The organism is Muriicola sp. Z0-33, from assembly GCF_026126425.1.
Taxonomy (GTDB): Bacteria; Bacteroidota; Bacteroidia; order Flavobacteriales; family Flavobacteriaceae; genus JAFMPW01.
In genome coordinates this window covers 1-230,686 of the sequence record NZ_JAFMPW010000004.1, presented here as the reverse complement: position 1 = coordinate 230,686, position 230,686 = coordinate 1, and the positions used below count along the sequence as shown (strand labels likewise).

At 39.7% G+C, this 230,686-nt stretch carries 199 protein-coding genes, 3 tRNA genes and 2 riboswitches (1 of these 204 cut by a window edge); of the genes, 136 read left to right on the top strand and 66 right to left on the bottom strand.

Features of this window, described 5'->3' with window-relative positions; all coding sequences use genetic code 11:
• The 10 genes from J1G40_RS08335 to J1G40_RS08290 form a co-directional block, all read left to right on the top strand.
• Positions 1–678, top strand: partial view of a nickel-binding protein gene (locus tag J1G40_RS08335; RefSeq protein ID WP_265242162.1) — the 3' portion only. It extends 420 nt beyond the left edge of the window; 678 of the gene's 1,098 nt are visible here — the last part of the coding sequence; its start codon lies off the left edge, out of view; the stop codon is at positions 676–678.
• Positions 679–775: 97 nt separating this feature from the next.
• The gene (locus tag J1G40_RS08330; protein ID WP_265242161.1) at positions 776–1,183 is read left to right on the top strand and encodes a DUF4242 domain-containing protein; all 408 of its coding nucleotides are present in this window, start codon (positions 776–778) and stop codon (positions 1,181–1,183) included.
• Positions 1,184–1,264: 81 nt separating this feature from the next.
• Positions 1,265–2,197, top strand: coding sequence for a tRNA epoxyqueuosine(34) reductase QueG (queG, locus tag J1G40_RS08325; protein ID WP_265242160.1), 933 nt, complete (start codon positions 1,265–1,267; stop codon positions 2,195–2,197).
• A gap of 247 nt (positions 2,198–2,444) precedes the next feature.
• Positions 2,445–3,761 carry an MFS transporter gene (locus tag J1G40_RS08320; protein WP_265242159.1) on the top strand — a complete coding sequence of 439 codons (1,317 nt, stop codon included), beginning with the start codon at positions 2,445–2,447 and terminating at the stop codon, positions 3,759–3,761.
• 127 nt (positions 3,762–3,888) lie between these two features.
• Positions 3,889–6,183, top strand: a complete 2,295-nt coding sequence (locus J1G40_RS08315; RefSeq protein ID WP_265242158.1) for an NADP-dependent malic enzyme — start codon at positions 3,889–3,891, stop codon at positions 6,181–6,183.
• 78 nt (positions 6,184–6,261) lie between these two features.
• Entirely contained in the window at positions 6,262–6,843 is a 582-nt protein-coding gene (gene ruvA, locus J1G40_RS08310) for a Holliday junction branch migration protein RuvA (protein WP_265242157.1), read from the top strand.
• Between the two features lie 5 nt (positions 6,844–6,848).
• Entirely contained in the window at positions 6,849–13,988 is a 7,140-nt protein-coding gene (sprA, locus tag J1G40_RS08305; RefSeq protein ID WP_265242156.1) for a cell surface protein SprA, read from the top strand.
• Between the two features lie 221 nt (positions 13,989–14,209).
• Complete coding sequence (gene gcvH, locus J1G40_RS08300; RefSeq protein WP_265242155.1) at positions 14,210–14,590, top strand: glycine cleavage system protein GcvH; 381 nt, start codon at positions 14,210–14,212, stop codon at positions 14,588–14,590.
• Complete coding sequence (locus tag J1G40_RS08295) at positions 14,583–14,987, top strand: VanZ family protein (RefSeq protein ID WP_265242154.1); 405 nt, start codon at positions 14,583–14,585, stop codon at positions 14,985–14,987. Before gcvH ends, J1G40_RS08295 begins: the two co-directional genes overlap by 8 nt.
• A gap of 53 nt (positions 14,988–15,040) precedes the next feature.
• A complete protein-coding gene (locus J1G40_RS08290; protein WP_265242153.1) occupies positions 15,041–15,745 on the top strand; it encodes an energy transducer TonB in 705 nt (234 codons plus the stop codon).
• A gap of 173 nt (positions 15,746–15,918) precedes the next feature.
• Here the strand turns inward: J1G40_RS08290 and J1G40_RS08285 are convergent, their stop codons facing one another.
• Positions 15,919–16,821 (bottom strand): MBL fold metallo-hydrolase, encoded by a 903-nt coding sequence (locus tag J1G40_RS08285; protein WP_265242152.1) that lies wholly within the window; start codon positions 16,819–16,821, stop codon positions 15,919–15,921.
• Between the two features lie 109 nt (positions 16,822–16,930).
• On the opposite strand from J1G40_RS08285, the gene cyoE reads away from it, so the two are divergent.
• From cyoE to tsaB, 17 genes are all read left to right on the top strand, one after another.
• The gene (gene cyoE, locus J1G40_RS08280) at positions 16,931–17,830 is read left to right on the top strand and encodes a heme o synthase (protein ID WP_265242151.1); all 900 of its coding nucleotides are present in this window, start codon (positions 16,931–16,933) and stop codon (positions 17,828–17,830) included.
• A gap of 6 nt (positions 17,831–17,836) precedes the next feature.
• A complete protein-coding gene (locus J1G40_RS08275) occupies positions 17,837–18,418 on the top strand; it encodes a heme-copper oxidase subunit III (RefSeq protein WP_265242150.1) in 582 nt (193 codons plus the stop codon).
• A gap of 96 nt (positions 18,419–18,514) precedes the next feature.
• Positions 18,515–19,489, top strand: a complete 975-nt coding sequence (locus J1G40_RS08270) for a cytochrome c oxidase subunit 3 (protein WP_265242149.1) — start codon at positions 18,515–18,517, stop codon at positions 19,487–19,489.
• Positions 19,490–19,540: 51 nt separating this feature from the next.
• On the top strand, positions 19,541–19,924 hold the full coding sequence (locus tag J1G40_RS08265) for a cytochrome C oxidase subunit IV family protein (RefSeq protein ID WP_265242148.1): 384 nt from the start codon (positions 19,541–19,543) through the stop codon (positions 19,922–19,924).
• A gap of 72 nt (positions 19,925–19,996) precedes the next feature.
• Positions 19,997–20,623: a hypothetical protein gene (locus J1G40_RS08260; RefSeq protein ID WP_265242147.1), complete on the top strand. Its 627-nt coding sequence runs from the start codon at positions 19,997–19,999 to the stop codon at positions 20,621–20,623.
• Positions 20,624–20,658: 35 nt separating this feature from the next.
• Positions 20,659–21,387 carry an SCO family protein gene (locus J1G40_RS08255; protein ID WP_265242146.1) on the top strand — a complete coding sequence of 243 codons (729 nt, stop codon included), beginning with the start codon at positions 20,659–20,661 and terminating at the stop codon, positions 21,385–21,387.
• 1 nt (position 21,388) lies between these two features.
• A complete protein-coding gene (locus J1G40_RS08250) occupies positions 21,389–21,922 on the top strand; it encodes a DUF420 domain-containing protein (protein ID WP_265242145.1) in 534 nt (177 codons plus the stop codon).
• Positions 21,923–21,950: 28 nt separating this feature from the next.
• Positions 21,951–22,175: a hypothetical protein gene (locus J1G40_RS08245; protein WP_265242144.1), complete on the top strand. Its 225-nt coding sequence runs from the start codon at positions 21,951–21,953 to the stop codon at positions 22,173–22,175.
• A 117-nt stretch (positions 22,176–22,292) separates the two neighbouring features.
• The gene (locus J1G40_RS08240) at positions 22,293–23,537 is read left to right on the top strand and encodes an ABC transporter permease (RefSeq protein ID WP_265242143.1); all 1,245 of its coding nucleotides are present in this window, start codon (positions 22,293–22,295) and stop codon (positions 23,535–23,537) included.
• 24 nt (positions 23,538–23,561) lie between these two features.
• Positions 23,562–24,821: an ABC transporter permease gene (locus tag J1G40_RS08235; RefSeq protein WP_265242142.1), complete on the top strand. Its 1,260-nt coding sequence runs from the start codon at positions 23,562–23,564 to the stop codon at positions 24,819–24,821.
• Positions 24,822–24,947: 126 nt separating this feature from the next.
• The gene (locus J1G40_RS08230) at positions 24,948–26,060 is read left to right on the top strand and encodes an efflux RND transporter periplasmic adaptor subunit (protein WP_265242141.1); all 1,113 of its coding nucleotides are present in this window, start codon (positions 24,948–24,950) and stop codon (positions 26,058–26,060) included.
• Positions 26,061–26,157: 97 nt separating this feature from the next.
• Positions 26,158–26,859, top strand: a complete 702-nt coding sequence (locus tag J1G40_RS08225) for an ABC transporter ATP-binding protein (protein WP_265242140.1) — start codon at positions 26,158–26,160, stop codon at positions 26,857–26,859.
• Entirely contained in the window at positions 26,852–28,081 is a 1,230-nt protein-coding gene (locus tag J1G40_RS08220) for an ABC transporter permease (protein ID WP_265242139.1), read from the top strand. The genes J1G40_RS08225 and J1G40_RS08220 overlap by 8 nt, the downstream gene beginning before the upstream one ends.
• Position 28,082: 1 nt before the next feature.
• Positions 28,083–29,348 carry an ABC transporter permease gene (locus tag J1G40_RS08215; protein ID WP_265242138.1) on the top strand — a complete coding sequence of 422 codons (1,266 nt, stop codon included), beginning with the start codon at positions 28,083–28,085 and terminating at the stop codon, positions 29,346–29,348.
• Between the two features lie 38 nt (positions 29,349–29,386).
• On the top strand, positions 29,387–30,514 hold the full coding sequence (locus tag J1G40_RS08210; RefSeq protein ID WP_265242137.1) for an efflux RND transporter periplasmic adaptor subunit: 1,128 nt from the start codon (positions 29,387–29,389) through the stop codon (positions 30,512–30,514).
• Positions 30,515–30,565: 51 nt separating this feature from the next.
• Entirely contained in the window at positions 30,566–31,906 is a 1,341-nt protein-coding gene (locus tag J1G40_RS08205; RefSeq protein ID WP_265242136.1) for a TolC family protein, read from the top strand.
• A gap of 61 nt (positions 31,907–31,967) precedes the next feature.
• The gene (gene tsaB, locus J1G40_RS08200; protein ID WP_265242135.1) at positions 31,968–32,630 is read left to right on the top strand and encodes a tRNA (adenosine(37)-N6)-threonylcarbamoyltransferase complex dimerization subunit type 1 TsaB; all 663 of its coding nucleotides are present in this window, start codon (positions 31,968–31,970) and stop codon (positions 32,628–32,630) included.
• 70 nt (positions 32,631–32,700) lie between these two features.
• Here the strand turns inward: tsaB and J1G40_RS08195 are convergent, their stop codons facing one another.
• The 5 genes from J1G40_RS08195 to J1G40_RS08175 form a co-directional block, all read right to left on the bottom strand.
• On the bottom strand, positions 32,701–33,399 hold the full coding sequence (locus J1G40_RS08195; RefSeq protein WP_265242134.1) for a hypothetical protein: 699 nt from the start codon (positions 33,397–33,399) through the stop codon (positions 32,701–32,703).
• Positions 33,400–33,437: 38 nt separating this feature from the next.
• Complete coding sequence (locus tag J1G40_RS08190; protein WP_265242133.1) at positions 33,438–34,259, bottom strand: mechanosensitive ion channel family protein; 822 nt, start codon at positions 34,257–34,259, stop codon at positions 33,438–33,440.
• A 69-nt stretch (positions 34,260–34,328) separates the two neighbouring features.
• A complete protein-coding gene (locus J1G40_RS08185; RefSeq protein ID WP_265242132.1) occupies positions 34,329–36,383 on the bottom strand; it encodes a thioredoxin domain-containing protein in 2,055 nt (684 codons plus the stop codon).
• Between the two features lie 147 nt (positions 36,384–36,530).
• Positions 36,531–36,731: a dodecin family protein gene (locus J1G40_RS08180; RefSeq protein WP_265242131.1), complete on the bottom strand. Its 201-nt coding sequence runs from the start codon at positions 36,729–36,731 to the stop codon at positions 36,531–36,533.
• A 70-nt stretch (positions 36,732–36,801) separates the two neighbouring features.
• Positions 36,802–37,704, bottom strand: coding sequence for a NifU family protein (locus J1G40_RS08175; protein WP_265242130.1), 903 nt, complete (start codon positions 37,702–37,704; stop codon positions 36,802–36,804).
• A 122-nt stretch (positions 37,705–37,826) separates the two neighbouring features.
• On the opposite strand from J1G40_RS08175, the gene J1G40_RS08170 reads away from it, so the two are divergent.
• Positions 37,827–38,825, top strand: coding sequence for a type IX secretion system membrane protein PorP/SprF (locus J1G40_RS08170; RefSeq protein WP_265242129.1), 999 nt, complete (start codon positions 37,827–37,829; stop codon positions 38,823–38,825).
• A 90-nt stretch (positions 38,826–38,915) separates the two neighbouring features.
• Here the strand turns inward: J1G40_RS08170 and J1G40_RS08165 are convergent, their stop codons facing one another.
• Positions 38,916–40,094 (bottom strand): vWA domain-containing protein, encoded by a 1,179-nt coding sequence (locus tag J1G40_RS08165; protein WP_265242128.1) that lies wholly within the window; start codon positions 40,092–40,094, stop codon positions 38,916–38,918.
• 215 nt (positions 40,095–40,309) lie between these two features.
• Between J1G40_RS08165 and J1G40_RS08160 the strand changes: the two genes are divergently transcribed.
• The 10 genes from J1G40_RS08160 (at position 40,310) to acs (ending at position 55,431) form a co-directional block, all read left to right on the top strand.
• Positions 40,310–42,517, top strand: a complete 2,208-nt coding sequence (locus J1G40_RS08160) for a histidine kinase (RefSeq protein ID WP_265242127.1) — start codon at positions 40,310–40,312, stop codon at positions 42,515–42,517.
• Complete coding sequence (locus J1G40_RS08155; protein ID WP_265242126.1) at positions 42,517–43,248, top strand: LytR/AlgR family response regulator transcription factor; 732 nt, start codon at positions 42,517–42,519, stop codon at positions 43,246–43,248. The genes J1G40_RS08160 and J1G40_RS08155 overlap by 1 nt, the downstream gene beginning before the upstream one ends.
• 31 nt (positions 43,249–43,279) lie before the next feature.
• Complete coding sequence (locus tag J1G40_RS08150; RefSeq protein ID WP_265242125.1) at positions 43,280–43,801, top strand: gamma carbonic anhydrase family protein; 522 nt, start codon at positions 43,280–43,282, stop codon at positions 43,799–43,801.
• Between the two features lie 81 nt (positions 43,802–43,882).
• Complete coding sequence (gene fabD / locus J1G40_RS08145; RefSeq protein ID WP_265242124.1) at positions 43,883–44,764, top strand: ACP S-malonyltransferase; 882 nt, start codon at positions 43,883–43,885, stop codon at positions 44,762–44,764.
• 171 nt (positions 44,765–44,935) lie between these two features.
• Positions 44,936–48,517: a gliding motility-associated C-terminal domain-containing protein gene (locus J1G40_RS08140; protein WP_265242123.1), complete on the top strand. Its 3,582-nt coding sequence runs from the start codon at positions 44,936–44,938 to the stop codon at positions 48,515–48,517.
• Positions 48,518–48,525: 8 nt separating this feature from the next.
• The gene (locus J1G40_RS08135; protein WP_265242122.1) at positions 48,526–49,515 is read left to right on the top strand and encodes a type IX secretion system membrane protein PorP/SprF; all 990 of its coding nucleotides are present in this window, start codon (positions 48,526–48,528) and stop codon (positions 49,513–49,515) included.
• Positions 49,516–49,533: 18 nt separating this feature from the next.
• Positions 49,534–51,462 (top strand): OmpA family protein, encoded by a 1,929-nt coding sequence (locus J1G40_RS08130; protein WP_265242121.1) that lies wholly within the window; start codon positions 49,534–49,536, stop codon positions 51,460–51,462.
• A gap of 69 nt (positions 51,463–51,531) precedes the next feature.
• The gene (locus J1G40_RS08125) at positions 51,532–51,789 is read left to right on the top strand and encodes a DUF4212 domain-containing protein (protein ID WP_265242120.1); all 258 of its coding nucleotides are present in this window, start codon (positions 51,532–51,534) and stop codon (positions 51,787–51,789) included.
• A 28-nt stretch (positions 51,790–51,817) separates the two neighbouring features.
• On the top strand, positions 51,818–53,509 hold the full coding sequence (locus J1G40_RS08120; protein ID WP_265242119.1) for a sodium:solute symporter family protein: 1,692 nt from the start codon (positions 51,818–51,820) through the stop codon (positions 53,507–53,509).
• 11 nt (positions 53,510–53,520) lie between these two features.
• Positions 53,521–55,431 carry an acetate--CoA ligase gene (gene acs / locus J1G40_RS08115; protein WP_265242118.1) on the top strand — a complete coding sequence of 637 codons (1,911 nt, stop codon included), beginning with the start codon at positions 53,521–53,523 and terminating at the stop codon, positions 55,429–55,431.
• Between the two features lie 76 nt (positions 55,432–55,507).
• Here acs and J1G40_RS08110 read toward each other — a convergent pair whose 3' ends face one another.
• The 14 genes from J1G40_RS08110 to J1G40_RS08045 form a co-directional block, all read right to left on the bottom strand.
• Entirely contained in the window at positions 55,508–56,761 is a 1,254-nt protein-coding gene (locus tag J1G40_RS08110; protein WP_265242117.1) for an NRAMP family divalent metal transporter, read from the bottom strand.
• Between the two features lie 103 nt (positions 56,762–56,864).
• Positions 56,865–57,500: a vancomycin high temperature exclusion protein gene (locus J1G40_RS08105; RefSeq protein WP_265242116.1), complete on the bottom strand. Its 636-nt coding sequence runs from the start codon at positions 57,498–57,500 to the stop codon at positions 56,865–56,867.
• 115 nt (positions 57,501–57,615) lie between these two features.
• On the bottom strand, positions 57,616–59,433 hold the full coding sequence (locus tag J1G40_RS08100; RefSeq protein WP_265242115.1) for an AMP-dependent synthetase/ligase: 1,818 nt from the start codon (positions 59,431–59,433) through the stop codon (positions 57,616–57,618).
• Between the two features lie 68 nt (positions 59,434–59,501).
• A complete protein-coding gene (locus tag J1G40_RS08095; RefSeq protein WP_265242114.1) occupies positions 59,502–59,966 on the bottom strand; it encodes a MaoC family dehydratase in 465 nt (154 codons plus the stop codon).
• A 10-nt stretch (positions 59,967–59,976) separates the two neighbouring features.
• Positions 59,977–60,714 carry an SDR family NAD(P)-dependent oxidoreductase gene (locus tag J1G40_RS08090; protein WP_265242113.1) on the bottom strand — a complete coding sequence of 246 codons (738 nt, stop codon included), beginning with the start codon at positions 60,712–60,714 and terminating at the stop codon, positions 59,977–59,979.
• 43 nt (positions 60,715–60,757) lie between these two features.
• Positions 60,758–61,735, bottom strand: a complete 978-nt coding sequence (locus J1G40_RS08085) for an NADPH:quinone oxidoreductase family protein (RefSeq protein ID WP_265242112.1) — start codon at positions 61,733–61,735, stop codon at positions 60,758–60,760.
• Between the two features lie 3 nt (positions 61,736–61,738).
• Complete coding sequence (locus tag J1G40_RS08080) at positions 61,739–62,746, bottom strand: NADP-dependent oxidoreductase (protein WP_414855664.1); 1,008 nt, start codon at positions 62,744–62,746, stop codon at positions 61,739–61,741.
• Complete coding sequence (locus J1G40_RS08075; RefSeq protein WP_265242110.1) at positions 62,747–63,532, bottom strand: enoyl-CoA hydratase/isomerase family protein; 786 nt, start codon at positions 63,530–63,532, stop codon at positions 62,747–62,749.
• Positions 63,533–63,551: 19 nt separating this feature from the next.
• Positions 63,552–64,310 carry an SDR family NAD(P)-dependent oxidoreductase gene (locus J1G40_RS08070; protein WP_265242109.1) on the bottom strand — a complete coding sequence of 253 codons (759 nt, stop codon included), beginning with the start codon at positions 64,308–64,310 and terminating at the stop codon, positions 63,552–63,554.
• A 74-nt stretch (positions 64,311–64,384) separates the two neighbouring features.
• A complete protein-coding gene (locus J1G40_RS08065; RefSeq protein ID WP_265242108.1) occupies positions 64,385–65,464 on the bottom strand; it encodes a phosphotransferase family protein in 1,080 nt (359 codons plus the stop codon).
• 8 nt (positions 65,465–65,472) lie between these two features.
• Positions 65,473–66,684 carry an acyl-CoA dehydrogenase family protein gene (locus J1G40_RS08060; RefSeq protein WP_265242107.1) on the bottom strand — a complete coding sequence of 404 codons (1,212 nt, stop codon included), beginning with the start codon at positions 66,682–66,684 and terminating at the stop codon, positions 65,473–65,475.
• A gap of 27 nt (positions 66,685–66,711) precedes the next feature.
• The gene (locus J1G40_RS08055; RefSeq protein WP_265242106.1) at positions 66,712–67,488 is read right to left on the bottom strand and encodes a glucose 1-dehydrogenase; all 777 of its coding nucleotides are present in this window, start codon (positions 67,486–67,488) and stop codon (positions 66,712–66,714) included.
• Positions 67,489–67,529: 41 nt separating this feature from the next.
• Positions 67,530–69,341, bottom strand: coding sequence for an acyl-CoA dehydrogenase (locus J1G40_RS08050; protein WP_265242105.1), 1,812 nt, complete (start codon positions 69,339–69,341; stop codon positions 67,530–67,532).
• Between the two features lie 224 nt (positions 69,342–69,565).
• Entirely contained in the window at positions 69,566–70,207 is a 642-nt protein-coding gene (locus J1G40_RS08045) for a DUF1080 domain-containing protein (RefSeq protein ID WP_265242104.1), read from the bottom strand.
• A gap of 146 nt (positions 70,208–70,353) precedes the next feature.
• Here J1G40_RS08045 and J1G40_RS08040 point away from each other — a divergent pair, with 146 nt between their 5' ends.
• Entirely contained in the window at positions 70,354–70,821 is a 468-nt protein-coding gene (locus J1G40_RS08040; protein ID WP_265242103.1) for a hypothetical protein, read from the top strand.
• A gap of 80 nt (positions 70,822–70,901) precedes the next feature.
• Here the strand turns inward: J1G40_RS08040 and J1G40_RS08035 are convergent, their stop codons facing one another.
• The 6 genes from J1G40_RS08035 to uxaC form a co-directional block, all read right to left on the bottom strand.
• Complete coding sequence (locus J1G40_RS08035) at positions 70,902–71,135, bottom strand: hypothetical protein (RefSeq protein ID WP_265242102.1); 234 nt, start codon at positions 71,133–71,135, stop codon at positions 70,902–70,904.
• A 418-nt stretch (positions 71,136–71,553) separates the two neighbouring features.
• On the bottom strand, positions 71,554–72,567 hold the full coding sequence (locus J1G40_RS08030) for a zinc-binding alcohol dehydrogenase family protein (RefSeq protein ID WP_265242101.1): 1,014 nt from the start codon (positions 72,565–72,567) through the stop codon (positions 71,554–71,556).
• A 7-nt stretch (positions 72,568–72,574) separates the two neighbouring features.
• Complete coding sequence (locus J1G40_RS08025; RefSeq protein WP_265242100.1) at positions 72,575–73,885, bottom strand: TRAP transporter large permease; 1,311 nt, start codon at positions 73,883–73,885, stop codon at positions 72,575–72,577.
• A gap of 1 nt (position 73,886) precedes the next feature.
• A complete protein-coding gene (locus J1G40_RS08020) occupies positions 73,887–74,357 on the bottom strand; it encodes a TRAP transporter small permease (RefSeq protein WP_265242099.1) in 471 nt (156 codons plus the stop codon).
• Positions 74,357–75,361: a TRAP transporter substrate-binding protein gene (locus tag J1G40_RS08015; RefSeq protein ID WP_265242098.1), complete on the bottom strand. Its 1,005-nt coding sequence runs from the start codon at positions 75,359–75,361 to the stop codon at positions 74,357–74,359. Before J1G40_RS08015 ends, J1G40_RS08020 begins: the two co-directional genes overlap by 1 nt.
• A 43-nt stretch (positions 75,362–75,404) precedes the next feature.
• Positions 75,405–76,814 (bottom strand): glucuronate isomerase, encoded by a 1,410-nt coding sequence (gene uxaC, locus J1G40_RS08010; protein WP_265242097.1) that lies wholly within the window; start codon positions 76,812–76,814, stop codon positions 75,405–75,407.
• A gap of 182 nt (positions 76,815–76,996) precedes the next feature.
• Here uxaC and J1G40_RS08005 point away from each other — a divergent pair, with 182 nt between their 5' ends.
• The 5 genes from J1G40_RS08005 to J1G40_RS07985 are packed head-to-tail and all read left to right on the top strand — an operon-like array spanning position 76,997 to position 82,538.
• A complete protein-coding gene (locus tag J1G40_RS08005; RefSeq protein ID WP_265242096.1) occupies positions 76,997–78,370 on the top strand; it encodes a DUF1080 domain-containing protein in 1,374 nt (457 codons plus the stop codon).
• Positions 78,371–78,380: 10 nt separating this feature from the next.
• Entirely contained in the window at positions 78,381–79,739 is a 1,359-nt protein-coding gene (locus tag J1G40_RS08000) for a Gfo/Idh/MocA family protein (RefSeq protein WP_265242095.1), read from the top strand.
• Positions 79,740–79,750: 11 nt separating this feature from the next.
• A complete protein-coding gene (locus J1G40_RS07995) occupies positions 79,751–80,827 on the top strand; it encodes a PmoA family protein (RefSeq protein ID WP_265242094.1) in 1,077 nt (358 codons plus the stop codon).
• Positions 80,828–80,849: 22 nt separating this feature from the next.
• Positions 80,850–81,455: a DUF1080 domain-containing protein gene (locus J1G40_RS07990; RefSeq protein ID WP_265242093.1), complete on the top strand. Its 606-nt coding sequence runs from the start codon at positions 80,850–80,852 to the stop codon at positions 81,453–81,455.
• Positions 81,456–81,500: 45 nt separating this feature from the next.
• Entirely contained in the window at positions 81,501–82,538 is a 1,038-nt protein-coding gene (locus J1G40_RS07985) for a LacI family DNA-binding transcriptional regulator (RefSeq protein WP_265242092.1), read from the top strand.
• Positions 82,539–82,620: 82 nt separating this feature from the next.
• Here the strand turns inward: J1G40_RS07985 and J1G40_RS07980 are convergent, their stop codons facing one another.
• Positions 82,621–83,604 carry a hypothetical protein gene (locus J1G40_RS07980; protein ID WP_265242091.1) on the bottom strand — a complete coding sequence of 328 codons (984 nt, stop codon included), beginning with the start codon at positions 83,602–83,604 and terminating at the stop codon, positions 82,621–82,623.
• Positions 83,605–83,944: 340 nt separating this feature from the next.
• On the opposite strand from J1G40_RS07980, the gene J1G40_RS07975 reads away from it, so the two are divergent.
• The gene (locus J1G40_RS07975; RefSeq protein WP_265242090.1) at positions 83,945–84,442 is read left to right on the top strand and encodes a DKNYY domain-containing protein; all 498 of its coding nucleotides are present in this window, start codon (positions 83,945–83,947) and stop codon (positions 84,440–84,442) included.
• 32 nt (positions 84,443–84,474) lie between these two features.
• Here J1G40_RS07975 and J1G40_RS07970 read toward each other — a convergent pair whose 3' ends face one another.
• Positions 84,475–87,012 (bottom strand): hypothetical protein, encoded by a 2,538-nt coding sequence (locus J1G40_RS07970; RefSeq protein ID WP_265242089.1) that lies wholly within the window; start codon positions 87,010–87,012, stop codon positions 84,475–84,477.
• 267 nt (positions 87,013–87,279) lie between these two features.
• Here J1G40_RS07970 and J1G40_RS07965 point away from each other — a divergent pair, with 267 nt between their 5' ends.
• A complete protein-coding gene (locus J1G40_RS07965) occupies positions 87,280–88,143 on the top strand; it encodes a DUF6090 family protein (RefSeq protein ID WP_265242088.1) in 864 nt (287 codons plus the stop codon).
• A gap of 89 nt (positions 88,144–88,232) precedes the next feature.
• Positions 88,233–89,549 carry a Gfo/Idh/MocA family protein gene (locus tag J1G40_RS07960; RefSeq protein ID WP_265242087.1) on the top strand — a complete coding sequence of 439 codons (1,317 nt, stop codon included), beginning with the start codon at positions 88,233–88,235 and terminating at the stop codon, positions 89,547–89,549.
• A 158-nt stretch (positions 89,550–89,707) separates the two neighbouring features.
• Here J1G40_RS07960 and J1G40_RS07955 read toward each other — a convergent pair whose 3' ends face one another.
• Positions 89,708–90,439: a hypothetical protein gene (locus J1G40_RS07955; protein WP_265242086.1), complete on the bottom strand. Its 732-nt coding sequence runs from the start codon at positions 90,437–90,439 to the stop codon at positions 89,708–89,710.
• Between the two features lie 458 nt (positions 90,440–90,897).
• On the opposite strand from J1G40_RS07955, the gene J1G40_RS07950 reads away from it, so the two are divergent.
• Positions 90,898–93,549, top strand: a complete 2,652-nt coding sequence (locus tag J1G40_RS07950; protein WP_265242085.1) for an eIF2A-related protein — start codon at positions 90,898–90,900, stop codon at positions 93,547–93,549.
• A 199-nt stretch (positions 93,550–93,748) separates the two neighbouring features.
• On the opposite strand, the gene J1G40_RS07945 is transcribed toward J1G40_RS07950, so the two are convergent.
• Positions 93,749–95,371: an alpha/beta hydrolase gene (locus tag J1G40_RS07945; protein WP_265242084.1), complete on the bottom strand. Its 1,623-nt coding sequence runs from the start codon at positions 95,369–95,371 to the stop codon at positions 93,749–93,751.
• Between the two features lie 136 nt (positions 95,372–95,507).
• Here J1G40_RS07945 and J1G40_RS07940 point away from each other — a divergent pair, with 136 nt between their 5' ends.
• Both J1G40_RS07940 and J1G40_RS07935 read left to right on the top strand, forming a co-directional pair.
• The gene (locus J1G40_RS07940; RefSeq protein ID WP_265242083.1) at positions 95,508–95,699 is read left to right on the top strand and encodes a hypothetical protein; all 192 of its coding nucleotides are present in this window, start codon (positions 95,508–95,510) and stop codon (positions 95,697–95,699) included.
• Positions 95,675–95,944 carry a T9SS type A sorting domain-containing protein gene (locus tag J1G40_RS07935; RefSeq protein WP_321160195.1) on the top strand — a complete coding sequence of 90 codons (270 nt, stop codon included), beginning with the start codon at positions 95,675–95,677 and terminating at the stop codon, positions 95,942–95,944. The genes J1G40_RS07940 and J1G40_RS07935 overlap by 25 nt, the downstream gene beginning before the upstream one ends.
• Positions 95,945–96,452: 508 nt before the next feature.
• Here the strand turns inward: J1G40_RS07935 and J1G40_RS07930 are convergent.
• Entirely contained in the window at positions 96,453–99,539 is a 3,087-nt protein-coding gene (locus J1G40_RS07930) for an InlB B-repeat-containing protein (protein ID WP_265242082.1), read from the bottom strand.
• Positions 99,540–100,134: 595 nt separating this feature from the next.
• Between J1G40_RS07930 and J1G40_RS07925 the strand changes: the two genes are divergently transcribed.
• The 11 genes from J1G40_RS07925 to J1G40_RS07875 all read left to right on the top strand — a co-directional run bounded on the left by J1G40_RS07925 (position 100,135) and on the right by J1G40_RS07875 (position 110,818).
• On the top strand, positions 100,135–100,770 hold the full coding sequence (locus J1G40_RS07925) for a hypothetical protein (protein ID WP_265242081.1): 636 nt from the start codon (positions 100,135–100,137) through the stop codon (positions 100,768–100,770).
• 404 nt (positions 100,771–101,174) lie between these two features.
• The gene (locus J1G40_RS18350) at positions 101,175–101,519 is read left to right on the top strand and encodes a DUF6090 family protein (RefSeq protein ID WP_414855663.1); all 345 of its coding nucleotides are present in this window, start codon (positions 101,175–101,177) and stop codon (positions 101,517–101,519) included.
• Positions 101,520–101,675: 156 nt separating this feature from the next.
• Positions 101,676–105,395, top strand: coding sequence for a leucine-rich repeat domain-containing protein (locus J1G40_RS07915; RefSeq protein WP_265242080.1), 3,720 nt, complete (start codon positions 101,676–101,678; stop codon positions 105,393–105,395).
• Between the two features lie 383 nt (positions 105,396–105,778).
• On the top strand, positions 105,779–106,831 hold the full coding sequence (locus J1G40_RS07910) for a site-specific integrase (RefSeq protein ID WP_265242079.1): 1,053 nt from the start codon (positions 105,779–105,781) through the stop codon (positions 106,829–106,831).
• Complete coding sequence (locus J1G40_RS07905; RefSeq protein ID WP_265242078.1) at positions 106,832–107,611, top strand: hypothetical protein; 780 nt, start codon at positions 106,832–106,834, stop codon at positions 107,609–107,611.
• A gap of 109 nt (positions 107,612–107,720) precedes the next feature.
• The gene (locus tag J1G40_RS07900; protein ID WP_265242077.1) at positions 107,721–107,966 is read left to right on the top strand and encodes a helix-turn-helix domain-containing protein; all 246 of its coding nucleotides are present in this window, start codon (positions 107,721–107,723) and stop codon (positions 107,964–107,966) included.
• Positions 107,963–108,490, top strand: coding sequence for a hypothetical protein (locus J1G40_RS07895; RefSeq protein ID WP_265242076.1), 528 nt, complete (start codon positions 107,963–107,965; stop codon positions 108,488–108,490). The genes J1G40_RS07900 and J1G40_RS07895 overlap by 4 nt, the downstream gene beginning before the upstream one ends.
• Before the next feature lie 56 nt (positions 108,491–108,546).
• Positions 108,547–109,461, top strand: a complete 915-nt coding sequence (locus J1G40_RS07890; RefSeq protein ID WP_265242075.1) for a phage/plasmid replication domain-containing protein — start codon at positions 108,547–108,549, stop codon at positions 109,459–109,461.
• A gap of 74 nt (positions 109,462–109,535) precedes the next feature.
• The gene (locus tag J1G40_RS07885) at positions 109,536–110,099 is read left to right on the top strand and encodes a hypothetical protein (protein ID WP_265242074.1); all 564 of its coding nucleotides are present in this window, start codon (positions 109,536–109,538) and stop codon (positions 110,097–110,099) included.
• A 118-nt stretch (positions 110,100–110,217) separates the two neighbouring features.
• Positions 110,218–110,499, top strand: a complete 282-nt coding sequence (locus J1G40_RS07880) for a hypothetical protein (RefSeq protein WP_265242073.1) — start codon at positions 110,218–110,220, stop codon at positions 110,497–110,499.
• A gap of 22 nt (positions 110,500–110,521) precedes the next feature.
• Complete coding sequence (locus J1G40_RS07875; RefSeq protein WP_265242072.1) at positions 110,522–110,818, top strand: hypothetical protein; 297 nt, start codon at positions 110,522–110,524, stop codon at positions 110,816–110,818.
• Between the two features lie 90 nt (positions 110,819–110,908).
• On the opposite strand, the gene J1G40_RS07870 is transcribed toward J1G40_RS07875, so the two are convergent.
• From J1G40_RS07870 to mutS, 3 genes are all read right to left on the bottom strand, one after another.
• A tRNA-Leu gene (locus J1G40_RS07870) sits at positions 110,909–110,992 on the bottom strand.
• Positions 110,993–111,169: 177 nt separating this feature from the next.
• Positions 111,170–111,242: transfer RNA gene (locus tag J1G40_RS07865), tRNA-Gly, on the bottom strand.
• 146 nt (positions 111,243–111,388) lie between these two features.
• Entirely contained in the window at positions 111,389–113,971 is a 2,583-nt protein-coding gene (gene mutS, locus J1G40_RS07860) for a DNA mismatch repair protein MutS (RefSeq protein ID WP_265242071.1), read from the bottom strand.
• 348 nt (positions 113,972–114,319) lie between these two features.
• Between mutS and J1G40_RS07855 the strand changes: the two genes are divergently transcribed.
• Positions 114,320–114,844, top strand: coding sequence for an RNA methyltransferase (locus J1G40_RS07855; RefSeq protein WP_265242070.1), 525 nt, complete (start codon positions 114,320–114,322; stop codon positions 114,842–114,844).
• Between the two features lie 127 nt (positions 114,845–114,971).
• On the opposite strand, the gene folK is transcribed toward J1G40_RS07855, so the two are convergent.
• Positions 114,972–116,117 (bottom strand): 2-amino-4-hydroxy-6-hydroxymethyldihydropteridine diphosphokinase, encoded by a 1,146-nt coding sequence (gene folK / locus J1G40_RS07850; protein ID WP_265242069.1) that lies wholly within the window; start codon positions 116,115–116,117, stop codon positions 114,972–114,974.
• Positions 116,118–116,189: 72 nt separating this feature from the next.
• On the opposite strand from folK, the gene sppA reads away from it, so the two are divergent.
• From sppA to J1G40_RS07835, 3 genes are read left to right on the top strand one after another with little or no spacing between them, the layout of a single operon-like run.
• Positions 116,190–117,947, top strand: coding sequence for a signal peptide peptidase SppA (gene sppA, locus J1G40_RS07845; RefSeq protein WP_265242068.1), 1,758 nt, complete (start codon positions 116,190–116,192; stop codon positions 117,945–117,947).
• Positions 117,948–117,951: 4 nt separating this feature from the next.
• On the top strand, positions 117,952–118,665 hold the full coding sequence (locus J1G40_RS07840) for a queuosine precursor transporter (protein WP_265242067.1): 714 nt from the start codon (positions 117,952–117,954) through the stop codon (positions 118,663–118,665).
• A 48-nt stretch (positions 118,666–118,713) separates the two neighbouring features.
• The gene (locus J1G40_RS07835; protein WP_265242066.1) at positions 118,714–121,449 is read left to right on the top strand and encodes an AsmA family protein; all 2,736 of its coding nucleotides are present in this window, start codon (positions 118,714–118,716) and stop codon (positions 121,447–121,449) included.
• A gap of 15 nt (positions 121,450–121,464) precedes the next feature.
• Here the strand turns inward: J1G40_RS07835 and J1G40_RS07830 are convergent, their stop codons facing one another.
• Positions 121,465–122,259, bottom strand: coding sequence for a DUF2797 domain-containing protein (locus J1G40_RS07830; protein WP_265242065.1), 795 nt, complete (start codon positions 122,257–122,259; stop codon positions 121,465–121,467).
• A 78-nt stretch (positions 122,260–122,337) separates the two neighbouring features.
• Between J1G40_RS07830 and J1G40_RS07825 the strand changes: the two genes are divergently transcribed.
• Both J1G40_RS07825 and J1G40_RS07820 read left to right on the top strand, forming a co-directional pair.
• On the top strand, positions 122,338–123,852 hold the full coding sequence (locus J1G40_RS07825; protein ID WP_265242064.1) for a GH3 auxin-responsive promoter family protein: 1,515 nt from the start codon (positions 122,338–122,340) through the stop codon (positions 123,850–123,852).
• A 428-nt stretch (positions 123,853–124,280) separates the two neighbouring features.
• Positions 124,281–124,829 (top strand): hypothetical protein, encoded by a 549-nt coding sequence (locus J1G40_RS07820; RefSeq protein ID WP_265242063.1) that lies wholly within the window; start codon positions 124,281–124,283, stop codon positions 124,827–124,829.
• Here the strand turns inward: J1G40_RS07820 and clpX are convergent.
• The 6 genes from clpX to J1G40_RS07790 all read right to left on the bottom strand — a co-directional run bounded on the left by clpX (position 124,824) and on the right by J1G40_RS07790 (position 130,497).
• Positions 124,824–126,059 (bottom strand): ATP-dependent Clp protease ATP-binding subunit ClpX, encoded by a 1,236-nt coding sequence (gene clpX, locus J1G40_RS07815; RefSeq protein WP_265242062.1) that lies wholly within the window; start codon positions 126,057–126,059, stop codon positions 124,824–124,826. The two genes, J1G40_RS07820 and clpX, sit on opposite strands and share 6 nt — an antisense overlap.
• Before the next feature lie 94 nt (positions 126,060–126,153).
• On the bottom strand, positions 126,154–126,834 hold the full coding sequence (clpP, locus tag J1G40_RS07810) for an ATP-dependent Clp endopeptidase proteolytic subunit ClpP (protein ID WP_265242061.1): 681 nt from the start codon (positions 126,832–126,834) through the stop codon (positions 126,154–126,156).
• A gap of 197 nt (positions 126,835–127,031) precedes the next feature.
• Positions 127,032–128,354 (bottom strand): trigger factor, encoded by a 1,323-nt coding sequence (tig, locus tag J1G40_RS07805; protein WP_265242060.1) that lies wholly within the window; start codon positions 128,352–128,354, stop codon positions 127,032–127,034.
• A 207-nt stretch (positions 128,355–128,561) separates the two neighbouring features.
• A complete protein-coding gene (locus J1G40_RS07800) occupies positions 128,562–128,912 on the bottom strand; it encodes a phage holin family protein (RefSeq protein WP_265242059.1) in 351 nt (116 codons plus the stop codon).
• 89 nt (positions 128,913–129,001) lie between these two features.
• Positions 129,002–129,781, bottom strand: coding sequence for an alpha/beta fold hydrolase (locus J1G40_RS07795; RefSeq protein ID WP_265242058.1), 780 nt, complete (start codon positions 129,779–129,781; stop codon positions 129,002–129,004).
• A gap of 2 nt (positions 129,782–129,783) precedes the next feature.
• Complete coding sequence (locus tag J1G40_RS07790) at positions 129,784–130,497, bottom strand: pyridoxine 5'-phosphate synthase (RefSeq protein WP_265242057.1); 714 nt, start codon at positions 130,495–130,497, stop codon at positions 129,784–129,786.
• A 93-nt stretch (positions 130,498–130,590) separates the two neighbouring features.
• Between J1G40_RS07790 and J1G40_RS07785 the strand changes: the two genes are divergently transcribed.
• From J1G40_RS07785 to murI, 8 genes are all read left to right on the top strand, one after another.
• Entirely contained in the window at positions 130,591–131,247 is a 657-nt protein-coding gene (locus J1G40_RS07785) for an acetoin utilization protein acuB (protein WP_265242056.1), read from the top strand.
• Between the two features lie 5 nt (positions 131,248–131,252).
• Positions 131,253–132,134, top strand: a complete 882-nt coding sequence (locus tag J1G40_RS07780) for an NAD kinase (protein WP_265242055.1) — start codon at positions 131,253–131,255, stop codon at positions 132,132–132,134.
• 113 nt (positions 132,135–132,247) lie between these two features.
• A complete protein-coding gene (locus J1G40_RS07775; RefSeq protein ID WP_265242054.1) occupies positions 132,248–132,934 on the top strand; it encodes a DUF6089 family protein in 687 nt (228 codons plus the stop codon).
• Positions 132,935–132,942: 8 nt separating this feature from the next.
• Entirely contained in the window at positions 132,943–133,683 is a 741-nt protein-coding gene (locus J1G40_RS07770; RefSeq protein ID WP_265242053.1) for an isoprenyl transferase, read from the top strand.
• 4 nt (positions 133,684–133,687) lie between these two features.
• Complete coding sequence (locus J1G40_RS07765) at positions 133,688–136,309, top strand: outer membrane protein assembly factor (protein WP_265242052.1); 2,622 nt, start codon at positions 133,688–133,690, stop codon at positions 136,307–136,309.
• A 101-nt stretch (positions 136,310–136,410) separates the two neighbouring features.
• A complete protein-coding gene (locus J1G40_RS07760; RefSeq protein WP_265242051.1) occupies positions 136,411–137,235 on the top strand; it encodes an OmpH family outer membrane protein in 825 nt (274 codons plus the stop codon).
• Between the two features lie 44 nt (positions 137,236–137,279).
• Positions 137,280–137,789 (top strand): OmpH family outer membrane protein, encoded by a 510-nt coding sequence (locus J1G40_RS07755; RefSeq protein ID WP_265242050.1) that lies wholly within the window; start codon positions 137,280–137,282, stop codon positions 137,787–137,789.
• Between the two features lie 96 nt (positions 137,790–137,885).
• Positions 137,886–138,674: a glutamate racemase gene (gene murI, locus J1G40_RS07750; protein ID WP_265242049.1), complete on the top strand. Its 789-nt coding sequence runs from the start codon at positions 137,886–137,888 to the stop codon at positions 138,672–138,674.
• A 16-nt stretch (positions 138,675–138,690) separates the two neighbouring features.
• On the opposite strand, the gene J1G40_RS07745 is transcribed toward murI, so the two are convergent.
• Together J1G40_RS07745 and J1G40_RS07740 are read right to left on the bottom strand one after the other, a co-directional pair.
• Positions 138,691–139,191: a dihydrofolate reductase gene (locus J1G40_RS07745; RefSeq protein WP_265242048.1), complete on the bottom strand. Its 501-nt coding sequence runs from the start codon at positions 139,189–139,191 to the stop codon at positions 138,691–138,693.
• A complete protein-coding gene (locus J1G40_RS07740) occupies positions 139,191–139,577 on the bottom strand; it encodes a 2TM domain-containing protein (RefSeq protein ID WP_265242047.1) in 387 nt (128 codons plus the stop codon). Before J1G40_RS07740 ends, J1G40_RS07745 begins: the two co-directional genes overlap by 1 nt.
• Before the next feature lie 72 nt (positions 139,578–139,649).
• Here J1G40_RS07740 and J1G40_RS07735 point away from each other — a divergent pair, with 72 nt between their 5' ends.
• Together J1G40_RS07735 and J1G40_RS07730 are read left to right on the top strand one after the other, a co-directional pair.
• A complete protein-coding gene (locus tag J1G40_RS07735) occupies positions 139,650–140,735 on the top strand; it encodes an aminotransferase class V-fold PLP-dependent enzyme (protein WP_265242046.1) in 1,086 nt (361 codons plus the stop codon).
• A 152-nt stretch (positions 140,736–140,887) separates the two neighbouring features.
• Positions 140,888–141,184: an isoamylase early set domain-containing protein gene (locus J1G40_RS07730; protein ID WP_265242045.1), complete on the top strand. Its 297-nt coding sequence runs from the start codon at positions 140,888–140,890 to the stop codon at positions 141,182–141,184.
• Between the two features lie 58 nt (positions 141,185–141,242).
• Here the strand turns inward: J1G40_RS07730 and J1G40_RS07725 are convergent, their stop codons facing one another.
• The 8 genes from J1G40_RS07725 to J1G40_RS07690 all read right to left on the bottom strand — a co-directional run bounded on the left by J1G40_RS07725 (position 141,243) and on the right by J1G40_RS07690 (position 148,601).
• Positions 141,243–141,524, bottom strand: a complete 282-nt coding sequence (locus tag J1G40_RS07725; RefSeq protein WP_265242044.1) for a DUF427 domain-containing protein — start codon at positions 141,522–141,524, stop codon at positions 141,243–141,245.
• A complete protein-coding gene (locus tag J1G40_RS07720) occupies positions 141,521–142,495 on the bottom strand; it encodes an L-histidine N(alpha)-methyltransferase (RefSeq protein ID WP_265242043.1) in 975 nt (324 codons plus the stop codon). The genes J1G40_RS07725 and J1G40_RS07720 overlap by 4 nt, the downstream gene beginning before the upstream one ends.
• Positions 142,496–142,510: 15 nt before the next feature.
• Positions 142,511–143,671: an ergothioneine biosynthesis protein EgtB gene (gene egtB / locus J1G40_RS07715; protein WP_265242042.1), complete on the bottom strand. Its 1,161-nt coding sequence runs from the start codon at positions 143,669–143,671 to the stop codon at positions 142,511–142,513.
• Between the two features lie 70 nt (positions 143,672–143,741).
• On the bottom strand, positions 143,742–144,566 hold the full coding sequence (locus tag J1G40_RS07710; protein ID WP_265242041.1) for a thymidylate synthase: 825 nt from the start codon (positions 144,564–144,566) through the stop codon (positions 143,742–143,744).
• 79 nt (positions 144,567–144,645) lie between these two features.
• Positions 144,646–146,088: a NupC/NupG family nucleoside CNT transporter gene (locus tag J1G40_RS07705; RefSeq protein ID WP_265242040.1), complete on the bottom strand. Its 1,443-nt coding sequence runs from the start codon at positions 146,086–146,088 to the stop codon at positions 144,646–144,648.
• An 18-nt stretch (positions 146,089–146,106) separates the two neighbouring features.
• A complete protein-coding gene (locus J1G40_RS07700) occupies positions 146,107–146,736 on the bottom strand; it encodes a bifunctional nuclease family protein (protein WP_265242039.1) in 630 nt (209 codons plus the stop codon).
• Between the two features lie 85 nt (positions 146,737–146,821).
• Positions 146,822–147,790: an electron transfer flavoprotein subunit alpha/FixB family protein gene (locus J1G40_RS07695; protein ID WP_265242038.1), complete on the bottom strand. Its 969-nt coding sequence runs from the start codon at positions 147,788–147,790 to the stop codon at positions 146,822–146,824.
• 64 nt (positions 147,791–147,854) lie between these two features.
• Positions 147,855–148,601, bottom strand: a complete 747-nt coding sequence (locus tag J1G40_RS07690) for an electron transfer flavoprotein subunit beta/FixA family protein (protein WP_265242037.1) — start codon at positions 148,599–148,601, stop codon at positions 147,855–147,857.
• Between the two features lie 218 nt (positions 148,602–148,819).
• Here J1G40_RS07690 and J1G40_RS07685 point away from each other — a divergent pair, with 218 nt between their 5' ends.
• From J1G40_RS07685 to J1G40_RS07675, 3 genes are all read left to right on the top strand, one after another.
• On the top strand, positions 148,820–149,797 hold the full coding sequence (locus J1G40_RS07685) for a pyruvate dehydrogenase complex E1 component subunit beta (RefSeq protein ID WP_265242036.1): 978 nt from the start codon (positions 148,820–148,822) through the stop codon (positions 149,795–149,797).
• Between the two features lie 167 nt (positions 149,798–149,964).
• The gene (locus J1G40_RS07680) at positions 149,965–152,457 is read left to right on the top strand and encodes a DUF5686 family protein (protein WP_265242035.1); all 2,493 of its coding nucleotides are present in this window, start codon (positions 149,965–149,967) and stop codon (positions 152,455–152,457) included.
• 94 nt (positions 152,458–152,551) lie between these two features.
• The gene (locus J1G40_RS07675; RefSeq protein WP_265242034.1) at positions 152,552–154,942 is read left to right on the top strand and encodes a sodium-translocating pyrophosphatase; all 2,391 of its coding nucleotides are present in this window, start codon (positions 152,552–152,554) and stop codon (positions 154,940–154,942) included.
• Positions 154,943–155,034: 92 nt separating this feature from the next.
• On the opposite strand, the gene J1G40_RS07670 is transcribed toward J1G40_RS07675, so the two are convergent.
• The 3 genes from J1G40_RS07670 to J1G40_RS07660 form a co-directional block, all read right to left on the bottom strand.
• Positions 155,035–155,649, bottom strand: a complete 615-nt coding sequence (locus J1G40_RS07670; RefSeq protein WP_265242033.1) for a deoxynucleoside kinase — start codon at positions 155,647–155,649, stop codon at positions 155,035–155,037.
• A 152-nt stretch (positions 155,650–155,801) separates the two neighbouring features.
• On the bottom strand, positions 155,802–156,482 hold the full coding sequence (locus J1G40_RS07665; RefSeq protein WP_265242032.1) for a response regulator transcription factor: 681 nt from the start codon (positions 156,480–156,482) through the stop codon (positions 155,802–155,804).
• Positions 156,479–157,942: a HAMP domain-containing histidine kinase gene (locus tag J1G40_RS07660; protein WP_265242031.1), complete on the bottom strand. Its 1,464-nt coding sequence runs from the start codon at positions 157,940–157,942 to the stop codon at positions 156,479–156,481. The genes J1G40_RS07665 and J1G40_RS07660 overlap by 4 nt, the downstream gene beginning before the upstream one ends.
• A 129-nt stretch (positions 157,943–158,071) precedes the next feature.
• Here J1G40_RS07660 and J1G40_RS07655 point away from each other — a divergent pair, with 129 nt between their 5' ends.
• The 20 genes from J1G40_RS07655 to J1G40_RS07560 all read left to right on the top strand — a co-directional run bounded on the left by J1G40_RS07655 (position 158,072) and on the right by J1G40_RS07560 (position 186,398).
• The gene (locus tag J1G40_RS07655; protein ID WP_265242030.1) at positions 158,072–158,914 is read left to right on the top strand and encodes a GLPGLI family protein; all 843 of its coding nucleotides are present in this window, start codon (positions 158,072–158,074) and stop codon (positions 158,912–158,914) included.
• Between the two features lie 44 nt (positions 158,915–158,958).
• Positions 158,959–161,646: a carboxypeptidase regulatory-like domain-containing protein gene (locus J1G40_RS07650; RefSeq protein WP_265242029.1), complete on the top strand. Its 2,688-nt coding sequence runs from the start codon at positions 158,959–158,961 to the stop codon at positions 161,644–161,646.
• Positions 161,647–161,856: 210 nt separating this feature from the next.
• On the top strand, positions 161,857–163,113 hold the full coding sequence (gene metK / locus J1G40_RS07645; protein ID WP_265242028.1) for a methionine adenosyltransferase: 1,257 nt from the start codon (positions 161,857–161,859) through the stop codon (positions 163,111–163,113).
• Between the two features lie 74 nt (positions 163,114–163,187).
• Positions 163,188–163,313, top strand: a riboswitch (SAM riboswitch).
• Positions 163,314–163,428: 115 nt separating this feature from the next.
• Positions 163,429–164,721 carry an O-acetylhomoserine aminocarboxypropyltransferase/cysteine synthase family protein gene (locus J1G40_RS07640; RefSeq protein WP_265242027.1) on the top strand — a complete coding sequence of 431 codons (1,293 nt, stop codon included), beginning with the start codon at positions 163,429–163,431 and terminating at the stop codon, positions 164,719–164,721.
• 78 nt (positions 164,722–164,799) lie between these two features.
• Positions 164,800–168,204, top strand: coding sequence for a bifunctional aspartate kinase/homoserine dehydrogenase I (gene thrA, locus J1G40_RS07635; protein ID WP_265242026.1), 3,405 nt, complete (start codon positions 164,800–164,802; stop codon positions 168,202–168,204).
• Positions 168,205–168,285: 81 nt separating this feature from the next.
• Positions 168,286–169,455, top strand: a complete 1,170-nt coding sequence (locus J1G40_RS07630; protein WP_265242025.1) for a trans-sulfuration enzyme family protein — start codon at positions 168,286–168,288, stop codon at positions 169,453–169,455.
• 64 nt (positions 169,456–169,519) lie between these two features.
• Positions 169,520–169,930 carry an RrF2 family transcriptional regulator gene (locus tag J1G40_RS07625; RefSeq protein WP_265242024.1) on the top strand — a complete coding sequence of 137 codons (411 nt, stop codon included), beginning with the start codon at positions 169,520–169,522 and terminating at the stop codon, positions 169,928–169,930.
• A gap of 214 nt (positions 169,931–170,144) precedes the next feature.
• On the top strand, positions 170,145–170,768 hold the full coding sequence (locus J1G40_RS07620) for a phosphoadenosine phosphosulfate reductase family protein (RefSeq protein WP_265242023.1): 624 nt from the start codon (positions 170,145–170,147) through the stop codon (positions 170,766–170,768).
• Positions 170,769–170,881: 113 nt separating this feature from the next.
• Complete coding sequence (locus J1G40_RS07615) at positions 170,882–172,972, top strand: HEPN domain-containing protein (protein WP_265242022.1); 2,091 nt, start codon at positions 170,882–170,884, stop codon at positions 172,970–172,972.
• Positions 172,965–173,738: a uroporphyrinogen-III C-methyltransferase gene (gene cobA / locus J1G40_RS07610; RefSeq protein ID WP_265242021.1), complete on the top strand. Its 774-nt coding sequence runs from the start codon at positions 172,965–172,967 to the stop codon at positions 173,736–173,738. Before J1G40_RS07615 ends, cobA begins: the two co-directional genes overlap by 8 nt.
• A gap of 11 nt (positions 173,739–173,749) precedes the next feature.
• Positions 173,750–174,811, top strand: a complete 1,062-nt coding sequence (locus J1G40_RS07605) for an NAD(P)/FAD-dependent oxidoreductase (RefSeq protein ID WP_265242020.1) — start codon at positions 173,750–173,752, stop codon at positions 174,809–174,811.
• 155 nt (positions 174,812–174,966) lie between these two features.
• A riboswitch (SAM riboswitch) is annotated at positions 174,967–175,073 on the top strand.
• A 173-nt stretch (positions 175,074–175,246) separates the two neighbouring features.
• The gene (locus J1G40_RS07600) at positions 175,247–176,257 is read left to right on the top strand and encodes a homocysteine S-methyltransferase family protein (protein WP_265242019.1); all 1,011 of its coding nucleotides are present in this window, start codon (positions 175,247–175,249) and stop codon (positions 176,255–176,257) included.
• A gap of 15 nt (positions 176,258–176,272) precedes the next feature.
• On the top strand, positions 176,273–176,554 hold the full coding sequence (locus J1G40_RS07595) for an antibiotic biosynthesis monooxygenase family protein (RefSeq protein ID WP_265242018.1): 282 nt from the start codon (positions 176,273–176,275) through the stop codon (positions 176,552–176,554).
• On the top strand, positions 176,555–179,281 hold the full coding sequence (gene metH / locus J1G40_RS07590; protein ID WP_265242017.1) for a methionine synthase: 2,727 nt from the start codon (positions 176,555–176,557) through the stop codon (positions 179,279–179,281).
• A 121-nt stretch (positions 179,282–179,402) separates the two neighbouring features.
• A complete protein-coding gene (metF, locus tag J1G40_RS07585; protein WP_265242016.1) occupies positions 179,403–180,356 on the top strand; it encodes a methylenetetrahydrofolate reductase [NAD(P)H] in 954 nt (317 codons plus the stop codon).
• 73 nt (positions 180,357–180,429) lie between these two features.
• Positions 180,430–181,533, top strand: a complete 1,104-nt coding sequence (locus J1G40_RS07580) for an acyloxyacyl hydrolase (RefSeq protein WP_265242015.1) — start codon at positions 180,430–180,432, stop codon at positions 181,531–181,533.
• A 41-nt stretch (positions 181,534–181,574) separates the two neighbouring features.
• Entirely contained in the window at positions 181,575–182,396 is an 822-nt protein-coding gene (locus J1G40_RS07575) for a head GIN domain-containing protein (protein ID WP_265242014.1), read from the top strand.
• A gap of 142 nt (positions 182,397–182,538) precedes the next feature.
• Positions 182,539–183,534 (top strand): serine hydrolase domain-containing protein, encoded by a 996-nt coding sequence (locus J1G40_RS07570; RefSeq protein WP_265242013.1) that lies wholly within the window; start codon positions 182,539–182,541, stop codon positions 183,532–183,534.
• Positions 183,535–183,554: 20 nt separating this feature from the next.
• Positions 183,555–184,676 (top strand): chromate efflux transporter, encoded by a 1,122-nt coding sequence (gene chrA / locus J1G40_RS07565; protein ID WP_265242012.1) that lies wholly within the window; start codon positions 183,555–183,557, stop codon positions 184,674–184,676.
• A 207-nt stretch (positions 184,677–184,883) separates the two neighbouring features.
• A complete protein-coding gene (locus tag J1G40_RS07560; protein ID WP_265242011.1) occupies positions 184,884–186,398 on the top strand; it encodes a M20/M25/M40 family metallo-hydrolase in 1,515 nt (504 codons plus the stop codon).
• Positions 186,399–186,419: 21 nt separating this feature from the next.
• On the opposite strand, the gene gldA is transcribed toward J1G40_RS07560, so the two are convergent.
• Entirely contained in the window at positions 186,420–187,316 is an 897-nt protein-coding gene (gldA, locus tag J1G40_RS07555) for a gliding motility-associated ABC transporter ATP-binding subunit GldA (RefSeq protein WP_265242010.1), read from the bottom strand.
• 408 nt (positions 187,317–187,724) lie between these two features.
• Between gldA and J1G40_RS07550 the strand changes: the two genes are divergently transcribed.
• From J1G40_RS07550 to J1G40_RS07530, 5 genes are all read left to right on the top strand, one after another.
• Positions 187,725–188,552 carry a prephenate dehydratase gene (locus J1G40_RS07550; protein WP_265242009.1) on the top strand — a complete coding sequence of 276 codons (828 nt, stop codon included), beginning with the start codon at positions 187,725–187,727 and terminating at the stop codon, positions 188,550–188,552.
• Positions 188,549–189,700: a pyridoxal phosphate-dependent aminotransferase gene (locus J1G40_RS07545; RefSeq protein ID WP_265242008.1), complete on the top strand. Its 1,152-nt coding sequence runs from the start codon at positions 188,549–188,551 to the stop codon at positions 189,698–189,700. Before J1G40_RS07550 ends, J1G40_RS07545 begins: the two co-directional genes overlap by 4 nt.
• A gap of 19 nt (positions 189,701–189,719) precedes the next feature.
• Positions 189,720–190,580 carry a prephenate dehydrogenase gene (locus J1G40_RS07540; protein WP_265242007.1) on the top strand — a complete coding sequence of 287 codons (861 nt, stop codon included), beginning with the start codon at positions 189,720–189,722 and terminating at the stop codon, positions 190,578–190,580.
• A gap of 9 nt (positions 190,581–190,589) precedes the next feature.
• Positions 190,590–191,672, top strand: coding sequence for a bifunctional 3-deoxy-7-phosphoheptulonate synthase/chorismate mutase type II (locus tag J1G40_RS07535; RefSeq protein ID WP_265242006.1), 1,083 nt, complete (start codon positions 190,590–190,592; stop codon positions 191,670–191,672).
• A gap of 81 nt (positions 191,673–191,753) precedes the next feature.
• The gene (locus J1G40_RS07530; protein WP_265242005.1) at positions 191,754–192,428 is read left to right on the top strand and encodes a head GIN domain-containing protein; all 675 of its coding nucleotides are present in this window, start codon (positions 191,754–191,756) and stop codon (positions 192,426–192,428) included.
• Positions 192,429–192,515: 87 nt separating this feature from the next.
• On the opposite strand, the gene J1G40_RS07525 is transcribed toward J1G40_RS07530, so the two are convergent.
• Positions 192,516–192,953 (bottom strand): hypothetical protein, encoded by a 438-nt coding sequence (locus J1G40_RS07525; RefSeq protein ID WP_265242004.1) that lies wholly within the window; start codon positions 192,951–192,953, stop codon positions 192,516–192,518.
• A gap of 102 nt (positions 192,954–193,055) precedes the next feature.
• On the opposite strand from J1G40_RS07525, the gene rsgA reads away from it, so the two are divergent.
• The 10 genes from rsgA to J1G40_RS07475 all read left to right on the top strand — a co-directional run bounded on the left by rsgA (position 193,056) and on the right by J1G40_RS07475 (position 202,036).
• Positions 193,056–194,006: a ribosome small subunit-dependent GTPase A gene (gene rsgA, locus J1G40_RS07520; RefSeq protein WP_265242003.1), complete on the top strand. Its 951-nt coding sequence runs from the start codon at positions 193,056–193,058 to the stop codon at positions 194,004–194,006.
• Positions 194,003–194,458 (top strand): D-aminoacyl-tRNA deacylase, encoded by a 456-nt coding sequence (gene dtd / locus J1G40_RS07515; RefSeq protein WP_265242002.1) that lies wholly within the window; start codon positions 194,003–194,005, stop codon positions 194,456–194,458. The genes rsgA and dtd overlap by 4 nt, the downstream gene beginning before the upstream one ends.
• Positions 194,455–194,781 (top strand): nucleotide pyrophosphohydrolase, encoded by a 327-nt coding sequence (locus J1G40_RS07510; protein WP_265242001.1) that lies wholly within the window; start codon positions 194,455–194,457, stop codon positions 194,779–194,781. The genes dtd and J1G40_RS07510 overlap by 4 nt, the downstream gene beginning before the upstream one ends.
• Before the next feature lie 36 nt (positions 194,782–194,817).
• Positions 194,818–196,044 carry a 3-phosphoshikimate 1-carboxyvinyltransferase gene (locus J1G40_RS07505; protein ID WP_265242000.1) on the top strand — a complete coding sequence of 409 codons (1,227 nt, stop codon included), beginning with the start codon at positions 194,818–194,820 and terminating at the stop codon, positions 196,042–196,044.
• Between the two features lie 87 nt (positions 196,045–196,131).
• On the top strand, positions 196,132–197,181 hold the full coding sequence (gene queA / locus J1G40_RS07500; protein WP_265241999.1) for a tRNA preQ1(34) S-adenosylmethionine ribosyltransferase-isomerase QueA: 1,050 nt from the start codon (positions 196,132–196,134) through the stop codon (positions 197,179–197,181).
• An 80-nt stretch (positions 197,182–197,261) separates the two neighbouring features.
• Positions 197,262–198,302: a 23S rRNA (adenine(2503)-C(2))-methyltransferase RlmN gene (gene rlmN, locus J1G40_RS07495; protein ID WP_265241998.1), complete on the top strand. Its 1,041-nt coding sequence runs from the start codon at positions 197,262–197,264 to the stop codon at positions 198,300–198,302.
• A 134-nt stretch (positions 198,303–198,436) separates the two neighbouring features.
• Positions 198,437–199,414, top strand: coding sequence for a polyprenyl synthetase family protein (locus tag J1G40_RS07490; RefSeq protein WP_265241997.1), 978 nt, complete (start codon positions 198,437–198,439; stop codon positions 199,412–199,414).
• A gap of 103 nt (positions 199,415–199,517) precedes the next feature.
• The gene (locus J1G40_RS07485) at positions 199,518–200,108 is read left to right on the top strand and encodes an RNA polymerase sigma factor (protein WP_414855662.1); all 591 of its coding nucleotides are present in this window, start codon (positions 199,518–199,520) and stop codon (positions 200,106–200,108) included.
• An 11-nt stretch (positions 200,109–200,119) separates the two neighbouring features.
• Positions 200,120–200,860 carry a hypothetical protein gene (locus J1G40_RS07480; protein WP_265241996.1) on the top strand — a complete coding sequence of 247 codons (741 nt, stop codon included), beginning with the start codon at positions 200,120–200,122 and terminating at the stop codon, positions 200,858–200,860.
• Between the two features lie 111 nt (positions 200,861–200,971).
• On the top strand, positions 200,972–202,036 hold the full coding sequence (locus tag J1G40_RS07475; protein ID WP_265241995.1) for a hypothetical protein: 1,065 nt from the start codon (positions 200,972–200,974) through the stop codon (positions 202,034–202,036).
• A 12-nt stretch (positions 202,037–202,048) separates the two neighbouring features.
• Here J1G40_RS07475 and J1G40_RS07470 read toward each other — a convergent pair whose 3' ends face one another.
• On the bottom strand, positions 202,049–202,291 hold the full coding sequence (locus J1G40_RS07470) for a zinc-ribbon domain-containing protein (RefSeq protein ID WP_265241994.1): 243 nt from the start codon (positions 202,289–202,291) through the stop codon (positions 202,049–202,051).
• 123 nt (positions 202,292–202,414) lie between these two features.
• Here J1G40_RS07470 and dnaG point away from each other — a divergent pair, with 123 nt between their 5' ends.
• Positions 202,415–204,394, top strand: coding sequence for a DNA primase (gene dnaG, locus J1G40_RS07465; protein WP_265241993.1), 1,980 nt, complete (start codon positions 202,415–202,417; stop codon positions 204,392–204,394).
• A gap of 81 nt (positions 204,395–204,475) precedes the next feature.
• Here dnaG and J1G40_RS07460 read toward each other — a convergent pair whose 3' ends face one another.
• Both J1G40_RS07460 and nadE read right to left on the bottom strand, forming a co-directional pair.
• A complete protein-coding gene (locus tag J1G40_RS07460; RefSeq protein WP_265241992.1) occupies positions 204,476–205,105 on the bottom strand; it encodes a response regulator transcription factor in 630 nt (209 codons plus the stop codon).
• A 165-nt stretch (positions 205,106–205,270) separates the two neighbouring features.
• Positions 205,271–206,059, bottom strand: a complete 789-nt coding sequence (nadE, locus tag J1G40_RS07455; protein WP_265241991.1) for an NAD(+) synthase — start codon at positions 206,057–206,059, stop codon at positions 205,271–205,273.
• 92 nt (positions 206,060–206,151) lie between these two features.
• On the opposite strand from nadE, the gene gldB reads away from it, so the two are divergent.
• The 3 genes from gldB (at position 206,152) to J1G40_RS07440 (ending at position 208,654) form a co-directional block, all read left to right on the top strand.
• Positions 206,152–207,117, top strand: a complete 966-nt coding sequence (gene gldB, locus J1G40_RS07450) for a gliding motility lipoprotein GldB (RefSeq protein WP_265241990.1) — start codon at positions 206,152–206,154, stop codon at positions 207,115–207,117.
• 2 nt (positions 207,118–207,119) lie between these two features.
• The gene (gene gldC / locus J1G40_RS07445) at positions 207,120–207,455 is read left to right on the top strand and encodes a gliding motility protein GldC (protein ID WP_265241989.1); all 336 of its coding nucleotides are present in this window, start codon (positions 207,120–207,122) and stop codon (positions 207,453–207,455) included.
• A gap of 89 nt (positions 207,456–207,544) precedes the next feature.
• Positions 207,545–208,654 (top strand): hypothetical protein, encoded by a 1,110-nt coding sequence (locus tag J1G40_RS07440; RefSeq protein ID WP_265241988.1) that lies wholly within the window; start codon positions 207,545–207,547, stop codon positions 208,652–208,654.
• Positions 208,655–208,707: 53 nt separating this feature from the next.
• On the opposite strand, the gene J1G40_RS07435 is transcribed toward J1G40_RS07440, so the two are convergent.
• Genes J1G40_RS07435 through bla form a run of 3 tightly spaced genes read right to left on the bottom strand, consistent with a single transcriptional unit; the run spans position 208,708 to position 211,754 of the window.
• Positions 208,708–209,421: a pirin family protein gene (locus J1G40_RS07435; RefSeq protein WP_265241987.1), complete on the bottom strand. Its 714-nt coding sequence runs from the start codon at positions 209,419–209,421 to the stop codon at positions 208,708–208,710.
• Between the two features lie 12 nt (positions 209,422–209,433).
• On the bottom strand, positions 209,434–211,050 hold the full coding sequence (locus J1G40_RS07430; RefSeq protein ID WP_265241986.1) for an alkaline phosphatase D family protein: 1,617 nt from the start codon (positions 211,048–211,050) through the stop codon (positions 209,434–209,436).
• A 35-nt stretch (positions 211,051–211,085) separates the two neighbouring features.
• Entirely contained in the window at positions 211,086–211,754 is a 669-nt protein-coding gene (bla, locus tag J1G40_RS07425) for a subclass B1 metallo-beta-lactamase (RefSeq protein WP_265241985.1), read from the bottom strand.
• A 123-nt stretch (positions 211,755–211,877) separates the two neighbouring features.
• On the opposite strand from bla, the gene J1G40_RS07420 reads away from it, so the two are divergent.
• On the top strand, positions 211,878–212,252 hold the full coding sequence (locus tag J1G40_RS07420) for a GTPase (RefSeq protein ID WP_265241984.1): 375 nt from the start codon (positions 211,878–211,880) through the stop codon (positions 212,250–212,252).
• Positions 212,253–212,273: 21 nt separating this feature from the next.
• Here J1G40_RS07420 and yihA read toward each other — a convergent pair whose 3' ends face one another.
• Entirely contained in the window at positions 212,274–212,888 is a 615-nt protein-coding gene (gene yihA / locus J1G40_RS07415) for a ribosome biogenesis GTP-binding protein YihA/YsxC (protein ID WP_265241983.1), read from the bottom strand.
• Between the two features lie 10 nt (positions 212,889–212,898).
• The gene (locus tag J1G40_RS07410; protein ID WP_265241982.1) at positions 212,899–213,663 is read right to left on the bottom strand and encodes an alpha/beta fold hydrolase; all 765 of its coding nucleotides are present in this window, start codon (positions 213,661–213,663) and stop codon (positions 212,899–212,901) included.
• A 451-nt stretch (positions 213,664–214,114) separates the two neighbouring features.
• Between J1G40_RS07410 and mraZ the strand changes: the two genes are divergently transcribed.
• From mraZ to J1G40_RS07330, 16 genes are all read left to right on the top strand, one after another.
• Positions 214,115–214,579 (top strand): division/cell wall cluster transcriptional repressor MraZ, encoded by a 465-nt coding sequence (gene mraZ, locus J1G40_RS07405; protein ID WP_265241981.1) that lies wholly within the window; start codon positions 214,115–214,117, stop codon positions 214,577–214,579.
• A complete protein-coding gene (rsmH, locus tag J1G40_RS07400; protein ID WP_265241980.1) occupies positions 214,566–215,462 on the top strand; it encodes a 16S rRNA (cytosine(1402)-N(4))-methyltransferase RsmH in 897 nt (298 codons plus the stop codon). Before mraZ ends, rsmH begins: the two co-directional genes overlap by 14 nt.
• Before the next feature lie 16 nt (positions 215,463–215,478).
• Positions 215,479–215,799 (top strand): FtsL-like putative cell division protein, encoded by a 321-nt coding sequence (locus J1G40_RS07395; protein ID WP_265241979.1) that lies wholly within the window; start codon positions 215,479–215,481, stop codon positions 215,797–215,799.
• The gene (locus tag J1G40_RS07390) at positions 215,800–217,806 is read left to right on the top strand and encodes a penicillin-binding protein (protein WP_265241978.1); all 2,007 of its coding nucleotides are present in this window, start codon (positions 215,800–215,802) and stop codon (positions 217,804–217,806) included.
• On the top strand, positions 217,803–219,266 hold the full coding sequence (locus J1G40_RS07385; protein ID WP_265241977.1) for a UDP-N-acetylmuramoyl-L-alanyl-D-glutamate--2,6-diaminopimelate ligase: 1,464 nt from the start codon (positions 217,803–217,805) through the stop codon (positions 219,264–219,266). Before J1G40_RS07390 ends, J1G40_RS07385 begins: the two co-directional genes overlap by 4 nt.
• A gap of 21 nt (positions 219,267–219,287) precedes the next feature.
• On the top strand, positions 219,288–220,508 hold the full coding sequence (gene mraY / locus J1G40_RS07380) for a phospho-N-acetylmuramoyl-pentapeptide-transferase (RefSeq protein ID WP_265241976.1): 1,221 nt from the start codon (positions 219,288–219,290) through the stop codon (positions 220,506–220,508).
• Positions 220,509–221,843, top strand: a complete 1,335-nt coding sequence (gene murD / locus J1G40_RS07375; protein WP_265241975.1) for a UDP-N-acetylmuramoyl-L-alanine--D-glutamate ligase — start codon at positions 220,509–220,511, stop codon at positions 221,841–221,843.
• Positions 221,844–221,846: 3 nt separating this feature from the next.
• Positions 221,847–223,043 carry an FtsW/RodA/SpoVE family cell cycle protein gene (locus tag J1G40_RS07370; protein WP_265241974.1) on the top strand — a complete coding sequence of 399 codons (1,197 nt, stop codon included), beginning with the start codon at positions 221,847–221,849 and terminating at the stop codon, positions 223,041–223,043.
• Positions 223,030–224,115, top strand: coding sequence for an undecaprenyldiphospho-muramoylpentapeptide beta-N-acetylglucosaminyltransferase (gene murG, locus J1G40_RS07365; RefSeq protein ID WP_265241973.1), 1,086 nt, complete (start codon positions 223,030–223,032; stop codon positions 224,113–224,115). Before J1G40_RS07370 ends, murG begins: the two co-directional genes overlap by 14 nt.
• A gap of 30 nt (positions 224,116–224,145) precedes the next feature.
• On the top strand, positions 224,146–225,498 hold the full coding sequence (gene murC, locus J1G40_RS07360) for a UDP-N-acetylmuramate--L-alanine ligase (protein WP_265241972.1): 1,353 nt from the start codon (positions 224,146–224,148) through the stop codon (positions 225,496–225,498).
• Positions 225,488–226,207 (top strand): cell division protein FtsQ/DivIB, encoded by a 720-nt coding sequence (locus J1G40_RS07355; RefSeq protein WP_265241971.1) that lies wholly within the window; start codon positions 225,488–225,490, stop codon positions 226,205–226,207. The genes murC and J1G40_RS07355 overlap by 11 nt, the downstream gene beginning before the upstream one ends.
• Positions 226,208–226,217: 10 nt before the next feature.
• On the top strand, positions 226,218–227,555 hold the full coding sequence (ftsA, locus tag J1G40_RS07350; protein WP_265241970.1) for a cell division protein FtsA: 1,338 nt from the start codon (positions 226,218–226,220) through the stop codon (positions 227,553–227,555).
• A gap of 44 nt (positions 227,556–227,599) precedes the next feature.
• A complete protein-coding gene (ftsZ, locus tag J1G40_RS07345; RefSeq protein ID WP_265241969.1) occupies positions 227,600–229,522 on the top strand; it encodes a cell division protein FtsZ in 1,923 nt (640 codons plus the stop codon).
• Between the two features lie 101 nt (positions 229,523–229,623).
• Positions 229,624–230,073 (top strand): GatB/YqeY domain-containing protein, encoded by a 450-nt coding sequence (locus J1G40_RS07340; protein WP_265241968.1) that lies wholly within the window; start codon positions 229,624–229,626, stop codon positions 230,071–230,073.
• A 10-nt stretch (positions 230,074–230,083) separates the two neighbouring features.
• Entirely contained in the window at positions 230,084–230,407 is a 324-nt protein-coding gene (locus tag J1G40_RS07335; RefSeq protein WP_265241967.1) for a TraR/DksA C4-type zinc finger protein, read from the top strand.
• 6 nt (positions 230,408–230,413) lie between these two features.
• A tRNA-Arg gene (locus J1G40_RS07330) sits at positions 230,414–230,487 on the top strand.
• The last annotated feature ends 199 nt before the right edge of the window (positions 230,488–230,686 follow it).

Genomic DNA, 230,686 nt, shown 5'->3' with positions numbered 1-230,686 from the left:
TTTAATGAGATGTTCAGAAAGGAGTTAAAGCTGCACGAGGGCCGGGAAGTGGAATTGAAAGGACAGAGTTTTGTTGCGTCTTTTGTTTCGGTTACCCAGGCGGTATCCTGTGCACGACAGGTACAAAAAGGAATGCATATTGCCGGGGAGCTTATGAACTTAAGAATTGGAATCAATGCCGGGATGCCCGTAGAAAAAAGTAAGGACCTTTTTGGTGATACTATCAAAATGGCAAGAAATCTTGGTGGTATAGGGGCTGAGAACCAAATCGTTCTGGCCTCAATTATCAAAGAAATCTACAAGGAAGACGGCGATAATTCTCATCTTAAAGACAGTTTTAAATGGGTGAGCCCCTCCGATGAGAAATTTCTGCAATTGCTCTTTGATACACTTGATGAGTGCTGGCAAAACCCAGATATTGAAATAAGTCATCTTTGTGAGACAATGTCTATGAGTAAATCCAAACTTTACAGGAAGAGCACCGAAATTACGGCCTTTTCCCCCAATGAATTGCTTCGGGAATACCGGCTTTTAAAAGCACTTGAACTCCTTAAAACAGATCGGAATATTTCCCAAACCGCTTTCGACTGTGGTTTTAGTTCTCCTTCTTATTTCACTAAATGTTTTCAACAGCGATTTGCACTTCAGCCCATGGAGTACCTAAAGGATCTTGATTAAACTTTTCTGATCTAAATCTTCTATTAATAGAATTTTCTGTTACAGCTTTAGGAAAAGCATCTATCTAGTTTTGAGGTATAAACTTTAAAAACAAGAAATGATGAAAAAAAGCTATTTAAGTAAACTCATCTTAGCTAGTCTTTTGCTCTTGTCCTGTTTCTCGAATGCGCAGGAACAAACTGTTGCAGAAGCAAAAATTAATCAGGAACCATTAACAGAAAAACCACAGATGAAAACATTTTTAATTGAGCGCGAAATACCCAATGCAGGAGAACTGACTGCTGAACAACTTAAAGGAATCTCACAAAAGTCTAATGCGGTTTTAAGTGAAATGGGTGCCGGGATACAATGGATGCACAGTTATGTAGCCCAAAATAAAGTCTATTGTGTATATAAGGCCGAAAATAAAGAAGCCATAAAAACTCATGCAGAAAAAGGCGGTTTCCCTGCAAATAAAATTAGTGAACTCGCTACTACCATAGACCCTACTACGGCTAATGATTAAATGTTTTCAATGTACTGCTCGATCTGGATTTTTAAAATGAGGTGAGATTCGTAACTTAGGTGCGCATTACAATTAACCAGATTGACTCAGAAAACGCGGTACACCGAAATTATAAAAACCGAAGCCAAGCGCCTCGGTTTTTTGTCGTGTGGGATTTCCAGGGCAGATTTTCTTGAAGAAGAAGCTCCCCGTTTAGAACAATGGTTAAAAAAAGGCATGCATGGCGAAATGGCCTATATGGAGAACCATTTTGACAAACGCCTCGATCCAAGATTGCTGGTAGATGGGGCCAGGTCTGTCATTTCCTTACTTCTGAATTATTATCCTTCAGATACCCAAAGTGAAACGACGTACAAGATTTCAAAATATGCCTATGGCCATGATTACCATCATGTTATCAAATCAAAACTCAGACAGTTACAAGAATTCATAACTGAGGAAATTGGGGAAGTAAATGGAAGGGCCTTTGTGGATTCTGCTCCGGTCCTTGACAAGGCCTGGGCTGCCAAAAGTGGATTGGGTTGGATGGGAAAACACAGCAACTTACTTACTCAGCAAGTGGGTTCGTATTATTTTATTGCCGAACTTATCGTAGATCTGGAACTGGAGTATGACCATCCGGTAACAGACCATTGTGGTACCTGTACTGCATGCATAGACGCTTGCCCTACAGAGGCAATAGTTGAACCCTATGTTGTAGATGGCAGTAAATGCATCTCTTACTTCACCATTGAACTCAAAAATGAGATTCCAACTTCCGTGAAGGGTAAGTTTGATGACTGGATCTTTGGTTGTGATGTTTGCCAGGATGTCTGCCCATGGAACAGATTTTCCAAGTCTCATAATGAACCGCTGTTTAATCCACATCCCGAGCTTTTGGGTATGACTAAAAAAGACTGGGAGGAAATTACCGAAGAGGTCTTTAAAAAAGTGTTTCAGAAGTCGGCCGTAAAACGTACCAAGTTTAGCGGACTCCAGCGCAATATTGATTTTGTCAGAAACCCTAAATCGTAAAAAGTTTATTCTAACCGTCATTGCGAGGAACGAAGAGACGAAACAATCTTGCCAATTAAACTAAAGATTAAAAAAAGGCTTCACTCCGTTCGCAATTACGACTGCATCGGACCTTTTTAAAACTTCAGGGATAAAACGCAAACGTTTTCGTAAGTCGTGCTTCTGCATTTGTTGTTAAGATCTACCGTAACAAGCACTAAAAACTGTATATTGTTTTGGAAATTTTTTCAAACCAAACCAGACAAAGATGAAAATATTGAAACCCAAGCTTAGTTTTTGGCAGATATTTAATATGAACGTCGGCTTTTTGGGTATTCAATATAGTTTTGGATTACAGCAAACTGCTATCAACCCCATATTTCTATACCTGGGAGCACCAGAGGATATGTTGCCGATATTAAACATAGCTGGTCCCATTACCGGTCTGATAGTGCAACCGATCATAGGAGCTATGTCAGATAAAACATGGTCGCCCAGATGGGGAAGACGGAAACCATATTTTTTAATTGGGGCCATTATAGGTAGTCTTTGTTTGTTCGCTTTTCCAACAAGTCCGGTACTGTGGTTTGCCGTAGGTCTTCTTTGGATTCTCGATGTTGGAAACAACATGGCAATGGAACCCTATAGGGCCTTTGTAGGGGATAAATTACCAGAGAAGCAATTGAGTTTGGGCTATCAAATGCAAAGCCTGTTCGTTGGTGCTGGGATATTGTTGGCAAACGGTTCTATAATTCTCTTTCAGTATATGTTAGGAGATGAATCTATCGAAGTGGCAGGATCTATACCAAAATGGCTCTATTATTCCTTCTATATTGGGGGGGTACTTTCTATTACCACCATTTTGTGGTCTGTACTTAAAACTCCGGAGATTCCTCCTTCAGACAAAGAATTAGAAGAGATAAATTCAGATAAATTAAAACCCTTTGGACAACGTCTTGCCAAACCTTTTGGTGAAATAAGAGATGCCATTAAGGAGATGCCAAAGTTTATGTGGAAGATTAGTGCTGTGTATTTATTTCAGTGGTATGCCCTATTTATATATTGGCAGTACATTACCCCTCTGTTTAAATCAACAATGGGGTTCTCTACTTCTGAAGCGGCTGCACAGGCTGCAAAAATGAGCACCACTTATAATGTGGTAACCATGTTAGTTGCTTTAGCTTTAGTACCGCTCACCTTGAAATACGGTGGCAAGAAAATATATGCCTCGAGTCTTGTTGGTACTGGCCTTGCTTTATTCCTGATACCTTATATAAATGATAGTCTGATGGTATTGGCTCCTATGATACTTTTTGGTATTGGCTGGGCAGCCATGATGGGAATACCTTATACCATGGTCTCTAAAGTGGTACCTCAGGAAAGACGAGGCGTATACATGGGCATCTTAAATATGATGATTGTGATCCCAATGGGAATAGAGACCCTTACATTTGGCCCAATCTATAAATACCTGCTTGGTGATAGTGCAGTTAATGCCATGCTTTTTGCGGGAGTCTTCTTTATAATTGCCTCCGTATTGGCATTGCGACTAAATGTTTCAAAGCATACAGTGGAGGCGGATTAAGAATTTGTCCGCCTTTATTAAGAATTTCTTGGATGTTATCCACTTAAAGTGACTCGTATTTAAACTTTAGATACGCATCTCTTTTTCCAAAGAATACTCCTAAATTTGTTTTTCAAATCCAAACACTATGAGTAAGGAAAAGAACAAACGGGAGGCATTGAAGTATCATGCCGAACCTCAACCCGGTAAAATCAAAATTGTACCTACCAAACCATATGCTACTCAAAGAGATTTGGCACTGGCGTATTCCCCTGGGGTAGCAGAACCTTGTTTGGAAATTGATAAGAATCCCGAAGATGTATACAAGTATACGGCCAAAGGAAATATTGTGGCTGTCATCTCTAACGGAACTGCTGTACTGGGATTAGGAGATATTGGTCCCCTGGCCTCAAAACCTGTAATGGAAGGTAAAAGCTTATTGTTTAAGATCTTTGCAGATATAGACGGGATAGATGTTGAGTTAGACACCAAAGATGTTGATAAATTTGTTGAAACGGTTAAGACCATAGCCCCTACCTTCGGAGGAATCAATCTGGAGGATATTAAGGCGCCCGAAGCCTTTGAAATAGAACGTCGGTTAAAAGAGGAACTAGATATTCCCGTAATGCACGATGATCAGCATGGTACTGCCATTATCTCCGCTGCTGCCCTGTTAAATGCCCTGGAAATTGCTAATAAGAAAATTGAAAAGGTGCGTATCGTAGTAAGCGGAGCAGGGGCGGCGGCTATTTCCTGTACAAAACTCTATAAAGCATTTGGCGCTGTTGCTGAGAATATTGTGATGTTAGACAGCAAAGGCATAATAAGAAAAGATCGTGAAAACCTATCTGCTGAAAAAGAGGAATTTGCGACTTCCAGAAAAATAGACACTTTAGAACAGGCCATGAAAAATGCAGACGTGTTTATTGGACTTTCCAAAGCAGATATTCTAAGTCCGGAAGCATTAAAATCTATGGCCAAGTCGCCAATTGTATTTGCAATGGCCAATCCCAACCCGGAAATAAAATACAGTCTGGCTTGTAAATCAAGAAAAGATATCATCATGGCTACAGGCAGATCTGACCATCCCAATCAGGTCAATAATGTTTTAGGCTTCCCTTATATTTTCAGAGGAGCACTGGATGTTAGGGCAAAGTCTATTAATGAAGAAATGAAAATGGCTGCCGTGATTGCTCTGGCTGAGTTGGCGAAAGCACCAGTCCCGGAACAGGTCAATATTGCCTATGGAGAGACAAGACTTACATTTGGAAAAGATTATATCATTCCCAAACCTTTTGACCCCAGACTTATTGCTGTAGTACCTCCTGCTGTGGCCAAAGCAGCAATGGATAGCGGAATTGCGCAATATCCTATAACAGATTGGGAACATTACAAAGAAGAACTACTTCAACGTTCGGGAGATGATAATAAAGTCATGAGATTGCTTATGACACGGGCCAAAGCAAGTCCCAAGAAAATTGTCTTTTCTGAGGCAGATCAGTTAGATGTTGTAAAAGCGGCACAGGTAGCCTTTGAAGAAGGAATTGCTACACCGGTACTACTAGGGAATAAAAAGAGAATATTAGCCCTTAAAAAGGAGCTGGAATTTGATGCTGAAGTGGAGATAATAGATCCGTTATCACCTGCATCGGAGGCCACCAGAAATAGATATGCAGAAAGATATTGGAACAATAGAACCAGAATGGGATCTACCCTTTATAACGCCAAATCCAAAATGCGACAACGCAGCTATTTTGGCTCGATGATGGTGTTGGAGGGAGATGCAGACGGCATGATTTCTGGCTATGCCATGGCATATCCCCGGGCAGTAAAACCCGTTTTTGAAGTAATCGGGAGGTCTAGCGGGGTAACAAGAGCAGCAAGTGTGCACATTATGATAACAAAACGCGGCCCGATATTCTTGGCCGATACCTCTATAAACATTGACCCCTCTGCTGAAGAAATTGCGGAGATTGCCCTTATGACGGCTAATGTGGCGACTAACTTTGGTTTTAATCCTGTAATGGCCCTGTTGTCTTACGCCAATTTTGGGTCATCGACACATCCACATGCCACCAAAGTGAAAAAAGCCGTGGATATTCTTCATTCCCGTAATCCCGAATTAGTCGTAGATGGTGAAATACAAACCGATTTTGCACTAAACCGCTCCTTGCACGAAAGTCAGTTCCCATTTTCAAAATTAGCTGGCAAGAAAGTAAATACCCTGATTTTTCCCAATCTCGAATCGGCAAATATCACCTACAAATTATTAAAGGAACTCAACAATGCTGGTTCTATAGGTCCCATTATGGTGGGGTTAAGACGTGCTGTTCATATTTTACAATTGGGCGCCAGTGTAGAGGAAATGGTGAATATGACGGCCGTTGCGGTAATAGACGCCCAGGAAAGAGAGAAGAGAAAAAAAGCCAAAATGGGCAAATAGAAATTCGGGATTAATAACCATACCCTGGTCTCTATTTATGTTAATCCAATTGTAGTAATCTAAATTAAGGAAGAAAAGATGATCACCCACCTTAAAGGAAAGCTTGTAGAGAAGTACCCAACACATCTCGTAATTGAATGTTCAGGAGTTGGTTATTTTGTAAATATATCCCTGCATACTTTTTCCAAAATTGCCGATACGGAGAATATCCAATTGTATACCCATTTGCAGGTAAAAGAGGATGCACATACCTTGTTTGGTTTTGCCGAGAAATCTGAACGCGAAATCTTCCGTCTTTTGCTCTCTGTTTCTGGTATTGGTACCAGCACCGCAAGAACCATGTTGTCTTCGCTCACACCAGCCCAGGTAAGGGATGCAATTGCCATGGGAGACGTGCCTTCCATCCAGTCAGTAAAAGGCATAGGTGCAAAAACTGCCCAACGGGTAATTTTAGACCTAAAAGACAAGGTTTTAAAAATCTACGATATTGACGAAGTTTCCACGAATTCAAACAATACAACCAAAGAAGAAGCGTTATCTGCTTTAGAGGTTCTCGGATTTGTCCGGAAGCAATCCGAAAGGGTTGTAAATAAGGTACTGAGCCAGGACCCGGCACTAAGTGTAGAGGACATAATAAAACTCTCGCTTAAAAATTTGTAATAAGTTTGAAAACAGGGGCAAAGTCATTACTTAAATCACACGTATTTAGGCTTTTTTTCCTTTTCATTATTTTCCTGGGGAGTTTACATCATGTAACGGGCCAGGAGGTTGATGAACAGGAAACCGATTCCGTACAAACGGGATTTGCTTTAGGGAAATTGATACTTGAAAACCCTGAAAGCATTGTTGCTAAATATACCTATGATCCTAAATTAGACCGATATATCTACACCGAAAGTGTGGGTGATTTTGATATCACCTATCCTATAATTCTAACTCCGGAACAATACCTGGAATTGGTTAGGCAGGAGAATATGAAGTTGTACTTCAAAGACAAAATTGATGCCTATTCTGGAAAAAAGGAGGGTAGTGAAGATGCCCGTAAAAACTTATTGCCCAATTTTTATGTCAACAATAGTTTCTTTGAGTCTGTTTTTGGTGGAAATACAATAGAAGTAATTCCACAGGGTTCAGTTGCTATGGATTTGGGGGTCATCTGGCAGAGAAATGACAACCCTGCATTATCTCCCAGAAACCGTACCAATCTGTCTTTCGATTTTGATCAGCGTATTAGCCTTAGTATGTTGGGTAAAATTGGAGAACGCCTTCAGGTTACTGCAAACTATGATACTGAGGCCACTTTTGATTTTCAGAATTTAGTAAAGTTAGACTATACTCCAACTGAGGATGATATCATTAGAAAAATTGAAATAGGAAATGTAAATATGCCTTTAAACAGTTCCCTAATAACCGGGGCACAGAGTTTATTTGGTGTCAAGACACAATTGCAGTTTGGTAAAACAACTGTAACAGCAGTATTTTCCGAACAACGTTCTCAGAATAATACCGTCGTGGCCCAGGGTGGAGGTACTTTGAGCGATTTTGAATTAACGGCATTGGATTACGATGAGGATAAGCATTTTTTCCTCGCGCAGTATTTCCGTGATGCCTATGACGACGCCCTGGCCACCTATCCATATATAAGCAGTCAGGTTCAGATTACCAGGCTAGAGGTATGGGTAACCAACCGCAGCCAGCAAACGCTGAATGTCAGAAATGTGGTGGCTATTCAGGATCTTGGGGAGGCGTTAAAAGAAGATACCAGAATTGGTATCGCCAATGGAGAGCCCGGAGGTTTCTTTAATATTAATGGCGCAAATCCCAACCTGCCCAGAAACGGCGCTAATGATTATGACCCAAGCTTAATAGGCGCAGGAGGTGTCTTAAATAATAATATAAGAGATATCGCTACCGTTGACGACGGTTTTAATATTTCTACCGGATATCAGATAAATCAGGGATTTGATTACGCTATCCTGGAGAACGCAAGAAAATTGGATCAGGGAAGAGATTATCAGTTCAATTCCCAATTGGGATATATTTCTCTTAATCAGCGACTAAGTAATGATGAAGTTTTAGGTGTAGCCTTTCAGTACACCTTAAATGGCGAGGTATTTCAAGTGGGGGAATTTGCCAACGGTGGTTTGGATGCCACTACGGTTAGCCCAGGTGCGGAAGTCGAGATCAACAACAATACCCTGGTATTGAAATTACTGAAAAGTAATATCACCAATGTCAATGACCCGATTTGGGATCTGATGATGAAAAACATCTACGCTACCGGCGCTTTTCAACTGAGCCAGGAAGATTTTAAACTAAACATTCTCTATACGGAATCTACCCCAAGGAATTATATCACTCCTGTTGCCGAAGGTCCGGGAAGTGGATGGCCTACCGGATTACAAGACAGAATCCTTATAGATGTGTTTAATCTGGACCGGCTTAATGTATATAATGATATTCAACCTGGCGGGGATGGTTTCTTCGATTTTGTACCCGGACTCACAGTAAATACCCAAGGGGGACAAATAATTTTTACCAAGGTAGAGCCTTTTGGCGCATATCTATTCGATGTTCTGGGTGGTGGTACGTATGACGTGGATAACGATCAGGGATATAATGAAAACCAGCAGAAGTATGTTTTTAGGGATATGTATGCGCAGACCAAGGCAGCTTCTTTAGAAGATGCCGAGAAGAACAGGTTCCGTCTTAAAGGGCGTTACAAATCTGAAGGAGCAAACGGGATTCCTATTGGGGCTTTTAATGTGCCCAGGGGATCTGTCCGCGTTACTGCAGGTGGGCGACAGCTACAAGAAGGGATAGACTATACGGTAAATTATCAGGCTGGTACAGTGCAGATCCTGGATCCAAGTCTTGAAGCATCCAATACACCAATAAATATTTCTGTTGAAAATAACGCAGTATTTGGACAACAGACGCGTAGGTTTACCGGGGTAAATATTGAACACCAGTTCAATAAGAATTTCGTTCTGGGAGGTACCTTACTCAACTTAAATGAAAGACCACTTACTCAAAAATCTAATTTTGGGGTAGAACCTGTGAACAACACTATTTTTGGTTTAAATGGAAACTTCTCTACAGAGGTGCCCTTTTTAACGCGACTTGTAAATAAGTTGCCAAATATTGATACAGATGTACCTTCAAATGTTTCTGTTAGGGGGGAAGTCGCCTTCTTAAAACCAAATTCTCCAAAAAATGCCGACTTCAGAGGAGAAACTACCACTTACCTGGATGATTTTGAAGGAGCTCAGGCTTTAATTGATATACGTTCATCACTTGGATGGACACTGGCAAGTACCCCTGAAGAATTTAAATTGGACGGAGAGGCAGATTTTGAAACAGGTTTTGAGCGGGCTAAAATGGCATGGTATACTATAGACCCTATATTTTACACCAACCAACGCCCGGCAGGGATTAGTGATAATGATATTTCCACCAACGAAACCCGAAGAATTTTTGTAGATGAGGTTTTTCCACAGATAGATATCGCTCAGGGACAAACGACAGTTCAAAATTCATTGGATTTGGCATTCTATCCCAACAGGCGGGGGCCTTATAATGCAAATACAAATTTTGGGGCGCTGCTTCCCTCTCAAAAATGGGGTGGAATTATGCGTTCTTTAAGCAGTACCAATTTTGAACAGTCGAATGTGGAATTTGTCCAGTTTTGGGTAATGGACCCATATATAGATGGCATTGCCACAGGACCAGGGGAATTGGTGATCAACCTTGGAAATATTTCTGAGGATATTCTTGAGGATGGAAGAAAACAGTACGAAAATGGCTTACCTGCTGTGGGCAGCAATGACCTTACAACCACTACAGTATGGGGTAAGGTACCTGCAACACAGGCCTTGGTATACGCATTTGACGCAGCCGAAACTAACCGGGTATTACAAGATATAGGATTTGATGGTTTAGATGATGAGGAAGAAGTAGCTATATACGGAAGTGGCGAAGACCCTGCTCTGGATAATTATGAGTACTACCTGAATAGAGAGGGTGGTATTTTGGAAAGATATATAGATTTCAACAACCCAGAAGGAAACTCTCCGGTGGAGGTCACCAATACCAATCGCGGATCTACAACCCTCCCGGATGTTGAGGATATAGACCGGGACCTCACAATGAATACTATAAACAGTTATTACGAATACCGGATTCAAATAAAACCAAATACTACTATAGATGATCAGTATGTCACTGACATTAAAGATGGAATGACCCCTGACTTACCCAATGGGAATCAGTTGAACAGGAGATGGATTCAGTATAAAATTCCGTTAAGCGATTTTACAAATGCGGTTGGAGGAATTTCAGATTTTCGGTCAATTAGCTTTATGAGGATGTACCTTACAGGCTTCTCGGACGATGTCGTTCTGCGTTTTGCCACTTTAGACCTGGTTAGGGGAGATTGGAGGAATTATACCAAAACTCTGGAAGCAGATCAGGACGATCCTGCCGATGACGGAACTGTTGTTGATGTAAATACAGTAAATATTGAGGAGAACAATTCCAGAATTCCGATTCCATATGTGCTGCCTCCGGGAGTAATCAGGGAACAGCTGAATAATAATAATACCATCATCAGACAAAATGAACAATCGCTGTCTTTTGTTGTAGAAAATTTGGAATCCGAAGATTCCAGAGGAGTCTTTAAAAATGTAAATATTGATGTACGCCAGTACGAACGGATTAAGATGTTTATGCACGCCGAAAAGATCCTGGATGCTGATTATTTAGATGATGATCTTCCCCTTGTTGGTTTTCTGAGAATAGGAACCGATTTTTCGGAAAACTATTATCAGATAGAAGTTCCATTGCAGTTTACCTCCTTTGGTTCAAGTTCACCTGAAGAGATTTGGCCAGAACTCAACGAATTGGATATTGCTTTAGCGGACCTTAACAAGGTGAAATCACTGGGAATAGCAAATCAGACCCTGGGTGATGTAAACTATTACGAAATTGTAGATGGTGCAGTTGTACCGGTGGCTGAGTTTGCACCCAGAACTGCTGGTCAATTGCGTATCGGAATACGCGGAAACCCTTCATTGGGTAGTATTCGCAGTATGATGGTAGGGGTTAAGAATATTGATAATCTTCCGGCCAGGGGTGAGGTCTGGTTTAATGAATTACGCCTGGCAGGATTGGATAATAATGGAGGCTGGGCTGCAGTTGCGGCTATTGATGCCAATATTGCAGACTTTGCAAATGTTACTGCTACAGGAAGCAAGAGTACTTCAGGATTTGGAGCAATAGATCAAATGCCAAACGAACGGGCCAGGGAGGATGCCGTTGCCTATGATGTGGTAACCAATGTTGAATTAGGACAGCTGCTACCTAAAAAATGGAATATTCAGATTCCTTTTAACTATGGAATTTCCGAGCAAATAATTACTCCTGAATTTGACCCAGTTTACGACGATCTAAAACTAGATGACAGGATAGCTGCGGCCGATACCCCGGAAGAGGCAGAAGAAATTCAGGAACAGGCAGAGGATTACACTAAGAGAACCAGTATTAATTTTATCGGTGTTCGTAAAAACAGAGGCGATGAAGCCGAAGAAAATTTTTACGACATAGAGAATTTTACATTTAATTACTCCTACAATGAGATAGATCACAGAGATTTTGAAATAGCCAACCTCCGTGATCAAAGTGTAAAGACCGGGTTTGTATACAACCATAATTTCAAACCGGTGCCTATTGCGCCATTTGCCAAAAAAGACTCCCTATTTACAGGTAAATACTGGCAATGGCTCAAAGAATTAAATGTTAATTTGTTGCCGGCTAGCGTGTCTTTGCAATCGGATATAGACAGGCAGTTTAACCAGCAGCGGTTCAGGGATGTTCTGGAGCCTGGAGTAGAACGCTTAGAGCTTCCCCTCTTACAGCAACGGAACTATTTATTTAATTGGCAGTATGCCATAAACTATAGCCTGACTAAATCTTTGAGGCTTAATTTCAGGGCCTCTAACAATAATATTGTCAGAAATTATTTTGAGAATTTTGTAAATGATGCTGGTGAAAACGAAACCAGAATTAATCAGGATCTGGCACTATGGGATGGCTTTTTCGATATTGGAGAACCCAATCGTCATTCACAGCAAATGGAACTGAATTACGAAATTCCATTTAATAAAATCCCAATTCTAGATTTTATAAATGCACAGTATACCTATACCAGCAATTTTGACTGGCAGCGTGGAGGCGACGCCATTAATGAAGTGGTAATACAGGCACTGGGAGATCCTAATGCCCAAATAAATACAGTCCAAAATGCCAATACCCACAATCTGACCGCAGGTCTTAGTCTGCAGCGTTTCTATGATCAGTTGGGATTAAAGAAAAGAAATGGCAAGGGAGATGTAGGTGCTGAAGCTGTCAGAACGGACAAGGCAGGAAATCCTGCATCAGATGCGCAAAAGCCAAAGAAAAAGACCAGTGGCCTTTATAATGTTGGAATTGATATTCTGACCATGATAAAAAGATTAAATGTCAATTACAGCGAAAATAACGGTACAGTTTTGCCCGGCTATACGCAATCTATTGGGTTTATTGGAACAACCCGGCCTAGTTTGGGATTTGTATTTGGCAGCCAGTCGGATGTGCGTTTTGAAGCAGCCAGAAATGGGTGGCTGACTACTTTTCCGGAATTCAACGAGCAGTTTATCAGACGTACCAATACACAACTGAATATAACCGCTACCGCTCAGCCCATTCAGGATCTTACAATAGACCTGGTTGCAGACAGACAATTTTCTAGTAGTTTACAAGAAAACTATAAGGTAGAATCCGGAACATATATCCAGCAGACACCCAATACTTTTGGGAACTTTAGTATCTCTACTATGATGATAGGTACGGCCTTCAGTAAAAGCGATGAAAACAGTTCAAAAATCTTTGAAACCTTTAAAGAGAACAGATTAATTATTGCAAACAGGGTACAATCTGACAGAAGTAAACCAGATATTGGTCTGGATGATGACGGATTTCCAATCAGATATGGGAAAACCAGCCAGGATGTGCTTCTGCCCGCATTTTTTGCGGCTTACACTGGCCAGGATGTGAACAGGGTAAACCTGGATGCATTCCGGGATATTCCCATTCCAAACTGGAACATCAAGTATACCGGTTTAATGAGGAATAAATGGTTTAAAAAGAAATTCAAAAGGTTTTCATTGAGCCACGGTTATAAGGCCGCTTATAGTATCAACTCTTACCAGAGTAATCTTGAACTACTCAACACCTCAATTGATCCGGAAACCCAGGATTTCAGACCAGAAAATATTATAAATAATGTTGTCCTGGTAGATGCCTTTAACCCGTTGATGCGGGTAGATTTTGAAATGAAAAGCTCTTTGAGTGTTCTGGCCGAGGTGAGGACAGACAGAGCATTATCCCTTAGTTTCGACAATAACCTGTTGACAGAGGTTAATGGCAAGGAGTATACACTTGGCCTGGGGTACAGGTTCAAAGATGTCAAATTCGTTACAAATATTGGAGGAGAAAAGCAGCGGTTAAAAGGAGATTTGAATTTGAAGGCAGATGTTACCTTAAGAGATAATATTACCATAATCAGAAATTTGGATATTGAAAATAACCAGATTACTTCCGGTCAAAACTTGCTTTCTCTGAAATTCACGGCAGATTATGCCTTGAGTAAAAATTTGAATGCCTTGTTCTTCTATGATCATTCTTTTTCCAAATTCGCTGTTTCTACGGCTTTTCCCCAGACCACCATCAATACTGGTTTTACATTGAGGTATAATTTTGGGAATTAACCCAATAAACAAAGGGAGAACTTTTTACTGTCTTTACTGATAAGCAACAATAAAGTTTCCCAATTTCTTTTATGATCTATTAGGGTCTTGTAAGTTCTTATAAAAAAAAGGAATGTTATTAAGATCATTTAGGATGAGTAGGCATTAATTTATTCCAAATTAAAATTTTGATAAGCTTCGCATAATCATTTACATTTGCTGGCATAACAAAATGAGTAAAAATGAATATACCATCCGACTTAAAATACACCAAGGACCATGAATGGATAAAAATCGATGGCGATATAGCAACTGTCGGCATCACAGATTTTGCACAGGGTGAATTGGGAGATATAGTATATGTGGAAGTAGAAACCTTAGATGAGACCCTGGATAGAGAGGAAGTCTTTGGAACAGTAGAAGCTGTAAAGACGGTTTCTGATCTTTTTTTACCCCTTAGTGGTGAGATCATTGAATTTAACGAATCTCTGGAAGACGAACCTGAAAAAGTAAATTCTGATCCTTATGGTGATGGGTGGATGATAAAAATAAAATTCAGCGACGAAAACGAATTAGGAGATTTGTTAACCGATGAAGCTTATAAGGAATTAGTAGGTGCTTAAAAAGCATACTTATACTATAGCTTTTGTAAGCTGGATGATTCTTATAACATGTCTCAGCTTATTTACATTGCCAGGGGATAGTGATATCCCGGGCTTTGATATTCCCAACAAAGATAAAGCTGCACATTTCATTTTTTATTTTGGTGCCTTAATACTGGGTTGCTTTTTTTTGAGAGAGCAAACTAACGGAACGCTAAGGCGTACCAAAGCGGTATTAATCATAGGTATTTCCGTAATAATTTATGGTATAATTATTGAAGTAATTCAGGAAGTATTCACTGAATACAGAACAGCTGATATTTATGATGCATTGGCAAATTGCATAGGAGCATTGGCCGGGGCAGTTACAATTAAACTTCTATTTTCTGGTAAAAGGCCGTTAAAATGGAAGATTTAGTTGCATTTTTATTAAATTATTGGTTAAATTAGCGAACATTAAATTACAAAATTATGGAACCGAAAAAGAATCCGAAAGCCGATCTTAGAAAAAGAAGTGGCATGTTTTTTGTCATTGGTTTGGCAGTTGTAATGGCCTTAGTTTATGGGGCATTGGAATGGAAAACCTATGATAAGACAAACGAATATGATATTTCCTTAAACGTTGAAGACGATTTGGATGAGGAAGTTCCTATGACAGAACAGATAAAAACTCCACCGCCTCCACCACCTCCAGCTGCACCTGAAGTTATAGAAGTGGTTGAGGATGAAGAGGAAGTGGAAGAAACAGTAATAGAATCTACAGAAACAAGTCAGGAAGAAGAGGTTATTGAAGTAGAGGATGTAATTGTGGAAGAAATGGATGAGGATGTAGATGTTCCTTTCGCCGTTATTGAGGATGTACCAGTATTTCCTGGTTGTGAAGGGTCTAGCAACAAAAGGGCCTGTTTTAATGAGATGATGCAAAAGCATATCCGTAAGAATTTCCGTTATCCTGAAATTGCACAAGACATGGGCGTTCAGGGAAGAGTAAACGTAATGTTTACCATCCAAAAAGACGGTTCTATTGGTAATATCAGATACAGAGGACCGGACAAAAACCTGGAGGCTGAGGCATTGAGGATTATCAAAAAACTACCTAAGATGACTCCTGGTAAACAAAGGGGTAGAGCGGTAAGGGTTCCATTTAGTATTCCAATTACTTTTAAGCTTCAGTAATTTATTCGGATTTAATAAAAAAAATATGCCCCTGATGAATATCAGGGGTTTTTTGTTGGTATATCTTTAAGTCGAAGGCCGTCATGGACTTTCGGTCTTTGTACCTGATTTTCTGTACAGAGACTCGCGGATGTCAACCGCTTGGAGGGTCTACATATAAGTAGTGAGGGCAACTAATTTTTTATTAAACCTTTATAAAAGATTTCTCTCATTCTTTCCGGTTTAATATACCCATTGCCATAAGTTTTGTCATAATCTCCTCCAATTGAGGGATCGGCCAATACGTCCTCCAGGGTTTTTCCAGAAGCGATTGCTGCCATCACACGGCTTTTAATTTCTTCCATCAGGGTTACATATGCCTGCAGTTCTTTTTTATTTGATGGCCTGCCGTGGCCAGGAATGATTACGGTATCTTCATTGATCACCATTAATGCTTTCTTATGTGCATTGATAAATCCATCGATACTTCCCCCGCTATTGAGGTCTATATAAGGATACCTGCCATTAAAATAAGTATCGCCCATATGAATTACATTGTTGCTGACAAAGTATACCATAGCATCCCCGTCAGTATGTGCATTGTGCACATGAAAGGCCATAATTGTCTCCTCACCGTCATAAAAAGTGATATCATCCGAGAAGGTGACTTCGGGAAGCATTTTTGTAAAGTAGTCTAAACTTATCTTCTTGGCGTCCAGGTCTTTTTGCTTATTTGATTTAACTCGTTTTCGCACATTGTCGTGGGCTACAATGGTGGTATTACCTTCATTAAATTTGGCATTTCCACCAGTATGATCGCCGTGCATATGGGTGTTAAATAGAAAGGCTATTGGCTTGTCTGACAATTGCTTTATCGCTGCCTTTATTTTGTTGCTGAGTCGATCAAACTGATCATCAATCATAAAGACATATTCTTCCCCAACATAAACTCCAATATTCCCTCCCTGTCCGGTGAGCATATACACATCAGATGATAGTGTATCAACAACGATTTTTACATCATTATTTTGTGAATATAAGGTTAGTGAAGCCAGTGAACACAAGCTAATTAGCAGTGATTTTACCATATTGTTCATAGTTGTTTATTTCAGTTTATGTAAGATACTTAATGTATAGCACAAATAGTACGAATTACGTTGCAAAAAGAAAGGATGGAACGTATCTTTGCCAACTACTAATCTAGGGATGAAAACAGTAATAGAAACAGCAGAGAGCAATACATTGGCTTTGGTTTTTGCTGATTTTAAAGAAATTACCAAGGCCAGGCTGGCCATCAGCGTTGTATTTTCTTCTATAGCGGGATATCTGTTAGGAGCGGATGTCATTAACGTAATATCCCTTTTACTACTTGCTTTCGGAGGCTATTGTATGGTCGGGGCTTCAAATGCCTTTAATCAGGTTATTGAAAAGGACCTGGATGCCCTGATGAACAGGACAAGGAACAGGCCCTTACCGGCGGGCCGTATGTCTGTTAATGCTGCCATGGCTATAGCCATAATAATGACTATTCTTGGAGTAGTTACCCTCTATATCCTCAATCCAAAAACCGCCATGTTTGGTGCTATTTCAATATTCCTTTATACCTGTGTATATACGCCCCTGAAAACAAAGACACCATTGTCTGTTTTTGTAGGTGCATTTCCAGGCGCAATTCCTTTTATGTTGGGTTGGGTTGCTGCAACCGATAATTTTGGGATAGAACCTGGGACCTTGTTTATGATTCAGTTTTTCTGGCAATTCCCACATTTCTGGGCATTAGGATGGATGCTCCACGAGGACTATAAAAAAGGGGGATTTAAAATGTTGCCGACAGGAAAGAAAGATAAAGGAACAGCTATACAGATAATTATGTATACGATTTGGATGATCATAATCTCGGTAATCCCGGCTTTCGGTATTACTGGAGGGTTACAATTATCTGTCCCTGCGGCCGTACTTATTTTTCTGATGGGGCTGGTAATGCTGTTTTTTGCACTTCGATTATTTGAAAAAAGAGATAACACTTCTGCCAGGAAATTAATGTTGGCAAGTGTTAGTTACATAACCCTTATGCAATTGGTTTATGTGGCAGATAAATTTTTATAAACAACTATGGACTTAACTCAGGGTACTGAACAGGAAAAACGAGCCAGGGCAAGAAAAATGATGCTTTGGTTTGGCATAGGCAGTTTGCTTATGGGATTTGCGGGTTGGACAAGTGCTTACATCGTAAGTAGTTCAAGAGAAGACTGGTTAACGGATTTTGAATTGCCACAGGCATTTTTAATAAGTACTATTATTATAATTATTAGCAGTTTCTCTTATCTGATAGCAAAAAGAGCTATTAAAAATGATAATAGAAAAGCGGGTACAATAGGGTTGCTAGTTACCCTGGCCCTGGGTATTGCCTTTATCATTTTACAATTTGCCGGCTTTTCCCAAATGATAGGACAAGGGTACTATTTTACCGGACCCACCAGTAGTATCACCATGTCTTATATTTTTCTGATAGCACTGGTTCACATACTTCATGTTGTTGCCGGATTAATTTCGTTGCTTGTCGTTTTGTATAATCATTTACAGCATAAATACAATTCCAATAACATGTTAGGCCTGGAGATGGGTGCCACTTTCTGGCATTTTTTAGACCTATTATGGGTATATCTTATATTGTTTTTCTATTTCTTTAGATAATTATTTAAAATAATAGGGCTTTTGATATAATTTGACTTTTGTATGGTTGAAAAAAATGTAAATTTGTGCAAGCTTTAATAAAACGTTAAAAAATATATGGATTCTACGGTTACAACGGGTGCGGATGAAAACATTTGGGGTGGCGGTAACAGACCTCTGGCAGCGAGTTACGGCAAACTAATGATGTGGTTTTTTCTTGTCTCAGATGCACTGACATTTTCGGGTTTTTTGGCTTCTTACGGATTTTCCAGATTTAAGTTTATTGAAACCTGGCCTATTGCAGATGAGGTTTTTACCCACGTACCATTCTTTCATGGTAATTTTCCAATGTACTATGTAGCATTCATGACATTTATTTTAATTATGTCATCTGTTACTATGGTTTTGGCGGTAGATGCCGGTCATAGATTGCAAAAGACCAAGGTGATTTGGTATATGTTTCTTACCATAATTGGGGGTGCAATATTCGTCGGTTCTCAGGCCTGGGAGTGGGCCACTTTTATCAGGGGAGATTATGGGGCGTTGGAAACCAATGGAGGAAGAATTCTTCAGTTTGTAAAAGCAGATTCAGGTGAACGCGCAGCGCTGGCGGACTTTGCCAAGATCTTAGAAGAAGATAGAGTAGGTCATGAAAAGAAAAATGGAGTATGGTTTTATCAAGGCGAGGCATTACCAAGCTATTCATTAAATGAAGTTACAGAAGGTTTTAAGTCGAACCCTAATATTCTTATTAGAACAGAGACGATCACGGCTGAAGGTGAGAAAACACTATTAACCAGAGAAGAATCGCTCAAAAAAATAAAAGACGGGGCCTTGGTTGTAGAAGGTGCCAACTTAGTACGGAATGAATACGGGAGTAGGCTATTTGCCGATTTCTTCTTTTTTATTACAGGTTTTCACGGCTTCCACGTTTTCTCCGGGGTGCTGATAAATATTATCATCTTTTTCAATGTCATAATAGGCACTTATGAAAGAAGGGGGCACTATGAAATGGTTGAAAAAGTAGGATTGTACTGGCACTTTGTAGATTTGGTTTGGGTATTTGTTTTTACCTTCTTTTATCTGGTATAATAAAATTTGAATTTCATCGCTGTAAAGCAGCATATTAGAATATAAAACAGTATGGCACACGAACATAAACTTGAAATTTTCAGAGGACTCCTCAAATTTAAATCCAATACTCAAAAAATTTGGGGTGTATTAGTATTCCTTACAATAGTAACGGCAGTGGAAGTGGCACTGGGGATTACTAAGCCCGCTGTAATGACACAGAATTCCTTCCTTGGGATGAAAATCCTTAACTGGATATTTATTATCCTGACCCTGGTAAAGGCCTATTACATTGCATGGGACTTTATGCACCTTAGAGATGAAAGAAGTTCTTTGAGAAGGGCAATCGTATGGACTCCTATATTCCTGGTGGCCTACCTGGTATTTATTCTTCTCTTTGAGGCAGATTATATTTATAATGTGTTTAAAGACGGTTTTGTCCAATGGAATTTCTAATAAGGAATTAACAGAATAAAAAGACGGTATAACAACCGTCTTTTTTAATTTTGTAGCTACAGCTTAATACCCATGAAAAAAACTTTTGTTCTTATAGTTCTTTTTGTTTTACCAATTGTAGCCTATCTGTTTTTTGCTTCCGGAGTAACTAATTTTGGAAGGCTTCCCATACTCACCGAGGCCGTCTCTGATCTTGATAAAATACAACCCGATGTAAGTTTTAAGGGGAAAATTACCATTCTCGGATTTCTGGGTAATGATGTGGAGTTAAAAAAAGGGAATGCCTTTAATCTTAACCAGAAAATATACAAACGATTTTATGAGTTTCACGATTTCCAGATGGTCATGCTGATGCCAGTGGGAACTGAAGAAAAGGTTGAAGAACTAAAAAAGGAGTTAGGCAATTTGGTCGACATTAAGAATTGGATATTTGTCTTTGGCGAAGAATCTGAAATAAAAGAGCTATTCTCGTCCTTGAGAACAGACCTGAGTCTGGATGATAATACGGGCACTCCATATGTCTTTATTGTAGATAAGGAGGGTAACCTAAGAGGAAGGGATAAAGACGAAGATGAAGGTTTAAAGTATGGATTTAATGCAGTGTCCGTTGCTGATCTTAATAATAAAATGGTAGATGACGTAAAAATTATTCTTGCGGAATACAGACTGGCTCTAAAGAATAACAATGCAGATCGGTAGCATAAATCGGGACATCATAGCTTCAAAAGGGCACTATGAATAAGGGAAAATATACATATGTTTGGGTATCGCTGATAATTCTGATTTTTGGGATAATTTTCATTCCCAGGATTGTGAACCGTATAAAGGAAGGGGCCGTCGTTAAAAGCGACAGAATACATCTAAAAACAGAAGAATTGCCACTCTCCTATATTACCTTAAATGGGAAGAACAGGAGAGTTCCGGAATTCAACCTTTTAAATCAGGATAGCCTTCTGATAACTAACAAAGATTATGAAGGAAAGGTATATATAGTAGAATTTTTCTTTACAAGCTGCCCTTCAATATGCCCGATAATGAGCAAAAACCTAGTAGAACTTCAGGGGGATTTTGCTGAGTTTGAAAATTTTGGCATCGCTTCAATATCAATTAATCCGGAATACGACACACCAATTGTATTAAAGGAGTACGCAGAGAAGTATGGAATAAACGATATAGACTGGCATTTGCTAACAGGTGATAGAGAGGAAATTTATGATCTTGCCAATATTGGCTTCAATATTTTTGCCGCTGCAGCGCCAGAAGTTGCGGGGGGATTTGAACATTCGGGACTTTTTGCACTGGTAGATAAAGAAGGATTTATACGTTCGCGCCTGGATGATTTTGGCAATCCTATAATTTATTACAGAGGCGCAATAACACCGGAACAGGGTAAGAATGAAGAGGGTGAAACTGAGCAGATAAGTATTTTGAAAGAGGATATCAAAAAATTGTTAGAAGAATAAGATGGCGAAACTGATTGACAAAGAGAAAAGAGTTAATAGAGCTATTACCGTTGTATCTATTATAGTTCCGCTCCTTGTTGCAGTATTGTTTGGGGTAAAAATTCCTAATTCGGAACCCCTGAGTTTTTTGCCACCCATATACGCGGCTATCAATGGTCTGACCGCAATTCTGTTGATTATTGCTGTATGGGCCATAAAGAGGGGAAAGAAGAAGACGCATCAATATTTAATGACCAGTTGTTTAGGGCTTTCGTGTTTGTTTTTGATAATGTATGTGGCCTATCACATGACCTCGGACTCTACCACATTTGGAGGAGAGGGGGTAATCAGGATAGTATATTTGTTTATTCTGATTACGCATATTGTACTCTCTATAGCAATAATACCTTTGGTGCTGAAAACTTATTCCAGGGCCTACTTAAAAAACTATGAAGCGCATAGGAGATTAGCAAAAATTACCTTTCCGATTTGGCTATATGTTGCAATAACCGGAGTAGTTGTTTATTTGATGATTTCGCCTTACTATGTGCATTGAGGAAGTATTGAAATTATAATTTTGTTGAATGAAGGTTTTTAAAAAACACTTATCTGTAATATTAATTCTGGGACTACTTCTTATCCCTGATTATACGGAAGCCCAGTGTGCTATGTGCAGGGCGGTACTGGAAAGTGAGGATAATACTTCCGTAGCTGAGGGTATTAACAATGGAATTGTGTATTTAATGGCTATTCCTTATTTAATTGTAGCGGTATTAGGATTCATTATTTATAGAAAGATCAGGTCTTAGTCCTTGATTACTGAATATTTAACACTTTTTTAAGCCCAATACTGTAACAATATTTTTCCCCTATAGTCTTACTAGTAATACATCGCGTACATCATCAATCAAAAAACAACCAACCCAATGTTCGACATTGAAAGATGGCAGGAGATATTCGACACTATTCGTAAAAATAAATTACGAACATTTCTTACTGGTCTTTCCGTAGCTTCCGGTATTTTTATTCTTGTTATTTTATTGGGTTTTGGTCAGGGGATGCAAAATGGTATTGCGCATGAATTTGAGCAGGACGCATCTACCAGCGTATGGGTTTGGCCAGGGGTAACTTCAAAAGAATACAAGGGCCTAAATCCAGGAAGAAGAATTCAACTTACCAATGAAAATTATGAAACCGCAGCCAACTTGTTTCATGATGTAATCGAAAACAAATCTCCCAGAAATTTTGTCCGCAATATTACGGTTAATTACGGCAAGGAGGCTCTGGTCTATGGAGTACAAGGTGTATCAGCTCAATTCCAGTTTATCGAGAATGTTACCATGAGCGAAGGCCGATTCATCAACTACCTGGATGAATCTAATACGGGCAAAGTAGCAATTATTGGAAATAAAATTAAGCGAGATGTTTTTACCGATGTAGACTCACCCGTAGGTGAGTTAATAGAAATTTCCGGAATACCCTTTAAAATTATTGGTGTTTTTGGGGAGCAGGAAGAGAGAGAAGAGGAGCGCATTTATATACCAATTACAACGGCGCAAAGAGTATTCAATGGGGGAGACAGAATCAACCATATGTCGTATACCTTACCTCCTGTGGAGAATTTTGATCAGGCAGTGGCACAGGCGGTAAGCTTTAAGAATGAAATGAAGGCCTATGTGCAACAAGCTCATACTATTGCTCCGGATGATACCAGTGGGGTAGAGGTATGGAGTGCAATGGAAGAAGCAAAAAGATATTACAGTCTGACAGGAAATATAAAATTTTTCTTTTGGTTTGTTGGTATTTGTACCATCATAGCCGGGGTAGTTGGGGTAAGCAATATTATGTTGATTGTTGTAAAGGAAAGAACCCGGGAAATAGGGATTAGAAAGGCTTTAGGTGCAAAGCCATGGTCTATTGTAGGGATGATTCTTCATGAATCTATTTTCGTAACTGCTATTTCTGGTTTTGGAGGGTTGATATTCAGTATGGGACTTCTGGAAATTGTAGGGCCGCATATTGAAGTGGATTACATTATTAATCCCTCGGTTAATTTTACTGTGGCTATCTCAACTGTCTTTGTCCTGATACTTGCCGGAACGATTGCCGGATTTTTTCCGGCCTGGAGAGCCGCAAGAATTCATACAATAGAAGCCCTTCGGGATGTATAAGTAAACCGTAATTGATGTCAAATTATGTTTAATAGGGATCGTTGGAAAGAGATTTTGGAAGTGCTGACCACTAATTGGTTTCGTACTGTGCTGACGGCATTTGGTGTTTTTTGGGGGATTCTAATTTTGATTATTCTCCTGGCGGCGGGCAAGGGATTGGAAAATGGCATAAAATCAGACTTTGGAGATATCGCGACCAACACAATGTTTATGTGGACCAGGTCTACAACCAAGGCATATGAAGGATTGCCCCAGGGCAGGAGCTTCGAATTTAAAATTGAAGATGTAAGGACAATAGAGGAGAACGTTCCTAATCTACGTTACATTTCTCCGAGAAATCGACTCGGTGGTTTCAGGGGTGGAAATAACGTCACAAGAGGAACAAAAGTTGGTGCATATAATGTTTACGGAGATTATCCGGAAATTATAAATCAGGACCCAATGACCATAACTGCGGGGAGATTTATAAATCATAATGATATTAATGATAAGAGGAAAGTAGCCATCATAGGCAATGGTGTAAGAAACGATCTTTATGAAAAAGATGAGGAGGTTTTGGGGAGTTATATAAAAATCCAGGGGGTAAATTTTACGGTAGTTGGCACCTATAAGAAAAACAGTAATGACGGCGATGGGGAAGAAGGGCAAAAACAAATATTTATTCCTTTTACCGCCTTTTCTCAGGCATTTAATACGGGGGGCAATGTAGACTGGATGGCTATAACAGCAAATGACGGTTATTCTATAACCAGCCTTAAAGAAGGGATAATTAAACTGATGAAGGAAAAGCATAAAGTGCATCCGGATGATACCAGGGCGATTGGCTTCTTTGATATTTATGAGCGTTATAATCGGGTGGAAAGTTTGTTCGGGGCTATGAGTTTTATAGCCTACTTTGTGGGCATACTGGTGCTGGTATCAGGAATTATTGGCGTGAGTAATATCATGCTGATTGTGGTGAAGGAAAGAACCAAAGAAATTGGGATTAGAAGGGCCCTGGGAGAGGCCCCCTGGTCTATAAAAATGCAAATTTTAATGGAATCTATTTTTCTGACTATAATATCCGGAATGGCAGGTATAATATTTGGTGCCCTGTTCATATATGGGGTAAATGCATTGTTAGATGCCAATGGACCCGTAGATATGTTCCTCAACCCAAGTGTAAGTCTTGGTGTTGTTACAGCCGCATTAATTATTCTGATGCTATCTGGCTTATTGGCTGGTTTTATCCCTGCTCAAAGTGCAATTAAGGTAAAACCCATAGACGCGTTACGAACAGAGTAAGAAGAAAAAGGATTTTGGCCTTAGGGCTTTCTCTTGAGACAAGAAAGCTTTCAACACCTATTGAGAGGCCGGCAATGGAGAAAAAAGAGAAATACGAATACATCAATCAACAAGAATAGAAATACAATGAAAAAGTCAGTTACAATTATCATTCTCTTGATTATAGTTATAGCCTTCGGAGGTTCTATGTACTATCTGTATCAAAAGAATTCTGAAGATCCAGTAGTCTATGAAACCGAAAAACCTTCCAAACAAAACATCATCAAGAAAACGGTGGCTACGGGGAGTATTTTACCCCTCGAAGAGGTATTGATAAAGCCAAACATTTCTGGAGTTATTGAGGAAGTATATGTAATTGGAGGAGATTACGTAAAATCCGGAGATTTACTGGCGAAAATTAAGGTCGTGCCCAATCTTAACGCGCTTAATGATGCCAAGAATAGTATCGATGAGGCCAAAATTGCACTAGACGACCAGCAGCGTAATTATCTGAGACAAAAAAGTCTCTTTGACAAAGGGGTAATCTCACAGGTAGACCTGGAACGTGCCCAGGTGAGCTATGATCAGTCCAAACAGGCCTATGCCGCTGCGAATAAACGATACGATATTGTTAAAACCGGGACCACAAGGGGCTACGGGAATGCGGCCAATACTTTGATTAGATCTACGGTTAGCGGGATGGTATTAGAAGTTCCGGTAGAAGTGGGTAACCAGGTAATTGAGAGTAATAATTTTAATGAAGGTACAACCATTGCGGCAATTGCTGATGTGGAGAAAATGATATTTGAAGGTAAGGTAGATGAGTCGGAAGTGGGGAAAATTACCGAAGACCTCCCTTTGGAAATAACGGTAGGAGCTATTGAAAATAAAATTTTTGATGCCGTACTCGATTATATTGCGCCAAAAGGGAATGAAGAAAACGGGGCAATTCAATTTGAGATCAAAGGCACGTTGAAGAAACAAGACACCGTATTCATCAGGGCCGGCCTAAGTGCAAATGCTTCCATTATCTTAGGAAGGGCAGATAGTGTCCTGGCAGTAAAAGAGGCTTTGATACAGTTTGATCCCGACACGAAAAAACCTTTTGTTGAAATAGCAACAGGAGAGCAGCAGTTTGAAAGGCGGGATGTGGAATTAGGCCTTAGTGACGGCATCTTTGTGGAACTTAAATCCGGAATAGATGAAGATGACGAGATTAAAGTATGGAATCAGATTGAACCGGATCAATTTGGTCGATAGCAGTTTTTAACATAAAATTTAGAAAGCATTTTGTAACATTTTAACAACTTGCCAGTCTTATTACCGGATTAAAAATCCAAAAACAATAATACCAGCCATGATAGAAATAAAAGACCTTCACAAATCGTATAAAATGGGAAGCAATTCCCTTCACGTGCTAAAAGGAATTAATTTTAAAGCAGAAGAAGGTGAATTGGTAGCCATAATGGGCTCTTCCGGTTCCGGAAAATCTACGCTATTAAACATTTTGGGGATGCTCGATGTTGCTGACGAAGGTGAGTATATTTTGGATGGAGTGCCCATCAAGGACCTTAATGAGACCAAGGCCGCCAATTATAGAAACAAATTTCTAGGATTTATTTTTCAATCCTTTAATCTCATCAATTATAAAAATGCCTTAGAAAATGTGGCCTTACCGCTGTATTATCAGCGTATGCCCAGAAAGGCCAGGCAGGAAAAAGCCTTGAAGTATTTAGAATTGGTTGGTTTAAAAGACTGGGCACACCATTTGCCAAGCGAGCTCTCCGGTGGTCAGAAACAACGTGTGGCTATAGCCAGGGCAATGGCGGCCGAACCAAAAGTGGTTCTGGCGGATGAGCTGACAGGAGCACTTGATAGTGTTACTTCATATGAGGTTATGGATCTGGTACAAAAAATAAATGATCAGGGAAACACTATTCTGGTGGTTACCCATGAAGATGATATTGCCCATATGTGCAAGCGAATAATTCATCTGAAGGATGGTGTTATTGAAAAAGACGAAAAAGTAAAGCAGGTAAGAGCTTCCGAATATGTTTAGTAGAGACGCTTGGAAAGAGATATTTGAGACCATTCAAAAGAATAAGTTACGTACTTTTCTTTCCGGGTTCACCGTGGCCTTGGGTATTTTCATCTTTGTGGTATTATTTGGAATGGGCAACGGGCTTATCAATACCTTCAACGAATTTTTCAAAGACGATGCCACCAATGTACTATATATTTTTCCGGGCAGAACCACTGAGCCATATAAAGGATATAAGTCTAACAGGAGAATAGAATTTGATAATAGCGACCTTGCCGATATCAAAAAGAACTATCCCATGTTTCTGGAGTATATCACTCCGCGTATTTCCAGAAATAATTTGGTAAAATACAAAGAAGAGTCCAATAATTACAGTACAAGAGCCGTAGGTCCTGCACATCAATTTGCCGAAAAAACTATCATAATGAAGGGCAGGTATCTGAATGTAGAGGATATTAAAAATAAAACGAAAACCGCGGTGATTGGCAGGTTGGTAGAAAAAGATCTCTTCAATGGCGAAAATTCTATCGGAGAATATATAGATGTTGGGGGTAGTGTGTTTAAAGTAATTGGTGTTTTCCAGGATGAAGGGGGAGACAATGAAGAGCGCAATATCTATATCCCCTATACCACCAGGCAATTAATAGAAAAGAATACAGATAAAATAGATTTCATCATTACCGCATTTAAACCGGAAATGGGGTACGTAGGAGCCATGGCTTTTGAAAAGACACTGGATAAGTTTATGCGGTCCAAAAAATATATAAGCCCGGATGATCAGAATGCGCTCTTTATTCGGAATGTGGCAGATCAGCTAAAGCAAAACCAGCAATTTGCAAGAATATTACAAATGATAGTCGCTTTTGTGGCTTTTGGGACGATAATCGCAGGGATTATTGGGATCAGCAATATAATGGTATTTGTGGTAAAAGAACGGACCAAGGAATTGGGAATTAGAAAAGCACTTGGCGCTACGCCCAGAGTAGTTATCAGTACTATTCTTGTAGAATCTGTTTTCATAACAGCAGTTTCTGGGTTTATAGGGATGTTTCTGGGTATAATACTATTGAATTCTTTGGGAGACAAATTAGAGGATTTCTTTATCACCAATCCTTATCTGAATATAGGAATGGCAATTACAGCCACTTTAGTGTTAGTGCTATTTGGGGCCATAGCGGGTTATGTGCCTGCCCGACGAGCGGCACGAATTAAACCAATTGTAGCATTAAGGGACGAATAATATGAAATTTATATTTGATAGAAATACCTGGCAGGAGATTTTCGGTTCTATTCGTAAGAATAAGACGAGAACTATAATTACCGTAATTGGTGTCCTATGGGGTATTTTCATCTATATCGCCTTATCGGGAGCAGCAAAGGGAATGGACAATGGTTTTGAAAAGGCCTTCGAAACTGTGGCCAAAAATAGTATGTTCGCCTGGGCACAAAGGACCAGTATTCCGCATGAAGGGTTTAAGACCGGGAGACAATTACAACTAAAAGTTGCGGATGCGTCGGTAATAAAGAATCGCATTCCCGAAGTCCAGAATATTGCCCCATTAAATGTTAGGGGAGTCTTTGGAGATACCCCGGCAACTACAGGAAGAGGACTAAAATCCGGAACCTATACCGTTTGGGGGTATTATCCGGTATATTCTAAGATTACCGCAAAAAAGATATTTGATAAAGGTAGGTTTATCAACGAGGACGATATAAAGCAGGCCAGGAAAGTATGTGTTATTGGTGAAAGAACACTTCAGGAATTATATGATAAGGACGAGGAAGCGGTTGGGACGTTCATCAAAGTAGACAACGTTTATTTCCAGGTGGTAGGTGTACATAAGTTTACACCTACAACTCCTTTTGATGCCGATGGAGATATCTGGATCCCCTTTACAACGTATAAGAAATTGTACAATACTGGTGAAAATGTCTCCTTCTTCGCTATTGCTGCATATGACGATGTAGATGTAATAGAGGTTGAAGAGAACGTTTTAAAAGTGCTGCGTAGCACACATAGAGTGCACCCCGAAGATGAGCGGGCTTTTGGATCTGTAAATCTCGGTGAAATATTTGGCCGTGTAATGGGCTTCGCTAATGGGATTACATTTTTGTCTTTGGTAGTTGGCCTGGCCACAATCTTAGCCGGTGTAATTGGGATTGGTAATATATTATTGATATCGGTTAAAGAAAGGACCAAAGAACTGGGTGTCAGAAGAGCCCTGGGTGCCACACCCAGAGAAGTACGTTCACAGATCATCCTTGAATCCGTTTTCCTGACTATGATAGCCGGTATAGTGGGTATTATATTGGGAGCTGGCGTGCTGAGCATAATAAACACCCTGACAAAGGATAATGACAACTTCCCGTTTACCAATCCTACGCTTCCAATTCCATACGTGATTGGCGCCTTGTTGATAATGGTAATTCTGGGAACCCTGATTGGACTTATACCCGCCCAAAGAGCGGTAAGCATAAAACCTATAGACGCATTAAGAGAAGAATAATCAACCTTAAATAAAAGACTAATTCAACACGAAATAAAATGAATAAAATTGTAAAGTACATACTAATAGGAGTCCTGGTGATTGGAGCACTCTGGGCAGCGGCCTTTTTTGTTAAATCTAATAGCAAAGGAGCCATCACTTTTGAAACTCAGAAGCCGTTTACTTCCAGCATTGAAATGAAAACAGTGGCCACCGGGAAAGTGATACCGGAGGATGAAATTGAAATTAAACCTCAAATTTCTGGAATTATTGAAAAAATCTTTATGGAAGAAGGTGAGGATGTAAGAGCAGGTGATTTAATTGCGCGTATAAAAGTGGTACCCAATGAGCAAGCGCTAAACCAGGCCAGAGGACGTGTAAGGAGTGCCGAAATTGCATTGAATAATACGACGACAGAGTATAATAGAAATAAGGCCTTATTTGATAAAGGGGTTATATCTAGTCAGGATTTTAATGCCTTGCAGTTGCAATTTGATCAGGCGCAGCAAGAATTGCAAAACTCCCGGGCAGATTACCAGATCATCAGAAGAGGTTCTGCAGGAGGTTCTTCTAGTGCAAATACCAATATAAGGGCAACAGTCACAGGGACTATACTAGAGATTCCTGTTGAAGAAGGCGATCAGGTAATTCAAAGTAACAACTTTAACGACGGGACAACCATAGCTTCAATTGCCGATCTTGGTAAAATGATTTTTGAAGGTAAGGTCGATGAAGGCGAAGTTGGAAAATTAAAGGTAGGGATGCCATTAAAAATTAGCCTCGGTGCAGTAGAAGGTAAAGAACTCGATGCTAAACTAAAGTTTATTGCACCAAAAGGGATTGAAGAGACAGGGGCAGTTCAATTTAAGATAGAAGGTGATGTGGAAGTAGATACCACATTTATGATACGGGCGGGCTATAGTGCCAATGCATCACTTGTACTGGAGAAGAAAGACAGTATTATGGTCATTCCGGAAGCTTTGCTACAGTTTGATAAAGAGACGGATAAACCCTATGTGGAAGTGTCTGTAGGCGAACAAAAATTTGAGCGAAAAGACATAGAGATTGGAATTTCCGATGGGGTTAATGTTGAGATTGTTTCAGGTATTACTGAAGAAGATGAGGTAAAGGTATGGAACAAGACAGAACCTGTAAAGAAAGGTGAGGACGAAGAGGAAGATGCCTAAACAAAAATCAAACAAAATTAGTTAAGACAATATCAAATCAAAAAACGACAGATGAAATTTAAAATAACACTGTTGATAATGCTGTTCTCTATTGGAATGCTATCAGCTCAGCAAAAAAAATGGACCCTTGAAGAGTGCGTTAATTATGCTGTTGAAAATAACCTGAGTATAGACCAATTTGAATTGGATCTTGAAAACGCCAAAATTGATAAATCAGATGCCGTGGGAAATATGCTCCCAAATCTAAATGTTCAGACCAGATTGTCAGGAAATACAGGTTTGGTGCTCAACCCAACGACAAACAGCTTGGTTTCAGCAACCATAGTTTCCGCTTCCAATGATTTCACCTCTACAATGACCTTGTTTGATGGGCTGAGGAATGTTAAACAATTACACAGAGCAAAATTAAATGCAATATCCAATCAATATAGATTGGATGACCTTGTTGATGATATTCGCTTAAATGTGGCGGTGGCATACTTGCAAATCCTGTCTAATAAAGAATCCCTTAAGGTTTTTAGGGCCCAATATGCGGTTACCGAGCAGGATATGAAACGGACCAAAGAACTGGTAGAATCCGGGGTTGTGGCAAAAGGAGATTTGTTAGAAATTGAAGCAACGGCCGCTGGTCAGGAACAGCAAATAGTTAATGGTGAAAACCTGGTCTTGATATCCAGAATAAATTTGGCACAGTTACTTCAGATAACGGATTATGAGAATTTCGATATCTCTGATGAGGAGTTTGATGTACCCCCCTCAGACATACTAAACAATTCACCTAAAGTTATCTTTGATAAGGCTTTGACTTTTAGAAACGATATTAAGTTTTCAGAATCCCTTGTGGGTTTGGCAGAAAAGGATCTTGAAATATCCAGGGGTGCCAGTTATCCGGTAGTGTCTGCATTTTTTAATTACAATACAAGATATTCTGATCAAACCCGTGATCCTGTGACCGGCGAAAAAGTTGGTTTTAAGGATCAATTATGGATCAATGACGGAATTTCATATGGGGCGCAATTAAACATTCCGGTTTTTAATGGGTTTAGTACTAGAAATAGGATAAAAAGATCTGTAATAGATCTGGATAAGGCCAGAATACAATTAGAACAAGACAAATTGGCTTTGGAGACCAACATTAACCAGGCCTATGTTGATGTTGAAAACAGTGCTAAAGCCTATGAATCTGCGCAAAAAACCCTAGAGGCCAGAAGCCTGGCATATCAGTACTCCAAAGAACGTTTCGATGTAGGGCTAATGAATGCCTTTGATTTTAGTCAGGCACAATCCAGGGTGGATAATGCAGAAGCCGAAGTAATCCGTACTAAATTCGATTATATCTTTAGAATTAAGGTCCTTGAATTCTACTTTGGGCTACCCATTGTATTAAATTAAAAGATGAAAGCCTGTTCATTGTTTTAAAAGGTGAACAGGCTTAACTATCTTCGCGGTTCCTATGGCAATCATTTTAAACATAGAAACTGCTACTACAAATTGTTCTGTAAGTCTTGCTCAAAACGGGGAGTTAGTTCAAATCAGGGAACATAATTCACCCACTTATTCTCATTCCGAGCAGTTGCACGTATTTATTGAAGAAATTTTAAGCGTCTCTGCTATAGACATTTCTGAATTGGATGCAATTGCCGTCAGTAAGGGTCCCGGTAGTTATACCGGGCTGCGAATTGGCGTATCAGCGGCAAAAGGACTGTGTTTTTCATTAGATATACCGCTAATATCGGTTCCTACTCTGGAGAGTATGGCGTATCAGAAGAAAATTGACTCAGGATTTATAATTCCCGTACTCGATGCGCGCCGAATGGAAGTATACTCTGCTGTTTTTGATCATTCCTATCGTAAGATAAGAGATACTGCCGCTGAAATTATAGACGCAGATTCCTTTGGGCAGTACTCAACAAAGGGGAAAGTGCACCTTTTAGGCAGTGGTGCAGCTAAATGCACGGAACTTCTGAATCATCCGAATTTTTCTTTTGAAACAGAACTGGTGCCTTCTGCAACTGAAATGTGTTCTCTTTCCTATGCAAAATTTAAAAATGAACAGTTTGAAGACCTGGCTTATTTTGAACCTTACTATTTGAAGAATTTCATGTCTAAACCATGACCATTTAGTGCAATAGCCAGCACTCACAAATTAATGTGATAACCTTTAAATGCCCGATTGTACAATGAGGTTATGAGTTAACCTCTTGTGTTTTATCAGCTGCTTTAATGGAATTGTAAAAATTTAATAATTGCAACACTTCTTCTTCAGTTTTAAGCTTAAGATCATTATCTGATACAAATTGCTTCACTTCCGAAAAATGTTCATCACGGAGGTATTTAAGTACCTGTCTCTTATTTAAGGTGATTTCAACTGCCTTTTGCGATCCAACTTTCAGATAGTGGCTTGAAACATCCTTATAAGTAGGAGGGCTGTAATCCTCATAGCCTGTTTCGGGCTTTTCGGCCTGTACAAATATTTTTTTTGGTTTGTAGAAAAGCGTAACGTAGCCCTCGTTCAATGGATTAAAATAACCCTGTTTCTCTTTTCCATTCTCTACATAATCCATTATCCGGTAGGTCTTTCCGCCAAAATGGGCTTCGAGGTCTTTGCGCTTTAACAAGTTAAACGTCTTCTGATATTTGTCCTTCATTTCAATCTGATCGGAAAATGCATTATATCGCATTAACAATCGAACATTTCTCCCATTAACAAAGGTATTTCCTGCAACATAAAGCTCAGTAAAATAAGGTGAACCCTCAATAGGAACTTCTTCTATAACAATTCCAACCTGGGATTCATAGCTAGGGACGGCACGTCGGGACAACTCAGAGATCTGCGCTGAGGATACCGAAACGGATAGTATTAGTAATATTAAAATTGCTTTCATAACGCTATAAGATACGAAAATAACAGCGGAAAGTCAAGTCAGTTTTTCTTGTGAATGTCTAGCTGTGGGAATGGGATTTCGATACCAGCCTCATCAAACCTGTACTTCAATTCTTCCATAACATGGAAGTGGGCCGCCCAGAAGTCATCGTTGGTGGCCCAAAACCTGAGTGAAAGGACTACCGAACTATCGCCTAATTCTCCAACATACACTTCAGGTTTCGGATCTTTAAGAATAGCCTCATAGTCAGCACAAATCTGTAGTAAGATTTCCTTAGCTTGTTTTATGTTAGCACCATAAGCAATGCCAACGTCAATTTTATCCCTTCGGTCTTTCTCCCCGTTGTAATTAATAATTTTATTGTTAGATAACTGACCATTGGGAATAATTGCCACCTGGTTCCCAAAAGTATTCAGTTTAGTGGTAAAGATGGTGATCTCTTTTACCGTACCTTCCGCGCCTTGGGCGGAGATCCAATCGCCCACCCTGAAAGGTTTAAACAATAGAATTAAGACGCCCCCGGCGAAATTAGATAAAGAACCTTGCAACGCCAGCCCTATGGCCAGCCCTGCGGCACCAATCATGGCCACCAAGGAAGAAGATTTTACGCCAAGTTGGGTAACCACAAGAACAAAAAGTAATACTTTGAGGCCTATACTTATAAAACTCTCGAGAAAGGTTTCTAAGGCCAGGTCATAATCCTTATAAAGGAAAAATTTCCGTACCAGCCTGTTGATAATTCTAATGATCCAAAGGCCTACAACTAAAATAAATACCGCCATCAGGATATTTGGAAAAATTGCCCAAATCCAATCGATGGCATTATCTATATGTTCCTGATAATTTGTTATTTCGTCCATATAAAATTATTTGGCAGCTGCAAAACAAGTTAAAATATAATTAAATATCAAGCTACAAAAACTTTAATATTACCTGTCATCTGATGCCTGAGTTATTTGTTCCATCACCTCAGCCGGAGTAGTAACCGGAAGTTTGCAGGAACCCTGCTGGCAAACATAGACTAAGGTATTCCCTTCTTCCAATCGGTTCTGCAGCAAAGATAGCTGACTTGTGCCTGCGGTTGCAGCGAAAACCGTATTGGGGAGATAATTTGCCTGCAGGGTTCGGACAATTTCTTCATATTTTTCTCCCACTACGGCAATTTCATAAAAGGGTTTATTAAAGTATAGTGGCATATTTAACCAATTGGCATGGTTATGTCCGCTTTCCTGAATGGTTTCCTGAATGGTTCCGAACATATTTAAGGCAATTTCCTCATAGGGGGAATCCAGGAAGATTTTAGACATTTTAAATAATGTTAATGCCATTATTGAATTGGATGATGGAATTACATTATCCGCGGTTTCTATTGTTCTTCTGATGACGTAATCGTCTTTCTTAGATGTAAAATAGAATAACCCACTTTCAGGATCCTGATAATTAGCAATGCAATAGTCGAGCAGTGCCTTCGATTGCTGCAGCCATTTTTCATCTGCTGTAACTTCATAAAGTTGCATGAATGCGTTTGCCACTGTTACCAAATCTTCTAAATACCCATTAATACTACTTGTGCCGTTCTTATGATTGCGATACATGCCGCCATCGGCCTTAATTAGGTTTTCCTTAATGAATGAGGCATTTTTCAAGGCGAGCTTCAGGTACTCCTCATTGCCAAGATATTTATAAGCATCTATAAGACCTGAAAGCATTAAACCGTTCCAGGAGGTCAGAATTTTATCATCCAACCTGGGTTTGTCCCGTTTCTCACGTACTTTTAACAGTAGGTGCTTAGCATCATTTATCTTTTGCCGAAGTACTTCTGCCGAGATATCATGTTTTTTGGCAATAGCCTCATCGCTTTCATCCCGGATCAGAACATAGTTGCCTTTTTCCCAATGACCATAACTGTTGATATTGTAGTACGATTTAAACAGTTCAAAATTCTCACCTAATAACGGCTCCAACTCTTGCTTGTTCCATACATAATATGCACCTTCTTCCAGTTCCTTTTCTGAATTATAACTATCTGCATCGAGTGAGGAGTAAAATCCAAAACTTTCATCCATCAACTCGGTCATTACGAAAGAAATGGATTCTTCAACCACCTTTTTATACAATGAATTTCCAGTAGCTGCATATGCTTTTGAATAAACACTAATCAGCTGGCCATTATCATATAGCATTTTTTCAAAATGAGGAACATGCCATTTGTCGTCCACGGAATATCTGGCAAAACCTCCGCCGACATGATCATAAACCCCTCCGTAGGCCATTTTGGTAAGTGTGGTGTTGACATATTCAAGACTTGAAATATCATTCATGGCTGTACTATAGTGCAACAGAAAATTCAGGTTAACCGGCATCATAAATTTCGGAGCCCTATTGTATCCACCCATCTTAGTATCGAAAAACTTCTCCCAGTCCTTATAGATGGCTTGCAATTGATCTAGTTCTAGCATCCCGACCGCAGTTTCTGGTGGGGAGACCAGATTGATAGTTTTTAGCCCCTCTGCCAGCTTTTGTGCATAGTCCTCTATTTTACCCGGATCTTTTTTGTACAAGTCCTGAAGCTGATCCAAAACCCTAATCCAATCTGCTTTCTTTACATAGGTAGCACCCCAAAATGGTCTGCCATCTGGCAAGGCTACAATGTTTAAGGGCCAGCCCCCACTTCCTGTCATCATTTGAAGGGCGTCCATATATATATGATCTACATCCGGCCTCTCTTCTCTGTCTATTTTAATATTGACATAAGAACTATTCATAACCTCAGCAACCTCTGGGTCTTCGAAACACTCTTCTTCCATTACATGGCACCAATGGCAGGCAGCATAACCGATACTTATCAGTAATAATTTGTTTTCTTTTTTTGCCCGATGCAGTACTTCTGGCTTCCAGGCTTCCCAATTTACCGGATTATGCGCATGCTGAAGTAGGTAAGGGCTGGTTTCCTTAATGAGATCATTGGTGTATTCATGTGTCATTGGCGCCTTTTTTTGAGTACAGGCAGTACAACTAAAGAAAATTATTAATATGGCTGCTCTGTTTATAAACATAGTCAAAGATAGGGGGTTTTGGCCATAAAAAAAGCGCCTCTGAGGGCGCTTAATAAGTTCGTTAATCCATTTGAATTATTTTACTTCAAAGGTGATTTTAACGTTCACTCTGTAATCATCAAGTTCGCCATTTTTTACCGTAGCACTTTGTTCGTTGATGTACACAGATTTAATGTTATCTACTGATTTTGCCGCTTGGGCAACTGCCTTCTTTGCAGCATCCTCCCAGCTTTCGCTAGAATTTGCTAAAACTTCAATTACTTTTAAAACTGACATATGATTAATGTTTTTATGTTATATCTAAAGAAACAAATAAAAACTAGCATTGACAAGAATTATGGCAAGATTAGCCGTTGATGGCAACAACTTCATTTACCCTATCTCCCATCATGTTTTTAAGCATATTTTCTATCCCGTTTTTTAGTGTAAATGTAGAAGAAGGGCAACCACTGCAAGCACCCTGAAGGATTACATTTACAGTTTTGCTCTCTTCCTCATAGGACTGAAAAAGAATATTGCCCCCGTCACTGGCAACAGCAGGTTTTACATATTCATCCAATATGGCAATAATTTCCTGGGAAGTGTCATCCAGATTTTTATTTACTGCAGAAGCAGATGTTCCTGAATTCTGGCTGACCGATATGCTATCTGGCCCAACAGCTTCACCACCCTCTGCTATAAAATCACGTATCAATTCTCTTACCTCCGCGCTGATTTCATTCCAATCCGCAACATCATATTTTGTAACGGACACATAATTTTCGTCCATAAAAACCTCTTTTACATAAGGTAAATGAAAAAGCTTGGAAGCCAATTCTGAAGCTCCTGCTTCATCAATATTTTTAAATTCAAAAGTATCAGGTACAATCCTCTTATTTGCAACAAATTTTAACACTGCGGGGTTAGGGGTAACCTCCGCATAGATGGTTACGGCAACCTTATTAGCCCCAACTTCTTCAATAATAATTGGTTCCCCGGAATTCAGATATTCTACCAGTTGTTGCGCTACTTCATCCTTAACATCATTCCAGTCGATAATATCAAAGCGTTCTAGCGCAATAAAATTACCTGAGATATAAACGGTTTTAATAAAAGGAAGATAAAATAGTTGTTGCGCAATTGGCGAATTTTTAGCTTCGTCTATATTGGCAAATTCATAGTTATTACCCTGTGTAATAAAGTGATTGGTTTCAAACTTTAAGATGGCCGGGTTGCTGGTTTCAATTAGGGTGATATTAAACTCCTTCATAGTTCCGAAATTTATGCAAAAATACAACCATTTTACTACTTAGACCAGATATAATAATGTTGTATTTCAACCGTTATACTTTATATTTGAACGACATGTCAACAAACATCCCCTTATCTTAGATGAAAAGACACCTGATTATTTTATTATCGCTGGTAACCTTTTGGACCACTACAGAGGCACAAGAGGGGATTCCTGTATATTTTGATTACTTGTCTGATAACTATTATCTGGTGCATCCTTCAATGGCTGGTATTGGCCTTGGGGGTAAAGTACGTTTAACGGCCAGAAAACAATGGTTCAGTGTCGATGAAGCACCCAATTTGCAAACTTTAAATGCACATTACAGAATAGGTGATAGCAGTAGTGGCGTTGGAGCTATTATTTTCAATGATGCCAACGGATATCATTCACAAACGGGAGGGAAACTTACTTATGCCCACCATTTGAACATGGGAGGGGATATCCGGATATTAAATCAGCTTTCGTTTGGATTAAGTGCAGGATACATACAAAGTAGTTTGGATGAGACAGAATTTAGATCGGTAATCCCAGATCCTATTATCACTGGTGCCAGGGAAAGTGTTGGCTATTTTAATGTAGATTTCGGGATGTCTTATAGTCTTATGGAGTTTTATGCTCATTTTACAGTACTGAATGCGCTTGGAAGCGGAAGAGACTTATACACAGCAATAGAATTTGATAACCTGAGAAGATACCTGCTTTCGGCGGGTTATGTTTTTGGAAAAAGTGAATGGAGGGTAGAACCATCGGCTTTATTGCAATTAACAGAGTTTACCGAAGAAAAAACCATAGACATCAATGCAAAAGTTTATAAAGATGTAAGTTTTGGTACCGTCTGGGGTGGATTATCGTATAGAAGAAGTTTTGATGGAGCGCAATTTCAAACCAATGGTGCATTCGGGGAACAGCGGTTACAGCTATTTACTCCCATTATTGGTGTTAATGTAAACAAGTTTATGTTTTCCTATAACTACTCTTACCAATCTGGTGATATAAGACTGGATAATGGAGGATTCCACCAGATTACCCTGGGTTATGACTTTGGTCCGGAAAGAGAAAATAAATACGATTGCTATTGCCCTGCTGCTAATTATTAGCAGTTCAGGGGTAATTCAAATGGGCCTCCCATATAACTGAAAGACCCATTTGCCGACACCAACCTAAAACGTAGTTATATTCTTGGTTAACTACTGATCCCAATGATAGTTTTTCTTCGCTGCCTGTCTTTGAATAGCCTTTAGCATTGCGTTTTCCAACTCACCTCTGGTTTGTTTCTGTTGTTGAGCGATAAACTTTTCCCTTTTAGCATTTGCTTCCTGAATCTCCTTTTGAATAGTACTTCTTTCAGACTTCTTAAGCTGTATTAAATGCTCTATTTCACTATCTGATTTACCCTTAAATTCTGTTGGCAATTGGTCTTTGTCTATTTTTGCAACATCAAACTCACTGTCATCTGATGCATCAACAAGGTCCCAGGAGGAGTTTTTGTACAATCGGGAACTTTTGCTCACGGCCCGCTTTACAGCCACAACCTCTTCCAATTCCATAGCATTGGCATCCTGTGCAGCCTGATTCCTCATTTTTGATGCGCCTAATGCTCCATACGAGATATAGGTTTTGTTTAGCCTGGAATTTAGTTTAATTATGATTTCGTCATAAGGTGTGGCTACATGCACAACACGCTTGTTATGATCTATGGCCATATATTCTCCTCCTGTAAGGATGGCACCGGACTTCCAATGTGTTTTAATTCCTTGCTCGTAATTGCCGCAAAAAATTGTATTTACTACAATGTCCTTTTCTTTGGCATTTACAACAGCATCCCGATAATCTAGTTTGCCCTGTGTAAATGGTTCATTACCTGCTATAAAAATCATTTTCAGATGATTTTTGTTTTTACCCCACTCTAACTGTCCTAATGAGGTGTGGATGACCTGTCCACAGTATTCTTCTCCTCCATTAGTAGTTAAGGAAAAGAGTTTTTCAGATATTTCATCCAGATCACTACTAAATCCGATAACCTGCTGAATATACCCTTCCCGTGAAGACAAATCATCATTACCGTATTGGTAAAGGGCGATTTGTAAATTGGGGCGCTGTTGATTACCACATTTGGCTGTGGTAAATTTATTTACGATATCCCACAATTGTGCTTTTGCCTGGTTTATTAGTCCGTCCATGCTATTACTGGTATCAAGCAGTAAAGCAATCTTTACGACATTAGCCGGACTATTGGTTTTCTCCGTAACCACCTTTGTAGTTGTGGTTTCAGCTTCCGGCGACATTGTATTTAGTTCGCCTCCATAGGTAGAACCAAAAGCTAATATTAAAAGTCCCGTTCCTAGAATATTTTTGACATTTTTCATTTTATTAATTTTTTATTGTTGTTAATTTAGGTCTAAACTAGCTTCAAACTTTTTCTAAAAAAACAAGCAATGAGGGAACGCTGCTTTGGAGTGAGTGAAACGTCCGTTTGAATGTGTAACCTCTGCGAAATGGTATTTTATCAGGGCTTAATAGCAGTTTTATCATTTTTTAATGCCGTATAAATCCACTAAGTTTATCCTGTTTAAATACCGATATGAAGGGAATTCCATACATAGTGTTATTTATAATGCTGACCGCTTTTGGTGGAAGCGCACAGCTTACTCAGGAGCGCATCAGCTTTCAAATTAATGGCTCTGTAACCGACAGAGCTACCCGCGCCCCTATATCCGGGATTGAAGTCGCTACAGACAAAGGCGAATACACTTTGACCGATGCCCTTGGAGAATTTAAAATCACTGTAGCGGTGGGAGACGTATTAATCATTGAAAGTCCGGAAATAGAGACAGTCCGCTATACTATTAAGGATAATGATGATGTGGACGTGCAGGTAGAAGGTTATTCAGAAAGTAGTGCTCAGGCTAGCAGAGGATCTAAACAAAGATCTTCATTAAACAAACACAGGACCTACCTGGATTCTGCCAGTTATTACAAAAAGATAGATATTGAAAAGAGTATCGATTTTGTGGCGCAATCCATATCTCAGTTGAATAAAAGAGGGAATAAGACAGAATTGGCGAACTCCTATTCACTTCTTGGTGAGATATATCAGTTTTACGATCAGTATGACCTGGCCATTTCAAATTTTGAGTACGCCCTGGAAGCAAATAAAACTTCCAGAACCACCTTACTCCTTGCTAAGGCATATCTGGCTGATGGGGCCTTAGATAAAACAGAAAAGCTTTTGCTTCCTTTGATTGAAGTAAAAAATATGGTCCCTTATCAACGAATAGACCTTTATGAATCTCTGGGAGACCTCTACCGGGCTAAAGGGGAAACCAATACCTCCGTGGCCTACTATAACGAAGGTCTGACAATCGCAAGAAAGAACCAGGTTGCCCCTAAATTACCAGATTTAAATTCGAAAATTGCAGATGCTTACGCCGATGATAACAGGCTACAGGAAGCTGAGGCGTTTTATGACAATTCTCTTGAACAGGCCAGCAAACAGGCGCCGCAAAGAGCGGTAAAAGAGCGCGAGAAAGTAGCCGACTTCTACAATAAAAAGAATCAGTTTGATGATGAAATTAAGTTGAGGAAACAGAATAAGGAGGAGCTTAAAAAATTACCTTCTACCGCAGATAACAGTGTCTCATTAGGATTTTCGCCGAACGATTCTATTACCAATCAAAAAATAAATTATAAAATAGCCAGGGCCTACATTGCTCAGGATAAATACGATGAGGCCATTCCTTATTTGGAAGAGAGTATAAAGGAGGCTGATGATGAAGATGATCTAATTGTACAGAAAGATGCTACCCGTAAATTGTCTGAAGTATATGAACGTCAGGGCGATTTTACCAGGGCTTTTGAGACGTATCAAAAATATGTTGCTGTGGTAGATACCTTGTACGTCAGAAAAGAACAGGAAATATCAAGAGCTGCCCGTTTTAATAGAGAAATTGCTGCTAAACAAAGTCGGATAACAGGCCTTGAGCAGGAAAGGGAACTTTCACAAAGTAAGTATGACCTGGCCCTTACAGAACAGCAATTAATCCAGGAGACCAATAAGCGACAGAAGTGGGTGATTTATTCGCTGTTGCTTGGATTGACATTGACTGCAATCGCTGCATTTTTCTTCTATCGTAGCAATAAACAACAAAAATTAGCAAACAATCTATTGGCGCTTAAATCTCTCAGGTCTCAGATGAACCCGCATTTCATTTTTAATGCGCTCAACTCTGTTAATAATTATATCGCCAAGAACGATGAACGAAGCGCAAACAGATATTTAAGTGAATTTTCAACCCTGATGCGGGCGGTTTTGGAGAATTCTGAAGAGGACTTTATCCCTTTGTCCAAGGAGTTGGAATTGCTGGAGTTATACGTAAAATTGGAGCATTCGCGTTTTCCGGAGAAGTTTAACTATGAAATAGATCTGGATAATGCCATAGATGTCGACGCTTTTAAAATTCCTCCCATGTTACTGCAACCCTATATAGAAAATGCAATTTGGCACGGACTTAGATACAAAGAGGAAAAGGGATTCTTAAAGATTGCCATCAAACAGAAAAATACAGAAGTCATTGAAATAGAGATATCAGATAACGGCATAGGAAGAAAAAAGTCTGCAGAATTGAAAACCAGGAATCAAAAAATGCAAAAGTCCAAGGCCATGGGAAATATTAAAAAGCGTGTGGCCATTCTCAACAGTATGTATAAAGATAAGGTGGCGGTAACTGTCAGGGACTTGCAGAAAGATGAAACAGGAACATCTGTAACACTAATTCTAAAAAAGAACTAATGAAGCTAAATGCGGTCATAGTGGAAGATGAAGCGGGTAGTAGGGAAATACTGCGCAATTATTTGGCCAAATATTGTAAGGATGTTATTCTAATGGGCGAGGCTGCAACCATTGAGCAAGGACTGGATCTTGTTGAGAAAGTCGCCCCGGATTTGGTGTTTTTAGATGTGGAAATGCCATTTGGAAATGCCTTTGATTTTTTGGATCAACTTCCGGACCGCACTTTTGAAACGGTCTTTGTTACTGCTTATAATCAATATGCCATGGAGGCCCTTAATAACCATGCGGCGTACTATCTGATGAAACCCATTAACATTGATGAATTAATAAAGGCGGTTTCTTATGTAAGAGAAATAAAAGAAAAGGAAGATGCCCTGGAAGATAGGATTCTCAGCTCAAAATTAAAGAAGGTGGATGGAAAGATTACCTTGCCTCAACAAGATGGTTTTCAGGTGCTCAATGTTGCCGATATCCTATTTTGCAAAGCAGATGACAACTATACCGAAATTTACCTGGATAATAAGAAATTGTTGGTAAGTAAAACACTTAAGTACTTTGAGGAAGCGCTATCCGATTTTACCTTTGCGCGTATCCATAAGTCGTATTTGGTCAATGTCAATGAAGTAGTGAAGTACAAAAAGGGCAAGGGGGGCAGCGTGGTAATTTCTAATGGGAAAGAATTGCTGGTGTCTGCATCCAAAAAGAAACAATTGCTGTCATATTTTGAATAATTCAGGACAATAACAGAAATAACGGGAATAGATGATTATCAAAACCATAAACGGGAATACCCCAAAAATAGGAGAGGATTGCTTTATCGCAGAGAATGCGACAATTGTAGGTGAGGTTACTATGGGTGATCAGTGCAGTATTTGGTTCAATGCAGTGCTAAGGGGAGATGTTCACTTCATAAAAATGGGCAATAAAGTAAATGTGCAGGATGGCGCCGTTGTACATTGTACTTATAAAAAATCTCCAACCACTATTGGGAATAATGTCTCAATTGGCCATAATGCAATAGTACATGGATGTACCATAAAAGATAATGTGCTTGTTGGGATGGGCAGTATAATAATGGACGACTGTATTGTGGAAAGTAATAGCATAATAGCCGCTGGTGCGGTTGTTACTAAAGGTACCCATGTACCGGAAGGAACAATTTATGCCGGAATGCCCGCTAAAAAAATCAAAGATGTAAGCCCGGAACTCAGTGCGGGTGAGATAGATAGGATTGCCAATAGCTATGTTAAGTATTCCGGATGGTTTAAAGAAGAAAGTGAGTAAGAGGCATAATCCAATAAGCAGTAAACACCTATTCAGAACTTCCAAATATTCCCTATTTTAGCCGAACTAAATATTGAATAGATGAATGCATATATATTTCCGGGCCAGGGGGCTCAATTTGTTGGAATGGGCTTAGATCTTTATGAGAAGTATCCGATGGCTCAGGAGTTATTTGAAGAAGCCAATGATATTTTGGGTTTTTCCATAACCGATACCATGTTTGAGGGTACTGCTGATGAATTGAAACAAACCAATGTGACACAGCCAGCCATTTACCTTCATTCTGTTATTATGAGCAAGGTAATGGGGGATAATTTTAAACCCGATATGGTGGCCGGACATTCATTAGGGGAGTTTTCGGCTTTGGTAGCCAACAACACATTAAATTTTGAGGACGGACTCCGACTGGTATCCCAAAGAGCCCAGGCGATGCAGCAGGCCTGTGAATTACAGCAGAGTACCATGGCGGCAGTACTTGGCCTTGAAGACGATGTTGTAGAGAGAATTTGCCAGGAAACAGAAGGTATTGTTGTGGCAGCCAACTATAATTGCCCTGGTCAGTTAGTGATTTCGGGCGAGGTGGGAGCTGTGAACTCGGCTTGTGAAAAACTAAAAGAAGCTGGTGCCAGAAGAGCTCTGGTATTGCCCGTAGGTGGGGCCTTTCACTCTCCATTAATGGAGCCCGCAAGGGAAGTTTTGGCCGCTGCTATTGAAGCCACCACATTTGGGAATCCCATTTGCCCAATATATCAGAATGTAAGTACCACCGCCATAGAGGACGCAAATAGAATTAAAGAGAATTTAATTCTACAGCTGACCGCTCCGGTTAAATGGACACAAAGTGTTGAGAATATGATCAAGGACGGGGCTACCTTATTTACAGAAGTAGGACCAGGGAGGGTACTACAAGGCTTGGTTAAAAAGATTAATTCGAACTCCGAAACCGCTTCTGCTGCCCTTTAATTAGGCAAAAATCCCATTTTAATGCATTTCAGCCGAAAAAGGCATATTTAACCCTATTTATTGCGGTTATGCGAAGTTTTTTAGTAATATTGAGACCCCATTTTTTTAATTAAACCTACTTACCATGCTGTGAATTGATTTATGAGTTGATTCAAAGGGCAGACTATGAAAATGAAAAGAAAATTCGATGGTTTTATGGGGATTATGACCAGAATTACTAAAGTACTGGTTGTATTGGTAGTACTCTTATCTACCGCTACTCTGACCGCTCAATTCCCGGAAGTCAGTATTGTAGTTGGAGATGATCAGGTTGCTGAACAAGGAGCCATAGGGGGCAGTTTTCGTATTCTTACAGATATTCCTGCTCCATTCGACTTTACAGTAAATATTATTGTCGGCGGTACAGCTACCGAGAATTCGGATTATGATCAATTCATACCCGTTCAATTTGCCACTGGGGAGTCAGAATTCGTTCTTGGGATTACCGGAGTAGTTGATGATGCCCTGATTGAAGGGGACGAATCTATAATTGTCAGTATAGCTGGCGGATTAGGTTATACCGTTGCTCCTGATGTAAATGACAACACACAATCCATAGATATTACAGACAACGACTTTGGTACTGTTTCTTTGAGTCTTGTAGAACCTCCTTTTGACCCTGATGCTGCAGAAGCCGGCCCGGATTCAGGGCAATTTAGAATTTCGATTAGTGCACCGAATAATACACAATCTCCGGTTACCGTCAATTATACAATTAGCGGAACCGCTGCTGATGGTGTGGATTACATTTTGACCAATGCGGTTATTCTGACTTTTGCAAATAACGGCCTTCAGGTAAATAGGAATATTTTTGTGGTCCCCATTGATGATCCGGATGCAGAAGGGGACGAAACAGTTATTTTAACGCTAGATAGTACAGACAATCCGTCTTTTACCATTGGAGCTACAAACGAGGCAACAGTGACCATTGCTGACGATGATTGTAATGCGGGAGACCAGGCGCCTGTACTGAATAATAACCCTACCGCATTTTGCGATGCATTTTCGGTAGCATTGGATACGTATTACAGCGGTGCGGTTCCTGCAGGGGCCGGCCTAAGATGGAGCATCAACCCGGATCCTTCAGTTACCGGGGATTGGCTCAATATTAATCCTACGGTCAGTACAACGGGCACATATTATGCCTTTTTCTCTGATATCCCATTTGATTGTGAGAGTCCGTCTACCCCTTTGACCTTAACTCAGAGTTTTACACCATCCGCGGGCACACCGTCTAATGGTAATGCCTGTATTGATAAGGATTTTGGAGAAACCAAAGTGGATTTGGATGATCTGTTATCCGGTACCGTGGATGACGGGGATTGGACTCAAACAGGTGGTCCTGCTACAGAAAATCCGAATAATGGAAATGAAGTGAACTTTGATAATGGGGTAGAGGGTGTATACGAGTACACTTACACCACAAATACTGCGATTGCTCCCTGTATTAATCAATCAGTTGCTGTACTTATTAATGTGACGGAATGCGATCCTTGTATTGCAGGAGACAATCCGCCAGTGATTAATGCTGGTGTTCCTACCACTTTTTGTGATCTTATAACCGTAAGCCTTAATGATTATACCAATTCTGTCCCGCCTCCAGGTACCGAACTCAAATGGAGTTTAAACCCGGACCCTGTTGATCAGGCAGATGCACTCAATCATCTTAATAATACACAGATAAATAATCCAAACGCAGGGTCTTACTATGGTTTCTTTTATGATGCCGCCAACAGTTGTGTAAGTCCAAGTCTGGAGGTTACCATAACACAGAATACAACACCGGTGATTACTGCAACCACCGATGATACCATATGTGGTCCGGGTACAGCTACCCTGACCGTTTCAGGAAATATACCCGGAAGCCCTGAGTTGCCGAGTTTTAGATGGTTCGCTACTCAAACCGGGACAGTTGTACTATCTGGTTTTGCTGAATTCACCCCAAATATTGCGACTACTACCACTTTTTGGGTAGAGGCAACAGCTAATGGCTGTACTTCGGAAAGAGAAGCAGTAACAGCCACAGTTAAGCCGCAGCCAACTGCTGGGACACCCAGTGATACTTCTTCTTGTAGTGATATAACAAACGGACCAACTACGGTAGATCTGGACGATTTACTGACGGGTGCAGACCAGGGCGCCTGGGAAGTTACAGTGGATCCTTCGGGGACCTTAGTTCCGGACGCTGACAATATTGTTAATTTTGAGGGCTTGCCAGATGGTAATTACATCTTTACTTATACAACGAACATAGCAGAGGCCCCTTGTGAAGACGCTGCTGCTACAGTAACAATTTCTGTAAACGATTGCGATGTGGATACCGATGGTGATGGCTTATTTGACGGTCCTGAAGCCAATTTGGGTACAGACCCAAATAACCCTGATTCTGACGAAGACGGAATTGAAGACGGAGCAGAGGTGGGAGATGACGTAGAAAATCCGCTGGATGAAGATGGTGATGGTATTATAGATGCCTTAGATTCTCTGGATTTTGATACAGATAGTGATGGTGTGGTAGACCAGTTAGATCCCGACAATAATAATCCTTGTATTCCAAATAATAGCAGCGCTCTGTGTGATACCGATGGAGATGGCTTTACAGATGGTGAAGAAATAGACAATGGATGGGACCATTTGGATGCTTGTGATCCCAGACCTTCACCAGATTGTGCAACACCTATAGACCTCCAGGTAACAAAAATTGTTGATAACGAAAATGGAGTGGTAGGCGAGCAGGTGACATTTACAATTACTGTAACCAATTTGGACGATAGGATTGTCCGTGGAATTAAGATCAGGGACCTTCTTGAGCCGGAGTTTGAGTATGTTAGTCATGAAACAGTAAGCGGAACCTATGATCCTGTGACAGGAGATTGGGATATTCTTCAAATAGACAATTTGCAAAGTGCAGATATCGATATTACCGTCGGTATTCTTCCAGGAGGTGCTACTTACAGTAATACTGCTGAATACATAGAATCTGCCCCGAGAGATGATAATCCTTCTAACAATGTTTCCACTGTCAATCTGGTGATAGACAGACCTGAAGGGATAGATCTTGAGATAGAAAAAACGGCGGTCAGTGTAAACCCATTGGTTGGGGATGAGGTTATGTTTACCATCCTGGTGACCAACAAATCTGATTCAGATGAGGATGTTATCTCCAATATTGAGGTAAGTGATATTTTGGATGCGGTCAACTTTACGAACCCAACATTTCAGGCTGATAATGGGGAATACGATTTAGAAAGCGGAATATGGTTTATACCTAGCCTTATGCGAAATCAGGAAGCCAGATTGGAAATTATTGTGAATGTCCCCAATGAAGGTACATTTATTAATACGGCTACAATTGTAAGATCTGCCCCTGTAGATTCGGAAGACAAATTGGATAACAATACTTCCACAGTTGAGGTAAAAGTAAGTCTGCCAACAGTGGCTGATCCCGGGTTTATTTTTAACCAGTTTTCACCCAATAATGATGGAACAAACGATTACCTCACTATAAGAGATATAGGAACCTTTACCAATACATCACTTCAGATTTTTAACCGATATGGGAATGCTGTTTTTGAAGCCAGAAATATGTTAGAAGACAGAGTATGGGATGGAAGATATAAAAGTGAAGATGCACCGGAAGGAACTTATTATTATATCCTGGATCTGGGTGATGGTTCAGAAATACGAAAAGGCTGGGTACAGCTTATAAGATGATAAATTATATGACTTGTAAAACAAGTGGCCCTAATATTAAAATCAGCTTTTTGCTCTTTGTCTTTACCTTGGCAATGGTCTTTAAGGTAGAAGCACAAAGAGACCCTCAGTATACACAGTATATGTATAATATTGGCAGTTTTAATCCTGCCTATGTTGGTAGTGTAGAAACTGCTGATATTTCGGCACTTTACAGGGCACAATGGATAGATATACCCGGGGCACCAAGGACTATTAGATTTGGGGTAAATATGCCCATGGCAAATGAAAGAAATGGTCTTGGATTTAATGTCATTAGCGATCAGTTGGGGCCAACCACCCAAACCTATGTAGATCTTGCATATTCCTTTCAGGTGAATCTGTCTGAAAGCACAAAATTGTCGTTTGGTATAGATGGAGGTGGGTCTTTTCTCAATGTGGATTTCTCCAAAGGGACTTTTGAGAATCCAGGGGAACCTATTTTAGACCGGCAGTTGATAAAGAAGTTTTATCCCACAGTAGGTGCCGGGATGTTTCTGTATGATCAGGATTGGTACCTTGGGGCATCAGTGCCTAACTTCTTAACCGACGGTATTTACGATGAAGACGTTGCCATGGTAGTTGATGATAAGTTGCAATTTAATTTTATAGGTGGATATGTTTTTGGTCTGTCTGACGGATTAAAATTCAAGCCGGCCTTCCTGGTAAACTATATTGCAGGTGCTCCTGTTACTATAAACGGTTCAGGTAATTTTTTGATAAGCGATGTATTTACAATTGGCGCCTCATACAGGTCTGATAACGCGGTTAGCGGTTTGGCTGGTTTTCAAGTGTCTAGTGGAACTTTTATTGGATATTCTTATGACTATAACACCAATGGTCTTGGAGAGTTTAACAGTGGATCGCATGAAGTAATTCTTAAATTTTATTTAGGTAAAGGAGGAGAGCGCGTTAAAGACGACAGTACTAAAAGTAGAAAAGGCAAACCAAAACAGATTGATACACCACGTTTTTTCTAAACATATAATGGCATGAAAATGAAATATGTACTTCTTGGCTTTTTATTGGTTTCTGCCATGGGCTTTGCCCAGGTTAAGAAATCAAAGGCGGATATACTCTTCTTTGAATATGCCTACAAGGAAGCTATCAAGGAGTATTACAATGAGATGAATCGGGCCCCGTTGACCAATCAGCAAGTACTGAACCTGGCAGATTCTTTCTTCAAAACCGGAAATTTTAAGCAGGCTTCAGAGAAATATTTTGAGGTATACAAGAAAGACAGTACAATGTCTGATTATCATTTCAGTAAAATGCTGGGAGCCATGACCAGAACTTCCGGACGGGATAGGGCCAAAGCGTTTCTTGCTACAAAAACCACTTCATTGTCTGAAGAGCTCGTAGAAAACGCTGCTTTTAATTTTGACTTAATGGAAGCGGAAAATAGTGATGCCTTAAATTTCAACATATTCAATATCAATGCAAATAGTCCACATGCCGACTTTGGAACTGCATTTTTTGAAAATAAGGTGCTTTTTTCGAGCGGCCGCCCTCAAAGTGCCAAAACCAAGTACGGGCCCAAACAAGAAGGTTATCTGGACATCTTTGTGGGGAATGTTGACAACCAGGGACAAATAATTAATCCAAGCCCTTATACCGGTATTCCGAAAACAAAATTTCATGCTGCTACACCCTATTACTCAAAGCAACTCAATTCTGTCTTTTATGTGCTTTCCAATGCCGACAAAGGAAATCTCTCTTTTGACGAAAATGGCAAAAATTCCTTAGCCTTGGGTATCTCTGATACTAATGGGAATTTCAATTATTTATTAAGAGATCTGAGCACTTCTTTTTATTATCCTTTTTACGATGAGGCCAATAGTAAATTGTACTTCGCTGCAAATTTTGAAGATAGCCTGGGGGGAACAGATATTTACTTCGTTTATACCAATAACGGACAAATAATGTCTTCTCCTATTAATTTAGGTCCAAGGATAAACTCTCCTGCCAACGAAATATCGCCTTATGTATTTGAGAATAGCCTGTTTTATTCATCGGATATTTTTTATGGTTTTGGAGGCATGGATATTTATAAATCTGAAATTGGATCAGATAACAATTACAGCATTCCTATAAACCTGGGCGATGTAGTAAACTCTGAAAAAGACGAGTTTGGATTTATTATTAAAAATAATGATCAGGAAGGCCTCATTGGGTATTTCTCTTCAAACCGGGAAGGTGGTAAAGGCAATGATGATATCTATGGCTTTTTGGTGGACAAAAAGCCAGGTTTAAAAACACTGGTCATCCGCGGTGAAATAACCGATGACAATTCCACCTTGGGCATACCGGAGGTATTGGTAAAATTATTGGATGAGAAAGGGGAGCTTATCAAAGAGACCTACTCTGCAAATGACGGAACATACAGACTGGAAGTGCCCTGGAGAACAAATGCAAGAATAGAAATTTCAAAGTCGCGCTATTCAGGATTTCTTCAAGAGTATAATGAAGCCGCTTTAGAAAAATTTCAAACAAATAACCTGGATGTTAAACTTTATCAGTTAGACGACCTTGTTCAGGAGAGAGAAGGGCAAACTGTTATAAAGATGAATAAATTCTTTTTTGTCCGGGGGAGTTCTAAAATGACTCCTGAAATTGCTACAGAATTGGATAAGGCCATAGCTGCTGTAGCGAAATTTCCCGAGCTTCAGTTACGAATAGAAGCACATACCGACAGCAGAGGGGGTAGCGCAACAAATTTCCGGATATCTCAGAGTAGGGCCAATACAATTAAAAAGTACCTGACAGATAATGGGATGCCCGAATCAAATATTCTTTATGCTATAGGGTATGGCGAAGACAAGATTACCAATAACTGCACTAATGGGGTATATTGTCTGGAATTGTTGCACAAACAAAATGAACGCCATCTGATCGTTGTTCTGAACTATAAACTCTTATACGATTAATTCAACACTTTTTAGTGTCATTTTCTAATAAGATTCCCAGATTACTTATATTTAGGAAATTGTTTTCCTATGGATAAACCATCAATTGCGCAACAGTATTGGAAAAAGAACTTGCAATATGTAGGTATCTTGCTGGGTGTTTGGTTTTTAGTTTCCTATGGTTTTGGGATTTTACTGAAAGACACTCTGGATAAAATACCGTTGGGCGGCTTTAAGTTAGGATTTTGGTTTGCCCAACAGGGTGCCATTTATGTCTTCGTAGTCCTTATTTTTATCTACGTACGATTAATGAACAAGCTGGATTCAAAATATGGTTTTGACAAATAGGTTGACCAGACCAAACTCACTATAAATTATGGATGTACAGACATGGACTTATGTCATTGTAGGGATAACTTTTGCTCTTTACATAGGCATTGCAATATGGTCCAGGGCAGGTTCTACTAAAGATTTTTACGTTGCCGGAGGTGGGGTCCCCCCTCTTGCTAATGGCTTGGCAACAGCGGCCGATTGGATGTCAGCGGCCTCCTTTCTTGGGATGGCCGGTCTTATTTCATTTAGTGGCTATGACGGTTCTGTTTATCTGATGGGATGGACCGGCGGTTATGTGCTACTGGCACTTTTATTGGCCCCTTACCTTCGAAAGTTTGGAAAATTTACAGTACCCGATTTTATTGGAGATCGGTACTATTCTAACGTTGCAAGAACGGTTGCGATTATTTGTGCCTTACTGGTCTCATTTACTTATGTTGCAGGTCAGATGCGAGGAGTTGGACTGGTATTCTCAAGATTCCTCGAGGTGCCCATCAATACCGGGGTAATTATAGGGATGATTATCGTTCTGTTTTATGCAGTTTTGGGAGGAATGAAAGGTATTACCTATACTCAGGTAGCCCAGTATTGCGTCTTGATCTTTGCCTTCATGGTTCCGGCAATTTTTATATCGATTCAAATGACCGGTAACCCCGTTCCACAATTGGGGATGGGGAGTGATGTTGTTGGCGAGAGTATTTCATTGTTAGACAAGTTGGATGGCTTATCCACTGATCTGGGGTTTGATCAGTACACCAACGGCTCCAAACCAATGATAGATATCTTCTTTATTACTGCGGCTCTAATGGTAGGGACCGCTGGTTTACCCCATGTTATTGTTAGGTTTTTTACAGTTCCAAGGGTAAAGGATGCTCGGAAATCTGCAGGTTATGCCTTGCTATTTATCGCCATTCTCTATACTACTGCACCCGCTATTGCCGTCTTCGCAAGGACCAATTTAATTGAGACTGTGAGCAATAAAGAATATGCAGATATGCCAGATTGGTTCTCGAAGTGGGAAACCACAGGACTAATAAAATTTAATGACAAAAATGGGGATGGTATTATCCAGTACGTGGGGGATGATCAAAAAAACGAGCTTACAGTTGATGCCGATATTATGGTATTGGCCAATCCTGAGATTGCAAAATTACCCAATTGGGTAATTGCCCTTGTTGCGGCAGGCGGATTGGCAGCAGCCTTATCTACAGCAGCGGGTTTATTATTGGTTATTTCTACCTCTATTTCGCATGACCTTATAAAGAAGCAGCTTCAACCGGATATTTCTGAAAGAGGGGAATTAATTGCGGCAAGGTTATCGGCTGTTGCTGCAGTTTGCGTTGCGGGCTACTTTGGAATTAACCCTCCGGATTTTGTTGCGGCCACAGTGGCCCTGGCCTTTGGCCTGGCAGCTGCATCTTTCTTTCCGGCCATAATTATGGGGATTTTTAATAAGAGAATGAATAAGGAAGGTGCTATCGCGGGTATGTTGGTCGGGATAATTTCTATGCTATTCTATATGCTTAAATTTAAGTTCGATATGTTTGGTGGAGGCAGCAAAGAGGATTGGTGGTTTGGGATTTCGCCTGAAGGTTTTGGAACAGTTGCAATGTTGCTTAACTTTATAGTTTCGATCCTTATTTCGAAATTTACACCAGATCCTCCGGAAGAAGTGCAGGAGATTGTAGAAACTATCAGAATTCCTAGTGGCGTTGAAAAAGCGCAATCACATTAAAAGTCAGTGCAATGAGTAATTACCACATTAAACATCTAGAAGAGTATTTCCAGGTATATCGTAAATCTGTTAGAGACCCAGAAGGATTTTGGGAAGAAATAGCGGAGGAGCATTTTGTCTGGAGAAAAAAATGGGATAACGTACTGAGTTGGGATTTTGAAAAACCTGAAGTAAAATGGTTTGATGGGGCCAAATTAAACATTACGGAGAATTGTTTGGATCGTCATATCCCTACCAGAGGAAATAAGACAGCTATAATATTTGAGCCTAATGACCCTAAGGAAGAGACCCAGCATATAACCTACCGTGAATTGCACCAGCAAGTAAGCAGAATGGCCAATGTGCTGAAAGAGCAGGGGGTAGGTAAAGGAGACAGGGTTTGTATTTACTTGCCAATGATCCCTGAACTGGCCATTGCACTCCTCGCTTGTGCCAGGATAGGCGCTATCCACTCAGTGGTATTTGCCGGATTTTCGTCTAATGCGCTCTCCACGAGAATTAATGATTGTGATTGCAAATTGGTAATAACTTCTGACGGATCTTACAGAGGAGGGAAAACCTTAGACTTAAAAGCCATAGTAGATGCTGCTATGGATGATTGCCCCGGAGTTAGCAAAGTATTAGTTGTAAAACGCACTGGAGGATCTGTTAACATGAAAGAAGGACGAGATCTTTGGTTACAACCGCTCCTAGATAATGCGTATGCTGATTGTAATGCAGAGATCATGGATGCAGAAGACCCGCTATTTATTTTGTATACCTCTGGCTCTACCGGGAAACCCAAGGGTATGGTACATAGCTGTGGGGGTTATATGGTATATACTGCGTATACGTTCAAGAATATTTTTCAGTATCGTGAAAATGATGTCTATTGGTGTACAGCGGATATCGGCTGGATTACCGGGCATTCTTATATTGTTTATGGTCCCCTGGCAAATGGAGCCACTACAGTAATGTTCGAAGGGGTGCCATCTTATCCGGATTACAGCAGGTTTTGGGAAGTTGTGGATAAGCATAAGGTTAACCAGTTCTATACCGCACCAACTGCGATCAGGGCATTGGCAAAAGAAGGACTGGAACATGTAGAAAAGCATGATCTCTCTTCCTTGAAAATTCTGGGAACGGTAGGCGAACCCATTAACGAGGAAGCCTGGCACTGGTATAATAATAATATTGGAAAGGGGAAAAGCCCTATTGTAGATACCTGGTGGCAAACGGAAACCGGAGGTGTCATGATTTCACCTATTCCGTACGTAACTCCAACAACTCCAACTTACGCCACCTTGCCATTTATTGGGATACAACCGACACTGATGGATGAAAAAGGAGAAGAAATAAAGGGCAATCAGGTAAGCGGAAGGTTGTGTATTAAGTTTCCCTGGCCCTCAATGGCGAGGACCATATGGGGAGACCATAAAAGATATCGTGAGACGTATTTTTCTGCCTATGACAACAAATATTTTACAGGTGACGGTGCTCTAAGGGATGCCGTTGGTTATTACAGGATCACCGGAAGGGTAGATGATGTTATTATTGTTTCGGGCCATAATCTGGGCACAGCGCCAATAGAAGATGCCATAAATGAGCATCCTGCAGTTGCTGAATCTGCAATAGTAGGGTTTCCTCACGATGTTAAAGGGAATGCACTTTACGGATTTGTGATATTAAAAGATATAGGGGAAAGCAGAGACAGGGATAATTTAAGGAAAGAGATCAATCAACAAATTACAGAACAGATAGGGCCCATAGCCAAACTGGATAAAATTCAGTTCGTATCCGGACTTCCCAAAACCCGAAGTGGAAAAATAATGAGAAGGATACTTAGGAAAATCGCTGGCAAAGACACGGATAATCTGGGGGACATCAGCACGCTGTTAAATCCGGAGGTAGTTACGGAAATAATGGATAATGCTATTCCGTAATCAATTAACAAATAACAATTAACAGTAAACAATAAGCAATTAGGTGTGTGCAATTGTTAATGAAACATTGTATGCACTAAAAGAGGACCATCCAGCAGTAATAGATGGCAAAAAACGAAAGGAATAAAATACCCGCATATGTCAGGTATTGCAATCCCTTTTTTGGTCTAAGAGCAGAAGGCAGATCATGACTCATTACGTTCTTCAGATTCATAAATCCTACCACCGGCGCCAATACAAAGGAAATAAAGGTAGCCAATGCTACCAATAGCCCCATATTTGCTCCAAAAGCTGAAAGTACCACAAAATTTACCAGGGCAAGGATAATAACTCCCGAGGCATAAAACCTTCTTCCGGAAAAGTTCTTGTCTTTAGGAGTAAGCAACCCCACAATGTCCAGACTTACCCTGGCGATTGCATCATGGGCGGTCATACAGGTACTGAACATAGTAGCAAAAGCCGATACTGCAATAAAAATGTATGCCCAGTTTCCTATATGTGTAGTAAATAATTGTACTACCTGATCGGCAAAAATAGTCGCATTACCACTTAGTTCGGTATTGGATCCATAGAGCGTCATCCAACCTATGACCAAAAAGAATATCGCCAGTAATGCGGTTAAAAAATAACCCGAATTAAACTCTTGCAGTGCCTCTTTTAAAGAGGGCTTGGTGCCGCTGATTTTGTATTTCTCCAGGCTCCAAAGACTCAGCCAACTACTGGCTTCTACCGCAGTCGGCATCCAGCCTATAAGACCTATTAGGAACAAAATGCCTACTTCGTTAAAAATTTCGGGACGTTCAAAATTGGCAACTGGGGTAATTTGCCCTTTAAATACAACCAGTGCGGTGGTCACCAATAGGGCAGTAAACAAAATGGATACCACAAATTTCAATGATGTTTCCAAAAACCTGTACCGCCCGATGATAAGGATAGTACTAATAAGTACAAACAGCCCCAAAGCAACAGTACTGACCCCTATGTTGGAAATGTCGAAAAGATTTATAAAGAGGCCGGCGGTAACAACATACAAGGCAGCGAGAATGGTGAAAGTCGTCACTAATGTAATAATCGCGTAAAGCCATAAATATCCTTTGCCCCTGTTTAAGTACCCCTCAATCAGACTTTTTCCTGTGACATTGGTATATCTGATACCAAATTCAAAAAAGGGATATTTAAATATATTGGCCAGAACAATCGGGATTACCATAATCCAGCCGTATTGAGCTCCGGCTTTAGTAGATAGAACAAGATGGGAAGTTCCTATGGCCATGCTGGCAAAAAGCAACCCGGGCCCCAGATTTTTTAATAGCGTTTTTAGTTGCGACATGGAAGGTTAAATTGAATTTCCGAAAATAACAATTTATTTCTTAGCCAGAGTTTAGAACATTTTATCTGCCATATTGCTATAACTAGTATTATTTATTCCCTTATTACTCAATTACCACTTTTTCGCCAAAGAATTTTGGCTGGGTATTTAGAACCAAATCTACAAATACCTTTACCCTGGCAAGATATTCTCTAAATTTAACTTTACGCCCTTGCTGTCCTTTTACGTCAACGGCGTTGAATCCAATGGCTGTCAGGCCTTTTTTACCAGCAATAAAGATGGCGCGTTTGTTATGGAATTTCTGCGAAATTACGGTGACACTATCCAATCCAAATATAACCTTTGCCCTGACCATAGAATCCAGGGTTCGGAAACCCGCATAGTCAAGGAAGATTTTCTCCCCCGGAATGCCCCCGGAAACAAGATCTTTTTTAAAAGTGGTAGGTTCGTTATAATATTTACTCCCATTATCACCACTGACCAGGACAAAATCTATTTTACCGGCTTTATATAAGGCAATTGTGGCATTTATTCTGTTGGCATAATAAGGATTGGCATGGCCACTCGAAAGCTTCTTTGAAGTACCCAGAACAAGGCCAACTTTATTTTTTGGAACACTATCGATATCGTTATAGGTCTTCCCATCTGCAGAAAACTCAATAATGAGATTGGAGAGCAAAACCATTAATACCGGGGTAATAATGGTAATCAGGAGTGCATAACGATATTTTTTCTTCATTTTATCTCAAATGGAAGATTAAAAGTAAACAACGGGGGGAATTTTTAATGCTTATCCCGTTAAGGATAAATTAAATTAGCATTCAGCAGGGGTTTTAACCATCCAGTGCCTGAATTCAGGTATACATCTCTGCAATTTCTGCCTTAAACTTCTCTCGTATAACCCGTCTCTTGAGTTTTAGTGTAGGGGTTAACTCTGCCTCGGAATTATCTTCGTGCACGGGTAACCAGGGAGAGGAAATAAGCCGGAATTTTTTAATTTGTTCAATATGATTAAACTCTGGATTATAAGAATCTAAAACCTTCTGATATTTGGCTAGCACCTTTTTATTCTGAATCATTTCATTAAGGGTAGTCCATGCTATCTTTTTATGCAAGCACCAGTTTTTAAGGGCTTCTTCTGCAGGGACTACCAGGGCAGAGACAAATTTTTGTTTGTCACCTATAACCATCATCTGCTCTATAAGAAAATCTTCTTTAATTCTATTTTCAATTGGAGCCGGGGCAACATATTTGCCTCCGGAAGTTTTTAAAAGTTCTTTCTTCCTGTCTGTTATCTTAAGAAATTCTCTGCCACCCGGGCCAATAACCATTTTGCCTATATCCCCTGTACAGAACCATTTCTTACCGTCAATTTCTTTGAATACCCGTGCGTTGATTTCAGGTTTCTTGTAGTATCCAACCATTACATTTGGCCCAAAAGCCAATATTTCACCTTCGTCTTCTTTGTAATTACCTGAACTTTTGTCTATAAATAGCTCCACCCCATTGACGGCATAACCTACGGTTCCTAATAAAGTGCCATTTGGTTCCATGGTATTACCGGTAAGGGTAGGTGAAGTTTCTGTCAGGCCATAGGCCTCTTTTATATTAATTCCTGCGGCACAAAAAACCCGTAAGATTTTTAAAGGACAAGGCGCTGCTCCGGTAACAATCATCCGAATGTTTCCACCCAGGGCCGCTCGCCATTTGCTAAAAATCAGTTTATCTGCAACAGACCATTTAATGTTGGCCAATAAAGAGCGTTTTTGACCAATTTCAAAATTATCGGTTAGCTTGAGTGCCCAAAAGAAAAGCTTTCTTTTACTACCTTCAAGAGACAAGCCCTTGTTGTAAATTGCTTCGTAAATCTTTTCGAGTAGTCTTGGCACAGTGGTAAAAATCACCGGTTTAACGCTGGCTAAATCACCTTCAGGACCACTGAGATTATCAGTGCCACAATGGTATACAGATGCTGCCTTATAACAGTAAACGAAAGAAACGGCACGCTCGTAAATATGGCACATTGGGAGGAAACTTAGAACTTTTTCACCCGGGTTTAAATTGACGACTTCTGAAGTTGCCACTACTACATGCATCACATTACTGTGTTTAAGCATCACACCCTTGGGATGGCCGGTTGTTCCTGAGGTGTATATAATGGTTACAAGATTGTCTCCTGTTATTGTATTTTTAATTCTTTCTACCTCTTTCAGCAGTGTTGTATCAAAAATATCTTCCCAGAATGGCCTGCCAGGGCTCTTATCGAAGGTATATATATGACTTAGCTCCGGTAGATTTATCTGAGCGGCAGATAGCTTATCAAAGAGATCAAGCCCTCCGCAGAAGGCTACTTTTACCTCTGCTTCGTTAAGAATATATTCGTATTCCCCTGAACTTATGGTGGGGTACATAGGGATACTAATTAAACCAGCCATTTGGATGGCATAATCCATAATAAGCCATTCCGGCCTGTTCTTGTAAGCTACAAGGGCTACTTTATCACCGGCTTGAAGCCCCAATTTAACGAGGCCTGAAGCTGCCTTTTCTGCACTGTCTACAAGTTCTTGTGTACTATAGGATTGCCATTGGCCGGAAGCATCCCTGGCACTTATTGCTTTTTGCAGCGGGTTCTGCTCCAACTGGTTGTAAAGGAGGTCGAAAAGTCTGGTCATTGGTTTGGTTATTGATAATCTCCTCTGAATTTACAAAATAATTCCAATTCCGGGTTACGAAATAATAGCTATTCGAACATCAGGCTAACGAATTCGGCTACACAAGCTGGCTTCTTACTATCCTTAATTTCTACCGTGCAGTGCCAGGTAATTTTAAGTCCATTACCTCTGTATTCTTCAATAGACTGCACAATACAATTGAGCCTTAGAAAGCTGTCTACGATAACCGGACTCGGAAACCGCACTTTATTGAGGCCGTAGTTAATTCCCATTTTAACCGAGTTGACTTTTAGCACATCTCCCAGGAGTTTCGATATTAGTGATACAGACATAAAACCATGGGCAATTGTCTTTTTAAAAGGGGAGTCCCTTTTGGCTTTTTCCACATCGGTATGTATCCATTGAAAATCTGTAGTGGCTTTGGCAAAGTCATTGATCATTTCCTGTGTAATCTGCATCCAATCTCCTAAGGGGAGCGACTTGCCTTCTAATTCGCGAAACTGTTTAAAATTTTCTAATTCTAACTTAGCCATAATTCCTTATTTAACGTGAGACTCCGCCATCTATGGTGAGGCAAATGCCCGAAATAAATTTGGCTTCGTCAGAGGCCAGGTAAAGATAACCATACGCTATATCTATGGGCTGAGCAACCGTTTTAAGTGGAATACTTGCCTTGATGGTTTCAAAATGTTCTTCAGGGATTTTCTTTACCATATCGGTCATCGTAAACCCCGGAGCTATGGCATTGGCCGTAATACCGTGTTTGCCAAACTCTACAGTCCATGTTTTAGACATTGCTATTACCCCGGCCTTGGTGGCGGCGTAATTGGTTTGTCCAAAATTACCTCTCAGGCCTACATTGGAAGCAGCACTTACAATTCTACCATATTTATTGCTCTTCATATAGGGTACTGCTGCCTGGGTGCAAATAAAAACACCTTTTAAATTGACATCAATAACAGCATCCCATTCTTCTTCACTCATTTTTTCGAGCGTACGGTCCCTGGTAATCCCTGCATTGTTAATCAGGATATCTATTTTACCGTGTTGATCATTGACTTGCTTAAAGAGTTGCTCTATTGCTGGCCTATCGGTCACTGATACAGCATGATATTCTGCTGTTCCTTTGTTATTGTTGATGCCGTCTGCCACCTCCTGGCCCTGAGCCAGAAGATCTACAATAATAACTGTTGCTCCCTCTTTGGCAAAAAGTTCTGATACTGCCTGTCCAATGCCCCGGGCACCGCCGGTGACAATCGCTACTTTGTTCTTTAATCTCATAGTATAATTACTGTGTTTATGTCATTAGCTTTTTAAGATATTTCTATTCTATTTCTACCACTAACTTCCCCTGAGCCTTTCTCTTCATCATAAATTCGAGCGCTTTTGAGGTATCCTCCAAGGGATATTTTTTATGGATGTGCGGGGTAAGTTTCCCTTCCTTATACCAATTCATTAATGTAAGTGTATTTTCCATATTTGCCTTTGGGTGGCGCATGGCAAAACCACCCCAGAAGACCCCAACGACGGATGCTCCTTTTAATAAAGGTAAATTCAATGGCATTTTAGGAATGCTGCCTGCAGCAAAACCCACTACCAGGTACCTGCCCTTCCAGGCTATTCCTCTGAAAGCTGCTTCGGAATAATCACCTCCAACAGGGTCATAAATCACATTTGCTCCTTTGTTCTTTGTAAGTGCTTTAATGGTAGTTTTTAAATCCTCCTTTTCGTAATTGATGGTCAGGTCTGCACCATAAGATGTGCATAACTCCAACTTTTCATCTGTAGATGCAGCGGCAATAACCGTGGCTCCCATTAGTTTCCCTAATTCAACTGCTGCCAGGCCCACCCCGCCTGAAGCTCCAAGTACAAGCAATGTTTCACCATTTTTTAGTTTTGCACGGTCTTTAAGGGCGTGAAATGAGGTGCCATAAGCCATCATAAATGATGCTGCAACAGCGTAATCCATATTTTTGGGCTTGCGGAAACAGGCATTGGAAGGAACCACTACTTCCTGGGCCAAAGCCCCAAACGGCACAAAACCAAATACCTCATCACCAGGTGAGAGATGTTTTACTTCATCTCCAACAGCGATAACGATACCCGCCAGATCGCTGCCGGGAGTAAATGGTAACTCCGGTTTAAATTGATATAATCCCTGAATAATCAAAGTATCGGGAAAATTCAACCCACAGGCTTTTACCCGCACCAGTACTTCTTTTGGCCCTGGTTTTGGACTTGCCAAATCTTCCAGCACTAAGAAAGAGGGAGGGCCATAAGCTTTACATAAAATCGCTTTCATAATTTACTCTTCAATTACTTTTAACACGAGCTTGCCTAGTTTTTCACCCGAAAACAGTCGGGTATACGTTTCCGGGAAGTTGGCTATCCCATCATAAACAGCCTCTTTGCTTTTGAGTTTTTGTTCGGCCATCCATTTGCCCATTTGGGCTGCTGCTTCGCCATACCTGTCTGCCCAATCAAAAACCACCATTCCCTGCATGCTTGCACGGTTTACCAATAAAGACAAATAATTGCTCGGGCCTTTTACCGCCGTGGTATTGTTGTATTGTGAGATGGCTCCACAGATAACCACTCTGGCGTGCATTCTTAACCTGCCCAGGGCAATATTAAGAATTTCACCTCCCACATTGTCAAAGTAGACATCCAGTCCTTTAGGACATTCTTCTTTTAGCCTGCTTTTTACATCTTCATTTTTATAATCAATAGCTGCATCAAATCCCAGTTCTTCCACTATATATTTACATTTATCAGCACCTCCGGCTATTCCAATTACAGTGCAGCCTTTAATTTTAGCAATCTGCCCTACAATACTACCTACAGCACCTGCCGCACCCGAGACTACTACGATATCACCCTCTTTTATTTTACCCACTTCCAGTATCCCAAAATAGGCGGTCATGCCGGGCATACCAAGGGTGCCAATGTAAGTAGGAAGGGGTGCTAACTTTGGATCTACCTGGTAATAACCTTTGCCATCGGACACGGTATATTGCTGTACACCGCCATTACCAGAGACGAAATCGCCAACTTTAAATTTCGGATGGTTCTTTGAATCTATTACCTCCCCTACAGAACCAGCCCGCATTACAGAACCTATTTCCATTGGGGCAATGTAAGACCTGACATTATTCATCCACCCTCTCATGGCCGGGTCCAGAGAAATATAATGCTGTCGAATTAATATTTCACCTTCTTTAATTTCTGGAATAGGGTTACTTACTAATGACCATGTCGAAGCATCTGCTTCGCCCACTGGTCTTTTAACAAATAGGAGTTGCTTATTCATAATTTATTTTTGTTTAGCAGCTTTATTTTTATTCGAAAAACTTTCTACATATGCTTCCAATTTGGTTCTTATTTCTGGTTTCCACCACAAAGTAGCTGCTTCTTTCAGGGAATTTTTGGCATCTAAATCCAGTTTATCCAACCAGTGTTTTCTGAGTTTGTTTTTGGTATTGCGCCATATTTGAGTATCTGCTTTAAGATAATGCTGCATCTTGTTCTCTGCTGCACTCAACACTTCTTCTAATGGCAGCAATTCATCTACGAGTCCTGCGGAGAGGGCCTCCGAAGCAGTTAGTAATTTCCCTTCCAGGATATACCTGCTGGCCAGGCCTTCACCCATCCAAAATGCATAAGCTTCTGTTAGATTTTGAGAAATCTGAATATTTACGGCGACCTCGTTGAGGCCAATACGATATTGATCTCCTGTGGCCATAAATCTGTTATCACAAGTTACGGCCAAAACACATCCTCCTGCCGGAGAATGGCCGGTTATTGCTGCTATTAGCGGTTTAGAAAACTGTACAAGTTCCAGGTACAGGCTACCAAAGGCCTCAAAAAAATCATTGATCTGGGTATGATCATAGCGGATTAATTCGATTAAATCCAAACCTGCAGAAAAATAATGTGGCTGACCGCTCAGGATAGCACCTTTTATAGCTGGATCATTCTCTATATCCTTAATTACCTGGCGAAGTTCCTGGACCATTTCGTAATTGATGGCATTGACCTTCCCGCGATGCATCTGTACGATGATATAATCCTGTCTTCTGGTAAGTTGTAATGTGTTCATCTCTTCTACTATTGTTCAACTAAATTAATGATGTTCCCCCATCCAGAATAATAGTCTGGCCGGTGATATATTTGGTTTTATCTGAAGCCAACCAGGCAATAGCCTCCGCAATTTCTGAAGCTTCCCCAAACCTGTCCATTGGGATCAGTTTTTTTAATGTATCGCCCATTTCAGGCTTGTTACCTATTAGCTTATCTAAAAGTGGAGATTGTGTATATCCCGGACAAATTGCATTGATTCTAATATTCTTGCGCCCATATTCTAATGCAGCAGATTTGGTCATTCCCACTACGGCAAATTTGCTGGCACTGTAAGACAGGTTGTATCCCGATGGCTTTAGACCAGCCAGGGAGGCTATATTGATAATATTTCCATAACCCTGTTTCATCATTTGCTGTAATGCCGTTTTCATGCAATAGAATACACCTGTCTGGTTTACGGCAATTACATTATGCCAATCTTCGTTGGTGTGTTCTGCAGTTTTTCTCTGGTGCTCTCCGCCAATTCCGGCATTATTTACCATAACGTCTATTTGGTTATGATCTGCTACTGTTTCGGAAACCAGCGCTGCTACTTCCGTGAATTGAGTAACATCTGTTTGTTTCGCCCAGGCCTGGCCACCAGATTTTGTTATTTCATTAACTACCGCTTCTACCTTGGACAGGTCTATATCTGATGCTATAACTTTTGCTCCCTGGGCAGATAATAGTTTAGCAGTGGCCGCTCCAATACCGCTCCCTGCTCCACTGACAATAATGACTTTATTATTTAATTCCATATGTCAGGCCTTAACTTTTTTAGAGCTATATGAGCTACTTAAAGGGTTAATTATCATGTTATTTATTATGATCATTAGTACAAGTCGTCTATTTTATTTTTTTGAATTGCCTGCCAGGCGGTTTGGCAACATAGGGCCGCTGTTTTGTTCAAATTTGCAAATCGCTTGTCGCTGGTATGCCCGTGTTTATATCGGTAATAAATTTGCTGTGCAATCACGGCGATTTTAAAAAGGCCATAGGCAAAATAGAATGTCAGGTGATCTACGTTTCTTCCACTCTTAAGTGCATATTGATGTACAATCTCTGTTCTTGACGGATTGCCTGGCATCATGGTAGGGGAGGGGAGACCGTGTTTTACAAAATCGGCATCATCGCTGGTGATCCAATACCCCAGAGAGGTACCCAGGTCCATGAGCGGATCTCCCAGGGTACACATTTCCCAATCCAGGATGGCGGCAACCTTACCCCATTGGTTATCGGTAAAAACGATATTGTCGTACTTAAAGTCGTTGTGAATAAGACTGTACTGATAGGCTTTTGGTTGATGTTCTTCCATCCAGGCCATTACCTTGTGAGCTGCGGTAACATCTTCGGTTGCAGCAGCAAGGTATTGCCTGCCCCAATTGGTTACTTGCCGTGCTACATATCCCTGAGGTTTGCCCAGATCGCCAAGGCGGGCTGCCTCATAGTCGAGCTGATGTAATGCTACAAAAGTATCTAACCAGGTATCTGAAATGGTTATAAATTCTGATGGAGTAATTTTAAGTTTGGCGGCCTCATTTGCCGTTAAAATTATGCCTTCCACTTTTTCCATAATATAGAAAGGTGCACCAATTATGTCCTTGTCTTCACAATGGACAAATACTTTTGGGGACTTATCAAAAACGCCTTTTAAATTGTCTAATACCTTAAATTCTCTTCCCATATCATGTCCCCTTTTGGGGGCAGAAAACGGGGGTCTTCGAAGTACATATTCTTTATTTTCAATTTTTAACAGGTAGGTCAGATTAGAATAGCCATTGTAAAATTGATGTACTTCAATTGGGCTGCTTGTTGCATCGATTAATTGATGCTCCAACAAATACTGCTTCAGGTTTTCTTCCTGAAGTTCTTCTCCTTCGAGCACAGTCCTGGTAAGATCTTTTGAAGCCATGGCCAAACTTATAAATACTTTTTAATAGTGTTTTTGCCTAACTGACTCAAATGAACTTCATCCGGGCCATCTGCCAGGCGCAAGGTTCTGGCCGAAGCATAAAAATGGGCCAGGGGGGTGTCACCACTGACTCCCTTACCGCCCATAATTTGTATGGCCCTGTCTATAACCCTTAAGGCCATATTTGGGGCAACTATTTTAATCATGGCAATAAGATCTTTGGCTTCTTTATTACCCACCTTATCCATTTTATCTGCAGCAGATAGTACCAATAGTCTGGCCTGCTGAATTTCACAGGCAGAATTTGCAATTTCCTGGCGAATACTGCTGTAGGTGTCCAGGGTTCTGCCAAACGGACTGCGCTCTGAGGCGCGTACAGACATTAGTTCGAGCGAACGTTGTGCCATCCCAATTAATCGCATACAGTGATGAATCCTACCTGGCCCCAGTCTCCCCTGAGCAATTTCAAAACCTTTGCCTTCAGTAAGGAGGAGGTTAGATTTAGGTACGCGTACCTGGTCTAATATTATTTCCGCATGGCCCTCCGGGGAGTCGTTGTAACCAAAAACGCTAAGCGGTCTTACTACCTTAAGACCAGGGGTGTCCATAGGTACTAAAATCATACTTTGTTGCAGGTGTCTTTGAGCGGTAAAATCTGTTTTGCCCATTACTATGCAGATTTTACAATGGGGGTCCATAGCGCCCGAAGACCACCATTTTCTACCCGTAATTACATACTCATCCCCATCTGCAACGATAGCAGTTTCAATATTGGTGGCATCGGAAGAAGCCACCTGGGGTTCTGTCATCAAAAATGCAGAGCGAATAGTGCCCTGCATCAGGGGTTGCAACCAATCTTTTTGCTGTTGTGGGCTACCATATTTGGCAAGCACTTCCATATTCCCGGTATCTGGTGGACTGCAATTAAAAATTTCTGAACACCAGAGTATTCTACCCATTATTTCAGCAAGAGGTGCGTATTCCAGATTGGAGAGCCCGGGGCTGAGTTCCCCATAGTTTTTGGGAAGAAATAGGTTCCATAATCCCGCATCTTTTGCTTTCTCTTTTAAACTTTCGAGGCCGGGCCATTTGGTCCAGGCGTTCTCAGGATTGTGGTGGAATGCATTTACTTCTTCCTCCACCGGGGCTATATGTGCAGCGATAAAACTCTTCAGTCTTTGCTGTAGTTGAATCGACTTCTCACTATAATCAAAATTCATATTCTTTTCGTTTACTTAATCATTGCATTATCCGGCAACCATATACCCTCCGTCTGCAGTATAGACTCCGCCAGTCATGTAAGAACCGGCTTCCGAGGCCAGGAGCATGACCAATCCGGCCATTTCTTCCGGGGCTGCAATTCTTTGTAGTGGCAGCGCCTTGGTAAATCTGTTTACCAAATTTTCATCAGCCCAAAGCCCTTCACTAAATTTTGTCTTTATAAGCCCGGGGCAAATTACATTAGCTCTAACTCCGTGGCGGCCCCATTCTTTAGCCTGATTTTTGGTTAGCATGATCAGAGCCGATTTGGTAGCGCTGTATAAGCCCAACCCAAATCCAGGCCGCAACCCTTCTACTGAGGATATATTAATAATACTACCCGCGCCTTGTTGCTTCATATGGGGTAATGCAAGATTGGAAAGTATCCAGGGGGCCTTAACATTTACCTCCATGATCTTGTCAAAAACCAACTCGTCAGAACCTTCTAAGGGGCCGTAATAAGGGTTTATGGCAGCATTGTTTACCAGGATGTCTATGCTCCCATAGGTTTCCAGAGTTTTATCAATTAATCTCTTACGTTGCTCAGCATCACCAATATGGCACTGAATGCCGGTGGCTTCTAAACCGGCATTTTTAAACTCTGCCGCTACTGCATCAACTGCCTCTTGCTTTCTGCTGCTGATCACTACTTTTGCCCCATTTTCTGCAAGACCCCTGGCAATAGACTTACCAATTCCCTTGCTAGAGCCTGTAATGATGGCCACTTTGCCGTTTAAATTAAATCTGGATGTAATGGTACTCATAGTTTTGTCGAATGAATTTTATAAAAAGGGATACACTTAACTTAGTTGAATATTTTATGGTCCCTATCAATGGTAAGGACTTCTTCATTAAGCAATATTTCTGCCAGGGCCGAGGTTTTTGACAGCTCGTATTTATAGTAAAACTTCATGGCGTGTATTTTACTGAGATAAAAATCCCTTGGATATTTATTGTCTTCTGCTTTCAGGGCATTTTTCGCATTTACGGCCATATCTAACCAAAGCCAACCAATAATTATGTTGCCAAAGAATTCCATAAATACCGTAGCGTCTGAAAGGAAGCGTTCATAGTTGCCTTTTTGTGCAAAGGGAATAAGAAATTTAAGCACTTGCTGTACCAATTCCAGTTTGTTTCCCAGGGTTTTGGCGTAAGACGCAAGCTCCTCATGGGCAGATGCTTGCTTAATAGTATCCATTATTTCTGCGGATAATAATTGTAAGCCAATACCATTATTCATGGTAACTTTCCTTCCCAACAGATCCAGAGACTGAATTCCTGTTGTCCCTTCATATATTGGGAAAATGCGAATATCCCTGTGATATTGCTGTAGAATAAAGTCGGAGCAAAAACCATAGCCACCAAGTACCTGAAGCCCGTTACTGACAGAAACAGATCCCATTTCTGAAGGATAGGTTTTGGCAATTGGGGTAAGCATTTCTAATAAGTTGTGATATTTTTCTCTTACTTCGGCGTCGGGATGTGTAACTGAAAGGTCTTGGTATTTGGATGAAAGAAGTACCAGACTCAAGGCACCTTCGGATATCACCTTTTGTAAAAGCAGCATTCGCTTTACGTCGGGATGGTTAATAATAAGGGTTTGTTCTTGTGAAACATCCTTTTTACCACTAGAGGTAAGACTTCTACCTTGAGGCCTTTCTTTTGCATAGGCGAGAGAAGCCTGATAAGCAGCCATGGCAATTGCCGCTGCACCGCGCCCCACTCCAATACGGGCTCCGTTCATCATCATGAACATATATTTTAATCCAAGATTGGCTTCCCCTACCAACCATCCTTCACAATCGTTTTTATCACCAAAAGATAAATGAGTAGTGCAATACCCTTTTTGACCCATTTTTTGAAAATCTCCCAGGGTGGCCACATCGTTGGAAATAAGATTTCCCTGGTCATCGGATCTGTTCTTGGGGACTACGAATAATGAAATTCCTTTGGTTCCTGCCGGGGCACCTTTTATCCGGGCCAGAACCAGGTGTACAATGTTTTCTACCCCCTGGTAATCCCCACCGGAAATAAATATCTTTTGACCGGAAATTTTATAGCTGTCGCCATCGGGTTCCGCAGTGGTTACTATATCTGACAGGGAGCTTCCCGCCTGAGGCTCTGTAAGGCACATGGTTCCGCCCCAGGCACCTGTCAGCATTTTTGGAACAAAAGTTTCCTTTAAATCCTCATTACCAAAATGCACAATTAATTCAGCAGCACCCAGGGTGAGTCCAATATATCCGGGCAAATGGTTATTTGCTGTCTCCTGTAAATATGTTGCTGCGGTAACTACCATACTTGGCATTTGCAGGCCGCCAACTTCATAATCAAAGAGAGCAGCAATAAGGCCCATTTCTCCACCCTTTTTCATATATTCTCTCACCTGGGGGTGTACTATAATTTCTCCATCCTCAAAATAGGCAGCATGGGCGTCCATTTCCTGGAAGTATGGGTAGAGTTCCTTATCCGAAAAATCTTTGGTGGCATTTATAAAAAGTTCCACAGATCCTAGATCATAGTCCTTAAAACGGGCCTGATCTAAAACTTCCTGGAGGTTATGCACATTATAAAGTAAAAATTTGAGGGTATCAATATCGATATACTGCCTAGCCATAGCACTTCCGGATTTTTATTAGGTCTTCTAAGATAACAGATAAAATGAAAGCAGGCTAGTAAAGGAGAAGAAATGCTTAAATCCTTAAAAAGGAGTACGTATGGCTTAAATGGATCCTGATAATTTCAAAATATACCACGGACTTACCAGCTTAAAGATCAATAAGCTGAACTGTATAATTATGAATAAAACGATAACATTTCGGAGATAAGATTTAGAGCCAATTATTTAATGGGTCTTACCATAATATCTTTGTAGAACACCACGCTTCCAGGATCGTGCCCCTGTAAGGCAAATGTGCCTCCCCGGAGAATTCTATGTTTATCACCATCACCTCTTTTTGGCTGTTCTGGTTGGGTGTAGTCTACCGTAACTACATCATTAATTTTAACTATGACGCGGTTGTCTTTAACTTTTATGTATTCTGTGTACCATTCGTTATCTGTGGCATAATTTTCCTTAACATCTACAATGCCGTATAAACTCCCTGTTCGTTTCCAATCTTGTTGAGAATTATTCACCTGTACTTCGTACCCATATGATGGCCACCCATCTTCCTGATATTCAGTGTGGAAGTAGATCCCTGAGTTGGCCCCGGGTTTGGTCATCACCTTTGCTTTGAATTCAAAGTTTCTGAAATTGTGCTCTTCCACGGCTCCCACATAAAATAAATGGGCCCTGGGACCAGCCACCTTAATCTGTCCGTCCACCACCGAAAAGGTGTCGGCGTTTTCACCTACTTTCCAACCATCCAGGCTCTTGCCATCGAACAGGGGTACCCATTCTGAGGTCTCCTGAGCACTGGAAGTAACCAATACAGTTAAGCAGAAAATTAATGAGAATAAGGATTTCAGTAAAGCTTTCATATCTAAGATCTTAAATTTATGGATAAGGTATAAAAAAAAGTACTTACCTAGACATTGGATGTTTTTGCCCCAACCTATCGATGAGAATGGTTTAAAACTTTAATAATTGTTGGCGATAGCTTAATTTGGTCCCAGAAACATTTGATATGAAATTAGACTACTATAAAATAGATCAAATTGTAGCCGGATATATGAACCGTTGGGGTATACCTGCCATTCGCTTTTCCTTTGCTATAATTTTCTTTTGGTTTGGTATCCTGAAGCCTTTGGGGGTATCCCCTGCCGAACCGCTGTTAAAAGCAACTGTGGCCTGGCTGCCTTTTATTGAACCTGAGGTATGGCTAAATCTGATCGGGTGGTGGGAAATGGTTATAGGATTGTGTTTTTTGTCTAAAATCACCACCAGGATTGCTATTCCTTTATTGTTCTTACAAATGTTTGGTACCTTTTTGCCCCTGATCTTCCTGCCGGAGACTACATTTCAGAACGGCAACTATTTAATGCCTACCATGGAGGGACAATATATAATCAAGAACCTGATGATTATTTCCGCTGCATTTGTCATTGGAGGTAGTTTCTATCAAAAACCCGCACAAGAAAAGTTGGCGGGATAAATTGTTCCTGAGTTAAACAATGGGTGAAGTAAGTTTAATCTTTTGTGTAGCGCAGCCCAATAAACAGTGAAAAGGTTATTTTAAGCCAATTTAGCCTTGTTTCTTTTAGTAGTAAAAGAAAGCGCTTTCTTTACTCTAGAATTACTTCTCTTATACAAACGAGCAACTTCAGTAGTAGTTTCTTTAACTTCTTCGTTAGTATCGGTTACAATACCCATTTCTATAGTAGCAACCTTAACTTCAGTTGTAGTATCCTGAGCCTGTGCAGCGAATCCGATAAGAAGAACAAAAATTAAAGTTATAAGCGTTTTCATGACTTGCGTTTTTATATAATAAAAACGCAGTTCAGCGTATCCTGGCGGGTTGTAAACCGTTCAAAACCCTTTATTTTTCGGTAACTGACAAATTCTGGGTTAAAGTGCAAAAAATGTCCGATAAACGTCGAATAGGGCAAAATCACTTTACCGAAATTAGCTGCAGTTTATCGGAGAGAATAGGGTTTCACCATGCTCTAAGAGCAGGGTTTTATAAGGATTTTACTGTTCTTAATCGGATTAAACGACACTTCATGGATAAACTTGAGCGGTAAACTTCTTAAACATATAGGTGAAGGAGGGTATGTTAAGGGATGAATAAGTAAAAAATAATGCAGGGTATCTGGCTTCTAAGGCTTACCAGTCATAGGGCCCACAATTCATCCGGTGACTTCCATTTTGTAGTAAACAGAACCATTTATAAACTTAGCATCGCCTTTACAACGCCAGTCTCCGGTTGTAACCAGGAATCAAAGTTCTTGATCATTTGTTCAAAAGGTACCTCATGGGTGATATAGGCCTCAGTAGGGAACTCGCCACCTTCCAACACCTCTTTTACCCTTAACATGTCTTCTATTGTGGCATTTCTACTACACATCAGGGTGGTTTCCCTGCTATGAATAAAAGGATGATTAAAACTCAGGTCTCCTTTATGATGGCCTACCAGTACATACCTGCCCCCGTGAGCCATGTATTGCACCCCGGATTCCAGGGCCTGCTTATTCCCTGTGGCATCTATTACCAGGGTAGGGAGTTCATTGTCATTGCACGCAAGAAGTGTTTCTAATGGATTTTCCAAAGCATTAACAAGATGTCTGACTCCAAAAGCAGATTTGGTGTACTCCAGACGCTGCCTGCTAACATCCATAGCAATGACATTGGCCCCATCAAGCTGTGCCAATTTTATAATTCCCAAACCAATAGGGCCGCAACCTACCACTAATACAGATTCTCCTTTTATAAGTTGTGCCCTTCTAAGGCTATGCGCTCCAATGGCCAGGGGTTCTACAATGGCAATCTCCTTATCTGTTAACTTTCCTGAAGGTAGCAGTATATCGGTAGGCAGGCTGATGATCTCCTGCATTCCACCGTCTGTATGTACACCCAAAACAGCTATATCTGTACAGCAATTGGTTTTTTCGTTTCTACAGGCTATGCATTTTCCACAACTTAGATAAGGCATAATTATTACCTTTTCTCCCACCTTCAGCCCCTGTGGATTATCTCCTATTTCTATTATTTCCGCCGCCAGTTCATGACCTAATATTCTGGGATAGGTAAAAAAGGACTGGTTGCCCTGGTAGGCATGAAGGTCTGTTCCGCAAATGCCTATTTTTGTAATGCGGAGCAATGCTTCCCCTTCTTTACGTTGAGGGAGACCTTTTTCTTCTAACAAGAAAGTTCCGGGTTCTTTACATACTATATACTTCATCTTCCTTTTAATCAATTAGTCCAAATACCCTTGGCAACCACAATGAAAGCTCCGGGAAATAGGTGATGATCAACAGTACCAGGGTCATTACGGCAAGTAAAGGCAACAGTGGCTTAATTACCCTGGTTACAGGAACTTTAGCCACACCGCTCCCTACAAAGAGCAAGGTGCCCACCGGCGGGGTACAGACTCCTATACACAAGTTTAGAACAATGATCATCCCAAACTGCACAGGATGCATCCCCAATGCAATAGCTACCGGGAGAAAAATGGGGGTAAAAATCAATACAGCGGGGGTCATATCCATAAAAGTACCCACTATGAGCAAAATAATATTGATCATCAGGAATATTAAAATTGGATTACTCACATTCTCTAATAAGGCTGAGGTTAGCAATTGTGGGATACCTTCAAAAGAAAACATCCATGACATGGCCATAGAGGTGGCAATAAGAAACATAACTATAGCCGTTGTTTTTGCACTGCGCAGTAATAAGGGTTTAAAATCACTGAATTTAAGTTCTTTATGTACAAATCCCAGGATTACGGCATAGACCACGGCAATGGCGGCCGCTTCGGTGGCTGTAAATACTCCGACTACAATACCGCCTACTACAATTATCAGGAGGGTTAAACTCAGTATTGCTCTTCTGAAATCCAGAAATAGTTTTTTAAATCCTACCCTTGGGGCTTTGGGCAATTTCATTCGCTTAGCATATACGTAGACCATAATCATCAGTGCAAGCCCTACTAATATTCCCGGAACATAACCAGCTACAAAAAGTGCCGCAACGGAGGCCGTTCCCCCACTGGCTAATGCAAAAATGATCAGTACATTGCTGGGAGGTATTAACAAACCCGTGGTTGAGGAACTAATATTTACTGCTGCACTGAATTCCCTGGGATAGCCTTCTTTCTCCATTTTATCTGTCAGGGTACTTCCTATGGCCGATGCTGCGGCCACTGCCGACCCTGAAATGGCGCCAAAGAGCATGGCGGCAATGATATTCACAAATGCGAGTCCGCCTGGGAGGCTGCCTATAAGTGATTTGGCAAAATCTATCAACCTTTTGGCGATACCTCCGGTATTCATAATCTCCCCGGCTAAAATAAAGAAGGGGATAGCCAGTAAGGCAAAATTATCAATGCCGGTAGTCATCCGTTGAGCAGCTGTGGTTGTGGCTGGTAAAAAGGCAATATTTATTATTAAAGTCAATGTCGTAGAAATGCCAATGGCATAGGCAACAGGAACCCCATAGGCCAACAGCCCGATGAAACTCAGAAAAAGAACTAGAATGCTTATTGTTTCAATACTCATCTTAAAAGTTTAGTTTCCTGATATTGTAAATTGAAAAAAATATGATCATCATACCCGAAATGGGTACAATGGCGTACACAAATCCCAGGGGAATTTGCAGGGCGGAGGAGATCTGGCCAAGTGTTAATGTGGTGTATACCAAATTACCACCTCCCAGAACCATAATAATCAATGCAAATAAGGCCATTAAGACCTGGATTACTTTTTGTCGTCTTACTTTCTTTGCTGCCGGGAGTTTTGACAACAGAAAATCCATAGACAGATGCCCGTCTTTACTTCCGTTAATGTAGGCCGCACCCAGCACAGTTAACCATATTAACGAAAACCGGGCAAACTCCTCAGTAAAAGAGCTAGACTGGCCCACAACATAGCGAGACACTACCTGCCATACTACGTCTATAACCAGCAAAGAGAAAATGATCACCAGGAGGGTTTCTATGGTCTTGTTTAAGGAAGTATAGATTTTTTCCATTAGTTAGCGTTTATTTGATCTATAATTGGTTTTAAGTCGGGATGCATTAGCAACTTCTCCATAATGGGTTTCGACTTTTTAATAAAGGGTGCTTTCTGCGGATAGATAAATTCTACTCCTTTTTCTTTGAGCATCTTCATATTTTCAACCACGGTTTCTTTCCAGAACTGCTTTTGTTTGGCAACACTCTGTTTGGCCGAATCGTCTAGCCAACCCTTTTCCTCATCTGATAATTGGTTCCAGAATTTTGTTCCGATCACCACTACATCCGGGACCATGGTATGCTCATCAAAAATGTAGTACTTGCATACTTCAAAATGGTTGGAGCTTACGAATGATGGAATGTTATTTTCTGCCCCGTCCACCACATTTTGTTGCAAGGCAGTATAGAGTTCTCCAAAGGCCATAGGGGTGGCTGCAGCGCCCAGGGTATTGGCCATATCCACAGACATTTGATCGTTTTGTACTCTTAACTTTAATCCGGCAAGATCATCAGGAGAATTTACCGGTCTGTCTTTGGTATAAAAACTCCTTGCACCCGCATCGTAGAAACAGATTCCACGCAAGAGATATTCAGTACCACTTGCCAGTAGTTGTTGGCCTACATCGCCTTCAAGGTTTTTAAAAAGGTGTTCACTATCCCGAAACAAGTAAGGGATAACCAGCACCTGATATTCCGGCGCAAAATTAGACAGGGCTGAGGCGCTTACCTTGGTCATGGCTATACTTCCTATCTGCAATAGTTCCAGGGTTTCTCTTTCCGAACCCAACTGCCCATCCGGAAATACTTTGATCTGCAATTTCCCACCGGAATTTTTAAGAAGGGCCTCTTGCATAATCAGAATCCCCTTGTGAACAGGATGTGAAGTGGGAAGTGAATGTGCAAAATAAAGCGTCTTTCTGTTTTTGTTGGCGGAACAAGACAATATCATTAAGGAAGTAAGGGCTATCAGGGCAAATGAAAAAACCCGTAGTAACCATTTCTGTTGAGTTAAATACTTCATTAATGTATGCTTTGCATCTTTTAAGTTAAGGTCGGACAGTGGCTTATTGATAATTAAAATAGTCTTTTGCGTTGTAATAACAAATGTCTTCTATTATTTGGCCAATCCAGTCCATGTCGTCAGGTAATTCTCCGTTCTCTATATCAGTGCCGAACAAATTACAAAGAATACGCCTGAAATATTCATGTCGTGGATAAGAAAGAAAACTTCGTGAATCTGTTAGCATACCAATAAAACAGCTGATAAGACCAATATTAGAAAGTGCATTTAATTGTTGGGTCATCCCATCTTTCTGGTCTAAAAACCACCAGGCAGATCCAAACTGGACTTTACCCTTTATACTACCATCATTAAAGTTCCCAATCATAGCTGCCATTACTTCATTGTCAGCAGGGTTTAGGTTGTAAATTATGGTTTTGGGAAGTACATTTTTACTGTCTAATTTATTTAGAAATGTGGATAGTTTCCTGGCCTGGGAGAAATCGCCTATAGAATCCCAGCCGGTATCTGGCCCAAGAAGCTGGTGCATTCTGCTATTGTTATTTCTTAAGGCTCCTAAATGATATTGCTGTACCCAGCTAAATTCGTGGTAGGTCTCTGAAAGGAAAAGGAGCATGGCACTCTGAAACTTTGCCACTTCTACAGTACTTATTTTTTGATTGCTTCTCTTTCTCTTAAAAATCGACTTTATTTCAGATGCCGTAAAATCTTCCGCATACAAATGCTCCAGCCCATGATCTGATAAGCTGCATCCATTTTCGTTAAAGAAGATAATTCTATTTCTAAGGGCCTCGCACAGGTCGTTATAAGAGCTAATTGTAATGCCAGTAACGTCTTCTAATTTGTCCAGGTAATCGTTATAGGATGCCGCCCCGATAAAAATGGCTTTATCTGGCCTGAAGGCCGTACCTACTTTGGTTTTAAAATTGCTCTTAGCAATTTTCCTGTGGTGTTCCAAAGTGTCTGTAGGGTCTTCAGTGGTACACAGCACTTCAACATTCATTTTGGTCAGCAAATTTTGACAGCTAAATTCGGGGCTGTTTAATTTTTCTGAAGTTTCACGATAAATGGCTTCGGCACTTTGAGTATTTAATGCATCTGAAATTCCAAAATACCTCTTCAACTCCAGGTGGGTCCAATGATATAATGGGTTTCTCATGGTATGGGGCACTGTATGTGCCCATTTTTGAAACTTTTCAAAATCACTGGCATTCCCGGTAATGTATTTTTCATCTATCCCCAAAGTCCGCATGGCCCTCCATTTGTAATGGTCTCCATTGATCCATATCTCGGTGATGTTGTTAAAGATCTTATTTTCCGCTATTTCTTCAGGGGGCAGATGGTTGTGATAATCTATAATCGGCATATTGGCCGCATGGTCATGATATAGCGTTTTCGCATACTTGTTATTTAATAAAAAATCATCATGAATGAATGTGCTTTTTTTGCCCATTGTATAGCTGGATTATGCCTGATGGTTGTTTTTTTCACTTCCTACCTTAAGCTACAAGATAAAAATAAATTTTAGATAACGTTAACGTTAACGGAATAATTTATTAAATTCGTTGGTACTCACATATACGGGCACCAATTGATATAAACCAGCAAGTTTTTGCACACAGATTTAATATAATTATGAAGAAAATTAAAATACAGTTTTTAGCGCTATTTCTTATAGGGAGTTGCGCAGTTACTGCCCAGGAAAACTGGGAAATGTTGTTTAACGGTAAAGACCTTTCCAACTTTCAGCAACTCAACGGGGACGCTTCTTATGAAATAAAGGATGGACAATTAATCGGAACATCAAAACTTGGTACTCCTAACAGTTTTATGGCTACAAAAAATACCTATGGGGATTTTATATTGGAGTTTGATGTATTTGTTGAGAACGGATTAAACTCCGGCGTGCAATTCAGAAGCCTTAGTATTCCAGAATATATGGATGGGAGGGTGCACGGCTACCAATGTGAAATAGAAACAAGCGACAGAAAATGGGCCGGGGGGGTATATGATGAAGCAAGAAGTGGCTGGCTTTATCCATTGTCCAGAAACCCTAAAGGCCAGAATGCATTTAAGCCTGGTCAGTGGAACCATTACAGAATTGAGGCCGTAGGTTCCTCTATTCGTACATGGATCAATGATGTACAATGTGCCAATTTGGTAGATGATACAACCGCTGAGGGCTTTATTGCCTTTCAGGTACACAGTATTCATGATGAAAGCTTAGAAGGTAAAATTGTGAAGTGGAAAAATATAAAAATCAGCACTACAAATCTGGAAGGTTCCAGAAAACAGCCAGACACGGAAGTTCCGGAAATAAGTTATTTAAAGAACAGGCTGACCGATAATGAAACTAGGAAAGGCTGGCGCTTGTTGTGGGATGGTACATCTACTCAGGGTTGGAGAGGTGCAAAACTCGATAAATTCCCGGAGAAAGGATGGGAAATAAATGACGGATTGCTTACCGTATTGTCTTCCGGGGGGTACGAATCTAGAAATGGGGGAGATATTGTCACTACGGGTGCCTTCAGCAATTTTGAGCTGAGTGTTGATTTTAGAATAACTGAAGGAGCCAATAGTGGTATTAAGTATTTTGTGGATGCCGAACTTAATAAAGGCGAAGGTTCTGCAATTGGCTTAGAGTTTCAGGTGTTGGACGACAAAAAACACCCAGATGCAAAAATGGGAAAGAACGGAAACAGGACAGTAGGCTCCTTGTACGATTTAATCAGGGCCGAAAATGATGATAGTTCCAGAGGGAAAAATTTTAAAGGAGTAGGCAAATGGAACAACGCACGCATAGTGGTTAGGGATGGACATGTAGAACACTGGCTGAATCAGGTAAAAGTGGTAGAGTTCAACAGGTTTAGTCAGATTTTCAAAGCGCTGGTAGAGAAGAGCAAATACGAAAAATGGGAGAATTTTGGACGGCTGCCTCAGGGCCTGATTTTACTCCAGGATCATGGGGATGAAGTATCTTTTAAAAATATTAAAATAAGGGAATTTTAAACTAATTATCATGGGCAAAAACAGACGCAGTTTTATTAAGAAATCGGCTTTGGCATCTGGCGGAATCGTATTAGGTGCAAATGCTATGAGTGCTAGTAGTTACAGGAAAATATTGGGTTCAAATGATCGTGTACGTGTTGGGATATCCGGGTTTTCCAATCGTGCAAAAGGAGCGCTAATACCTGCATTTAACGGACATTCAGAAAAGCAGAATTTTGAAATTGTCGGGGTTTCAGATATTTGGAATCGTCGTAGAGATGAAGGTGCAGCCTTTATTAAGGAAACCACTGGTAACAAAATAAAACAATGGGAAAATAACGAAGAAATGTATGCCCGGGATAAGATTGATGCCGTCATCATTTCAACAGCAGATTTTCAGCATGCCTTGCATACGGTACAGGCCGCTACTGCAAAAAAAGATGTGTATTGCGAAAAGCCTTTTGCAGAAACGATGGCTGATGCCCGGGTAGGCTTAAAGGCGGTAAAAGATTCGGGGATTGTATTTCAAATTGGATCTCAGAGAAGGAGTGGGGCCAATTACCATGCGGCAGATGAGTTTATTAAATCTGGTAAGTTTGGAGATATTGTAATGGTGGAAATGACCTGGAATGTGAACCAGCCCGGAAGATGGCGCCTGCCTAAATTAACAAGCGAAATCAGAGAATCGGATACGGATTGGAAACGGTATCAGATGAACCGGCCTCCGGCTGCCTGGGACCCCAGAAAATATTTGGAATATAGGTTATTCTGGCCGTATTCTTCCGGAATCCCTGGCCAATGGATGTCTCACCAAATAGATACTGTTCACTGGTTTTCTGGCCTGAATCATCCCAGAAGTGTAGCGGCCAATGGAGGGATATACCTATGGAAAGACGGTCGCAAAAACTTCGATACCATGTCTGCGGTATTCGATTACGGCCCGGCAGATGATATGAGTTCGGGTTTTCAGGTAACTTATTCTTCAAGATTTACCAATTCGGCCGGTGGCACCAAAGAAATTTATTATTCCAATGGCGGGGAGTTAAACCTGGATACCAATAAAGTTAGTGATAATGGAGGGCTCACGGAACGGTTTGCAAGCGCAATGGATATGCAACCCAATAGATTGGCAGCGTTTAATTTGTCTGAGAATGCCCCAAAAGTGGTTACCTCTGCAAATACGGGGGCAGATAACATGACCTCATTGCATATGCTGAATTGGATGGAATGTGTCAGAAGTCGCAATACTACAAATGGTCCGGTAGAAGCAGGATATAACCATTCTATTGCTAACATCATGACCACGGCAGCACTTAGGACCGGATTAAAAGCAACCTTTGATGAGACAACACAAGATGTGCTGGCGGGCGGAAAAGTATTTCAATATTAATAAAGTTGAAGATGTTGCGAAATTTAATATATAGTTGTTTAGTGGTTCTACTGCTTACCGTTTCTTGCAAAGACAAGAAAGCGGCATCCGAAAGTGAAATCGCTATTGAAAACCAAAAAGATCTTAGTCCCAGGATTGCTTTCGTCCATGACCCTGCCAGTAAGAAAGTAGCCGTAAAAATCAATGGCGAACTGTTTACCAATTATGTATATGATGGCCAAACCCCTAAACCTATATTGTACCCAATTCTCACCAAGAGTGGAAAGACGGTCACCAGGGGTTTTCCTTATCAGCCAAGGCCTAATGAGCGTATAGATCATCCTCATCATGTTGGTTTATGGTTGAATTATGGGGATGTTAATGGTTTGGATTTCTGGAATAATTCATATGCCATTCCAACGGAAGAAAAACATAAATACGGTACTATTTTCCACCAGGAAATAGTAGACCAGAATGAGGACGAAGGGATGCTTACCACTAAAGCACTCTGGCGTTCTCTTGATAGTGTTGATCTTTTGGAGGAAACAACACAGTATGTTTTTAATGAAACGGGAAATACCAGATACATAGACAGAATAACCACTTTAAAGGCACTGCAGGAGGTAGATTTTAAAGATAACAAAGAAGGTATGATAGCCATACGTGTTACCCGGGAACTGGAACTTCCTTCTGACCAGGCTGCAGTTTATACCGATGCAGAAGGCAATGTCACAACGGTTAAGGTTTTAAGCAATGAAGGGGTAAACGGCGATTATCTGGGGAGTGAAGGTCTAAGGGGTAATGAGGTCTGGGGAAGCAGGAATAAATGGGTAAAGCTCCAAGGGAGTATGGATGCCGAAACGGTTTCAATTACCATTATTGATCACAACAAGAATGTGGGCTTTCCTACTTACTGGCATGCCAGAGGGTATGGACTTTTTGCTGCAAACCCCTTAGGGCAGGCAATTTTTTCTGAAGGCAGGGAAAACTTAAATTTCAAATTAAAGAAAGGAGCATCTACCATTTTTAAGTACCGGATACTAGTGCACAATGGCTCCGAATTATCGGGGGATGAAATTGATCAGTTTTTTAAATCATTTAATCAGTAGGAGCAACGTAAAAACTTTGAAAATGAAACGTATTATTTTGGTAATCTGTATTTTGGGGTGTACGTCATCTGCTATGGCCCAGGCATCCGCAGGTAAAATGGAGACAATTTTTGATGGGGATAGTTTTGAGCACTGGCAGCTGCCTGAAAATAATATTTGGTGGAGCATGGAGGCAGGAGCACTTTGGGCTAAAAGCGATCCTGACCAGTTGGGGTCTATACTTTGGACCAAAGAGGAATACAACGATTTTGTAGTGCAATTAGACTTTAAGTTTGGGGAGGGTACAGTTGATTCCGGGATTTTTATGCGGGGTGATGACGAAAAAAACCCCCAGATTCAGATTGGGGAATCAGGATCTCTGAAACGAGATATGACCGCATCGCCCTATGTGCCAAAAATGGGTTATCCGGTAGAGGCCAATGGCATTGCAGAGCTATTGAAATGGGATCAGTGGAATACCATTAAGGCTATGGCAAAGGGAAATTCTTATAAAGTTTGGTTAAATGGCAAGGAAGTGATGAGCTACACCCTTAAAGATGCCAATTTAAAAGGCCCAATCGGACTGCAGCTTCATCCCAATCGCGAGATGTCTATACAGTTCAAAGATATACGCGTTAAGCGCCTGTAGTATTATCTATCAGACTGTCTAAATAGTTAGATTTTTAATTCAGATATGGGAATTAAACGAATAGCAAAATTGGCAAATGTATCTATTGGTACCGTAGACAGGGTATTGCATAAAAGATCCGGGGTAGCCAAGGAAACCGAAAAAAGGGTCCTTAAAATTATTGAGGAGACCGGCTATGTTAAGAATACTTCGGCAAGCCGGCTTAAGTTGGCCTCGGTTAAAAAAATACGGATGGCGGTTTTAATTCCCAGGGAGAATAATACACAGCAATGGAACTATTGGAGACTTCCAAAAGAAGGCATATTAAAGGCCGTTGAAGAGCTCAGTGAAATGGGTGTAGAGGTCGACTTTTATTCTTTTTTAAATTCCACTTCTTTTGCTGCCAGGGGTCATGAAATTTTCGCTGAGGATTATGACGCTCTGGTAACTGTCCCCTTTTTTAAGAAGGAGAGTAATGAATTACAGCAACTGGCTAAAGCCAAAGACATCCCGGTTGTTTTTTTGGATACGGAAATTGCCCTGGACGGCCCTGCAAATTTCATCCGTCAAAATTCGCATAATGCAGGTAGGGTAGCCGGAAGATTGCTGCATGGACTGGTGGGTAGCGAAGGCGATTATTTTATCGTAAACATTATCAATGACAAAGGGGTGCATGCCAGCGGACAGCAAAGGGAAGATGGATTCAGGGCATTTTTTAAATCGATCAACCAAAAGGTAAGTATTCAATCTATTCAACACGCGGTGGATGTTGCCCCTGTGTTTGTGGGGGAAATGATAGAAAAATTAAAGAAAGATGCCCCCAAAGGGATATTTGTGACCAATTCCAGAGCGCACCTGATTCCGCGGTTGCTTATGAGCCATGATGTGCGCAATGCCTTTGTTGTTGGTTTTGATTTAAATGAGAGAAATTTAATGTGTTTGCAGCGGGATGAGATTGATTTTCTGATTAATCAAAAGCCAGATTATCAGGGCTATGCTGCTATAAAGGGCTTGTTTAATTTTCTGACCAAAGAGGATGCATCTGCTCTCAATCTGCAAATCCCTGTGGAAATCATAGTAAAGGAAAATGCTCCGCAATTTTAAAGGCATTCATAAATACCCTGTACTTACTTAAACAAAATTTTACATGGTATATGGTTAGATAAATAGTTGCTCAATTGCTGGGCTAATACCCCTGCCCCAAAGTTTTACAATTACCACCACCCGGTTTTTGTCCCTTTCCATTATCACATCTGGTTGCATCGCCATTTCCATCCCAGCATCCGGCGGTATACCACCAGCCATCATACAATACATCTATTTTACTGAATGAAATGCCCTGACCTCTCGCTTTGGCATTAGTTGTCGAATTGGCCGTAAAAACTCTAATAAAAGCTCCATCTGAGGAGGTTGCTACGTTTAATTTTTCACCAGGAGCAACAATTACTGATTCACTGGTTTTTCCATTGCTCAAATTAATAAATTCACCCCCCTGGTTCATAAATATTAAATATTTGTCTTTATAATCACAGTTTGAATCCCCTGAATTATTAGAATTGTGAAGTGTGCCTTCAACCCAGCCTTGAGCCATTTTCATTCCCTTAGATGAATTACTTTCACCATTTTTACCTGTTTTTGCAGCCTTTTCTTTTTTTGCTTGTTCCTTTTTACGAATATCGTTCCTATCTGGGAATGCTGGTGGATCAATATCCTTTCTAAGATTTTCAAACCATTTGTGCATAGCCCTCCTAAATGCAGTGTCGATTTTATCATTGATTTCGCCGGGACCGTAATAATTATGCTCATCATCTACTGGAATATTTGGATTTACATTTTTACCTACGAGAACACCTTTTGAGTTGCGATTATAAGTTAGGTAGAGTTTTCCGTTTCGATCATATTTTTTCCAGCTGGTAATCTCTCCTTTCTCATTTATATGAAATTTCTCGAACATTATAAACTCTGTCTTGTTTTTTGAACTTTTTATTATTTCATCATGTTCCCAATTGTTTAGAAGGTCTTTTCGAAAGATTCTTTTCCCTATTAACCTACCATACTTATCAGCGTACTCACAAGTGTAAACCGTTCTGAGTCTTTGATCCGTAGTTTTTGTAATTATCTCGGTGCCTCCATTTTTTAAAGTGATTGTCTTGGTGAACTGGGCAGACACAAAAGCTGTTGTAAAAAAGAGAATAAAGATCAGAGCGTATTTTTTCATAACCGAAATATTAGGTGAATAATTATTTAAGCAATTCAATTGTGGGTGGGAATACCATTAGAATACATTCAATTTAATTAATAATATCTTAAAATACATTGTTTTCAATTATTTGAAATATTCACTTTGGCATAATTTATGTTTTCTCTATCTCACCATGTTATTTAAAATAAAGCATCTTCTGATTGCAGTAGGCACAGTCATTTTAGTCGGCCAAACGAGCTGTGGGTGCAAGAATAGAATTATTGAATCTACCGTAATTCATAATGGGTCACCAGACAGTTTAGGGGTCTTGAATTGGAAAAAATTAGATTGTGGTCTTTGGCTTTCCGAAAATGGAACTCTTGCTTTCAAAACAGAAACAAAAGATGTACAGGGGAACCTGAGTAACAGATTTATCACGGAGCTTTGCTGCGATGGGAAGACACTTAATGCAAGCATAGATACCACAACTTTCAAATATCTAGGCAGTACATTTTACAAAGACAAACATCATATTTACACCCATTTCACAATGGCGGATGGAGGTAACTTTTGGATACTAGAAGCGGCTGATGCAACTTCATTTGAGGTACTAGGTGATTGCTATGCAAAAGACAAAAACAACATCTATGATGGAAGGGCTAGAATATTGGATGGTGTAGATTATGACACTTTTATAACAATTAAAGGAATTGGTTGCTATGCCAAAGACAAAAATGGGTATTATTTTTGGAATGAATTAATTACTGAGGATCAGCTAAATACTCCTGAAATAATGGGCATAATAGAACAGCTGAGAGATTTATAGCATAAATATCTTATTGTCTAATACTATCTTAGTCAATAAGTTGTTTCACAAGATTCATTATTTCCGTCATTACTATTCCCATCATAACAATTAGTTGGAAACCGGCTACCATCACCACAACCAGTTCCAAACCACCATCCATTTGACGCTTCCATTCTTGCGAAAGCAACACCTGTACCTGATTCCTTAGCATTTGAATCTCCTGCAGTGCGAAAAGCCCTTAACCAAACACTTCCTGCGGGTACGGCAACTTCTAGTTTTTCACCGGGAGCGACTATTACATTTTCACTAATTATGCCCGTACTTAAGTTAAGGATGTCATTTTTATGGTGCATGAAGACCAGAGATCTTCCTTTGTCATCACAAGATCCGTCATTAGAGTTATATAATACACCTTCCACCCAACCATTCGGGATCTTAACTACCTTTGATGAATTGGTTACAGTATTGGTCTTTTTATTGTCAGCAATATCCTCTATTACTAATGTCTTGGTTGGTTGTTCTCCACTCAAATGCCATCTGAAAATAACATTCTCCTTAAATCCTTTTCCTCCATCCCGATTTACGCTGTATAAGCCAGAAATATGTTTGCGATTTCTTGACACTTCAATATTATGCAAATTCCCTTTTCGATCTAATGCTTTCTCACCCCATTCACCTTGCCATCTTTTGTCTTTATGATATAATTTAAAATATCCCCTTTTATTCTTAGAAAACCTACTTGGGTAGGACCCGCCATAAGAATTGCGCTCGCCATCATTGGCAAGCAAATTCATTTCCCCCCAACTTCCTCTCCATATTCCCGGGATAGGCAGGTTAATTTCGTCAGTTGCTTCTATGGAAGGTAGATTCTCTTTTTTAAAAGAATTCTCCTCATCTTTGGTAAAATTATCATTATCATACACATAGCGTAATTTATTGATTTGGGTTTTAGATATAGTAATACCTTTATCATTTTTACCTCTTAGGCCATAATCCAATGATAAATCGAGCCTTTTATTAGCGGGCAAATCCAATTCTATCATGTTTAACCTCCTGCCATTTACCAGAGAAGTTGCTATTGTCATATTCTGTTCAACTGTTATCAAATCAAAGTTATATCCAAAATCATGCGGATCTCCATTGCTATCAACTACCTCTAACTGAACTCTACCAAATGGCTCAACAACAACTAAACCAATTTTCTCTTTGGAAATTGGGTCTATCCTATGTGTTTTTTCATTTCCATTTACTCCAAAAATTTTGGTGGTATTTGAAATAAAAACTTTATCTGTTGTTTCATCTTCAATTATATCTACATCATAATAACCTGGAAATAGTTTAATTGCTAAATTGTCATCAGCCTTGCCTTCGTATAAGACTTTTTTGGGTCTATTTAATGGGTTGTCTTTTATTTGAATCTCAGCCGGATATCTTTTGCCAACACCATCATGGATAGCAATATTATATAATCTTGCATTACAATCTACAGATGGAACTTTAGAGTCGGTTAATTTTTGGATATAATCTTCTTGGGTGATTAAATTCTTATAGTAATTTAATCCTAACCCAAATGTGCGTGCTTCATCTATAATATCTTCTCTGGGTTCTCTATACCGTTTGACCATAATTGCCTCACAAAAAGTAGATGAATTTGTAATATGTCTTTGTATTTCTGTTTTTAATAAGATTATTTGATCGTATAATCTGCGTTTCAAAATATATCGCTGGTAATCCTGATTAATTATACTTTGATTTGCAATAAGGGCTTCATCTAAATCGCTAATGGCTTTCTTCATTCTTTGGCGTTCATTACTGGCCCATATATGCAATACCGAAGCGATTGCACCTAATAAATTAATCTTATACTGACTTATATCCACAAATTGCCCTGCTTGTGCTGCCCGTACAATTTCTTTATGAGCTAAAATCTTTTGCTCCAAGGCATCAATAGCTGCTTTCATTGCTGAATAGAAGTTAGACCAATTTTCATCTCCAGTAGCTTCAGTAATAGCATCGGTTCCACCATCTTGTAATATAACTTTAACAGTTATATTCAGCATATTTAGCATTGCATCCATCACATTTATAAGTGAATGCAGCCTGTTGATGAAATTTGGGGGTATAGGCCCTTTAAAAGACTCTGCGAATGTCTTCATAGATGCAACATCCAGGATTATGGAAGAGAATTGAGCAATACCATCTTTAATTATTAATCTGTTTTGTATTCTATTTTTTAAGTCTTCATTTGCTATAGTTTGCTTGAGGTTTTGATTCCAATTTGATTTAGACAGATCAATGGCCTTCATTAAAAGGCTTTCATATTGAACCAGATCCTCCTGAAAATTGTATAAGTAGGCGTGGTGTAATTCCAGGTTGGGGAAATCAACTTGTTCGCAATTGCAATCTATTTTAGCAAATGGAATGGCACTAAGTTGATTTCGTAGTTTTATAATTTCACTGATTTCGAAATAAAACTTTTTATCTAGAGTTAGGGTATCTAATTTAACAGCCAGATTGTCTTTTTTGGGTTGTGCTTTTGCGCTGCAGATTAGAAGGACAGATAATATTAGCAGGAAATATTTTTTCATAACTGAGTATTTGGTCGTTGGTAGGTGAAATAATTCAGGTATGCGTGGGGTGCTCCGCCAGAATCTTTTAAATAAATGTAATGAAAAATCTTTTTACTCAACTCTTTTCGAAGGATTACCAGAAATAACAGTTAGCATTTAAATTTTGGGCGAGATGATGCGGCTGGCCAGCTCTGCAGCTGGCTCCTCAAAAAACGTATACTTTACTTATGTTTGTCGGCCCTGGGGAAACAAAAAGGAATAAGAAGCAAATAGCTTTAGCGAGATTTGTCCAGCTCCGAGGGCCGTGAGTTCACACTAGAACATGTTGATAAAGAAAAACATATTACATGGAGTCCTTTAATAATTCCTATATTTAATGGTATAACCAGCCACTTCCTTTCCATGATCAACTTCTTTAGAAAAATCCGCAGGCAACTCTTAGACGATAACAAACCTGTAAAATATATAAGGTATGCTATTGGGGAGATACTGCTGGTGGTGATTGGGATATTAATTGCTTTACAGATTAACAACTGGAATGAGGCCAGGAAAGCCAGGAAAAGCGAAAACCAAATACTTGTTAGTCTGGCGGAAGATTTTGATGCCAATCTGGAATCTCTGGAGAAATCCCTGGTAGATATTCCCATATTAATTGAAAGATATAATATGGTTTTAGAACATGCCGGGCAGATAGACAAGGGATTAACCGATGCTATGAAGAACGATGTAATAAGTACAGGTTTTATTAAGACCAAAGTTATTGACGGCGCCTTAACTTCTGTGCTGGGAACCCAATTGGAGCTAATTACCAATGATTCCCTTAAAAAGCTGCTTACCTCTTATCCTTCAAAAATAAGAGACTTCAAAGAGTTGGAGGGCGACCTGGTTGAATATGTTATTAATACGCAAAGGCCCTCAATCCGGTCTTATTTAACCTTATCCAATTTTTTATTAAATGAACCAAGATTTGATGAGTTTAAGAAGAATGTTGAGCCATCAGATTATGAAGGCCTTCTTAGGGATCGGGTGTATCTAAATGTGGTGATTGGCATCAGAACTATTAATACTGATTTATTGAGCAGGTGTATAGAATTGCACAAGAATACAAAGCAGATAAAGGCCATCCTTGAAAATGAAATACTGAAATAGCAGCCGCCTTAAACAGTAGCTTTTTGTTTTTATCAAGATCCCATGATAATTGTTCGAAAAACCGTAATTTAAAAAACAAAATTGTTCAGATGAGCAGAAGAAAATTCATTAAAAATGTAAGTGCCGCCTCCCTTGCCACAGCCGTTCCTCTGAGTCAGGTTTCGGCTCAGAATTCAATAAAAGATAAGGATATTGTCAATGTAGGTCTTATTGGAGTAAGAGGAATGGGGTGGGCCAACCTTAGTTCTTTTCTTAAAAACAAGGGAACAGCATGCATTGCACTTTGTGATGTGGACAGCGATTTGTTAGAAAAACGTGCAAAGGAAATAGAATCTAAATCTGGTCAACGGCCCAAAACGTTTAATGACCATCGCAAATTTTTAAAAATTAAAGATTTGGATGCCGTCTTTATAGGTACTCCGGATCATTGGCACTGTATTCAGATGATAGAGGCCTGTGCCGCAGGGAAAGATGTATATGTAGAGAAACCAATAGCCAATAGTATTCACGAGGCAGATTTAATGGTAAAAGCAGTACGCAAGTACAAGAGGGTAGTGCAGGTAGGGCAATGGCAAAGAAGCGACCCCCACTGGCATGCGGCCTTTGAATATTTAGATTCCGGTGCCCTGGGTAAGATACGGCAGGTGAAAGCCTGGGCCAATGTAAATTACGGTCGCGGTTTTGATGTGGTGGCCGATGCCGAAGCTCCCCAGGGAGTGGATTACGACAGATGGCTGGGGCCGGCACCAAAAAGACCTTTTAATAAAAATAGGTTTCATGGTACTTTTAGGTATTTCTGGGATTATGCAGGGGGTCTAATGACCGACTGGGGCGTGCATATGCTGGATATGGTTTTACTTGGCATGAATGCCACTGCGCCTAAATCTGTAGTAGCCATTGGCGGCAAAATTGCTTTTCCAAACAATGCAGCGGAGACACCGGATACCTTAACTACGGTCTATGATTTTGGGGATTTCAGCTTTATTTGGGAACAATTTATGGGCATGGGTACCTCCCCATACTTAGAAGAATCTGGGGAGCCCGGAGTGGCTTTTATTGGTGAGAATGGCATTTTAGCCATCAACAGGGCCAGCTGGAAAGTGTTACCATTGCAACATGATGGTAAATACCTCACCGAAGTGTTACCCCCTCGAAAGAGCAGGGCCAGCGGCCTGGATGCCCACACCAAGAATTTCCTGGAATGTATCAAGAATCGGAAGGATCCCAATTGTACCATTGAAATGGGAAGAAATGCTGCTCTGGTGGCCCATTTAGGGAATATCGCCTACCGAACGGCGAAAAAGCTGAATTGGGATGATGTAAAGGGAATAATATCAAACGACCCTGAAGCCAATGCCTACATAAAACCAGAATACAGAGCACCCTGGCAATTGTGGGAGGGTTAGGTGTTTTATGGAGAATGGGATTTTTCCCGGATATTGCCGGGAGGATTCCCAGAAATAGCATTGCCTCAGGTTGCGTTTCGCTTTTTTGACAAAAAAACGAGCGACTTACATCAGCTAAATTTTACCTTTAAATTTCAATGCTCTAATCTTCTTGTTTTTTAAAAATCATCTTCTGGATCCATATCGAAGATTTCCTGAATTTCCACACTGGCTGTGGAGGCAGGGCCGCGCATGCGTAACTGATTGAAGATATTCAGCTTAAAAAGTCTGATGGCAATCACCCCGGTTTCGCCGATTGATTCAAAGGTACTGTTGTTAGAGGAGGTTGTTTCAATTGAACCGTTGACTTTACCTGCGTCAATTTCCTTTAAAATATTAGCATTGGCATTTATGGCAAACTCTGTTCCGGCTTCCCTTGCGCAGACAATAAGGCAGTTTTTTGCCGTATAAGCCGCAGAGACCACCTTGAATTTGTTTTTCCAGTCAGATTTTGATGCCAGCACATTAGCTACACTTTCTATATTCTGGAGTTGATCTACCCCAACTTCACTGGCTTTGACAACCACAGAATCACTTTTGTTAAAAGCAAATTTAAGCGACGCATTTGCTTCCCCTAAGGCCTCAAAGGAATTGGTAGTATTACCACCGGCGTCTAGTTTAAAGGTTTTTGTCCCCTCTGAAGTGAAATTGATTTTGGTGGGAGATCCAATAGCAATCTTAAGCTCAATACCGGGATATTTGTCCGTGATATTCCCTATAGATCTGAAAACCCCGTCTTCAAAAAATCCGTAATCCCCTATTTTCAATGTATTGGAAACAGGTAACCAGGCCGCATTGGTTCCTAATTCTCTTTTAATTGCCTTTTGAAAACTTTTCGCTAATCCACTCATTGGTAAAGAATATTAAATTGTGATTAGAAATAAAAATCTGATTCAAGTGTAAAAAGATCAATTCTAACCTTTAGGCTTGCTTTTGGAATATAGGAAAAATCCTCTTAATTAAATTCAGTGGCAGCTACTAATTGGGTATTTAGTGAAAAACCCAGCGTACAAGAATTAGCTCCTTCGTCGCTGAGTCTCCGTTAGAACGAAATCAAAAATAAATTAAACATGATGCGAACAAAGTACAGATTGGATGAAGTTGACTCCTGAGTATACAAGAAACTATGCCTTTGGCGATTTCACTTTCTCTTTTAAATAATCATTAACTCTCAATCCAAGTTGAAAATAATACTTTTTATAATCGACTATTGTTTCTAATAATAAACGAGACATTCATCATGTGAAATAATATCAGTAAATTGATGTACGGACTATAAGAGACATATCAAAGGTCGACATGATTTATTATGAAGTACAATGCTTTCATTTCATACTCTCACGAAGCGGATAATAAGTTTGCGCCAGCGCTACAGACTGCATTGCAAAAGTTTGCCAAACCCTGGTACAAAAAGCGAAACCTTGAAATTTTTAGAGATGAATCCAGTCTTTCAGCTTCTCCTCATCTCTGGGACAACATTACCAAGGCGTTAGACCAGTCTGAATACCTTATACTTTTAGCATCACCTCAGTCGGAAAAGTCAGAATGGGTAAATAAAGAAGTTGAATACTGGCTAGAACATAAACCTAAAGATAAAGCTGTCAAAACTATTTTAATAGCATTGACTGAAGGCGAAATGATTTGGGATAACGCAAATAATTGTTATCAAAATCCAGATAATAATTCACTACCTCCAGTACTTGATGATAAGTTTAAATTAGAACCATTTTATATTGACCTCCGCCAATCCAAAACAGAAGAAGACTTATCTTTAAATAATCCCATTTTTAATAAGGAGGTACTAAAGGTAGCGGCTAAACTACACAATAAGACACCTAATGACTTGGCAAGTGAAGAAGTTACAACACATCGCAAAATGATGGTTCTTAGAAATACCATCTTTATTTCACTTTGCTTTCTCCTAATCGCTACGTTTATATTTTATAAACGTGCAGAGAGTAATCGCAAAGAGGCCGAAGCTAATTATCTCAATTCAGAAGTCAACAGGCAAAAGTATGAGGATCCAACGCTGGCCTTGAGATTAGCAGAAAATGCAATGAAAATAAATAATTCAGACGATCCTTATAGAGACGCCCTTAAAATATATCGGGAAAATAATTTTTATAACATTGTCTCAAAAGAAACAAATTTTATTCAGTCGGTAGCCTTTTCGCCAGATGGCCAAAACATCTTAACGGGATCATTGGAAAATGATGCTCATTTATGGGATTTAAACGGAAAATTGATTCAAATTTTTAAAGGGCATACCGGTCCAATATCTTCCGTGGCTTTCTCATCACAAGGAGACAAGATTCTTACAGCTTCCCAGGACAGCACAGCAAGATTGTGGAAATTAAATGGAGAATCCATTCAAGAATTTGTAGGGCATTCTGCCGCTGTACGTTCGGCAGTATTTTCACCAGATGGGACTAAAATACTAACCGGATCTGACGATGCTACAGCAAGATTGTGGGATTTGAATGGAAATGAAATTTGGCCATCTTCGTCTCTAGAAAATTTATTACCGTTTTATATTAGTCATTCTGGGCAAATTATGTCAGTTGCTTTTTCACCAGAGGGGGATAAAATATTAATTGGAACATTGTTCAATGAAGTCTACTTGTGGGAATTAAATGGACAATGGATGCGAAAAATTGGAAGTCATTCCAATGCGATTTGGGATGTATCTTTTTCACCAGATGGAAAAAAAATATTAGTAGGTTCTTCTGAGAAAATAGCCAGCTTATGGGATTTAAATGGCAATTTGATACGTAAATTTGAAGGACACACGGACAATGTCACTTCAGTAACCTTTTCAAGGGAAGGAGACAGTATTCTTACGGGTTCAATAGATAGGACAGCACGTTTGTGGAATTTGAAAGGTGAACTACTACAAGAGTTTAAGGGGCATACAGCTCCAATTTCATCCGTCGCTTTTGCTCCCATTGGAAATTTCATTCTTACCGGGTCTCACGACATGACTTCGCGCTTATGGGAATTGAAAAAAGATTTACTTCAGGAGTTTTCTGGTCACAATGATTTTATCTCTTCTTTAGCCTTTTCACGAGATGGAGCGACTATTCTAACTGGGTCAAGAGACCGCACTGCTCGTTTATGGGATTTAGAAGGCAATTTACTTCAAAAATATGAGGGTCATAATGGTTGGGTGATTTCAGCAGCTTTTTCACAAGATGGCAAAAATATTATAACGGGCTCCTTGGATAATACGGCCAAAATATGGGATTTAAATGGAGATGTTATAAAAGAATTTAAAGTTACCAAAGATTCAATTTCTGCCATGGCTTTTTCACCCGATCGAAAAACCATTCTCACTGGTCATTCGGATCTAACAGCTAGATTATGGGATTGGAACGGTGGACTGATTCGAGAATTTGCAAACCATGAGGGTGTAGTCCGAGGAGTAGCTTTTGCAACTGAGGGAAACAAGATATTAACCGTTTCTGAAACTTCGGTACGTTTATGGGACATTGGTGGAGAATTGAAACAAGGGATTACGCATTATCATAGTATGCCGATTGAATTCGCTATATTTTCCCCAGATGGTAATTCAATTCTAACATGTTCATACGATGGGATTGTGAATTTATGGGATTTGAATACTGATGATGTGCGTGAAATAATTAATTCTAATGATCCAGTTACTTCTTTAGCTTTTTCACCAAATGGAAATTCAATATTAATTGGCTCATTATCCTATACGCGATTACGGGATTTGAATGGAAATATATTACAAGAATTTATGGGTCATAACGAAGCAATATTTGCTGTGGCATTCTCTACTAACGGAACAATTATTAGTGGCTCTGGAGATGGAAACACTGGAAAGGGAACTGCCCGTTTATACCAGGTAGTCAAGCCTATGGAAGATTTTCTAAAAAATAACAAGATTGCGCCCTTGTCCAGCGCTCAGAAACTGAAGTATAAGATAAAAAATAATTAGTGTTGACTAATTAAGTCTTTTAAAATGATGTAAAATTTAATCATTATTTACCAATTAAAAAGGCCAAGAAGTGAAACCAATAAGTGACAATTCTGATAATTCAACGGGCATATAAGAATTTATTTAAAGATTAATCCAGTGTTTATCAAAAAACAAATGTGATTAATTTCGTCTCAAAGGATGCATGTAAGGGAAGAGGTTATACAGTTTTACCTGGAACTATCCAATAATCCCCCCGGTCATCTGATTTTATCGTTAAGTCTTTCCTCTCAGAAGCTTGAACTCCTTCGTGTATTATTTTGAAAATATCGGTTATAATATCTAAACTTTCTGCGAAGTATGAATGTCCGAGAAGTCCTGTATTGACGTCTGAAGCATCAATAGTTTCAATCCCCTTAAGCACTAATAATTTCTCTCCTGAATCACCTGCACGAGGATAGCCATGAACTTTCTTCGAGGCTATGAGTGCTAAGTCATTTGAAGAGGCATATAAGGTTATATGAGATTTGGATTTAAGCATTGCGGGAGCAATTTGATTTTTGAATACATCTGCATCTATGTCCGGAGCTGTCAAAATTACTTTTTTAAATTTCTTACTTACCACTTTCTTATGGTTATTGCTTAAATCAGCAAACGCTCTGGTTAAGGCTCGATTGCCCATGCTGTGGGCAATTAAATGGATAGTCTTGGCAGTTGATTTATGCATAATGTCATTCAGGAAATTTTGTAAATGGGGTTGGGTCCATTCGATATTTGCTTCATCCATTGTATACGAAGCCATTAATCCATTAGAGGGCCAACTGTACATAATTGGTGCGCCATTGAAATTAAGATCAAAGGCAATTTGTGCGGTACGTTTTGCGGCCTCTGCGAATGTCACATTATATCCATGAACAAATACAAAAGCTTCTTCCTTTTTCCTGGATTGAATGGCCACATTCATTTCATGAAAAAATGTATCTTTTGAACTCTCTTGTACTTTTTTCAAGACAATATGTTTTTCAGGATTAGAAGTAAATTCGAATTTCCACCATTTAGGAGCTTCTATTTTCCCTACCTCATGATTTGATGGGATACTAACTTTACAAATGCCATATTGAAGAGGTTCTTGATTACTATCTGCTAAGTTATTTCTCTCCCCACCATATTTCTTAGTAGGTTTTGAATGCCCCGTTTTTTTTCTATCAGTAGCATAGAATACATCAATTGTTGTGAATTTTTTTGCATTTGACTGCTCACCAATATTTTTACTCTTGGAATTAGTTTTTAGACCATTACCTGTCGTTAGAGAATCCACTGATTCCCTCTGTTGGTCTTCAATCCTATTGCCTTGCATTTTAATTATGCTCCTCGATTTATTGGATCCTTCCGGACCATCCGATCCAACTATACCAAAATCCCCTAAATTATAATTGCTGCCAATTTGAATATTTCCTTTGCTTATTATATCCTTAGAAATATTATCTCTTTGTGCTTTAATATTTGTGTCTTCAAATATTAAAACACCTGATTGTGTCATCCTTATTTTAGGATTTGGCTTTTTAGATTCTTTAATCCACCACTCTAGTTCCTGCGTAAATCGTGTAACTGCTTCTGCCCTTTTGATCATAGCCAACCTTAACTCTTCTCTAAGATTAGGAGAATCGGGTTCCTCTTCTAACTTCGTAATGAGTCCAACATATTCTCCTCTTTCCAACCATGTATAAATCCATCTTACAGAATCGGAAACAAAGTTGTTAGGAGCTGAATCTACATCAGGCACCTCCTTGTTCTCTGAAATAGTAATGACAACTAATTCAAGGGCTATGGTGATTAGTTCCATATATTTTATATCTAGTGTTAAGAAAGTACATGAAGATACTATTTTATCCCTGTATTATAGATACCTCTAAAACCTTATCCTTAATTTACAAGATGTAAAAAAATAATAAGATTTATCATTACTCTCTATCAATACAATGCTTTCAGAAGATGAGCAATGGGATACCGTATTTGCCAAAGGCAAGTTCCTTGATATTTATACCAACGGCAATATAAAGTTTGTTCTCTATGCTATAGAGCAGTTCTATTTTGAGGTTAAATGGGATATTGAAAAGGACGAGATAATCGGTACGGTCGCTTTTAAATATGGTCAGGCATTGGCAACCTGATATTATATCCGAATCCTGCGATCAGCAAAGTAACGGTTTCCATGGAGAATCCGGATGTGGCCATCCAGGGTATTATGATTCACGATGTTCAGGGAAGAGTCCTGGTGAACCAAAGCACACCAGAATTGTCTAAGGGAGACACTTATATCATGACTACCACCGAATTACCGGCTGGGGTATATTATATGAGTGTTATCAATGATACGGGTGTTGTAGGCAAAGTACCCTTAGTGGTCAGAAAATAGAAAAAAAGCCCCTTGAACGAGGGGCTTTTTTATTGGCTGATGCCTAAGTTCGTTGAAGTACTTTTTTGGTTCTTCTTTTAGTTCTTTAACAGATGACAAAATGTACGACCAAATAGCATTTCTACCATCAATTAAATCCAAAATCGTAAAACACGGCTTATTTGATTTTGATACCAAGATATTTCCAGATTTATGGAACAATATGTCTGGTAAAGATTTTCGGGCTTATTTAAGGTATTACATTTCTGATCATAGACCTTTGTGGATGCAGTTGGAGTTTTAAAGGGACAAAGAGAAATTGGTCTTGATCTTAGAGGCTACATTTTCGCCAAAATTAGCAAGACAGACTGGGGATTTATCTACGAAGTCGAGCACACTGGACACATACACTACGAAGTGTTCAAAAAACGCCTAAATCGCCGTTTTGGCAACGTCAGTTATCCAACAGATAAAGCCTTTGGTATTTGGGATTGGAGTATTACTTATGTCTTATGATTTAGTTAATGACCTAATTCTGAATTGAAGGATTATAGATATTATCCCTATAATTTATAGCCTCTTCTAATGAGTTAAAAATTCGAATTTCAACATCATCATATAAAGCTTTTGTGCCATCAGGATCGTCTCCGACTTGTGCTTGCTGTGATAAGAATAAGCGTATTCTATCCACATTAGGGAGTATCTCGTATATGCCGCTTCTTTCTTGCCATATTCCTGCTGGGGCATCGTGCCACAAATCCTGACCTTGCATATATGCCTCTATAAATGTGTCTCCTGACATTTGGTATCCATATAGCGAAGGATGTCTAGTTATTGAACCTGACACTTCGTCTTCAACCCATAAATTACCAATTAAAAGAATGTATTTACTCTGATTTCCACTTCCTATTAGAACATCTTGAAATAGATATGAAGCATTGTCCACTATATCTTTGGTGAAAAATACATTTTGACCAGAGTATGATTCTGTGCCAGAATCTCCAAATACTATCCAATTCTGAGTGCCCTGATCTGCACTGCCATTTGTAAGAAGATTTGTAGAAGTATTTATTGGACAGCCATTTATATCAACAGAGGTGCCAATTTGGGTTCCAGGACATAGATCATTCTCATTTAAAACACCATCCCCATCTTGGTCAGGATCAGACGAGTTATTACAATCAAGGGAAACTAATACTCCAGGATCTAGAGCAAAATTTCCATATCCATTATTCTCCGCTAACTCAAGTTGTTCCTGATTTACTTGTACACAGGTTAAATTGTTATTTAATGCTACAGTTCCCGCTGTGGGGTGAGCAGCAGAAATGTCGAGTGAGGTCAACCTATTGTTTCTTACATCCAACCTTAGCAAACTTGTCGCATTTGATAAGTCCATAGCTTCTAGCTCATTACTTTGGCCAACAATGGTGTTCATTGAAGAGGTGGCCACGAAATTCAAAACACGATTAGAGCTGAAATATACTCTTTGAATGCTTGGGTTACTCGAGAAGTCTAAAGAGCTTATGTTATTATGGTCTATACGTACTGCCTCAAGAATTGGATTGTTATATATATCTAGAGTAGTTAAACTATTATTGCTCAAATCAACCCCTCTTAGCGCTACATTATTGCTTAAATCAATAGTTGAAAGATTATTATTAATTATTTCCAGTGCGTCTAGATTAATATTATTACCAAGGTCTATACTTGTCAATTCATTGTCATTAGCTTCTAATGTTCTTAGGGCTACAAAAGCTTCAATTCCCGTCAAATCACGAATAGTTATATTTGGATCATTAAGCTCTTGCTTACTTACATTCAATCTTTCAACGATCTTAACTTTGGAGGTCCTTACTAAATTATTTCCTATGATTCCATCACCCATGGAGTCTGGGGAACCTAAATCAACAGCCGTTGCATAAATTGCATTAATGCTGTGAGTCTCTAGATAATGTTCAAAAGCCTCATCTTCTACCCAAGTTTTTTGGCTTAATGCACATCCATTGGAGTCAACATTTTCTCCACTGGGGGTATCAGGACACCAATCATATTCATTGTCTATGCCATCTTCGTCAAGGTCCAGATTATTCCCGCTATTTCCTCCAGTCCCATCTCCGACGCCATCTGTACCATCTCCGGCGCCATCACCTGTACCATCTCCACTCCCATCACCTGTCCCATCTCCAGTTTCATCACCGGAGCCATCTCCAGATCCATCACCTGTTCCGTCACCGGTCCCATCGTCAGTACCATCTCCGGAATCTGAACATCCTAGCTCGCCAGAATTTAATACTTGTTCAAGAGAGAAAATATCCCAGTCTACATCAAATTGTCGGTTGAGTATTTTCATCTTAAATCCGGCACCCATTTCAATGTACCCATAAGTATTCCATGTTACACAATCCACCATTGCAACCTCTGCACCAGCTCCTAATTCCAGATCTACAAAAGGACCAACCAAATTGTACAACTTGAAGATCAACTCTGGCTTCAAATAAATCTTTGACTCAAGGGTATTTTCTAATTCAGGTTTATCAAAGGAGGCATTTTCTGACTTTTCTTTAGTTGTAGTCCATTCACCATTATAATATCGATGTGTATTGGTGGTAATTAGTTCGTGCACATAACTCGTCTGAATATCAGTTGTCAAACTAGCTTCTACCCCCGCATACAATTTAACAATTGGTTGAATGTAAACAGGGATACCTGCAATAGCAGTTACTATAGGTTGAAATACTATATCATTTCCAACTTGAACTTCACCGCCTATACTATTTGAAGCCTGAAATGAAGCTGTTAATGTTGTTTTGGAATTAATATTATAGGAGAAGTTGATTTCTTTTATTGGTTTGAAAAGGGGTTTATCAATTTTAATATTGGGTGTAATAGAAAACTCATAAGATCCTGTCAGTTCAACGCCGGGAACAACTTCGATTGGAGGACTTATAGTTAATTTAATAGGACCTTTGGACTCCTTTTGAGATAAAATGCCAATGCCGCCCCATTTGCCAGACTCATTAGAAGTTTCATCTAAAACCAATTCTTCTGATATTTCTAGATCAATTTTATCAAAAGCTTCTTCCATGGAAACAAATTCCGTTTCAAGAAATAGCTCCGACTCAGATTCGTTTATTTCCGTTATTTTTCTAAGATATGTATCGGCTGTTATGACATCTCCAATATTTAGGGATTTAGATCCAATAACATCCTTATTAATGATGACTTGGTAAGTGGCAGTATCCAGAATTACTTCTTCTTCACTTGCGGCATCTGACTCTAAATCAAGGGTCTGAAAAATACGGGAAAAATGCGCCGTAATATCCTTATTCGAGTCCATTTTAACAGAAACCTGATTGGAATTGCCTGAAGTATCGCCCGACCAATTTTCAAACTCATATTTATCTGTTATTGAATTAACCCGAACCTGGACTATCTCACCTTTATTGAATACTTTTTTATCTGGGGTAATCTCAGCTACTCCAAAAGGTTCAATAGATATATTTAGATTAAAGGTTTCTGGTTGATCTGTATTTCCTGATTCTCCATCACCTTTGGAGCAGGTAATAAGAAATAGTATGGAGAACAGGACAATAGATATTCCTTTTATGGTTTTCATAAATGGTTGGTTTGACAAATTCTAATTCAATGGGGAACTGAATTACCAAGACAGGAAAGGATGGAATTGGGGTGAATGCTAAGAAAACAAAAAAATGTTAAAAAACCTACTGCTGGTGGTTTAAGAGTATAATTATTCGTTAATAATAAAGAAGGGTAGATATTAATGATCTTTCCCTCTATTTGAGCAAAACAGACTGGGGTTTTATCTACGCAGTCGAGCTCGGTTGACATGGACACTATGAGGTGTTCAAAAAACGCCTAAATTAACTTCGCGGCAAGGCCAGTAATGTAGTCAGGGAAATAGCTGGCGGATATTTTATAAAACTTTGGTCCTCACTCCGTATTAATCGTCTACTTACCCATCCTTATGGTTTGGTTAAGTTAAACGCCAATATATTTTCTTTACCTTTAAATACCCCCATCTATAATCGAATTATCAGTATTCAAATAACCAAATAATGAGGTATTGGGGTTTTAGTAATATTTTTTTTTCCTGTAATGAACTCTTTTCCATTACCAACCTAAAGTTTAAAAATCGACCATTTGTTAAAGGCAAACGCTGGACATTCATATTACTACCCATAATTACTTTAATGTCTTTCTCAGTCATGTTCGGGCAGGACCTTGAATGGTATGAATATGAAATAGATTCCACTGTAACATTTTATATGCCAGGATCAGAAATTTGGGAAACTGATACCATTGAAGATGGTCTTAGAATTAAAACGCTCTTTATAACAGAAAAGAACAACACTTTTAAGGCTGTCAGAACTTCATTTGTGAATCTAGAATATGATATACTCGTTTCATTACCTTATGATTCGATAAGTTTAGACCAATACTATCTTCTATTCATTGAAGGGTTTAAGCAGGAGCTTCAAAGTATCGAAGAAGCTGAGTTGATAAGTGAAGCGCATAGAAATGCCCGTAGATGGCTCCTATTAGGATGTAACCTTGGGCAACGCGGAAGTGATCTTTTGAATTTAAGAGAAACTAATTTTGTTTCGAGAAATGGCTTAGATGTTATTGAACTCACACAACAAAAAACTGGTAAGAAAGTAACAATTCCCATCCTTGATAAAACCCGAGAGATTTTAGAGAAAGGCTTACCTAAACCCATAGCCATTCAAAACTTCAATAAGTATATCAAAGAATTATGTCAAATCGCCGGTATAAATGAAATGGTCAAAGGTCGGAAATATGATGCAATTGAAAAAAGAACGGCATAATCAAAACTAAGACTGATTCACGGAAAACAGAATACGGGGGTCGACTAACAAACCTAGGCTAATAGAATGAGCTACAACAAGTTTTCATATGAAAGTATCGACAATAAAATTTTCTTATGGATTATAATGTCACCCTGAGTCCTCACTCCAGCATTTTGAAAACAAACTAAGTCCGAAAGATTTCCTGAAATAGCAGTTAATATTTTAATTAAGGAATTCTTTTTCCGTAGTGTAGTGAACCTTGGCGTTAAGAATTATTGAAACCCTGGAGACGCCATAAATTTAGATGGTACGGTGTAGCATTTAAATTTTGGGCGAGATGATGCGGCTGACCTACTCTGCAGCTGGCTCCTCAAAAAACGGATACTTTACTTATGTTTATCGGCCCTGGGCAAGCAAAGAAAATGAACAGTAAGAAAACTTACCGGCCGGAATTACTCGGCCCTTGGCCTCGCGAGTGCCCACTGGATCATGTTGATAAAGAAAATCAAATTATAAAGGATCCTTTATTAATTCCTATATTTAATGGTATAACCAGCCATCCTTCCATGATCAACTTCTTTAGAAAAATCCACAAGAAACTAGCCGATGACAACAAGCCTTTGAAATACATGAAGTATGCTATTGGGGAGATTGTATTGGTGGTGATTGTTATTTTCATAGCCTTACAGATCAATAATTGGAATGAGGCCAATTCGCAGAATGAACAACTTCATCAGTACCTTGGGGGACAATGGTTAAGGAATTAAATGATGAAAAGAAAAGTTTAAGGCTAAGTAAAGGAGTAAACTCATTTAGAGTTCACAGTATGAAACGGCTTCTTCAATTGGCGGGTGTAATGCCAATTGATTTCGGAGGCCTTTTGATAATTATATAAGGGATAACTAACAAAAAAATAATGCTTCATGCCAAAATGGAAGGTCTACATATCCTCTACATTTAGGGATCTAAAGGATTTCAGGTTCGAATTAATCAATCTTTTTCAAAATCAGCTCAAGAATAATTTTGAGTTGAGTGAGATCATGGAAAGGATGTTCGACGATGGAACCTATGCACCTTTTGTAGATGATTGTGTTGAAGCCGTCCAAAGCAGTGACATTTATATCATTATTCTTGGCAATAGAACAGGTTCATTTCCTCCAGATGAAGAAAGAACCTATACCGAAATAGAATTAGATACAGCCCTGGCCAATGACAAATACATCTTCTGTTTGCGTCTGGAGTCTTTTGATGAGGCGATAATTGACAATAAAACCAAACACAATGAGTTATTGGGGAAGTTTGATGGAAGACCCATACACACCTTCAAAGATCTTACTGAGCTCAAGAATATTCTTTTTGAATGCCTGATCCCTTTTGCATCTGAGTCACCTATCAATAATAAGAACCCCTATAAAGGGCTTGCCTCTTTTGAGGTAGAAGACGGGGGTTATTTCTTTGGGCGGGATCAGGAACTGGAAGATTGTTTAAAAAAGATAATTACAAAAAGTGGCCCTTCCAATATATCCGTGATTGGAAACTCTGGGACGGGGAAAAGCTCGTTTGTTCGTGCAGGACTACTCTATAGACTTAAAAAAAGGGAAGAACTAGGTTTTTCAGATCATTTACAAATCATAATTACTCCGGGAAGTGAACCTTTTACCAACCTTAAATACCAATTGAAGCTAGTGGGTATTTCTGATGAAGAAGTATTGTCTAATGCAACAAGGACAGCTAAATTAATTCTATTTTTCGACCAGTTCGAAGAAGTGATCACCCAATGCAATTCTCCCGAAGGTCTGGAAGAAAGAAAACAGCTTTTTGATTTTTTGGAAGAAGTTGTTGATCCTGAAAGAACGGTTTCAGGTATTGTTGTGATCACAACATTTCGGAGTGATTTCCTTTCCCAACTGGCCAATTTTGACTTTGTAAAAAACCATCAGATCATTTTTCCAATAAGCAGCCTTGACTATAAAGTGCATGCCCCCAATTGGCAACAGAGTATGGAAGAAATTATTACCAGGCCTGCTCTTAAAAATGGTGTGGTCATTGAAAAAGAATTAGTGAATGAAATTACCAATCAGATTAAAGAAGTAGAAGGCTCTTTATCCATATTACAATTTACCCTGCAACGTATCTGGAATCAAGAATCCATAGCGGATCGACTCATAAGTACAACAGAATTTAGTCAAATTTCTGAAGGGAAAGGTATTGCTGGTATTATAGAAACCCATGCGGAACAAGTCGTCAAGAGAATAACGAATCATGGAAGGGATAAAGTAAAAGAGGCTATTCTAAAAAGCATTTTTGTGAATCTTGTGGAAGTCAATGAGAATCTCTTAGATGTTAAAAGAACGGTATTAAAGACTGATTTGTATTCTATTTTGAAAATGTATCCGGAGCATATCATTACCGAAATATTTGAGGTCCTAGTGAGTGAAAAAAGTCGTCTTATACATGTTTTTGAAAGTAAAGATACTTCCATAAACGTGAGTATAATCCATGAAGTATTAATACGCAAATGGGATCGACTAAAAGGCTGGATAGATGAAAGGAGAGAAGCACTGGAACAGAAGAAAAGGATAATTCTGGATATTGCTGCGTTTAAAAAAGGAGAGGAACGACTGCTGTATGGAAGGAAACAATTGGCAAGAGCCAGGAAGTGGTCCACTAGTAATCCCGATCTTTGCAATGAGGAAATTGACACTTTTTTATTACAAGCTAAAAAAACCTTAAACAGTAAAATTTATAGAGGTACTGGGATAATTATATTCTTGAGTATAATACTATTTTATACCATAAGTTTTGCAGTTTTAAATAGGCAAAAAAAGGAATTCATAAGTGATATTGAATCTTTAGTTGATAAGAGCTTATATTTTGAATTTTTAAGATATGGAAGAAATCTTGATTCAATTAAAACTGTAACTGTATCCCCTTTTACGGAATCGGTTTTGCGGGGTAATCTAAATTTATTCGAAAATTTGAATCATCTATCGATACTATCCAGTGTAAAGGGAAATCTTGATTTTTTAAATGGTTTTAAAAACAATATTAGAATTGATACGGTAACGATTATTGAAAATAATAGTCTTACCAGTTTAGAAGGTATTGAAAAGTTAACCAACCTCACTTCCCTGACCCTTGATAATAATATTGGTCTTGCCAGTTTAGAAGGTCTTAAAAACTTACCCAACCTTACTTCCCTGACCCTTGATAATAATGATAGTCTTGCCAGTTTAGAAGGTCTTAAAAACTTACCCAAGCTTACTTCCCTGACCCTTGAACGTAATTCTGGCCTTGCCAGTTTAGAAGGTCTTGAAAGGTTAAATGGTCTTACCTCCCTGACCCTTGAACGTAATTCTGGCCTTGCCAGTTTAGAAGGTCTTGAAAGGTTAAATGGCCTTACCACCTTGACTCTTGAACGTAATTATAGCGTTACCAGTTTGGATGGCATTGAAAAGTTAACCAACCTCACTTCCCTGACCCTTGATAATAATGATAGTCTTGCCAGTTTAGAAGGTATTAAAAAATTAACCAACCTTACTTCCCTGACCCTTGAAGGTAATTCAGGCCTTACCAGTTTAGATGGTATTGAAAAGTTAACTAGTCTTAATTACTTGGCCATTTTAAATAATTACAAATTACACCGTTTAACAGGTATAGAACAACTTTCATCACTTTCTGAATTAACAGTTACTTCTGTTAATGGAATAAATAATTTGAAGTCACTTAATGATATTAAATCGCTTAATACCCTGGCATTAAAAAATAATTACTCTCTTAGGAGCCTAAAGGGAATTGAAAATCTGACTGGTCTTACTTCATTGACTCTATTTAATAATAATAGACTTACCAGTTTGGATGGCATTGAAAAGCTAACCAACCTCACTTCCCTGACCCTCGGAGGTAATTCTGGCCTTACCAGTTTAGAAGGACTTGAAAGGTTAAATGGCCTTACTTCGTTGACTCTTTTTAATAATAATAGTCTTACCAGTTTAGAACGTCTTAAAAAGTTAACCAACCTCACTTCCCTGACCCTTGAAGGTAATTCTGGCCTTGCCAGTTTGGATGGCATTGAAAAGTTAACTAACCTTACTTCCCTGACCCTTGAAGGTAATTCTGGCCTGGCCAGTTTGGATGGCATTGAAAAGTTGACCAACCTTACTTCCCTGATCCTTGAAGGTAATTCTGGCCTTGCCAGTTTAGAAGGTCTTGAAAAGTTGACCAACCTTACTTCCCTGATCCTTGAAGGTAATTCTGGCCTTGCCAGTTTAGAAGGTCTTGAAGGGTTAAATGGTCTTACTTCCTTGACCCTTGAACGTAATTATGGCCTTACCAGTTTGGATGGCATTGAAAAGTTAACCAACCTCACTTCCCTGACCCTTGATAATAATGATAGTCTTACCAGTTTAGAAGGTATTGAAAAGTTAACCAACCTCACTTCCCTGACCCTAGGAGATAATTCTGGCCTTAAAAGTATAAATAGTATTGTAAATCTTACCAGCCTTATTTCCCTAAGCGTTGAGAAGGAAATCTATGAAGAACATCTAATTGAATTGAATTCCTTTTTGGATAGGAATCGCTCCTGTAAAGTGAATTGTAATATAGACTATGATAATTACTTAGAATTTTTAATTGATTTATAAACTTAATAATGGAACTTAATGGTTTACTATTTGCTGATTAGCATTCTTAGGACAAAGTACAGTATTTAAGAAAACTGAAACCGTTGCCTTGATGACCATTCATTTTAATTGCTAAAATGTCGGGAAGAATTTAGCATTGCTAATAATAAAGCCCTATAAATCAATAAGATATGTATGGCTTAAGTACTCGAGGCGGGTACAAAACCTTGATAACAAAGGAAATAAAATGTTATCTAAAGTTAAAGATAATCAAATAGTTAAGACTTCAAAACCTCATCTTTCATTTCTTTTATTTTCTTATATTTGTTACTAATACTGTTACTATAATGTTACTGGCTTTTAAGTAGTCTATTTATAGCGGTATTATAACAAGGGAAATATTTATGGGTGTAAAATTAAGAGAAAGAAGCCTTTCTAAAGGTGGTAAAAGATATTATCTGGATATTTACCACAATGGTAATAGAAGTTATGAATGGCTGCATTCTGTAGAAAAAGGTGATGATAGAATCCAAAAGAAGGCGTTAGCTGAAACAATAAGAGCGCAAAGGGCATTAGAAATTGAAAGTGAAGGAACTCATTTTGTACCTAAGCATAAAAAGAAAATTACCGTAGCACAGTACTTTGATAATTATATTGATAACTACAAACAAAAAGATGTAAGGAGTATTAAAAATGCCCTTAATAAATTCCGGCAATATCTTCAGAAGCCTAAACTGGCAATTAGCAGCCTTAACCAACTCCATATTGAAAAATTTAGGCATTATCTACTTCATGAAGCAGGATTGAATGGAGAAACCCCATACAGCTATTGGAAGCGGTTTAAGAAGGTACTTATTCATGCCCAAAAAGAAGGCTATATAAAAGAAGGCATTTACAAAAATGTAAGGTGGGAAAGTAATAACAAGAAGGCAGAAGCTACATTAACAAAACAAGTATTGACGGAAGATGAAATTGCCATATTGAAAAAAACTAGATGCGGCAATGATGAGGTAAAGCGGGCATTTTTGTTTGCTTGCTATACTGGACTTGGCTATGCAGAATTTAAAAAACTCGCCTGGAAGAATATCATAAATAACCGTTTGGTAATTGATCGGGTAAAGACTAATAGTGAAATTAACATTAAGTTAAGTGCTTCGGCTTTAGGTTTAGCCGGGGAGCCTTCCGAAGGATTGATCTTTGACTTAAAACACAAAAACAAATTTCTTAGTGAGGTTGCTATTAAAAAGAACCTTACAAATTGGTTAAGGCGAGCTAAGATTGATAAGAATATAACTTTCTATTGTGGGAGGCATACATTTGCCGTTAGGTTGCTCTCAAATGGCGCTAACCTTAAAACCGTCGCCGATGCTTTAGGGCATAGTTCCACTGCCCATACAATTAAATACCTCAACTATGTAAACAGCATCAAAGATGATGCTACTTCAAATTTAAGCTAAATGGAGATCCCTTTTAAGTACTATTTAACTCTTGAAGATTTTAAATCTAATTACAAAAAGGATTTACAAAATTTTCAGAATACAATTGAATCAGGGGATGAAATAATATATGCTCATTTTTTAGAAGAAAAGTATTTAGAAATTGCAGGTGTGCTTGAAAATTTTGAGATGCACGAAATAGAATTTGATAATACAACTACAGGAAGAAAATCATTAAGTGAACTTGTAGGAAGAAATTTTGATAATGGTATTCATTACAAAGATTTAGGCAGTTGGTATAATTCAAAACAAGAAGCATTGAACAGCTTCAAAAATGCTAGAATAAGAATATTTAGTTACAAGGAATTAGAAATTTTGATAACTGTATTCTACTATGAGGAGAACGGCAATTTGCTTTTTAATAATGTAGAGTTTTTGAGACAGAAAATTGCCTTTGAAGAGATATTAAAACTTATTGAAATGAAGAAGAGCCAATCTTTAAATAGTACAATAGAACCTTTGGATTTCAACCTAAACCAAACTGATTTAATACATTTTTTTGATTTGCTGGTGGATGCTGATATTATAAAGGAGCCTACAAGTAAGGCACATAAAAGCAAAGGTGGTTTTTATGGAAAATTGGCACAATACTTCACTGCAAAAGGACAAGCGATTAATCCAAACTATGCAAAAGGAGTCAAAATCAGAAAAAAGAATAAGGGCACTCCATATTCAGAATCATATTTTGAAGCCTTACAGGACTTAAAAAAAACTATTGCTAAGCAACTAAGCAAAGGGTAACCGTTACCCATTAGTACCCCTATAATCTACTTTTTCCTTTCTTTCTTTACACCTGTATTTACATATAGGACAGGCCTGTCCATTTTATTAATCCATAAAATATAATAAGATGGAAAAAACAATTTTTAATCTTAGTGATGCAGCAATGTATACCGGCTATAGTAAGAGCCATTTATACAAGCTAACACACTTTAAAAGAATTACACACTTTAAGCCTAATGGCAAGAATATCTTCTTTAAAAAGCAAAGTTTAGATGATTATTTATTGCAAAATAGAGTAGAAGCCGTTTCGGCTGATGATGTAGAAGCACAGGCAGCAAATTATCTTTTAACCTCAAAAAGCAAAGCCAAATGATCACAGCATACTACAGGCTTGTATTACTTTCAGATGAGGTAAAAGCCAAGAATAATATAAAAGTCGGAGCAAAAGTACCCAGGTATGATTGTGTTGAATACAGCGGTCAATATGATGGCATAAATCCATTCATAAATCCTAAAGGGATGTTTAAACTTTCATTAATGGACACCAAAGAGTTCGTCATTGCAGACAAAAGAAGGATGGCAGAATTTGCCCTTGTAGGTGGAAAGAACTTAAATTTTTCTAGTCTATATTTTGAAGATGCCAATAGCAATATCGGTTATGGCAATCCCAATGGAAAACCTTATTTAAAAGATGGTAGAAATAATCCTGTTTTCTCTTTTAGACAGGATTTATACATCTTTCTTATAGATGATGCTTTCACGCAACTGGAAATTCTGGTGTTAAGAAACCAGAAAGGATTTGCCGGGGAATTACTCCAATCAATTTTGGGTGGGGATTTTGACGCTGAGATTGAAAACCATAGAAATAGGGCTAAAACATTCTACAGTTATGGATAGAGGTGCTATTAGTAAGTGGTATCTAAGGACAATTCTTGTCCACTACCTACAGAGTTATGTATGATAGCGTAGGATTGTGGATGCCTTCAGGAGAATTGGTGGGGAGCGGGTATAAGGACAAAATACCCGCTTTGCTATCCAACACTACATTTAAAGAGAAATCTAATGGCAACTGGTGGATTACTGGAAACTATAAAAACCTATTTGTATCGGTAGGAGAAGAGGGATTTTCTATAAAGGGTAGTCCTAATAAATTTTATCATGGGTACAATTTTAAAAAACTTACCCGGCAGGAATTTGAGTTGAGCATTGAAATGTTAAGCGATACATTCAGCATAGATATTAAGCAAGCCAGGGCCTCATCTTTGGATGTTGCGCATAACTTTGTGATGCAAGAGCCAGTTGTTGCTTATTATCCTTTTCTTGGTATTTGTAGGTACTATTATAGGCAGCAAATATTAAACAGCCTTTATTATAGAAACGGCCTAAGAACCCTTATTTTTTATGACAAGGCATTGGAGGGTAAAATGAATGGTGAAATTATACCTGATGCATGGATGGGAAAAAATGTACTTAGATTTGAAGTAAGATTTAGAAATAGGCTATTAAAACAATTTAACATGGCCAGTCTAACTGCCCGGGATTTGTATAGTGATGAGGTATATATTCAGATCGTGCATAGGTGGGCTTCAGAATATAAGAACATAAAAAAAAATAAGGTTATGAATCCAGGAGTAGATAATCTTACCTGCAAAAAAGCAAAAGAAATTCTATTAAGTGCATTGGTGGCCAAAATAGGGCAAAATGAGATTGTTTCTTTGGTAGATGGCTGGAAGGACAATTTCACTACAAAAAAGGAAGCACAGCGCTTTAAAAAGGGCTTAGCACATCTCGGCGGCCTTACTTTAGAATCTGATTTAATAAAAGAGTTGGATAAAAAAATTAATCAGGTTAAGGAATATTATAGATAGTTGCTCCTGTGAATGACTCCAGCTCATAAAAAGGATTTTTATTAAATTGGGAAGTAATTAGTTCAAAGATTGATATGAAAAATAGTCATTTTTACAGTACTTTTAATATGCCCAATTCATTAATAATTATGCTCATTATGACCACTTTCTATGCAACAGGTCAGGATGATCTTAAATACCTGAATTTTCATACCGAAAGTGGTTCAAGAAAAATAATCTGGGAATTAATTGTTGAAAATGAGAAACCAAAAGATTCATTAATGAAGTCTTATTTAGATAACGTGATTATCAAAAACAATATAGCGAATCATAAGTTGACTGATAATTCAATATTAGGATTTATGAAAGAAGTTTATATGCCGGATTCTGGATTACCAATGAATTTTAAGTACAACATATCCTTCAAGAAGGGAAGATACCGAATACAAATTTTTGAAATCCTATTTATGACTTCTAAGACTTCATTAGATGGTTTTTCTTTTGGCGATACGCCGGTAGAATCCTGGTTTTTAAATGGCAAGGGCTCTAAATTTAAAACTGGCAAAACCAATGTGCAATTGATGAAAAAAATTGATAGTTTCTTTAAAAATGAATTTGTTATCAAGAATACCTCCGATAGTGACGATGATGATTGGTAAATTTCAAAATAAGGAATTGAATAATCAAGTTTTTTCAAATTTTTAGTGTTTTTCCACTCTATAAAGGGGATTTAATAAAGAAGATTAATTATTATTAATTAATTAAAACAAAATTAAAATGCCAGATGGAAGGTCAAATAATGGCGGGCATAGTACAAAAGGCTATGCGGGTAGAAAACCCAAGGCTGATGAGGACAGAATTAGAGGCCTATCGATTAATGCATTGCAGGAAGTTTTTGGAAGTGAAGAAAAGGCTTTTGAACATATTGCCTCAATGGCGAGAGAATCATTCCCGCACCTAAAACTACTTTTGGAATATGCATATGGAAAGCCAATGGAATCAAAGCAGATAAATACATTTATTGAACAGCCGTTATTCCCCGAGCACATTTCTCTTTAGAAGGTCTTAGAGTCAAATTTCTATGAAAAACATATTTAGGTTACCAAGGATATTAATAATTATCATAACTGTATTATCATTAGTAGGGTGCACTAATAATATTAAGAAAAGAATAAGTGATAAGGATTCTCACAAAGTACTTATGAAACTTAAAAATGAAGAAGGCTTAGAGCCTATTTATAATGAATTAACTTCTGAATATAGAAAAATACTAATGTATCATGAAATAGGTAATAAGGGAGATATGGCCATAATTATTCAATATGGCATTAGATATGAGGACATAACATTTGAAGATCTGATTGATAAAATTAAATAAAATTAACCTAGAAAGTCTATTATTGTTACTATAATGTTACCAGTTATAATATAAAACCCTGAAAATCAAATGATTAACAGGGCTTATAAGTACTCGAGGCGGGACTTGAACCCGCACGGCCTAATGGCCATTGGATTTTAAGTCCAACGTGTCTACCAATTCCACCACTCGAGCGCGCTTTTACTCCATTGCATTCACAAAGGAGCGGTAGTGCATAAAAAAACGCCGACAGGCAGCGTTCTCCTGAGCGAAAAACGGGATTCGAACCTGCCTGCCGTCAGGCAGGCCCGCGACCGAGGTCGCAGTATCGATCGAGTTTAATTTAATACTCGCTCAAATTCATGCACTCCGAGCGAAAAACGGGATTCGAACCCGCGACCTCCACCTTGGCAAGGTGGCGCTCTACCAACTGAGCTATTTTCGCGAAATTTAAAGAACTTAACGCCTGTAATTCTAATTGCTCCAGACGCGGACGCAAATTTAATACAATTCTGTAAAATGAAAAGAACTTTTGATTAAAAAGAAATACAGATGTGCAGAACAATTTAAAAACAGCAGCCCAGTGAACCGCTAAGAGCTGGCTTTTTTATTTTTACTAAGCAAACGCTTAATTTCATTTAACTTCATAAGCGCTTCTACCGGAGTAAGGGTATCTATGTCTAAATGAAGAATCTCTTCCTTAATCTGCTCCAGCAACGGATCGTCCAGATTAAAGAAACTCAGTTGCATATCGCTTTGTACGGTCTGTAGCTTGTCTGTCAGCTCTTCACTACTGTGCGATTTCTCTAACTTTTTCAGAATCTTATTGGCTTTGGAAATCACCTGCTGGGGCATCCCGGCCATTTTTGCTACATGTATTCCAAAACTATGCTGGCTTCCCCCGGGGGCAAGTTTCCTCAGAAATAGCACCTTGTCTTGCAGTTCCTTGATAGACACATTGTAATTCTTTATCCGCTCAAAAGTTACCTCCATCTCGTTGAGCTCATGATAATGCGTCGCAAAAAGCGTTTTCGCCCGCGCAGGATGTTCATGCAAATACTCAGAGATAGACCAGGCGATAGAGATCCCATCGTAGGTGCTGGTGCCCCGCCCAATTTCATCTAATAATACCAGGCTGCGTTCAGATAAATTGTTAAGAATAGAAGCCGTCTCATTCATCTCTACCATAAAAGTAGACTCCCCCATTGAAATATTATCACTGGCGCCCACACGGGTAAAAATTTTGTCTACCACCCCTAAGGTAGCCGCCTCGGCCGGGACAAAACTCCCAATTTGTGCCAATAAAACAATTAAAGCGGTTTGCCTTAGAATGGCAGATTTACCACTCATGTTGGGCCCGGTGATCATAATAATTTGCTGGTTCTCCCGGTTAAGGATAAGATCGTTAGGGACGTATGCCTCCCCTAAAGGCAATTGTTTTTCTATTACCGGATGACGCCCGTTCTTTATTTCTATTTCCGTGCTGTCATTAATTACAGGCGCAACATAATTGTTCTCTTCTGCAAGTTGGGTAAACCCACAGAGGCAATCTAATTGGGCTACTTGTATGGCATTCTGCTGAACCGTTGCAATATACTCTTGCATCCAGACTACCAATTGGGCAAACAATTGCTGTTCTAGCTGCATTATACGCTCTTCTGCCCCTAAAATCTTGGTTTCATATTCTTTTAATTCTTCGGTAATATAACGTTCTGCGCTAACCAGGGTTTGTTTCCTGATCCACTCTTCAGGAACCTTGTCTTTATGGGTATTTCTAACTTCTATATAATACCCGAAAACATTGTTAGAAGCAATCTTAAGTGAAGTAATACCCGTGCGCTCGGTTTCTCTTTGCAGCATCTTATCCAAATGATCCTTCCCTGAGAACCTGAGTGCCCTGAGTTCATCTAATTCTTCAGAATAGTTTTCTGCAATCACACTTCCTTTAAGGATATTTACCGGTGCTTCTTCCTGTAGCATTTCCTTGATCTTCTCCCTCAACAGATCACAATTGTCTATACTTTCCCCTATATTTTTTAATGATGTGTTATCAGAAGCTATGGCAAGCGATTTAATCGGCACCAGGGCTTCCAGGGAATTTTTGAGTTGTATGACTTCCCTTGGGTTTATTTTGCCAGTTGCCACTTTGGAGATTAAACGTTCCAGATCTCCCAACTGCTTTATCCAATGTTGCAACTTTTGAAAAACTTCGTCATGGCCAATGAGGTATGTAATCACCTGATGCCGGCTCCTTATTCTTTCAATATTTTTTAAAGGAAGCGCCAGCCACCTTTTTAACATACGGCCACCCATAGGCGACATGGTCTTGTCTATAACGTCCAGGAGGGTTACCGCATTGGGGTTGTAAGAATGGTACAGCTCCAGATTGTTGATGGTAAATCTATCCATCCATACATGGTCTTCTTCTGCTATCCGATGAATGGTATTTATGTGTTGTAACCTCCTGTGCTGTGTTTCAGAAAGATAATGCAATACTGTTCCTGAAGCAATAATACCATGGTGCAAATGTGAAATCCCAAAACCCTTCAATGAAGTGGTCTTAAAATGGGTGGTCAGGGTTTCGCTGGCATAATCTTCCTGAAATATCCAATCTTCCAGGAAAAAAGTATGGTGTTCCTTTCCAAAAGTGGCCTCAAAGTCTGTTTTGTGGTTTTTGGATACCAGGATTTCACTTGGGGTAAAATTTTGGAGCAATTTATCTATTTGTTCCTCATTACCTTCCGACACCAAAAATTCTCCGGTAGAAATATCCAGAAAGGCAATGCCAAACAAACTTCTGCCAAATTGAACGGCACAGAGAAAATTATTGGTGTTAGCCTCTAAAATATCGTCATTCATAGCTACCCCGGGGGTCACTAATTCTGTTACTCCCCTTTTTACAATGGTCTTTGTTAGTTTGGGATCTTCTAACTGATCGCAAATGGCCACCCGCTCCCCGGCTTTTACCAGCTTGGGCAAATAGGTATTTAATGAATGGTGTGGAAAACCTGCCAGTTCTGTTCTGTCTCCCCCGTTGTTCCTATGGGTAAGGATGATTCCCAATATTTTGGAAGCTTTAACAGCATCTGCACCAAAGGTTTCATAGAAATCCCCAACACGAAATAACAACAGCGCATCAGGATATTTGGTCTTGATGGTATTGTATTGCTTCATTAAAGGGGTAACCTTTTTTGTTTTTTTGGATGTCGTCAAAGCGAATTGAATAGTTTATTTTTACAAAAAATGTACTAAAACGAATGTACTATTTTCTCCTATGATCATAAACCATTGTTGATATTTCAGGATAACTTCGTGAAACCGCAATTTGATGGTACAGCAAATTGGTTGGTTGAACGAATCCTGAGCGTAGGCGAAGGATCTTTTTTAGTTGTTCGCTTGGCCTGTGACCACAATTTGATGGAATAACAAATTGGTTGATTGAACGAATCCTGAGGGTAGCCGAAGGAGCTGTGCAACCTGAAATAAATCAACAATACAAACTGAAATTAGCAGTAACATTTAATGCGAAAATTAAAAAACAGCGAACTTAATCGCCTGGATGCAGAACAGTTTAAACTGGCAAAAAAAACACCGCTTGTTATCGTCCTGGACAATATCAGGAGTTTAAACAACATTGGGTCGGTTTTCAGGACAGCAGATGCTTTCCTGATAGAGAAGATATATCTCTGCGGAATAACGGCCACCCCTCCACATAAAGACATCAGGAAAACAGCCCTGGGGGCTACAGAGAGTGTTCTCTGGGAATACCGAAAAGACACATTGCAGTTGGTACAGCAATTAAAGGAAGATTACCATTGTCTGGCCATAGAGCAGGCAGAAAATGCCCAGATGCTAAATACCTTTGAAGTAGACGAAAAACAAAGGTATGTGGTTATTTTTGGTAATGAAGTAAAAGGGGTTTCCCAGGAGGTGGTCAGTGCCTGTCATGGGGTTTTGGAAATACCCCAGTTTGGGACAAAACATTCCCTCAATATTGCAGTAAGTGCGGGCGTCGTGGTCTGGGATTTTTGGTGTAAAATGCGTTAAAAAATAAAAAAGCCCCGACAAAAATTTGTCAGGGCCTGAGTATAGTTTGAGTTAGTTAGTTTCCAACTAAGGGCCTGCAATAAAGTAAATCCTTCCCAGCTACACAAGTTTTTTTTAATAAAATAGCTCAATAAGACAGGTTAGCGGCAAACTGCAGTATTTTGTCCAGAACGGTTTTATAATCCTTAGAACTGGCTACAAAATCCAGATTATTAATGTCTAATACCAGGTTGTTCTGATCCGGGTAACCTCTGATAAAATCAAAATAACCCCGGTTAATTTTTTCCAGGTAATCGGCAGAGATATTCTGTTCATAGTCTCTTCCCCTTTTCCTGATATTCTCTAGCAGGCGTTCGGTATCCTGATATAAATACATGTAGATCTTGGGTTTCTTCACCTCTCTATACATAAAGTCGAACAGCTTGCGATAAAGTAAAAACTCATCTTTCTGCAAAGTAATTTTGGCGAAAATCAGGGATTTATAAATATCATAATCGCTCACCATAAATTGTTTGAAAAGATCAAACTGACTGGTGTCATCTGTAAATTGCTGGTACCTGTCTGCCAAAAAAGACATTTCCAGAGGAAAGGCATACCTGTTCTGGTCTTTATAGAATTTTGGCAGAAAGGGGTTGTCTGCAAAGCGTTCTAAAACCAATTTGGCATTAAAATCGTTCGCTATCATCCTGGCAAGGGTAGACTTTCCTGCCCCTATATTCCCCTCTATAGCTACAAAATTAAGACCACTGAAAAGGGCATTCATGTCTTTATAAAACCTGTGGGAGGTTTTTTCAATGGTACTTTTATCTCCACACTGTTGAAGCAGGTTTCTACTGTCTTTTGCCAGGACAGGGTGGTAGAATTGCGGAGCAATATCTGCCAGCGGCCGCAGTACAAATCGGCGCTTATGCAATTGCGGATGCGGTAATACAAGTTTTGGGCTTTCAATAACCTCATCATCGTAATATAGAATATCTATATCTATACTCCTTGCCTGGTAGGTAGCTTCCTTTGCCCTTTGACGCCCGAGGTTCTCTTCTATCTGGAGAATTATCGTCAACAGTTCATGAGGAGGCAGGCTGGTTTGCAGTCCAATGCAAAGATTTAAGAACTTACCCGACTCAAAACCCCATGACGGAGTTTCATACACCGATGATATTTTTTGAATATCCCCTGCGCGCTCCTGCAACATAAAAATTGCTTTTTGCAAGAGGTAGGCCCTGTCTCCAAGATTACTGCCCAGTGATAAATATGAGGTTTTTGTCGTATTCATAAAGTAAAAACAAAGTAAACAAAAGAATCGGACAATGGTTATCTTTGCCATTGAATTAATAAACTCTTTAAGGTGAAATTTTTAAGAAATCTATTAGCAGCGATTATCGGATGTTTGTTTGCCTTCGGTATCCTCTGCCTGATGTTTATGATATTTATAAGCCTGGCCAGTGCTGATGAGGGGGTAGTTGTAAAGGATAATTCTGTTTTAGAGTTTCAGTTAGATTCCCCTGTAAGTGACTATGCCGGAAATACTTCTGCGGATCCATTTGCCGGATTGTTTGAAGCAAAGCAGGGTTTAGATGAAATACTCCATGCCATAAGCATTGCCAAGGAAGATGAGCGCATCAGCGGAATAAGTATCAATGGTAATTTTCTAATGGCCGGGATGGCACAAACCCAGGCGATCCGCAATGCCCTACAAGATTTTAAGTCGTCCGGAAAGTTTGTATATGCTTACGGGGATGTATACCTGCAAAAAGATTATTACCTGTCTACGGTAGCCGATAGTATCTTCTTAAATCCGGTTGGTGCGTTAGACTTCAAAGGCCTGGCGGCCGAAGTTTTATATTATAAGGAGCTTCAGGAAAAATCTGGCATAAAGATGGAAGTGATAAGACACGGGAAGTACAAAAGCGCCGTGGAGCCATTTTTAGCCAACGAAATGAGTGCCGAGAACAGAACCCAGATTAAAGAGCTGATAGTATCACTCTGGAGCGCAATGGTAGACGATATATCAGAAGGGAGAACTCTGACAAATGCCGATATTAATCAAATAGCAGATACTTTAGGAGGTAGAACTCCCGAATATGCTGTGAAATCTGGCCTGGTAGATGAACTTCTTTATGCAGATAAATACGAAGGCAAAATTAAGAATGCTACCGGTGTGGCTGCCGATGAAGATCAGTACTATGTGGGCTTATCCGATTATATTTTTGATGCCAAAAAGAAAAAGCGCTTTAAAGGAAAGGATGAAATTGCTGTAATCTTTGCTCAGGGCGAGATATTATATGGTGAAGGAGGCCCAGAGTACATTGGCCAGGGAATTATAACAAGGGCACTGAGAAGGGCCAAAGAGGATGATGATGTCAAAGCCGTTGTTTTACGCGTAAACTCCCCCGGAGGCAGTGCCTTAACTTCAGATATCATATGGCGGGAAGTGGAATTACTAAAGGAAAGCAAGCCAGTTGTGGTTTCTATGGGCAATGTGGCTGCATCCGGAGGATACTATATTGCGGCAGGAGCAGACAAAATCTTCGCCGAACCCACTACCATAACAGGATCTATCGGGGTATTTGGAACGATACCTAATGTTAGTGAATTAGCAGATAATATAGGGATTAATGCCGAGCAGGTTGGCACCAACAAAAATTCTGTGGATTATTCTGTATTTGAACCCATGACTAATGATTTCAGGAACCAAATGGAGGAAGGGATAGCCGAAACATATGCTACCTTTCTCAGCAGAGTGGCAGAGGGCAGGGGAATTTCTGTCGCCCGGGCCGATAGCCTTGCACAAGGAAGGGTTTGGAGCGGTACTGATGCTCTTAGACTAGGACTGGTAGACGAATTGGGCGGCCTGGAAGACGCTATTGAGGCAGCGGCAGATTTGGCCGAAATAGAGGCATTTAGCATTAAAAAGTTTCCAAGGTATAAGTCGGGATTTGCAAGATTCATGGAAGAATTCGGAAGTGCAGGTACGCAGCTCAAAACAGATTTTATCAGGGAAGAATTGGGCGAAGAGGCATACGGAATTTTCAAAGGGGTAAAATCTGCGATGGAGCAAAAAGGAATTCAGCTACGCATGCCATTTACGCTAAACATAAAATAGATAAATGACGCTAAAAGAAAGGAAACTAGCGCATAAAATCTATCTCTACCTGGGGGCACTCTTTATCACCTCCCTTGTGGTATCTAATTTAATTTTTCAGAAGTTTTTTTACTGGCACCCTTTTGGGGAAGAAGCCACAATCTTTGGGGCGCCACTTTTTGAGCTGTCTGTAGGTATTTTACCCTATCCGATTACCTTCTTGATTACGGACCTTATTTCTGAAATATTTGGTAAGAAAAAGGCAAATCAGATTGTTACGGCCGGCATTTTTGCTTCTTTCTTTTCAATGGGGATTGTACTGCTGGCAGATATTGCACCGGCCATTGCATCGTCCCCAATAGACAACGAAGTTTTTGGAAGTGTTTTTGCCTTATCTCCTATTGCCGTGCTGGCCTCTATGCTTGCCTATTTGTTTGCGCAGTATGTAGATATTGCCATCTATCACTTCTGGAAGCGTTTAACTCAGGGGAGACATCTTTGGCTTAGAAACAATTTTTCTACTTTCCTGTCTCAGTTCATTGATACCTTTACAGTGGTGAGCCTGCTTTGTCTTTTTGGGGTGCTTCCATGGGAGCTGTTCTACGGATTGGTTATCAGCGGTTTTGTTTTTAAGATTTTTATAGCACTGCTGGACACTCCTTTGCTGTATTTCTTTGTTTTTATTATCCGAAAGCGCTTTAATCTTGCCATTAATGAGGAAATAGACCTCGGAGTATAAAATAATTACCTCTTTTTTAAGTTCTAAACGAACCGTTTAGCATTTATCATGAAAAAGAAAATTATTAAGGTTATAGCAGTCGTTGTATTGCTTTTCGCAGGTTTGCTGATTGCTCTTCCTTTTTTCCTGGAAGCAAAGATTGGTGATATTATCAAGAGCAACGTAAACAATAATGTTAACGCAACTCTTGATTTTGAAGATGCCAACCTAAGTCTTATCTCTAGTTTTCCGAATGCAGAACTGGATCTAAAAAATGTTACCCTGCTCAATCATGCTCCTTTCCAGGGAGATACGCTCTTTGCGGGAAAAGAGTTGAGCCTGACTATGGGTTTAGGAGAACTCTTTAAAGGTGAGGACGACCCCATAGCCATAAAGAACCTGACGATTTCCGGGGCCAATATCCGTATAATAGTCAGCAAAGATGAGGAAGCCAATTACGAAATTGCAAAAGATGATGGTACTTCAGGTACTACTACAGGAGTGTCACAGAGCTTTTCTTTCGATTTGCAAACATATGCCCTATCAAAATCAAAAGTGATTTATCACGACAGGGCGGCAGAAATATATCTGGAAGTTGCTGATATAGAGCATACCGGTAAGGGAGATCTTTCAGCGAACTCTTCAGAATTGGATACCGATACGGAAGCCCTGGTAACCTTTAAACTAAATAATACCAACTATCTCAGGAAGAACAAAATAAAATTAAATGCCCTTATTGGCATTGATTTAATTAATGACAAATATACCTTCTTGAAAAATGAGGCCCTAATCAATCAGCTGCCTCTTGTGTTCGACGGTTTCGTGAAGGTTAATGAAAACAACCAGGAGGTTGATATTAGTTTTAAGACGCCTTCTTCCGATTTTAAGAACTTTTTGGCTGTTATTCCTGCAGAATATTCCAAAAACATTGAAAATGTAGAAACTTCCGGGAATTTCATTGTCGAAGGTCAATTTACGGGAGTTGTAGATGAAGAGCACATTCCCAAATTTAATGTCAGGATCAATTCTGATAATGCCTCCTTTAAGTATCCTGATCTTCCTAAAACCGTGAGCGGCATTTATCTGGATGTCGGTATTAATAATTCCACCGGTCTGGCAGAACAAACGTATATAGATATCAATAAAGCCTCCTTTAACATAGATAAAGATAAATTTAACTTAAGGTCGCGCATTACAGAATTATTGGGCAACACCAGGGTAGATGCCCATTTAGATGGTAATTTGGATCTTGCAAATATTTCAAACGCTTATCCGATTGCCACAGATTTGGATTTAAAGGGAAGATTAAAGGCTGATATTTCCACGGTATTTGATATGGCCGCTATAGAGAACAAACAATATAGTAACACCAGTACCAGCGGAGATTTGGATGTACGTGGTTTTGAATACAGTTCGGAGGAATTTGCCAAACCTATCAGGATAGAAGTAATGGCGATGAGTTTTAATTCGGGCACGGTTAATCTTACTGAGTTGAAAGGGGGCACGGGTACTACCGATTTTAATGCAAATGGGAAGATCAATAATCTTTTGGGTTTCTTGTTTAATAATGAAGATGTACAAGGGGATTTTGAGTTAACTTCCAATACCTTTTCCCTGAACGACTTTATGGATGATGAAGTTACGGCTGTCTCAGATGAGCAGGCTTCAGCTTCTAAAGAGGGAACAACACAGGAAAGGTTAAAAATACCGTCTTTCCTCGACGTTAATATTAATGCCTTGGCTAATACCGTTTTGTATGATAACCTCGTCCTAAAAGACGTACGCGGAAACCTAAGGATAAAAGACGAAAAAGCCGTACTGTCTAATATGAGTTCTTCGCTGTTTGACGGCCGCTTAACTTTCGAGGGGGAGGTTTCCACCAAAGGAGTACAGCCCGTATTTGATATGCAATTGGGGATGCAGGAGTTTAAGATTGGAGAAACATTTAAAGCCCTGGAATTATTTGAAGTATTGGCGCCAATTGCCAATATGCTGAAAGGGAAAATGAACTCCACGGTATCACTATCCGGGACGCTGCAGGACGACTTTACCCCGGACCTTCAAAATATCAGCGGGAATGTACTTGCAGAAGTATTGGCTACAAATATCAGCCCACAGCGTGCTGAGATGCTTAGTGCATTAAGTAGTAAACTAAGCTTTTTAAAAACCGAAAAATTAAACCTGCAGGGGTTAAAAACTGCCCTTTCTTTCGAGGATGGCATGGTAAAAGTTAAACCGTTTACCATTCACTATGAGGATATTGCTATAAAAGTAAATGGGGAACATAGTTTTGATCAAAAGCTAAATTATACCGCAACGATGGACGTCCCAACTAAATACCTGGGACAGGAAGTGAATAACCTTATAGCTAAAATTGATGAAGAGCAACTAGCGGATTTAACTATCCCCGTTGTTGCAAATATAGGAGGGAAGTATGCCGCTCCAGAAGTGAGTACCGATTTGAGTTCAGGAATAAAAAATCTGACTACCCAGCTGGTGGAAATTCAAAAACAGAAACTGATAAATCAGGGCAAGGATAAAGCCAGTGAGCTAATAGGTGGGATTTTATCTTCTGAAAAAAAGACAGATTCCGCAGCGGGGAATAACAATTCAAAAGATGGTATTGCCGATGTTGTAGGAGGTATTTTAGGTGCCAATGCTAAAAAGCCAGATACGGTTCAGGGCGATACTGCAACAGCAGAAAATGATATAGTTAAGGAAAAGGCCAAAGATATTATCGGAGGGCTTTTTGGGAAAAAGAAAAAGGACACGGCGGCGTCCAAAAATGATACTATAAAGGAATAGCTAAATTCTTCTTTATCATTTAACGCCAAGGGCAACATAATACCCTTCATTGCCGCGCACATTAAACACAGTATTGTCTTCAAAGAGCAGATATTGCCCTTTTATTCCCTTTAGAACACCTTGATAATTAGGAGTTTTATTTAGATTGAGGCTTTTAACTTTATCCGGATACCGGATTACAGGAAACTCTAAATGAGTTTCCCCTTGATTTTCAATAAAGTAGTCTTGTGCTTCTGCGGGGATATATGGCTTTAGTTTAGATCGCCATGCTACCAAATCCACATCCTCCAAAGAATTTGTCAGCATTTTACGCCAGTTGGTCTTATCATTCACATGCTCTTTCAGGGCTATTTCAGTTACCCCAGCGAGATATCGATTAGGTACTTCCACAATTTCAATGGCTTCGTGAGCTCCCTGGTCTATCCACCTGGTAGGCACCTGAGTCTTCCTGGTTACGCCTACTTTAACATTACTGGAATTTGCCAGATAAACAATATGCGGTTGCAACTGTACCTTTTTCTCATATTCAAGATCTCTGTCTTCCTTGTCGAGATGGGCAGTACTTAACTCTGGTCTCATTATCCAATCGCCAGCAGCAGGAGTTTCATAAAAACATCGCCTGCAAAAACCCTGACGGAATATTGGTAGATCCTCTCCACAGTTAAGGCATTGGTATTTGATGAACTCAATTTGCAATTCCTTGTCTAGCAACTGATTGACATTTAAAAAATCGGTATCAAATACCATATAATATTGAATGGGTTGCCCCATTTCCGTTCTCATCTTACGTAAAACTCCTTCGTATAGCATGGAAGTGCGATATAATTAAATTCGATTTGAAAATACTATCTTTAAAAAGTAAATTTAGGCAAATAAAGATACCGAAAAATGCCCATACCTTTATTCAATTCAATAGCTTCCTGGTTGCTAAAAAAGCGCTATCACCAGATAGAACTTTTTTTAAAATACCCCGGTGAAGTACAACAAGAAGTGATGCATCAACTTCTTGAAATTGCTGAGGATACGGAAATAGGCAGAAAACATGAGTTTAGTTCTATTAGCAACTACGAAACTTTCGCCAGCCGGGTGCCCATTATGTCTTATGAAGAGGCAGAGCCACTGATAGAACGTACAAGAAGAGGGGAACAGAATATTTTTTGGCCTACTGCTATAAAATGGTTTGCAAAGAGTAGCGGTACAACCAATGCTAAAAGCAAATTTATCCCTGTCAGCAATGAGGCGTTAGAAGATTGCCATTATAAGTCTGGAAAGGATTTGCTGTGTTTGTATCTGAACAACAACGAAAATTCTCAATTATTCACAGGTAAAAGTCTTCGACTGGGAGGCAGCAAAGAGCTTTATGAAGATAATGGAAGTTTCTTTGGAGATCTCTCCGCAATATTAATAGACAATATGCCATTTTGGGCAGAATTGAGTAGTACGCCCAGCAATAGGGTGTCCCTGATGAGCGAGTGGGAGACCAAAATGGATGCCATAATCCAGGAAAGCATTCAGGAGAATGTGACCAGTTTAGCAGGGGTACCTTCCTGGATGCTGGTACTGTTGAATAATGTGCTGGAGCAAACCGGCAAGCAGCATTTGTTTGAGATATGGGAAAACCTGGAGGTTTACTTCCATGGAGGGGTCAGCTTTAATCCCTACCTGGACCAATACGCAAATTTGCTGCCTCATAAGAGTTTTAAATACTATGAGATATACAACGCCTCAGAAGGATTTTTTGCTATTCAGGACAGAAACAATGCAGACGATTTGCTGCTGATGTTAGATTACGGAATTTTTTATGAATTTATCCCTATGGAGGTTTACGGCACTTCAAGGCAGAAAACAATACCCTTATGGGAGGTAGAAATAGGGAAGAACTACGCCATTATCATTTCTACCAATGCAGGTCTCTGGCGATATAAGATAGGAGATACTGTTCGGTTTACATCTACTGCTCCTTACAGGATAAAGGTTACCGGAAGGACCAAACATCATATTAATGTTTTTGGGGAAGAACTGATCATTGAAAATGCAGAGGAAGCCCTTAAGAATATTTGTGCTAAAACCGGGGCGGAAATAAAAGACTATACCGTGGCTCCGGTGTATATGTCTGGAAAGGAAAAGGGGGCACATGAATGGATTATCGAATTCAGAAGAGCGCCTGATGAGATCGAGTACTTTACAGAATTTTTGGATAATGCCTTAAAATCCCTGAATTCTGATTATGAAGCCAAGCGCTACAATAACATGACCCTCAGGATGCCGAAAGTGCATATTGCCAGGGAAAACCTGTTTTACGATTGGTTAAAATCTAAAGATAAATTGGGAGGGCAGCATAAGATTCCACGACTCTCCAATGAAAGAGAATATGTAGATGAGCTTTTGGAAATGAACAAATAAAGTTTATTCATCATACCCTATTAGGCTATTCATCTTGAAATATCCCTCCCATTAATCCTTTATGCGGATAACAGCATCTATCGGGCACATCACTTCTAATACCTTAACGGCTCATAGCAAGATCTGCTCAGTTAGAGTACTTCATCCTAACTAATGAAAACCTTCCTCCATTATTAGACATATATATATAAGATAAATGTTAGTGGAGTAAATCTGTCGGCCAGGCAAATTGGTTATTCAGAAAATAGATGAGTTTAGCCCATAGTGGCATGAAATATGCGTAGTGCTATCATGAGCTTATAAAATTGTAAGAATTCTGGACTACATCGAAGATTTGGTTCAGATAAACAAATAAATGCCGGTTTTAGGGGTTTAATGCTCAAATTGAGCCATAGAACTTAACCTTGACTAATACAAATATTACAACAATGGCAGATCGTTTAGTGGTTTTATCAGATATTTGGGGTGCTAAAAAAGGCATGTGGATTACCTCTTACCTCGGTTATTTACAACAATATTTTGACATCGTTTATTATGACAGCCATCAACTGGCAGATATAGATGTAGTAGACTATACACCGGAAGAAGTAACCAAAGCACTTCAGGAAGGTGGTATGGATACAGCAATTAGACAATTGCTAATGAAAGAAACAGTTCCCAGTCATTATTTAAGTTTTTGCTGTGGCGGGTTGATAGCATGGAAAGCTGCTTTGAAAGGACTTCCAATGAAGTCTTTGTATGCGGTTTCACCTTTGAATGTACATTTGGAGACCGAAAGGCCCGAAGTACCCGTTACCTTACTCTATGGTGAAAATCAGTTTGACAGACCATCAAAAGCATGGGCAGATCATATGAATGTTCCTGTAGAAGTAGTACCTAAGTTTGGTCGCGATTTGTACACTGACGAGAAAATTATCGGGAAAGTATCTCTGAATATTCTGGAAAGTATGCTCAAAAAGCAATACGCAGGCCTATGATACGGCCTTTAACTTCTTAACTCTTTCGTGAGACAATTTATTTTCGGCATAAGGTTTGGTTACCTTAAAGTCTTTTTCCTCACTACTGGGTAGTTCAAACATGGCATCTGTAAACACAGCCTCACACAAAGAGCGAAGACCTCTTGCGCCTAATTTATATTCAATTGCTTGGTCTACTATATAATCTAAAGCTTGTTCGGTAATTTTAAAACTAATGCCGTCCATGGCAAATAGTTTCTCATATTGTTTAATTATTGCATTTTTTGGCTCTGTAAGGATGGCCCTTAGCGTCTTCTTGTCCAAAGGATTCATATGCGTCAGTACCGGAAGTCTCCCAATAATTTCAGGAATTAATCCAAATTCCTTTAAATCTTTTGGAATAATGTATTGTAGCACATTGGTATTATCCAGGCTTTCTTCCATTTTGGAGGCACTATAACCAATAGCCTGCATATTTAACCGCTTGGTGATTATACGTTCAATACCGTCAAAGGCCCCTCCTGCAATAAAAAGAATGTTTTCTGTATTGACTTCAATAAACTTCTGATCCGGATGCTTTCTCCCTCCTTTTGGAGGTACATTCACCACAGTTCCTTCTAACAATTTAAGTAGTCCCTGTTGCACTCCTTCACCCGAAACATCACGGGTAATAGAAGGATTGTCGCTCTTTCGGGCAATTTTATCCAACTCATCTATAAAAACAATGCCTCTTTCTGCTTTTTCAAGATTATAATCTGCCGCCTGCAATAAACGGGTCAGGATGCTTTCTACATCTTCGCCTACATAACCGGCTTCTGTTAATACAGTGGCATCCACAATGGCTAAAGGAACGTTTAGCATACGGGATATGGTTTTTGCCATCAGGGTTTTACCGGTTCCGGTTTGCCCAACCATAACTATATTGCTTTTTTGAATTTCTATATCGTCCTCCTTGGAAGTGGGTTGAAGCAGTCTTTTGTAATGATTATAGACCGCTACGGACAATACTTTTTTGGTGCGTTCCTGCCCAATGACAAATGTATCCAGGAAACCCTTAATTTCTATGGGTTTTTTAAGAATGAGTTCAGAAGAAAGATCATCGTTTTTGGATTGGCGAGATTCTTCAGCTACAATACCATGTGCCTGTTCAATACACCTGTCGCATATATGCGCATCAAGACCTGCAATCAATAGATTGGTCTCTGGCTTTTTTCTCCCGCAAAAAGAACATTCTAAATTTTCCTTAGCCATAATCAGCGTAAACTTACATTAACTATAACGAATCTTTTCCCGTTTTGGTTTATATCCCGCCCATAGCACTGTCTGCCATGGGGTTTTGTCGGAATTAATCTTTATCCCTTTCTAAAATTTCATCAATCATGCCATATTTCAAGGCTTCGTCTGCTTTCATCCAATAATCCCGGTCACTATCGTCATATACCTTGTCGTATTTTTGACCGGAATGTTTGGAAATAATTTGATATAATTCCTCTTTAATTTTTATCACCTCTTTTGCGGCAATTTCAATATCACTCGCCTGCCCCTGAGCCCCAGACATTGGCTGGTGAATCATTACCCGGCTATGAGTTAAACCGCTTCGCTTCCCAGCTTCCCCGGCACAAAGGAGTACAGCAGCCATAGAAGCAGCCATCCCCGTGCAAATAGTAGCCACGTCAGGTTTTATAAACTGCATGGTGTCATAAATTCCCAAACCAGCGTAAACACTGCCACCAGGGGAGTTGATATAAATCTGTATGTCTTTTGATGAATCTGCGCTGGCCAGGAACAATAACTGCGCCTGAACAATATTGGCCACCTGATCATTAATGCCCGTGCCCAGAAAAATGATTCTGTCCATCATTAGCCTGGAAAAAACATCCATGGCAATAGCGTTCAGTTGACGCTCTTCAATAATATTAGGAGTCATATTAACCGGGTACATACTGCTGATCACCTGATCGTAATACATGCTGTTAATACCTTGGTCCTTTGTTGCAAAATTTTTGAATTCTTTTCCGTAATCCATAGGGTTGAGTACTGTATTTTTAGTCAAAAAAAAGGTGCCGAAATGAACGCTTTCGGCACCGTAAAGATACTTAATTTAGTGAGACTATAATTTCAAAATCCATTTTTGGTATTTTCAAAATCTGCATTTATAAATGTAGCCTTGCATGCCAAGACAACATCTTCTTGCAATGTCTGGTTTTGTTTTTCTTTAATGCCTTATCCGTAAACTTCTTTTACAAAGTTTTCGTAGGTGACTTCTTTTGTTTTGAGATTTGCTTTCTCTTTATAAAGATCCAGTAATTTTTGGCTCATCAACTGTTCCGACAATCGCTTTACTTCATCCTGGTTGCTCATAACCCTCATAGCAATATTTTCCAATTCTTCCTCTGCAGGATTCATCTGTCCGTATTGGGCCATTTGAGTTTTAATAAAGTTTTTGGCAAAATCTTTAAGCTCATCAAATTGAATCTCAATGTTGTTGTCCTTCATAATTTTGCCTTCTATCAATTGATAGCGCAATCCTTTTTCGGACTTCTCGTATTCATCGTTAGCTTCTTCTTCCGTCAGCGGTTTTTCACCGGTCATTTGAATCCATTTTTTTAGGAATTCTGTCGGGAGATCAAACTTTACACTTTCAATCAGGCGTTCAGTAACGTCATTGAGCAATTTCTGATCTGCTTGTTGCTCAAATTGCTTCTCAGAATCTTCCTTGATTTTATTCTTGAGCTCAGCTTCTGAAGAGACCACATCTTTCCCAAAAAGTTTATCAAAAAATTCCTGGTCCAGTGCTGCAAGTTCGCGCTGGTTTATTTCTTCGATTGTAAAATCTACTTTGATGTTTAATTTCTCGGTTTTATCTCTGGCTATACCTAAGGCACTTGAGAGTAAGAAGTCTTCCTTAAAAAGCCCCTTAGTACTTAGACTAATGGTATCTCCTACTTTTTTGCCTTTTAAAGCTTCCTGAGCTTTCTTGCTTTTAATTTTATCCAGTTCAACGATGGTCTTGTTTTCTATTTCTTCGGCTTCATTTTTAAAAATGCCGTTCAACTCATCGTCTTTACCAACTTCAGATTTGTTGATTAACTTTCCATACTGCTTTCTAAAACGCTCTACCTGTTCTTCGATCATTTTTTTGTCGGCGATGATCTTGTATCTGGTTATAGCTTTTTTAGTTTTTAATGGCACCTCAAATTCCGGCGCAAGTCCCAATTCGAATTCAAATGCCAGTTCTTCAGCATCCCAGTTAAAATCGTCTTGTTGTTTAGGAAGTGGATTTCCCAGAACGTCTAACTTTTCTTCTGTGAGGTACTTGTTAAGGTTGTCCTGGAGAAGTTTATTAACTTCATCTACCAGTACGGCTTTCCCGTACTGCTTTTTAATTAACCCCATGGGTACCTGACCCTTTCTGAACCCAGGAATATTGGCCTGCTTTCTGTAATCTTTTAGAATTTTGGAAACTTTATCCTCGTAGTCTTCTTTGGTAATGGCAACTTTAACGACTGCGTTTAATTCGTCTATTTGCTCCTTGGTAATATTCATACTTCTTTTTTTTAAACTCCTTAAATGGTATCTCCGGAATTTGAGTTTATCCGATTAAGGAACTTATTTTCATTTGCTTAACTAATGTTCCTACTTCATTTTTTGGCCTAAACCATTTGCATTTCCCATCTGTAAAATAAGGAGGCAAAAGTACTATAATTTATGTAGTTCGACAAGTTTTTGATCGAAGGTCTTTTGATAACTTGTTTAGTTCTTCTTGTCTTCTTTGAGAAAGGAAAAAAGTATCGATTGAAGAAATGACAATAACAGGCTAAAAAGCAAGGCCCACCAAATACCATTTACCTCGAAACCACCTATGAGTTCGCTGGCCAGCAGAATTATTATCGCATTAATAATCAGCAGAAAAAGCCCAAATGTTATGATGGTTACGGGCAGCGTTAAAATAATAAGTATGGGTTTAACAATAAAATTTAAAAGGCTTAAAACAAGGGCAACAATTATTGCGCTGATATAAGATTCTACCGTAACATTGGGAAGCACATTTGCAAGAATTAAAACAGCAAGGGCAGTAAGCAGTATTCTAAGAATAAATTTCATTGGTTTTTGGTATTACATTAAGGGAACTATAATTATAAATTTAGCTAAAATCTCGCCTTTTAGTGCACGGCACATAAAATATTTTTTAACTAGATAGGAGACCCATTGGTAAAAAACGCCAATGATTTTTCAAAAAATTGCCTGGGATTCTCTGCATGCAACCAATGCCCCGCATTGTCTATTGTCCCAATTTCAGCGGCAGGAAAATGCCTTTTAATAACAGCGTGGTCGTCCGGAGATATATATTCTGATCTGTCTCCTCTTAAAAAAAGTGTCGGCCCATTAAAACTATCTGTATTTCCAATATTTTCGCCTATTTCCTCCATCTTGTCTTTAAGGACTTCCAGATTGCATCTAAATCCAAGTTTACCTTGCTCTACCCAGTACAGGTTTTTAAGTAAAAACTGTCGTATTCCAGGATCGGAAAGGTAAGTGGCAAGCAGGGTATCTGCCTCTGTTCTTGATTTAATGTCTTCTATGGGTAGTGCCGTAAGGGCGCTAAGTATTTCATGGTGGTGCGGGGGGTAATATTTGGGTGCAATATCTGCTACCAGGAGTTTTTTCACTAAATGCGGATATTCACAGGCAAATTGCATGGCCGTTTTACCCCCTAGTGAATGTCCCAGTATATTAACGGCATCCAACTCATGGGTATCTATATATTTTGCAATATCCGCGGCCAGAACATCGTAATTGAAATCGGGTGACCAGAAACTTTTCCCATGGTTGCGCTGATCTACCAGATGCACTTCAAATTCTTTTTGAGCATACTGATTGCCCAATGTCTTCCAATTGTCTGACATTCCCAGAAAACCGTGTAAGATAATAAGAGGGGACCCTTCTCCTATTACTTTTGAGTGTAGTTCCATCCCTATCTTAATTTATGCAGATACATATTAACAACATTTTCCAAGCCCAGATATATGGCCTCGCAAATAAGGGCATGCCCAATTGATACTTCCAATAAATGAGGGATGTTCTCTTTGAAATAACGGATGTTATCCAGACTTAAATCGTGCCCGGCATTGATGCCCAGTCCAAGTTCATGGGCCTTTTTGGCAGCTGCAATGAAAGGCTGGAGACCTTCCTTTTTGCCAGTGGCAAAATCTGCGGCATAAGATTCGGTATATAGTTCTATTCTGTCTGTTCCGGTGTCTGCGGCACCTTCAACCATTTTTTCATCGGCATCAACAAAAATTGATGTCCGTATCCCCTGGCTTTTAAATCTGCTGATGACGTCTTTAAGAAATTCTTTATGGCCAATGGTATCCCATCCTGCATTAGAAGTAATGGCATCAACCGCGTCTGGTACCAATGTCACCTGAGTAGGTTTCACCTCAGTTACCAGTTCTATAAAGTCGGGAATTGGATTACCTTCTATATTGTACTCCGTATACACCACTTTTTTCAGATCTCGCGCATCCTGATAACGAATATGTCTTTCATCCGGACGGGGATGGATGGTAATACCATCGGCTCCAAATTCCTGAATGTCTTTGGCAACCTTTATAAGATTTGGAAAATTGCCCCCTCTTGCATTTCTAAGGGTGGCAATTTTATTGATATTCACGCTAAGTTTGGTCATACAAACGATTTGATTTTCATTACAGCGCAAAAATACAAATTAGGCATGCCTTTTGATATTTAAAATTACTAATTTGCGATATATAAATAATATATGAGATTAGCTGATCACATAATCAATGATTTACCTGTTTTCGGCCTGCAAGACAGGCTGAAAGATGTTATTGATTTTTTTCAGAATACTACATTTTCTCATGTAGCAGTTGTTGAACAGAACAGTTTCCTTGGATTATTAGCCGAGAATGATCTAGAAATCTTTGAAGGCGATAAGAAAATTGAAGATTACAGATATAATCTTGAAGTTTTCATGGTAAAAAAGAATTCCGGATGGTTAGATGTCCTTGAAGCTTTCGCCAGAAATGAGGCCAATCTGATCCCGGTGCTTGACAAGGAAGACGCGGTAGTAGGATATTATGACCTTACTGATTTGGTTGGTTTATTTATCGACATACCATTTTTTAAGGAACCCGGAGGGATTCTTGTAATAGCCAAGGCAAAAAAAGACTATTCGTTCAGCGAAATTGCGCAGATAGTTGAGAGTAATAACACTAAGCTATTAGGTGCTTTTATGACCGATTCTCGCGATGACGTGGTGCAGGTAACCTTGAAAATTGGCCCTGAAAATATGAATGAGGTTGTTCAGACTTTCAGGAGATACAACTACAATATACTGTTTGGTAACATGGATGATCAATTCCTTGAGAATCTGAAACAGCGATCTAACTACCTGGACAAATACCTTAATGTTTAGGGCCTATGAAAATTGCAATCTACGGTCAGACCTATCAGGAAAATGCACTGGATTATGTGGAAGAATTACTAGACGAGCTAAAAAGTCTTTCCGCCCAGGTAGCCATTGAAAAGAACTTTTGTGAGGTCTTGTTTTCGGAAGAGCGGCAGAGAGATTTTCAAACATTTACCCTTGAAGAGGGACTTGATTCTACCTTCGATATGATGGTTAGTTTTGGCGGGGATGGTACAATTCTCAGGGCGGTTACTTATATAGGCGATCTCGGGATTCCTGTAGTTGGGGTAAATACAGGAAGGCTTGGATTTTTATCCACTTTTAAAAAGGAGGATGTCAGAAAAGTAATTCAGGAATTTGTCGCCGGAGAGTTTAAGATCGTTGAACGAAGTCTGGTGTCTGTTTATACAGAAGGAGATATTCCTGAATTTGGGGAATTGAATTTTGCACTAAACGAGGTAACGGTAAGCAGAAAAGAGACTACCTCGATGATTACAGTAGAGACCTACCTTAATGATGAGTATTTAACCTCTTACTGGTCTGATGGCCTGATAGTATCAACACCTACGGGTTCTACAGGGTATTCTTTAAGTTGCGGAGGGCCGGTAATTACACCTACCGCTAAATCTCTGGTGATTACTCCAATTGCACCACATAATCTCAATGCCAGGCCACTGGTGATCTCAGATAATACAGAAATACGTTTAAAGGTTACCGGACGGGAGGAAAATCATCTTGTTTCCCTTGATTCCAGAATAGCGAGTCTTGAAAATGGGAAAGAAATTATAATCAAAAAGGCAGGTTTTACCATTAAAATGATAGAATATACTTCTCAGAGTTTTCTCAAAACCATTCGCAACAAATTATTATGGGGAGAAGACCGGCGTAATTGAAGCCCGGCCAAAGCAATAAATACCGACAAAAGCTGTTTTATGAAAGGAGAACAGGGATGTAACCATTGGGCAACCCAATATCCATGTGTTATATTTGCAAACTTTTGGAATTTATGAGGAAATTTATTGTCATTGCTCTTTTGTGTCTTTCCACACAACTGCATTCTCAGACCTATGAAATAGGGCTATTTGGGGGTGGAGCAAATAACATAGGTGACGTTGGTCGTACCAATTTTATTCTCCCTTCTGGTTTGGCCTTTGGCGGGATATTTAAGTGGAACAAAAGCAAGCGATATGCCTGGCGGGCATCCGTAATTTATGGAAAATTCACGGCTGATGATGCCAAATCCGACATCTCATCAAGGCAACAGAGAGGATATGTTATGGATAATTCGGTTTTTGAAACTTCGCTTGGACTCGAATTTAACTTCGTAGAATACAATCTGCATAAACTGGGACCAGCTTTTACGCCCTATTTATATACCGGACTTACCTATTTCCGGTATGGTTTTAACTATTTTGATGCGGGGCAGCTACAGGATATAGATCAAAAAGACGGGGCATTTGCCATTCCCATGACGGTAGGTGCAAAAGCAAGAATAAATCAATTTCTTATACTTGGGGCTGAAATAGGGGCCAGGTATACCTTTACGGATAACCTTGATGCCAGTAATCCTGTGGGATCAAATTTTGAACCTTTTAGGTTTGGAAATATTTTTAGTGATGATTGGTATGTTTTTTCAGGAATAACCTTAACTTATACCTTTGGCAGAAAGCCTTGTTCAGATTGTTTTGAGTAATACCTATTATGTACACATTTGAAGAATTAAAAAAGGGTGCCCTTCCCAAACATCTGGCCATAATAATGGATGGAAACGGAAGGTGGGCCAAACAACGAGGTAAATTAAGGGTTTTTGGGCACGAGAATGGCGTTAAGGCAGTACGTGAAACCGTGGAAAATTGTGCCAAATTAGGGATAGATTGCCTTACGCTATACGCCTTTTCCACAGAAAATTGGAACCGCCCGAAACTTGAAGTTGATACACTGATGCGCCTTTTAGTAGCATCTCTCAAAAAGGAACTTAAAACTTTAAATAAGAATAATATCCGCCTCAATGCGATAGGCAATATTTCTTCTTTGCCAAAAAAAGCACATAAAGAGCTATTGGAAGTCATTGAAAAGACCGGCAAAAATACGGGTATGACTTTAACCCTTGCCCTGAGTTACGGCGCTAGAGAAGAACTGAAAACTGCCGTACAGCAAATATGTGCCAAAGTTAAAAATAATATAATTTCTCCTGAAAATATTGATGAAACCATTATAAATAACCATCTTTACACGCAAAATTTGCCAGACGTAGACTTGCTCATCCGTACCAGTGGAGAACATCGGATCAGCAATTTTTTACTTTGGCAGATAGCCTATGCCGAATTATATTTTATTGATGTATTTTGGCCCGATTTTAGCGAGCAACATTTGGTAGAGGCTATCATCAATTACCAGAACAGAGAACGAAGATTTGGAAAAACTAGCGAACAACTCAACTAGCGATATGAAAAGGTTCATATCTCTTGAACCACTTTTTACACTTTTACTCCTCTTTTTTACCGTATTTACCTTTGCTCAGGATATTTCCTTGGAGAATGGTAAAAAGTATATTCTGGGCGGATTGGAAGTTACCGGGCTGCAGAGTTATAATGAACAGACAGTAAAGACCTATACAGGATTAAGAGTAGGACAACCCATTACTGTTCCCGGAGACCAGTTGAGTGCTGTTATTAAGAAATTGTGGGGTCTTGAACTTTTTAGTGATATAGAATTCTATTACACCAAAATTGAAGGTGAAAACATATTTCTGGAACTCAGTATCAGAGAAAGACCTACACTGTCTAAAGTGACAATTTACGGCGTCAAAAACAGAAAGGTAGACGATATTATAAAGGATACCGACCTCAAAAAAGGTAAAAAGATTACCGAGAGTCTTATTGCAAATACCAAGAATTACCTTCAAAATAAATATAAAAAACAGGGATATTTAAATGCAAAGGTTAATATAGCTACTGCTGTAGACACCTCGGGGACCAATGCTCAGAGCATGGTTATCAATGTTAAAAAGGGAGATAAGGTTAAAATACACAACATTGGCTTTGAAGGCAATGAACAACTATCTGATAAGAAATTACGCAAATCACTTAAGAATACGAAGAAGAAACGCCTTGGTCGTTTCTGGAAGAAGTCCAAATACATCCAGGACGATTATCAGGAAGACCTTTCTTCTTTGATAGACAAGTATGCAGAAAATGGATACAGGGATGCCAGAGTAATTTCTGATACTATTATTAACGTAGATGATAATAATATTGATGTAAATATAAAAGTAGAGGAAGGCAACAAATATTATTTTGGGGATATAAATTTTGTGGGTAATGCAGTCTATACTGATAACCAACTTACTCAGAAACTGGGCATTAGAAAAGGAGCCACTTATAATGGCGTATTGCTTAGAAAGCGAATTGCGGACGATTCTAAACCGGACGGTGATGACCTGACTAACCTTTATCAGAATAATGGCTATTTGTTTTCACAAATTAATCCTGTTGAGGTATCAGCACAAAATGATACCATTAACTTTGAGATCCGCATAATTGAAGGTAAAGAGACCTTTTTAAACAACGTTACGGTTGCCGGAAATGATAAAACCAATGACCATGTGGTATTCCGCGAATTGCGCACCAGACCAGGACAGCGCTATAGTAAAGATAACATTATCCGAAGCGTCAGGGAACTGGGTCAGTTGGGCTTTTTTGATGCAGAACAAATAAAACCAGATATTCAGAATCCTAATCCCAATGAAGGTACCGTTGACCTTGCCTATAGTTTAGTAGAATCTGGTGCCAGTCAGATAGAATTGCAGGGAGGTTATGGAGGAGGTGGATTTATAGGTACCCTTGGGCTGTCTTTTAGTAATTTTTCTATTCAGAATTTATTTAATGGCGAGGCTTATAAACCCGTCCCCATGGGTGATGGCCAGACCTTTGCACTGCGACTTCAGGCAAGTAGAACCTTCCGTGTCTACAGTCTTAATTTTTCAGAACCCTGGCTGGGTGGTAAAAAACCGGTTAGGTTTAATTTATCGCTTTCCAGAACGCAGCAATTCCTCGCTTCTTTTAGCAACAGGGGTAGGATAGAAGTGAACAAAGATCAACAATTCTCTATCACAGGGGTATCAGTTGGTTTGGCAAAAAGGGTGCAATGGCCAGATGATTTCTTTACCATTTCGCATTCCCTGAGCTACCAGTTATACGATTTTAAAAATTATAGAACCGGCCTGTTTAATTTTGGAAATGGTCAGTCTAATTCCCTGGCGTATACATTTGGTGTATCCAGAAGTTCCGCCGGACCGGGGAGAATTTATCCCATTACGGGTTCTATTTTTGAGGTGACTGCCAAATTTACTCCGCCCTATTCCTTATTTAGTGATAAGGATTTTGCGGGCTTAAAGGAAAGAAGTGAAGAGCTGAATGCCTTACAGTTAGAACGGGGACAACAAGGGCAGACCCTGACTACGGAGGAAAGAAATGAACTGGAAGCGGTAGATCAGGAAAGATTTAAATGGCTGGAATATTATAAAGTTAAATTCAAAGGTGATTGGTATACGCGACTAGTTGAAAAATTAGTATTGCGTACAAATGTGGAATTTGGATTTTTAGGGAATTATAACAGTGATGTCGGGAAAGTACCGTTCGAACGATTTTTTCTAGGGGGAGACGGACTTGGTAGAAACTTTACCCTTGATGGCAGGGAAACCATACAATTAAGGGGTTATGAGAACAATTCATTAACTCCTGTAGACCCGCTAACCGGGCAACAAGAAGGGGGAATAGTATACAATAAGTACTCTATGGAACTGAGATATCCGCTTACTTTAAAGCCCTCAGCCTCTATTTATGGGTTAGTATTTGCTGAAGCTGGGAACTCTTTCAACAATTTTCAGGACTTTAATCCGTTTCAACTTAAACGATCGGCCGGAGTGGGACTGCGCATATTTATGCCAGCCTTTGGTCTTTTGGGAATCGACTTTGGTTATGGGTTCGATGAGGACCTCAGACCGCAGTCTGCTGGTAACGGGCCCAGTGGATGGCAAACGCACTTCATTATTGGGCAACAGTTCTAATCAAAGCTAAATTTCCATAAGGTACAATTAAGGTAAACCACTCATTTTAAAAGTTTTAGTAATTTTGGCACGATATTTTCTATGTAAAAAACGAATTTGAGATGAAGACAAAAGTTCTTACAGTATTGGCCATTGTGTTTATTACTACTATGGCGTTTTCACAACGCGGCGTTAGAATTGGGTACGTAGACATGGAGTATATCCTGGAAAATGTGGAGGAATACAGAGACGCAAGTGAGCAATTGGATAATAAAGTGCAGAGATGGAAGGTGGAGATAGAACAGAAAGCCAGTGTGGTAGAGCAGATGAAGAAAGACCTTATGGCAGAAAAAGTACTCTTAACCGATGAGTTAATTGCCGAAAGAGAAGAAGAAATCCAGATACTGGAAAAGGAAATGTTAGACTATCAGCAGGATAGGTTTGGGCCTCAGGGCGATTTGGTAATGCAGAAACGACTGTTGATTCAGCCTATACAAGATCAGGTTTTTAATGAAGTGCAACAGATAGGAGCCAATAAAAAGTATGATTTTATTTTTGATAAATCTGCGGATGTCGTAATGTTGTACTCCCAAAAAAGACACGATATTAGCGAATTGGTCTTAAGAGGAATTGCAAGAACAAGAAAAGTTAGCAAATCGAACAAAAGAGAAAGGGAGAAAAGCAGGCTGGAAGAATTCAAAAATGCCGAGGAAAATGAGGAAGTCAGCGAGGCGCTAAAGGAAAGACAAGATAGGGCTAAGCAAGCTCAGGAGACAAGATTAAAGTCGGCCGAAGAAAAAAGAGCAGAGCAGCTTAAACTAAGGGAAGAAAGAAAGAAAGCATATGAAGCGCGGCGGCAGAAGCTTTTAGATGAGCGTGAAGCAAAGAGAAAAGCAAAAGAAGACGCAAGGAAAAAAGATACGGAAGGAGAAGATACCGGAAACTAAATATTAACACAAAAGATAACACTCAAAAAGTAAATTCAGAAATCATGAAACAATTTAAAAAAGTAGCCATTGTAATCGTTTTATTTATCGCAGCTACAGGTTTTGTTAATGCGCAGAGCAAAGTTGCCCATATTGACGTTACAGCTTTACTGGCCGAAATGCCGGAAATGAAGGCCGCGCAGGCAGAATTAAAAAAATTACAGGAAACATATAGGGCGGATATTGAGAGTTCTATGACCGAACTTAAAAATAAGTATACTCAGTATTCCAATGAGGCCACTGCTAAGACGGAGGAAGAAAATCAAAAAAGAGCTCAGGAATTGCAAGGTTTCGAAAAAAATATTGGTGAGGCGCAGCAGGCAGCTCAGCAAGAACTCGCAAAGAAACAAGGAGAATTATTTGAACCTATTTCAAAGAAAGCCATCGCTGCCATTGAAAAAGTGGCTGCAGCCCAGGGATATGATTATGTGGTGGATGCTACTCCAGGAAGCGGCGTAATAGTAGCCAAAGGTCCGGATCTCTTGGTAGAGGTTAAGAAAGAATTAGGATTCTAAGAAAAATATACCTTATCATCTTTAAAAACCGTCCACCTTTTGGCAGACGGTTTTTTTTATTATTACTATTGTATAAACAAAAAGCAAACGCGGACAATGCAGCAAGGTCCAATTGGCATCTTTGATTCAGGAGTAGGCGGCACTTCTATATGGAGAGAAATTAACAGGCTGCTTCCTTCAGAAAACTCCATCTACCTGGCAGACAGCAAAAATGCACCCTATGGAGAAAAATCGGCCAGTGAGATAATACAGTTAAGTGCAAAGAATGCAGATTTGTTAATTGAAAAAGGATGTAAATTAATAGTGGTAGCCTGTAATACTGCCACTACCAATGCCATTGACTATTTGAGGGAGAACTACCCGCTGCCCTTCATTGGAATAGAACCTGCCATTAAGCCTGCGGCACTTAATTCCAAATCTAAAACAATTGGTGTTCTTGCCACTAAAGGGACATTAACCAGCGAACTTTTTAGTAAAACAGCCAAAGATCATGCGGCAAATATTAAAGTGGTGGAACAGGAAGGCAAAGGCTTGGTTAGCCTCATAGAGTCCGGGGCAATTAATGACAAGGCAACTGAGGATATATTAAAGAGTTACTTAAAGCCAATGATAGCTGCCGATATAGATCATTTGGTCTTAGGGTGTACTCATTATCCCTACCTGATACCGATATTGAGGAAATTATTGCCAGAGCAAGTCAGGATCATAGACTGCGGAGAAGCTGTAGCCCGACAAACTAAGAAAGTATTGCAGGAAAACAATCTTCTGAATACTTCCGCAGCAGCTGTTAAACACCAGTTTTATTCTAACAACAATCCGGAGATTCTGAGTTATTTCCTAAAAGATTTAGAAACAGCTATTGAAGTTGAGTATCTGGATTTTTAAATTTAATATAAGGGGACTACTCGCTTTTTCTGGTATAGGTCAGGTAGGTAAAATCAAATGCATGCTTCTCATCCCTGGGATGAAATTCCTCGCTTTGCAAAACCCAATCTTGTTCGGGAATATCTGGAAAATAAGTATCTGCTTCAAAAGTACTATGTACTCTGGTAATCTCTAATTTATTGGCGTATTTCATTCCCAGGGTGTATATCTCACCTCCTCCTATAATAAAACAAAGTGGGTCTTGTTTGGCTTGTTCTAGTGCCGCTTCTAAAGAATGCACAACCATACAATCCGGATGATCAGGATCATAGCTTTGATCCCGTGTGATAATTATATGTCTTCGGTTGGGTAGGGGTTTTGGAAAACTTTCAAAGGTTTTTCTGCCCATGATGATTTTATGACCAGTAGTAAGGGCCTTAAATCGCTTGAAATCATCAGGTAAATGCCATATCAGATCGTTCTCGCGGCCAATGGCGTTGTCCTCCCCAATGGCGGCTATCATACAAATAGTACCCATCAGCTTTTTTTTTTATTAATATTAGAAAGTGGGAAATCTGTCTCAATCTCTTTTTGTATTTCCGCGATTCTGTCTTTCTGTAGCTGCACTAATTTTTCCCTTTGCCTTCTTTCCCAGTCCTTCCCAAGGAATTTTTTTGTAATCAGGACATTTATCGCATGCAGTACAAATAGAAATGTCCAAAGTGTGATTGCCCAAATGAACCAGTCGTACTCTTCTCCATACTTTAAGAACTTATTGATCACAAACAAAAAAAGACTGCCAACTAAATAGACAATTAAATGGAAAAAAAGTCGCTTCTTCTGAACTATACGCCTGTGGGCATGTTCTAGCAGCTCGTGTTGTTCGGTAGCTATTTTGGTTGCTTTTTTACTACTTGAAACCATGTTAATGGGTATCTTTAACAACAAAGATAAAGCAAAAACATCCGGATAACCAGATAGACTAATATTAAGCTTATGCAAGGTGTCAGAAAACAATTTCCAGCGCTAACCCATTCAATTTATGCCAATACAGCTGCCACAGGGTTATTGAGCCAATCCCTGGTAGAATGGCGTCAGGAACACGATTTGGATTATTTGGTAGGGGGCAGTGATGCCAAGATGGAGCAAATGGAGATTATTTCTACTACCAGAGCAACTATTGGGAATTTTTTTAGTTGTCCGGCCCCATCTATTGCCCTTGTGCAGAATTTCTCCTTAGGGTTGAATATGTTGTTAGAAGGCCTGGAAAAGAGCAGCAGAATATTGCTTGTTGAAAATGATTATCCATCAGTGAACTGGCCCTTCGAAAGTAGGGGATTCCAAATTACTTTTGCCAAACTAGACCAGGATCTGGAACAGCATATCTGGGAGAAAATAGCAAGTGAGCAAATAGATGTCCTTGCACTTAGTTTGGTACAATGGTTAAACGGAATTAAAATAGAGCTCGATTTTCTGAAGAAACTCAAGGAAAATTTCCCGGATCTTTTAATTATTGCTGATGGCACGCAGTTCTGCGGCGCGTATGATTTTAATTTTGCATCTTCCGGAATAGACATTTTAGGTGCAAGTGGGTATAAATGGCTATTAAGTGGTTTTGGAAACGGATTTATGCTTTTTAAGGAGGAGATTCAAAATAAATTAAAGCTTTATACAACCGGTTATAATTCTTCTGGGATTAATATCGAAAAGAAAGACAGTTTTAGATTTGCCAAACATTTTGAACCAGGGCATCTGGATACACTTAACTTTGGTAGTCTCAACTTTGCGTTAGAATATTTACATCAGATCGGCATTCACGATATAGAAGCACACAACAAACTCTTAATGCAGAAAGCAAAGAAAGAATTTGCAAGCCTGGGCCTTTTGAGCAACGATGTATTAAATAGAGATGACCATAGTACTATATTTAATATCAAGGTAAATCAGCATACTTTTAGTCTTTTAACAGAACATAATGTAGTCTGCTCTCAGCGTGGTGAAGGAATTCGCCTGAGTTTTCATCTATATAATACCCCGGCTGAAATTGACCAAATTTCAGAAATATTAAAAAAATCTATGTAGATTTTTCTTACCCTAATAAATAACAGCATTTTTTGAGAGAATGAATTATTTACATTCTGTATTTTACCAAATTGATAAATCGTACTTAACTTATTGTCTTTTAGTTGTTTTATATGTTGCTTTGCACTTTCAATCTTAAAAATTAGTAAATCATGGCAATAGCAAAACAGTATCTTAAAACAAAACCGGTATGTAAAGTAACTTTTACAGTACCTGCAGAAGAAGCAAAAAAGGTAGCCGTAGTTGGCGATTTCAATAACTGGAATCCAAAAGGCAGTCTTTTGAAAAAACTAAAAAACGGAAACTTTAAAGGAACTTTTGATCTTCCAAAGGAAAGTACTTTTGAGTTCAAGTATTTAGTTGATGGTAATTATGTTAACGAATCAGAAGCTGATCGTTACCAGTGGAACGACTATGCCGGGTCAGAAAACCCAGTTTTAGAGTTATAGTCTTTAACACCTTATTGAAGGCCGGGCTTGTTTTATACAATGCCCGGTTTTTTTATTTCTATTCTACTACCTCAACACCTTTCCAAAAAGCAACTCTTCCTTTAATCCCTTTTGCAAGTTCGCTTACTTCCGGATAGTACCAGGCTGCATCACTATTGATTTGCCCATCTACTTCAAGAGAGTAATAGGAGGCCACCCCTTTCCATGGACAAGTAGTGTGTGAGCTACTTTCCTTAAAATATTCCGACTTAATGCTTTCTGCAGGAAAATAATGATTGTTTTCAATAACTATGGTATCATCGCTCTCTGCCAGGACGGTATTATTCCAAATTGCTTTCATATCTTTTTGCTAAAAATGTAGTTTTTATAATAATTTTTAAAATCACTGTACTCCGCATCGATCTTAAGACCGGCTTGTTCCGCTAACCAGGAGACGATTTCATCGTCATACTTCTGAGATATTTCCATATGAATACTCTCCCATTTCCTGAATGCAACTTCAAGACCAAGAGCGCCGATATTCACAGTATGTGCCGTTTTAGCCACTAGATAGCTTTTAGCTGTACCGCTCTCCGGATCGTAAACCTCCCAGTGAAGAAATTTATCAAGATCAAAATTGGCGCCGAGTTCCCTATTGATTCTCGTCAGGATATTTTTATTAAAGGCTTCCGTAATACCCGTAGCATCGTTATAGGCATCCAAAATGGTTTGAGGATTCTTTTTTTGGTCAAAGCCCACAAACAGTAAATCCTCTTCCTCCATCAGTTCCTGAATATTTCTTAAAAATACTATAGCCTGCTCGTGCAGTAAATTTCCAATATTTGATCCCAGGAATAGAATTACCTTTTTAGTATGCTCCAGCGAATTGAGTTGATCTAAAACTTCAAAATAAGTGCCTTGTAGCGGTTTTATGCTTACCGCAGGTAACTCCTTTTTTATAGCGGCTTGCAGTTTATCAAGAGCGTTCTGACTGATGTCTATAGGAACATAATTAAAAGTCACGGCTGTCCGGGACAATTGCTCCAATAGAATTTTGGTCTTCTTCCCATCACCAGCGCCGAGTTCTACCAAATCAAATTGTTCTCCACCTTTCGAAAACCAGTTGGTAATTACCTCCTTGTGATTATTCAGAATATCGTATTCCGAATTTGTCAGGTAATACTCCGGCATGTTCATGATATCCTGAAACAGCTTGTCTCCGTTAGCATCATAAAAATATTGAGACGATAAATGCTTGGGAAAATCGGTAATACCCTTATACACGTCTTCTTCGAATTTGCTCTTAAAAGTGGTAGAAATATGCTCTTGCATGCTTTTTTGTCGCGATTAACGGGCTAACCTTAACCCTGTGAACTGCCATCTTAAATTTGGATGAAAAAAATTGCGGTAGGTGGGTCTTGTATGATTTTTTGGAGTGGCTATTGAACCACCTCGCAGCACTTTCTGATTCACCATAAATTTGCCGTTATATTCCCCCAGTGCACCGGCTGCTTTTTTGTAATCAGGGTAAGGGAGATATGCACTTTCTGTCCATTCCCAGCGCTTACCCCAGCTGAACGAATCCTGTGCTGCTTCCCATTCAAATTCTGTAGGGAGCCTGAGGCCCATCCATTGGGAAAAGGCAAAAGCTTCAAAATAGGAAATATGAGTTACCGGGCTTTCATGGGCTATTTTGGTTAAGCCGCCCAAGGTATAGTGCTGCCATTGCCCATCTATCTTATGCCAGTATAAAGGAGCGCTTATTTGATTGGCGTTAACCCAATCCCAGCCTTCTGCATGCCACAATTCAAAATTCTTGTATCCCTTATCCTCAATAAATTTTATGTATTCCGCATTGGTAACAAGTTTATTTGAGATGTCGTAGGTCTGTAAATACACTTTATGCCGACCGAGTTCATTATCATAACAGAATTCATCAGAATTGTGCCCTATGTCGTAAACCCCCTCAGGTACGGAAATCCATTCTGCCCGATGATCATCTATGGCGTGCTCTTCAGGAAAGTCAGTGTATTTAGGTAAAAGTGGATTATTGCCAAGTATGTATTTGATGTCTGTAAGCAATAGCTCCTGGTGCTGTTTTTCGTGATGAATCCCGATTTCAAGTAGTTTTGATAGTTCCGAATCATTGTTAACCGCAAATAAATCTTTGATTTGTTGGGTAACATATGCCCGGTATTCATATACCTCTTTTACCCCAGGGCGAGACAGGTTACCCCGATCTGCCCGGATCACTCTTTTACCCACCGTTTCATAGTAACTGTTAAATACAAAGGAGAAGTCCGTACTGAACTGTTTGTACCCTTTCGCATGAGGTTTAAGGATAAACTCTTCAAAAAACCACGTACTATGTCCCAAATGCCATTTGGGCGGAGAGACATCCACTACCGGTTGTACCACATAATCTTCTATCTCCAGGGGAGAACAAATATCCTCGGTATGTTGGCGGGTTTCCAGAAAAAAATCCAGAAGGGTGGTGGTAAGAATCATTATAGCAACTTTAGACTAAAGATAACCAATAATAATTCTTTTAGGAGTTAAAATCCCGCACTTCTTACTCTTATACAGCTACTACACCTTTAATATGGGGATGGGGATTGTAGTTCTGTAAACTGAAATCATCAAATGTAAAATCCAAAATATCAGTAATTTCAGGGTTGAGGACCATCCTGGGTAAAGGTCTGGGCGCTCTGCTTAATTGCAATTCTATTTGCTCCATATGGTTGTTGTAGATGTGGGCATCCCCGAAGGTGTGAATAAAATCACCCGGAGCATAACCACATACCTGCGCCATCATCATGGTAAACAAGGCGTAGGAGGCGATATTAAAAGGCACTCCCAGAAACGCGTCGGCACTTCGTTGGTACAACTGGCAAGATAATTTACCATCTGCCACATAAAACTGAAAAAAGGCATGGCAAGGAGGAAGCGCAGCCTTCCCGTTAGAAACATTTTCGGCGAAAGAAACAGAGGTGTCGGGCAGAACACTCGGGTTCCATGCAGAAACAATCATTCTTCTGCTATCCGGGTTGGTTTTAAGGGTGTTAATCACCCCTTTAATCTGATCTATCTCATCCCCGTTCCAATTGCGCCATTGGTAGCCATAAACAGGTCCCAGATCTCCATTATCATCTGCCCATTCGTTCCATATTCGCACACCGTTTTCCTGTAAGTAACTAATATTGGTATCACCCTTTAGAAACCAGAGGAGCTCATGAATTATAGACTTTAAGTGTAGTTTCTTGGTGGTCACCATGGGGAACCCTTCTGAAAGATCGAACCGCATTTGATATCCAAAAACACTTTTTGTTCCTGTTCCTGTTCTATCGCTCTTTACGTTGCCGTGTTCAAGAACGTGTTTTAGCAAGTCGTGGTATTGTTTCATTTTATTTACACTATCTGATGTCAAAAATAGTTAAAGAAGAATAGATTTTTTTTTACAGATATCAAAACTTATCAACGAACTAGCCTAATATCATCCCGGCAATTGTCGCTGAAAGCAAGGAGGCAAGGGTGCCTCCTAAAACGGCCTTCATTCCAAACTCGGAAAGTACTTTTCTTTGTCCGGGGGCAAGAGACCCTATGCCGCCTATTTGAATGCCTATTGAAGCAAAATTGGCAAACCCACAAAGCATATAAGTAGCCATGATGATAGATTTGTTAAATGAAAAATGAGTGGCACTCATTACATTCTTTAATTCTGCTAACTGGATATAGCCCACAAATTCGCTTGCGGCCAATTTTATACCCAGTAACTGTCCCATGAGCATTATGTCCTCAGAATTAACGCCAATAAGCCACATTAAAGGGGCAAAGACAACGCCCAGAACAGCTTCTAAGGAAAATTGTTCATATGCCGTATTTGCTGCAATCCATTCATTTAAGGAAGTAAAATCTCCTACCCATCCAAGGATACCATTTATCATCGCTATAAAGGCTACAAAAACTAATAGCATGGCACCTACATTAACTGCCAATCTTAATCCTTCCGTAGTTCCGTTAGCAATGGCATCCAGGATATTAGCACCTATTTTTTCTGTAGATACATTTACATTGGTATTTACAGCTTCGGTCTGAGGATAAAGAATTTTAGATACCACAATTGCACCTGGTGCGGCCATTACCGATGCGGCTAACAAATGTTTTGCAAACTGCAGGCGCAACACAGGATCATCTCCACCCAGGAAGCCAATATAAGCTGCAAGTACGGCCCCTGCCACTGTAGCCATGCCACCTATCATAACCAGAAGTATTTCGGACTTTGTCATTTTTTCCAGGTAGGCTTTTATTAACAAAGGGGCTTCGGTTTGTCCCAGGAAAATATTACCGGCAACGCTTAAACTCTCTGCTCCGGAAATTCCGAGTGCTTTAGATAATAACCAGGCAAGTGCTTTTACCACTTTCTGAATAATACCGAGATAAAAAAGTACTGAGGTCAATGCCGAAAAGAAAATTATTGTTGGTAGTACCTGAAAGGCAAAAATGTATCCAAATGTATCCATGTCTACCACCAGTCCTTCGAATAAGAACTTGCTACCTGCACGGGTAAAATCCAGAATGCTTACAAAAATCTTCCCAAGACCTTCAAAAATGGCCTGTATAAACGGGATTTTTAATACCCCAATGGCAATGAGCAACTGAACCAAAAGACCTATGGCGGTTGTTCTCCAATTAATAGCTTTCCTGTTTGCGCTGAAAAGAACGGCAAGCAGTATCAATACTCCCATCCCAAGAAGGCCACGCCATAAGGTGTTTAATGAAAACCCCTGATTTGGAATAATCTCCAATTGTTGGCTTTCAATATCGTTAATTGTTGTGGTATCTACAGACGGGATAATAGTGTCTTGTGCAAAGGTCGGAAAGCTTAACAGCAACATAAAAAATAACACCAAGACTCCGTATCGCATAGAAATGATGCTATATTATCAATTACGTTTGGAAATTTCATCCCTTAATTTTGCTGCCTTTTCGTAGTCTTCGTTCGCCACAGCTTTATCTAATTCTTTGTGCAACTCGTCTAAACTAAGCTCCTTATAAGGTGCGGCAGAGCCAGAATCTATTTCAACGGTTTCTCCTTCCTGCAGAATTTCATCTACAACAATACTGTCATCCCCTTCTTCTTTGTCTTTGTCTTTGGAAGAGAACTTCAGGAAAATACCGGCTTTGTCAAGAATAGTTTTATAGGTAAAGATGGGCGCATCAAATCTTAGTGCAAGGGCAATGGCATCACTGGTACGGGCATCAACAATTTCCTCAATTTTGTCACGCTCACAAATAATGCTCGAATAAAATACCCCGTCCACTAATTTATGGATAATGACCTGTTTAACCACTATATCAAAGCGGTCCGAAAAATTCTTAAATAAGTCGTGCGTAAGAGGGCGTGGAGGTTTTATTTCCTTTTCCAGAGCAATAGCTATGGATTGGGCTTCGAAGGCTCCAATAACTATAGGTAATTTTCTGTCACCATCAACTTCATTCAGAATTAGAGCGTACGCACCATTCTGTGTTTGACTATAGGATATTCCTTTTATTTTTAATCGTACTAAGCTCATAAATTTGTAGAAACCGCATTGACCGAATAAACAATTGGGATGCCCTGCTATTTAAACAGCCCATTGGGCCACAAATTAACAAAATTTAGGCGTTTTGCGCTTTAAATTCCTTTAATTTTTCCGTGAGCTTAGGAACCACTTCAAACGCATCTCCTACTACTCCATAGTCAGCAGCCTTAAAAAAGGGTGCTTCAGGATCAGTGTTGATAACCACTTTTACCTTAGAAGCACTTACTCCGGCTAAATGTTGAATAGCACCAGAAATTCCTATTGCGATATAAAGATTACTGGCAACAGGCTTCCCGGTCTGACCCACATGTTCACTATGTGGCCTCCATCCAAGGTCTGAGACCGGCTTAGAACAGGCCGTGGCAGCTCCGAGGACATCTGCTAATTCTTCGATCATCCCCCAATTTTCAGGCCCTTTCAGACCCCTTCCGCCAGAGACTACAATATCGGCGTCGGCAATAGTAGCTTTACCAACCACCCGATCAATCTCAACAGATTTTGTGCCGAGGTCGACATCGGAGACGTTTAAATTGAAGTTTTCAATTTCCGCATCGACTTTATTTTCAACGCTTCCAAAAGCATTATTGGAAACACCTATTATTTTTATCTCTGAGGCAATTTCTGTATGGGCAAATCCTTTGTTGCTAAAAGCGGTTCTTTTTACGGTAAACGGACTAACGCCTTGAGGAGCCGCTACAACGTTAGGGACATAACCAGCTTTAAGAATACCAGATAAAATGCCGGCAAGATACCTGGCATCGGTACTGGAACTTACAATGATAACCTTAGCGCCCTCTTTTTCTGCAGCCTGTGCAATTGAGGTAGCATGGGCCTTTGCATTAAATGTGCTTAACTCCTTATTAGTGCAATTAAGGACCTTAGAGACGCCAAAATTGCCTAGATCACTGGCATTTTCTGCGTTAAATGCTATGGCGGTTACATCGGTGCTGAGTTGTCTTGCCACTTCAAAGGCGTAAGAAGCCACTTCGAAGGCATTCTTTTTTAATTTACCGTTGTCTGTTTCTGTATAAACTAATACTGACATGCTAATATTTTTATTGTTCGGACTCCAAAAAATTAAATCACTTTTGGTATCTGGGTTATCTAATTTAAATTACTTTGGCTTCGTTATGTAAGAGGTTGACGAGTTCATCTATATTGTCTGCATCTACCAGTTTAACAGCTCCTTTTGCAGCTGGTTTTTCGAATGATACATCTTTGGTCGCCTGATTAGTATCTACCGGAGCAACTACATTCAGTTGTTTTTGTCGAGCCATCATAATGCCTCTCATATTTGGAATACGAAGATCACTTTCTTCTACTAGTCCTTTTTGTCCTCCAATGATTAGAGGCAGACTTGTAGCTATTTTCTCTTTTCCGCCATCAATTTCGCGAATAGCAGTTGCATTGTTTCCTTCAACTTCAAGACTTATGCATGTGTTGACAAAATTCATATCCAGTAGGGCAGCAACTATCCCGGGTACCATACCACCGTTATAGTCTATAGATTCCCTGCCGGCTATTACAAGATCATAGCCTCCGTTTTTTATAATTTCGGCCAATTGCCTTGCTACAAAAAAACCATCTGTTGGCTCGGCATCAATTCTAATAGCTTCATCCGCACCAATGGCGAGGGCCTTTCTAATCGTAGGCTCTGTGGCAGCACTGCCTACGGTAGCTACATGCAAAGTTGCTCCTTGTTTCTCTTTGAACCACATGGCCCTTGTTAATCCAAATTCGTCATTCGGGTTAATTACAAATTGTACGCCGTTGGTATCAAACTTACTGTTATCTTCAGTGAAGTTGATTTTGGAAGTAGTATCTGGTACGTTGCTGATACACACTAATATCTTCATTCTGGTGTGATTTTTATGTCGTTATTTAAGGTGCCAAAGATAGCTAATAATTTTCAAAAATACTATGCATGCATAATAAAATATTAAATTATTTTTCCCTTCAACAACGGTAAGATTGAGAGATATTTTGCTATTTTTGTTCGCATTTTAATGCTGAGTGTATTTTGTTTTTATGCACTACAATTTCGGTACAAACATCTATAATAACACCATACTATATGAAGACTTTACAGTTTAGGCAGGCGATAGCCGAAGCAATGTCGGAGGAGATGAGAAAGGATGATTCCATTTACCTGATGGGAGAGGAAGTAGCTGAGTATAACGGAGCTTATAAGGCTTCTAAAGGAATGCTGGATGAGTTTGGGCCTGAACGCGTAATTGATACACCAATATCGGAATTGGGTTTTGCAGGTATTGGAGTTGGTTCTGCCATGAACGGGAACCGGCCTATCATAGAGTATATGACCTTTAATTTCTGTCTGGTAGGAATAGATCAGATTATCAATAATGCGGCAAAGATTCGCCAGATGTCCGGCGGGCAGTTCAACTGTCCGATTGTCTTCCGGGGGCCTACGGCTTCAGCAGGTCAATTAGCAGCGACACATTCACAGGCTTTTGAAAGCTGGTTTGCCAATTGTCCCGGACTAAAGGTGGTTGTGCCATCTAATCCAGGTGATGCCAAAGGCTTATTAAAATCGGCAATCAGGGATGATGATCCGGTCATTTTTATGGAATCGGAACAAATGTATGGAGACAAAGGCGAGGTTCCGGAAGATGAATACACTATTCCCATTGGTGTTGCTGATATTAAAAGAGAAGGTAAAGATGTGACCATCGTCTCTTTTGGAAAGATTATTAAAGAAGCCTATAAGGCGGCAGATACATTAGCAGAAGAAGGAATTAGCTGCGAGATTATAGATTTGCGTACTGTTAGGCCAATGGATGGTGATGCGATTCTCAATTCTGTTAAAAAGACCAACAGACTTGTTGTTTTGGAAGAAGCATGGCCTTTTGGTAATGTAGCTTCAGAGATCACCTACCTGGTGCAGTCTGAGGCCTTTGACTATCTTGATGCCCCGGTAGAAAAAATTAACACTGCGGATACACCAGCACCATATTCGCCTGTATTGCTGGAAGAGTGGTTGCCCAACAGTGAAGATGTTATTAAGGCTGTTAAGAAAGTGTTATACAAATAAGTAGAATCAATTTGTAAAGGTATCTTAGCTTCGTCGACCAAGGGTTGGCGAAGCTTTTTCATAAAAAGGAATACTATTTGATAGTAATACTACCCTAAACGTTTTAGCGCATTAATGAATAGTAGTGTTCAGGACATTTGTCATTAGAGCGTAATGCAATTACTTTTATGAAGCATATCTTCTTATATCTATTTTTATTTTCATCCATTTCCCTGTATTCACAGACAAAAGTGGGAGGTATTGTAAAAGACCCGACCGGGGCACCTGTTGCCTTTGCTAATGTGTTGTTCCTCAACTCTACGGAAGGAACTATTACCAATGAAGATGGCCGGTTTTACATGGAATCTGATGCAAATTACGATATGCTCAAGATTTCATTTGTCGGTTATCAGGCAGTGGAAATTGAGTTGACCTCCAGGGTCACCTACAATATGGAAATTGTTTTACAGGAAGGGGAGCAATTAGATGAGGTGGTGGTCTATGTTGGGAAACAATCCAAGAAAAATAATCCTGCAATTGATATCCTCAAAAAGATATGGGCCAAAAAAAGAATCAATGGCCTGCGTATGTTTAATCAGTATAAATACGATAAATATGAAAAAATAGAGTTTGATATCAACACCATAGACAGTGCAATGATGGAGAGCAAAATGTTTAAGGGAATGGAATTTGTCTTTGCAGATCTGGATACCAGCAGAATAACGGGTAAAACCTACCTGCCCATATTCATAAACGAAACTTTTTATAAAGTATACGGAGATAATAAGCTTAAACAGGAGAAAGAGGACCTGCTGGGGAACAAAAATTCTGGTTTTAGCAATAATCAGGCAATCATCAGCTTTGTTGAAGACCTGTATTCCGATTATGATATTTATAACAACTACCTCAAATTTTTTGACAAAAGCTTTACAAGTCCGCTGTCAAGAACGGGGGTAGATACTTATAACTATGTACTTTCAGACAGTGCTTTTATAGACAACAAATGGTGTTATAATATTATTTATTACCCCAGACGAAAGAACGAACTCACCTTTAAAGGAGATTTTTGGGTGAATGATTCTACCTATGCAATCAAGGAAATTAACCTTGAGGTGACCAAAAGTGCCAATATAAACTGGGTAAAAGATATCTATATTGAACAGGAATTTGAAGTTGTTAACGATTCGGTATTCTTGCTAAAAAGGGATTATATGCTGAGCGACTTCAGTTTCAACAAAAAGGAAGAATCCAAAGGGGTTTATGGAAAGCGGACCACGGTGTACGACAACTATGTCTTTGATGAGTTTAAACCGGAGACATTTTATAAAAAGCCTTCAGACCCTTTTAATCCGTTTGTTTTTAACCGGGATAGTATTTTCTGGGCAAATAACAGGCTCGAAACTCTGAACAAGGACGAGCGTGGTATATATAAGCTCCTGGATACCCTTAAAACCGTTCCCAGATTTAAAACCTATTACAACCTTGTGAGTATTCTGGGCTCCGGGTATATAGAAATTGATAAATGGAATCTTGACATCGGAGATATTTACAGCGTTTTTGGCTATAACGATGCAGAGGGTGTTAGGCTCAGGGGAGGGGCAAGGACCTATTTTGGTCAGAACGATCCCTGGCGATTGGAAGGATATATGGCTTATGGTTTTGATGATCGTAAATTTAAACATGGATTTTCGGCTAAATTTCTTCTGGATAGGAAAAGCAGGCTTATTCTTTCGGGAGGAAACAGGCGTGATGTAGAACAAATGGGTCTTAGTCTTACCGCAACAAATGATGTTCTGGGAAGAAGTGTGGCCTCTTCTTCCGTATTGACAGTTGGGACGAACGACAGACTAACCAATATTAATCTGTCTACCTTAAACCTGGAAATGGAACCGACAAAGAATTTTCGGGTCCGTTTTGGGGGGTCATTCCGTACCTTAAGATCTGCCTTGCCAGATGCCTTTAGCCTGGATTATCTGGATCCGGAGGCCCCAGGCGGAATTGCTTCAGAGATCAGACAATTTGATATCACCACAACTCTAATATATACCCCTGGAAAACGTACCATTGGTTATGGCGTGGAACGAAAAAATATCAATGAAAATTACAGTACGTTGCTGTTAAATTACACCACGGGTATAGAGGGCTTTCTAGAAAGCGATTTTGATTATGAAAAAATACAGTTTTCCTATTCTCAACCCTGGCAGGTAGGCGGTTTTGGCAGATTGTTCAGTACTGTGGAAGTTGGAAAGACCTTTGGAGCAGTACCCCTTGGGTTGTTGAACATAGTTCCGGGGAATCAGACCCTGTTCTCTTTATACAATACTTTTCCCAATCTGGATTTTTATGAATTTGTGACAGATACATATGTCTCTGTACATCTTGAGCATAATTTTAATGGTCGCCTGTTCTCCAGAATTCCGTTTATGCGAAAATGGAATTTAAGGGAGATTGTTGGTCTGAGAGGGGTATGGGGAGAACTGTCAGATGAAAATATAATGCTCAGTAGCCCTACAAACATTCCTCTTATGGCACCTACCGACCAGATCTACTGGGAATATTCATTTGGAGTAGGGAATATTTTTAAGATATTCAGACTAGACTTTAACTTCAGGGGGAATTATCTGGATAATCCCAACGCAAGACCCTTTAGTGTTACCGGGACATTTGGCTTTCATTTTTAAATAGCCCCTTAATTACATATAAAAATTAGCTTTTATATTCTAATCGGTTTTACTACTTTTGCAGCCGTTTTAACTACATAACTAACAAACGAATATGGAATTAATCGTAAACTACTTATGGGCTTTTGGTATTTTGGCCCTGATCTTTGTATTTATTAAAAATGCTTGGGTAGCCAAGCAGGATGAAGGAGATGCAAAAATGGCCAGAATTGCCAAGAACATTGCAGATGGAGCAATGTCTTTTCTTAAAGCTGAATACAAAATTTTATCAATTTTTGTTGTTGCCGTTGCAATATTACTCTATTTCAAGGGAGTCTCTGAAGAGGGTTCTAATGGTATGGTAGCGGTCTCTTTTGTTGTTGGGGCAATTTGTTCCGCACTGGCAGGTTTTATTGGTATGAAGGCTGCAACAAAGGCTAATGTTCGTACTACGCAGGCAGCAAGAACATCTTTAGGGAAAGCACTAGAGGTTGCCTTTGCAGGTGGTGCGGTAATGGGATTAGGCGTTGTTGGTCTGGGCGTTTTAGGACTCAGCGGATTATTTGCATTTTACAGCGGACAAGGCTGGGCAATAGCTGAAGTACTTAATGTGCTATCCGGATTCTCACTAGGGGCATCATCTATCGCCTTATTTGCTCGTGTTGGTGGAGGTATTTATACCAAGGCGGCTGATGTTGGAGCTGATTTAGTTGGTAAGGTTGAGGCAGGTATTCCTGAAGATCATCCTTTAAACCCGGCTACTATTGCAGACAATGTTGGGGATAATGTTGGTGATGTTGCAGGTATGGGAGCCGATTTATTTGAATCTTATGTTGGTTCTATAATTGGAACCATGGTACTGGGGGCATTTATTATCACTCCTGGACTTGATGGGTTAGGAGCCGTTTATCTTCCTTTAGCCCTTGCTGCTGTTGGTATCGTTATGTCTATCATTGGAACTTTCTTTGTAAGAGTGAAAGATGGAGGATCGCCACATAGAGCTTTAAATATAGGAGAATTTGGTTCTGCTTTTTTAATGGTAATCGCTTCCTATTTTATTATAAATGGATTAATACCAGCCGAGATTGAAGGACTTCCTTTTGGAGCCATGGGTGTTTTCTGGGCTACAATTGCAGGATTGGTTGCCGGTCTCGGAGTTGGAAAGATCACAGAATATTACACAGGTACCGGAACTAAGCCGGTAAATTCAATAGTAAGACAATCTGAAACTGGTGCTGCTACCAATATAATTGCAGGCCTTGGAGTAGGAATGATGTCTACCGCTGTGCCAATTATCTTAATTGCCGCTGCCATACTGGTATCTCACCATTTTGCCGGACTATACGGAATTGCAATTGCAGCAGTGGGTATGTTGGCAAACACTGGGATTCAGTTAGCTGTTGATGCTTATGGTCCAATTTCAGACAACGCTGGTGGTATCGCAGAGATGGCCGAATTGCCAGGGGAAGTAAGAGAACGTACAGATAAATTAGATGCTGTTGGAAATACCACAGCTGCTATTGGTAAAGGGTTTGCAATTGCTTCTGCAGCTTTAACTGCTTTAGCTTTGTTTGCTGCCTTTATGAAAACAGCCGGGGTGACATCTATTGACGTGTCTAAGCCAAATATCATGGCCGGACTTCTGGTTGGAGGTATGTTGCCATTCGTGTTTTCTGCATTATCTATGAATGCTGTAGGACGTGCCGCTATGGCCATGATTGAAGAAGTAAGAAGACAATTCAGAGATATTCCAGAGTTAAAAGCGGCATTAGAAGTAATGCGTAAGTACGATTCTGATATGTCTAAGGCGAGTGATGCTGACAGGGAGATTTTTGATAAGGCTGACGGAGTTGCGGAGTACGACAAATGTGTTGCCATCTCCACAAAGGCCTCTATTAAAGAAATGGTTTTACCCGGATTGTTAGCCATCGCTGTTCCTGTAGCTATAGGATTTATTGGAGGAGCAGAGATGCTTGGAGGATTGCTTGCAGGTGTTACAACCTGTGGTGTTTTAATGGCAATTTTTCAGTCAAATGCCGGTGGTGCATGGGACAATGCTAAGAAAATGATTGAAGAACAAGGTAAGAAAGGAACAGATGCTCATAAGGCAGCCGTTGTAGGAGATACTGTTGGAGATCCTTTTAAAGATACTTCAGGTCCTTCTTTGAATATTCTGCTAAAATTAATGTCTGTTGTTGCTTTGGTAATTGCTCCGAGTATTGCAATTTCTTCGGATGGACTAATGGCTTATTCAGAAAATGATGTCAAGCAGGAAGTGAAGAAAGAAGTTATGGTGAAGATGGAGTCAGCTGCCGATGATATGGTAGTTGCCACTGTGACTACAACCATTACCAAGGACGGAGAGACTACTACTGACGAAGTGCTTATTGAAGGTGATGAGGCAGAAGTGAAGAAGCAAATTGAAATGCTTCATGAAGAAGGTACTCAAATTGATGTTAAGGTAAAAAAGATTATCAAGGAAGAAGTGGAAGAAGAGAAAGAATAGTCTTCCTCAACTTTAGATATTCATAAGAAAAACCCTGTGATAGTTGTCACAGGGTTTTTCTATATATGTGTATTTATACGAAGATGCTGTGTCTAAAACAGCCCGTTAATTTCAGCATCAATTTTATTGATCACCTCTCCTAGATGTTCCGGATCCTCTACAAAGTCTAATTTATCCACATCAACTACCAGGAGGTTTCCTTTTTCATAACTGTGTACCCAAGCCTCGTAGCGCTCATTTAATCTACTCAGATAATCTATAGAGATGGTGTTCTCGTACTCCCTTCCGCGTTTATGAATCTGATTCACCAGGTTTGGAATAGAACTCCTGAGATAAATGAGAAGATCCGGAGGTTGTACCAGACTTTCCATCAGTTCAAAAAGGCTGGAATAATTATTAAAGTCTCTATTGGTCATTAACCCCATAGCATGCAGGTTGGGGGCAAAAATATGTGCATCTTCATAGATAGTTCTATCCTGAATAACATTCTTGCCGCTCTCCCTGATTTTTAAAATCTGCCTGTATCTGCTATTGAGAAAATAGATTTGCAGGTTAAAACTCCAGCGCTCCATTTGAGTATAGAAGTCGTCCAGATAAGGGTTGTCTACCACATCTTCAAAATGCGCCTCCCATTTATAATGCTTGGAAAGCAATTTGGTCAGTGTTGTCTTTCCTGCCCCAATGTTTCCGGCAACTGCAATATGCATATTGTGTTTTGATTTATGGTTGGTGATCTAACTATCAAAGACACACAATATACAAAGTATCTTGGGCTTGAGAAAAAATAGTTGTCGAAATACCTGGATTTTAATTAGCGGGAGATTTTGATCCTCCTCAATGCTCAAAAATCGGTCTTGGTTTAGCAAATTAATTTGTAACCATATCCCCTGACATTTACAATTTGAATGTCTTCGTCCCTGCCAAGTTTTTTTCTGAGCTTGCTTATAAATACATCCATGCTTCGTGCATTGAAAAAGTCATCATCACCCCAAATTTTCTTGAGAATTTGTCTTCTGTCCAATATTTGATTTCTTCTTTCGGACAGGTGAAAAAGTAACTCTGCCTCACGGTGGGTGAGTGGAATTTCGAGGCCATCGAAAGTGATCATCTGTTTGGTATGATTAAATGTATACTTACCTATGTCGATGTTTTCGGAGCCGCTTTTAAGACGTAGTCTGTCTAGCAAGTTATGAATTCGGACAATGAGTTCTTCCATGCTAAAAGGCTTTTTAAGGTAATCGTTGCCTCCGTGTTGAAAACCTTCAAGTACGTCTTTGGTCTGTGATTTAGCCGTTAAAAAAATAATGGGAATCGTAGCATCCAGAGCTCGAATTTCACTTGCCAGTGTAAAGCCATCTTTTTTTGGCATCATAACATCGAGCACCAACAATTCTGGCTGCTCTTTTTGATAACACTGTAGTGCTTCTTCACCATTTTTACAATACAGTACTTCAAAATTTCGCGTCTCCAGACTTTCTTTTACAATTTGTCCTAATGCTGCTTCGTCTTCAGCCAGTAATATTTTGATAGGCGTATTCATAGGCTAATTTTAAAAATGGTATGCTCGCCGTCTGATGACAAGTTAATGCTGCCACCGTGTTTTTCAATAATCTTTTTAGTGTAAAATAACCCAATACCAAAGCCCTTAACATCGTGTCGGTTTCCTGTAGGTATCCGGTAAAATTTATCGAATACCTTATCTCGTTGGCTCTTGTCCATACCACCACCATTATCAGTAACACTGAGCTCAACAGCATTCAAAAGGACATTTAAGTTGACCTCTATCTGATCTCCACCATATTTAATTGCGTTATCTAATAAGTTAGCAATGGCATTTTCGAAGTGGAAAGGATCTATCTCTTTTTTGAGATTTGAAACATTACATTTAAAATCAATAACCTTTTCAGGTGAAAGCATTTGAAATTTTTCAACAATTCTATTTAGCATTTGTACCAGATCGGTACTTTCTTTTTGGAGTAGGAGCTTATCACTGTCTAAAGTGGCAGTTTCCAATAATTTTTCGACCATCAAATGAAGTTTCTGCAGTTGATTACTGGAAATATCCAGATAGGAATCTGTCTTTTCTTTGCTATTGGCGTCATTAAAATTTCTAATCCCCTCTATAGCTGTCGCTACCGTGGCTATTGGCGTTTTAAATTCATGGGTGATATTGCTTATCAAATCATTTTTAATTGCCGCCAACTGCTTTTGCCGGTTAATAATTTTCAACAAGTAAAGCAGACAGGCTATAATACTTGCAGAGAGTAAAAAGGAAAGTATGATACCCGTAAGGCTTCTCTTTAATACCACGAGGGTAGGATTTGTAAACAGGAGTTCTAATTTTTCATCTGCTGGCAGATAGGTAGATTTTGAAAAAGTAGAAAGGGCAAGAGCCTTGGAGTCAGGAGCGCCGAAGGTGCCCAGGACCGAATCATTTTTAGAATGTTTAATCTTATAGCCAATGGTAATATTCTTTCGGTTAAATTCCTGACCAAGGAGGGTGTCTAAACGTTTAAAATCAAGAGAATCCGTGGTAAAAGAAATTATTATTTTGCTTGCTAGCCCTTCAAACTGGTTAAGACTGTCAAAGGCACTGCTTTTTTGAAACATGGATATTTTCGCTCTATTTCCTGTGTTGTGGCCTCCATGGCCCGAAACAGAATCAAGGAGGTGACTAAAGGTGCGAATGCTTTCTACCATTCCATGAGTGTCCGAGTCTACTCTTAAGAAGATAGAATCCCTGGTATAGGTATTCGCACTCGTCATGTGGTTTTGCAATAGAGAATCTATCAGGGTATCCCTTAAGGTAACCATCTCTGCTTTGGCTAAGTCTGCAAAATAAGATTCAACCCCATTGTCGAGGCTATTCTGAACTTCGTTGATCAATCTTTGTTTATTGACATTGTAATTCTGAACATTCCAATAGAGCTGCAACCCTATTGTTGCAATAATAGTGGCAGTAATAAAATAAATAAGGGATTTGTAATTGTTTTGCTTCACCTTTCAAAAGTAACCACAATTCTTCAGTGCTCTGGTACGGATTAACACTCGTTAACACTGGTTAACCTTTTTAACGATCACACTAATGCAAATTTGTAACTCGAATGTTTAACTATAAATACATATAAAATGAGAAAATCAGCAATTACAATTGCACTATTTCTGGCATTTTTGGGTCCCCAACTTTTTGGACAGGATTTTACTGGCCTGGCCACCTACAAAACTGCAATGAAAATGAATATTGCCATGGATAGTACGGAAATGTCCGCGGATCAGCAAAGCCTTATGCAACAGCGGTTAATGAAAGCGCTTCAAAAAGAGTACGAGCTTAGTTTTAATGCTTACGAATCTAACTGGAAAGAAGTAGGTAAACTAGACAAAGAAACCGCCAGTGATGGAATTCAGATCGTTATGGTGGGAGCAGGAGGAGGAGAAGATGGCCTGCTTTACAAAAATACCAAGGAAGCCAATTTTATTGAGACCACCGACGCATTTGGCAAGTTGTTTCTTGTCTCTGGAGCTATGGAGAAGCCAGAATGGAAAATAACAGATGAATCCAAGCAGATTGGCCAATATACCTGTTATAAGGCTACTTCTGAACGCGAGGTTACCGAAACAAGGATGACCGAGATGAACGGGGAAAAGGTGGAAACGGAAGAAAAGCGGATGCAGACTACAACTGTATGGTATACTCCTGATATTCCTGTGGCTCATGGACCAGACACCTACTGGGGCTTGCCCGGACTTATTCTGGAAGCAAGCAACGGTAATCGTGTAATCATTTGCAACAAAGTTGTTCTCAACCCAAAAAACAAAGCTGTCATAACCATTCCTTCAAAAGGAAAAAAAGTAACCGCCGAAGCTTACGAAGAGATTATGCGGGAACAATCCCAAAAAATGAGAAAAATGTATGGGGGCGGTAAGAGAAAAGGACAAAGTGGAAATTCTATCTCCATAAGCATCGACAACTAAAATATGTACGGGCGGGGGTATCCGCAAATAGCATCAATCAAAAAATGAACAGAATATTAATAGTATCCCTGATTTTGGGACTAGGATGCCTCTGCCAATCAGCAAGGGCCCAACAGGTGACCTTAATTGGTCGTGTATCAGATTCTATCAACAACCCTCTGGAACTTTCTAATGTCATAGCTATAAACCCGAATACGAACGCCATTGCGTCTTATGGCATTTCAGATGCAGAGGGGCGTTATAAATTGCATTTGAAGAAAGACAGCCTTTATCTGCTGCGGGCCAGTTACCTGGGTTATCAATCCTGGGAAAAATCTATTCGTGCTGAAAAAGACCTTAGTCAGAACATTGTTCTTAAACCTTCTCCGGATCAATTGGATGAAGTAGAATTAATTCAGGAATTACCAGTCAGCATTTCAGGGGATACAATCACTTATAAAACCGATGCCTTTACAAGCGGTAAAGAACGGAAACTAGAACAAGTTCTAGAGCAATTACCAGGTTTTGAAGTAGATGATGAAGGGCAGATAAAAGTACAGGGCAAAGATGTGAGCAAGCTGCTTGTAGAGGGCAAAGAGTTTTTTGACGGAGATACTAAAATGGCTACTAAAAATATCCCGGCCAATGCAGTGGATAAGGTCCAGGTGCTGAGAGATTACAATGAAATTGGTCCACTTAGCGGTGTTAGCGATAGTGACGATATTGCATTGAATATTAAACTCAAAGAGGGAAAAAAGAATTTGTGGTTTGGCGACATTTCCGGCGGATTAGGTCCTGACGACAGATATTTAGCACACCCCAATGTTTTCTATTATTCACCAAAAACGAGTGTTAATTTTATCGGAGATCTCAATAATATAGGAGAACAGTCATTTACGCTACAAGATTATTTCAGATTTAATGGTGGCCTGGCCAGTTTGGGTCAAAGGTCCGGATCTTCCATAAATTTATCCGGGGACGATATAGGCCTATCTCTGATTCAAAATAACCGTGCGGAAAATATCATTTCTCGTTTGGCAGCCCTCAATTTCAGTTACAAACCCAACAACAAAATAAACTTTGGTGGATTTGGTATTTTATCAGCGACTGATACAGATATTTCAAGCCGCTCTGATCGCACTTATATAAGAGAAGATGGAAATAATGAGGAACGTCTTATTTCCAATACCTTACAAGAAAATACCTCAATGCTTCTAAAGCTTTCTGCCACGTTTACTCCAAACTCAAAATGGTATGTAAACTATGATGGTTTTGTTAAAGGATCAAGAATTACAGATGACAATCGCTCTAACTCGGATTTTGGAACAGTAAGCAATGATATCGTATCTATTAGTTCCAGAGATCCCTTTTCGGTTGAACAAACATTTAGCGCCTATTACGCCAAGGATGATGATAATGTGTTTTCACTGGAAAGCAATTACCTGTATAAAGAACAACGTCCCGAATACAATTTATTAAGCACTGCTGCACCTTTTATTGGCAGTATACCTCTTCAGGGTACGAGTCCTTTTGGCTTATTTCAGGAAGAAACTGTTCAAACCAACAAACTAGACCTGGAGTTTAATTATTATCGGGTATTGAACAAAACCAACCATATAAGCTTTACTATGGGTACGGCTGTAAACGGGCAAAGGTTGCGATCTGGATTAGAGGAATATTTTCAGGATGGCAGCTCACTACCTTACCTGGACAATAGCTTTAATAACCTTTCTAACTTTAACTTCCTGGATACTTATTTTGGGCTTGGATACCGTATTAAACTTGGAAAATTAACCTTAAGCCCAGGGATTAGTTTCCATATATACGATACCGAAAATCAACAAAGAGATGAAGTTTTTGAACTTGATAAGACCCTCCTGTTACCCAGACTAAGGGCTAAGTATCAGTTTAACAGTTCTCAGAGTCTTCAATTTAATTATGCGCTCCAAGCCGAATTTGCTGACATTCAAAGTTTTTCTCCGGCCCTGCAGTTAATGGGATACAATAGCTTGTTTGAAGGGAATACGAATCTCAGAAACGCCTGGTATCACAGTTTTGCGCTGAATTATTTCAACTTTAGTATGTTTAATTTTACTAATATCAATGCCGGCCTGAACTATCAAAAGCGCTATGATGCAGTTGGAAATGCCATAAGCTTTCAGGGTCTGGATGTGCTGTCTACACCCATCAATATAAGTTTGCCCAATGAGACCTTTTCTGGCTATGGACAATATGAGCGAAAATTCCCATTGTGGAAAGCCAGCCTGAGGGCTACTTTGGCATACGGCAAGAACAATAATCAGATTGACGGTTTGGCCGACTTCAACAGGTCTTTTACGCAGAACTACAGATTGTCATTGGAGACCCGATTTAAAGAAGCTCCAAATGTGGAAATTGGCTATGAAAAAATCTGGAATGACTATTCCAGCAACTCCATTGCCAACAATTTTGTAACCAACAGGCCTTTTGCAAATATTGAAGCGTACTTTCTGAAAAACTTCAGCTTTACCGCGGACTATCAATACAATAATTATAAGAATCGCGATGGAGGGACCAGGAGTAATTACGATTTTCTGAATGCAGCGCTATATTATCAGAAAGAGGACAGTCCGTGGGAATTTATTTTATCTGGTTTAAACCTATTAAATACTACTTCAATCAGGCAAGATTCTTTTTCTGACAATTTAATTGGCACCTATGAGTATTTTGTGCAACCCAGATACTTTATGTTCACTATCAAGTACGATCTTTAATGAGGGCATTGACAAGAAGGTTAATTTTTTGTAAAATGGAAAGCATCCCAAACTATTTTCATATTTTTGGTTCTTGAAATTTTCGAGGAAGGATTTGACTGATTGCAACCTCATTAAAAATGCTAAAACAGCCTTCACAGAGTTTTTAGGTTTTTGTTTTATCTCCCTTAATAGGTTTTCGGAATTCTTTTCTTGATAATACATTTAGCAATGGCCTATTTATTTACATCCGAATCCGTTAGTGAAGGACACCCAGATAAAGTTGCAGACCAGATCAGTGATGCGCTATTGGATAACTTTCTCGCCTTTGATCCAGATAGTAAGGTAGCCTGTGAAACGCTGGTCACGACCGGGCAGGTAGTACTCGCTGGGGAAGTTAAGAGTCATACCTATGTGGATTTGCAGCAGATTGCCAGGGAAGTCATCAACAATATAGGATATACAAAGGGAGAATATCAGTTTAGCGGCGACTCCTGTGGTGTTGTCTCTCTTATACACGAACAATCTCAGGAAATTAATCAGGGGGTAGATAGGGGCGCTAAGGAAGAACAGGGTGCCGGAGATCAGGGAATGATGTTTGGTTATGCTACTAGTGAGACTGAGAATTATATGCCTTTGGCGTTAGACATTTCTCATAAGATATTGCAGGAATTGGCGCTGCTAAGGCGAGAGAACAACGAGATTACCTATTTAAGGCCGGATGCGAAATCGCAAGTCACTATTGAATACTCCGATGATAATATTCCACAGCGTATAGACACCATTGTGATTTCCACTCAGCATGATGACTTTGATGAGGATGATGCCAAAATGCTTTCGAAAATTAAGGAGGATATCATTTCCATTTTAATTCCCAGGGTAAAAGAACGGCTTCCTGAGGCCATCCAGGTCCTGTTTAATAGTGATATTACCTATCACATAAATCCGACAGGTAAGTTTGTGATAGGAGGACCTCATGGAGATTCTGGCCTGACCGGAAGAAAGATCATCGTGGATACTTACGGAGGGAAAGGTGCTCACGGAGGAGGAGCCTTTAGTGGTAAAGATCCAAGTAAAGTAGACCGGAGTGCAGCATATGCGGCCAGGCATGCTGCAAAGAACCTTGTAGCGGCAGGAGTGGCAGACGAAATACTTTTACAACTTAGTTATGCAATTGGAGTAGTAGAGCCTACCTCAATTTATGTAGATACCTACGGTTCTTCAAATGTGGATATGACCGATGGCCAAATTGCTGAAAAGGTAGCAGACCTTTTTGATATGAGACCTTTTGCCATTGAGGAAAGACTAAAACTACGCAACCCAATTTATTTGGAATCAGCTGCTTACGGGCATATGGGGAGAGAACCAATTACAGTGTCAAAAGTTTTTGAATCTCCTTATAATGGTAGGGTAGAGAAGGAGGTAGAATTATTTACTTGGGAGAAATTAGACATGATTCAACCCATAAAAAAGGCCTTTAATCTATAAAATTTACTAAAAGTTTAGGAAATTCAATTTTTCTATTCCTATATTTGGCTTTCCAAGTTCAAACACTTACTGAAAAGTTATCAAGAAAGGTGGAGGGAATAGACCCTTTGAAACCTTAGCAACCCTTTGTATTCCCCTGCAACTAACCGGGACCAAAGAAGGTGCTACATTCTATCACTATTTAAGGTGGCAGATAACACACAGGATCATATCCGTAATTATACCTTCTTTCTAACTTCTTCATTTTAACTAATTGCATTTTAGCAATTCTGGTATGAGCTGGATTAAAGTATAATTAACTAAAAAAAATACATCATGAGTGAACAAAAATTTTCTACCAACGCCTTACATGCAGGCCATGACACCGATGTAACTGGTGGCACCCGTGCAGTACCTATTTATCAAAGTACCGCTTACGTATTTAATGATTCGGACCATGCGGCAAATCTTTTTTCTCTGGCAGAATTCGGGAATATTTATACTAGGATTAATAACCCGACCAATGATATCCTTGAGCAACGGCTTGCAGCCCTGGAAGGAGGTATAGCCTCTGTAGTGACAGCATCCGGGACCGCCGCCACAAATGCGGTGCTATTGGTGATGCTGAAGGCAGGAGATCATATAGTTGCTTCCAATAGTTTATACGGTGGCACCTATAATTTACTGGACGTTACCTTACCGAGATTGGGTATTACAACTACCTTTGTAGATCCTTCGGATCCTACAAATTTTGGAAAGGCCGTAAAGGAAAATACCAGAGCTATTTTCGTAGAATCTGTTGGGAACCCTAAATTGGATGTTTTAGATCTTAAAGCTATTTCTGCCGAAGCCAAAGCAGCCAAAATCCCATTTATTGTAGACAATACTGTGGCTACTCCGGCCCTTTTAAACCCAATAGAACACGGTGCAAACATTGTAATTCATTCACTGACAAAATATGTCAATGGAAATGGTACCGCCCTGGGAGGAGCTATAATTGATGCCGGAACATTCGACTGGGCAAATGGTAAATTCCCCGAATTTACTGAACCTTCTCCAGGATATCACGGTTTGGTTTATCATGACGCTTTGGGTCCTGCCGCATTTATTGCGAAAGTCAGAATAGAAGGACTTAGGGATTTTGGAGGTTGCTTAAGTCCGTTTAATGCATTTCAGATTATTCAAGGCCTGGAAACTCTCGCGGTGCGCATGAAGCAACATAGCAAGAATGCCCTGGAGCTCGCTCAATGGTTAGAACAACGAAAAGAGGTGACATGGGTAAATTACCCAGGATTAAAATCCAGTAAGTACAATGCGCAGGCCGAAGCGTATCTGCCTAATGGTCAAAGTGGCCTGGTTACCTTTGGAGTAAAGGGAGGCTTTGATTCTGCCAAAAAAATCGCAGATGAAACCAAGATATTCTCACTCCTGGCTAATATTGGTGATACAAAATCCCTAATTATACATCCTGCCAGCACTACCCACCAACAATTGGATGATGCATCGCAGGAATCTACAGGAGTAACCAAAGACCTTATAAGATTATCTGTAGGCTTGGAAGACCTGGAAGATCTCAAGAGCGATCTTGAACAGGCTTTTGCCACAATAGATGCCTCCGTTTTGGCTTAAAATCTATAAATGTATGAACGGGCGCTTTAGTTTAAAATAGAGATATTGGCTACAGCGCCCGACTCAGAACATGTTATCATGAAAGAAACAATCTCCTTGCTAGAGCAGTTAAATATCCCCGGTTATACTACTATAAGTGGAGTTACCCAGGACATTCAACTGTCTTATGAACTTTTCGGTAAAGAATTGCATACGGCCCCAATTGTGGTAGTCAACCATGCACTTACCGGGAACTCTAACGTTACCGGACCAGAGGGGTGGTGGTCGTCAATAATCGGCGACGGACAGTGTATAGACACTAAGAAATACACTATTCTGGCTTTTAATATTCCCGGGAACGGTTATGATGGGTTTGTTATAGAAAATTATAAGGATTTTGTTGCAGGAGATATCGCCAGAATATTTCTGCGCGCGCTCGATAAATTAGAGGTTTCTAAACTCTATGCTGTCATTGGAGGTTCTCTGGGGGGAGGAATAGCCTGGGAGATGGCTGCCTTAAATCCTAATCTGATTAAACATCTCATCCCGGTTGCTTCTGACTGGAAGTCTACGGATTGGTTGATTGCAAATTGTCAGATTCAGGAACAATTTCTTGTGAACTCAAAAAATCCTGTTCATGATGCCAGGATGCATGCCATGCTTTGTTACAGAACACCAGAATCTTTTAAAGAGCGCTTTCAGCGTAGCACCAATAGTGAGTTACAAGTTTTTAATGTAGAAAGTTGGTTAACGCACCATGGTAAGAAGCTACAAGAACGTTTTCAACTATCGGCCTATAAGTTGACAAATCAGTTGCTCAAGACTATCGATATTACCAGGTCTGGGGAAGATGCATTTCTGGAACTCCAAAAGAGCGATACAAATATTCATATCATAGGAGTAGATTCAGATCTCTTTTTTACTGCCAAGGAGAATAAGGAGACCTTTAAGCAACTGGCTCAGGCGAATAGTAATGTTACCTATGGTGAGATTCAATCACTGCACGGTCATGATGCCTTTTTGATAGAATTTGATCAAATGCGGCAACTACTTGATGGTATTTTTAATAAAAATGGCAAGAACCAAAGAATTAAGATCCTCAAGTTCGGGGGTAAATCTCTTGCGAATGGAGAAGGTATCGGTCGTGTTTTAGAAATAATTACGTCAAAGGTAAATGCAGGGGAACATATTGCTGTGGTGTTATCTGCCAGGGAACAGGGAACGGACCAATTATTAAATATATTGGACAAAGCCGCACTTGGTAAAAACTATACAGAAGATTTCCAGGCCTTTGAAAACTATCAGAAACATACCTTTAAAAATGTCAACCTGTCCTCTGAGTTCAAAGCATTAGTTCAATTATTTGAAGGGGTTGCATTGTTGGGGGATTATAGTGATAAGATAAAAGATCAGGTATTGTCTTACGGAGAATTGATTTCTGCCAAACTGATTACGAAGCTTTTGATTGGTCATGGGGTAAATGCCAAGCTGATGGATTCCAGAAAGCTCATCAAGACAGACAGTACCTTTGGAAATGCTAAATTGTTGGAAGAGATTTCCAAAGAAAATGTACTGAGAGAATTCTCTAAGTTAGATGATGAAACAGTGCCAATAGTCACTGGTTTTATTGCTTCCAATACCGCAAATGAAACCACAACATTGGGAAGGAATGGAAGTAATTATACCGCTGCATTACTAGCTAATTTTTTGGACGCCGAAGAATTGCAGAACTACAGTCATGTAGACGGGATATTCACGGCCAATCCGGATCTTGTTCCCGATGCTAAAAGAATTGCCCAACTGTCTTATGGCGAAGCCAATGAATTGGCAAATTTTGGAGCCACCATCTTACATGCCAAGACGATAATTCCGCTTATAGAAAAGAACATCCCTTTACGTATCCTAAATACCTTTAACGTTGACAACGAAGGAACCCTGATCAGTGCCAAGACCAGTAAAGAAGGCATTAAATCATTGTCTATTATTGAGAATGAAGCACTTATTAATCTTGAGGGCAGAGGGCTGCTTGGTAAAATTGGAGTGGACGCAAGAATCTTTAGGGCGCTTAGTCAAAGTAATATTAATGTAGGGATTATTTCTCAAGGGTCTTCTGAAAGAGGTATTGGTTTGGTAGTTGCAAGTAAAGAGGCAGAAAGGGCCAGGCAAGCTTTGAAATCTGAATTTGAAGATGACTTCAGGTCCAAAGATCTAAATAGCATAAGTATAGTGGACGATGTTTCAGTGATCTCTATAGTCGGGCAAGATCTAAGTACTTTTCACAAACCCTACAATGCCCTGATTAAAAACCAAATAGTGCCATTGCTTTTTAATAATACCATTTCGGGCAAAAATGTTAGCCTGGTGGTAAAGAAATCTGACCTTCATAAGGCGGTAAATGTAATGCATGGGCAAATCTTTGGAATTAGTAAGAAGGTAAATATTGCAATTTTCGGGCATGGTAATGTAGGGGGCACTTTGGTAGATCAGATTTTGCGTTCTACAGCTACCATTGAAGGAAGAAAAGGGGTGCATCTGAAAGTATTTGCCCTGGCCAACTCCAGAAAACTGTTGCTGAGAAAAAACGGGGTATCGGACAATTGGCGGTCTGAAATTGAAGAGGAAGGTGTTCCTTATACCCATAAACTGATTTTTGATTTTGCAAAACAACACCATTTAGAAAATCTCATCGCTATAGATAATACGGCTAGTGAGGAATTTGTTGCTCATTATTTTGATTTTGTAGACAATGGATTTGATCTGGTGTCCTCTAATAAAATTGCCAATACCCTTGGATTCGATTATTATCAGTTACTTAGAGAAGAACTTGCTAAAAAGCAAAAACAGTACCTGTATGAAACCAATGTTGGGGCCGGTTTGCCGCTTATTGACACCATAAAACTATTGCATCTTTCGGGGGAAAACATTACCAGGATAAAAGGGGTGTTTTCGGGCTCCTTGAGTTATATTTTTAATACGTTCTCTGAAGTAGATGCGCCATTTTCGTTTATTCTGAAAGAAGCCATCAAAAAAGGGTATACAGAACCCGATGCCAGAGAAGACCTTTCCGGAAATGACGTGGGTAGAAAATTATTGATCCTTGCACGGGAACTGGATTTGCAAAATGAATTTGGGGATATAAAAATTCAAAATCTTATTCCTGAGTTGTTGAGAGAAGGAACAGCCGAGGACTTTCTGGACAAGCTTGATATTCTGGACGACACATTTAATGAAATAAAGAAAAATCAAAAACCTCAGTATGTACTGCGGTATGTAGGCGATTTACATGGCGATTTACAGAAAGACAAAGGCATATTAGATGTTAAATTGGTATCTGTACCAAAAGAGAGTGCTTTGGGTCAGGTTAAAGGCTCGGATTCTATCATTGAGATCTATACGGAGTCTTACGGAGAGCACCCATTAATTATTCAGGGCGCAGGAGCGGGAGCTGCTGTAACGGCCAGAGGAGTTTTTGGAGATGTATTGAGAATTGCAGAGAAAGGTTAGATCAAAGGAGGCTTAGTCATATTACGCGCCACCAAAATAGTAGTTATGCTTTGAGCAATCGGGCATTCATTATAACGAGAAATGAAGAAAGAGAAATTCGAAACAATTGCAGTAAGAGGACAAATGGAAAGATCCCAGTATATGGAACATTCCAGTCCCATATACCTAAGCTCAAGCTTTGTTTTTGAAGATGCGGAGGACATGCGCGCTTCATTTGCGGAAGAAAAAGAACGCAATATATATTCCAGGTATGCCAATCCAAATACGACCGAGTTTATAGATAAAGTATGCCGTATGGAAGGAGCCGAAAGTGGCTTTGCCTTTGCTTCCGGGATGGCTGCTGTATTTTCCACTTTTGCTGCTTTACTGAATAGTGGAGACCATATTATAGCTGCGCGGAGTATTTTTGGAGCCACTCATACCCTGTTGACCAATATACTGCCCAAATGGAACATTTCTCATTCTTATTTTAAGTATAACGAGCTGGAGAGCATCGAAAGCTTAATTGGTCCCGGCACAAAAATATTATATGCCGAAACCCCAACCAATCCGGGAGTAGATGTATTAGACCTGGAAGCTTTAGGGCAAATAGCCAAAAAGAATAATTTACTCCTTGTAATAGACAATTGCTTTGCTTCGCCTTATCTGCAACAACCCATAAAATACGGTGCAGATCTCGTTATCCATTCTGGCACTAAACTAATGGACGGACAGGGAAGGGTATTGGCAGGTGTAACGGTAGGTTCAGCAGAATTAATAGAAAAGATTTATAAGTTTAGCAGGACTACCGGGCCAGCACTTTCGCCTTTCAATTCCTGGATACTTTCAAAAAGTCTTGAGACCTTGTCAATACGTGTAGACCGTCATTGCGAAAATGCCTTGAAGCTGGCAGGGTATTTAGAATCGCATCCAAAAGTGAATTGGGTAAAATATCCCTTTTTAAAATCCCATCCTCAATACCATTTGGCCAAAAAACAGATGAAAGCCGGGGGTTGTGTAGTAGCTTTTGAAATAAAAGGAGGCCTTGGGGCTGGCCGGAGTTTTTTCGATGCCATAGAGATGTTATCACTTTCGGCAAACCTTGGTGATTCCAGAAGTATTGTAACGCACCCGGCGTCGACCACACATAGCAAATTAACTGCAGAGGAAAGACAGGAAACGGGAATCACTGATGGAATGGTTAGAGTCTCTGTTGGCCTGGAACACATAGATGATATAATATCGGATATCAACAAGGCACTGGAGGGTTAACCCTATTATTTTCAAATGCAAATACCGTCTCAAAAGGATTATTAATTTTCCCTATCTTCGCTCTATGCTTTCCAAAAAAACAAAATACGGGCTTAAAGCACTGACTTATCTCGCTATTCAAAAGGACAAAGAACCGGTGCAAATCGCCGAAATTTCCAGGCATGAAAATATTTCTCAAAAATTCCTGGAAAGCATCTTGCTTACCCTGAGGAAAACGGGTTATCTGGGATCTAAAAAAGGCAAGGGAGGAGGCTACTATCTTATAAAGGAGCCTTCTGAAATAGCCATGACCTCTGTTATTAGGGTACTAGAAGGCCCCATTGCCATGATTCCATGTGTAAGCCTTAACTTCTATGAGAAATGTAATGATTGTCCGGATGAAAAAAGTTGCGCCGTGCATAAATTAATGCTTCAGGTTAGAGACAGTGCCCTTGAAGTGTATAGAAAGACTACATTGGCAGACCTGATTGCCTAGATATACTCCTTTTATTCTTATAATCCTGCATTCCATTTTTCTATTGAATCCCGGCTATGGTTAAATATTTCTCAATTTACACCCGCTATTGTTAATAATCTATTAAAACTATAGGGTATAAGTAATATTCTATTTGGTTTATCGTACTAGATAAATATAAATTAATACATTTGATAACTCTATTAGTTCTATAGGATAAATTAAAATATGATTTATGATACTTTCAGCACAACAAATAGATAAGCTCAATACACAGTTCAAGGGTATCCCACCCGAAGAAATTATTTCATGGGCCATCCAATTTGGTAAACGTCCGCTAATCACCACTAACTTCAGACCTTATGAGGTTGCTATTTTACATGCTGTCGCAGATGTAAGAAGAGATATTCCTGTAGTTTGGTGCGATACCGGATACAATACCCCTAATACTTATAAGCATGCTGAGGAACTCATTTACAGATTGGGACTCAATATAAAATTATATGTGCCAAAACAAACTTCTGCTCATAGAGATGCGGTAATGGGAATTCCGGGAATTGAAGATCCAAGACATGCTGAATTTACCCGTCAGGTAAAATTAGAACCCTTCCAGAGAGCTATGAAAGAGCATAAACCCGATGTTTGGTTTACAAATCTAAGAAGTGGCCAGACGGCCTTAAGAGATAGCCTGGATATTCTAAGCATCAGTAAAGATGGCGTTTTAAAAGTTAGTCCCTTCTATCACTGGTCAGATGCCCAACTAGATGTGTACCTGAAACAGAGGAATTTGCCTAATGAACACACTTATTTCGATCCAACAAAAGTTTTAGAGAACAGAGAATGTGGTTTACATAGTTAGATAATAACACCAGTAAATCTATGAATAACTATGTTTTAATATCTACTTACCCTATAGGAATAATAATAATTAATAATGGTACTCGCTGAGTTCCCTGGTATTTTATATAAATTATGCAAAGCTTTAGAACTGAAATAGAAAACCCCATTGTCGAGAAAGACATTCTTGAACTTGAAAAAAAAATCAGGCAGTTTAAAGGAGGAGAGCTCGATGAGGAGAAATTCCGAAGCCTTCGTTTAGCCAGAGGGGTATATGGCCAACGACAGCCAGGTGTCCAGATGATACGGATAAAACTGCCCTACGGTAAAGTAAGTGCCAAACAGTTAAGGAGGATTTCAGATGTTGCAGATGAATATTCTACTGGAAGACTGCATATCACAACCCGCCAGGATATACAAATACATTATGTTGAACTAGAGCGTACTCCTGAACTATGGGCAGAACTGGAAAAGGATGAGGTGACCCTTCGTGAGGCCTGTGGTAATACAGTAAGGAATGTCACCGCCAGTGAAAAGGCTGGCATAGATCCAAATGAACCTTTTGATGTTTCCCCCTACGCCCAGGCAGTATTTGAATACTTTCTGAGAAACCCTATTGGTCAGGAAATGGGGCGTAAATTTAAAGTGTCATTTTCATCAAGTGATGCTGATACCGGCTTGTCGTATATGCACGACCTTGGATTTATCGCCAAAATTCAAAATAATACCCGTGGATTCAAAATTATGATTGGTGGCGGACTGGGTTCTCAACCCCGTCATGCAGATGAGCTATTTTCATTTCTTCCAACAGACAAAATAATTCCATTGATGGAAGGGGTGATAAGGGTCTTTGATAGATATGGAGAAAGGAAAAGCAGGGCCAAAGCCCGTATGAAGTTCTTGCTAAAGGATATAGGACTTGATGGGTTCAGGGCATTGCTAGAACAAGAGGAAAAAGCCATTCCGTTTAATAATTATCCGATAGTTGCCAATACCTACCCTTCAGCAGTTATAGCTGATACGGCTGTTCCGAAGGTGCAAATAGAAGATGTTGAAGCCTTTGAAAAATGGAAGACGACTAATCTGGTACCCCAAAAACAAGCAGGCTATGTGGCCATTGGGGTAAAAGTACTACTAGGGGATTTTTATACAGACAAGGCACGCCAATTGGCCAATTTAATAGAGTCTTATGCAGCTTCAGAAATTAGATTATCACTTAGACAAAACATTTTAATCCCGTATGTAAAGGAAGAACTTGTCCCGTTTTTCTATACGGTACTTAAAGATTTAGGGTTTGCCGAAGCAGGATATAACAAGGCATTAGATATTACAGCCTGCCCGGGAACCGATACTTGTAACCTGGGGATTGCCAGCAGTACAGGCATAGCCGAAGAACTAGAACGGGTCATAAAGGCAGAGTATCCACAATATATCAGCAACCCGGATGTGGTGATCAAGATCAGTGGTTGTATGAATGCATGCGGACAACACAATATGGCTCATATTGGCTTTCAGGGCATGTCTATCCGTACTAAAGATAAATTAGTTGCCCCTGCGCTTCAGGTATTGCTTGGTGGTGGAAATTTTGGGAATGGAAATGCCCGGTTTGCAGATAAGGTGATTAAGATTCCCAGTAAAAGGGGGCCAGAAGCATTGCGCTGTATTCTTGACGATTTTGAAGCTAACAGCAGCGGATCTTCCTATGAGGTTTATTATGCCGAAAAGGGGGAGCATTATTTCTATGATTTGCTGAAACCCCTGGCCAACATTGAGAATTTAACAGCAGAAGATTTTATAGATTGGGGAAACACCGATAGATACAAAAAAGCCATTGGTATAGGCGAATGTGCAGGAGTGGTCATAGATCTGATTGCTACGCTTTTGTTCGAAAGTGAGGAGAAGATTGCAAATTCAAAAACGGCATATGAAGAAGGGAAATGGGCAGCCAGTATATATCATGCCTATGCTTCCATGGTAAATGCCGCTAAAGCATTGCTTACATCAGAAAAGGTAAAAACCAATACCCATGCGAGCATTATTAAAGATTTTGATGGGCTATTTGTGGATAGCAAGAGATTTAGTCTTGAAAGTTCATTTTCAGAACTGGTTTTGCAATTAAATAAGAAGGCACCTACTTCTTTATTTGCGAAAAAGTATTTGGAAGATGCTCAAAGCTTTTTGCAAAAAGCAGAAACATTTAGAAAATTAGAACTTCAACATGCTTAAAACACCCAGACTTTCGGTAGTAGGAGCTGGTCCTGGCGATATAGAACTTATCACCCTTAAGGCGATTAAAGTTCTGAGAGATGCTGATGTGGTATTATACGATGCCCTGGTAGATACTGCACTGCTTAATTATGCACCAGATGCAGAGCATATTTATGTTGGGAAAAGAAAAGGTTGTTATACCTATCAGCAAGAACAGATCAATGAGTTAATTGTTAGCAGAGCAAATACACATGGTCATGTGGTAAGACTTAAAGGAGGGGACCCCATGGTTTTTGGAAGAGGAGCAGAAGAAATGGAATATGCCTCAAGGTTTGGTTTGGAAACCTATATGGTACCCGGAATCTCCTCGTGTATGGCGGTGCCTGCAAGCCAGGACATCCCGGTAACAAAAAGGGGAATTGCAGAGAGTTTCTGGGTTATTACTGCCACTACCAGAAACCATCAAATCTCAAAAGACATATTTCTGGCTGCCAAATCTAATGCCACTATCGTTATCCTGATGGGCATGTCTAAGCTTGAGCACATTGTAGAGATATTTAAAACTGAAGGTAAAGAAGACCTTCCTGTAGGGATTATTCAAAATGGCACCCGGGAAGATGAAAATATCGGTATTGGAAAAATTTCGAACATAACGGAAGTTGTAGCGGAGAAGAATTTAAAAAATCCTGCCATTATAATTATTGGAGAAGTGGTGGAACAAAGAGAAAAAATGATACGCCTTCGGGAACAAATGGCGTATAAAGAAACAGCCCAATGGCAATAAATAAAGAAAATATGATTAAAACAGACATGCTTATAATTGGCGCCGGCCCTACTGGTCTTTTTACGGTATTTGAAGCGGGATTGCTTAAAATGAAGACGCATCTCATAGACGCATTGGCGCAACCTGGAGGGCAGTGTTCGGAGATCTATCCAAAAAAACCGATTTATGATATTCCGGCATATCCGGAGATTCTTGCCGGGGATTTGGTAGACAGGCTGATGGAGCAAATACAGCCCTTTGAACCTGGTTTCACATTTGGGGAAAGGGCACAAACCCTGGAGAAATTAGATGACGGCCAGTTTGTGGTAACCACTAATAAAGGTACCAAACACCAGGCTCCTGTAGTGGTAATTGCCGGAGGTCTTGGTTCTTTTGAACCTCGGAAACCCCCAATAGAAAACATAGTTGATTTCGAAGAACGCGGGGTTGCATATATCATTAAAGATCCGGAGGTGTACAGAGATAAAAAGGTGATCATCGCAGGGGGTGGAGATTCTGCCCTGGATTGGGCCATTTACCTTGCAGACGTTGCCTCTGAAGTAGCTTTGGTACACAGAAGGAATGAATTCCGAGGGGCGCTGGACTCTGTTGAAAAGGCCGCGGAACTGGCAAAATTAGGTAAGATAAAATTGTATACAGAAGCTGAAGTAAAGCGGCTCTACGGAGATGAACATCTAGAAGCTGTAGTTATAAAGCACAACGATGCTTCAAAAGGGGAAACCTATGTAGAGACAGAGCATTTTATTCCCTTATTTGGATTGTCTCCGAAATTGGGTCCCATAGGTGATTGGGGATTGGAAATTCAAAAAAATGCAATCAAAGTAAACAACGCATATGACTACCAGACAAATATTCCAGGTGTCTATGCAGTAGGTGATGTTAACACTTACCCCGGAAAATTAAAACTTATATTATCGGGCTTTCATGAGGCGGCTGTAATGTGCCAGAGCGCCTACCAGCGTATAAACCCAGGAAAGCGTTATGTGATGAAATATACAACGGTTGGTGGAGTAGAAGGGTTTGACGGTTCTAAGAAGGAAGCAAAAAAAGAAGTTGTTCAAAGCATTGTATAGCAGTGCTGTAATTATTTCAATTAGCGAAAAACCTTTTGAACATTGAGTTCGAAAGGTTTTTTTAGGTTGTACTTCCCTCTTTAAAAAAAGCGGACAATCCTTGCGTATCACCCGTAGGTACCTTTACTTTGTACCAGTTCATTATAAAATTGTAATTGTTATCAAGAAAGGTGGAGGGAATAGACCCTGTGAAACCTTAGCAACCCTTTAGCTTTAAAGAAGGTGCTACATTCTATCACAGAGCAGCTGTGACAGATAACTAAGAGTTCGGTTTCCCGTCTATACTCAGTCCTTACTTGATAATTAAAATGGCGTTTCCGCAATAAGCGGATCGGGCTTTCGGTAGTCGCTCTTTTGCCTGTCCTGCGAACCTTGTTTCGGACAACGGCAAAAGGAGCTTCAGCAAAACCTCAATCCCTAACGCAGTAATGGTTTATGGAGAAATTAAAAGAGATATTAAAAGAAAGAATTCTTGTACTGGATGGTGCAATGGGTACCATGTTGCAACGATATAAGTTTACCGAGGAGGATTTCAGAGGAACAAGATTTAAAGACTGGCCCTCTCCCTTAAAAGGCAATAACGATTTATTATCACTTACTCAACCAAAGGCCATTGCAGAGGTACATAGTCGGTATTTTGAAGCCGGGGCCGATATAGCCGAGACCAATACTTTTTCCGGAACAACAATTGCCATGGCAGATTATGGCATGGAAGAATTGGTGTATGAATTAAATTATGAATCGGCAAGAATTGCAAAAGAAGTTGCTCGTGAATTTACCTCCAAAACCCCTGAAAAACCTAGATTTGTTGCCGGTAGTATGGGGCCTACCAACAGAACCGCAAGCATGTCACCGGATGTCAACGACCCGGGATTCAGGGCGGTATCTTTTGAAGAGTTAAGAAGGGCGTATAAAGAGCAGGCAGAAGGACTACTGGATGGGGGTGCAGATATGTTACTTGTCGAAACTGTTTTTGATACCCTTAACGCCAAAGCTGCGTTGTTTGCGATTGAAGAAATTAAAAGTGAACGGAATATTGAAGTGCCAATAATGATAAGCGGTACAATAACCGATGCTTCAGGAAGAACCTTATCCGGACAAACAGCCGAAGCTTTTTTGATCTCGGTATCGCACATTCCAATACTTTCAATAGGATTTAATTGTGCTCTGGGAGCCAACCAATTAATTCCTCATCTCGAGGTGCTTGCCGCTAAAACTAACCACGCTATATCTGCTCACCCTAATGCCGGCTTGCCCAATGCCTTTGGGGAATACGATGAAACGCCAGAACAGATGGCATTACAAATTAAAGAGTATCTGGATAAAAAACTGGTAAATATCGTTGGAGGATGTTGTGGTACCAACCCGGATCATATTAAAGCAATTGCTGATTTGGTAAAGGAGTTTGATCCAAGACCCATAGCAGCGGAAAATTATTCAGCTTAATCATAGCCTAAATCAATGATTCTAGAAGTCGCCATATTAAATATTAAGGACGGATTAGCAAAAGAATTTGAGCTGCAGTTCCAAAGGGCCTCTCAAATAATAGCTTCTATGGAAGGCTATATTTCGCATCAGCTAAAAAAGTGTGTGGAAATAGAGAATCAATACATATTACTGGTGCATTGGCAAACATTAGAAGATCATGAAATAGGTTTTAGAACGTCTGATAAGTATCAACAGTGGAAGCAATTATTACATCATTTTTACGAACCTTTTCCAACCGTTTTGCATTATCAATAAATGAGTAGCAACGATAAAAATATAAGCACGTCAGACAGCCAGACAGGCCAGCCAAGATATTTAAAACTATCCGGACTGGAGCCATTGGTAATAACCCCGGAGAGCAATTTTATTAACGTAGGGGAGCGTACCAATGTAGCGGGGTCAAAAAAATTCCTCAGGCTTGTTAAGGAAGGAAATTTTGAGGAAGCACTGGATATCGCCAGGCACCAGGTAGAAGGTGGGGCACAGATTATCGATATAAATATGGATGATGGTCTGATAGATGGGAAGGAGGCCATGGTAACCTTTCTGAATCTTATTATGGCCGAGCCAGATATTGCCCGGGTTCCAATTATGATAGACAGCTCTAAATGGGAGATAATAGAGGCTGGCCTAAGATGTGTTCAGGGAAAATGTGTGGTTAACTCTATTAGCCTGAAGGAAGGGGAAGAAGAATTTATTAACCAGGCCAGACTTATTCGCAGGTATGGGGCTGCGGTAATTATAATGGCTTTTGATGAAGTTGGACAGGCAGATAATTACCAAAGAAGAATTGATATCGCCAAAAGGTCCTATGATATTCTTGTAAACCAGGTGAAATTTCCGCCTGAGGATATCATTTTTGACCTCAATATCTTCCCTGTAGCCACCGGCATGGAGGAACATAAGCGCAATGCCCTGGATTTTATTGAAGCCACCAAATGGGTACGAGAGCATTTACCGCATTGTAGTGTTAGTGGGGGAGTCAGTAATGTTTCATTCAGTTTTAGGGGGAACAATGCAGTAAGAGAAGCGATGCATTCGGTTTTTCTATATCATGCCATTCAGGCAGGAATGAACATGGGTATTGTAAACCCGGCAATGCTCGAGGTTTACGACGATATTCCAAAAGACTTATTAGAACACGTAGAAGACGTAATCCTGAACAGAAAGGAAGATGCCACCGAACGCTTGCTGGAATTTGCCGAAACAGTAATTGGGAAGGAGAAGGAAAGTAAAGTAGATCTAAGCTGGAGAGAGCAACCCTTACAAGACAGAATCACTAGAGCGCTGGTAAAAGGGATAGATCAGTTTATAGAGGAAGATGTAGAAACCGCCAGGCAGTTAGCAGATAAACCTATTGAGGTTATAGAAGGACAGCTTATGACAGGAATGAATGTTGTCGGCGACCTCTTTGGAAGTGGAAAAATGTTTTTACCACAAGTGGTTAAGTCTGCCCGGGTAATGAAAAAAGCTGTAGCCTATCTTTTGCCTTTCATTGAAGAAGAAAAGAGAAACAATCCCGACTCCGATGGAGGCAAGACTGCCGGCAAAATACTAATGGCTACCGTAAAGGGGGATGTTCATGATATAGGCAAGAATATTGTCGGAGTAGTTTTAGCCTGCAATAATTATGAAATTGTTGATTTGGGAGTTATGGTTCCCCCAGAAATAATTATCCAGAAAGCAAAGGAGGAACAGGTAGATATTATTGGGCTTAGTGGTTTAATTACCCCATCTTTAGATGAAATGGTATTCCTGGCCAAGGAAATGGAGAGACAGCAATTTAAGGTACCCCTCTTAATTGGTGGAGCAACTACCAGTAAAGCACATACTGCTGTAAAAATAGATACCCAGTACAGCCGGGCTGTTGTCCATGTAAATGATGCTTCAAGGGCAGTAACCGTGGTAGGAGACTTGCTGCAGAAAGATAAGGCAGAGCGATATAAAAAAGCCATAAAGCTAGATTATGAGTCGTTTAGAGAGAAATTTTTAGAAAGGAGTAAAAAGAAAACCTATATACCCCTGGAGGAGGCGAGAAAGAACAAATTAGGCCTGGCCTGGAAGTCGTTCACCCCGACGGTTCCTAATAAATTGGGAATACAGGTTATTTCGGATTTTGAACTCGGAAAGCTTCAGGAGTTTATAGACTGGACACCCTTTTTCAGAAGTTGGGAATTGCACGGGAAATACCCCGAAATACTTACAGACGATATTGTGGGGACCCAGGCTACTGAATTATTTAATGATGCCCAGGCCATGCTTAAGAGAATAATTGATGAAAGATTATTTGAAGCCAGGGGAATTTTTGGAATATTCAGAGCAAATAGTATTGAAGATGATGACATAGAGGTGGTACACCAGGATAGTACCAAGATCTTCCGGACCCTTCGACAGCAATTAAAGAAAAGACCGGGGGCACCAAATATGGCCCTTGCGGATTTTATTGCCCCAAAAGATTCCGGAATATCAGATTATATAGGTTGCTTTTGCGTAAGTACCGGCTTTGGCACTGATGAGTTGGCAGAACAATTTAGGAAGGATCTTGATGATTATAACTCCATTCTTATAAAAGCCCTGGCCGATAGGTTGGCAGAGGCATTTGCCGAATATTTGCACAGGGAGGTGCGTTTAGATCATTGGGGATACGCCTCAGGAGAAGATTTAAATAATGAAGCACTGATAAAGGAGGAATACAAAGGAATAAGACCCGCTCCCGGATATCCGGCCTGTCCGGATCATTTGGAAAAACTCACTATTTGGGAGTTATTGGAAGTTAAAGACAAAATAGGCGTAAAGTTAACAGATAGTCTGGCCATGTGGCCTGCGGCCAGTGTAAGCGGGTATTATTTTGCCCATCCGGAATCCAGGTATTTTGGATTGGGGAAGATTAAAGAAGATCAGGTAAGAGATTTTTCAAAACGTAAAGGATTGTCATATGATGAAGCAAAAAAATGGCTGGCACCCAATTTATCAGAAGATTGATAAAATATATGAGCATTAAAAAGCCAAAAGAATAATAGGTTTTAAGACGAATTAAATATTAACAACAATTGCGGTGGTGGCAATGCTGTAAGCTGCAGAGACCAACCGCCAACTCATTAGAATGAAAGTTACAGATCACTTAGAAAAAGCACAAGGTTCCACCTTGTTTTCCTTCGAAATTATTCCGCCCGTAAAAGGCAGAAGTATTCAGGAATTATATGATAACATAGATCCATTAATGGAATTTAACCCGCCCTTTATAGATGTCACTACTTCAAGGGAGGAATATGTATATATAGACCGGGATGGCCTGCTGGATAAGAAATTGACAAGGATGAGACCTGGTACAGTAGGGATATGTGCCTCAATTAAACATAAGTATAATGTGGATACAATTCCCCATGTTCTTTGCGGGGGCTTTACCAAAGAAGAAACAGAATACTTACTGGTAGATTGTCATTATTTGGGAATAGATAATGTAATGGCATTAAGGGGAGATGCCATGAGAGAGGAACAGTATTTTGAGCCCACAAAAGGAGGTCACGATTATGCTATTGGGCTGGTTGAGCAAATTCAAAACCTGAACAATGGTACTTACCTTCACGAGGTTATAGAGACTGATAACTGTGCGGATTTCTGTATAGGGGTAGCCGGATACCCGGAAAAACATCTGGAAGCACCTTCATTAAAAACAGATTTGAAACGTCTTAAGGAAAAAGTAGATGCAGGCGCAGATTACGTGGTTACACAAATGTTTTTTGATAACGCCAAGTATTTTCAATTTGTTGAACAGGCACGGGAGATGGGCATTACAGTACCAATTATTCCCGGGATAAAACCAATAGCGGTTAGGAGGCACCTCCAATTACTTCCGCAAGTTTTCAGAATAGATCTGCCTCAAGACCTGATAGACGCAGTTGAAACCTGTAAGAACAACAAGGAAATCAGACAGGTGGGTATTGACTGGGCCATAGAGCAATCTCTGGAATTGAAGGCAGCTGGTGTGCCCGTATTGCATTACTATTCTATGGGTAAATCAGACAATATAAAGGCCATTGCCAGAGCCGTGTTTTAAGTAGGAATATTTTGGTTATTGTATTATGTACTCTTGCTGTGTACTGCTTACTTTTTTCCTACTTTTATACCCAATGAATTGCAGACCCCTTCTCATTCTATTATTTACAGGCTTATGGTGTTTCGCCCAGGAGGTAGAAGATGTTCCCGGTAGATATCACTTAGACTTCAGCCCTTATTACGGTTCGATAATTTTACATAATACCGATATTTCTCATTTAATCAACGCGCATCCTTCAGGCTTCATCCTTGGGTTTAACAAGAAATCTTATGGGAATAAGGAATGGGAGAGAGAGTACAAATATCCGGATACTGGCTTTTCTTTTACTTATCAGGATTTCAAGAACAATACCCTTGGTAAGAATTTAGGAGTTTATGCCCATTACAATTTCTATTTCTTTAAAAGAAAATTGCAATTTCGAATGGGTCAGGGGATTGCCTATAATACAAATCCCTATGACAAAAACGAAAACTTTCGAAATAACGCTTTTGGATCGCACTTCCTGAGCAGTACCTACCTAATGCTGAATTATCGCCAGGAATATATAACAAAGCACCTTGGCTTTAAAGCCGGGGTTTCACTAATTCATTATTCAAATGCCAACGTAAAGGCTCCTAATACATCTACCAATACTTTCGCTTTTAATGCCGGACTGGTCTACAACCTGGATGCATATGAACCCATTCAATACCTGGAAAAGGAAGATAAAGTAACAGTAAAAGAACCATTGCGTCTGAATTTGGTCTTTAGAACGGGAATAAATGAAAGCGACGTTATTAATTCGGGTCAGTTCCCATTTTATATCTTTTCGGGTTATGTAGATAAACGTTTGGGGAGGAAAAGCGCAATACAATTGGGTGCAGATGTCTTCTTTTCAAATTTTTTAAAAGAACTGATAGCATTTCAATCGATCTCATTTCCGGAACTTGAAGTGAATGAAAATGACGACTATAAGCGAGTAGGTATATTTTTAGGGCATGAATTGTTCGTAAATAAAATTAGTGTGGTTACCCAATTGGGATATTATGTCTATTATCCTTTCGACTTTGAAGGACAGGTGTACAACAGAGTGGGGCTGAAACGATATTTTGGTGATAATTGGTTTGCCGCCGTAAGCTTAAAGTCGCACGGTGCAAAGGCCGAAGCGGTAGAACTGGGAGTGGGTGTCAGATGGTAATGAGTACGGCTTCTCAGGAAGCAATAAATAAAAAGGAAACATTGAGCAGAATTAGTAAGAAAAATACAACTGAACAGCTAAGTAGCAGCCTGTATCTCACCTTGAAAAAGGTATTTGTGGGACTGGTACTTTTGACTTCAGCAGTATTTATCTCATGCAACGGGGAAAATGTGCCAGATTGTTTTCAAAATGCGGGCGACCTGGTTCGAAAAGAAATTTCCGTTCCCGATTTTACCAAAATTACGGTATTCGAAAATGTAGAATTGATACTCAAATCGGGACCAACATTCAAGGCCGAAATAGCAACCGGGGAATTCCTGATAGATGAGGTGAGTTTAAAAGTAGAAGGAGACAGGTTATTGATCAGAGATGAGAACAACTGTAATCTGTTCAGGGAATACGGGAGTACAAAGGTGTATATTACTGCTCCGGAAATTACAGAGATACGAAGCAGTACCGGATTCCCGATCAGGAGTGATGGCGCATTAGCATTTAGTTCACTTACACTTTATGCGGAAAGTTTTATAGATCCGACTGCGACCACCACTGATGGTTCCTTTCTTCTGGATCTGGATACTCAGGATGTCAACCTTATTGTCAATGGAATAGCATTCATGAAATTGGGTGGAACCACTACCAATTTAAACATTATAATAGCAGCAGGTGATTCCCGGATTGAAGCAGAAGATCTGATCGCTGAAAATGTGGTGCTGAACCACAGGGGGAGCAATGATATTTTTATTAACCCTCAACAGCTACTGGAAGGGGTCATCAGAGGAACAGGAAACGTCATAAGTGCCAATAGGCCGGCAATAGTGGATGTGCAGGAATTGTATACCGGCAGCTTGATATTTAATGATTGAAAATTGATATATTGAAGCTGTTAAATCGCAATTAGAAAACCCAATAAAGCAATTTTAATTTCAATTGAAGCCTATACTGCATTACCTTAAAAAATTCTTCGCTTCAAAGCGAATCCTTGGCAATGACACAAGATTGGCCGGTATGGCAAAAGCAGATGCAATTTTAACGCAGCTTATCACGGAAAGGCGGGTACCTGGCTTGGGAATATCCGTATTAAAGCAAGGTAAAGTGATATATCAAAGGGGTTATGGCTATTCAGATGTAAGCACTAAGACTCCGGCAGATCCCCGTTCAACTATTTTCAGAATAGCTAGTATTTCCAAGCCCATTGCTGCTACAGCCCTTGCTATAATGTGTACCGAAGGAATTATTGATTTGGATGCATCATTCTACAATTACGTTCCTTATTACCCCAAAAAAAAGCACGATTTCAGTATTCGCCAACTGGCTTCACATACAGCCGGAATCAGGGGATACAGAGGAAAAGAATATGCCCTGAATAAGGCGTATAGTATTAAGGATAGCATAGAAATATTTAAAGATGATCCTTTGCTCTTTGTCCCCGGTGAACAGTATTTGTACAATTCTTACGGCTGGGTCCTTATTTCTTTGGCCATGCAGGAAGCCAGCGGTATTGCATTCGAGGAATATGTGAAGAGTCGGGTGTTAGAGCCTCTGCAAATGCTGCATACCCAACCAGAAATACCGAATGCCCTACCCGCAAATTTGGCCAATTTTTATACCGGCTATTCTTCCGGCTTTAAAAAAGCCACTACGGTAGACAATAGATATAAGCTGGCAGGAGGAGGTTACCTTTCTACCTGTGAAGATATCGCCAGATTGGGCCAGGCCTATCTGGATGGTAAGGTTCTGGATCATTTAACCCGAAAAGAATTCCTAAACCCCATCAATTATAATAATACCCCTGCCTGGTATGGCCTGGGTTGGGAAGTGAGTGAAGATGCTTTTGGAAGGCCATTTTATGGACATACCGGCAATGGGATTGGGGTACATTCCAGATTCTATGTCTACCCCGAAGAGCAAATGGTGTTTAGTATTCTTATTAATTGTACTAATCCCGAGGTAGATAAGGCATTGGATGAGGTTATAAATGCCATGTTAAAAAGAAGTATATAAGAAATTTAGATGTATGTAAAATGTCAGAGCAGGGCAAACTAAAAGAAATAGCATTTTTGTTTTTTAAACTTGGCTGTATTGCCTTTGGCGGTCCGGCTGCGCATATTGCAATGATGGAAGATGAGGTGGTACATAAAAGGAAATGGATGACCCAGGAACACTTCCTGGATCTGGTAGGTGCTACTAATCTTATTCCTGGCCCTAATTCTACTGAGATGACCATGCATTGCGGACATGAAAGGGCCGGTAGGAAAGGACTATTTGTGGCTGGAGTTTGTTTTATCTTCCCGGCAGTAGTGATCACTGGCGTTTTGGCCTGGTTCTATCAGAATTATGGACAGATACCGGAGGTAGAACCGTTTATTTATGGTATTAAACCAGCTGTAATTGCCATTATAATTATGGCTGCTTATCGCCTTGGAAAAAAAGCAATAAAAAGTACAGAACTGGTTTTTATTGGATTAATAACACTAGCCGCCTGTTTATTGGGAATTAATGAAATTGTTGCCTTATTCGGGAGTGGGCTTCTGGGGTTAATTCTTTATTATACCAAAAAGAGTTGGAACTCCTTTAGCATATTTGTGCCATTAATATGGCTTGGACCGAAAGACATTTTGCAACTAGGCACACTAAAAATATTTCTGATATTCTTAAAGGTGGGCGCTATTTTATACGGTAGTGGGTATGTGCTGTTTGCATTTCTGGACACGGAATTAGTAGCAACGGGTTTACTTAGCAGACAAGCATTAATAGATGCAGTGGCCATAGGTCAGATAACCCCTGGGCCGGTGTTGTCCACGGCTACGTTTATCGGATGGCAAATGCAGGGGGTAACCGGGGCCTTGGCGGCCACTCTGGGAATTTTTCTTCCTTCCTTTCTGTTCGTTATGTTGCTTAACCCTATAATACCAAGAATGCGAAAATCCAGGGTAATCGGAGCTATTCTGGATGCGGTTAATGTAGCGGCGGTTGCCTTGATTGTTGCCGTTTGTATTACTATGGCGAGAGATACACTTACAGACTGGCGTAGTGTAAGCATCGGGCTGTTGAGCTTAGTGGTTGTCTTTCTCTTTAGAAAAATAAACAGTGCCTTTATTGTCATTGCCGGTGCTGCCCTTGGATATATTTTAAGATTCATCTGATCTCTGAAATGTGTAAAACCTTGAAATTTGAACAAATCACAGCTTTATTCAGATTATAAAAGGTCGCTTGAACTCCATAATCAATTATTAGAATTGTCGGTTTTTTAATTCTGAATGTAAGGATTAAATAAAGCTACTTTTATGAAATCCCCGGCATATTGTATCTTCCTATAGATTTTAAACAGATATAGCAAAACCTCAAAAAAAATGAATACACTCTTAAAATTCCTTAGTGTTACTATCTTCTTACTAGCTCCCATTGGCATTTTTGGACAGAACACCTCTGAAGAGGTGCTTTTAGAAGATCAGGTCCGTGGCTCTTTTCCAATGTTAAGGGAGTTGCTTAGTATACCCAATGATGCCTTTTATGAAGAACACATAATTCCGAACGTGATTTGGTGTGAAAAGGCTTTTTCTGATCGGGGGTTTACCACCGTGCGGATTCCTACGTCTACAGTACCCCTTTTAATGGCAGAACGAAAGCATCCCAAAGCAAAAAAAACGGTTCTGGTATATCTTCAAATAGACGGGCAACCGGTAGACAGTACAAGATGGTTTCAGGAAAGCCCATATATCCCAACCTTAAAGAAGATAAATGCAAAAGGGGAATGGACCGCATTACCCTGGGAGAATATTGAGAATTACGAAGATGACTGGCGGGTTTTTGCCAGGTCGGCCAGTGACGCTAAAGGACCCGTTGCTATGTTTTTAACCGCGTTAGACGCTATTGCTGCAGAGAACGCTCTTCCTAATTACAACATTAAGGTGATTATGGATTTCGAGGAAGAACTGGGATCTCCAAGACTACCACAGGCGGTTACAGAAAACGCGGAAATGCTTAGTGCGGATATGCTGGTTATCTTTGATGGCCCAAGACATATTACCAATAAACCCACCCTGACCTTTGGGGCCAGGGGTATCGCTACTATTACCCTTACCACTTATGGCCCGGTAGTGCCACAACACAGCGGGCATTTTGGGAATTATGCTCCTAATCCGGCCCTGAGATTGTCAAAACTTCTAGCTTCTATGAAAGATGATGAAGGAAGGGTTACCATTCCGGGCTTTTATGATGGGATAAGCATTGACCCCGAAACAGAAGCGATATTAAGGGCGGTTCCCGACAACCAGGAACAAATAAAAGATCGGTTGCAAATTGCTGCGGCAGATAAAGTGGGTAGTTACTATCAGGAAGCCATCCAATTCCCTTCTCTAAATATCAGAGGAATGCAGTCTGGTTGGATAGATGATAAAGTAAGAACTATTATACCGGGATGGGCACGGGCCGAAATTGATGTCAGGCTGGTATTGGAATCGGATCCGGAAGAACTCTTAAAGTTGGTCAGGGAGCATATCAGCGATCAGGGATATTATCTACTGGAAAGGGTGCCAACAAAGGAAGAACGCCTTAAGTATCCTAAAATTGCAACCTTCAATTCTGAAATATCCTATCAGTCTTTTAGAACTGATTTTGATTCGGAGGTTGGACTTTGGTTAAGAAAAGCACTGGAGAAAGCATTTGGTGAAGCTCCGATTATGATCAGAATGAGCGGTGGCTCTATTCCTATTTCTCCTTTTGTTACTACCCTGGATATTCCTGCTGTGACGGTTCCTACCGTTAACAGAGACAATAACCAACACAGCCCGAATGAGAATTTAAGGCTAGGGAATTACAAGGAAGGCATTAAAACTATGATTGCCATCCTGAAAGAGAAATTATAGAAGCAAGGCAGGGGCTATTGCTTAATTATTGGTAAGCTCTGAAAACAAACTCTCCAGGTTCTTGCTTTTTCTGCTCAATTGCAGGGTTTTTAACTCGTTATCGTGGGCAAAGTCGAACACCACTGGCCTCATATCCTTTGAGGAATTAAAGGTGATTTCATAATGAAAGCCACCAATATTTGTAACATGGGTCACCTTTGGGAGTTTAGAAAGCAAGGCCTCTTCTACCCGGTAATCGAACTCCACCTCTATGATTTGTTCTTCGTCTTCCCGTAGCTCACTTAATTTCTTATCTGCTACCAGCTCGCCTTTATTTATTATAATGACCCGTTCACAAACGGCCTCAACTTCTTTCATTATATGTGTAGATAATAAGATGGTCTTTTCCTTACCAATTTCCCTGATTAATTTACGGATCTCCAGAAGTTGGTTAGGGTCTAACCCGGTGGTGGGTTCATCAAGAATAAGTACTTCCGGGTTATGGAGCATAGCGGCAGCTAAACCTACTCTTTGCCTGTACCCCTTTGATAATTGACCTATTTTTTTATGTGCTTCGGGTTTTAAGCCCGTTTGTTCTATGACATCACTAATATGATTTTTCGGAACATTGTATACATCGGCATTAAAAGCAAGATATTCCTTTACATACATTTCCAGATAAAGCGGGTTGTGTTCAGGAAGGTATCCGATACTCTTTTTAACACTCAGGGGTGCTTCCAATACCCCATAATCATTAACAAAAGCTTCTCCCTCATCTGCCGTACTATAGGTGGTAAGGATTTTCATTAAGGTAGATTTTCCGGCGCCATTGGGCCCCAGAAAACCGACAATTTCTCCTTTTTTAATCTCAAAGGAAATGGCATTTAGCACTTTTTGAGACCCAAAAGATTTGCTTATGTTCTTAACCGAAATAGACATTGAGGTTTTTTTGTAAAAATAAACAATGAGCTGGTATAATTCCTAAATGGACGTTGAAAGCCTTTCAAATTATATCATATTCCAAACGCTATGACTGCTAAGTAAGGAAAATTATGTTGGCTTATAAATTCATTATTCTCAATAAAGAACATTTTCTCCGAAGAATTCTACAAAGAACAAGTAGATAACAAAAGGAATCAAAAAAAGATGCCCATAAAATTTGATTTTTAAATTAAATATTTACCTTAGCCGAAGATTTATAATAAAATGACACGTAATTTTTTCTGGAACGGTTTCTATTTTTACTTCTTTTTTAAGAGAAGCGCGGGACTGTTGTAGTATTTGATATAACCACACAATATAAAGTCCCGTAAAAAACGGGACTTTTTTATTGAATAAAATTGAATTTTGAAAAAACGTATTGCCATTCAGGGAATCAAGGGATCTAACCACCATCAGGTGGCACTGGAGTACTTTGGTGATGAGATAGATTTGGTAGAATGCCTGTCGTTTCATGAAATGGTTGATGAGCTGCTCACTAACAAAGCAGATAAAGCGGTTATGGCTATAGAAAATTCGATAGCCGGTTCTATAATTCCGAATTATGCGCTGGTCTATCACAACAATCTTCATATAATCGGCGAGCACTATTTAAATATTCATCATAACATGATGGTTTTAAATGGTCAGCAATTAGATGATATATCCGAAGTCAGGTCTCATCCTATGGCACTTTTGCAATGCCGGGAATACCTGAAGACCCAGCCCCACATCAAAATGGTGGAGGATGTGGATACTGCGGAGACAGCGAAGAGAATTCAGGAGAATAAGTTAAGGGGAGTTGCCGCGATTGCACCAAAGGTGGCTGCAGAATTATATGATTTAGAAATTATTGCATCCGAAATACAAACAATTAAAAATAATGCCACTCGCTTTATTATAATCAAAACACAGAATAAGGAATTACCTAAAGAACAAATTAATAAGGCCTCCCTGCGGTTTATCACCGATCATAAACGGGGAAGTTTAGCGACGGTATTGAATGTTATGAGCGACTGCAATTTAAACCTGACTAAAATTCAATCACTTCCCATTATTGAGACACCATGGAAATATGCCTTTTTTGTGGATGTAACATTCGAGACCTACGAACATTTCGCCAAGGCAAAATCTCTTTTGGATATTATGTCGGAGGAATTTAAGGTATTGGGAGAGTATAAAAACGCGCGGATATGATCAAATTGGCAAACAGGTTAAATACCGTGGAAGAGTACTACTTCTCTAAAAAACTCAGAGAAGTACGTGAACTTATTAGTAAGGGCAGGCCAATAATAAATATGGGTATCGGGAGTCCGGATCTTGCGCCTCCGGCAGCTGTGATTAATTGCCTGGTAGATGCTGTATTGCATCCCAATGCTCATCAGTATCAGAGCTATCAGGGATTACCAGAACTTAGAACCGCTATAGCAGATTTTTATAAATTAAAATTTGATGTAGGTATCGAACCAGATAAGGAAGTATTGCCATTGATGGGATCTAAGGAAGGTATCATGCATATAAGCATGGCTTTTATCAATGAGGGAGATAAAGTGTTAATTCCAAATCCTGGATATCCTACTTATACTTCTGTGACGAAATTAGTTGGAGGAGACCCTGTATTATACGATCTGACGGCAGAGAAGGGATGGTTTCCCGATCTGCAGTTGTTAGAGCAACAAAATCTCGATGCCGTTAAACTTATGTGGGTAAATTACCCTCACATGCCTACAGGGGCACAGGCAGATAATTCTCAGTTGTCTGAGCTTGTAGCCTTTGCCAGGAGAAATAACATCTTACTGATAAACGACAACCCTTATAGTTTTGTACTGGGAACCAATCCACTTAGCCTCCTGGGGATAGAAGGTGCTAAAGATGTTGCGCTTGAGTTGAACTCTCTTAGCAAAACTTTTAATATGGCAGGATGGCGGATTGGAATGGTTGTGGGCAATGAAAGGCATATATCGGCGGTACTTAAGGTTAAGAGCAATATGGATTCCGGGATGTTTTACGGGATACAAAGAGGAGCTATAGAAGCCTTAAAAAGTGGCCCTAAATGGTTCGAATCTATGGATGAAGTTTATAATTCCAGAAGAACCCTGATGTACCAATTGGCAGATAAGTTAAACTGCACCTATGACAAGGGTGCTGTAGGGATGTTTGTATGGGCCAAATTACCAGTAAATGCCAGCAAAGCAGAGGCGTTTATTGATCGGGTTTTATATGAGAAAGACATCTTTATTTCTCCGGGCACTATTTTTGGTTCCAATGGAGAAGGATATATCAGGTTTTCCCTTTGTATTGAGGAAGATAAAATCAAAGAAGCAATAAATCGGTTCGATAATTAAACCAGTTTATCTCAAAGAAATGAATGTATTTATAGTTGGTATCGGGTTAATTGGAGGCTCCATGGCGAGAGACATCAGAAGGATACACCCCGATGTCAGAATCATGGGTATAGATAATAATGCGGCTCACCTGGAAGAGGCGATGAGCTTAAAACTCGTTGATGAAATCGCCGAGTATAGCGATCTTGCCCGGGCCGATATCGTAATTGTTGGAGTCCCGGTAGATGCAGTGGTAGCTGAAATTCCAAAAATCCTGGACCAAATTAACGATGACACTGTGGTTATTGATGCGGGCTCTACAAAGGCCCTGATTTGCCAAACCATAAGTGATCATCCCAGAAGGCGCAATTTTTTGGCCTGCCACCCTATTTCCGGAACAGAATTTTCAGGACCCACTGCTGCCATTGATGGTCTATTCGAAGGCAAGACGAACATTATTTGTGAAGTAGAAAAAACTGCTTTTAAATTGCAGGAAAAGGCACTGGAGCTATTTAGGGAAATGGGAATGCGGATTCGCTATATGAATCCTGAAGCGCATGACAAACACATAGCCTATGTATCACATTTATCGCATATAAGTTCATTTATGTTGGGCAAAACCGTCATTGAAAAAGAAAAGAATGAGCGCGACATTTTTGATATGGCCGGAAGTGGGTTTGAAAGTACGGTTCGTTTGGCCAAAAGTTCGCCAGACATGTGGACGCCAATTTTTGAACAAAATAAAGTGAATGTCATAGAAACTCTGGAAGAATACATTCAAAATCTTGAAGCGTTTAAGAAAAAACTCCTGACCGATGATTACGAGGGAATTTATAACGAAATGAACAACACAAATAAGATTAAAGAAATTTTAAAAGGAATACCACTTAACAAACAATAGTATTAGAAAATGGAGAATTCAAAAGAAATGAGGAGTTGGTTAGATGAGATGAACTTACCACACCCTTTGGTCATTGCCGGGCCATGTAGTGCAGAAACGGAGGAGCAGGTGCTGCATATTGCGGAGGAGCTGAAAGATACAGATGTTAACTATTATCGGGCAGGCATCTGGAAACCACGGACACGGCCGGGAAATTTTGAAGGTGTTGGAGCCATAGGTTTAAAATGGTTGCAGAAGGTGAAAGAGGAAACAGGACTTAAAACGGCCACCGAAGTTGCCAACAGAGCACATGTAGATCTTGCGCTGGAGCACGATATAGATTTATTGTGGATAGGTGCCCGGTCTACTGTTAGTCCGTTTATTGTACAGGAAATTGCGGATGCCCTGAAGGGAACAGATAAGATTGTTTTGGTTAAAAATCCTGTTAATCCTGATCTTTCTCTATGGTTGGGAGCTGTAGAACGCCTTCATTCTTCCGACATAAAAAAACTGGGGGTCATACACAGGGGATTCTCTACTTATGAGAAATCTAAGTACAGAAACATTCCGGAATGGCAAATGGCAATTGAGTTGCAATCAAAGTTTCCCGATCTGCCACTGATCAACGATCCTTCACATATTACCGGGAAAAGAGAAATGATTTTTGATGTATCGCAGATGGCATTGGACCTAAATTTTGACGGATTGATGATAGAGACTCATAATGATCCTGACAACGCCTGGAGCGATGCTGCCCAACAGGTAACCCCTAAAGCATTAGTTCAGATTATGGAAGATCTTAAAATTAGAAAGGAGACAGACCAGGAAGCAGAGTACAACGCAAAATTGAGTAATCTCAGAGCTCAGATCGATGTAATTGACCATCAGTTAATAGAAACCCTTGCTAAAAGGATGAAAGTGGCAGACGGAATAGGAACCCTCAAGAAACAAAAGAACGTAGCAGTATTGCAAACCAACAGATGGAATGCAATTTTAGGCAAAATGATTCTTGAAGGGGAATCTAAAGGCCTTAGTGAAGAATTTGTTTTGAGAATGTTTAAGGCCATACATCAGGAATCTATAAATCATCAGGAAAAGATCATACAGGCCTGAATTTCAACAAATATTTTTAACTAAAACTGTAACATTCAGAGCCATTGATTGTCTTTTCTAAGAACTTTAAATATTATGACAATGAAAAAAGTAGTAACGCTCTGCTTGTTTTTAGTAGCGCTGAATGTAGTTGCTCAACGCACAATTGATAAAGAAGTTGGCGATTTCAATAAAATTAAGGTCTTTGATCTTATAGAAGTAAACCTCATTAAATCTGATGAGAACAGAATTCTGATCAAAGGAGACAATGTTTACGATATAAAATTTGTGAATAAAGATGGCACTTTAAAACTGCGTATGGAACTCGAGAAGAAATTCCGGGGTGAGGATACCATGATTGAAGTATATTATAAACACCTTGATATTATCGATGGAAATGAGGGAGCCAAAATTGTGGGTAATGAGTTAATAGCACAAAATAGCATTGAACTCCGGGCTCAGGAAGGAGCCAGGATCAAGATTGGTATGGAAGTAGAGAATGTTGATGTTAGAGCTGTTACCGGTGGTATTGTTGAAGCTTCTGGCATTGCTACTAACCAGGTTGTCGTCTTAAATACTGGCGGAATATTTGAAGGTCGTGATCTTAAAACTCAGGTGGCTAGCGTTAAAATATCCGCTGGAGGGGAAGCAGAACTGCATGCATCTGAGAAGGTAGATATAAATGTAAGGGCCGGTGGCGATGTATACGTTTATGGTAATCCAAGAGAAGTAAACAAAAATACGCTTGCAGGAGGTCGTATTGTTATTCAGGATTAGAAAGTAAGCATTAAAATAATAAACGGTTCAAATTATCTTATTGTAGGCAGATAATTTGAACCGTTTTGTTTTCTAAGAGCTAAGCTCCTATTTCTTAAAGATATATCTGGTTATAAAAATACCATTTCCATCACCTTTCCCGGCACTTTCTACTGCACTTGTGACAAATGCAAGTTCCCATCCGTTGGCTATCATATCATTGATCATAGAAGTGATCAATGAATCATTGGCAGCAATATTTTGAAAACGAATACCACCAATATTGAAGAAATTCAGCAACTTGGTCTCTTCAAAGTTCTTTACCCGGATGTCACCTCTGTCCGACTTGTTTCGGGTGTTGTCATCCTCGGTCTGAACACTGGTATACTCCCTGTAATCTTTCTCTTCCATAGCATTAATTATCCTTGATCTACCAAGGCCATTTGGTACAATAGACTCTACACTGGTAATAACTTTAAACTGCTGTGCATTGATATCCAATGTAGCTGCAAGGGTAACAAAAGCGATAAAAATAATTTTTTTCATAATAATATGGTTTAATTAAATATAAATAAGGCGTTAAGATCACGAAGATAACGGATGGCATTACAGGATTATTGTTACTTTGCAGAGAAATGCCAACAGATAATGCAAGGAATTGTTTATAAGTCTACAGGAAGCTGGTACTCCGTAAAAACCGATGATGGCGTAGCCTATGATTGTAGAATTAAAGGAAAGTTTCGTATTAAAGGTATCAAAAGTACTAATCCCGTGGCTGTGGGAGATGTTGTTGTTTTTCAATTAGAATCGGCCGGTGATGAGACCATTGGTGTCATTTCTGATATTGTTGATCGTAAAAACTATATAATTCGTAAATCTGTAAAGCTTTCCAAACAAACACATATCATTGCCGCCAATATTGATCAGGTTTTTTTACTAATCACCTTAAATAACCCCAAAACATATACCATATTTATAGACCGGTTTTTAGCTACTTCGGAAGCATACGATATCCCCGCTATTTTGCTTTTCAATAAAATTGATACCTATACCAAAGACGAATTGACTGAGGTGAAATATCTCGCTGCCCTCTACAGGGAAGTCGGTTATCAGTGCATTGGTATTTCGGCTAAGACAGGAAAGAATGTGGACAAAGTTAAAGCACTTATGGAGGATAAAACCAGCATGTTTGCGGGGCATTCCGGGGTGGGTAAAACAACTTTGTTAAATAATATTGCGCCGCATTTGGATTTAAAAACAGAAAAAATATCTGAACAACATCTGCAAGGCCAGCATACCACAACATTTGCTGAAATGTTTGATCTGGAATTTGGTGCGAGGATAATAGATACCCCGGGTATAAAAGGATTTGGGATTGTGGATATGGAAAAAGATGAAATTGGAGACTATTTTCCGGAATTGTTTGCACTAAAGGGCGAATGTAAATTTAATAACTGCCTGCATTTGGATGAGCCAAAATGTGCGGTTAAGGCAGCCCTTGAACAGGATACAATATCATGGAGCCGTTATAATAGTTATATCCAGATGGTGACCGGGGAAGATGATACCTATAGGATTGATAATTACGAAGGCATATGAGAGTAGTTTTGCAAAGAGTTTCCAGGGCCAGTGTAACAGTGGACGAAGAAGTGACTTCTCAAATTAATCAAGGTTTGCTTATATTATTGGGGATTGAAGATGCCGATTCTAAAGAGGATATAGACTGGCTTTGCAGAAAAATTATTAACCTTAGAATATTTAATGATAGTGAAGGGGTGATGAACAGGTCGTTGCTCGAAATTGATGGGGAAGCCCTTGTGGTGAGTCAGTTTACCCTACATGCATCAACTAAAAAGGGTAACAGACCATCATATATAAAGGCTTCCAAACCAGATATTGCAATTCCTCTTTACGAACAGTTCGTCGGGCAACTACAAATGGCACTGGGAAAGAAGGTAGGAACGGGTATTTTTGGGGCAGATATGAAGGTAGCCTTGCTAAACGATGGCCCTGTTACAATAATTATAGACTCAAAAAACAAGGATATATGAACTTGCAAAACGCGCAGTTGGCGGTAGATAAATGGATCAAAGAACACGGAGTTCGCTATTTTAACGAACTCACCAATATGGCACAGCTAACAGAAGAAGTTGGCGAAGTTGCCCGCATTATCTCAAGGCGCTACGGGGAGCAAAGTGAGAAGGAATCCGACAAAGGGAAAGATCTGGGGGAAGAACTGGCAGATGTGCTATTTGTAGTTTTGTGTCTGGCCAACCAGACTGGTGTGGATCTCCAAAAGGCTTTTGATCAAAAACTGGAAGTGAAAACAGAAAGGGATCACGACAGGCATCAGAACAACAAAAAGCTTAAATAGTAGTATCTTTGGCATCTGTTTTTAAACCCTATCACTTTGAAATTAAAGCTAACAGGACCTCCCTCTGATTTACTGCATTGCGATATAAAAATTACGGGTTCTAAAAGTGAATCTAATCGCTTGCTATTACTTCAGGCTACCTATCCAAATATCCAAATTGAGAACCTATCTAATTCCGATGATGCAACGGCCATGAAAAATGGCCTGACTATAACATCTGGCGAAGTAGATATACACCACGCAGGAACTGCCATGCGCTTTTTGACCGCTTTTTTTGCCACCCAGAATGATAGAGATGTTGTACTAACAGGGTCTGCTCGTATGCAGCAGCGTCCTATTAAAATATTGGTAGACGCTCTACGGAATTTGGGTGCAGACATCAGTTATGTTAACAATGATGGTTACCCTCCAATTAGAATTAAAGGCGGTAACCTGAAGGCATCCAAAGTAAGCCTTCCAGCCAATATTAGTAGTCAGTATATTTCGGCCTTGCTTTTAGTGGCACCCGGGTTAGAAAATGGCCTTGAACTGGAATTGATTGGTGAAATCACTTCTGTTCCTTATATCAGAATGACATTAAGCCTATTAGATGCTTTAGGGATCCAAAATTCGTTTAAGGAGAACATAATAAAAGTTATGCCTAAGGCCGCAGTAAATGATAAAACTATAGTAGTGGAGTCTGACTGGAGTTCAGCTTCTTACTTTTATAGTATTGCTGCCCTTTCTGAAATTGGGACAAGAATAAATTTAACAGCCTACAGAAAAGATAGTCTGCAAGGAGATAGTATATTGGCCAGCTTATACAAGGATTTTGGTGTAACAACCATTTTCGAAGACAATAGAATAAGCCTGGTAAAAACCGGCAATCACCATCGTGCCGTTAACTATGACCTGACCAATGCTCCTGATCTTGCTCAGACCATAGCAGTAAGTTGTTTTGGGTTGGGGATGGGCTGTCATCTTTCAGGACTTCATACGCTTAAAATTAAGGAAACAGACCGGCTCGTTGCTTTGGACGTAGAACTTTCAAAATTAGGTGCAATACTTACTGTTACCAATGATAGTTTAACTCTTGAACCCGGCGACAACATATTAAGCAATAAGGCGATAGATACGTATAATGATCACAGGATGGCAATGGCTTTTGCTCCACTAGCCATGAGAACCACATTGATGATCAATGAGGCAGAAGTAGTTTCTAAATCATATCCAGGTTTTTGGGAAGATTTGAAACAATTAGAATTTGGTGTCAGGGAGCATTGACGGCTATTTAATTTCCCTTTTACTTGACAAGGCCTATACCGGGGTTGTATATTTGCAGCCGCAAAAACCGCTAACAAAAATATATACATGAAATTATCTCACTTCAATTTTGAGCTTCCAAATGATCTTATGGCAGAGTATCCTGCAGAAAACCGGGATGAATCTAAACTAATGGTCGTTCACAGAGAAACGGGTAAAATAGAACACAAACAATTTAAGGACCTTATTAATTATTTTGATGAGGGAGATGTAATGGTTCTGAACAATACTAAGGTTTTTCCTGCCAGACTCTATGGAAATAAAGAAAAAACAGGAGCAAGGATTGAGGTTTTCCTTTTGAGAGAATTAAATGAAGAACAGCGCCTGTGGGATGTATTGGTAGATCCGGCTCGTAAGATTAGAATTGGGAATAAACTCTATTTTGGTGAAGATGAAAGTTTAGTCGCTGAGGTTATAGATAACACAACATCGAGGGGAAGAACCCTGCGATTCCTCTATGATGGGTCGTATACAGATTTTAGAAGAAAACTTCGCGAATTAGGGGAAACACCATTGCCAAAGTATATTAAAAGAGATGTAGAACCAGAAGATGAACAACGATATCAGACCATTTATGCTAAACACGAGGGTGCTGTAGCTGCGCCAACTGCAGGGCTTCACTTTTCAAAACATCTATTAAAACGATTGGAAATTAAAGGAGTGGATTTCGCAGAACTTACTCTTCATGTTGGCTTGGGCACCTTTAACCCTGTAGAAGTTGAAGATCTTTCCAAACACAAGATGGACAGTGAAGAATTGGTTATTGAGGAAAAAGCAATAGAGATTGTAAATAATGCGAAAGCAAATAAGAGAAAAGTATGTGCAGTAGGCACTACAGCCATGCGTGGCCTGGAAAGTGCTGTTTCTTCAGAACATACGCTGAATACCTATGACGGGTGGACGAATAAATTTATTTTCCCACCCTATGAATTTAGTATTGCAACCGCAATGGTGACCAACTTTCATTTGCCAAAATCTACACTATTAATGATGGTTTCTGCATTTATGGGACATGATTTGATGAAGAGGGCTTACAAAGAGGCAATTATTGAGGGCTATCGCTTTTATTCTTATGGAGATGCTATGTTGATTATATAGCAGACTGCATAGATTTCAGAATAATTCCTGTTGGAGGCTTAATTGGGCAAATCTGGCAGGTTTTTTTATCCCCGGGAATAATGGAAAAAAAGAAGAAAGACATTAGAGCATTGACTAAGGATCAGCTTCGCGATTTCTTCGTAGATCTGGGCGATAAACCTTTTAGAGGCAATCAGGTGTACGAGTGGTTGTGGCAAAAATCTGCACACTCTTTTGAGGCGATGACCAATATTTCCAAAGAAACCAGGCAGTTACTGGAAGATCATTTTGTAATTAATCATATTCAGGTAGATCAGATGCAGCGCAGTAGCGATGGCACTATAAAAAACGCCGTTCGCTTGCATGATGGCCTGGTGGTAGAATCTGTTCTTATCCCAACTTCAACCAGGACAACAGCCTGTGTTTCCAGTCAGGTGGGTTGCAGTCTGGATTGCAGATTTTGTGCTACGTCCAGGTTAAAACGAATGCGAAACTTAAATCCGGATGAGATTTATGATCAGGTGGTGGCCATAGACAGTGAAAGCCGGTTATATTTCAACAGACCGTTGAGTAATATCGTCTTTATGGGCATGGGAGAACCTCTGATGAACTACAACAATGTGCTGAAAGCCATAGAAAAAATAACTTCTCCCGAAGGCCTGGGAATGTCTCCAAAACGAATTACCCTTTCTACTTCAGGAGTACCTAAAATGATCAGGAAGATGGCAGATGAATCGGTTAAATTTAAATTAGCCGTTTCACTGCATTCCGCCATTGATGAAATCAGAACATCAATTATGCCTTTTAATGCCACATTTCCACTTAAAGATTTAAGAGCTGCTCTGGAGTACTGGTATTCCAAAACCAAAAGCAGGATAACCTATGAATATGTGGTTTGGGAAGGGATTAATGACACGGCCAAAGATGTAGCTGCCCTTGTAGACTTTTGCAAATTTGCCCCTTCCAAGGTTAACTTAATAGAATATAATCCAATTGATGACGGGGAGTTTAAACAGGCCAGCTCTGAAGCTATTGATATGTACGTATCAATTCTTGAAAAAAATGGAATTACGGTCACTGTCAGGCGTTCCAGAGGGAAAGACATTGATGCTGCTTGTGGTCAGTTAGCCAATAAAAGCTGAGTTTCAATGGTAGATGCCTGTATTAAGATCAGGCGTAATACGATAAAATGTAAATCGTAAATTGCAAATCGGGCTTCGAATTTTATTTTCCCTAATTTTATAGCACCAAAGCACAAGCAAACTAAGCACCTCAATTGAAGATAGTAGCGCAGATAAAAGAACCGGTTAACAAAGAAATGGAGCTTTTTGAAAAAAAGTTCCATGAATCTATGTCTTCTAAGGTGGCACTACTGAACAGAATTACCTATTACATTGTAAACAGGAAAGGGAAGCAGATGCGGCCAATGTTCGTTTTCCTGACCGCCAAATTGCTTAATGATGGTGAAGTTAATGAAAGAACTTACCGCGGTGCCTCAGTTATAGAGCTTATACATACGGCCAGTCTTGTGCATGACGACGTGGTTGATGATAGTTACAAGCGGAGAGGGTTTTTCTCTATCAATGCCCTTTGGAAGAATAAGATAGCGGTTTTGGTAGGGGATTATTTCTTTTCCAAGGGTCTTCTTTTATCAATAGAACATGGAGATGTAGATCTATTGAAAATTATTGCAGTGGCGGTAGAGGAAATAAGTCAGGGAGAGTTATTGCAGATAGAAAAAGCTCGTCGCCTCGATATTACCGAAGAGGTCTACTACGACATCATAAGGCAGAAAACGGCAACTTTGATTGCTGCCTGCTGCAGCATGGGAGCTTGTTCTGTTAAACCAGGATCGCCAGATGTAGAAGCCTTCAGAAACTTTGGGGAGTTGTGTGGGATGGCTTTTCAAATTAAGGATGATCTCTTTGATTATGGCGAAGAGCAAATAGGAAAGCCAACGGGGATCGATATCAAAGAGCAGAAAATGACCTTACCTCTTATATATGCCTTAAATCAATCTGAACCCAAAGAGAAGAAATGGCTGATTAATTCGGTCAAGAACTACAATAAGGATAAGAAGAGGGTAAAAGAAATTATTGCTTATGTAAAGAATAAGGGAGGGTTGAGTTATGCAGAAACCAAAATGCATGAGTTTAAGGAAAAGGCACTTGCCATTTTAGACAATTATCCTGCTTCAGAATATAAAGATGCTTTACAACTCATGGTGAATTACGTAGTAGATCGTAAAAAATGATGTTAACTACCATGTTTATAGCGAGATACAATTAATTTCGAATTTTTATTTTCCTTCAGGCAACGTTTGGAACTAGAATTGCGTCTATATTTATAGAGGACCAATGAAAAAGTTTAATTCTTTGAAGATCATTACTTTTTACAAGAATGAAAAGACCTTGATTAAAAGGGCTGGCGCGGGAAACCCGGAGGCGCAGCAGTTGCTATATGATTGTTATGCCCCCAAAATGTTAAGTGTTTGCAGACAGTATATCAGAGATGTTCACTACGCCGAAGATGTAATGATAATGGGTTTTGTCAAAGTCTTTAAAAACTTAGATCAATTTCGTCATGAAGGATGTTTTGAGGGCTGGATACGAAGAATTATGATTCATGAAGCAATCAGCTATTTAAGAAAAAAGCAATTTGTGGTATATGACGAAGAATTGTTTAACAACAGCACGTCAATTTATGTGGATAGTACTGCAGATTTGGAAGTGGAATACATTCAAAAATTAATAGATGAATTGCCCGAAGGATATAAGTTGGTATTTGTACTATTTGCAATTGAAGGTTTTAAACATAGCGAAATAGCAGAGATGCTGCAGATTTCCGAGAGTACCTCCAAGTCTCAACTATTTAAAGCCAGAAAGACTTTACAGGATAAAATCAACAAGTTGGAGATGTCGGAAAGAAGGAAGTTGAGACCTAGTTAAAAAAGAAGGATATGACATTAAATAATTTTGAAAAACAGGCAAAAGAGCGTTTAGATAAGCGTGAGATCCAACCTACGGGCCGGGCTTGGAATGAAGTATCTGCCGCTTTGGAGGAGAATAATAAGAGCCCGAAACCCAGCTATTTCTGGTATGGGATCGCTGCTGGTTTTATTGGGTTATTGATAATCTCAGTGCTATTTGTAAAACAAGGTTCAACAGTAATTAATGATAGCCAAATTGTTGGTAGCCCGGAAGGCAGGGCCAGGGTTGAAGATGGGGAAACAATTAAATCAGAAGACATTCAGATTTCCAAAGAGGCCATTCTGAATGAGGAGGCTGTTGTTGAAATACCTAATATGGAGATAAGACAGTCATCCCCGACAGAACCGCAAAAACCTACCATCATTGCTTCGGCAAATACGATAGAGGAAAAGGAATTAAATCCAAAAGTAGTGGTAGCTCATTCTGAGGAGATTATAGATGCAAAACTAGAGGAAGTACTTGCCAGGGTAAGCTTATTGGAAAATGATAAAGAAAAACTAACGGATGCAGAAGTAGATTCGCTGTTGTGGCAAGCACAAAAAGAGATTCTTACCCAGCAGCTTTTACGTGAAGACAGGTCAGTGGATGCCACTGCTTTACTCAGCGAAGTTGAAGATGAGCTAGATCAGAGTTTCAGAGACCAGATATTCGAAAAATTAAAAACCGGGTTTAATAAAGTCAGGACAGCAGTCGCAGACAGGAACAATTAATCAAAGAACATATAAGTTTTAATATCGCCTCATTTTTATGAGGGGACAGGGAGCAGTTTATTCATCAATCAGGTCGTCATCCTGGTGGCCAAAAATCAAAAGACAGAAGTTATGAACACATTAAGTAAATACTCAGTACTGTTAGTACTCTTAATGATTACACAATGCCTAGTGGCACAGGATAATTATGAGGAGAAAATTACAAGGTTAAAAGAGCAGAAAGAACGTATTACCCATCAGGAAAAAGATGCTCTGAAACAGGAGGTATCTCAAATCAATGGCCGCCTGGACGATGGAAGTATTTCTGTAGAAGAAGCCAAAACTCTGAAGGAAGAGGCGGCAAAAAAACGCGCCATGAATATAGAAGACCGGCTTGCAATTATCGACAACAAAATTGCACTGCTGGAACGTAATAAGGGCGAGGTACTTGCCGATAATACAAAGTTTGAAATTTTTGAAGATGGTGTTGGTATCAACATAACGGTTAATGACGAACCCTGGATGCTTTTCGAAGGGAGAAATAAAGTTCCAAAATACGACCGGAGAACCTATTCGGATATGGTTATTGCCGTCGGCCTAAACAACGCCATTATTGATGGGCAGTCTCTTAATGATTCTCCCTATAAAATTGGAGGTAGCAGATTTTTTGAGTTGGGCTGGGCCTGGCGTACAAGAGTTTTTAAGAAGTCCAATTTTATGCGTTTAAATTACGGTTTCTCTTTTCAGTGGAATGGACTTAAACCAAAGGATAACCAATATTTTGTAGACTCCAATGGCCAGACCCAATTAGAAGAATTTGAATTCGATCTTAAAAAGTCCAAGTTTAGAATGGACAATCTGGTTTTTCCAGTTTATTTCGAGTTTGGCCCTTCCAAGGTGAGGAAAACAGAGGACAGAATAAGGTATTCTCTCCAAAATCAATTCCGACTGGGTATTGGAGGATATGGAGGGTTTAACATCGGTACCAGACAAAAGCTGAAATACACGCGTGATGGAAGTAAAGCAGAGGATAAATTCAAAAGAAGTTACAATACCAATGACCTCATTTATGGTCTGAGTGCGTATGTTGGTTTTGACGGTGTATTGCTTTATGCTAAATACGATCTCAACCCTATATTTAAAGATGCAGCTATAGAACAAAGAAATGTGTCTCTTGGGCTAAGATTCGATTTATAGAAGGAGGGAGGGTTAGTATTCGAGGGCCTTTACCATCTCGTCTGTGAATTCGTCCTTGTAATACACCCTTTTACAATGATCACAGCCAATAAAGCGCCATGTAGATACCCGGAACAGGGGCAACCAGAACAAATGAAAATAATTGGGACGGAGGGTTGCTGTTAGTGTATGTCGTTGCTGGCAATGCGGACAAGTAAGATTACTTAAGTTCTTATGCTCGGCTTTTCCAGGTCTGGTTCCAAAAAATAATATCACTGCACTTTTTAATTTAAATAGGCTTTCCTAAATTAAACAATCTTTTGTAAAAAATTGAAGGGGTAAAAAGCTCGGAAGCCACTACAGTTTTTCTTATTTTTACCCACTGCGTAAAATTGAAGTGTGATATCAAAATCTACCATAGACCAAGTTTATGAAACCGCTAAGTTGGAGGAGGTTATCGGCGATTTTGTACAATTAAAAAAATCCGGATCCAACTTTAAAGGCTTAAGTCCCTTTACCGATGAGCGTACGCCCAGTTTTATGGTATCGCCGGTAAAGCAGATATGGAAAGATTTTAGCAGTGGTAAAGGAGGTAACGTGGTGGCATTTTTAATGGAACACGAACACTTTACGTATCCGGAAGCCATTAAGTACCTTGCCAGGAAGTACAATATAGAAATAGAGGAGACAGAACGTACAGATGAGGAGAAAGCCCATGCCAGTGAGCGGGAAAGCCTGTACCTGGTTTCCGAATTTGCACAAAAGTACTATTCCAGAATATTATGGGAATCCCAATTGGGTAAGGCCATAGGCCTTAGTTATTTCAAAGAACGTGGATTTACAGATGAGACTATAAAAAAGTTTGAACTTGGCTATAACCTGGATCTGTGGGATGCCTTTACCAACGAGGCCCTGGATAAAGGTTACCAATTGGAATACCTTGAGAAAACGGGCCTTACCATAGTTAAACAAGACCCGCAAGGCGGGTCTGCCATCAGGAAGTTTGACCGCTTTAAAGCCAGGGTACTTTTTCCCATCCATTCTATGAGTGGCAGAGTGCTTGGATTTGGAGGGCGGATACTTACCAACGATAAAAAGGCCGCTAAATATCTTAACTCTCCTGAAAGTGATATTTATCACAAGAGTAAGATTCTTTACGGGATATACTTTGCCAAACAGGCCATCGCCAAAAAAGATAACTGCTACCTTGTTGAAGGATATACAGATGTAATACAGTTTTTTCAGAGAGGCATACATAATGTTGTGGCATCCAGTGGAACTGCACTTACCCCGGAGCAGATCAGGTTAATAAACAGGCTAACGCCCAACATTACTGTACTTTTTGATGGTGATGCTGCCGGATTAAGGGCTTCTTTGCGGGGGATAGACCTCATCCTGGAACAAGGTATGAATGTAAAGGTCTGTAGCTTCCCGGAGGGAGAGGACCCGGATAGCTTTGCAAAAAATAATGAATTAGAAGAAGTTGAAAACTACCTTAAAGAGAATTCTAAGGATTTTATTCAGTTTAAAACTTCATTACTTGCTAAAGATGCGGCAAACGACCCTATAAAAAAGGCCGATACCATCAGGGAGATTGTTTACAGTATTTCCCGAATTCCGGACAGGATCAAAAGGGAGATATACATTCAGGAGTGTTCACAAATTATGAACATTTCGGAAGAAGTACTGTTTAATACACTTGCACAGATTGGCAAGAAAGAAGTTGCTGATGCTTCAAAGAAATCCAGTCAGAAACAAAAAGCTTTTGAAGTAGTTAAACCCGAAAAGCAGCAGGAAAGGGTAGATGTGCAATATGAATTGGAGCGGAGAATTATAGAGCTGTTATTGCTATACGGTAAAGAGAAGCAGGAATTTGAAGATTTAATACTGAAGGAGAATGATGAAGGGGAACTTGTTCTTGAACCCGAAAGTACCGAGGCTAAAGTTTATGAGAAAGTATATTTAGACTTGCAGGAAGATGAAATAGAACTTACACATTCGCAGTTTAGAAGTATCTATTACCTGCTGATTGAAAATTTAAATGAGAATGAGGAATTCTCTATCAATAGTTTTCTTTCTAATCTTGATCATGAGATGGTCAACGAGATATCATCCATACTTATGGAAGATGAGAAATATGCACTGCACAACTGGGAAAGTAAAGATATCTATCCCAAAGAAAAGGAAGCCGGTATTTCGCAGTTGGTGAGTGAAACTATCCTAACCCTGCGTTGCTATCTCATTAAAAAAAGAATAAACTCTCTACAGGAAAGTACAGAAGATTCGGGCGATGATCATAGGCAGATTTTGGAAGAGATTATGAATTATCTGCAGCTAAATACCCTACTAAACAAAAAGTTGAATAGGGTACTTTCCTGATACATTAATGCTCTCATTACTCAAAATTGAAACAAAAAAAACCGGCCTTAAGCCGGTTCTCAATACTGCTTTACAGACTATCTAGTACAATTCTAGTGCTTTAGCCTGTTGTAGTAGATCTACTAGATTATCTACATTTAATTTTTTCATCAATCTTGCTTTATAGGTGCTAACTGTTTTCTCATTGAGATTTAATCCTAAAGCAACATCTTTGTTTCGTTTTCCACTGGCCAGTAATTTAAGAACCTCAACTTCTCTTGTGGAAAGTTTTCTGAAGAATCTTCTTGGTTTTTGAGTGCCTTCATCAAACGCAAGTCGTTGTGCTAATTCATTTGTAATGAACATGCTTCCCTCGCTAACTTTTCTTACGGCAGATATGATATAATCAATATCAGCAGTTTTAGATAAATAACCAAAGGCTCCTGCTCTGATTGTACTCAGGGCATAGACGTCTTCAGATTGTCCACTATAAATAAGTACTTTAATATCCGGGTATTCTTGTTTAATCTTTCTTAAAGTGGCAATTCCGTTAATTTCTGGAATATCCATCTCTAACATCACCACATCCGGACTAACTTTTTCTAACTGACTGAACAATTCAGAAGTAGTAGCTACATCTGCAATCACATCAAATTCGGGGGCAGAAGCGAGCACCTGCTTTATGCCCATTCTCACAATCGGATGGTTGTCCGCAATTAATACATTGATCATTTTGGTTTTTTTTCTAGATTTTAACGCCATGCTCGTCTAAAAATACTGACATGCAATGTAAGGTTAAAATATCTAATTTCTTAAACAAAAGTGGACTTTTTTTGCAAATTAACACGAATTTTCGGGTCATTATTCGACTTAAATGCCTCATTCTTAGCTAAGAGGTTATTTTAACCCCTCTGGTATCTCACAAACGGGTATAGGAATCATCTTATGCTTGTTCGACGAATGGAAGCTATCATAGATAAGAAGAACTTCTTGCTTTCTGCCCGAGAAGTCTTCAGCAGTTTTTCCCTGGTCGTGCATGGCCATAGCCCATTCTAATTCCGGATAGGATGCGCCAATCTGATCCTCATCCGTTCTGTCATCGCCCCAAAGACCGTCTGTAGGGGGTGCTATAATAATTTCCTCATTGATCCCCAGAAATTCGGCAATTTCATATACCTCGGATTTAAGCAGGTCAGCAATGGGGCTGAGGTCTACACCCCCATCACCGTATTTGGTGAAAAAACCAACTCCAAAATCCTCTACCTTATTCCCGGTACCGGCTACCAGATACTTCTTTAAGGCTGCAAAGTAATAAAGGGAGGTCATACGCAGCCGCGCACGGGTATTGGCTAAGGCCATAAACCTTTCTTCCTCATTGATTACTTTGGGGAAGGAGTTAACCAGGCTATCAAATACCGGAGTTAATTGAATCGTCTGAGTCTGAACGTTCGAATGTTTTTCCATTAACCAGTCGATATGGCGATAAGCTCTGTTTACCTGACTTTCTGCCTGATGAATCGGCATTTCAAGGCAAAGGAGATCTAAACCAGTTCTTGCACATAATGTGGAGGTCACCGCAGAATCGATACCTCCGGAAACTCCTATCACAAATCCATTGATTCCTGCATTTGTTGCATATTGGTGCAACCATTGTACAATATGGTCTACTACTTTTTCTGTTTGCATAGGAGGTGTTATTATTTTGAAATCGATTAACTTTGCGCGATAAAAATAAAGCCTAAGGGCCAAATATTAAAATAGAATTCTAATTACTTTCTATGTATAGAAGTTGCATATTGTTCTCATTGATTGTACTATTTGTATGGGGATGCAAGGAGGAGAATAAAATATCGGATGAAGTTGCCGCAATAAATGTGGATCTTCAACTAAGTAGATTTGATCAGGAATTCTCGAAAGCAACTACTAATGATATTTCGGGCTTAAAGCAAAAGTATCCCTATTTGTTTCCATCACAATATCCCGATAGTATCTGGGAATTGAAACTAAAGGACACCATCCAACTTGAGATATTAGGAGAAATCGACAAGACTTTTCCCGACTTTAAACAAGAGTCGGCTGCACTTGAAATGTTATTTAAACATATTAAGTATTACTTCCCGGGTGCCCCACTTCCAAAAGTAATCACTGTACCTTCCGAGGTAGATTATAGAAACAGAGTGATTCTGGCAGATAGTCTGTTGCTTATTGGGTTGGATAATTACCTTGGGGAAGACCATAGATTTTATGAGGGGATAGAGCGATATATTGCAGCAGGGCTAGATAAAAAGTACCTCATTAGTGATGTGGCCGGTACCTTTGCGAATAAAATGCTGATTTATCCAAATGACAGGACGTTTTTAGCCAGAATGATATATTACGGGAAAGGACTTTATATTAAGGATCTTTTAATTCCAATGGAATCCGAAGCCGCCAGAATAGGTTATTCTGATCAGGATATGGATTGGGCCATGGCAAATGAAGAAAGGATCTGGCGTTATTTTGTGGAGCGCGAGGTATTGTACAGCACTGATGTTGAATTGGATGCCCGTTTTTTAATGCCAGCGCCATTTTCCAAGTTTAGGTTAGAATTGATAGATAATGAATCACCAGCCAGGTTGGGCAGATACACAGGGTGGCAAATTGTCCGGGCATTTATGAGTAATAATGAGCTTAGCTTACAACAAATGTTGGCCTTATCAGCAGAAGAAATATTTAAAAGGAGCAATTACAAACCAAAAAAATAATCATGGCAGAACTACATACTTCAGAAATAACACTTAAAGTTGCCCTTGATGCCAACAGGGTGCCGGAAAAGCTTAGCTGGTCTGCCCAGGATGGTGGTATTGACAACGAAGAAGCTAAAGCCATGTTGCTTTCGGTTTGGGACAGCGCTAATAAAGAATCTTTAAAAATAGACCTGTGGACCAAGGACATGCCTGTGGATGAGATGAAAATATTCTTTCATCAAACCCTGGTCTCCCTGTCGGATACTTTCATGAAGGCCACTCAGGACGAAAAAATGACGGCTACCATGAAAGATTTTTGTGATTATTTTGCTGAGAAATTAGAATTGAAGAAGTAGGCTAAGTTTAGAGAAAATTTAACTGCCCAATTCCTAATATTCCTGGATATTTCCTTAGTTTTAGAAGGAGCATCAATCATATCAGGACTATGTTTACCATTCCTTATCGTTCTTTATTAGGACTATTGTCAATATGTCTTTTTCTTTCTTGTTCAAATACTGTTAATAAAGAGAAGGAGAAGGAAAAAATACAAGAACAGATAGCGCTCATCTCCAAAGCTCATTTTAATAAAGATGCAACTCAGTTTTATGCTCCATATGCCAGTTCCTGGTACGACGCCAGAGAAGGGAATATCAGTATAAGAATAAAAGATAGCGCAAAGACATCAACGCAGGCCTACCTGGATCAAATGGAGATTCTGGAGTTGAAACCAACACATGATCCCGTCATAGAAATTTCCGATGATGGAAAAATGGCCAGTTATATGGGTGCTGTTATCTTAAAGGGAAGGTACAATACTCAGCCAAGTTTCTGGGTAGTGTCCTGGCAAAGTGTGCTGAAAAAGATAAACGACCAATGGCAAATTATTGGTAATGCCAATACTCAGGCGACACCTGTTTCTACCGCTAATGTGATTTTGGAATTGGCAATGAATGAAGTTGGATATCTCAACAAGGAAAGTACAATTTATGCCTTGGCCGATTGTAAAAGTCCCGGTGGTAGCTTCAAAACGCTGATCATATCTGAAAGTTCAAAAGCCAGAATGGAACAAAAGCAGGGCGTGTATCATGCCATATTTAAACATGGACCATTATCATCGTGGTCCCGGGATGTATCGTCTGGAAAAGTAAATGAGTCAATAGATGGCATTACAGATATGTTTATTAAGGGCCATGAATTACATTGGTTAGGGTTCAGACCCGAAGATAGGTTCAGCAATCCCAGCTTCAAGGGATTTGAAGAGTATGACGGACAATCTGCATTTAGAATTCAATTCACTGATGCACTCAATAGGCCTGTTTTCTTTTATTATGCCTTTGACAACTATATGCCACTAGGTTTTAGTATTGCCACAGATACTGAAAATAAAAGGGTTAAGGTGTATTATAGAGATTGGCGAGCGCTAGGTGAGTTAAAAGTGTTTTACGGAGCCACCTTTGTGGATGGAGCGAATATCTTTGACTATGAATATACCCACTTAAAAATTTCTGGTGAGCAGGACTTCGATTTGGATTTGAAGACTGCATATTTACAATAGTTCAGTATAATAATATTATTATAACTGAAAGAGTATTAATTCTGGCTGAAATTTTAATTAGAAAAGGGTACTTCCATCAAAAGTATCTTCGCATATTCTTTAATGCCGATATTAAAAGTTGCCGTTTCTGATATGCCATACCCATCTCGCTTTTCGAGCAGTTGATCATCTACCACACAATTTCCCTCTAAAACAAATAAATAAACACCATTGGCGGTACTGTTCAGTTGGTAATCAACATTCCTTTTACCATTAAATTCTCCGAGATAAAACCAGGCATCCTGATGTATCCATACCCCATCATCGTCAGGGTTGGGAGATACAATTTGTTGAAATCTATCCTTTAAACTGTCCTTGTCCAGGCTAATTTGATCATATTTGGGGTCTGCATTGGGCTTTTTTGGCAGGATCCATATTTGAAGAAATTTTACTTTTTTATCCCTGTTCCTATTCTTTTCACTGTGTTGTACCCCCGTGCCTGCACTCATGGCCTGAATGTCTCCTTCCTTTATGACAGTTGTATTTCCCATACTGTCTTTATGTTCAAGGTCTCCTTCTAACGGAATGGAAATAATTTCCATATTATGATGAGAATGTGTACTAAACCCCATTCCACCGGCGACTTCATCGTCATTAAGCACGCGAAGTACGCCAAAATTCATACGCTTGGGATTGTGGTAACTGGCAAAACTAAAAGAATGATGTGTATTTAACCAGCCATGATTGGCATGTCCGCGGGAGCTGGCTTTATGCAAAATTGTTTTCATTTGTTAATAGTGTTAGTTATTTAAAGAGACGGTAAATGGCCAGCCTTCAAATTGCATGGCTTCAGGTTTAGTAACGTCTACATATCTCGGCCAGCATTCGAAGGTTACTGCTTTTTCTTTTTTATTAAATCGGATGAGTCCATAACCACCCCCTTTGGAATTACTCTCCGGATTAACATAGGCCATCATGCTGATTTTATTGTTAAAACCATCCAGATAATCGCCTGTCCATGGAAGGGAAGTGTCCATGTTAGGGTTAAGGCCGGCCTTTTCATTTTCCGGCCACCACCATCTACTGTAATAATCGTTCACTATAGCAGGAACCACAAAAGCCCATGGGCCATCTCGGAATTCGTCAATCCCATGTTGTATTACAGTCGCCAGGTGCTGGTCTCCTGCTATATGCACTGCATTGGCCTTTTGGATCAGTTCCAGGGCTTTCTTTCTGCCTGTTTGGGGCCATCCGTTAGAATCCAGATCCGCATGGAGTCTGTTGTCCGGACTGCCGTGAATGTGTGCTCCACCGCAAAATCCTGTTTGTGAAAGCACTACTTTTATATGGTCCCGATTGCTTGTTCCCCAATCATCTAAAAATTTCAATTGCCGATCTCCCAGAAGGGTCAGGCCAGGAAGATCTATGGAGGTAGGGTCGTATTCCGGATTTCGGATATGATCTGGTCTGGGTCCTTGCTGTGGAATTTTTCCTTCGGGCCCCGATTTAAATTTACGATCTTCTAGTATGGCAAAATCAATTCCACCCAATAACATGTTGGTGTAATACACCCCAATATTCCGTTCAACCGGAGTTGGGTCATAGGGGTCTGGCAGATGTGCGGTCTGGCATCGCTCTACCATATTTACATATGCTGTATGATAACGATAACCACCGTCAGGACTTCCTAAGGAAGTGGAAATTTTGCCGTTTTCTCCCCATAAATTGCCCTGGCCAATGTCATGATCATCCGGAATGGTAATTGCAGGCCTGTGACGAAACGTTTCTCTGAACTGCCAGCCAAATTTCAGCCAGGCCGCAGTGTGTTCGGTATGGTCATAAGATTGGTCCCCGGCAAAGAATATCAGATCAGGATCCTGGTGATTAATATTTCTGACATAATTTTCTCGATTTCCCCTATCCTTGTTAGAATTACATGAAAGTGCTGCAAGTAGAATTTCGTCTTTGTCCGAGGGATCCTTTCGGATACTTCCTTCAAAAAAAGCATTTTCCCCATGTCTTATTTGATATCTGACCTGCCCATCTTTATCCCAGTTCTCAACCCTGAATAGGGCAGACCAGCCCAGATCATTGACTTCAGCGGTTTGAATTTCTTTCCAGTTATTGCCCTCCATGATTAATAAGCGCACTTCGCGAGATTCTTCAGGGTAAAGGGGATATAATTGTGCGCTTAGCTTTAATGTCTTATTAGCTACAGTATAAATACCGAATGCCACCACACTATCACGGGCAACCTTCAAATTAATAATAGGGTTTGCCGGCCGGTTCCACCAATCGTCTGTGGCCAGGGTGTCAAGATCTGAAAAAGGTGCCATAACCAGAGGCGTTCTTTCTTCAACAGGTCCTTTGCAACATAAAATAAATAGCAGAAGCAGAACTAAAGGGATATTCTTCATATATATAGCTTTATAATTCTAAAATTCCAATACCATCAGGGAGATGAAAATAATTGAATTGTGTAATCTAACAATGCAGTGTTCCCAAAATCTCCATGTCCCGGGATAACAATTTTTAAGTTAGGATATGCGTCTTTAATCCTGGAGACGGTATTGGACCATTCTTCAAGGTTGGCGTCATTGAGGTTTCCTTTTGTAGCATCTATAGACTTTATCATACATCCTCCAAACAGCAATTCCTCACCCGGGAGATAACTCACTATATTATCTGCTGTATGTGCCTCGCCAAAATAACGGTTAATTACTTCGCCCTTTCCAACATTCAGGGTCATAGATGTATCGAAGGTATTTTTTGGTTTTAAAGGCTGCTCATTTATATTTTCAACTGTCTTTTGACTGGCATAAGTTGGGATTTCCCTTTTATGAAAAGCGGCGATCCCTGCCAAGCAGTCGTCGTGGTAATGATTTACTACCAGTCCGACAATCTTGAGTTTGTTGGATACAGTTAAAAGGGTAATCAATTTTTCGGTAGTTTTAATATCAGTGGGAGTATCAAATATTACTGCAGCTCCATCATTGACATAGATGAGTCCGTTGCAGGCAAAAACTGCTCCATTTGAAAGACGCAGATTGGAAACATGTACATAAGAATTCTCGGATACCGGCACAATTTTTAGTGTTTCGGAATTGTAAGTGAGATCCATTTTTGGAGACTTACAAAAAACAAATAATAAGGATATCAAGCTAATTATGAGCCTCCTGAAATATTTTGTAGTCATATAATATATGTCAGTAACTAAATGTACTAATATCTTTATCTTTTTCCTATGATCAAAAACGACTTACAAAAACTGCTTTTCGTCTATAATGCAAATTCGGGTTTGCGAAATACCATTCTGGACGGGGCACATAAGATCATCAGCCCTAAGACGTACCAGTGCAGTCTTTGTGACATTACTTATGGGGCATTTACAGAAAAAAAGGTGTGGAAAGAATTCCGTACAAAAAGTAAATTGGAAATGGATTTCTTGCATAAAGATGAATTTAAAGAGCAATACGCTTCCAAATTTGGGCACAACTTTGGCTTTCCAATAGTATTGGGGATAACTGTTAATGGAATGGAAGTTTTGGTAAGTCCGGATGAACTAAACGCACTAAGTAAAGCTGAAGATTTAATTGTGCTTATAAATGAAAGGTCTTAAGGGCAAATATTTTACCTGTATTTAGGCATGGGCTTCAAAAAATTCCCTGTTGATGTCATCCACATAACTCAACACCTCATCTCTTCCTGTGAAGTTGGTAGAAGAAGTAACGAAATGCTGTGGCACTTCCTCCCAGGCTCCTGATAATAATTTGTTCAGGTAAGATTGCACTTTTACCTCGATCATATTAGGTTTTAGTTTGTCTGCTTTCGTAAAGATTATGGAAAAAGGAATCCTATGTTCTCCTAACCATTCCATAAAATCTAAATCTACTTTTTGAGGTTCATGTCTTATGTCTATAAGAACAAATGCACTAACTAACTGTTTGCGCTTTAAAAAGTAATCTGTAATATATTTTTGGAATGTTTTTTTAGCTTTTTTGGAAACCCGGGCATAACCGTATCCGGGTAAATCTACAAGGAACCAATTGTTGTTTATTTTAAAATGATTTATCAGTTGGGTTTTTCCCGGGCGCCCTGAAGTTTTTGCCAGATGTTTCCTTTCGGTCAGCATATTAATAAGGGAAGATTTACCCACATTGGATCTTCCTATAAATGCATACTCTGGCAGCGGATCCTTAGGGCATTTCTCTACACTGGAATTGCTTATTACAAAGTCGGCCGACTTTATTTTCATCTGGAAGGTTTTAGAAATTTCGCTTCTTCAGCCAGGCATCCAGAATAATATTGAATTCATTAGGATGTTCCATCATTGGGGCATGCCCGCATTTTTCTATCCAGAAAAGTTCAGAGTCGGGGAGTAGTTCATGAAATTCCTTAGCTACATTAGGAGGAGTAACGGTATCATTCTCACCCCAGATGATACAGGTAGGATTATTCATTTTTGGCAAGTCTTTAGACATATTATGCCTAATAGCACTTTTAGCAATTGCCAGTGTTTTTACCAACTTCATTCTATCGTTAACCGTGGCAAACACTTCATCTACAATTTCCTTGGTGGCTACTTCCGGATCATAAAACACATCCTGAGCTTTCTTTTTGATAAATTCATAATCGCCCCGTTTGGGGTAACCGTCTCCCATGGCGCTTTCATATAAGCCTGAACTACCAGTGATAACAAGGGCCTTTACCATTTCGGGGTACAGTTTAGTATGTAATAAACCAATATGTCCTCCAAGTGAATTACCTAATAAAATGACGTCTTTGAGTCCTTTGAACTCAATGAATTTCTCTAAAAACTTGGCAAAATTCTTTACGTTGGTTTTTAGCATGGGCATGCTGTAGATGGGAAGCTCCGGGACAAAAACTTGGTAGCCCTTAGTAGGAAAATAATCTGTTACTCCATGAAAATTGCTTAGACCGCCCATTAGTCCGTGCAGAATTATCATAGGAGTTCCTTCCCCAACTTCAATGTACCTGAATTGTCCTTCGGTAATAATTTTATCTTCCATTAAGGATAGCTTGGTATCAGTTCGCAAATATAGGCATTTCCGAAGAATAGCCTGCCAGACTAATTTGGACGATAAAAGACGATATATGGCAATACACCTATTAAAGAAGCCCTGTTTCAAAGAAAAAGCATTGATGAAAAGCCACGTTTTTACTTGGCAATGTGAGACTTAATAAAGGCTTTTGTGTCACCGATACATAATAAGCACAATTAAGCCGCTAATTTATGTACTAATTCAAAAATGACATTTGAGTGTCGATGTATTAAAAATTTATAGAACTTTGTAGTATCCTTCCCACGGCTCATTACCTCTGAAGGCCTTTTTTCTAAGTGTTTTACAAGCTCGCATCTACAAAATCGAGAAAATTTATCAATAAAGTGGTAATTTGTGGTAATAAGTGGTAATAAATTCTATATATTTGAGTTTATTATTAGCGACCAACCAATTTTAGGTGATAAGTTTTATAGGAACATATGATTGTAAAGCCGATGCAAAGGGCCGGGTAATGATACCTGTGACCCTTAAAAATCAGATGGCCCCTGTTCTTAACAAGGGCTTTGTCATAAAACGCTCTGTTTTTCAACCTTGCCTGGAATTGTACCCGATGGAGGAGTGGAACCTTCTTATGCAGAAAATGAATAAGAAAAACAGGTTCAAGAAAAAGAATAATGATTTTATCAGAAGATTTTCAGCTGGGGTTAAACCAGTCGAAATAGATGCTACTGGCAGATTGCTTATACCTAGAAATCTGGTGGCTATAGCCGGGATTAAGAAGGAAGTGGTTCTTAGTTCAGCTATCAATATAGTAGAGATATGGGATAAGGATAGCTATGAAAAAGTTATTGATGAAACCGCAGAGAATTTTGCTGCGTTGGCAGAGGAGGTAATGGGGGATGATGGCGATGAGTTACCATAATCCTGTATTGCTGATGGAGGCAGTAAATGGCCTCAGTATTAAAAGTTCTGGAATTTATGTCGATGTCACTTTTGGTGGAGGCGGGCATTCCAGGGAAATATTGAATAGACTGGGAAGTGATGGGAAGTTATTTGCCTTTGACCAGGATGAAGATGCGTTGGCAAATACAATAGATGATGAAAGATTTACTCTGATAAACGAGAATTTCAGGTATATCACACAGTTTTTAAAGTTCTATGGCATTCGGAAAGTAGATGGGATCCTGGCAGATTTTGGGGTTTCTTCTCATCAGTTCGACGTTCCTGAACGGGGATTTTCTACCAGGTTCGACGCGGCACTCGATATGAGAATGAGCAAGAAAACCAATATTTCTGCATATGAGGTGGTAAATGAGTATTCCCAGGATGAACTGCGAAGGGTATTGTTAGATTATGGTGATCTGAGAAATGCGGCTGCTCTTGCAAGAGCACTGGTAAGTGGAAGATCGGAAAAACCAATTACGACAACGGCCAGATTAAAGGTGGTTTTGCAAAAATTTTTACCAAAACACCGGGAGCATAAAATTTTGGCCCAGATCTATCAGGCAATTAGAATCGAGGTAAATGAGGAAATAGAGGTAATCAAGGAGTTTTTATCTCAAACACCTCAATTATTGAATAGTGGGGGCCGGATAAGTGTTCTGAGTTATCATTCTTTGGAAGATCGCCTCGTTAAAAGATTCATCAGGTCTGGTCTTTTCGAAGGAGAACCCGAAAAAGACTTTTATGGCAATATCAATGTGCCATTTAAGAAAGTAGGAAAATTGATAGTGCCATCTCCCAAGGAGATCGCCATAAATAGCAGGGCGCGTAGCGCCAAATTACGAGTGGCTGAACGCTTGTAAAAATAGTTTTAGTGCAATGAGAAAAGGATTATTAGACATTCTAAAAGGAAAATTTCTGGTTAGCGGGGATGCTCCCAAGAATTGGATGTTTATCATTTTCGCCTCGTTTCTTGCCGCCGTAATGATAGCAAGCGCACATAGTGCGGATCGAAAAGTACATAAGGTAGCAGCACTAAATGAAGAGGTAAAAGAATTGAGAAGTGAATTTGTAGATCTGCATAAAGACCTGCAGCGTCTTAAACTGGAGTCTAAGATTACTGAAGTATTAGGAGAAGAAGAATTGTATCCGTCTGAGACTCCGCCAAAAAAAATTAGGGTAACATCTATTAATGAATAAGTGGCAATAACTAAGAAAAACATCTTAACAAGACTATATGTGGTGGCCGGATGCCTGTTTCTGTTCGCCGTTGCAGTTGTTGTAAAACTTGTGAGTATCCAAATGGTGCATGGGGATAAATACAAGGAGTTGGCCCTGGAGCGAACAGAGAAGATGTTTACCATTGCACCCAACCGTGGTAATCTTTATTCTGATGATGGGAGCCTCTTGGCTACCTCAGTGTCTCGTTATTCAATAAGATTTGATGCAGTTACTGTGAAGGAAGCTGATTTTGAAGCCAAGGTTGGCCCGCTTTCACAAGCATTGAGCAACCTCCTGACTAAACCTGTCGGGCATTACGAGCAATTGCTGCGTAAGGCGAAAATTAATAAAAACCGGTATGCCCTTGTGGCCAGGAATTTGGATTATTCCGAATATATGGCGGTAAAAGTACTTCCGCTGTTTAATATGGGTCCCTATAAGGGCGGACTAATTGTAGAACAAAAGACGGTTAGAGAACATCCGCTTGGAAAAATCGCCGAACGCAGTATTGGTTATGAGCGCTTTGATGAAAACGGGTATCCGACCAGAGTTGGACTCGAAGGTGCCTTCGGACAGTACTTACGGGGGGTAGAGGGAAAAAGGTTAAAACAAAAAATTGCCAAGGGTCAGTGGAAACCAATTGGCAACGATAATATAGTTGAACCCAAGGATGGTTACGATGTTATTTCCACTATCGATATCAATATACAAGATATAGCTCACCACGCTTTATTGGGGCAATTAGAGAAATATAAGGCGGATCATGGTTGTGTTATTGTCATGGAGACAAAGACAGGCGAAATTAAAGCAATTTCCAATTTGGGAAGAACTACAGAAGGCAAATACTATGAACGTCTAAATTATGCCATTGGAGAATCGCATGAACCCGGATCTACTTTTAAATTAATGAGTTTGGCAGCCGCTTTAGAAGATCAGGTAATTGACACGAGCAAAATCATAGATACGGAAAAAGGGAGATGGCGGGTATATGATAGAATTGTTCGTGACTCTAAACACGGTGGATATGGAAAAATATCTGTAGCCAAAGCATTTGAAGTGTCCTCAAATACGGCGTTTGCCAAGATTATACATGAGAATTACAAACAGAAGCCAAGTGCCTTTGTTAAGCGCCTCAAGAGTATGCGACTAGACCGGGAATTAGGAATGCCAATTAAGGGAGAAGGAGTGCCGGTCCTGAGATCTCCAGGGAGCAAGGGATGGTCTGGTATTTCTTTAGCCTGGATGTCTCATGGATATGAAGTTTCGCTTACCCCATTACAGACCCTGGCATTTTATAACGCCATCGCGAATGATGGTGAAATGCTTCGCCCAAGACTCATAAAGGAAGTTAAGGAATGGAATAAAACCATTCATAAGTTTGATAAGGAGGTGCTAAATCCCTCTATCTGTTCCAAAGAAACGGCCAGCCAGTTACAACAGCTACTGAAAAATGTTGTAGAGAAAGAACACGGAACAGGGCACCGCTTGTATTCCCCAAACTTTTCTATGGCCGGTAAAACGGGAACAGCTCAAAAAAATTATGTATCCAAAGATCCGGATAAGCTAAAGTACATCTCCACTTTCGCTGGGTATTTTCCGGCTGAAAGTCCTAAATATTCCTGCATTGTGGTCATCCATGAGCCGGATAAAAGTGTGGGGTATTACGGAGCAGATGTTTCAGGTCCGGTATTTAAATCAGTGGCCCGTAAAATTTATGCAAATAATCCTTTGGTAGATGAAGTAGAGTCTCTTGAGCCAAAAAGTGTGAGTGCTGATCAGGATTATGAACGTTTTTACTCGGAAGCACAAAAACAATATAACAAAGTACCTAATGTTCGTGGGATGAGCGGAATGGACGCTATTGCAATTCTGGAAAACCTGGGATTAAAAGTCGAAGTAAAAGGAAATGGGAAAGTCAGAAAACAGTCGATCTCTCACGGGACAGATTTAAGTAAAGTTGAACTAATTGTTCTGGAACTTTCATGAAGTTGCTAAAAGACATATTATATGGAGTAGGGCTTACGGCAGTTAGCGGTACCACCGGCATTGAAATCAATGCCATATGTTTCGACTCAAGAGAAGTTGTAAAGAACGATGTTTTTGTGGCCATAAAAGGAACTTTAACCGACGGGCACAAATATATTGATACGGCTATTACTAGGGGCGCTACCGCCATCGTATGCGAAGAACTGCCTGGTAAAATGGCCGATAATATCACCTATATTGAGGTAAAGGAGGGTCAGGCGGCACTGGCCATAATGGCTTCAAATTACTATGAAAATCCGTCGAAAAATCTAAAACTAGTAGGGGTAACAGGAACCAATGGTAAGACTACGGTAACCAGCCTGTTATACCAATTGTTTAAAAAAGCTGGATACAAGGTTGGCTTATTATCTACCATAAAGATAATGGTAGATGATAGGGAGTATACAACCAGCCATACAACTCCGGATGCGCTCACTATCAACAAATTCCTCAAATTAATGAATGATGAAGGAGTTGAGTTTTGTTTTATGGAAGTGAGTTCTCATGGTATCGCCCAGAAAAGGGCAGATGGGTTAATTTTTGAAGGGGCTATTTTTACCAACCTTTCGCATGATCATCTGGACTATCACAAGACTTTTGCAGAATATAGGGATACAAAGAAGGAGCTTTTTGACAATCTTCCGAAAAATGCCTTTGCACTTTCCAACCTGGATGACAAAAATGGTTTGGTGATGCTGCAGAATACAAAGGGTAGAAAGTTTACCTATGCATTAAAAACCTATGCAGATTACCGCGCACAAGTGTTGGAAAATCAATTTAACGGACAATTGCTGAAAATTGATGATAACGAGCTCTGGACAAAGTTAATCGGGCGCTTTAATGCCTATAACATTCTGGCAATTTATGCGACAGCTGATTTGCTTGGACTTGAGAAGTTAGAAATTCTGAGGCTACTGAGCGAGTTAGAAAATGTAGATGGAAGATTTCAATATTATATATCAAAAGAAAGAATTACGGCTATAGTCGATTATGCCCATACGCCGGACGCGTTAAAAAATGTACTTGATACTATCAATGCATTGAGGACTGGAAATGAAAACGTCATCACCGTAGTGGGGTGTGGTGGTGATCGTGACAAGTCTAAGCGTCCGGTAATGGGTCATATCGCTTCAGATATGAGCAATAAGGCCATATTTACCTCCGATAACCCCAGAACAGAGCCTCCCAACACGATTATTGAAGAAATGGAGGCCGGAGTTGAACCACAAAATTTTAATAAAATCCTATCTATAGAGAATAGGGAGCAGGCCATTAAAACTGCCTGTCAGTTAGCCATTGCCAATGATATCATTTTGGTAGCTGGTAAAGGTCACGAAACCTATCAGGAAACAAATGGAAAGCGTATAGATTTTGATGATTTTAAGATGGTTAAAGAAGTTTTGACCAGTCTTAATAAGTAAACAGTAATACAGTAAACCCACATGCTCTACTATCTGTTCGAATATTTGGAAAAACAGTACCAGTTCCCTGGAGCTACCCTATTTCAGTTTCTGACATTTAGGGCGGCCATGGCTGTTTTGTTTTCCCTGATATTGGCCACGACTTTTGGTAAAAGGATCATTCTCTTCCTGAAAAGAAAGCAAATTGGCGAAACAGTGCGAGACCTTGGATTGGAAGGGCAAAAACAGAAGTCTGGTACGCCAACTATGGGAGGGTTGATCATTATCATGTCTACGCTAATACCTGTTTTGCTTTTTGCTCAACTGGATAACATTTATATCGTACTGCTGATCGTCACCACCCTATGGATGGGAGCCATTGGCTTTATCGATGATTATATTAAAATATTTAAGAAGAATAAAAAGGGGCTCAAAGGTCGCTTTAAGGTCTTGGGTCAGGTAGTATTGGGTCTAATGGTAGGGGCAACCTTATACTTTCATTCGGAGGTTACCATGAAAGAAAAGAACAAGACCATGATAACCGAACAGTACACTGTTGAAGAGGTAGAGGGTCAGGAAGTTAAATCTATTAAAACCAATGTCCCTTTCTTTAAAAATAATGAATTAGACTATACAGATTTAATAACCTGGATTGGTCCAGGTGCCGAGAAATATGCCTGGTTATTATTTATTCCTATAGTAATATTTATCGTTACTGCGGTTTCTAATGGTGCCAATCTCACCGATGGTATTGATGGCTTGGCGGCAGGAACATCTGCCATAATTGCTTTGACCCTGGGCATTTTTGCCTGGGTTTCTGGTAATATCATTTTTTCGGACTACCTGGATATTTTTTATATCCCAAGGGCTGGTGAACTTCTGGTTTTTATAGCCGCATTTGTTGGAGGCCTTGTAGGATTTTTATGGTATAACGCCTTTCCGGCTCAAGTTTTTATGGGAGATACCGGTAGCCTAACTATTGGAGGGGTAATTGCGGTAATCGCAATTATTGTTCGTAAAGAATTACTGATACCACTGTTGTGTGGGATATTTTTTGCAGAGTCGCTATCAGTAATGATGCAAGTGAGCTATTTCAAGTATACCAAGAATAAAACAGGGGAAGGCAAACGAATTTTTCTGATGTCGCCGCTGCATCATCATTATCAGAAAAAAGGATACCACGAGAGTAAGATAGTAACGAGGTTTTGGATTATTGGAATACTCTTGGCCATTATAACTTTTGTTACCCTAAAAGTGAGATAGATGGCCAGGTTGGTGATTTTGGGCGGTGGAGAAAGTGGCATGGGCACCGCTGTATTAGGGAAACAAAAAGGATATGAGGTCTTTGTTTCAGACAAAGGGAAAATAACAGAGAAGTACCGAAACGTTCTTACACATTTTGATATAGATTGGGAGGAAGAACAGCATACGGAGGCGGCTATTTTAAATGCCGACCTGGTAATGAAGAGTCCGGGAATACCGGATACTATTCCCCTGATAAAAAAGCTAATAGACCAGGGTACGCCGGTAATATCTGAGATTGAATTTGCATCAAAATATACCGATGCCAAGATCATCGGGATTACGGGAAGCAATGGGAAGACCACTACGACAATGCTCACCTACCATATTTTAAAAAATGGAGGACTAAATGTGGGGATGGCGGGGAACATCGGAGACAGTTTTGCTAAAATGGTAGCAGAGAAAGATCATGAGTATTACGTGCTGGAGATCAGTAGTTTTCAGTTAGACGGCATTGTAGACTTTAAACCAGATATCGCCATCATAACCAATATTAGCCCTGATCATTTGGACAGATATGAATATTCCTTTGAGAAGTATGTAGCATCCAAATTTCAAATAGCTAAAAATCAGGCTCCTGGCGATTATTTTGTCTATGACGCAGACGATGAGACATTAGCCAATTGGTTAAAAAAACACCCGATCAAATCAAAATTAATGCCCTTCTCATTGGAGAAATCCATATCGGAGGGAGCGAGTTTAAAAAATAATAGTATCGAAATCATAACAGACAAAAACATACTGGAAATGAGAACAGACAATCTGGCCTTAGAAGGTAAACACAACTTAAAGAATACTATGGCTGCGGCTACGGTTGCCAAGTTGGTAGGAATTCGCAAAGAAACAATAAGAGAATGTGTTGCAAACTTCCAGGGGGTAGAGCACCGCTTGGAAAAAGTGCTGAAAATTCATCATGTGCAGTATATCAATGATTCTAAAGCTACCAATGTTAATGCTACCTATTATGCTCTGGACAGCATGAGTACCCCAACCGTGTGGATAGTAGGTGGTGTAGATAAAGGGAATGATTACAAGGAGTTGATGCCACTTGTTCGAGAAAAAGTAAAGGCTATTATATGCCTGGGATTAGACAACTCCAAGATCAAAGATGCTTTCGGTAATGTGGTGGATCTAATGGTAGAGACTTTTGCAATGAGCGAGGCGGTTAAGGTGGCATACAAAATTGCGGAGCGTGGAGATACTGTGTTATTGTCTCCGGCCTGTGCCAGTTTTGACCTGTTTAAAAACTATGAGGATAGGGGAAATCAATTTAAAGAAGGAATTAAGAACCTATAAAGTGTGACAACATTTTTTAACAATATCAAAGGAGATAAGGCCATTTGGGGGGTAGTAGCCCTATTGGCACTATTTTCTTTTTTACCGGTGTATAGCGCAAGCAGCAACCTGGTGTATGTAGTGGGGAATGGTACTACTACGGGGCATTTAATAAAACATGGCTTACTACTCTTTCTGGGATTTGGAATTATTTACGGTATCCATAGGATCCCTACACATTTTTTTAAAGGATTATCTATTATAGCAATGCCTGTGGTGGTATTGTTATTGATTTACACTCTTGCTCAGGGAACTACCATTGATGGCGCTAATGCAAGTAGATGGATTCAATTGCCCCTGGTAGGGATTACATTTCAAACTTCAAATCTTGCCGCGGTGGTACTGATGATTTATGTTGCCCGCTACCTAACCAAGATGAAAGACAAACCAGTATCATTTAAAGAGAGTATAATGCCCTTATGGCTGCCTGTTTTTGTAGTGGTGAGTTTAATATTGCCTGCCAACTTTTCTACCGCCGCAATCATATTTTTTATGGTATTGGTGCTCTGTTTTCTGGGGGGATATCCTTCTAAATATTTATTGAGCATGGTAGGAGCTGGTTTGTTGGGTCTTACATTTTTTGTGCTGACCGTTAAAGCATTCCCCGATGTATTCCCAAACAGGATAGATACCTGGATGAGCAGAATAGAAAGCTTTTGGGATGCCACAGATACCGAAGCGGATTACCAGATAGAAAAAGCAAAAATAGCCATTGCTTCAGGAGGTATAGTTGGCAAAGGAGCAGGGAAGAGTATTCAAAAGAATTTCTTGCCTCAGAGCTCCTCAGATTTTATATATGCTATCATCATTGAGGAATACGGCCTTTTAGGAGGTTTGGCACTGATGTTTTTTTATCTCTTACTCTTGTTCAGAATTGTAGTTGTAGCCAATAGCAACGTAACTGTCTTTGGCAAGCTGCTGACCGTTGGAGTAGGATTGCCAATAGTGTTTCAGGCATTGATAAATATGGCTGTTGCAGTAGAATTATTTCCGGTGACGGGGCAAACCTTACCACTGATCAGCAGTGGGGGCACCTCTATCTGGATGACCTGCCTGGCCATAGGAATTGTATTAAGCGCGAGCAGAAATAGCGGATCAGCTACAAAAGAGTTGATTACCGATGATACCAACCCCTTAGAAGTATTGAGTGGACAATTATAAGTTTATTCTATCAGGGGGTGGCACTGGCGGACATATTTATCCGGCAATTGCCATAGCCAATGAGTTGGCACTAAGATATCCGGATGCCGAATTTTTATTTGTCGGTGCCAAGGATAAAATGGAGATGGAAAAAGTACCCCAGGCAGGGTACAAGATAATTGGACTGTGGATTAGTGGGCTTCAAAGGAAACTAAGCCCGAAAAATTTAATGTTTCCTATAAAACTGATTAGTAGTTTAATGAAAGCTGCGAGAATAGTATCCAGGTTTAAACCCAATGTAGTCATTGGTACCGGAGGCTTTGCCAGCGGGCCGGTATTAAAAATGGCCTCGGTAAAAGGGATACCCTGTGTTTTACAGGAACAAAATTCTTATGCAGGGATTACCAATAAGCTTTTAGCGGCTAAAGCTGCAAAAATATGTGTGGCATATAATGGGATGGAGCAGTTTTTCCCTCCTGGTAAAATTGTGAAAACCGGGAATCCCGTCCGGGATAATATAATAAGAACTGCAAATGTAAGAGGGGAGGCGTTAGACCATTTTGGACTGGATCCGGAAAAAACCACACTCTTAATTATCGGAGGGAGCTTGGGAGCACGCAGGATTAATGAAATGATAGCAGACCGACTCCAATTCTTTTCAAAATTGGGACTGCAATTAATTTGGCAGTGTGGTAAGTTATACTTCGAAGAGTATAAGCAATACCAAACCGAAACTGTTCGGGTATACGATTTTATGAATAGAATGGATTTAAGTTATGCCGCTGCCGACATTATCATCTCCAGAGCAGGGGCGGGGTCTGTATCTGAACTTTGTATTGTAGGCAAACCGGTAATCTTTATTCCTTCTCCCAATGTGGCAGAGGATCATCAAACCAAAAATGCAGAGGCATTGCTGGCAAAAAATGCAGCATTATTGGTAAAAGAGAATGATATAGAAACACATTTTGAAACAGTTTTTTCAGAATTGTTATTGTCGGTGAATAAAAGAGAAGAAATCGGGAATAATATGAAGGCGCAGGCATTGCCGGCAGCCACCAAGCATATAGTGGACGAAATTGTAAAATTATTATAAGGTGATAACCATAAGAGCATTTAGCAAGTAGTGAATTTAAAGACCATACATAACGTCTATTTTATTGGTATCGGAGGTATTGGTATGTCTGCACTTGCCAGATATTATAAAGGCATTGGTAAGAATGTTGCCGGATATGACAAAACTGAAACACCTTTAACACGCCAATTGTCAGAAAATGGCATATCCATCCACTACGAGGATAATTTAGATGAAATTACTACTGCATTCCTAGATAATTCTACCACTTTGGTGGTTTATACCCCAGCCGTTCCTTCTGAACATCAGGAATTGTCTTATTTCTTTTCTAATGGATTTGAAGTTAAGAAAAGGTCCGAAGTGCTGGGAATGATTACCAGGGATACTTTTTGTTTTGCCGTGGCCGGGACCCATGGGAAAACAACAACATCAAGCATCCTGGCGCATTTATTAAAAGAAACCGGGACTCCCTTAAGTGCTTTTTTAGGGGGCATTTCTGAGGATTTTAATAGCAATTTTTTATTTGAAGGAGATGAATACTCAGTAGTGGAGGCTGATGAATTTGACAGATCATTTCTGCAACTTTCTCCGGATGTAGCCTGTATTACATCAATGGATGCCGATCACCTGGATATATATGGTGATTCCTCCGAATTGATCAAATCCTTTATGGAATTTGCTAAAAAACTTAAACCAGACGGAAAACTTTTTGTTCGCAATGGATTACCCATTAAGGGTATCACCTATGGGATAGAAGATGATTCGGACTATTGCATTCGGAATATTAAAATAGAACATGGCACCTACATTTTTGATTTGGGAACCCCTGAGACCACGATTAAAGGGGTTAGATTTAGCAAACCGGGAAGGCATAATCTGCTCAACGGTTTAGTAGCTTTCGCAATGGCGATACAAGCAGGTTCCCCGCCGTATCGCCTGGCCGAGGCACTGAAAACTTTTAAGGGCGTACAACGGAGATTTTCTTATAAAATCAAGGCAGAAGACTTTGTTTTTATAGATGATTATGCCCATCATCCGACAGAAATTAATGCTGTTTTTGACGCCATTACCGAAATGCACCCGGGAAAAAGGGTATTAGCAGTCTTTCAACCTCATTTGTTTTCACGTACAAGGGATTTTGGTGACGATTTTGCAGAAAGTCTGGCAAAATTTGATAGTGTTTTGTTGCTTGAAATATATCCGGCCAGAGAGGAACCTATTGAGGGGATAAATGCCGATTGGTTGCTGGAAAAAATAAACAATCCAAACAAAAAATTAATTAAAAAAAAGGATCTGATAAGCGAAATTCGAGAGCAAAACCCAGAGCTTCTGGTGACCATGGGAGCTGGGGATATTGGACTGGAAGTCGCAAATTTAAAAAGTGAACTTGAGCATGCGAATTAATTGGAACATAGTTAAGACTACGGCTTTAATTATCAGTGTAACAGCACTTTACGCATTTTCTAATGCAAGAAGTGAGGCGAAAAAGGTTTCTGGAATTCAAATAGAATTTGTTGAAGGGGACAATTTATACACTACCCAGGCGATGGTTAATAAATTGTTAATACAATATTATGGCAAGCTAGAAAACGTGCCTAAAGAAAAATTAGTTTTGAATACTATAGAGAAGGTTATCGAGACCAATAAAATGGTAAAAAGTGCCCAGGTATATCTCACTATTGATGGTGAACTTATATCGAAAATCATTCAACGGCAACCAATCGGAAGAGTAGAGGGGAATACCAAATTTTACCTCGATGAGGATGGAAGAAATATGCCCTTATCTGATAACCATACGGCCAGAGTTCCGATCATTACAGGTGATATTACGGCTAAAAGTCTGGAGGACGTCTATGAAATTTTGAGTTATATAAATGAAGATGATTTTCTAAGAAAAAACATCATTGGAATTCATATAGAAGAGGAGCAGAAATATCAGCTAAAGTTCAGGGTTGAGAATTTCATTGTGAATCTTGGAGATATTAATGACCTGGAAAAGAAATTTAACAATTTCAAAGCGTTTTACGTAAAGGCAATCAGGGATAAAACCCTTGAGGACTATCAAATGGTAAGTTTAGAGTTTAATAATCAGGTAGTGTGCACTAAAATTTAAAATAGCTAATATGGAACAAGATAATGGTAATTATTCAATTGGTTTAGATATCGGGACCACCAAAATTGTGGCTATCATTGGCAAAGAGAACGAGTATGGTAAAATTGAAGTTCTTGGTATAGGAAGATCCAAAAGCCTGGGAGTACATCGGGGAGTTGTCAATAACATTACTCAGACAATTAAATCTATACAACAGGCTGTTGAACAGGCCGAGATGAATTCGGGACTTAAGATAGGTTCTGTTGTTGTTGGTATTGCAGGGCAGCATATTAGAAGTTTGCAGCATAGTGATTACATCACCAGGGCAAACTCCGAAGAGGTAATTAATGAAGATGATCTGGATAAATTATGCAATCAGGTGTATAAACTTGTGATGCTTCCCGGAGAAGAGATCATACATGTCTTGCCCCAGGAATACAAGGTAGACGGCCAGGCGGAAATTAAACAGCCTATAGGGATGTATGGGGGTAGGCTAGAGGCTAATTTCCATGTAGTTGTGGGCCAGGTATCATCTATTAAAAATATTGGGAGGTGTATAAAAAGTGCTGGCTTGGATTTGGCTAATATTACGCTAGAACCTCTGGCCTCTTCAGACGCTGTGCTTAGTCAGGAAGAAAAGGAAGCTGGGGTGGCCCTTATAGATATAGGAGGTGGAACTACCGATCTTGCAATTTTCAAAGACGGTATCATCCGCCATACTGCTGTAATCCCCTTTGGAGGTAATGTAATTACTGAAGATATCAAAGAGGGATGCTCTATCATTGAAAAACAGGCCGAATTGTTGAAAATGAAGTTTGGATCTGCCTGGCCAGGAGAAAATAAAGACAACGAGATTGTTTCAATCCCCGGGTTAAGAGGAAGGGAGCCAAAAGAAATAACCCTCAAAAACCTTTCTAAAATTATCCATGCACGGGTGGTAGAGATTGTAGAACAAGTTTATGTGGAGATTAAGAATTACGGCCATGAAGAGCAAAAGAAAAAGCTGATAGCCGGAATTGTCTTAACCGGTGGGGGTAGCCAGCTTAAACACCTTAAGCAATTGGTTGAATACATTACCGGGATGGATACAAGAATTGGATATCCCAACGAACATCTGGCCGGAGATTCGGACGAGGAAATTGCAAGTCCGTTGTATGCAACAGCCGTAGGCCTGCTTATGAATGCAGTAGAAAATAAAGATAAGAATAAAGCCTATGAGGAAGGAATGGCTGCAGAAGAGGGTAGAGAAATGGTAATGGAAGGGGCGCCATCTGAAACGGCAACTCAGGGTACAGTAAAAAAAGAAAGGAAATCCGTATTTGATAAGTGGTCCGAAAAGCTGAAAGACTTCTTAGATAACGCGGAATAATTAATTATAAAAAAATAGCAGATATAACCTATAACAATTAAAACATGAGCAAGAACACTGAATTTGACAACATCGCCTTTGATTTACCTAAGAATCAGAGCAACGTAATTAAAGTGATCGGCGTGGGTGGTGGCGGAAGCAATGCTATTAACCATATGTTTCAGGCAGGAATTAATGGTGTGGATTTCGTCATTTGTAATACAGACGCCCAGGCATTGCAAAATAGTCCGGTTCCTAATAAAATACAATTAGGGGTATCGCTTACAGAAGGATTGGGTGCTGGGGCAAATCCTGAAGTTGGCGAACAGGCGGCCCTTGAAAGCATGGAAGAATTAAAGCAAATGCTCGATAACACCACTAAAATGATATTCATTACTGCTGGTATGGGTGGAGGAACGGGTACAGGAGCTGCCCCCGTTATTGCTAAGCAAGCCAAGGAAATGAATGTCCTCACTGTTGGGATAGTTACAATGCCCTTTTTGTTTGAAGGTAAAAACAGATGCAATCAGGCTCAGATAGGTATAGAAAAATTGCGTGCAAATGTGGATTCGCTTATCGTGATTAATAATAATAAATTAAGAGAAGTATACGGCAACTTAGGTTTTAAAGCCGGATTTTCCAAGGCAGATGAAGTACTTGCAACAGCAGCAAGGGGAATTGCCGAAGTAATTACGCACCACTACACACAAAATATTGACCTGCGGGATGCTAAAACCGTACTTTCTAATAGCGGTACTGCAATTATGGGTTCTTCCGTTGCTTCCGGGTCATCAAGGGCACAAGAGGCCATTACAAAAGCCCTGGATTCACCATTATTAAATGACAATAAAATCACGGGAGCTAAAAACGTGTTATTGTTAATAGTTTCTGGCTCTCAGGAGATCACAATAGATGAGATAGGAGAGATAAATGACTACATCCAGATTGAAGCAGGTCATGGCGCGAATATCATAATGGGAGTAGGTGAGGATGAAGACCTGGGCGAGGCGATAGCAGTAACTGTGATTGCTACAGGATTTAATATTGATCAACAGGATGATATTGTAAATACGGAGTCAAAAAAGATTATACATACCCTGGGAGAAGAACAAAAGGCAGAACAAAACCTTAGTGATGATACCGTTAAGTATCATTTGGAAGAAGAAGTGCAAGAGGAAATAGAACCGGTTATAAAGCACACTTTGGACATAGAGGAAGAAATGGAACTCATCCCGACTACCAATTTTATCCGGAATTTTAATGTTTTTTACGAAGAGGTTATCGCCGATGAAGTGCTTGATGATGGTTTTATTATCATAGACGCCAAGGATACTATCCGTGATATAGAGGTTGTGGACCCCGAAGAACTTTCTGCTGAACAACCAGAAAAAGAACAGATTTCCTTTAGTTTTGATATGCCAATTTCCTCGTCCGAGGATCAGGAAGAAGAGCAGGAGAATGTTATTAGTTTCAATCTTGATGAGGAAGTTAAGGAGATGGACGTTAAGGACCATATTGAAGTCATTCCTATTTTGGAATACAACAAAGAAGGTGAAACCCGTTACAGTTTGGATGACTATATGGAACTGGAAAATCAGTTAACAGGGGCAAAATCTAAAGCTGAAGAGTACGATCCAAAAATTGTTGAGGACGAATTGATTTTTGAAAAAAAGACATTGGCCGAAAATAAGGAGAAAAATACAGCGACAACTGAAGAGGTTGATCCAATGCACAGTCCTATAGAGGAAATGTTAAAGGAAAGGGCCGATGAGCGAAGAAGAAAATTAAAGGATTTCAATTATAAATTTCAGAATAGTGTCAGCAGCATTGACGAAATAGAAAAGGAACCAGCATATAAGCGACAAGGTGTAGATTTAGAGGCCACTCCTAAGGAGGGTAAGGTTTCTAAGACGAGCCTGAGTGAAGATAGTAACGGCGATGTTCAACTTCGTTCCAATAACTCTTTTTTTCATGATAATGTGGATTAGTCAACCAATTAAATAGTTTTAAAGGGCAATTTCTAAACCCGGAATCACAAGTTGGTTTCGGGTTTTATTTTTTATCTTTGCCCCTCTAAAAATCATTAGATATGAGCTTACAACAACAGATAATGGAAGAAATGAAAACGGCTATGAAGGCTAAAGATACGGTAGCTTTGGAATCGCTTAGAGCTATAAAATCGGCCTTGTTGTTAGCCAGCACAGAGAAGGGTGCCGGAACGGAACTATCCGAGTCTGATGAGATTAAATTGGTTCAGAAACTGGTGAAACAACGAAAGGATAGTGCGGCTATTTTTAATGAGCAGGGCCGGGCAGATTTGGCCGAACCAGAGTTAGCTCAGGCTGCCATTATAGAAAAGTTTTTGCCGGAACAGTTGACTGCAGAAGAGATAGAAAAAGTAGTTGTACAGACTATAGATTCAATCGGAGCATCTGGGATGAAGGATATGGGTAAGGTAATGGGCATAGTTTCAAAGGAGCTTGCCGGCCAGGCCGATGGGAAAACCATATCGGGAATAGTACGTCAGAAGTTAGCCTAAGAAAGGTAAAATGGATGTTCAGAAAATAAGGGCAATTTTTGAATCTGAAATTGTTAAGACCCAGAAGAAAGTAAAACAATACGAGGAACTCGCACAGCCAATAGCCCCCGATAATGCTATAGGCAGGGTCTCCAGGATGGATGCGATTAACAACAAAGGAGTTATGGATGCGGCCCTGAGAAAAGCGAAAGAGCGTTTGGAAGGACTTAAACGCAATCTGGGCAAATTAGGTACAGACGAATTTGGGGTATGTCCTAAATGTAAACAAGAGATAGCAATTGAACGTATTTTATTGGCACCGCAAAGTTCTTTTTGTGTAAATTGCGCTCGCTAATGAAACGGCCCCGTGGCGCAACTGAATAGCGCATCAGATTTCGGCTCTGAGGGTTGGGGGTTTGAATCCCTCCGGGGTCACGAATAAGTCAACAAAAAGTTGAAAACGAAGCAAGCTAAAAAACATAGCTTGCTTTTGTTTTTTAGCTTGTGGAGTTTTCTTTTGTTGACTTTCAAAGCGGAGCTTTGCAGGGAAAAGCGACGTAAGGAGCTAATCCCAATGACTTTCAAAGCGCGCGTGCACTGAAGCTTTAGCGCAGGTGCGGAGCCCTGCCTGCCG

Bases quoted from the DNA above. Each gene is read 5' to 3' on its own strand.
- nadE (WP_265241991.1), bottom strand. From the start codon at position 206,059: ATGCAAACAGAAAAAGTAGTAGACCATATTGTACAATGGTTGCACCAA.
- J1G40_RS07385 (WP_265241977.1), top strand. From the start codon at position 217,803: ATGAAGTTGCTAAAAGACATATTATATGGAGTAGGGCTTACGGCAGTT.
- J1G40_RS08245 (WP_265242144.1), top strand. From the start codon at position 21,951: ATGAAGGTTTTTAAAAAACACTTATCTGTAATATTAATTCTGGGACTA.
- J1G40_RS08210 (WP_265242137.1), top strand. From the start codon at position 29,387: ATGAATAAAATTGTAAAGTACATACTAATAGGAGTCCTGGTGATTGGA.
- J1G40_RS07695 (WP_265242038.1), bottom strand. From the start codon at position 147,790: ATGTCAGTATTAGTTTATACAGAAACAGACAACGGTAAATTAAAAAAG.
- J1G40_RS07995 (WP_265242094.1), top strand. From the start codon at position 79,751: ATGTTGCGAAATTTAATATATAGTTGTTTAGTGGTTCTACTGCTTACC.
- gldC (WP_265241989.1), top strand. From the start codon at position 207,120: ATGGCAGAACTACATACTTCAGAAATAACACTTAAAGTTGCCCTTGAT.
- bla (WP_265241985.1), bottom strand. From the start codon at position 211,754: ATGGATCTCACTTACAATTCCGAAACACTAAAAATTGTGCCGGTATCC.
- J1G40_RS07770 (WP_265242053.1), top strand. From the start codon at position 132,943: ATGTACACATTTGAAGAATTAAAAAAGGGTGCCCTTCCCAAACATCTG.
- J1G40_RS07655 (WP_265242030.1), top strand. From the start codon at position 158,072: ATGAGAAAATCAGCAATTACAATTGCACTATTTCTGGCATTTTTGGGT.
- J1G40_RS08130 (WP_265242121.1), top strand. From the start codon at position 49,534: ATGAAATATGTACTTCTTGGCTTTTTATTGGTTTCTGCCATGGGCTTT.
- J1G40_RS08100 (WP_265242115.1), bottom strand. From the start codon at position 59,433: ATGACCAGACTTTTCGACCTCCTTTACAACCAGTTGGAGCAGAACCCG.
- chrA (WP_265242012.1), top strand. From the start codon at position 183,555: ATGTCAGAGCAGGGCAAACTAAAAGAAATAGCATTTTTGTTTTTTAAA.
- J1G40_RS07475 (WP_265241995.1), top strand. From the start codon at position 200,972: ATGAACACATTAAGTAAATACTCAGTACTGTTAGTACTCTTAATGATT.
- J1G40_RS07690 (WP_265242037.1), bottom strand. From the start codon at position 148,601: ATGAAGATATTAGTGTGTATCAGCAACGTACCAGATACTACTTCCAAA.
- J1G40_RS07530 (WP_265242005.1), top strand. From the start codon at position 191,754: ATGAAAAAAGTAGTAACGCTCTGCTTGTTTTTAGTAGCGCTGAATGTA.
- J1G40_RS07950 (WP_265242085.1), top strand. From the start codon at position 90,898: ATGAAGTACAATGCTTTCATTTCATACTCTCACGAAGCGGATAATAAG.
- J1G40_RS07790 (WP_265242057.1), bottom strand. From the start codon at position 130,497: ATGACCAAACTTAGCGTGAATATCAATAAAATTGCCACCCTTAGAAAT.
- queA (WP_265241999.1), top strand. From the start codon at position 196,132: ATGAAATTATCTCACTTCAATTTTGAGCTTCCAAATGATCTTATGGCA.
- mraY (WP_265241976.1), top strand. From the start codon at position 219,288: ATGCTCTACTATCTGTTCGAATATTTGGAAAAACAGTACCAGTTCCCT.
- J1G40_RS08125 (WP_265242120.1), top strand. From the start codon at position 51,532: ATGGATAAACCATCAATTGCGCAACAGTATTGGAAAAAGAACTTGCAA.
- J1G40_RS08150 (WP_265242125.1), top strand. From the start codon at position 43,280: ATGATTATCAAAACCATAAACGGGAATACCCCAAAAATAGGAGAGGAT.
- J1G40_RS08065 (WP_265242108.1), bottom strand. From the start codon at position 65,464: ATGGCTTCAAAAGATCTTACCAGGACTGTGCTCGAAGGAGAAGAACTT.
- J1G40_RS07725 (WP_265242044.1), bottom strand. From the start codon at position 141,524: ATGAAAGCAATTTGGAATAATACCGTCCTGGCAGAGAGCGATGATACC.
- tig (WP_265242060.1), bottom strand. From the start codon at position 128,354: ATGAATATTACCAAGGAGCAAATAGACGAATTAAACGCAGTCGTTAAA.
- J1G40_RS07410 (WP_265241982.1), bottom strand. From the start codon at position 213,663: ATGGAAGATAAAATTATTACCGAAGGACAATTCAGGTACATTGAAGTT.
- J1G40_RS08315 (WP_265242158.1), top strand. From the start codon at position 3,889: ATGAGTAAGGAAAAGAACAAACGGGAGGCATTGAAGTATCATGCCGAA.
- metH (WP_265242017.1), top strand. From the start codon at position 176,555: ATGAGTAGCAACGATAAAAATATAAGCACGTCAGACAGCCAGACAGGC.
- J1G40_RS07430 (WP_265241986.1), bottom strand. From the start codon at position 211,050: ATGAAGAATATCCCTTTAGTTCTGCTTCTGCTATTTATTTTATGTTGC.
- J1G40_RS08095 (WP_265242114.1), bottom strand. From the start codon at position 59,966: ATGGCTAAGTTAGAATTAGAAAATTTTAAACAGTTTCGCGAATTAGAA.
- J1G40_RS08035 (WP_265242102.1), bottom strand. From the start codon at position 71,135: ATGAAAACGCTTATAACTTTAATTTTTGTTCTTCTTATCGGATTCGCT.
- cyoE (WP_265242151.1), top strand. From the start codon at position 16,931: ATGAAAACAGTAATAGAAACAGCAGAGAGCAATACATTGGCTTTGGTT.
- J1G40_RS08250 (WP_265242145.1), top strand. From the start codon at position 21,389: ATGGCGAAACTGATTGACAAAGAGAAAAGAGTTAATAGAGCTATTACC.
- J1G40_RS07560 (WP_265242011.1), top strand. From the start codon at position 184,884: ATGAATACACTCTTAAAATTCCTTAGTGTTACTATCTTCTTACTAGCT.
- rsgA (WP_265242003.1), top strand. From the start codon at position 193,056: ATGCAAGGAATTGTTTATAAGTCTACAGGAAGCTGGTACTCCGTAAAA.
- J1G40_RS08195 (WP_265242134.1), bottom strand. From the start codon at position 33,399: ATGAAAGCAATTTTAATATTACTAATACTATCCGTTTCGGTATCCTCA.
- J1G40_RS08330 (WP_265242161.1), top strand. From the start codon at position 776: ATGATGAAAAAAAGCTATTTAAGTAAACTCATCTTAGCTAGTCTTTTG.
- egtB (WP_265242042.1), bottom strand. From the start codon at position 143,671: ATGATTCTTACCACCACCCTTCTGGATTTTTTTCTGGAAACCCGCCAA.
- J1G40_RS07970 (WP_265242089.1), bottom strand. From the start codon at position 87,012: ATGAAAAAATATTTCCTGCTAATATTATCTGTCCTTCTAATCTGCAGC.
- J1G40_RS07740 (WP_265242047.1), bottom strand. From the start codon at position 139,577: ATGGTTTCAAGTAGTAAAAAAGCAACCAAAATAGCTACCGAACAACAC.
- J1G40_RS08320 (WP_265242159.1), top strand. From the start codon at position 2,445: ATGAAAATATTGAAACCCAAGCTTAGTTTTTGGCAGATATTTAATATG.
- J1G40_RS07670 (WP_265242033.1), bottom strand. From the start codon at position 155,649: ATGCATATTGCAGTTGCCGGAAACATTGGGGCAGGAAAGACAACACTG.
- J1G40_RS07915 (WP_265242080.1), top strand. From the start codon at position 101,676: ATGCCAAAATGGAAGGTCTACATATCCTCTACATTTAGGGATCTAAAG.
- J1G40_RS08050 (WP_265242105.1), bottom strand. From the start codon at position 69,341: ATGGCTAGGCAGTATATCGATATTGATACCCTCAAATTTTTACTTTAT.
- J1G40_RS07735 (WP_265242046.1), top strand. From the start codon at position 139,650: ATGCAAGGTGTCAGAAAACAATTTCCAGCGCTAACCCATTCAATTTAT.
- J1G40_RS08275 (WP_265242150.1), top strand. From the start codon at position 17,837: ATGGACTTAACTCAGGGTACTGAACAGGAAAAACGAGCCAGGGCAAGA.
- clpX (WP_265242062.1), bottom strand. From the start codon at position 126,059: ATGGCTAAGGAAAATTTAGAATGTTCTTTTTGCGGGAGAAAAAAGCCA.
- J1G40_RS07745 (WP_265242048.1), bottom strand. From the start codon at position 139,191: ATGGGTACTATTTGTATGATAGCCGCCATTGGGGAGGACAACGCCATT.
- J1G40_RS07620 (WP_265242023.1), top strand. From the start codon at position 170,145: ATGATACTTTCAGCACAACAAATAGATAAGCTCAATACACAGTTCAAG.
- tsaB (WP_265242135.1), top strand. From the start codon at position 31,968: ATGGCAATCATTTTAAACATAGAAACTGCTACTACAAATTGTTCTGTA.
- J1G40_RS08075 (WP_265242110.1), bottom strand. From the start codon at position 63,532: ATGAACACATTACAACTTACCAGAAGACAGGATTATATCATCGTACAG.
- J1G40_RS07830 (WP_265242065.1), bottom strand. From the start codon at position 122,259: ATGCTATACGAAGGAGTTTTACGTAAGATGAGAACGGAAATGGGGCAA.
- J1G40_RS08015 (WP_265242098.1), bottom strand. From the start codon at position 75,361: ATGAAGTATTTAACTCAACAGAAATGGTTACTACGGGTTTTTTCATTT.
- J1G40_RS08055 (WP_265242106.1), bottom strand. From the start codon at position 67,488: ATGAGTACCATTACATCCAGATTTAATTTAAACGGCAAAGTGGCCATC.
- J1G40_RS07795 (WP_265242058.1), bottom strand. From the start codon at position 129,781: ATGGAACTACACTCAAAAGTAATAGGAGAAGGGTCCCCTCTTATTATC.
- gldA (WP_265242010.1), bottom strand. From the start codon at position 187,316: ATGTCTATTTCGGTTAAGAACATAAGCAAATCTTTTGGGTCTCAAAAA.
- J1G40_RS07395 (WP_265241979.1), top strand. From the start codon at position 215,479: ATGAGAAAAGGATTATTAGACATTCTAAAAGGAAAATTTCTGGTTAGC.
- J1G40_RS08225 (WP_265242140.1), top strand. From the start codon at position 26,158: ATGATAGAAATAAAAGACCTTCACAAATCGTATAAAATGGGAAGCAAT.
- J1G40_RS08060 (WP_265242107.1), bottom strand. From the start codon at position 66,684: ATGAATTTTGATTATAGTGAGAAGTCGATTCAACTACAGCAAAGACTG.
- rsmH (WP_265241980.1), top strand. From the start codon at position 214,566: ATGAGTTACCATAATCCTGTATTGCTGATGGAGGCAGTAAATGGCCTC.
- J1G40_RS08120 (WP_265242119.1), top strand. From the start codon at position 51,818: ATGGATGTACAGACATGGACTTATGTCATTGTAGGGATAACTTTTGCT.
- J1G40_RS07800 (WP_265242059.1), bottom strand. From the start codon at position 128,912: ATGAAATTTATTCTTAGAATACTGCTTACTGCCCTTGCTGTTTTAATT.
- J1G40_RS07755 (WP_265242050.1), top strand. From the start codon at position 137,280: ATGAAACAATTTAAAAAAGTAGCCATTGTAATCGTTTTATTTATCGCA.
- ruvA (WP_265242157.1), top strand. From the start codon at position 6,262: ATGATCACCCACCTTAAAGGAAAGCTTGTAGAGAAGTACCCAACACAT.
- J1G40_RS07775 (WP_265242054.1), top strand. From the start codon at position 132,248: ATGAGGAAATTTATTGTCATTGCTCTTTTGTGTCTTTCCACACAACTG.
- J1G40_RS07650 (WP_265242029.1), top strand. From the start codon at position 158,959: ATGAACAGAATATTAATAGTATCCCTGATTTTGGGACTAGGATGCCTC.
- J1G40_RS07820 (WP_265242063.1), top strand. From the start codon at position 124,281: ATGGCAGATCGTTTAGTGGTTTTATCAGATATTTGGGGTGCTAAAAAA.
- J1G40_RS07630 (WP_265242025.1), top strand. From the start codon at position 168,286: ATGAAGAAAGAGAAATTCGAAACAATTGCAGTAAGAGGACAAATGGAA.
- J1G40_RS07510 (WP_265242001.1), top strand. From the start codon at position 194,455: ATGAACTTGCAAAACGCGCAGTTGGCGGTAGATAAATGGATCAAAGAA.
- J1G40_RS07675 (WP_265242034.1), top strand. From the start codon at position 152,552: ATGGAATTAATCGTAAACTACTTATGGGCTTTTGGTATTTTGGCCCTG.
- J1G40_RS07440 (WP_265241988.1), top strand. From the start codon at position 207,545: ATGTTTACCATTCCTTATCGTTCTTTATTAGGACTATTGTCAATATGT.
- J1G40_RS07540 (WP_265242007.1), top strand. From the start codon at position 189,720: ATGAATGTATTTATAGTTGGTATCGGGTTAATTGGAGGCTCCATGGCG.
- mutS (WP_265242071.1), bottom strand. From the start codon at position 113,971: ATGAAGCAATACAATACCATCAAGACCAAATATCCTGATGCGCTGTTG.
- J1G40_RS08240 (WP_265242143.1), top strand. From the start codon at position 22,293: ATGTTCGACATTGAAAGATGGCAGGAGATATTCGACACTATTCGTAAA.
- J1G40_RS07680 (WP_265242035.1), top strand. From the start codon at position 149,965: ATGAAGCATATCTTCTTATATCTATTTTTATTTTCATCCATTTCCCTG.
- metF (WP_265242016.1), top strand. From the start codon at position 179,403: ATGAAAGTTACAGATCACTTAGAAAAAGCACAAGGTTCCACCTTGTTT.
- J1G40_RS07985 (WP_265242092.1), top strand. From the start codon at position 81,501: ATGGGAATTAAACGAATAGCAAAATTGGCAAATGTATCTATTGGTACC.
- acs (WP_265242118.1), top strand. From the start codon at position 53,521: ATGAGTAATTACCACATTAAACATCTAGAAGAGTATTTCCAGGTATAT.
- J1G40_RS07460 (WP_265241992.1), bottom strand. From the start codon at position 205,105: ATGATCAATGTATTAATTGCGGACAACCATCCGATTGTGAGAATGGGC.
- clpP (WP_265242061.1), bottom strand. From the start codon at position 126,834: ATGGATTACGGAAAAGAATTCAAAAATTTTGCAACAAAGGACCAAGGT.
- J1G40_RS07780 (WP_265242055.1), top strand. From the start codon at position 131,253: ATGAAAATTGCAATCTACGGTCAGACCTATCAGGAAAATGCACTGGAT.
- J1G40_RS07640 (WP_265242027.1), top strand. From the start codon at position 163,429: ATGAGTGAACAAAAATTTTCTACCAACGCCTTACATGCAGGCCATGAC.
- J1G40_RS07355 (WP_265241971.1), top strand. From the start codon at position 225,488: ATGCGAATTAATTGGAACATAGTTAAGACTACGGCTTTAATTATCAGT.
- J1G40_RS07945 (WP_265242084.1), bottom strand. From the start codon at position 95,371: ATGGAACTAATCACCATAGCCCTTGAATTAGTTGTCATTACTATTTCA.
- J1G40_RS08270 (WP_265242149.1), top strand. From the start codon at position 18,515: ATGGATTCTACGGTTACAACGGGTGCGGATGAAAACATTTGGGGTGGC.
- J1G40_RS08265 (WP_265242148.1), top strand. From the start codon at position 19,541: ATGGCACACGAACATAAACTTGAAATTTTCAGAGGACTCCTCAAATTT.
- J1G40_RS07890 (WP_265242075.1), top strand. From the start codon at position 108,547: ATGTATGATAGCGTAGGATTGTGGATGCCTTCAGGAGAATTGGTGGGG.
- J1G40_RS07760 (WP_265242051.1), top strand. From the start codon at position 136,411: ATGAAGACAAAAGTTCTTACAGTATTGGCCATTGTGTTTATTACTACT.
- murD (WP_265241975.1), top strand. From the start codon at position 220,509: ATGGCCAGGTTGGTGATTTTGGGCGGTGGAGAAAGTGGCATGGGCACC.
- J1G40_RS08180 (WP_265242131.1), bottom strand. From the start codon at position 36,731: ATGTCAGTTTTAAAAGTAATTGAAGTTTTAGCAAATTCTAGCGAAAGC.
- J1G40_RS08290 (WP_265242153.1), top strand. From the start codon at position 15,041: ATGGAACCGAAAAAGAATCCGAAAGCCGATCTTAGAAAAAGAAGTGGC.
- J1G40_RS08190 (WP_265242133.1), bottom strand. From the start codon at position 34,259: ATGGACGAAATAACAAATTATCAGGAACATATAGATAATGCCATCGAT.
- J1G40_RS08255 (WP_265242146.1), top strand. From the start codon at position 20,659: ATGAATAAGGGAAAATATACATATGTTTGGGTATCGCTGATAATTCTG.
- J1G40_RS07730 (WP_265242045.1), top strand. From the start codon at position 140,888: ATGGCAATAGCAAAACAGTATCTTAAAACAAAACCGGTATGTAAAGTA.
- J1G40_RS08160 (WP_265242127.1), top strand. From the start codon at position 40,310: ATGAAGGGAATTCCATACATAGTGTTATTTATAATGCTGACCGCTTTT.
- J1G40_RS07605 (WP_265242020.1), top strand. From the start codon at position 173,750: ATGATTAAAACAGACATGCTTATAATTGGCGCCGGCCCTACTGGTCTT.
- J1G40_RS08110 (WP_265242117.1), bottom strand. From the start codon at position 56,761: ATGTCGCAACTAAAAACGCTATTAAAAAATCTGGGGCCCGGGTTGCTT.
- J1G40_RS08090 (WP_265242113.1), bottom strand. From the start codon at position 60,714: ATGAGATTAAAGAACAAAGTAGCGATTGTCACCGGCGGTGCCCGGGGC.
- J1G40_RS08235 (WP_265242142.1), top strand. From the start codon at position 23,562: ATGTTTAATAGGGATCGTTGGAAAGAGATTTTGGAAGTGCTGACCACT.
- J1G40_RS08260 (WP_265242147.1), top strand. From the start codon at position 19,997: ATGAAAAAAACTTTTGTTCTTATAGTTCTTTTTGTTTTACCAATTGTA.
- J1G40_RS07535 (WP_265242006.1), top strand. From the start codon at position 190,590: ATGGAGAATTCAAAAGAAATGAGGAGTTGGTTAGATGAGATGAACTTA.
- J1G40_RS08135 (WP_265242122.1), top strand. From the start codon at position 48,526: ATGACTTGTAAAACAAGTGGCCCTAATATTAAAATCAGCTTTTTGCTC.
- J1G40_RS07930 (WP_265242082.1), bottom strand. From the start codon at position 99,539: ATGAAAACCATAAAAGGAATATCTATTGTCCTGTTCTCCATACTATTT.
- J1G40_RS08165 (WP_265242128.1), bottom strand. From the start codon at position 40,094: ATGAAAAATGTCAAAAATATTCTAGGAACGGGACTTTTAATATTAGCT.
- J1G40_RS07895 (WP_265242076.1), top strand. From the start codon at position 107,963: ATGATCACAGCATACTACAGGCTTGTATTACTTTCAGATGAGGTAAAA.
- J1G40_RS07925 (WP_265242081.1), top strand. From the start codon at position 100,135: ATGTCTTTCTCAGTCATGTTCGGGCAGGACCTTGAATGGTATGAATAT.
- J1G40_RS07905 (WP_265242078.1), top strand. From the start codon at position 106,832: ATGGAGATCCCTTTTAAGTACTATTTAACTCTTGAAGATTTTAAATCT.
- J1G40_RS07940 (WP_265242083.1), top strand. From the start codon at position 95,508: ATGCTTTCAGAAGATGAGCAATGGGATACCGTATTTGCCAAAGGCAAG.
- J1G40_RS07785 (WP_265242056.1), top strand. From the start codon at position 130,591: ATGAGATTAGCTGATCACATAATCAATGATTTACCTGTTTTCGGCCTG.
- J1G40_RS07615 (WP_265242022.1), top strand. From the start codon at position 170,882: ATGCAAAGCTTTAGAACTGAAATAGAAAACCCCATTGTCGAGAAAGAC.
- J1G40_RS07685 (WP_265242036.1), top strand. From the start codon at position 148,820: ATGAAGACTTTACAGTTTAGGCAGGCGATAGCCGAAGCAATGTCGGAG.
- J1G40_RS07710 (WP_265242041.1), bottom strand. From the start codon at position 144,566: ATGAAACAATACCACGACTTGCTAAAACACGTTCTTGAACACGGCAAC.
- J1G40_RS07960 (WP_265242087.1), top strand. From the start codon at position 88,233: ATGAGCAGAAGAAAATTCATTAAAAATGTAAGTGCCGCCTCCCTTGCC.
- J1G40_RS07625 (WP_265242024.1), top strand. From the start codon at position 169,520: ATGCTTTCCAAAAAAACAAAATACGGGCTTAAAGCACTGACTTATCTC.
- metK (WP_265242028.1), top strand. From the start codon at position 161,857: ATGGCCTATTTATTTACATCCGAATCCGTTAGTGAAGGACACCCAGAT.
- J1G40_RS08000 (WP_265242095.1), top strand. From the start codon at position 78,381: ATGGGCAAAAACAGACGCAGTTTTATTAAGAAATCGGCTTTGGCATCT.
- J1G40_RS07700 (WP_265242039.1), bottom strand. From the start codon at position 146,736: ATGAGCTTAGTACGATTAAAAATAAAAGGAATATCCTATAGTCAAACA.
- J1G40_RS18350 (WP_414855663.1), top strand. From the start codon at position 101,175: ATGAACAGTAAGAAAACTTACCGGCCGGAATTACTCGGCCCTTGGCCT.
- J1G40_RS07570 (WP_265242013.1), top strand. From the start codon at position 182,539: ATGGCAAAAGCAGATGCAATTTTAACGCAGCTTATCACGGAAAGGCGG.
- thrA (WP_265242026.1), top strand. From the start codon at position 164,800: ATGAAAGAAACAATCTCCTTGCTAGAGCAGTTAAATATCCCCGGTTAT.
- ftsA (WP_265241970.1), top strand. From the start codon at position 226,218: ATGGAACAAGATAATGGTAATTATTCAATTGGTTTAGATATCGGGACC.
- folK (WP_265242069.1), bottom strand. From the start codon at position 116,117: ATGAATACGACAAAAACCTCATATTTATCACTGGGCAGTAATCTTGGA.
- J1G40_RS08105 (WP_265242116.1), bottom strand. From the start codon at position 57,500: ATGAAGAAAAAATATCGTTATGCACTCCTGATTACCATTATTACCCCG.
- J1G40_RS08205 (WP_265242136.1), top strand. From the start codon at position 30,566: ATGAAATTTAAAATAACACTGTTGATAATGCTGTTCTCTATTGGAATG.
- J1G40_RS08005 (WP_265242096.1), top strand. From the start codon at position 76,997: ATGAAGAAAATTAAAATACAGTTTTTAGCGCTATTTCTTATAGGGAGT.
- murI (WP_265242049.1), top strand. From the start codon at position 137,886: ATGCAGCAAGGTCCAATTGGCATCTTTGATTCAGGAGTAGGCGGCACT.
- J1G40_RS08175 (WP_265242130.1), bottom strand. From the start codon at position 37,704: ATGAAGGAGTTTAATATCACCCTAATTGAAACCAGCAACCCGGCCATC.
- uxaC (WP_265242097.1), bottom strand. From the start codon at position 76,814: ATGGGCAAAAAAAGCACATTCATTCATGATGATTTTTTATTAAATAAC.
- J1G40_RS07340 (WP_265241968.1), top strand. From the start codon at position 229,624: ATGAGCTTACAACAACAGATAATGGAAGAAATGAAAACGGCTATGAAG.
- gcvH (WP_265242155.1), top strand. From the start codon at position 14,210: ATGAATATACCATCCGACTTAAAATACACCAAGGACCATGAATGGATA.
- J1G40_RS07705 (WP_265242040.1), bottom strand. From the start codon at position 146,088: ATGCGATACGGAGTCTTGGTGTTATTTTTTATGTTGCTGTTAAGCTTT.
- J1G40_RS07840 (WP_265242067.1), top strand. From the start codon at position 117,952: ATGACGCTAAAAGAAAGGAAACTAGCGCATAAAATCTATCTCTACCTG.
- J1G40_RS08185 (WP_265242132.1), bottom strand. From the start codon at position 36,383: ATGACACATGAATACACCAATGATCTCATTAAGGAAACCAGCCCTTAC.
- ftsZ (WP_265241969.1), top strand. From the start codon at position 227,600: ATGAGCAAGAACACTGAATTTGACAACATCGCCTTTGATTTACCTAAG.
- J1G40_RS07880 (WP_265242073.1), top strand. From the start codon at position 110,218: ATGCCAGATGGAAGGTCAAATAATGGCGGGCATAGTACAAAAGGCTAT.
- J1G40_RS07765 (WP_265242052.1), top strand. From the start codon at position 133,688: ATGAAAAGGTTCATATCTCTTGAACCACTTTTTACACTTTTACTCCTC.
- J1G40_RS07435 (WP_265241987.1), bottom strand. From the start codon at position 209,421: ATGAAAACAATTTTGCATAAAGCCAGCTCCCGCGGACATGCCAATCAT.
- J1G40_RS08230 (WP_265242141.1), top strand. From the start codon at position 24,948: ATGAAAAAGTCAGTTACAATTATCATTCTCTTGATTATAGTTATAGCC.
- rlmN (WP_265241998.1), top strand. From the start codon at position 197,262: ATGGAAAAAAAGAAGAAAGACATTAGAGCATTGACTAAGGATCAGCTT.
- J1G40_RS07955 (WP_265242086.1), bottom strand. From the start codon at position 90,439: ATGAGTGGATTAGCGAAAAGTTTTCAAAAGGCAATTAAAAGAGAATTA.
- J1G40_RS07885 (WP_265242074.1), top strand. From the start codon at position 109,536: ATGAAAAATAGTCATTTTTACAGTACTTTTAATATGCCCAATTCATTA.
- J1G40_RS07900 (WP_265242077.1), top strand. From the start codon at position 107,721: ATGGAAAAAACAATTTTTAATCTTAGTGATGCAGCAATGTATACCGGC.
- J1G40_RS08170 (WP_265242129.1), top strand. From the start codon at position 37,827: ATGAAAAGACACCTGATTATTTTATTATCGCTGGTAACCTTTTGGACC.
- J1G40_RS07855 (WP_265242070.1), top strand. From the start codon at position 114,320: ATGCGAAAATTAAAAAACAGCGAACTTAATCGCCTGGATGCAGAACAG.
- J1G40_RS07875 (WP_265242072.1), top strand. From the start codon at position 110,522: ATGAAAAACATATTTAGGTTACCAAGGATATTAATAATTATCATAACT.
- J1G40_RS07835 (WP_265242066.1), top strand. From the start codon at position 118,714: ATGAAAAAGAAAATTATTAAGGTTATAGCAGTCGTTGTATTGCTTTTC.
- J1G40_RS07665 (WP_265242032.1), bottom strand. From the start codon at position 156,482: ATGAATACGCCTATCAAAATATTACTGGCTGAAGACGAAGCAGCATTA.
- gldB (WP_265241990.1), top strand. From the start codon at position 206,152: ATGTATAGAAGTTGCATATTGTTCTCATTGATTGTACTATTTGTATGG.
- cobA (WP_265242021.1), top strand. From the start codon at position 172,965: ATGCTTAAAACACCCAGACTTTCGGTAGTAGGAGCTGGTCCTGGCGAT.
- J1G40_RS08070 (WP_265242109.1), bottom strand. From the start codon at position 64,310: ATGGAATTAAATAATAAAGTCATTATTGTCAGTGGAGCAGGGAGCGGT.
- J1G40_RS08025 (WP_265242100.1), bottom strand. From the start codon at position 73,885: ATGAGTATTGAAACAATAAGCATTCTAGTTCTTTTTCTGAGTTTCATC.
- J1G40_RS08030 (WP_265242101.1), bottom strand. From the start codon at position 72,567: ATGAAGTATATAGTATGTAAAGAACCCGGAACTTTCTTGTTAGAAGAA.
- J1G40_RS08020 (WP_265242099.1), bottom strand. From the start codon at position 74,357: ATGGAAAAAATCTATACTTCCTTAAACAAGACCATAGAAACCCTCCTG.
- J1G40_RS08140 (WP_265242123.1), top strand. From the start codon at position 44,936: ATGAAAAGAAAATTCGATGGTTTTATGGGGATTATGACCAGAATTACT.
- J1G40_RS07825 (WP_265242064.1), top strand. From the start codon at position 122,338: ATGCCCATACCTTTATTCAATTCAATAGCTTCCTGGTTGCTAAAAAAG.
- J1G40_RS08155 (WP_265242126.1), top strand. From the start codon at position 42,517: ATGAAGCTAAATGCGGTCATAGTGGAAGATGAAGCGGGTAGTAGGGAA.
- yihA (WP_265241983.1), bottom strand. From the start codon at position 212,888: ATGAAAATAAAGTCGGCCGACTTTGTAATAAGCAATTCCAGTGTAGAG.
- J1G40_RS08040 (WP_265242103.1), top strand. From the start codon at position 70,354: ATGAAATTAGACTACTATAAAATAGATCAAATTGTAGCCGGATATATG.
- fabD (WP_265242124.1), top strand. From the start codon at position 43,883: ATGAATGCATATATATTTCCGGGCCAGGGGGCTCAATTTGTTGGAATG.
- J1G40_RS07335 (WP_265241967.1), top strand. From the start codon at position 230,084: ATGGATGTTCAGAAAATAAGGGCAATTTTTGAATCTGAAATTGTTAAG.
- J1G40_RS07990 (WP_265242093.1), top strand. From the start codon at position 80,850: ATGAAACGTATTATTTTGGTAATCTGTATTTTGGGGTGTACGTCATCT.
- J1G40_RS07600 (WP_265242019.1), top strand. From the start codon at position 175,247: ATGGAGAAATTAAAAGAGATATTAAAAGAAAGAATTCTTGTACTGGAT.
- J1G40_RS08085 (WP_265242112.1), bottom strand. From the start codon at position 61,735: ATGAAAGCGATTTTATGTAAAGCTTATGGCCCTCCCTCTTTCTTAGTG.
- J1G40_RS07580 (WP_265242015.1), top strand. From the start codon at position 180,430: ATGAATTGCAGACCCCTTCTCATTCTATTATTTACAGGCTTATGGTGT.
- J1G40_RS07545 (WP_265242008.1), top strand. From the start codon at position 188,549: ATGATCAAATTGGCAAACAGGTTAAATACCGTGGAAGAGTACTACTTC.
- J1G40_RS07720 (WP_265242043.1), bottom strand. From the start codon at position 142,495: ATGCAAGAGCATATTTCTACCACTTTTAAGAGCAAATTCGAAGAAGAC.
- J1G40_RS08220 (WP_265242139.1), top strand. From the start codon at position 26,852: ATGTTTAGTAGAGACGCTTGGAAAGAGATATTTGAGACCATTCAAAAG.
- J1G40_RS07525 (WP_265242004.1), bottom strand. From the start codon at position 192,953: ATGAAAAAAATTATTTTTATCGCTTTTGTTACCCTTGCAGCTACATTG.
- J1G40_RS07485 (WP_414855662.1), top strand. From the start codon at position 199,518: ATGAAAAAGTTTAATTCTTTGAAGATCATTACTTTTTACAAGAATGAA.
- dtd (WP_265242002.1), top strand. From the start codon at position 194,003: ATGAGAGTAGTTTTGCAAAGAGTTTCCAGGGCCAGTGTAACAGTGGAC.
- J1G40_RS07480 (WP_265241996.1), top strand. From the start codon at position 200,120: ATGACATTAAATAATTTTGAAAAACAGGCAAAAGAGCGTTTAGATAAG.
- J1G40_RS07910 (WP_265242079.1), top strand. From the start codon at position 105,779: ATGGGTGTAAAATTAAGAGAAAGAAGCCTTTCTAAAGGTGGTAAAAGA.
- J1G40_RS07595 (WP_265242018.1), top strand. From the start codon at position 176,273: ATGATTCTAGAAGTCGCCATATTAAATATTAAGGACGGATTAGCAAAA.
- J1G40_RS08045 (WP_265242104.1), bottom strand. From the start codon at position 70,207: ATGAAAGCTTTACTGAAATCCTTATTCTCATTAATTTTCTGCTTAACT.
- J1G40_RS08215 (WP_265242138.1), top strand. From the start codon at position 28,083: ATGAAATTTATATTTGATAGAAATACCTGGCAGGAGATTTTCGGTTCT.
- J1G40_RS08285 (WP_265242152.1), bottom strand. From the start codon at position 16,821: ATGAACAATATGGTAAAATCACTGCTAATTAGCTTGTGTTCACTGGCT.
- J1G40_RS07420 (WP_265241984.1), top strand. From the start codon at position 211,878: ATGATCAAAAACGACTTACAAAAACTGCTTTTCGTCTATAATGCAAAT.